This is a genomic window from Hungatella sp. SB206 (assembly GCF_051132295.1).
Taxonomy (GTDB): domain Bacteria; phylum Bacillota; class Clostridia; order Lachnospirales; family Lachnospiraceae; genus Hungatella; species Hungatella effluvii.
This window is the reverse complement of record NZ_CP096603.1, coordinates 2,733,948-2,964,633: the sequence shown is the minus strand read 5'-3', so window position 1 is coordinate 2,964,633 and position 230,686 is coordinate 2,733,948. Positions and strand designations below refer to the sequence as shown.

Annotated in this window: 192 protein-coding genes, 1 other RNA gene, 1 riboswitch and 1 other annotated feature (2 of these 195 only partly in view); of the genes, 28 read left to right on the top strand and 165 right to left on the bottom strand. The window is 49.3% G+C overall.

Translation table 11 applies throughout. The features are described 5' to 3' along the window. A protein-coding gene (aroA, locus tag M1L66_RS12890; RefSeq protein WP_187020833.1) for a 3-phosphoshikimate 1-carboxyvinyltransferase crosses the window boundary here: on the top strand, nt 1-257 show its 3' end. Its footprint begins 1,021 nt before the window's first position; only the last 257 of its 1,278 coding nucleotides appear in the window; its start codon lies beyond the left edge, outside the window; its stop codon occupies nt 255-257. Nucleotides 258-353: 96 nt separating this feature from the next. Here aroA and M1L66_RS12885 read toward each other — a convergent pair whose 3' ends face one another. The 4 genes from M1L66_RS12885 to M1L66_RS12870 all read right to left on the bottom strand — a co-directional run bounded on the left by M1L66_RS12885 (nt 354) and on the right by M1L66_RS12870 (nt 3,450). After that, nucleotides 354-1,397 carry a reverse transcriptase family protein gene (locus M1L66_RS12885; protein ID WP_187020834.1) on the bottom strand — a complete coding sequence of 348 codons (1,044 nt, stop codon included), beginning with the start codon at nt 1,395-1,397 and terminating at the stop codon, nt 354-356. Between the two features lie 343 nt (nt 1,398-1,740). Beyond that, complete coding sequence (locus tag M1L66_RS12880; RefSeq protein WP_117630361.1) at nt 1,741-2,184, bottom strand: DUF2871 domain-containing protein; 444 nt, start codon at nt 2,182-2,184, stop codon at nt 1,741-1,743. A 1-nt stretch (nt 2,185) separates the two neighbouring features. After that, the gene (locus tag M1L66_RS12875; RefSeq protein WP_434693409.1) at nt 2,186-2,863 is read right to left on the bottom strand and encodes a hypothetical protein; all 678 of its coding nucleotides are present in this window, start codon (nt 2,861-2,863) and stop codon (nt 2,186-2,188) included. Between the two features lie 2 nt (nt 2,864-2,865). Further along, nucleotides 2,866-3,450 (bottom strand): TetR/AcrR family transcriptional regulator, encoded by a 585-nt coding sequence (locus M1L66_RS12870; protein ID WP_434693406.1) that lies wholly within the window; start codon nt 3,448-3,450, stop codon nt 2,866-2,868. 144 nt (nt 3,451-3,594) lie between these two features. Between M1L66_RS12870 and M1L66_RS12865 the strand changes: the two genes are divergently transcribed. The 3 genes from M1L66_RS12865 (at nt 3,595) to ilvN (ending at nt 6,564) form a co-directional block, all read left to right on the top strand. Beyond that, nucleotides 3,595-4,188, top strand: a complete 594-nt coding sequence (locus tag M1L66_RS12865) for a TetR/AcrR family transcriptional regulator (RefSeq protein WP_187021360.1) — start codon at nt 3,595-3,597, stop codon at nt 4,186-4,188. Nucleotides 4,189-4,330: 142 nt separating this feature from the next. Beyond that, nucleotides 4,331-6,064 carry a biosynthetic-type acetolactate synthase large subunit gene (ilvB, locus tag M1L66_RS12860; protein ID WP_434693404.1) on the top strand — a complete coding sequence of 578 codons (1,734 nt, stop codon included), beginning with the start codon at nt 4,331-4,333 and terminating at the stop codon, nt 6,062-6,064. A gap of 2 nt (nt 6,065-6,066) precedes the next feature. Next, complete coding sequence (gene ilvN, locus M1L66_RS12855; protein ID WP_320930775.1) at nt 6,067-6,564, top strand: acetolactate synthase small subunit; 498 nt, start codon at nt 6,067-6,069, stop codon at nt 6,562-6,564. On the opposite strand, the gene M1L66_RS12850 is transcribed toward ilvN, so the two are convergent. The 6 genes from M1L66_RS12850 to M1L66_RS12825 form a co-directional block, all read right to left on the bottom strand. After that, nucleotides 6,561-7,652 (bottom strand): lysylphosphatidylglycerol synthase transmembrane domain-containing protein, encoded by a 1,092-nt coding sequence (locus M1L66_RS12850; protein ID WP_434693400.1) that lies wholly within the window; start codon nt 7,650-7,652, stop codon nt 6,561-6,563. The genes ilvN and M1L66_RS12850 overlap by 4 nt on opposite strands. Nucleotides 7,653-7,713: 61 nt before the next feature. Further along, nucleotides 7,714-8,448, bottom strand: a complete 735-nt coding sequence (locus tag M1L66_RS12845) for a polysaccharide deacetylase family protein (protein WP_434693398.1) — start codon at nt 8,446-8,448, stop codon at nt 7,714-7,716. Then, on the bottom strand, nt 8,445-9,548 hold the full coding sequence (locus M1L66_RS12840; protein ID WP_434693396.1) for an MGDG synthase family glycosyltransferase: 1,104 nt from the start codon (nt 9,546-9,548) through the stop codon (nt 8,445-8,447). Before M1L66_RS12840 ends, M1L66_RS12845 begins: the two co-directional genes overlap by 4 nt. 148 nt (nt 9,549-9,696) lie before the next feature. Beyond that, on the bottom strand, nt 9,697-11,049 hold the full coding sequence (locus M1L66_RS12835; RefSeq protein WP_434693391.1) for a HAMP domain-containing sensor histidine kinase: 1,353 nt from the start codon (nt 11,047-11,049) through the stop codon (nt 9,697-9,699). Further along, nucleotides 11,042-11,734, bottom strand: coding sequence for a response regulator transcription factor (locus M1L66_RS12830; protein ID WP_002600101.1), 693 nt, complete (start codon nt 11,732-11,734; stop codon nt 11,042-11,044). Before M1L66_RS12830 ends, M1L66_RS12835 begins: the two co-directional genes overlap by 8 nt. Nucleotides 11,735-11,763: 29 nt before the next feature. Further along, nucleotides 11,764-12,273: a cysteine hydrolase family protein gene (locus M1L66_RS12825; protein WP_187020861.1), complete on the bottom strand. Its 510-nt coding sequence runs from the start codon at nt 12,271-12,273 to the stop codon at nt 11,764-11,766. A 153-nt stretch (nt 12,274-12,426) separates the two neighbouring features. Between M1L66_RS12825 and M1L66_RS12820 the strand changes: the two genes are divergently transcribed. From M1L66_RS12820 to M1L66_RS12805, 4 genes are all read left to right on the top strand, one after another. Further along, nucleotides 12,427-12,864 (top strand): hypothetical protein, encoded by a 438-nt coding sequence (locus tag M1L66_RS12820; RefSeq protein ID WP_002600103.1) that lies wholly within the window; start codon nt 12,427-12,429, stop codon nt 12,862-12,864. A gap of 71 nt (nt 12,865-12,935) precedes the next feature. Then, nucleotides 12,936-13,179: a binding site (T-box leader), on the top strand. 73 nt (nt 13,180-13,252) lie between these two features. After that, nucleotides 13,253-14,329 carry an ABC transporter substrate binding protein gene (locus tag M1L66_RS12815; protein ID WP_434693388.1) on the top strand — a complete coding sequence of 359 codons (1,077 nt, stop codon included), beginning with the start codon at nt 13,253-13,255 and terminating at the stop codon, nt 14,327-14,329. 26 nt (nt 14,330-14,355) lie between these two features. Then, entirely contained in the window at nt 14,356-15,243 is an 888-nt protein-coding gene (locus M1L66_RS12810; protein WP_187021362.1) for an ABC transporter permease subunit, read from the top strand. Continuing rightward, entirely contained in the window at nt 15,236-16,009 is a 774-nt protein-coding gene (locus M1L66_RS12805) for an ABC transporter ATP-binding protein (protein WP_117623710.1), read from the top strand. The genes M1L66_RS12810 and M1L66_RS12805 overlap by 8 nt, the downstream gene beginning before the upstream one ends. Before the next feature lie 118 nt (nt 16,010-16,127). On the opposite strand, the gene M1L66_RS12800 is transcribed toward M1L66_RS12805, so the two are convergent. The 10 genes from M1L66_RS12800 to M1L66_RS12755 all read right to left on the bottom strand — a co-directional run bounded on the left by M1L66_RS12800 (nt 16,128) and on the right by M1L66_RS12755 (nt 30,019). Continuing rightward, nucleotides 16,128-18,437: a diguanylate cyclase domain-containing protein gene (locus tag M1L66_RS12800; RefSeq protein ID WP_434693385.1), complete on the bottom strand. Its 2,310-nt coding sequence runs from the start codon at nt 18,435-18,437 to the stop codon at nt 16,128-16,130. 182 nt (nt 18,438-18,619) lie between these two features. Then, nucleotides 18,620-18,692: riboswitch (cyclic di-GMP riboswitch) on the bottom strand. 45 nt (nt 18,693-18,737) lie between these two features. Continuing rightward, a complete protein-coding gene (locus M1L66_RS12795) occupies nt 18,738-19,763 on the bottom strand; it encodes a sugar kinase (RefSeq protein WP_434693383.1) in 1,026 nt (341 codons plus the stop codon). Nucleotides 19,764-19,859: 96 nt separating this feature from the next. Beyond that, entirely contained in the window at nt 19,860-20,891 is a 1,032-nt protein-coding gene (locus tag M1L66_RS12790) for a sugar kinase (protein WP_002600109.1), read from the bottom strand. A gap of 216 nt (nt 20,892-21,107) precedes the next feature. Beyond that, nucleotides 21,108-21,758: a bifunctional 2-keto-4-hydroxyglutarate aldolase/2-keto-3-deoxy-6-phosphogluconate aldolase gene (locus M1L66_RS12785; RefSeq protein ID WP_002600110.1), complete on the bottom strand. Its 651-nt coding sequence runs from the start codon at nt 21,756-21,758 to the stop codon at nt 21,108-21,110. Nucleotides 21,759-21,861: 103 nt separating this feature from the next. After that, nucleotides 21,862-22,623 carry an IclR family transcriptional regulator gene (locus M1L66_RS12780; protein WP_187020867.1) on the bottom strand — a complete coding sequence of 254 codons (762 nt, stop codon included), beginning with the start codon at nt 22,621-22,623 and terminating at the stop codon, nt 21,862-21,864. 800 nt (nt 22,624-23,423) lie between these two features. Continuing rightward, nucleotides 23,424-24,224: a carbohydrate ABC transporter permease gene (locus M1L66_RS12775; RefSeq protein WP_002600112.1), complete on the bottom strand. Its 801-nt coding sequence runs from the start codon at nt 24,222-24,224 to the stop codon at nt 23,424-23,426. Further along, entirely contained in the window at nt 24,217-25,098 is an 882-nt protein-coding gene (locus M1L66_RS12770) for a carbohydrate ABC transporter permease (protein ID WP_187020869.1), read from the bottom strand. Before M1L66_RS12770 ends, M1L66_RS12775 begins: the two co-directional genes overlap by 8 nt. Before the next feature lie 19 nt (nt 25,099-25,117). Then, nucleotides 25,118-26,458, bottom strand: coding sequence for an extracellular solute-binding protein (locus tag M1L66_RS12765; protein ID WP_434693378.1), 1,341 nt, complete (start codon nt 26,456-26,458; stop codon nt 25,118-25,120). A 301-nt stretch (nt 26,459-26,759) separates the two neighbouring features. Then, nucleotides 26,760-28,520, bottom strand: a complete 1,761-nt coding sequence (locus M1L66_RS12760) for a cache domain-containing sensor histidine kinase (protein WP_434693376.1) — start codon at nt 28,518-28,520, stop codon at nt 26,760-26,762. After that, on the bottom strand, nt 28,517-30,019 hold the full coding sequence (locus M1L66_RS12755) for a response regulator transcription factor (protein WP_434693373.1): 1,503 nt from the start codon (nt 30,017-30,019) through the stop codon (nt 28,517-28,519). The genes M1L66_RS12760 and M1L66_RS12755 overlap by 4 nt, the downstream gene beginning before the upstream one ends. Before the next feature lie 394 nt (nt 30,020-30,413). On the opposite strand from M1L66_RS12755, the gene M1L66_RS12750 reads away from it, so the two are divergent. Together M1L66_RS12750 and uxaC are read left to right on the top strand one after the other, a co-directional pair. Further along, on the top strand, nt 30,414-31,415 hold the full coding sequence (locus M1L66_RS12750) for a LacI family DNA-binding transcriptional regulator (RefSeq protein WP_187020875.1): 1,002 nt from the start codon (nt 30,414-30,416) through the stop codon (nt 31,413-31,415). Between the two features lie 76 nt (nt 31,416-31,491). Next, nucleotides 31,492-32,895: a glucuronate isomerase gene (uxaC, locus tag M1L66_RS12745; protein WP_434693371.1), complete on the top strand. Its 1,404-nt coding sequence runs from the start codon at nt 31,492-31,494 to the stop codon at nt 32,893-32,895. A gap of 101 nt (nt 32,896-32,996) precedes the next feature. Here the strand turns inward: uxaC and M1L66_RS12740 are convergent, their stop codons facing one another. The 32 genes from M1L66_RS12740 to M1L66_RS12585 all read right to left on the bottom strand — a co-directional run bounded on the left by M1L66_RS12740 (nt 32,997) and on the right by M1L66_RS12585 (nt 70,196). Next, nucleotides 32,997-33,395, bottom strand: coding sequence for a hypothetical protein (locus tag M1L66_RS12740; RefSeq protein ID WP_434693369.1), 399 nt, complete (start codon nt 33,393-33,395; stop codon nt 32,997-32,999). A gap of 85 nt (nt 33,396-33,480) precedes the next feature. Then, a complete protein-coding gene (locus M1L66_RS12735) occupies nt 33,481-33,924 on the bottom strand; it encodes a phosphotransferase family protein (RefSeq protein ID WP_434693367.1) in 444 nt (147 codons plus the stop codon). A 5-nt stretch (nt 33,925-33,929) separates the two neighbouring features. Further along, nucleotides 33,930-34,445, bottom strand: coding sequence for a phosphotransferase family protein (locus tag M1L66_RS12730; protein ID WP_434693366.1), 516 nt, complete (start codon nt 34,443-34,445; stop codon nt 33,930-33,932). After that, nucleotides 34,423-35,484 (bottom strand): M20/M25/M40 family metallo-hydrolase, encoded by a 1,062-nt coding sequence (locus tag M1L66_RS12725; RefSeq protein ID WP_434693364.1) that lies wholly within the window; start codon nt 35,482-35,484, stop codon nt 34,423-34,425. The genes M1L66_RS12730 and M1L66_RS12725 overlap by 23 nt, the downstream gene beginning before the upstream one ends. A gap of 2 nt (nt 35,485-35,486) precedes the next feature. Next, nucleotides 35,487-36,488, bottom strand: a complete 1,002-nt coding sequence (locus tag M1L66_RS12720) for a LacI family DNA-binding transcriptional regulator (RefSeq protein WP_187020888.1) — start codon at nt 36,486-36,488, stop codon at nt 35,487-35,489. A 147-nt stretch (nt 36,489-36,635) separates the two neighbouring features. Then, nucleotides 36,636-37,277 carry a beta-phosphoglucomutase gene (gene pgmB, locus M1L66_RS12715; RefSeq protein ID WP_434693360.1) on the bottom strand — a complete coding sequence of 214 codons (642 nt, stop codon included), beginning with the start codon at nt 37,275-37,277 and terminating at the stop codon, nt 36,636-36,638. A gap of 2 nt (nt 37,278-37,279) precedes the next feature. Next, nucleotides 37,280-38,179: a DMT family transporter gene (locus M1L66_RS12710; protein ID WP_434693358.1), complete on the bottom strand. Its 900-nt coding sequence runs from the start codon at nt 38,177-38,179 to the stop codon at nt 37,280-37,282. Beyond that, a complete protein-coding gene (locus tag M1L66_RS12705) occupies nt 38,176-40,521 on the bottom strand; it encodes a glycoside hydrolase family 65 protein (RefSeq protein ID WP_434693355.1) in 2,346 nt (781 codons plus the stop codon). The genes M1L66_RS12710 and M1L66_RS12705 overlap by 4 nt, the downstream gene beginning before the upstream one ends. Nucleotides 40,522-40,543: 22 nt before the next feature. Continuing rightward, complete coding sequence (locus M1L66_RS12700; protein ID WP_434693353.1) at nt 40,544-43,543, bottom strand: glycoside hydrolase family 2 TIM barrel-domain containing protein; 3,000 nt, start codon at nt 43,541-43,543, stop codon at nt 40,544-40,546. A 171-nt stretch (nt 43,544-43,714) separates the two neighbouring features. After that, nucleotides 43,715-44,536 carry a carbohydrate ABC transporter permease gene (locus M1L66_RS12695; protein ID WP_002600126.1) on the bottom strand — a complete coding sequence of 274 codons (822 nt, stop codon included), beginning with the start codon at nt 44,534-44,536 and terminating at the stop codon, nt 43,715-43,717. Between the two features lie 2 nt (nt 44,537-44,538). Then, nucleotides 44,539-45,459 carry a carbohydrate ABC transporter permease gene (locus M1L66_RS12690; protein WP_187020893.1) on the bottom strand — a complete coding sequence of 307 codons (921 nt, stop codon included), beginning with the start codon at nt 45,457-45,459 and terminating at the stop codon, nt 44,539-44,541. A gap of 60 nt (nt 45,460-45,519) precedes the next feature. Next, a complete protein-coding gene (locus M1L66_RS12685) occupies nt 45,520-46,761 on the bottom strand; it encodes an ABC transporter substrate-binding protein (RefSeq protein WP_187020894.1) in 1,242 nt (413 codons plus the stop codon). Between the two features lie 661 nt (nt 46,762-47,422). Further along, nucleotides 47,423-49,408 (bottom strand): beta-galactosidase, encoded by a 1,986-nt coding sequence (locus tag M1L66_RS12680; protein WP_434693350.1) that lies wholly within the window; start codon nt 49,406-49,408, stop codon nt 47,423-47,425. A gap of 54 nt (nt 49,409-49,462) precedes the next feature. Further along, complete coding sequence (locus M1L66_RS12675) at nt 49,463-50,284, bottom strand: carbohydrate ABC transporter permease (protein ID WP_187020896.1); 822 nt, start codon at nt 50,282-50,284, stop codon at nt 49,463-49,465. A 3-nt stretch (nt 50,285-50,287) separates the two neighbouring features. Beyond that, on the bottom strand, nt 50,288-51,223 hold the full coding sequence (locus M1L66_RS12670) for a carbohydrate ABC transporter permease (RefSeq protein ID WP_434693348.1): 936 nt from the start codon (nt 51,221-51,223) through the stop codon (nt 50,288-50,290). A gap of 14 nt (nt 51,224-51,237) precedes the next feature. Then, entirely contained in the window at nt 51,238-52,638 is a 1,401-nt protein-coding gene (locus tag M1L66_RS12665) for an ABC transporter substrate-binding protein (RefSeq protein ID WP_187020902.1), read from the bottom strand. Between the two features lie 43 nt (nt 52,639-52,681). Next, the gene (locus M1L66_RS12660) at nt 52,682-53,701 is read right to left on the bottom strand and encodes a LacI family DNA-binding transcriptional regulator (RefSeq protein WP_434693346.1); all 1,020 of its coding nucleotides are present in this window, start codon (nt 53,699-53,701) and stop codon (nt 52,682-52,684) included. A 384-nt stretch (nt 53,702-54,085) separates the two neighbouring features. Then, nucleotides 54,086-55,615 (bottom strand): serine hydrolase, encoded by a 1,530-nt coding sequence (locus M1L66_RS12655; protein ID WP_434693343.1) that lies wholly within the window; start codon nt 55,613-55,615, stop codon nt 54,086-54,088. Nucleotides 55,616-56,329: 714 nt separating this feature from the next. Continuing rightward, nucleotides 56,330-57,118, bottom strand: a complete 789-nt coding sequence (locus tag M1L66_RS12650) for an RnfABCDGE type electron transport complex subunit B (RefSeq protein ID WP_187020907.1) — start codon at nt 57,116-57,118, stop codon at nt 56,330-56,332. A 15-nt stretch (nt 57,119-57,133) separates the two neighbouring features. After that, nucleotides 57,134-57,709: an electron transport complex subunit RsxA gene (gene rsxA, locus M1L66_RS12645; protein WP_002600142.1), complete on the bottom strand. Its 576-nt coding sequence runs from the start codon at nt 57,707-57,709 to the stop codon at nt 57,134-57,136. Nucleotides 57,710-57,721: 12 nt separating this feature from the next. Then, on the bottom strand, nt 57,722-58,513 hold the full coding sequence (gene rsxE, locus M1L66_RS12640; RefSeq protein ID WP_002600143.1) for an electron transport complex subunit RsxE: 792 nt from the start codon (nt 58,511-58,513) through the stop codon (nt 57,722-57,724). A gap of 11 nt (nt 58,514-58,524) precedes the next feature. Further along, nucleotides 58,525-59,145, bottom strand: coding sequence for an RnfABCDGE type electron transport complex subunit G (locus M1L66_RS12635; RefSeq protein ID WP_187020909.1), 621 nt, complete (start codon nt 59,143-59,145; stop codon nt 58,525-58,527). 1 nt (nt 59,146) lies between these two features. Continuing rightward, nucleotides 59,147-60,070 carry an RnfABCDGE type electron transport complex subunit D gene (locus M1L66_RS12630; RefSeq protein WP_002600145.1) on the bottom strand — a complete coding sequence of 308 codons (924 nt, stop codon included), beginning with the start codon at nt 60,068-60,070 and terminating at the stop codon, nt 59,147-59,149. An 11-nt stretch (nt 60,071-60,081) separates the two neighbouring features. Then, on the bottom strand, nt 60,082-61,404 hold the full coding sequence (rsxC, locus tag M1L66_RS12625) for an electron transport complex subunit RsxC (protein WP_002600146.1): 1,323 nt from the start codon (nt 61,402-61,404) through the stop codon (nt 60,082-60,084). A 441-nt stretch (nt 61,405-61,845) separates the two neighbouring features. Beyond that, nucleotides 61,846-62,592 (bottom strand): copper homeostasis protein CutC, encoded by a 747-nt coding sequence (locus tag M1L66_RS12620; RefSeq protein WP_434693339.1) that lies wholly within the window; start codon nt 62,590-62,592, stop codon nt 61,846-61,848. A 727-nt stretch (nt 62,593-63,319) separates the two neighbouring features. Continuing rightward, nucleotides 63,320-64,399 carry a DUF4097 family beta strand repeat-containing protein gene (locus tag M1L66_RS12615; RefSeq protein ID WP_434693336.1) on the bottom strand — a complete coding sequence of 360 codons (1,080 nt, stop codon included), beginning with the start codon at nt 64,397-64,399 and terminating at the stop codon, nt 63,320-63,322. Beyond that, entirely contained in the window at nt 64,396-64,986 is a 591-nt protein-coding gene (locus M1L66_RS12610) for a DUF1700 domain-containing protein (protein ID WP_434693334.1), read from the bottom strand. Before M1L66_RS12610 ends, M1L66_RS12615 begins: the two co-directional genes overlap by 4 nt. Then, nucleotides 64,973-65,299: a PadR family transcriptional regulator gene (locus M1L66_RS12605; protein WP_434693332.1), complete on the bottom strand. Its 327-nt coding sequence runs from the start codon at nt 65,297-65,299 to the stop codon at nt 64,973-64,975. The genes M1L66_RS12610 and M1L66_RS12605 overlap by 14 nt, the downstream gene beginning before the upstream one ends. A 422-nt stretch (nt 65,300-65,721) precedes the next feature. Beyond that, on the bottom strand, nt 65,722-67,596 hold the full coding sequence (locus M1L66_RS12600) for an ABC transporter ATP-binding protein (RefSeq protein WP_187020916.1): 1,875 nt from the start codon (nt 67,594-67,596) through the stop codon (nt 65,722-65,724). Next, nucleotides 67,596-69,335 carry an ABC transporter ATP-binding protein gene (locus M1L66_RS12595; RefSeq protein WP_187020917.1) on the bottom strand — a complete coding sequence of 580 codons (1,740 nt, stop codon included), beginning with the start codon at nt 69,333-69,335 and terminating at the stop codon, nt 67,596-67,598. Before M1L66_RS12595 ends, M1L66_RS12600 begins: the two co-directional genes overlap by 1 nt. Nucleotide 69,336: 1 nt before the next feature. Beyond that, a complete protein-coding gene (locus M1L66_RS12590) occupies nt 69,337-69,840 on the bottom strand; it encodes a MarR family winged helix-turn-helix transcriptional regulator (RefSeq protein ID WP_002600153.1) in 504 nt (167 codons plus the stop codon). A 209-nt stretch (nt 69,841-70,049) separates the two neighbouring features. Continuing rightward, nucleotides 70,050-70,196 (bottom strand): hypothetical protein, encoded by a 147-nt coding sequence (locus M1L66_RS12585; protein WP_002600154.1) that lies wholly within the window; start codon nt 70,194-70,196, stop codon nt 70,050-70,052. A gap of 164 nt (nt 70,197-70,360) precedes the next feature. On the opposite strand from M1L66_RS12585, the gene M1L66_RS12580 reads away from it, so the two are divergent. After that, complete coding sequence (locus M1L66_RS12580) at nt 70,361-70,855, top strand: hypothetical protein (RefSeq protein WP_187020919.1); 495 nt, start codon at nt 70,361-70,363, stop codon at nt 70,853-70,855. Nucleotides 70,856-70,962: 107 nt separating this feature from the next. On the opposite strand, the gene codA is transcribed toward M1L66_RS12580, so the two are convergent. Both codA and codB read right to left on the bottom strand, forming a co-directional pair. Then, nucleotides 70,963-72,198, bottom strand: coding sequence for a cytosine deaminase (gene codA, locus M1L66_RS12575; protein WP_434693327.1), 1,236 nt, complete (start codon nt 72,196-72,198; stop codon nt 70,963-70,965). A 15-nt stretch (nt 72,199-72,213) separates the two neighbouring features. After that, nucleotides 72,214-73,461, bottom strand: a complete 1,248-nt coding sequence (gene codB / locus M1L66_RS12570) for a cytosine permease (RefSeq protein ID WP_434693325.1) — start codon at nt 73,459-73,461, stop codon at nt 72,214-72,216. A gap of 199 nt (nt 73,462-73,660) precedes the next feature. Between codB and M1L66_RS12565 the strand changes: the two genes are divergently transcribed. After that, nucleotides 73,661-74,242: a TetR/AcrR family transcriptional regulator gene (locus M1L66_RS12565; RefSeq protein WP_349768893.1), complete on the top strand. Its 582-nt coding sequence runs from the start codon at nt 73,661-73,663 to the stop codon at nt 74,240-74,242. Between the two features lie 71 nt (nt 74,243-74,313). After that, the gene (locus M1L66_RS12560) at nt 74,314-75,015 is read left to right on the top strand and encodes an SDR family NAD(P)-dependent oxidoreductase (RefSeq protein ID WP_434693324.1); all 702 of its coding nucleotides are present in this window, start codon (nt 74,314-74,316) and stop codon (nt 75,013-75,015) included. Here the strand turns inward: M1L66_RS12560 and M1L66_RS12555 are convergent. From M1L66_RS12555 to M1L66_RS12490, 14 genes are all read right to left on the bottom strand, one after another. Next, nucleotides 74,979-75,521: a GNAT family N-acetyltransferase gene (locus tag M1L66_RS12555; protein WP_434693321.1), complete on the bottom strand. Its 543-nt coding sequence runs from the start codon at nt 75,519-75,521 to the stop codon at nt 74,979-74,981. The genes M1L66_RS12560 and M1L66_RS12555 overlap by 37 nt on opposite strands. A gap of 18 nt (nt 75,522-75,539) precedes the next feature. Further along, the gene (locus M1L66_RS12550; protein ID WP_002600162.1) at nt 75,540-75,947 is read right to left on the bottom strand and encodes an ACT domain-containing protein; all 408 of its coding nucleotides are present in this window, start codon (nt 75,945-75,947) and stop codon (nt 75,540-75,542) included. Nucleotides 75,948-76,036: 89 nt separating this feature from the next. Further along, nucleotides 76,037-76,255, bottom strand: a complete 219-nt coding sequence (locus tag M1L66_RS12545) for a YdbC family protein (RefSeq protein ID WP_055655111.1) — start codon at nt 76,253-76,255, stop codon at nt 76,037-76,039. Then, the gene (locus M1L66_RS12540; protein WP_187020929.1) at nt 76,242-76,631 is read right to left on the bottom strand and encodes a hypothetical protein; all 390 of its coding nucleotides are present in this window, start codon (nt 76,629-76,631) and stop codon (nt 76,242-76,244) included. Before M1L66_RS12540 ends, M1L66_RS12545 begins: the two co-directional genes overlap by 14 nt. Nucleotides 76,632-76,821: 190 nt before the next feature. Beyond that, nucleotides 76,822-77,164, bottom strand: a transfer-messenger RNA (tmRNA) gene (ssrA, locus tag M1L66_RS12535). Nucleotides 77,165-77,260: 96 nt separating this feature from the next. Further along, nucleotides 77,261-78,652: an esterase/lipase family protein gene (locus M1L66_RS12530; protein ID WP_434693317.1), complete on the bottom strand. Its 1,392-nt coding sequence runs from the start codon at nt 78,650-78,652 to the stop codon at nt 77,261-77,263. 60 nt (nt 78,653-78,712) lie between these two features. Next, complete coding sequence (locus tag M1L66_RS12525) at nt 78,713-79,654, bottom strand: tRNA dihydrouridine synthase (protein WP_434694243.1); 942 nt, start codon at nt 79,652-79,654, stop codon at nt 78,713-78,715. Between the two features lie 43 nt (nt 79,655-79,697). Beyond that, nucleotides 79,698-81,056, bottom strand: coding sequence for an MATE family efflux transporter (locus M1L66_RS12520; RefSeq protein WP_434693313.1), 1,359 nt, complete (start codon nt 81,054-81,056; stop codon nt 79,698-79,700). 211 nt (nt 81,057-81,267) lie between these two features. Then, nucleotides 81,268-82,830, bottom strand: a complete 1,563-nt coding sequence (locus M1L66_RS12515) for an N-acetylmuramoyl-L-alanine amidase (RefSeq protein WP_434693311.1) — start codon at nt 82,828-82,830, stop codon at nt 81,268-81,270. A gap of 234 nt (nt 82,831-83,064) precedes the next feature. Beyond that, the gene (locus M1L66_RS12510) at nt 83,065-83,844 is read right to left on the bottom strand and encodes a hypothetical protein (protein ID WP_434694242.1); all 780 of its coding nucleotides are present in this window, start codon (nt 83,842-83,844) and stop codon (nt 83,065-83,067) included. A 46-nt stretch (nt 83,845-83,890) separates the two neighbouring features. After that, nucleotides 83,891-85,339, bottom strand: coding sequence for a sensor histidine kinase (locus tag M1L66_RS12505; RefSeq protein WP_434693309.1), 1,449 nt, complete (start codon nt 85,337-85,339; stop codon nt 83,891-83,893). Continuing rightward, on the bottom strand, nt 85,336-86,007 hold the full coding sequence (locus M1L66_RS12500) for a response regulator transcription factor (protein WP_055655118.1): 672 nt from the start codon (nt 86,005-86,007) through the stop codon (nt 85,336-85,338). Before M1L66_RS12500 ends, M1L66_RS12505 begins: the two co-directional genes overlap by 4 nt. Continuing rightward, nucleotides 86,004-87,113, bottom strand: a complete 1,110-nt coding sequence (locus M1L66_RS12495; protein WP_349768894.1) for an FG-GAP repeat domain-containing protein — start codon at nt 87,111-87,113, stop codon at nt 86,004-86,006. The genes M1L66_RS12500 and M1L66_RS12495 overlap by 4 nt, the downstream gene beginning before the upstream one ends. A gap of 49 nt (nt 87,114-87,162) precedes the next feature. Further along, on the bottom strand, nt 87,163-87,654 hold the full coding sequence (locus tag M1L66_RS12490; RefSeq protein WP_434693305.1) for a sialate O-acetylesterase: 492 nt from the start codon (nt 87,652-87,654) through the stop codon (nt 87,163-87,165). Nucleotides 87,655-87,862: 208 nt separating this feature from the next. Between M1L66_RS12490 and M1L66_RS12485 the strand changes: the two genes are divergently transcribed. Next, the gene (locus tag M1L66_RS12485) at nt 87,863-88,657 is read left to right on the top strand and encodes a YdcF family protein (RefSeq protein ID WP_187020940.1); all 795 of its coding nucleotides are present in this window, start codon (nt 87,863-87,865) and stop codon (nt 88,655-88,657) included. A 160-nt stretch (nt 88,658-88,817) separates the two neighbouring features. Here M1L66_RS12485 and M1L66_RS12480 read toward each other — a convergent pair whose 3' ends face one another. From M1L66_RS12480 to M1L66_RS12450, 7 genes are all read right to left on the bottom strand, one after another. After that, complete coding sequence (locus M1L66_RS12480) at nt 88,818-89,816, bottom strand: PD-(D/E)XK nuclease family transposase (RefSeq protein WP_434693303.1); 999 nt, start codon at nt 89,814-89,816, stop codon at nt 88,818-88,820. Between the two features lie 246 nt (nt 89,817-90,062). Continuing rightward, a complete protein-coding gene (locus M1L66_RS12475) occupies nt 90,063-91,172 on the bottom strand; it encodes an anaerobic sulfatase maturase (RefSeq protein WP_434693302.1) in 1,110 nt (369 codons plus the stop codon). A gap of 305 nt (nt 91,173-91,477) precedes the next feature. Further along, entirely contained in the window at nt 91,478-92,830 is a 1,353-nt protein-coding gene (locus M1L66_RS12470; protein WP_187020945.1) for an MFS transporter, read from the bottom strand. A gap of 14 nt (nt 92,831-92,844) precedes the next feature. After that, nucleotides 92,845-94,332, bottom strand: coding sequence for a sulfatase-like hydrolase/transferase (locus M1L66_RS12465; RefSeq protein ID WP_434693300.1), 1,488 nt, complete (start codon nt 94,330-94,332; stop codon nt 92,845-92,847). Next, entirely contained in the window at nt 94,329-95,843 is a 1,515-nt protein-coding gene (locus M1L66_RS12460; RefSeq protein ID WP_434693298.1) for a sulfatase, read from the bottom strand. The genes M1L66_RS12465 and M1L66_RS12460 overlap by 4 nt, the downstream gene beginning before the upstream one ends. Before the next feature lie 214 nt (nt 95,844-96,057). After that, a complete protein-coding gene (locus M1L66_RS12455) occupies nt 96,058-97,086 on the bottom strand; it encodes a LacI family DNA-binding transcriptional regulator (protein ID WP_187020950.1) in 1,029 nt (342 codons plus the stop codon). A gap of 273 nt (nt 97,087-97,359) precedes the next feature. Then, nucleotides 97,360-98,877 (bottom strand): alpha-N-arabinofuranosidase, encoded by a 1,518-nt coding sequence (locus M1L66_RS12450; protein ID WP_187020951.1) that lies wholly within the window; start codon nt 98,875-98,877, stop codon nt 97,360-97,362. Between the two features lie 350 nt (nt 98,878-99,227). Between M1L66_RS12450 and M1L66_RS12445 the strand changes: the two genes are divergently transcribed. Then, the gene (locus tag M1L66_RS12445; protein ID WP_187020953.1) at nt 99,228-100,025 is read left to right on the top strand and encodes an AraC family transcriptional regulator; all 798 of its coding nucleotides are present in this window, start codon (nt 99,228-99,230) and stop codon (nt 100,023-100,025) included. 35 nt (nt 100,026-100,060) lie between these two features. On the opposite strand, the gene M1L66_RS12440 is transcribed toward M1L66_RS12445, so the two are convergent. Beyond that, complete coding sequence (locus tag M1L66_RS12440; protein WP_187020955.1) at nt 100,061-101,545, bottom strand: zinc ribbon domain-containing protein; 1,485 nt, start codon at nt 101,543-101,545, stop codon at nt 100,061-100,063. A gap of 332 nt (nt 101,546-101,877) precedes the next feature. Here M1L66_RS12440 and M1L66_RS12435 point away from each other — a divergent pair, with 332 nt between their 5' ends. Continuing rightward, nucleotides 101,878-102,720, top strand: coding sequence for a DegV family protein (locus M1L66_RS12435; RefSeq protein ID WP_434693294.1), 843 nt, complete (start codon nt 101,878-101,880; stop codon nt 102,718-102,720). 93 nt (nt 102,721-102,813) lie between these two features. Here the strand turns inward: M1L66_RS12435 and M1L66_RS12430 are convergent, their stop codons facing one another. From M1L66_RS12430 to M1L66_RS12340, 19 genes are all read right to left on the bottom strand, one after another. Next, nucleotides 102,814-103,353 carry an FmdE family protein gene (locus tag M1L66_RS12430; protein WP_434693292.1) on the bottom strand — a complete coding sequence of 180 codons (540 nt, stop codon included), beginning with the start codon at nt 103,351-103,353 and terminating at the stop codon, nt 102,814-102,816. After that, on the bottom strand, nt 103,354-104,997 hold the full coding sequence (locus tag M1L66_RS12425; protein ID WP_434693289.1) for an ABC transporter ATP-binding protein: 1,644 nt from the start codon (nt 104,995-104,997) through the stop codon (nt 103,354-103,356). It abuts the gene before it with no gap. Nucleotides 104,998-105,015: 18 nt separating this feature from the next. After that, a complete protein-coding gene (locus M1L66_RS12420; RefSeq protein WP_187020959.1) occupies nt 105,016-105,819 on the bottom strand; it encodes an ABC transporter permease in 804 nt (267 codons plus the stop codon). Next, nucleotides 105,816-106,781 carry an ABC transporter permease gene (locus M1L66_RS12415; RefSeq protein ID WP_434693287.1) on the bottom strand — a complete coding sequence of 322 codons (966 nt, stop codon included), beginning with the start codon at nt 106,779-106,781 and terminating at the stop codon, nt 105,816-105,818. The genes M1L66_RS12420 and M1L66_RS12415 overlap by 4 nt, the downstream gene beginning before the upstream one ends. A gap of 6 nt (nt 106,782-106,787) precedes the next feature. After that, nucleotides 106,788-108,437, bottom strand: a complete 1,650-nt coding sequence (locus M1L66_RS12410; RefSeq protein ID WP_434693284.1) for an ABC transporter substrate-binding protein — start codon at nt 108,435-108,437, stop codon at nt 106,788-106,790. A gap of 273 nt (nt 108,438-108,710) precedes the next feature. Further along, nucleotides 108,711-109,928: a sensor histidine kinase gene (locus M1L66_RS12405; RefSeq protein ID WP_187020964.1), complete on the bottom strand. Its 1,218-nt coding sequence runs from the start codon at nt 109,926-109,928 to the stop codon at nt 108,711-108,713. Then, a complete protein-coding gene (locus M1L66_RS12400) occupies nt 109,925-110,614 on the bottom strand; it encodes a response regulator transcription factor (RefSeq protein ID WP_187020966.1) in 690 nt (229 codons plus the stop codon). Before M1L66_RS12400 ends, M1L66_RS12405 begins: the two co-directional genes overlap by 4 nt. Nucleotides 110,615-110,729: 115 nt before the next feature. Continuing rightward, a complete protein-coding gene (locus tag M1L66_RS12395) occupies nt 110,730-111,806 on the bottom strand; it encodes an ABC transporter permease (RefSeq protein ID WP_187020967.1) in 1,077 nt (358 codons plus the stop codon). Further along, on the bottom strand, nt 111,733-112,770 hold the full coding sequence (locus M1L66_RS12390; protein WP_187020969.1) for an ABC transporter ATP-binding protein: 1,038 nt from the start codon (nt 112,768-112,770) through the stop codon (nt 111,733-111,735). The genes M1L66_RS12395 and M1L66_RS12390 overlap by 74 nt, the downstream gene beginning before the upstream one ends. 36 nt (nt 112,771-112,806) lie before the next feature. Further along, on the bottom strand, nt 112,807-114,015 hold the full coding sequence (locus M1L66_RS12385; protein WP_187020971.1) for a COG1470 family protein: 1,209 nt from the start codon (nt 114,013-114,015) through the stop codon (nt 112,807-112,809). Nucleotides 114,016-114,213: 198 nt separating this feature from the next. Beyond that, a complete protein-coding gene (locus M1L66_RS12380) occupies nt 114,214-114,492 on the bottom strand; it encodes a type II toxin-antitoxin system HicB family antitoxin (protein ID WP_187020972.1) in 279 nt (92 codons plus the stop codon). 83 nt (nt 114,493-114,575) lie between these two features. Next, entirely contained in the window at nt 114,576-115,433 is an 858-nt protein-coding gene (locus tag M1L66_RS12375; RefSeq protein WP_434693277.1) for a carbohydrate ABC transporter permease, read from the bottom strand. Continuing rightward, entirely contained in the window at nt 115,433-116,347 is a 915-nt protein-coding gene (locus M1L66_RS12370; protein ID WP_434693274.1) for a carbohydrate ABC transporter permease, read from the bottom strand. The genes M1L66_RS12375 and M1L66_RS12370 overlap by 1 nt, the downstream gene beginning before the upstream one ends. A gap of 65 nt (nt 116,348-116,412) precedes the next feature. Beyond that, complete coding sequence (locus M1L66_RS12365; RefSeq protein WP_434693273.1) at nt 116,413-117,831, bottom strand: ABC transporter substrate-binding protein; 1,419 nt, start codon at nt 117,829-117,831, stop codon at nt 116,413-116,415. 54 nt (nt 117,832-117,885) lie between these two features. Further along, nucleotides 117,886-119,196: a Gfo/Idh/MocA family protein gene (locus M1L66_RS12360; protein ID WP_434693271.1), complete on the bottom strand. Its 1,311-nt coding sequence runs from the start codon at nt 119,194-119,196 to the stop codon at nt 117,886-117,888. Beyond that, nucleotides 119,197-120,501: a Gfo/Idh/MocA family protein gene (locus M1L66_RS12355; protein WP_434693269.1), complete on the bottom strand. Its 1,305-nt coding sequence runs from the start codon at nt 120,499-120,501 to the stop codon at nt 119,197-119,199. It abuts the gene before it with no gap. Nucleotides 120,502-120,522: 21 nt separating this feature from the next. Further along, the gene (locus M1L66_RS12350; RefSeq protein WP_434693266.1) at nt 120,523-120,996 is read right to left on the bottom strand and encodes a hypothetical protein; all 474 of its coding nucleotides are present in this window, start codon (nt 120,994-120,996) and stop codon (nt 120,523-120,525) included. Between the two features lie 15 nt (nt 120,997-121,011). Beyond that, the gene (locus M1L66_RS12345; protein ID WP_434693264.1) at nt 121,012-121,503 is read right to left on the bottom strand and encodes an L-2-amino-thiazoline-4-carboxylic acid hydrolase; all 492 of its coding nucleotides are present in this window, start codon (nt 121,501-121,503) and stop codon (nt 121,012-121,014) included. A 15-nt stretch (nt 121,504-121,518) separates the two neighbouring features. Continuing rightward, a complete protein-coding gene (locus M1L66_RS12340; protein WP_434693261.1) occupies nt 121,519-122,397 on the bottom strand; it encodes a hypothetical protein in 879 nt (292 codons plus the stop codon). 472 nt (nt 122,398-122,869) lie between these two features. On the opposite strand from M1L66_RS12340, the gene M1L66_RS12335 reads away from it, so the two are divergent. Next, nucleotides 122,870-123,799, top strand: coding sequence for an AraC family transcriptional regulator (locus M1L66_RS12335; protein WP_434693259.1), 930 nt, complete (start codon nt 122,870-122,872; stop codon nt 123,797-123,799). Between the two features lie 104 nt (nt 123,800-123,903). Here the strand turns inward: M1L66_RS12335 and M1L66_RS12330 are convergent, their stop codons facing one another. The 3 genes from M1L66_RS12330 to M1L66_RS12320 all read right to left on the bottom strand — a co-directional run bounded on the left by M1L66_RS12330 (nt 123,904) and on the right by M1L66_RS12320 (nt 129,144). After that, the gene (locus tag M1L66_RS12330) at nt 123,904-125,571 is read right to left on the bottom strand and encodes a two-component system response regulator (protein WP_434693256.1); all 1,668 of its coding nucleotides are present in this window, start codon (nt 125,569-125,571) and stop codon (nt 123,904-123,906) included. A gap of 156 nt (nt 125,572-125,727) precedes the next feature. Continuing rightward, nucleotides 125,728-128,154 carry a response regulator gene (locus M1L66_RS12325; protein ID WP_434693254.1) on the bottom strand — a complete coding sequence of 809 codons (2,427 nt, stop codon included), beginning with the start codon at nt 128,152-128,154 and terminating at the stop codon, nt 125,728-125,730. A gap of 327 nt (nt 128,155-128,481) precedes the next feature. Further along, nucleotides 128,482-129,144, bottom strand: coding sequence for a cyclic nucleotide-binding domain-containing protein (locus M1L66_RS12320; protein WP_243270214.1), 663 nt, complete (start codon nt 129,142-129,144; stop codon nt 128,482-128,484). Nucleotides 129,145-129,335: 191 nt separating this feature from the next. On the opposite strand from M1L66_RS12320, the gene M1L66_RS12315 reads away from it, so the two are divergent. Continuing rightward, the gene (locus tag M1L66_RS12315) at nt 129,336-130,241 is read left to right on the top strand and encodes a DMT family transporter (RefSeq protein WP_434693251.1); all 906 of its coding nucleotides are present in this window, start codon (nt 129,336-129,338) and stop codon (nt 130,239-130,241) included. Between the two features lie 61 nt (nt 130,242-130,302). Here M1L66_RS12315 and M1L66_RS12310 read toward each other — a convergent pair whose 3' ends face one another. Together M1L66_RS12310 and M1L66_RS12305 are read right to left on the bottom strand one after the other, a co-directional pair. Continuing rightward, nucleotides 130,303-130,755: a YaiI/YqxD family protein gene (locus M1L66_RS12310; protein ID WP_187020980.1), complete on the bottom strand. Its 453-nt coding sequence runs from the start codon at nt 130,753-130,755 to the stop codon at nt 130,303-130,305. Between the two features lie 55 nt (nt 130,756-130,810). After that, nucleotides 130,811-131,221 (bottom strand): peptide deformylase, encoded by a 411-nt coding sequence (locus M1L66_RS12305; RefSeq protein WP_434693248.1) that lies wholly within the window; start codon nt 131,219-131,221, stop codon nt 130,811-130,813. Between the two features lie 335 nt (nt 131,222-131,556). Between M1L66_RS12305 and M1L66_RS12300 the strand changes: the two genes are divergently transcribed. Next, nucleotides 131,557-132,285, top strand: a complete 729-nt coding sequence (locus M1L66_RS12300) for an ABC transporter ATP-binding protein (protein ID WP_434693246.1) — start codon at nt 131,557-131,559, stop codon at nt 132,283-132,285. Continuing rightward, nucleotides 132,278-133,021 carry an ABC transporter permease gene (locus M1L66_RS12295; RefSeq protein ID WP_434693244.1) on the top strand — a complete coding sequence of 248 codons (744 nt, stop codon included), beginning with the start codon at nt 132,278-132,280 and terminating at the stop codon, nt 133,019-133,021. Before M1L66_RS12300 ends, M1L66_RS12295 begins: the two co-directional genes overlap by 8 nt. Nucleotides 133,022-133,125: 104 nt before the next feature. Here M1L66_RS12295 and M1L66_RS12290 read toward each other — a convergent pair whose 3' ends face one another. The 15 genes from M1L66_RS12290 to M1L66_RS12220 form a co-directional block, all read right to left on the bottom strand. After that, on the bottom strand, nt 133,126-135,069 hold the full coding sequence (locus M1L66_RS12290) for a beta-N-acetylhexosaminidase (RefSeq protein WP_434693241.1): 1,944 nt from the start codon (nt 135,067-135,069) through the stop codon (nt 133,126-133,128). Between the two features lie 3 nt (nt 135,070-135,072). Beyond that, nucleotides 135,073-136,590 carry a response regulator transcription factor gene (locus tag M1L66_RS12285; RefSeq protein ID WP_434693239.1) on the bottom strand — a complete coding sequence of 506 codons (1,518 nt, stop codon included), beginning with the start codon at nt 136,588-136,590 and terminating at the stop codon, nt 135,073-135,075. Next, a complete protein-coding gene (locus tag M1L66_RS12280; protein ID WP_187020990.1) occupies nt 136,587-138,401 on the bottom strand; it encodes a sensor histidine kinase in 1,815 nt (604 codons plus the stop codon). The genes M1L66_RS12285 and M1L66_RS12280 overlap by 4 nt, the downstream gene beginning before the upstream one ends. Before the next feature lie 24 nt (nt 138,402-138,425). After that, nucleotides 138,426-139,256 carry a carbohydrate ABC transporter permease gene (locus M1L66_RS12275; protein ID WP_002600217.1) on the bottom strand — a complete coding sequence of 277 codons (831 nt, stop codon included), beginning with the start codon at nt 139,254-139,256 and terminating at the stop codon, nt 138,426-138,428. Further along, a complete protein-coding gene (locus M1L66_RS12270) occupies nt 139,256-140,137 on the bottom strand; it encodes a carbohydrate ABC transporter permease (protein WP_187020992.1) in 882 nt (293 codons plus the stop codon). The genes M1L66_RS12275 and M1L66_RS12270 overlap by 1 nt, the downstream gene beginning before the upstream one ends. Nucleotides 140,138-140,219: 82 nt before the next feature. Then, nucleotides 140,220-141,596 (bottom strand): ABC transporter substrate-binding protein, encoded by a 1,377-nt coding sequence (locus M1L66_RS12265; protein WP_434693236.1) that lies wholly within the window; start codon nt 141,594-141,596, stop codon nt 140,220-140,222. A gap of 208 nt (nt 141,597-141,804) precedes the next feature. Continuing rightward, the gene (locus tag M1L66_RS12260; RefSeq protein WP_434693234.1) at nt 141,805-143,520 is read right to left on the bottom strand and encodes a M56 family metallopeptidase; all 1,716 of its coding nucleotides are present in this window, start codon (nt 143,518-143,520) and stop codon (nt 141,805-141,807) included. A gap of 5 nt (nt 143,521-143,525) precedes the next feature. After that, nucleotides 143,526-143,903: a BlaI/MecI/CopY family transcriptional regulator gene (locus M1L66_RS12255; RefSeq protein WP_434693232.1), complete on the bottom strand. Its 378-nt coding sequence runs from the start codon at nt 143,901-143,903 to the stop codon at nt 143,526-143,528. A gap of 175 nt (nt 143,904-144,078) precedes the next feature. Then, entirely contained in the window at nt 144,079-144,924 is an 846-nt protein-coding gene (aroE, locus tag M1L66_RS12250; protein WP_187020998.1) for a shikimate dehydrogenase, read from the bottom strand. Continuing rightward, nucleotides 144,921-146,300 (bottom strand): glycoside hydrolase family 32 protein, encoded by a 1,380-nt coding sequence (locus tag M1L66_RS12245; protein WP_434693229.1) that lies wholly within the window; start codon nt 146,298-146,300, stop codon nt 144,921-144,923. Before M1L66_RS12245 ends, aroE begins: the two co-directional genes overlap by 4 nt. A gap of 36 nt (nt 146,301-146,336) precedes the next feature. Then, entirely contained in the window at nt 146,337-147,185 is an 849-nt protein-coding gene (locus M1L66_RS12240) for a carbohydrate ABC transporter permease (protein ID WP_187021002.1), read from the bottom strand. Nucleotides 147,186-147,191: 6 nt separating this feature from the next. Then, nucleotides 147,192-148,070: a carbohydrate ABC transporter permease gene (locus M1L66_RS12235; protein WP_434693225.1), complete on the bottom strand. Its 879-nt coding sequence runs from the start codon at nt 148,068-148,070 to the stop codon at nt 147,192-147,194. A 58-nt stretch (nt 148,071-148,128) separates the two neighbouring features. After that, a complete protein-coding gene (locus M1L66_RS12230; RefSeq protein ID WP_187021010.1) occupies nt 148,129-149,535 on the bottom strand; it encodes an ABC transporter substrate-binding protein in 1,407 nt (468 codons plus the stop codon). A gap of 31 nt (nt 149,536-149,566) precedes the next feature. Continuing rightward, nucleotides 149,567-150,562, bottom strand: coding sequence for a LacI family DNA-binding transcriptional regulator (locus M1L66_RS12225; protein ID WP_187021012.1), 996 nt, complete (start codon nt 150,560-150,562; stop codon nt 149,567-149,569). Between the two features lie 435 nt (nt 150,563-150,997). Next, nucleotides 150,998-151,309, bottom strand: coding sequence for a hypothetical protein (locus tag M1L66_RS12220; RefSeq protein WP_187021013.1), 312 nt, complete (start codon nt 151,307-151,309; stop codon nt 150,998-151,000). Nucleotides 151,310-151,521: 212 nt separating this feature from the next. Here M1L66_RS12220 and M1L66_RS12215 point away from each other — a divergent pair, with 212 nt between their 5' ends. Continuing rightward, a complete protein-coding gene (locus tag M1L66_RS12215) occupies nt 151,522-152,886 on the top strand; it encodes an FAD-dependent oxidoreductase (RefSeq protein ID WP_434693222.1) in 1,365 nt (454 codons plus the stop codon). A 42-nt stretch (nt 152,887-152,928) separates the two neighbouring features. Here M1L66_RS12215 and M1L66_RS12210 read toward each other — a convergent pair whose 3' ends face one another. After that, complete coding sequence (locus tag M1L66_RS12210) at nt 152,929-153,594, bottom strand: DUF3592 domain-containing protein (protein WP_434693220.1); 666 nt, start codon at nt 153,592-153,594, stop codon at nt 152,929-152,931. Nucleotides 153,595-154,088: 494 nt separating this feature from the next. Here M1L66_RS12210 and M1L66_RS12205 point away from each other — a divergent pair, with 494 nt between their 5' ends. Beyond that, nucleotides 154,089-154,340, top strand: coding sequence for a hypothetical protein (locus M1L66_RS12205; RefSeq protein ID WP_187021018.1), 252 nt, complete (start codon nt 154,089-154,091; stop codon nt 154,338-154,340). Here M1L66_RS12205 and M1L66_RS12200 read toward each other — a convergent pair. Next, nucleotides 154,331-154,537: a hypothetical protein gene (locus M1L66_RS12200; protein WP_187021020.1), complete on the bottom strand. Its 207-nt coding sequence runs from the start codon at nt 154,535-154,537 to the stop codon at nt 154,331-154,333. The two genes, M1L66_RS12205 and M1L66_RS12200, sit on opposite strands and share 10 nt — an antisense overlap. A gap of 22 nt (nt 154,538-154,559) precedes the next feature. Beyond that, nucleotides 154,560-154,838 (bottom strand): helix-turn-helix domain-containing protein, encoded by a 279-nt coding sequence (locus tag M1L66_RS12195; protein WP_243270233.1) that lies wholly within the window; start codon nt 154,836-154,838, stop codon nt 154,560-154,562. 302 nt (nt 154,839-155,140) lie between these two features. On the opposite strand from M1L66_RS12195, the gene M1L66_RS12190 reads away from it, so the two are divergent. Beyond that, the gene (locus M1L66_RS12190) at nt 155,141-155,725 is read left to right on the top strand and encodes a DUF305 domain-containing protein (protein WP_002600234.1); all 585 of its coding nucleotides are present in this window, start codon (nt 155,141-155,143) and stop codon (nt 155,723-155,725) included. Nucleotides 155,726-155,792: 67 nt separating this feature from the next. On the opposite strand, the gene M1L66_RS12185 is transcribed toward M1L66_RS12190, so the two are convergent. From M1L66_RS12185 to M1L66_RS12170, 4 genes are all read right to left on the bottom strand, one after another. Next, nucleotides 155,793-156,842, bottom strand: coding sequence for an ABC transporter permease subunit (locus M1L66_RS12185; protein ID WP_434693217.1), 1,050 nt, complete (start codon nt 156,840-156,842; stop codon nt 155,793-155,795). Nucleotide 156,843: 1 nt separating this feature from the next. Beyond that, nucleotides 156,844-157,926: an ABC transporter permease gene (locus M1L66_RS12180; protein WP_434693214.1), complete on the bottom strand. Its 1,083-nt coding sequence runs from the start codon at nt 157,924-157,926 to the stop codon at nt 156,844-156,846. After that, on the bottom strand, nt 157,923-159,443 hold the full coding sequence (locus tag M1L66_RS12175) for a sugar ABC transporter ATP-binding protein (RefSeq protein WP_434693211.1): 1,521 nt from the start codon (nt 159,441-159,443) through the stop codon (nt 157,923-157,925). Before M1L66_RS12175 ends, M1L66_RS12180 begins: the two co-directional genes overlap by 4 nt. Nucleotides 159,444-159,551: 108 nt before the next feature. After that, on the bottom strand, nt 159,552-160,634 hold the full coding sequence (locus M1L66_RS12170) for an ABC transporter substrate-binding protein (RefSeq protein WP_434693209.1): 1,083 nt from the start codon (nt 160,632-160,634) through the stop codon (nt 159,552-159,554). Between the two features lie 383 nt (nt 160,635-161,017). On the opposite strand from M1L66_RS12170, the gene M1L66_RS12165 reads away from it, so the two are divergent. After that, nucleotides 161,018-162,100, top strand: coding sequence for a GntR family transcriptional regulator (locus tag M1L66_RS12165; RefSeq protein ID WP_187021030.1), 1,083 nt, complete (start codon nt 161,018-161,020; stop codon nt 162,098-162,100). A gap of 8 nt (nt 162,101-162,108) precedes the next feature. On the opposite strand, the gene M1L66_RS12160 is transcribed toward M1L66_RS12165, so the two are convergent. The 20 genes from M1L66_RS12160 to M1L66_RS12065 all read right to left on the bottom strand — a co-directional run bounded on the left by M1L66_RS12160 (nt 162,109) and on the right by M1L66_RS12065 (nt 187,450). Continuing rightward, nucleotides 162,109-163,725, bottom strand: a complete 1,617-nt coding sequence (locus M1L66_RS12160) for a response regulator (RefSeq protein ID WP_187021031.1) — start codon at nt 163,723-163,725, stop codon at nt 162,109-162,111. A gap of 36 nt (nt 163,726-163,761) precedes the next feature. After that, a complete protein-coding gene (locus M1L66_RS12155; protein WP_187021033.1) occupies nt 163,762-164,778 on the bottom strand; it encodes an ABC transporter substrate-binding protein in 1,017 nt (338 codons plus the stop codon). A 15-nt stretch (nt 164,779-164,793) separates the two neighbouring features. After that, on the bottom strand, nt 164,794-166,302 hold the full coding sequence (locus M1L66_RS12150; RefSeq protein ID WP_187021034.1) for a sensor histidine kinase: 1,509 nt from the start codon (nt 166,300-166,302) through the stop codon (nt 164,794-164,796). Between the two features lie 43 nt (nt 166,303-166,345). Beyond that, complete coding sequence (locus M1L66_RS12145; RefSeq protein ID WP_434693207.1) at nt 166,346-167,710, bottom strand: ATP-binding protein; 1,365 nt, start codon at nt 167,708-167,710, stop codon at nt 166,346-166,348. 31 nt (nt 167,711-167,741) lie between these two features. Then, nucleotides 167,742-168,452 (bottom strand): LytR/AlgR family response regulator transcription factor, encoded by a 711-nt coding sequence (locus M1L66_RS12140; RefSeq protein WP_434693204.1) that lies wholly within the window; start codon nt 168,450-168,452, stop codon nt 167,742-167,744. A gap of 129 nt (nt 168,453-168,581) precedes the next feature. Further along, nucleotides 168,582-168,860, bottom strand: coding sequence for a hypothetical protein (locus M1L66_RS12135; protein ID WP_434693203.1), 279 nt, complete (start codon nt 168,858-168,860; stop codon nt 168,582-168,584). A gap of 181 nt (nt 168,861-169,041) precedes the next feature. Further along, nucleotides 169,042-169,854, bottom strand: coding sequence for a prepilin-type N-terminal cleavage/methylation domain-containing protein (locus M1L66_RS12130; RefSeq protein WP_434693200.1), 813 nt, complete (start codon nt 169,852-169,854; stop codon nt 169,042-169,044). 27 nt (nt 169,855-169,881) lie between these two features. Next, the gene (locus M1L66_RS12125; protein ID WP_320990688.1) at nt 169,882-170,415 is read right to left on the bottom strand and encodes a PulJ/GspJ family protein; all 534 of its coding nucleotides are present in this window, start codon (nt 170,413-170,415) and stop codon (nt 169,882-169,884) included. Further along, complete coding sequence (locus M1L66_RS12120; RefSeq protein ID WP_434693197.1) at nt 170,412-170,789, bottom strand: hypothetical protein; 378 nt, start codon at nt 170,787-170,789, stop codon at nt 170,412-170,414. The genes M1L66_RS12125 and M1L66_RS12120 overlap by 4 nt, the downstream gene beginning before the upstream one ends. Further along, on the bottom strand, nt 170,786-171,571 hold the full coding sequence (locus M1L66_RS12115) for a hypothetical protein (RefSeq protein ID WP_187021044.1): 786 nt from the start codon (nt 171,569-171,571) through the stop codon (nt 170,786-170,788). Before M1L66_RS12115 ends, M1L66_RS12120 begins: the two co-directional genes overlap by 4 nt. A gap of 21 nt (nt 171,572-171,592) precedes the next feature. After that, nucleotides 171,593-179,578, bottom strand: coding sequence for a type II secretion system protein (locus tag M1L66_RS12110; RefSeq protein ID WP_434693194.1), 7,986 nt, complete (start codon nt 179,576-179,578; stop codon nt 171,593-171,595). A gap of 25 nt (nt 179,579-179,603) precedes the next feature. Next, on the bottom strand, nt 179,604-180,233 hold the full coding sequence (locus M1L66_RS12105; RefSeq protein WP_187021047.1) for a hypothetical protein: 630 nt from the start codon (nt 180,231-180,233) through the stop codon (nt 179,604-179,606). Continuing rightward, the gene (locus tag M1L66_RS12100; protein WP_187021049.1) at nt 180,234-180,821 is read right to left on the bottom strand and encodes a hypothetical protein; all 588 of its coding nucleotides are present in this window, start codon (nt 180,819-180,821) and stop codon (nt 180,234-180,236) included. A 28-nt stretch (nt 180,822-180,849) separates the two neighbouring features. Beyond that, nucleotides 180,850-181,863: a pilus assembly protein PilM gene (pilM, locus tag M1L66_RS12095; protein WP_434693191.1), complete on the bottom strand. Its 1,014-nt coding sequence runs from the start codon at nt 181,861-181,863 to the stop codon at nt 180,850-180,852. A 23-nt stretch (nt 181,864-181,886) separates the two neighbouring features. After that, complete coding sequence (locus M1L66_RS12090; RefSeq protein WP_434693189.1) at nt 181,887-182,735, bottom strand: prepilin peptidase; 849 nt, start codon at nt 182,733-182,735, stop codon at nt 181,887-181,889. Between the two features lie 187 nt (nt 182,736-182,922). Continuing rightward, on the bottom strand, nt 182,923-183,381 hold the full coding sequence (locus tag M1L66_RS12085; protein ID WP_434693186.1) for a type II secretion system protein: 459 nt from the start codon (nt 183,379-183,381) through the stop codon (nt 182,923-182,925). A gap of 70 nt (nt 183,382-183,451) precedes the next feature. Further along, the gene (locus M1L66_RS12080; RefSeq protein WP_434693184.1) at nt 183,452-184,663 is read right to left on the bottom strand and encodes a type II secretion system F family protein; all 1,212 of its coding nucleotides are present in this window, start codon (nt 184,661-184,663) and stop codon (nt 183,452-183,454) included. 29 nt (nt 184,664-184,692) lie between these two features. Further along, the gene (locus M1L66_RS12075; protein WP_434693182.1) at nt 184,693-185,595 is read right to left on the bottom strand and encodes a type IV pilus twitching motility protein PilT; all 903 of its coding nucleotides are present in this window, start codon (nt 185,593-185,595) and stop codon (nt 184,693-184,695) included. Beyond that, nucleotides 185,564-185,746, bottom strand: coding sequence for a hypothetical protein (locus M1L66_RS12070; protein WP_434693180.1), 183 nt, complete (start codon nt 185,744-185,746; stop codon nt 185,564-185,566). Before M1L66_RS12070 ends, M1L66_RS12075 begins: the two co-directional genes overlap by 32 nt. Before the next feature lie 9 nt (nt 185,747-185,755). Beyond that, nucleotides 185,756-187,450: a GspE/PulE family protein gene (locus tag M1L66_RS12065; RefSeq protein WP_434693178.1), complete on the bottom strand. Its 1,695-nt coding sequence runs from the start codon at nt 187,448-187,450 to the stop codon at nt 185,756-185,758. Nucleotides 187,451-187,967: 517 nt separating this feature from the next. Between M1L66_RS12065 and M1L66_RS12060 the strand changes: the two genes are divergently transcribed. Further along, entirely contained in the window at nt 187,968-188,342 is a 375-nt protein-coding gene (locus M1L66_RS12060; protein ID WP_434693175.1) for a hypothetical protein, read from the top strand. On the opposite strand, the gene M1L66_RS12055 is transcribed toward M1L66_RS12060, so the two are convergent. From M1L66_RS12055 to M1L66_RS11975, 17 genes are all read right to left on the bottom strand, one after another. After that, nucleotides 188,339-188,671 carry a sporulation initiation factor Spo0A C-terminal domain-containing protein gene (locus tag M1L66_RS12055; RefSeq protein ID WP_187021062.1) on the bottom strand — a complete coding sequence of 111 codons (333 nt, stop codon included), beginning with the start codon at nt 188,669-188,671 and terminating at the stop codon, nt 188,339-188,341. The genes M1L66_RS12060 and M1L66_RS12055 overlap by 4 nt on opposite strands. Nucleotides 188,672-188,903: 232 nt before the next feature. Beyond that, on the bottom strand, nt 188,904-191,558 hold the full coding sequence (locus M1L66_RS12050) for an FtsX-like permease family protein (RefSeq protein WP_434693172.1): 2,655 nt from the start codon (nt 191,556-191,558) through the stop codon (nt 188,904-188,906). Next, complete coding sequence (locus M1L66_RS12045) at nt 191,555-192,238, bottom strand: ABC transporter ATP-binding protein (RefSeq protein ID WP_434693170.1); 684 nt, start codon at nt 192,236-192,238, stop codon at nt 191,555-191,557. The genes M1L66_RS12050 and M1L66_RS12045 overlap by 4 nt, the downstream gene beginning before the upstream one ends. Nucleotides 192,239-192,280: 42 nt before the next feature. Then, nucleotides 192,281-193,513, bottom strand: coding sequence for a sensor histidine kinase (locus tag M1L66_RS12040; RefSeq protein WP_434693167.1), 1,233 nt, complete (start codon nt 193,511-193,513; stop codon nt 192,281-192,283). Beyond that, entirely contained in the window at nt 193,503-194,201 is a 699-nt protein-coding gene (locus tag M1L66_RS12035) for a response regulator transcription factor (RefSeq protein WP_187021367.1), read from the bottom strand. The genes M1L66_RS12040 and M1L66_RS12035 overlap by 11 nt, the downstream gene beginning before the upstream one ends. Before the next feature lie 58 nt (nt 194,202-194,259). Further along, nucleotides 194,260-197,037, bottom strand: a complete 2,778-nt coding sequence (locus M1L66_RS12030) for a response regulator (RefSeq protein WP_434693165.1) — start codon at nt 197,035-197,037, stop codon at nt 194,260-194,262. Between the two features lie 197 nt (nt 197,038-197,234). After that, nucleotides 197,235-198,026, bottom strand: a complete 792-nt coding sequence (locus tag M1L66_RS12025; protein WP_434693163.1) for a helix-turn-helix domain-containing protein — start codon at nt 198,024-198,026, stop codon at nt 197,235-197,237. 205 nt (nt 198,027-198,231) lie between these two features. After that, nucleotides 198,232-198,399 carry a hypothetical protein gene (locus M1L66_RS12020; RefSeq protein ID WP_187021073.1) on the bottom strand — a complete coding sequence of 56 codons (168 nt, stop codon included), beginning with the start codon at nt 198,397-198,399 and terminating at the stop codon, nt 198,232-198,234. After that, nucleotides 198,396-199,040, bottom strand: a complete 645-nt coding sequence (locus M1L66_RS12015) for a tungsten formylmethanofuran dehydrogenase (protein ID WP_434693160.1) — start codon at nt 199,038-199,040, stop codon at nt 198,396-198,398. Before M1L66_RS12015 ends, M1L66_RS12020 begins: the two co-directional genes overlap by 4 nt. Nucleotides 199,041-199,092: 52 nt before the next feature. Further along, nucleotides 199,093-199,440 (bottom strand): hypothetical protein, encoded by a 348-nt coding sequence (locus tag M1L66_RS12010; protein ID WP_434693157.1) that lies wholly within the window; start codon nt 199,438-199,440, stop codon nt 199,093-199,095. 5 nt (nt 199,441-199,445) lie between these two features. Next, a complete protein-coding gene (locus tag M1L66_RS12005) occupies nt 199,446-200,300 on the bottom strand; it encodes a hypothetical protein (protein ID WP_434693154.1) in 855 nt (284 codons plus the stop codon). A gap of 49 nt (nt 200,301-200,349) precedes the next feature. Further along, nucleotides 200,350-204,738, bottom strand: coding sequence for an N-acetylmuramoyl-L-alanine amidase family protein (locus M1L66_RS12000; protein ID WP_434693152.1), 4,389 nt, complete (start codon nt 204,736-204,738; stop codon nt 200,350-200,352). A gap of 10 nt (nt 204,739-204,748) precedes the next feature. Continuing rightward, complete coding sequence (locus tag M1L66_RS11995; protein ID WP_434693150.1) at nt 204,749-211,051, bottom strand: InlB B-repeat-containing protein; 6,303 nt, start codon at nt 211,049-211,051, stop codon at nt 204,749-204,751. A gap of 16 nt (nt 211,052-211,067) precedes the next feature. Then, on the bottom strand, nt 211,068-212,708 hold the full coding sequence (locus M1L66_RS11990; RefSeq protein WP_187021081.1) for a cell surface protein: 1,641 nt from the start codon (nt 212,706-212,708) through the stop codon (nt 211,068-211,070). A gap of 48 nt (nt 212,709-212,756) precedes the next feature. Then, entirely contained in the window at nt 212,757-213,266 is a 510-nt protein-coding gene (locus M1L66_RS11985; RefSeq protein ID WP_243270218.1) for a 3D domain-containing protein, read from the bottom strand. Between the two features lie 137 nt (nt 213,267-213,403). Further along, nucleotides 213,404-214,195, bottom strand: coding sequence for a transglutaminase domain-containing protein (locus M1L66_RS11980; RefSeq protein WP_187021083.1), 792 nt, complete (start codon nt 214,193-214,195; stop codon nt 213,404-213,406). A 253-nt stretch (nt 214,196-214,448) separates the two neighbouring features. Further along, nucleotides 214,449-215,339 carry a tyrosine-type recombinase/integrase gene (locus M1L66_RS11975; protein ID WP_434693147.1) on the bottom strand — a complete coding sequence of 297 codons (891 nt, stop codon included), beginning with the start codon at nt 215,337-215,339 and terminating at the stop codon, nt 214,449-214,451. A gap of 311 nt (nt 215,340-215,650) precedes the next feature. Here M1L66_RS11975 and M1L66_RS11970 point away from each other — a divergent pair, with 311 nt between their 5' ends. Continuing rightward, nucleotides 215,651-217,135, top strand: a complete 1,485-nt coding sequence (locus tag M1L66_RS11970) for a GntR family transcriptional regulator (protein ID WP_434693145.1) — start codon at nt 215,651-215,653, stop codon at nt 217,133-217,135. A gap of 161 nt (nt 217,136-217,296) precedes the next feature. On the opposite strand, the gene M1L66_RS11965 is transcribed toward M1L66_RS11970, so the two are convergent. Both M1L66_RS11965 and M1L66_RS11960 read right to left on the bottom strand, forming a co-directional pair. Next, nucleotides 217,297-218,076 carry a Cof-type HAD-IIB family hydrolase gene (locus tag M1L66_RS11965; protein ID WP_434693143.1) on the bottom strand — a complete coding sequence of 260 codons (780 nt, stop codon included), beginning with the start codon at nt 218,074-218,076 and terminating at the stop codon, nt 217,297-217,299. Between the two features lie 52 nt (nt 218,077-218,128). Beyond that, nucleotides 218,129-219,019, bottom strand: coding sequence for a Cof-type HAD-IIB family hydrolase (locus tag M1L66_RS11960; RefSeq protein ID WP_434693140.1), 891 nt, complete (start codon nt 219,017-219,019; stop codon nt 218,129-218,131). A 110-nt stretch (nt 219,020-219,129) separates the two neighbouring features. On the opposite strand from M1L66_RS11960, the gene treR reads away from it, so the two are divergent. Beyond that, entirely contained in the window at nt 219,130-219,855 is a 726-nt protein-coding gene (gene treR, locus M1L66_RS11955; RefSeq protein ID WP_434693138.1) for a trehalose operon repressor, read from the top strand. Nucleotides 219,856-219,986: 131 nt separating this feature from the next. Here the strand turns inward: treR and M1L66_RS11950 are convergent, their stop codons facing one another. The 4 genes from M1L66_RS11950 to M1L66_RS11935 form a co-directional block, all read right to left on the bottom strand. Next, nucleotides 219,987-221,192 carry a diguanylate cyclase domain-containing protein gene (locus M1L66_RS11950; protein WP_434693135.1) on the bottom strand — a complete coding sequence of 402 codons (1,206 nt, stop codon included), beginning with the start codon at nt 221,190-221,192 and terminating at the stop codon, nt 219,987-219,989. 168 nt (nt 221,193-221,360) lie between these two features. Next, nucleotides 221,361-224,507, bottom strand: coding sequence for a PAS domain-containing hybrid sensor histidine kinase/response regulator (locus tag M1L66_RS11945; protein WP_434693133.1), 3,147 nt, complete (start codon nt 224,505-224,507; stop codon nt 221,361-221,363). Between the two features lie 3 nt (nt 224,508-224,510). Further along, nucleotides 224,511-228,104, bottom strand: a complete 3,594-nt coding sequence (locus tag M1L66_RS11940; protein ID WP_434693131.1) for a response regulator — start codon at nt 228,102-228,104, stop codon at nt 224,511-224,513. Next, the gene (locus M1L66_RS11935) at nt 228,046-229,836 is read right to left on the bottom strand and encodes a putative bifunctional diguanylate cyclase/phosphodiesterase (protein ID WP_434693129.1); all 1,791 of its coding nucleotides are present in this window, start codon (nt 229,834-229,836) and stop codon (nt 228,046-228,048) included. The genes M1L66_RS11940 and M1L66_RS11935 overlap by 59 nt, the downstream gene beginning before the upstream one ends. Nucleotides 229,837-230,086: 250 nt before the next feature. Between M1L66_RS11935 and M1L66_RS11930 the strand changes: the two genes are divergently transcribed. Beyond that, a protein-coding gene (locus M1L66_RS11930) for a hypothetical protein (protein ID WP_434693126.1) crosses the window boundary here: on the top strand, nt 230,087-230,686 show its start. It continues 897 nt past the right edge of the window; only the first 600 of its 1,497 coding nucleotides appear in the window; its start codon is at nt 230,087-230,089; its stop codon lies beyond the right edge, outside the window.

Below are 230,686 nucleotides of genomic sequence, written 5' to 3'. Positions count from 1 at the left end.
CCAACCGTCTTGAAGTCATGGTGAAGAACTTATCCGCCATGGGGGCCGATGTGACCGAAACTGAGGATGGAATGATCATCCGCGGCGGCAAACCGCTGCACGGCGCGGTGATCGACAGCCTGCTGGATCACCGCATCGCCATGACCTTTGCCGTCGCAGGGCTCTGTGCGGAAGGCGAGACGGAGATTCTTGGGGCAGAATGCGTGAACATCTCCTATCCTGGTTTTTATGAGGATCTCATGAAGTTAATGAGATAATACTAGTGCCGCAGTATTTTCAGTTAAAACAGTCAAACAAAAATGAGCAGAGAAGACGCCATGCTTTCCGTCTTCTCTGCTCAAGTTTCTATTCTCTTACAGGACTCTGTTCAGAAGTTGTACTCCGGTACAAGAAGCCTGTCCCTGATACTCTTTCAAAAGCGTTTTCACAGCCTCTTCCGCCTCCATAAACCAGACGTCTCCGGGTGTTACGGACAGGACGAATCCGATTTTCCCTAACAGGGACATCAGATATTTCACCTCTCCGGCCTCTCCCAGTTCCAGATATTTCTTCTCTGACCTGCTCCTTATATGCTCCCGCACGCCAAATTTCCGGCAGTAATAAATATCCTGCCTCAGCTCTCTCCGGTAGGCGGATGGAACCGAAACGCTGTCGTTGACCACAATTCCTGTCACCGTCTGTCTGGTATGGCGGGTAAGGACCTTTGTCTTTGACCGGTTGAGTTCAAAACCCATGGCGTCCAGAAATCCTTTCACCTTCCCGATCACCTCCGCCGCTGCAAAATCCCCGGAAAATGTCATGTCATCACAGTAACGGCTGTATACAATATCCCGCTCCCGGCACCACGCCTCCATGTATTCGTCAAACGGCTTCATCACCAGATTCGATATGGCAGCCGAGGCCGGCGATCCCTGGGGAAGCGTGTCCCTTAAGCAGCAAAGCGAGGTCAGAAGCGTCCCTACCGGGACAGGAAAATACCTGCTGTTAAATGCCCTCTGCTGCACCATGGAAAACGTAATAGTTCCGAAAAAATCTTTGATATCCAGCTTCAGCACCACGTTTTTACCCGTATGGCGCGCTGCATTATCCCGGATAGACGCGCCTCTGTGGTAAGCCGCCGCGCAGGGCGACAGCTCCAGCCCCTCCAGAATATGGTGAAGGATATTCCGCTGTATCGTCTTAAGCAGAGGGTCCGGCGCCTGAATCTGCCTCACGCCTCCACCCTTCTTCGGAATCCGCAGCCGGTTATAATGTTTTTCTGTATGATTGCTCACGGCATACAGGCAGGATATAACCTTATCATCGGTCCACTCCTCCCCCTCCAGAAGCCGGAAGGAAAGAAGCATCTCCCTGCAGTGCTCCGCCGTGCAGTATTTCCACAAATCCGGTTCGTGCATAGGTAGTCCCTCACTCAAAATGACATGGCAGCTTTCCTGTCTTTCAGCCGGCTGCCCGGATTCAAAAGATAAAACGACAGGAAATCATACGAAAAAGGATGCCGTAAGATGCGAAGATGTACAAGCCGCAGGCGTAAGCACATGAAATGTGCGGATGTACTTCGGAGCAGATTACGGTCTCTTGACCTTAAAATAATGACATTCCTGACAGCGGCTCGCTGCCCGGCCGGATCTCCTTTATGGTTCCGGAAAAGCTATGATTCCCTGCCGTCTTATATTTCTTTATTCTAACACACAATGAGACCGCTTGCAACCGTCCGCCTCCCGGCCCTGCTGTAACACGTTATGATTCTGCGACTGCCTTTTTCAGCATCACGAAATAGAGAATAATCCCGACACCTGTCATAATATGGCCGAGGCCGGCGATTCCCGATATGGATGCATCCATGGCACGGCTCAGCTCTAAGGCGCGCACCTGGGCAATGCCCCTGACAATCAGCATCACCACCGTTACGGCGATGCCCGCATTATAGATTCCAAAGAACAGACCAAACCGCTTCTGCTCCGTCACCGCCGCATGAAACTCAAACAGCGCGGCCACAAGGAAAACGATCATTCCCAGCAGGAATAAGTGAGTGTGCACGAAGGCCAGCGTCGTTCTTCCGGAAAAGCCGTTAAACTTCGTGAATTCACGGTAGAATACGCCTCCCGCCATAGCCAGCAGCGCATAGACCAACGCGGTGTTTACCAGCTTTAATACTGCTTTCTTTTTTCTGTCATTTGTCATATTACTTCTCCTTTCTCTGTCCCGGCTGTTTCATCTCCCGGTATCCCATGACCACGATCCACACGTAAGCGCAGGTCTTGGGGATCATAAGCGCGCCCACCGCCGGGATGGTATCCGCCCACAGCACAACCGGAATATAGAATCCAAAGCTGAGTGCAATCGCCAGCCACATAAAGCCAAAGCCCGAATCCGCCGTCTCCTTTGCCTTCCGGTAAAAGAGGACAATCATCAGAAGTCCCAGAACTGCAAATGGAATATTGCGGTAAATACCCCAGGAGAGCGGTGCGCTGGCGCTTAACCAGTCATTGCCCGGCATGAAGCACAGGAATACCCTCACAAGGGCCAGCCCCCATACGACGGCAGTCAGACCGTTCTTTCCCTCCACGCGGTACCGCATCTTCCATATGTAGTACAGAATCACATAAAATACGGTCATCGTCACAGAGGTTACCAGCTTTCCAAATCCAAGGGCCGCGGCGTGATTCGCCAGCCCATCCGTACAGAGGGCGTAAGCGCGGGGCACTAAGTGAAATGCGTCGCCGCATCCCAGAACCACTGCCATGATTCCAAACAGCTTAATCTGCTTTCTCTCTCCCGCTCCGGTGATCATACGCACTCCCAGCGCAATCACCGTACATAAATATACAATGTCAAAAATTGTTTCCATTACTGCCTGCATCGTCATACTTCCTTTCCTGTGTCTGCATCTGTCTTATAGATCAGACGCCTCATAATCTCTTCAAAATAAGCCGGATCTTCCTGATTCTTCAGAAGAAGAACCATGTTGGAGAAGGCAAAGGATATGAACCTTTCGGGTGTAAATGTCTCGTTCCAGACCTCCGGTGCCACCCTGTTGTCGCGCTCCAGAATACGGAGCATCCCTTCCTTCATATGTCCTAAGTAAAATGCCTCCAGCTCTCTCCCTCTCTTCTGATCGGTCTTGCTGAGCACCTCCATCTCCTTTAAAAACTCCTCACGGAAGCTTCCCAGGTTTTCGCGCAGGCGGAAATGGATATCGTGGACACTTCCGATAAAATCACCGCTCTCTGTGTCAAAATGACTGCCATGAAACACATTACGCCAGAAATCCTCCATAACCGCCCCGATTAAATCCCCTTTGGAAGGGTAATAATTGTAGACCGTACCGATCGCGATACCGCTCTCTGAGGCCAGACGGCGTATATTCAGATTTCCAATTCCTTCTCTGCCCGCGATCTCTTTCGCAATCGCAAGCAGCTCTTCTTTTGAAGTTGCTGATTTCTTCATATGGACCTCCTTCAATATGAACATTGTTCATTATACTACGTAACGGCCATTTTGTCAAACAGTTCTGTCGTACTTTTTCTTGACATCCCGTCTTCTTTCGGATAGAATGTAATGAAAGTAAGTACTTGCATGGAGGTGGAATACATGGATGATACCAGCCAGAGAATTGTGGACGCGGCCATGGAGCTGATCCGCGACAAAGGGTATGTCGCCACTACCACAAAAGACATTGCAAAGCAGGCAGGCGTCAACGAGTGCACGCTCTTCCGCAAATTTGCAGGAAAGAAGGACATCGTGCTGGCCGGCATTGACCAGGAAAAGTGGAGGGCGGACGTCACCCCCCTGGCCTTTGAAAACGTCACGTGGGACTTGCGAAGCGATTTAGAGATGTTCATGAACGCGTACATGGACCGGATAACCCCGGATTTCGTCAACCTCTCTATCGGCCTGCGCGCGCCCCAGATCTACGAGGAAACGGCCCCGTTCATCATGATGATTCCAAAGGCCTTCGTCTCCTCTCTCATCCGGTATTTTGAACAGATGGTGGAGAAGGGGAAGCTGAGTCACGGAAGCTATGAATCATGGGCCATGACAATTTTCTCCGCGACCTTCGGTTACACGTTTCTGAAAGCGTCTTTCGACGACAGTCTGTCCAAAATCTCACGTCACGATTACGTCAGAAACAGCGTCACGGTCTTTCTGGAAGGAATCGGCAGGTGGGAAAATCCCGAACAGTGAAGAGCGATCACTCGCACGCTCTGCGTACGAGTCACCGTGACAATCATACACGGTACCGCCATAAGACCGCGGTACCAATTTTATCCCGCATATGACAGCAAGTACTTGCATTCACATTATATTTTAGAAGGAGGCAGTGATCATGCAAATCACAGGCGCACAGCTTTTTGTAAAAGCACTGAAGGAAGAAGGTGTCGAAGTCCTGTTCGGCTATCCCGGCGGGCAGGCCATTGACTTATTTGACGCGCTTCACGGAGAGACCGGCATCCGTTTCATTCTCCCCCGCCACGAACAGGGACTGGTTCACGCCGCCGACGGCTACGCCCGCTCCACCGGCAGACCCGGAGTCTGTCTCGTAACCAGCGGCCCTGGCGCGGCCAACTTAGTGACAGGCATCGCAACGGCCAATTACGACAGTGTTCCTCTCGTCTGTTTTACCGGCCAGGTTCCCACCAGCCTGATCGGCAACGACGCCTTCCAGGAGGTCGACATCACGGGCATCACCAGAAGCATCTGTAAATACGCGGTAACCGTCCGGACGAGGGAGAGTCTGGGGGAAATCATCAAAAAGGCGTTCCATATCGCCACGACCGGAAGACCCGGCCCTGTACTGGTGGATTTGCCCAAGGACATACAGAGGGAATACGGCAGCAGCTGCTATCCCGACCAGGTAAAAATCCGGGGATACCGGCCAGGTTTCGCCGTACACGGAGGCCAGATAAAAAAAGCCTTAGAACGTTTAAATCAGGCGAAGCGGCCGGTCTTTCTGGTGGGAGGCGGCGTCAATATCGCCCGCGCGGAAGAAGCCATGACACGGCTTGCCGAGCGTACCGGCGTGCCCGTTGTGACCACCATCATGGGAAAGGGCGCCATCCCGTCCACGCATCCGCTGTATGCGGGCAATATCGGGATTCACGGAAGCTTTGCCGCCAATTCGGCGGTCAGCGGCTGCGACGTCCTCTTCTCCATCGGCACCCGCTTCAATGACCGCATCACCGGTAAGAACGGGGAGTTTGCCAGGCATGCATCCATCATCCACGTGGACATCGATCCCGCTTCCATTTCCAGAAATATCGCCGTCGATATTCCCATAGTCGCCGACGCCGGAGCCGCCATCCGGGCCCTCCTGGAAAAAGCTGTTTTGCTGGACACCGGCGCCTGGAGGAAGCAGATCGATGGCTGGAAAGAGGCCCGTCCCGTCACCATGAAGCGGGAGGGACTGACAGCGGAATCCGTCATCCGGTCCATCAACCGCCTGAAGGGCCCGCTCTTCGTCGCCACGGATGTCGGTCAGAACCAGCTGTGGGCAACCCAGTTTCTGGAGCTGAGCGAGGACCGGCGCCTTCTGACCTCCGGCGGGCTGGGAACCATGGGATACGGCCTCCCCGCCGCTCTCGGCGCAAAAATCGGGAACCCGGATAAGACGGTAGTGCTTATCACAGGGGATGGCGGGTTACAGATGAATATGCAGGAACTGGCCACAGCCGTGGTCTGCGGGCTTCCCATAATCATCTGCGTGCTTAACAACGGCTGGCTGGGCAATGTGCGCCAGTGGCAGGAGATGTTTTTCGATCACCGCTATTCCGCCACCTGTCTGCGCCGGAGAAGCAGCTGCCCTGCGGTCTGTCAGGAGCCCGGACCGGACTGTCCGCCGTACACGCCGGATTTCATCAAGCTGGCCGAAAGCTTTGGAATTATGGGGATCAGGGTGACGAAGGAGGAGGATATCCAACCGGCCCTTCAGACCGCAGAAGCCAGCAAGGACGCGCCGGTTCTGATCGAATTTCTGATCGCCTGGGATGACAACGTGCTTCCCATCGTACCGCCGGGCAGTCCGATCGACCACATGATTCTGGAAAATGAGAGGGGAAGATAACGATGAAAAAGCGTTGGATCAATCTTTACGTAGAAAATGAACCCGGCGTCCTGGCCTTAATTGCCGGCCTCTTCTCCGGAAAATCCTATAATCTGGAGAGTCTGACCGTGGGACCTGCCGAGGATGAGACGGTTTCCCGCATGACCATCGGGCTGACCAGCGACGACCAGACCTTTGAGCAGATAAAAAAACAGCTCGCCCGGCGTGTGGAGGTCATCAAGGTCGTGGACCTTACGGAGACCGCCACGCACTGCGAGGAGCTGATGTTCTTAAGAATTCATGACTGTTCGGAGGACGATATCCGGGAGCTGTTTCGCATGGCCTCAGTCTTTCATGCCAGTGTCATCGACTACTCCCCGTCTTCCGTTCTGTTGAAAAGTGTGCGGCCGGAGGAGGAAAACAGCCTTCTCATCAGCCGGATGCAGAAACGGTTTCCGAACCGGATCTTTTGTCTCCGCGGAGGCAGCGTCGCCATACCGGCTCTCAGCCCTTCGGATTAGTGCAAATCTTCACTAACGCTGAACTGCTTATACACAGGGCCATGCACCCGGCTGCGGACCTCTTTTTCCTTTTTCGGAGTCCCCTTCTTCCCGATATGGAGGGAGGCAACCGCCAGGCCGCTGACCGCAAGAAAGCCATAGAAGCTGATGCCCCGGCTTAACACCATGACGGGGAGCAGCTGGGATGAGCTTAAGAAACCGCTGAACATCACCAGGAAGCCGCTCTCTGACGCCCCCACCGCTCCGGGCAGGGGGACGGCCGACACTGCAAGGCTCACGATGGACTGAAGCATAATGAAGTTTACCAGACCCACGCTGCCCAGGCCGAGGGCCAGACAGGCACAGTAGGAGGCCATATACAGGAAGGTGAGCTGGCAGAAGGTAAACACCGCCGTCTTCACCGCAGCCATCGGATATTTCCTTAGATATGCGCCGCCCTGGCTGTACTCTTCGATCATGGAACCGGCTTTCTGTGCGGCCTTTTCCCCATCAAAGGAAGGAAAATGGGCAAGCAGACGGAGTACTCTGTATACCAGCCGCTCCACAAGCGGCCTGCAAAACAGAATCAGCAGGATAAATGCCACGGAAATCCCGTTTGCCAGAATCCCGAAACAGATCAGGAGCTTAAGAGCCAGCGGCAGTCCCATGAGATACGAAAACTTAAGCAGCCCCATACCCACGCCATAAGCCAGCGCCATCAGCTGATACATGGCCGTAATCGTCAGCAGCGCGAACGAGCTTCTCGCGGCGCTCAGCCCGTCACGGACCAAGTAGTACAGCTGCATGGGCTGGCCGCCTGTGGATGAGGGCGTGATCGAACTGAAATAAAAGCCTGCAAAGGAGTACTGCATGGCTCTCTTCCACGGCACACTTCCTCCCCACGTCCCCGCCAGGAGTCTGATCACGGCCGCCTCACAGCCGACAAACAGAACCATGAGAAAAAGCCCCAGCAGCACAAAACGTAGGTCCGCGTTCTTTAAAACCGTCCACAGGGTTCCCATGGAATGGTCCTTTAACAGTATGTAACACGTCACTCCCGCCAGCACCACCATGGCCGCCGTGCAGAGGAGTGAATTTTTCCATTTCATGGTTTTCTGCTCCAAATCGATTCTTCCTTTCTTTATCTGAAATCACTTATGTGGCAATCATCTATCTGAATACAGCTTCCGAAGGAAGTATAAACCGATAGCCCGCCTCTTTTAACGCGGGGATCACATAAGTAAGCGCTTCCAGCGTCTTCTCCGGAGCTCCGGGCGCGCCTCCCGTGCGTCTTCCTCCGTCGTGAAGGCAGAGGATGGATCCGTCCTTTACACGGCTCAGACACTTCTTTCGGATCGAGCCTGCCGTGGCTCCCCTCTCCCAGTCTTCGGCCATCACATCCCACAGAACCATCTTCAGCCCGTATTTCCTCACAAAATGCCAGGAAAACAGGTTCGTCAGCCCCCAGGGCGGACGATACCAGATGTCGGAGATGCCTTTTCGCTTCATAAATTCGCTTCCGGTGCGAAAATCTTTTCTCGTGTGCAGATATCCTCTCACCATGGCGTTCTGGTGGTCCATGGAATGAAAGCCCACCACATGGCCTTGGGACAGCATACGGTCGATCAGCGCTTCCTCTTTTACCGCCTCTCTTGTCACCACAAAGAAAGCTGCCTTCACCTCCTCCTTCTTTAAAAGGTCGAGAAGCCGCCCGGTATAATCCGGATCGGGACCGTCGTCAAAGGTGAGCATCACCGTCCCGGGAACTCCGGTTCTTCGCAGTACCGCCGGATTTCTGTGTTTATGATACAAGGACGGAATTACGGAATGCACTGTAAATCCGCCGGCCAGCAGTCCGAGGGCTGCGGCCAGTCTGCTCCATTTCCATTTTCTGTTCCATTTCATCCCGTACATAACGCTCCTTCCGGTCCTTCGATCAGGGCGAGCACCTGCCCAATTACGGTCTGGTCGTACTCTCTCTTCAAACGGTCTACATTTGCCTTCATGGCGTCCAGAAGCGTATCATCCTGTACGATCTTGCTGATCTCCCGGACACAGTCCATGGGATTTTTCTCCAGTATCATCCCGATACCGCGGCCCACGATAAAGCCTGTGTTGTTGATCTCCTGCTGGAGAAACGGTTCAAATACCAGAAGCGGCGTTCCCGCATGAATCGTCTCAAACAGGGTGATTCCGCCCGGCTTCGAGATCACCACATCGGCCTCCTGCATATAGCGGTACACCTCGTTGGTATATCCGATCACATCGATATTCTCGTATTTTCCATGAAGCTTCTTGTAGATTTCCTGATTCTTTCCCGTGATCACCGTAACCCGGATGTGACCGGAATCGTTCAGTTCCTCGTAGAATTCATTGCTCTCAGGCAGAATTCCGAGACCGCCGCCCATGATCAGGATGTGCTTCTTCCCATCCGTCTCTTCCGGCCGCTCTTCCCCGTAATCGAATTCCGGCCTGACCGGGATTCCATAGACGTAAATCTTCGTTTCCTCTACGCCCTTTTCCGTCAGCTTCGTCCTCACCATGCGGTCGGGAACGAGGTAGCAGTCTGTGGCGCCGTTGATCCACTCGGAATGGCTGCTGATGTCCGTAATGCACGTTATTAACGGCATCTGGCTGCCCGTCACCGCCTTATACCAGGACATGATCTGGGAACAGAGGGGCAGGGTTGAGATGACCGCATCCGGCTGTTCCTCCTCCAGCAGATTTTTTATTTTCTTTAAAAACCATGGAAGAAAAACCGGTTTCAAATCGGGTCCCTTACGTTCCATATGATTATAATACTTATTATACGTTCCGCTGCAGTGAGTGACCATGACGCCAAAGGCGTGATAAACCTTGTCGGAATAATAAGGCATTGCATACTCAAAAATATCGCGGATCACGATGTCAGCCTCGGGATTCACCCTCGAAACACGCTCTGCCAGCGAAAAAGCGGCAGAATAATGGCCCATACCAAATTTTCCAGTCAAAAAAAGAAGCTTCATATCCGCACCTCATTTCATTCTTCTTTATCCTGGTTTTAGTATGAGCCATAAATCTTTAGAAACGGCTGTAAAATTTCTGAAATTTTCTTCAGAAATTCTTATCATGTCTGCTGTTTTTTCTTTTTGAAACAGAAAACTGCTCCTCGCTCTATTCTTTCTCCGGAAGCTTCATCGATGTGTGATAGCGATAGTCATGGCTTTCGTAAGTAAAGCTTCCTCCCATCTTTTCAATCATCTGTTCCGACGCCTTGACGCCGATTCCGTAGCTTTCCACCTCGATCTCCTCGTTCCGTATGGGATTCTCGATGTTCAGGCAGACGAAGCCGTCTGAAAGCCTGACCTCCACGGACACGATGCCGTCTCTGCGCGCGTACTTTTCGATATTCGTTCCAATATTATTCAGAACACGTTTTAACTGGACCACATCGGTCTCCACCGTAAACGGCGTCTCAATCTCGTAGCGCACCTCGGTACGGAAGCCGTGTTCCTCCAGGGATTCCGTCAGATCACCGATCAGCTGCCCGAACAGCTCATTTCCGTCGTACTCCTCATTTTTCAGGGAAAAACGGTCTCCTGTGGCATAAGAATAGCTGAATAAATCGTCCATCAGGTTCTTCATATGGTATGCCTGGCGCTTCGCCTTCTCCATATAGAGGACGGACTCATCCGCCGTGCATTTGCCGGCCGTAATCAAATCCAGGTAGAACAGAACCGAGGTGAGCGGTGTCCTTATATCGTGGGACAGGGCTGTCACAATCTCGCTCCGCTCCTGTTCAATCCGGTCCTTTTCCTCGATCTCCTTGTGCAGGCTTTCACTCATCTGGTTGATGCTGTCTGCCAGGGAATAGAGTTCATCCCGGCCTTTTAAGGGAATTTCATACCCTACAGAGCCGGTCTCCAGGATGTGGATCCCCTTCTCGATCTGACGGATGTACGCCAGTTTTTTCTGAAGCAGTACAAGGAATACCACGACGAAGCAGACCGCGCTCATGCCCGCTCCCAGAACGAGAATCAGCGTCCGGAACCTGGCCTCAAAGTAAGCCCGGATCAGGATCTCCCCGTCCCCGTCGGCAAACCTCACCGGATAGGTAACTGCTGTCCCGTGGCGGTATAAATACCCGTACTGAAACCCCGGGTGCTCGTCCTTAAGCTCGGTCTTCAGCTTCTCATTATCCCGGTCCATGGTATTATAGTAGATGCGGTCCCGCTGATATACCGTCAGGAACACATACCAGTTCTCGGAATTCCAGTCACCGATGGTCTCCCCGTCTCCGATCTCCACATGATTTTCCGTGACGAAATCCTGAAATTCCTCTGCCAGAAGCTTCGTATGCCGCTCATAATAGTTCTTCTGGTCCGTCATCATGCCGGCCAGAAGCCCCATGGCGTTCGTCACCGCCACATAGCAGAGAAAGGCGGCCGCCGCCGCGATCACCACATCATACAGCGTGGCAAGGCTTAAACGCGTGGGATTCGCCATTTTCTTAAGGAAATTATTCAATATAATACCCCCGCCCCCACATGGTCTTTATGTATTCCGGATTCTGCGGGTCCTTCTCGATTTTCCTCCGCAGATTCCTGATGTGGACCATCACATTGTTGTTGGCGGAGTAAAAATACGGTTCATTCCAGACACTCTCGTAGATATTTTCCGAGGAAAAGATCTTTCTCCGGTTCTTTAACAGGAGGACGAGAATGCAGTATTCCCTGGAGGTCAGATTCACATCACGGCCTTCCACGGTCACGGTCCGTGTGTCCTGATCCACGGAAAGGTCCCCCAGCACCAGACGGTTGTCCGGCGCGGCGAAGCTCTTTCCCTGGTAGACGAGATACCGACGCAGAAGCGATTTGCACCTGGAAAGAAGCTCCGAATAGGAAAAGGGCTTCGCCAGATAATCGTCTCCTCCCGCCGAGAAGCCCATGGATTTATCGGAATCCTGGGTGCGGGCCGTTAAAAACAGGATGGGCGCCATGGACTTTTTCCGGATCTCGGAACATGCCACATAGCCGGACTTAACCGGCATCATCACGTCGAGAATAATTAAGTCGATGGTGTCGTCCGCCAGCATGACCGCTTCCTCCCCGTCTCCCGCCGTCACCACCTCGTACCCTTCTCCGGTCAGAAGTATCTGCAGAATCTCGATGATCTCCTCGCTGTCATCCGCAATCAATATTCGCTGTGCCATCGCGCAGACCTCCTTTCCCGATCCGCCGCTTACTGCACGGCAATGTGGCACATCTTCATCGCGTTTAAGGCATTTTTATGGCTCTCCGGCGAGACTCCCGCACAGCATGAGGAATCCACGAGAACCGGCACCTCCGGGATCGCGGCCTTCACCAGCAGCGCGTTGGAGATGACGCAGATATCCGTACAGACTCCGATCAGCATGACAGACTCATACGGCCGTTCCTGAACGTATTCCATAAGGGCGGTGCTTCCGAAGGTATTCTTCTCAAACCGCTTCCCCTGAAATTCCTTTAAGGAGGAATCCAGCTCCCAGCCATCGGTGCCCCTGATACAGTGGGGAACCGGCAGATTCTTTCCTTCCTGGGTCTCCATATACTTTTCATCGTGGGTATCCAGCGTGAAGATCACATCCTCTCCCGCTGCCTGATACTCCTCGATCATCTTTTTTACATTGGGCACAATCGCCTGCGCCTCGGGACTTCCCAGCGCGCCGTCTATAAAATCCTTCTGCATGTCCACAACAATTAAGAGCTTCATTTGTCAAACCTCCATTTTTACAGATATTTGCTTTAGTTTACCACAATTTGATATCCTTAGGAAGATATTTCCTCGATTTTTCCCGCAGGCCGTAGTATACTGAAATCAGAAACGGCTGCTGTGCCGTAACGAACCAGAAAGAAGGATATTTGTATGGAAGAGAAAAAAAATCCCTTTGCATCCCTGTCGGACAAAGAACTGGAGGCCATGTTAAAAAGGCTGGAGGACTCCAACGAACGCCAGGCCTCCTACGCGAAAAAGCAGTACCGGATGTCCCAGATTACCGCGCTGGCCAGCATTCTGATCCTTGCCATCGTCATCTATACCTCTGCAACCATCATCCCCCGTGTCAACCGGCTTTTCGACGATGTGGAGACGGTGATGGACAGCGTGAACGTGGTGGCAAAAGAGCTGGAGGAGGCGAATTTGGGCCAGATGGTAACGGATATCGACAACCTGGTAACCTCCAGTGATCAGAGCGTGAAGGAAGCCCTCCAGCAGATTAATTCCGTGGATATCAAGACACTCAACCAGGCGATTCAGGACTTATCCAACTTAATCAGCCCGCTGGCGCGCTTTTTCGGAAAATAGAGGAAATACGAAGGAATTTAAAAATAGTTGTTGACAAATCCACTTTGACGCATTAATATAATAAGCAATAAAATAAACCGTTGAAAAAGAGGAGTAAGCTATCCCACAATATTTCAGAGAGTCGCCGCCGGTGTGAGTGCGATATAGAGCAGACAGCTGAATGGACTTTTGAGGGCGGTCCTGAACCATCAGGTAAGTAGGGACCGACGGAGACCACAACCGTTATCTTCGTGGCATATATGTTGGTATATGAAAAGCGGACTTCTATGGAAGTCAATTTGAGTGGCACCGCGGATTTGTTAATTCGTCTCAAGTATGTTTTTAGAACATACTTGGGACTTTTTTTATGTTTAAATTAAAATATATGATTCATGAGGAGGAAACAATTATGAAAAAATCAATGAAAGCACTCTTACTCGCAGCGATGACGGTAACCGCACTCGCGGGCTGTTCTTCCAAACCGGCGGATCCGACGACCGCCGCCACCGAGGCTGTTACGACCACTGCCGCCGATACGACAGCCGCAGAAGGAGCCGCTGCCGAGGACGGCAAGTCCTACACCATCGGCATCGGCCAGTTCGCGGAGCACGGCTCCCTGGACAACTGCCGCGAAGGCTTCTTACAGGGACTGGCAGACGAGGGAATCGTCGAAGGCCAGAACTTAACCATTCTCTACGAAAACGCACAGGCGGACGGCGGAACAGCCAGCCAGATTATCAATAATTTTATCTCCAAAAAGGCCGATTTAATCTGCGCCATTGCGACTCCGATTGCACAGGCTGCCTACGGCGGAGCGAAGAAAGACAACGTTCCTGTCATCTACACGGCTGTAACCGATCCGGTTGCCGCGGCGCTTGCAAACGAAGACGGAACACCTGTCGGCGAAGTAACCGGCACCAGCGACAAGCTTCCGGTAGAGAAGCAGTTAGAGATGATCCGAAAGATTCTTCCGGACGCGAAGAAGATTGGCATTCTCTACAGCACCAGCGAAGTTAACTCCGAAACCGCCATCGCCGAATACAAAGCCGCAGCTCCGGATTACGGATTTGAGATCGTGGAAGGCGCCGTAACCTCCACCGCCGATATTCCGCTGGCTGCCGACAGCATCCTGGAAAAAGTGGACTGCTTAAACAACTTAACCGACAACACCGTCGTAAGCTCTCTCCCGATGATCTTAGACAAAGCCTCCAAGAAAAACATTCCGGTATTCGGAAGCGAGGTGGAGCAGGTCAAGATCGGCTGCCTGGCTTCCATGGGTCTCGATTACGTAGATTTAGGAATTCAGACAGGTAAAATGGCCGCCAAAGTGTTAAAGGGCGAAAAGAAGGCCAGCGAGATGAACTTCGAGGTGATCGAGGAAGCTGCATTCTACGGCAACAGCAAAGTGGCCGGGAACCTGGGCATCACACTTCCGCAGGAATTAACGGATTCCGCGGCTGCTGTCTTTGATGAAATTACACAGTAATATACTACTTCTCCTGGAGGAAAGCTATCATGTCAATCATACTTGGCGTTTTTGAAGAAGGCCTGGTCTATGCCATCATGGCACTGGGCGTCTATATCACATATAAGATTCTGGACTTTCCGGACTTATCCGTGGACGGAACATTTCCGCTTGGCGGAGCCGTAACGGTCACACTGATACTGGCCGGGGTTAATCCGGTGCTCACGCTGTTCGCCGCATTTGCGGCCGGCGTCCTGGCCGGATGCGTGACGGGATTCATTCACGTAAAATTAAAGGTCCGGGACCTGCTGTCAGGTATCATTGTCATGACCGCCCTCTACTCCGTCAACTTAAGAGTTGCGGGTAAATCTAACGTACCGATCTTCACCAGCGATTCGATCTTTGAAAATGATTTTGTAAGCCGTATTTTTCCGGCCGGCATCAGTAATTTCACCGTCGTTATCATTCTCGCCGTGATCGTAATCCTGGTAAAGCTTTTGCTGGACCTCTATTTAAAGACACGGTCCGGCTACCTGCTCCGGGCAGTCGGCGACAACGACACGCTGGTTACCTCTCTTGCCAAAGACAAGGGTATGGTAAAAATCGTGGGGCTGGCGATTGCCAACGGCCTGGCCGCACTGGCCGGCTCGGTCTACTGCCAGCAGAAGGGCTTCTTTGAGATCAGCATGGGTACCGGCACCATCGTCATCGGCCTGGCAAATGTTATCATTGGTACGAAGCTGTTCAAACGTGTGGGCTTTGTCAAATCCACAACGGCTGTCGTCATCGGCTCCATCATTTACAAGGGCTGCGTCTCTCTCGCTATCTATATGGGCATGGAGGCCTCCGATTTGAAGCTGATTACGGCCGCGCTGTTCCTCGTCATACTCGTACTCAGCAACGGCAGGGAAAAGAAGGTGAAGAGTCATGCTTGAATTAAAACAGATCAATAAATACTACAATCAGGGAACCGTCAACGAGATGTGCCTCTTCGAGGACTTCAGCCTGACCATCAAGGACCGCCAGTTCGTCTCCGTGGTCGGAAGCAACGGCTCCGGTAAGACTTCCATGTTAAACATCATCTGCGGAAGCATTCCGTTGGACAGCGGACGCATCATCATCGGCGGGAAAGACATCACCAGCATGCCGGAATACAAGCGTCAGCGCCGCATTGGCCGCGTATACCAGAATCCGGCCATGGGAACGTGTCCGCACATGACAATCCTGGAGAATATGGCTCTGGCCGACAACAAGGGCAAGCCCTTCAATCTCCTTCCGGGTACGAACCGCCAGCGAATCAATTACTATAAAGAACAGCTTCATTCTCTCGGACTGGGTCTGGAAGATAAGCTGCATGTAAAAGTCGGCGTACTCTCCGGCGGCCAGCGCCAGGCCATGGCGCTCTTAATGTCCACCATGACTCCCATCGAGTTTCTGATTCTCGATGAGCATACAGCCGCGCTGGACCCTAAGACAGCCGAGGTCATCATGGAGCTGACGGACCAGATCGTAAGGGAAAAGAACTTAACCACGATCATGGTTACCCACAATCTGCGCTACGCCGTGGAGTACGGCGACCGCCTGATCATGATGCATCAGGGCAGCGCCATCATTGACTCTGCCGATGAAGACAAGGCTTCTCTGAAGGTGGACGATATTCTGGACAGATTCAATGAGATCAGCATCGAATGCGGAAACTGATCTCTATTCCAGAAACGTTTTTCTTTTTATAAAGCTTTTCATTACAAAGAAATACCGCTGCCAGAGGAATCTTCCATTTGAAGAAATCCTCCGCCAGCGGTATTTTACTTTTTATCCTTTAATCCAGCCTTTCCAGGATCATCATCTCTTCCTCTTCCCCATAAAACGCAATCTGGTTCTTGCCCCGCCCTTTGGCCATATAGAGCGCCTCATCCGCGTGTTTATAGAGTAATTCAAACGTATCCCCGTCACGAGGGCCAAAAGCCATTCCAATGCTGATGGACACGATGCGGTCCTCTTCGTTCAGCGTCAGGGCGTGAACCTGGCGGCGTACTTCCTCAGCCCGTAAACTGGCGCACTCACAGTTCGGTATATGTTCCAGGAACACAACGAACTCATCGCCTCCGAACCGGGCAATTAAATCGTCCGACCGGAACGCACCAGAAAGAATCCGCGCCATCTTCTTTAAGACCGCATCTCCCTCCTGATGGCCGTATTTGTCATTGATCTCCTTGAAGCCGTCTAAATCCAGCATGATCAGACAGGACAGGCTGTCCTCATTTTTCAGGGCCTGTTCTACCTTCTCTTCAATATTCCTTCTGTTGTAGAGACCCGTCAGCGGATCCCGCTCTGAGGAATACATAAGTTCCATCTTCCGCTTCGTCTCCTCATCCACATCCCTCACATAGGCGAATGCCACCGGATTTCCTGAGACCGGCTCCGTCAGCAGGGAAATCGTACACGTCATCCATTTATAGTCCTCCGAGCCGGGGTACGTCGCGCGAAACAGCTCCTTTTGCTCCCGCTCTCCGGTATAATAAGCAGCCAGCATCCGGTTGGCCTGCATCTGCCCGGCGATCCTGTCATGATCCGCCGGATGGATGTAACAGCACATCTTCTCGATGAATCTTCGGCTGTACAGAAAGCCCTTGCCTCCTTCCAGCCAGTTTTTTCCATGGATGGTACAGGCCATCACCTGCTGCCTTACGAGATCCACGGACCACATGGCGACTGCTTCCGAGAGAAGTGCCGCACGGTACTGCTCCTCCTGGGCGAAACGCCTCCGGATCCGCCGCTCCTCCGTGATGTCCTCCAGCGTTCCAATGGCCTTAGCCACCTCGCCCTTACCGGCTCTCACCGGAGTCACAGACAGCCGGAAATACGTGTCCTCCGAAAAGGAGGTTCCGCCCGCAAATTCCAGTGGTCCCGGTTCCTTGCCCTCGGCGATTCTCTTTAAGATCATCTTCCATTTTTCCAGATCCTCTGCTGCTACCAGTCCTAGGGCGGCCCCTTTGGCTGATATCTGTTTCAAAACAGTCGGAAATTCCACTTCTTTTACAACTGGAGGTGATATAAAGCTGAGGCTGTCCTCTTTCGGCACATACTCGAATGTGGTTCCTGTGGAATGGAGCAGCGCCAGTTCCAGCTTTTTCTTCTCCAATTCCAGGGCCTCCTTCGAGTCCAGAATGATATTTCTCGTCTTTCTTGACCAGAGGATGATAACCGCCAGTTCCGCCAGGAAAAGTACAAACATCTTCACCGTAAGGAATAAGGCTGTCTCTCGAATGTGCTCGCGGTACCAGTTGGAAACCGTATAGGGAACAACGGTAAGCACATACCAGTCGTTGATCTCGGCAGGTGCATAGTATACGATCCGCTTCTCATTCCCGACTGTAAACAGGAAAACGCCCTGCTCTTTTCGTTCCATCTTCTTCTGTAAATCGCTGACAGCTTCTGCATCCATATCCGTATCGCTGCGCAGAAAGCTGAAATATTCACGACCGCTGTACAGGCTGTCTTCATGGCTGGTCTGCATGATCACTGTTCCGTCCGATTTTAACACATAACTGTAGCTTCCAGAATTAAACCCCTTGGTCGTTACCATATCCACCATCTGATCCACGATCATGATTCCGGCGATTCCGCCTTCCACAGTCTTTCCCTGCATAACAGGTGCGTAAAAAGCGAACACCTCCTGCCCCGTTACACTGGAGAGAAAAACGTCCGTCATTCCGCTCTCCCCTCTGCAGATTTCTTCCACATAGCCTCCTACAGACGGAGGAAGAATCTCATGTCCTACGGTATAAAGGCCTCCGTCAGCCGAGACCAGCCTGATATTGGCAAATCCACACTTCTCTTTCAGCTGTTCATAAACTCTTTGACGGGATTCTTCGGTCAGTTCAGGTGTTTCCGACAGAAAGTCTGCCGCATATCTCACTTCTTCAAACACTCTGGTCAGTTCAGTCTTAACCGCAGTCTGGGACTGGTCATTGACGTCCGCAAGGTGTTCTGTCGTCATGTCTGTCATCAGATGATCGACACGCCTGGAAAAGTCATACAGAAACAGATAGATAAACGCCAAAACCAGCACAACGAGCAGCATCACCGCTCTCACATGATTCCTGCTGAAGCTGTTTTCCTTTTTCACATTTTCCCTCCTTGTTTCCAACAGGTCGCCATTTACGAATCAAGCAGCAGAAATATGTCAGGGATGGCCCCTTTAAAAACACTCTGTGAAAGAACATCGTTTGGTCTGACAGCTTTTCTCCAATACACGAAAAAAGGCTTCAGTCAGATTAATCTGGCTGAAGCCCCAACATATCGTAAGGTTTTAGCAGCTGGCTGCCCATACGGCCCTTTAGCTTTGCGTCGCTGCCTTTCGACAGTTTTGCCATTACTTAATATAATAGATTCAGAACCCCGTCTTGTCAACCATAATTTTCCAGTTTTACCGGCTCATTTCGCTCTGCGGGCCTTTCTGGTTGTGCTCACGGATAATCATGTTCATTTCCTCTAAATCCGAGGTCGGCAGGTCGCCGGGGATGGTATTTTTCAGGGCGCTGGCCGCGTTGCCGTAACGCACCGCCTTCATGCAGTCGCCGCCGCTGCTCAACAGTCCGTATAAAGCGCCCGCGATATAGGCGTCCCCGCTTCCGATCCGGTCCACCACGTCTATATTGCGGTAGGGTTCTTCCTCGTAATACTCATCTCTGGCCGCGTCGTAAATCACGGAGCCGAAGGTATGGCTCTTCGGGCTGTGCACCACTCTCTGGGTGGATGCCACGATGGAGATCGGGTACTCCTCTGTAAAGCTCTTCATCATCTCCCTGGCCGTTCCCGTCTTCTGAAAAGTCAGCCGGGCGGTATCTTCCGAGCAGAAGAAAATATCCACATAGGGAAGAATCTGCTCGATGCACTCTCTCGCTTCCTCTCCCGTCCACAGATTCCCGCGGAAATTCACATCGAAGGAAATGATGGTGCCGGTGGATTTAAACCTGCGGATCATGTCAATGGCAGTCTTTCTCGTGTTTTCACACAGAGCCAGGGTGATTCCCGTCGTGTGGAAACAGGTCGCCGCACGGTACATATCCTCCGGGAACGAGTCCACACTGATGCCGTAGAAGGAGCTGTTCTTTCTGTCGTAAATAACCTTCGGTTTTCTGGGATGGGCGCCGTATTCATAGTAATAGAGGCCCAGTCTCGCATCGGAGCTGTGGTCATAGACAAAGAAATCATCGCTGATTCCGTAGGAACGCACTTTATTTTTCACGAAATTGCCCATGTCATGGGATGGAAGCTGGGTCACCACGCCGGTGTGAAGTCCTAAAAGGGCTGCGCCGACTGCGACGTTTAACTCTGCTCCGCCCACCTGCTTCTGAAATGAATCACCGCGCACCAGGCGCTCCACTCCGGCCGGAGATAAACGCAGCAGCAGTTCGCCTAAACTTAACAAATCAAATGGTCTGTTACTCATGATCGATCTTCCTCACTTCCAGATTGTTTTGACCTCTAAAAAGGGCCATTCTGCAAAAGCTTATAAAAGCTGATTAGAATGACCCCGCTGTCTTAATTATCTCTGTACACGTCCTGAACCGTCCCCGCCTGCAAGGCTTTCAACGTCTTCTCTTGTAACCAGGTTGAAGTCGCCAGGGATGGTGTGCTTTAATGCTGAAGCAGCTACCGCATACTCCAGTGCACTCTTATAATCCTTGCCGTCAACCATGCCGCAGATCACGCCGGCTGCAAAGGAGTCGCCGCCGCCTACACGGTCTACGATTGGTGTGATGTGGTACTTTCTGGAGTGATAGAACTCACGTGTTGCGCCGTCCATGATGCAGGCTGACCAGCCGTTATCGGAAGCGGAATGGCTCTCACGTAAGGAGCTGATAACATACTTGAAGCCAAACTTGTCGATCATCTGATTGAAGATGTCAACATAGCCCTGTAACTCCAGCTCGCCGGAGGTTACGTCGGTGTTGCCCGGCTTGAAGCCGAGAACCTTTTCTGCATCCTCTTCGTTGCCGATGCATACGTCAACGTACTGCATTAAATTTGTCATGACCTTCTGAGCCTTCTCGGAAGACCATAATTTCTTGCGGAAGTTCAAGTCTACGGAAACAGTAACTCCGTGAGCCTTGGCAGCCTTGCAGGCCGCTTCTGTCAGTTCAGCCGCAGAATCGCTGACTGCCGGTGTAATTCCTGTGAAATGGAACCAGTCAGCGCCCTCGAAGATCTCATCAAAATTGAAATCAGCCTCAGTTGCTGTGGAAATAGAAGAATGAGCTCTGTCATAAACAACCGTAGACGCTCTCATGGCGGAACCGGTCTCTAAGAAGTAGATCCCCAGTCTCTCGCCGCATCTTGCGATGTGCTTTGTGCATACGTTGTACTTTCTCAATGCCGCTACTGCGCATTCACCGATCGGGTTCTTCGGAACTGCTGTCACAAACTCTGCGTCATGGCCGTAATTAGCCAGGGAAACTGCTACGTTTGCCTCGCCGCCGCCGTAATTTACGTCAAATTCATCTGCCTGGATAAACTTCTCATTGTTCGGGGTAGATAATCTTAACATGATTTCGCCCATTGTTACTACTTTTGCCATTATTTAATCTCCTTTTTTAATCTATATTCGTAACAGTTCAGACGGCTCATCTTCTTAACCGAAAAATCCGGTCAAGAAGCATCGGATATTCATCCGATGTGAAAATTAGTGCAGGAAGCCGCTTACAAGCAAGCTTGGCGCTGCTTCCTGCACTAATTTTCCCGCCCTCTGAACTGTTACCCATTTTCTGTTTTGATGCCAGTGCCGGGTATTGTCTTATGCGCGTGCTGCCGCAACTGCCTTTACAAATTCCTGAGCCTTTGCTGTAACTGCCGCGAAGTCGCCTGTCTTGGCGCCCTTTGTCAGGCTGCTGCCGGTTCCTACTGCGTAAGCGCCTGCCTTGATCCACTTGTCCACGTTGTCCACGTCAACACCGCCGGACGGCATGAACTCACCCTGAGGAAGCGGGCCCTTGAAGGAGCTGATGGCTGCCGGTCCCATGATGTTGCCCGGGAAGATCTTGATAACGTCACAGCCGCACTCTAATGCGGTGATCGCCTCGGTTGGTGTCATAACGCCTGGAAGCATCGGAACTCTGTAGCGGTTGCACATTCTGATGGTATCTGCGTTTAAGCCAGGGCTTACAACGTAGTTGGCGCCTGCCAGAATAACGGCTCTTGCTGTCTCCGGATCGAGTACAGTACCTGCGCCGATAACAACGTCTTTGTTATCTCTATATTTTTCAGCCATCTTTGCGATGAATTCAACCGGGTTGCCTTCATCCATGGTCATGGTAATCTCAATAAAGTTAATGCCGCCTGCGATGATGGCGTCAACCACTTTCTCGCCCTGCTCCAGATCCTTTGCACGAACAACGGCTACCAGGCAGTCTTCTTTCATCTTTGCTAAAACCTGTTCTTTTTTCATGATTGCTCTCTCCTTCTTATTCGCATATACGAATGTCTTTCATAATTGCGATTCTTATACTTGAATATTAATCGTTTCTCTTCATTTTGTCAACAGGTAATCTTTATATTTTTCCAAGAAACCCTAACAGTCTTGAAACCTCCTGTCCTTTTTCCGCGACAAGGGCTCCCAGCGCCTCGTAATCCTCGGTCGGCTTATATAAGCTGGACACGCTGATCGCCCCCAGACAGGAACCATCCCGGTCGAACACGGGGGCACCCACACACTGCATATGTTCTTCCATCTCCCGCGCATCGAACGCGTACCCGCGCTCCCGGACCTTCTCCAGCTCCTTTAAAAGCGATTCTCTTCCCAGAATCGTCCGATCCGTATGCCTGACAAATTTGATCCTGTTTATCACCTGCTCTCTCGTCTCCTCGTCACTGTATGCAAGAATGACCTTTCCCAGCGAGGTACAGTACATGGGATTCTTCGAGCCGACCGTCGCCGTGGTAATGATCGGGTTTTCCGGCTCAAACTTGCATATGTAAACAACGTGGTGGTCGGAAGGGATTCCGAAAAACACGGTCTTGCCCACTTCCTTTGAAAATGCCTTGAGCACCGGTTCAATCGTGCTGATAAAATCCAGATTATTCGTATAGTTAATTCCAATGCGGTAGGCCATCAGCCCGATAGTATAGCTCTGCTTCTGCCCCCTGGCCACATTGACCATCCCCATCTCGGCCAGCGTCGTCACAATATCGTAGGCGCTCGTCTTCGGGAGCTTCAGCTTCTCGCAGAGATCATCGAGCGTCGCTCCCTCCGGTGTTCTGGAAATCATCTTTAAAATTTCCACGGTTCTCTGTGTCGTTCTGTTCAGTTTCATGTTATGCCTCCGTTCTTACTCCTCTAGTATACCTCCCCGGGCCTTTAAAAGGCAATATGAAATGCTCTCCTACGAAGTATTTGTAAGTATTTACAAAAATATAACACGTTTCTATGCAAAATGTCAAAATGATTTGGTTACGCCCAAATTCTTGCGGGGAGGGGGAGGCGGGGAAGAGGGCAGACTTCTTGTTTCCTCGGCGGCAGGAACTAAAGCCGGAAGACAGGAAAAAAGGGCGGATCGCGCAAATTACGGAGAACTCCTGAAGGACTTCTCCTCCATGTGCACTTGAAATCTGGCTTGGAGGCCAGATTTCACCACCCTTTTTTCCTGCCTTCCGGCTTAAGTTCCTGCGAGCCTCGGAAAAGGAAGCCTGCCCTCTTCCCCGCCTCCCCCTCCCCACAAGAATTTGGGCTGTGTACTGGCTGCTCCGGAAAAAAAGCAAAAACAAAAGCAAAAACAATACTATTTCATAAATATAAAACACTAAAACCTCCAACACACCAGCGGGTCTGCCATCCTGGCTCCCGAGGTACACAGCCCCGTGCCATTGCGTCAGGCCCAGGCTGCGGGCGGATAGGGGTGGGAGCGCTATGGTTATTCCAGTGTGCCGGCATCTGGATACGAATCATAAGAAAGTCCGAGCCTGGCGAACGCGCCCGCATTTGGCGTGTACGACAGGTTCGGACTTTCTTATGGTGAGTAGGAAGCAAGACGGACACGGAATAACCATAGCGGTCCCGCCCCTATCCGCCCGCAGCCTGGGCCTGACGCATTGGCACGGGGCGTCCCCCCCCCCATCACTTAACGGAGCCCAGCATTCCTTCTACGAAGCTTTTCTGCATGATGAAGAAAATCGCTGCGGTCGGGAAGGTCGCCGTTACGATGGCTACCATGATCATTCCAAAGTCCGGTGTGTAAGCGGAGTTCATGGCGGATATGATCAGGGGCAGGGTCATCTTGTCGTCGGTCTGAAGGGCAACCAGCGGCCATAAGTAGCTGTTCCAGATGTTCATAAAGGTGATAATGGTGGCCGCCGCGAAGGTCGAACGCATGACCGGGCAGTAAATGAGGAAAAAGGACTTCATTTCTCCCAGTCCGTCTACCCTGGCAGCCTGGAGGATTTCCTTCGAGAAGGACTTCGTGTTCTGACGGAAGAAAAAGATCAGGAACGCGGTCGCCATGGACGGCAGTATGACAGATAAAAATGTGTTAAGCAGTCCCCATTTTGCAAACATGCGGTAGCGGGGTATGAGGAGCGTTGCCATGGGTACCATCATGGACATCAGAAGGAGCGCCATGACCTTATCCTTGATCCGGCTCTTATAAATCTCAAATCCATATCCGGCCATGGCGGCTACCAGGACCGTTAGAACCGTGGCGATTACCGTAATGATCATGGAATTCTTGATGCCCGTCACAATATTCGTCGTGGTAAACAGCGTGTGAATGTTTGTAAACAACTGGTTCCCCAGCATCATCCTGCCGCTTGTGATATCGACGGAGGCATTGGTCGCACTGATGATCATCCACAGAAACGGGAAGATGGACAGAAAAGACGCAATGCATAAGAATACGTATTTTGCTGTTTTTTTAATCATGTTTCTTCCCTCCCGTCACTTTAAACTGGATTGCTGTGAGAACGACAATCATCAGGAGAATTGCATAGGAAACCGCGGAGGCATATCCGAAGTCGGGCGTGTATTTAAAGCAGAGGTTGTAGATGTACTGTGACATCGTAATCGTCGCGTTGCCCGGTCCTCCCTGGGTTAAGTTTACCACCTCGTCAAACAGCTGGAGTGTTCCGCTGATCGACGTGATACTGGTAAACAGAATAATCGGCTTTAACAGCGGCGCCGTAATGGAAAAGAACTTCTGGACCACATTGGCTCCGTCGATCTCCGCAGCCTCGTAAATCTCGGGATCGATATTCTGAAGCGCGGATAAAAAGAAGATCATGTTGTATCCGGTCCAGCGCCAGGTGATTGCGATAATGATCGTAATCTTCCCCCAGAAGGCGTCCGTCAGCCAGTGGATCGGCGACTGGATCACATGAAGTGTCATCAGCATCTGATTGATAAAACCGCTGTCGGAAAAAAGGCTCTTAAAGAGGACTGCATAGGCTACCAGAGAGGTAACACACGGCAGAAAGATCGCAATGCGGAAGAAGCTGCGGCATTTCAGTTTCTTATCGTTTAAGAGCACTGCGTACAGCATGGCCAGAAAAAGCATAACCGGCACCTGGACAATCAGGTAGAGAAATGTATTTTTAACTGAGGACAGAAATATGGGATCGACCAGAAGCCGTTTATAGTTAGCCAGCCCACAGAAATGGAGATTCATCCCCATTCCTGTCTGAAATGAATTGGCTAACGCTCCTATCATGGGATAAAAGCAGAATATCACTATAATCAGCGTGCCGAAACCAATGAATAACCATCCCTTTATAACGCTGGATATTTTCTTACTATTCATTGTTTTCCTCCCAAAGGTCTTACCGGGCCTGTGCTTCCGCCTGAACCTGCATGCTCTTCATGGCGGCGTCGATGTCCTCGCCCTGCAGGATTTTCTGGATTTCCGCCATCACGATATCCTGGAACGCATAGGTATAGGTACCATAGTTTACATTCGGAATTTCTTTTGTAATGGAGGCAATCTCCTGGTAAATCTTCTGGTTGCCGAAGAACGGAATTTCTTTATTATAGACATCGCTCTCCTGAGACGGTAAATACGTTCCTACGATTCCCTTCTCATCCAGCAGCTGGTTGTAAAGCTCTTTGTTCTCGCCGAAGGTGGTTTTTAAGAAATCCAGGGCGATATCGGAATTTTCAACGCCGTTTAGGATGTACCAGCTGCCGCCGCCTAAGTTGGAAGCATTGGTTGCATTGGGAACGCTGTCCAGTCTCGGGATCTTTGCAACTCTCCACAAGCCATCCTGACCTTCCCCTTTCATAATAGAAGGAGTAAACCAGCAGCCCTTCATCTGAAATGCCACTTCGCCTTTGTTCACGCCTTCCAGAAGGCCCGCCCAGCCGCTGTACGTTCTGACCAGATCGTCATCGGTGATGGTCTTGATGATTTGCAGGCATTCCTTAAGCGCTGGGTTATTCTCCATGTCTGGAGTCGTTCCATCCTCTTTCGTGAACCAGGTGCCGGCCGACTGCATGGTCAGCTTCATTAACTCGATGTCACTCGGGTCCATGGAGATCATCTTCTTCCCCGTGGCCTCTTTGATCTTTTTGCCCATTTCGATAAACTTGGACCAGGTTAAGTCCTGCATGTCTTCCTCGGTATACCCCGCCTGCTCGATCATGTCCTTGCGGTAGTAGAGGACGGCGGCTCCATTGTCCCACGGAATGCCGTAGGATTTTCCCTCCAGCGTCATCGGTCCCTTTTTATATGCGGCAAAATTGTCGTAATTAATCTCGGAAGTCAGATCCATAAATGCTCCCGGATAAGATTTTAAGAAAGACTGGATCCGGTAATCCTCGATGGGAACCGCATTCGGAAGGCCCTTTAAGGAGCCTGATCCCAGGCCGGTGTTCAGCTTCTGTACCACATCATTCTGGCCGACCTCCACGATGTTGATCTCCACATCCGGATGGTCCGTCTCGTAGATTTCCTTCGCCATCTCCAGCGCGGCAATATTGAATTCCTTATCCCATGCCCAGAAGGTCACCGTCTTTTTGTCCCCCGAGGAGGTGCCGGCAGCTTCCTGTTTCGTCGTCCCCTCCCCAGTCTGCGTTCCCGCATTGTCAACCGGTGCCTTGCTCCCACAAGCAGTCAGGCTGGCAGCCAGGGCTACTGCTGCCGCAAACAAATACATTTTTTTCATCTCTGTCTTCTCCTTTTCTATATGATGCCTTTATTTTATCGTTATAACTCACAAAAATATCGTATTTTATTTGGAATAATACAGCATCATGTGATTAAATTCATGCGAAGGCAAAAGGAAAAAAGTACTTTTTTATAATTTTGGTAATTTTTTCGTAACAGTTCAGTCGGCGGGAAAATTGGTGCAGGAAGCGGCGTCAACCTTGCTTGTAAGCGGCTTTATGCACCAATTTTCACATCGGATGAATATCCGATGCTTCCTGACCAGCCTTTTCGGTCAGAAAGATAAGCCGTCTGAACTGTTACATTTTTTTCAGGTGATAAGGAAGTCTCAGGCTGACCGAAGTGCCGGTTCCGATTACACTGTGTATGGTCACGCCGTACTCCTCCCCGTAGATCAGCCGGAGCCTTTCATGGACATTGGGAATGCCGATTCCGGTCAGATGGCGTCTCCTGTCGCTGCTCAGCAGGTCCGCCGTCTCCTCCTGTGACATGCCGTCTCCCTCGTCGATAATTTCACAGATCAAGTCATCCCGCTGCTTCTTTGCAAAGATCCGGATCTTCCCCTCCTTCTTATTCTGGAACGCATGGAAAAAGGCGTTCTCGATAAATGGCTGCAGAATCAGCTTGGGCACCATGCATTCCATGCCCTCCTCTGCCAGGAAATACTCCACCTCGATGCGGTCGCCGTACCGCACCTGGTTGATAAACACATACTGCCGGACCAGATCGATCTCCTCCCGCAGCGTGATCTCCTCCTCCATGTTTCCGATCGTCTTCTTTAAAATAGCGATCAGCGCATTGATGGTATCCGAGGCCTTCTCCGTGTTGTTCTCCCAGGTGAGATACTTGATGGAGGCCAGAGTATTATACATAAAATGCGGGTTGATCTGCATCTGCAGCGCCTCAATCTCCAGACGCCGCCCCCGTTCCTGCTCCTCCATCAGCTGTTTGACGTAACTGTCAATCTCATCCACCATCCGGTTGTAGACATCCGCCATCTGCCTCACCTCCGAGTTGCCTTTCACAGGGCTCACCTTTTCGAATCTGCGGTTTTTAAATGTTTCCAGCTGCTGGATGAAGAAATTAAGGGGCGATACGATGCGGCGCATGATGAGGAATACCACGGCAATGGCTGTCCCTGTGATTAGAAAGCCAGTCACAAGGATATTACGGCGGACTCCCGCGTAGGATTTTAAGAGGGCCGCTTCCTCCACCGTGTTGACCATGTACATATCCAGCTCCGGTATGTATCCCGATATCACAATCTCCGGCTTATGGTTCTCCTTAACGGTCCGGTATGTGTCTCCGTTCTCCCTCATCGAACGGACCAGCGAGAGCAGCTTCGTCTCCTCGCTTCCCAGACTGTCTTTCATATTGCCCGACACAATCTGGCCGTCGGAAGACAGGATTACCATGCGGCTGCCCTCCGGAACGGCCTCGCTGAACATCTGATAGAATTCCTCCTCGGGAATCGTAATGTAGGCTGTGGCAAAGCTTTCACTGGAGGACGGAAGAAACAGCCGCCGCGCTGCTATCACACATTTCCTGTCCTTAAAATCATCGGTAATGCCGTGGTCCTGATACGTATACTGGAGCCGTCTGCTGGTCTCGCTGATCTTCAGGGAGCAGGGCATGTTCTCTATCTCTTCCACAGGAACCGAGATCCTCTCCCCTGTAAAGGAAAACGCACTGCCCTGATTGCTGATCGCGACCAGGTTCTGAGCCGTGCCGGAAGGCACGGAATCGTGGTAGACCTTCAGGATGTCGTACGTCTTAATAAATTTCTCCGTGCCGCAGGCGTCGGCGGCGAGAAAGTAATTCTTCAAGGCCGGTTTCGTCTCCAGGAGCCTTAAGAGCATTAAATAGGAGTTGTTGTTTTCTTCCACCTTTTTCTTGATGTTGTCCATCAGCTTGGCATTTAAAAAGGTGGACGACTGGATGAAAAGATTCTTCGTGATCCAGTCCGAACTGGCGATGGTGCAGAAATTGGTCAGGACAATGCTGCTCACCACTACCAGAGAAAGCTTAAAAAAGGTACCCCACCGAATCTGACTCTTCATAGTTTTTCCCCCTGGCGCCTCGCCCGGTTCCGATATGTATGCGGAGAGTAGCCGGTCTGCTTCTTAAAGACCTTTCCAAAATAGCTCTGGTCCGTATATCCGATCTCCTGCGCAATCTCCGACAGGGAAAGCTCTGAGGCGGTAAGCAGCTCTTTCGCCCTTTCCACCCGGACCGAGTTTAAGAATTCATTGATTCCCTGCCCCATGTGAGAGGAAAAATACGAGGAGAGGTACGAATAATTCATGTTAAAATCCGCAGCCAGAGTTTTCAGCGTCACCGGTTCGCTGTAATGCCGGTACAGATACTCCGTGATCCTCAAATAAAGGCCGCTCCCCCTCGCCTCCTCCGTAATCTGCCCGATCTCCTGATAGATGGCGGCAATGGCTCCGATGAGTCCCTCCAGGCTGTCGGTGGTGCCAATGGCCGTCAGGAAGGACAGCTTGCGCTCTTCCAGCTGGGGCGGACAGAAATCATTTTCATTCAGTTCAAAAATCGTGTTATAGAGCGTACTCTCCATCAGCTTCTTCACGGCCATCTCGCTGACCGCCATGCCCCGCAGAGAGCTTAAGTACTCCACCAGCACGGCTCCCGCGGTTCCCGCCTTCTGCTGGCGCACCAGATCGCACACGGTCTTCTGGTCCAGGGCCGGAAGCTGCAAAATCCCGTTCTCTCTCAGATCGAGATAATCTTTCCGGCTGTCGAAAAACCGGTAGGAGAACAGTTCCGAGAGCTTCTGTGCCTCCGTCTCCAGCGAAACGCCCTTACCATAGGGCGGGCTGATAATCATCTCAATGTTGCGCAGATAGGCGGTGCCCTGCCCGGTCACCGTGCGCAGCTTTTCGTCAAACATTTCCGGGTAAAAGCAGCCGATCGTGTAGATGTACACCTGGCTTTTTTTCAGTATAAAACTGTCAAGATAGAATCGCCCGAACGCTTCCTTTATCATCTCCTCCATGTGGCCGATGGTAAGCTCCTGCTTGTTGGTTGCCCCCTGGAGGATCTTCCCGGGCTGTATGGCGATCAGATAATAGGTGGTGCAGGCGTCCCCCTGCTCCGGACACGCTTCCTCTCCGCCGCTTCCCCCGTGATCCTTGGCATGGATGACCCCCTTCTTTCTGCCTAAGAGGCGGAGAGCCCTAAGCAGATAGTCGGATTCCAGCTCCGGTTTCAGGATATAATCAAAAACACCGTATTTAAACGCACTTTTGACGTATTCAAAATCCTGATATCCGCTCAGAATGATGGTGGACACCTCCGGATACTTTAGATTTACGGCACGCAAAAGCTCCAGCCCGTTCATCCGAGGCATCATAATGTCACAGATCATCATGTGGGGCAAACTCTGTTCCAGAAACTCCAGCGCCTCCTCCCCGTTCGTCACTTCCCCGATGATCTCGAATTCATCGCTCTCCTGTTCGATGATGTAGCGCAGCGCCTTTCTGACCAGCAGCTCGTCCTCCACGATCAGAATTTTACATTTATCACACTCGTATCCCATTTCCCGTATTCCTCCCTGTATTTTCCCATAATGATCATCCGCTTATACTGCGCAGGAGTCACCGCGGCATTCAAACACCCGCTTTTTGCGGAAATATCCCTGCTTTCTAGTATAACTCCTGTAAGTATTTACAAACAACCACAGTTCCTGGTAACCGTTCAGACGGCTCATCTTCCTGACCGAAAAATACGTTCAGGAAGCATCGGATATTTATCCGATGTGAAAATTGGTGCACAAAGCCGCTTACAAGCAAGCTTGACGCCGCTTCCTGCGCCAATTTTCCCGCCGTCTGAACTGTTATTTAAAATTATATTCTGGGGATTGTATTATTTATCAGATGATTGTATAATAAAAGCAATATGTAAATACTTACATTTTCCAAGGAGGTGATGTTTTGAATATCTACGATGTTTCAGAACGGGCTAACGTTTCTATCGCTACCGTTTCCCGTGTCATCAATGGAAATCCCAATGTCAGTGAGAAGACGCGGAACCGGGTTCTGGCGGTGATGGATGAACTTGGCTACACGCCCAATGTCTTTGCCAGAAGCTTAGGACTTAACACCATGCGCACCATCGGCATCATGTGCGCGGATTCCTCCGATCCCTGGCTGGCCGGCGCCATCTACTATCTGGAGCAGGAGCTGCGCCGCAGCGGATACGATTCCCTCCTCTGCTGCAGCGGCTACTTGCCGGAGACGAAAAAGAAGTATTTGGAGCTGCTGCTCTCCAAGCGGGTGGATGCCGTCATTCTGGCCGGTTCCCACTACGTGGAGGCCAGGCAGAAGGATAATGCCTATCTAATAGAGGCCTCAAAAGAGCTTCCCATCATGCTGGTCAACGGCTGTCTTGACGGCAAACAGATCTACAGCACGGTATGCGACGACCGGACCGCGGTCTATGAATCGGTCACCAGGCTGATCCGGTCAGGCCGTACTTCCGTCCTCTATCTGTACGCCGGCAGTTCCTACAGCAATCTGCAGAAGCTGGCAGGCTATCACGATGCCTGCGCGGCAGCCGGCTTGAATATCCGCGACGATCTGGTACGCATCTGTCCCAAGGATTTAGACGGCACGGAAGAACTCCTGCGTTCTCTCGCCTCCGCCGGTTTGAAATTCGACGCAGTCTTCGCCGCCGAGGATGTCATGGCGGTAGGCGCTGTCAAATATGCAAATAAAACCGGAATCAAAATTCCGGATGAAATGAATATTATCGGGTATAATAACTCTATTCTGTCCCGCTGCACCGATCCGGAGCTGACGACCGTCGACAACAAGGTGGAATCGCTCTGCACCACTACGGTCACGACTCTGATGAAGGTCCTGGGCGGCGGAAACGTTCCGGTGAAAACCACCATCTCGGCAGAGCTGATCAAACGAGGCACTACTGATTTTTAATGAATGCAACAAGATTTCCCCGCCTCTGCAGGTGATGGGATTCATTGTATAAAGAAGCAAAAAGGAGGATTTTATCATGAAACAGTTTATGGACAAAGATTTTTTACTGTCTACGGATGCGGCCAGGGACCTCTTCCACAACTATGCAGAAAAAATGCCTGTCGTGGATTACCACTGCCACATCAATCCGCAGGAAATTTACGAAGACCGTAAGTTTGACAACATCACTCAGGTATGGCTGGGAGGTGACCACTATAAGTGGCGTCAGATGCGTTCTAACGGCGTAGAAGAACAATACATCACCGGAGATGCCTCGGACCGTGAGAAATTCCAGAAATGGGCGGAGACCCTGCCGAAGCTGATCGGCAACCCGCTGTACCACTGGAGCCATCTGGAGCTTCAGAGATATTTCGGCTTTACGGGATATTTAAACGGCGACACCGCAGAGGAAGTGTGGAACTTATGCAATGAAAAGCTCAGCCAGGATTCCATGAGCGTCCGCAATCTGATCCGTCAGTCAAACGTAACCCTGATCTGTACCACCGATGATCCGGCCGATACACTGGAATGGCATCAGAAGCTGGCCGCGGATGATTCCTTTGAAGTGAAGGTGCTTCCTGCCTGGAGACCGGACAAGGCCATGAACATTGAGAAAGTGGATTTTGCTGCTTACATGGCGAAGCTTTCAAAGGCCGCAGGCATCGAAATCACCGATTTTGCCTCCTTAAAGCTGGCCCTTAAGAACCGTATGGAATTCTTCGCCTCCAGAGGATGCAGCGTATCCGACCACGCGCTGGAATACGTGATGTACGTTCCGGCCGACCCGGTTGAACTGGATACCATTTTCGCAAAGGGACTGGCCGGCGGACCGGTTACCCGCGAGGATGAATTAAAGTATAAGACCGCATTCATGCTCTTCGCGGCCAAAGAATACAACCGCATGGGCTGGGTCATGCAGCTTCACTATGGCTGCAAGCGCGACAACAACGCGATGATGTATGCAAACCTCGGACCGGACACCGGCTTCGACTGCATCAACAACTACGCTCCATCCGCTCAGATGGCCGATTTCTTAAACGCGCTCAGTGCAACAGATGAGATCCCGAAGACGATCATCTACTCCTTAAACCCGAATGACAACGCCTCCATCGGCACCATCATCGGATGCTTCCAGAGCCAGTTCCCGGGCAAGATCCAGCAGGGTTCCGCCTGGTGGTTCAACGACCACAAGACAGGCATGACCGAGCAGATGACTTCTTTGGCAAACTTAGGCTGCCTCGGCAACTTCATCGGCATGCTGACAGACTCCAGGAGCTTCTTATCCTACACGAGACATGAGTATTTCAGAAGAATTCTCTGCGAACTTGTGGGCGGCTGGGTAGAAAACGGAGAGTATCCGGACGATCAGAAGGCTTTGAAGGAGATTATCGAAGGAATTTCTTATAATAATACGGTGAAGTATTTCGGATTTGATTTATAAATTCAGAGCATGAAGCTTTGTCTGAAAAGGAAGCTTACGCGCTGGCAGACAGTGTCTGCGGTGCGTAAGCTTCCTTTTTTCAGGTTATATGTATGGAGGCATCATGAAATTGCCTGGAGTTTCCCACTGTGTTCAGTAACAACTATTTTCAGCAGATCAATGTCAGCCTGCATTGCCTCTATTTTATCACTTGCATCTTCATACCGTTTTGAAGCAGGGACGTAATTTTCCAAAATTAAGTTTATATTGGGATTGATTTCATTTTCGATCCTCAGATTGATTTTCCGGATATCCTGTTTTATGTTCTGGATATCCTGCTTCATATCCCGGCTTTCCTGTTTTAATTCCTGGATATCCTGCTTCATATCCCGGCTTTCCTGTTTTAATTCCTGGATATCCTGCTTCATATCCCGGACATCCTGTTTCAAAGGTTGAAGCTGTTCTGTCATCTTCTTGTCAATTAAATCTGACATTGCCAGCAGTAACTCATTATCTGTCATGATATCCCCTCTTTCCTATCATACTAACAGTCCAATTGTGGTATAGAAAAGTTTATCACAGTTCCAGGAGGAACACAAGGATTTTTTATCCCTGCAGTTCCCGCACAATGCTCATCTGCCTCTGCAGCAATCCGGTTCCGTGTTCATACATCTCCATGGTCTCATAGCGTCTGTATTCACATTCCAGAGACTGGAGCACCGCCATATAGATATCATACCACAGCGCCCGGCGTTCCTCGGCTTGTGTAAGCGTCTCTTTTGCATATCCAGCCATAAATTCTCTGTTGCTGCCGAATGTCCGGAATCCTACTTCCAGCAGCGGATCGCCCCACAGGCTTCTCTCCCAGTCGATGATTCCAGTCACGTGTTCTCCGTCTGTGAAGATGTTTCCGGCCCAGATATCCCAGTGCACCAGGCGGGGTTCTGTTACCTCTTCGAAAAACCGGCGGTCTTTTTCCAGACGCTCCCGGATCTCGCTGACGGGCAGCTTCAAATCAACCGCTCTCGTCTCCGCGTCACAGAGGCCCATATCCATCATCCTTTTAAAAACGGGATACCACGCATCCCCCTGGCTTCCGTCTGTCCCGGAAGGCCGAAACGGGAGCAGGTAATCTCATTGATTCTGCGGTTTATCGCACCAGTCTCCCTCATGAGCGCATGTACGGTTTCCTCCGGCAGCTTCTGACTCTGTGAATAGAGACTGTTTCCCCTCCGTTTCTCCATAAAGAAGTAGAAGGACGAACAGATACTCCTGCTGTCATCATAACCATATATCTCGGGAACCGGAATGAGCGGGTCTGCCGCCGCCATCTTCATGGCTTCCACTTCGGCAAACATGATATTTTTTTCGTAGGACATCACAGGGACGCCTTCCGGGGGCGCCACTTTTAAGATTACACGTCTACCGCTCTCAAGCGCCACTTCGTATGCCACATTGAAGTAGCCTTCCGTCAACTCCTCATAATCCTTCAGAGGATCATATGGGAAATACTTATCTGCTATCTTCCGAATCGTCTCTCTGCTCTGTTTATTCTTTGTCAGACTCTCCAAATCCCGTTTTCCTCCCTGAACTCTCCCATGAAACAAGGAACTCTGCAATCAGATCGATGCATCCTTCCACATCCTTTTCATCAGCCATCTCGGCCGGATGGTGCATGTAGCGGAGCGGAATCGACACCAGCACAGTGGGAATTCCTTCTCCTGCAAAATGAATCTTGTCCGCGTCGGTATAGCTCAGTCTGCTGGCTGCCTCCGTCTGCACTTTCACTCCAATTCTGGAAGCGCATTCCCTCATCTTACGGTTCAGCCGTTTGGAGACGATGGGGCTGTTGCAGAGTACCGGACCCCCGCCTAAGGTTACCTCGCCGGAATCCGCGGCGTTCATGCCGATACAATCGCTGGTATACGTCACGTCCACCACCACAGCCAGATCCGGTTTAACGCGGCTGGCCGTCCAGTACGCGCCGTTCTTCGTGGTCTCTTCCCCCACGGTGGCCGCGCTGTACACGCCGCAGGCGCATCCGCGCTTCCTGGCCTTTTTGAAGGCCTCCATAATAATAAATACGCCGAGCCTGTCATCCAGCGCCCGGCTTAAGAAACGGCCTCCCGCCGCCTTGCAGAATCCGGTGTCCAGCACAACGGGCGCGCCAGGCTCCACCAGTTTGCACGCTTCTTCCTTCGAATCTACGCCGATATCGATCAGAAAATCCGATGTCTTTAAGCCGCCTTCCTTTTTAAAGAAATCACGGTACGATTCCACCACTCCGTATACCGGTCCCCGCTCTGTCATCACCTTGACGCGGTGGCCCGGATAGGTTGCCGTAACAATCCCGCCCCGGTCGATCACCTGGAGGCGTCCCCGCTCGTTTACCGTCGTCACCATGAGGCCGATCTCGTCCAAATGGGCCGTCATCAGGATCCTGAAATCCCGGTCCGGCCTCAACACGCATACGGTATCCCCAATATCGTCGGTTCTCACCTCGTCGGCCAGTGGTTCCATATATTTTCTGATGACGGCCTGTCCCTCTTCCTCATAGCCGGATACCGTCACCGCACCTAAAAGTTCTTCCAAAAATACCTCGTCTGTCATCTCTATTCTGTCCTTCCCAGTCTTTTTACACTTTCTCTGATCACCAGCTTCGCGGGGATGAGCGTCTGAATGGAGATCTCTCTTCCGGTCAGAATTCGCTCCGCCAGGACTAAAACCGCCTGTTCGCCCATAAAATCCATGTACAGGTGGACGGTAGTCAGCGGAGGCACCAGATACTTTGCGGCAGGGATATCGTTGTATCCCACCACGCTGATGTCCTCGGGAATTGCAAGTCCATTTTCGTGAACCGCTTTATAACAGCCGATGGCAAGGGAATCGTTGGCCACAAACACCGCCGTCGGCCGGTCCGGAAGCTCCAGCAGCTCCTTCATCATCTGATATCCATACTTGGGCGTGTAGCCGCCGATCTTTAGATACTCCTCGTGAAACACGCCCTCCTGCTTCATGAAGCGCTGATAGGCGTAAGTCCGGTTGTCCACCACCTCCGCGCCATCCGAGTCAGTCTCGTATCCGCCGATAAAGGCAATCTTTTCATGGCCCTGATCCATCAGGTATTTCATCACCTTCAGTACAGACCGCTCGATATCGTGGATAACGGAATCGAATTTCTCCGTATCGGGTACCGCGTCCGCGAAGACCGTAGGCTTCTGATACGACTCGATCCGTTCCATCATGGACTGGCTGAACGTTCCCAGGCAGATGATTCCGTCCAGGACCGATAAGTCCTCTTTCGTATCGCCGCTGTTAATCCGGTACTTCTTGTATCCCTCTTCCGCCAGCTTCTTCTCAATGGCCACACGGACAGAGAGATAATACGTATCCTCCAGCTCCTCTTCCAGGGAATAGGAATAAAGGACGCCGATTTTCAGCTTCCTCTTTCTCTTTTTCTTATCCTTTACCTGGTAATCCAGCTGTTCCGCAACCTCGAAAATCCGTTTTCTCGTCTCATCCTGCACATTCAGTGTCTCATCGTAATTCAGGACTCTGGAAACCGTGGCGATGGAAACTCCCGCTTTCTCCGCAATATCCTTGATCGTAGCCATAACGTTATTCCCCTCTTATCCCCCATAAAAGTCAAAGATCACGGCAGGCCAATGTCTTACAACGTGTTCCTGCCGTGATATTAGTGCCGCCGGACCTAGTGCCGTTTCTGAAGACCTCACTAAGTGTTTTTAGTATACCTCGAAGATTTACGAATTGCAAGCCTCCAAAAGCTCTTCAAAGGATTTCAAATGGTAAGCCGCAAGCTCACAGTCCGATGCGTCGCCTATCCCGGCGCCATCCATGCCTCCGGCTTTGGCCGCCATGAGACCGGCTCTGGCGTCCTCCACCACGAGGCAGTCTTCCGGCTTCTCATGGATCAGCTTCGCGGCCAGCAGAAAGACTTCCGGGTCCGGTTTGGAATGGGTGATCTGATTGCCGTCCGAAACGGCGTCGAAGTAACCGTCAAGCCCCAGCTGTCCCAGGATGAAACAGGCATTTCTGCTGGAAGAGCCGATAGCCAGCTTTAGGCCTCTCATTCTCAGTTCATCCATGGTCGCCTTCACCTCCGGCGCCAGATCCGCCGGTGACATATTCTTAAGCAGTTCTTTGTAGATTTCGTTCTTTTCCGCTGTATAGCGTTCCTTCTCTTCTTCGCTCATGGCGCCGTCATATCTCTCGAGAATAATCTCAAAGCTTTCCATACGGCTCACGCCGCGCAGACGGTTGTTGATGGTCTCGTCAAAGTAGATTCCCAGCTGATCGGCTACCTGTTTCCACGCCTGATAGTGGTATTTGTCTGTATGGCAGATCACGCCGTCCAGATCGAAGATAATTCCGCGGTATTTCATAATTACACCCCCACATTTTCTTTCTTTGGTTCTGTTTTTTCCAGCTCTTCCTTCTTCTCTCCGGAGTAGTTGGATAAGATCACGGCCGCCAGAATCAGTACACAGCCGCCGATCATCCGCATCGTCACATTTTCATGGAGCAGGATTACGGAAAACAGGGTGCCGAATACGGATTCCATGGAGAGAATGATGGCCGCCTTCGTCTCATCCACATACTTCTGACAGTTTGTCTGAAGAAGGTACGTAAGCGCGGTACTCACTGCCCCCAAGTATAACACACTGAGCCAGCCTGTGGAAGTAGCATGTACAGAAAATTGTCCCTGCGCCGCCAGAAATACGGCAGACAGAAGAAATGCCGTTGCCATCTGTACTGTATTTAAAACCTTAACCCGGTATTTCGGTGCAAACTCGCCCGTCAAAAAGATCTGGAACGCAAAGCCCACGGCGCCCACCAGAGTCAGCGCGTCGCCGGCGCCCAGGGAGAAATTCCCGTTCAAAGACAGAATTCCCACTCCCACAATGGCCATGACGGCTCCCACGATTCCATTCAGCCCTACCGTCTTCTTATAGACCAGGAAGGCGATAAAGGGCACCATCACCACATTTGTGGCCGTTAAAAACGCGTTTTTCGACGGTGTCGTGTACTGGAGACCCACGATCTGCAGGGCAAATCCGGCAAACAGCGCGCATCCCATGAAGAATCCGGCCCGAATCTCTTCTTTTTTAATGTCTTTCATGCCGGGCAGAGAGATTCCGCCCAGGATTACGGTTCCCAGGAAGAACCGGAAGGTCATAATCTGGAACGGGGTCAGGCTCTCCAGCGCCATATCGCTGGCTACGAAGCCGCCGCCCCAGATCACGGTCACGAGGATCAGTCCGAATATTGCCAGATATTTCTTCATGACCGTCCTCCTGCTGCCGGGCCGAAGCCTTCCAGAATCATCGCCTCACCATTTATGCTAACCGACACCGGACCGCCCTCCAGTACTGTCACCGTCACGCTGTTGTCCGGCAGGACAGTAATCTCCATCTTGGATCCTCTGTGGTGCAGCTTAAAGGACAGGCCTTCCCACTCCTTCGGCATATGCGGACAGATATCCACGACGCCGTCTTCCGAAAATGTCACGCCTGCGAAACCGAACACCACGGTCTGCCACACACCGCCTGCGTTGGCCGCGTGGATGCCTTCCCTCGTGTTCTTCTGTAAATCGGTCAGATCGATGAACGCCGCCCTCCTCAAATAGCGGTAGGCCTTCGTCTCATCGCCCACATGGAGTCCCATGACAGAATAGATGCTGGGGCTTAAAGAGGAGCCGTGAAGCGTCCGTTTTTCATAATACGTATAGTTCTTTCGCTTCGTCTCCTCGTCGAATTCTTCCCCGAGAAGATGGAGAAGCATCACCACATCCGCCTGTTTGATGATCTGGGTCTGCGTCTTTGGGACAGTCCTCAGAATCTCCGGGCGAATAGGCCAGTCGTTCTCATCGTAGGCCTCTATCGTCACTTCCTTCAGATCGAAGTATCCCTCGAACTGCTCCAGTAGGCCATTTTCCTTACCCTTTGGAAGGTACATTTTCTCCCTGACGTGAGACCAGCTCTCCAGTTCCTCGTCCCGGATATTCAGGCGGGCCTTCAGCTCCTCATAGAGCCCCGTCCCGTCTTCCTTCCATTCCGTTAAAAGCTCCAGGACATAGCCTAAATTCCACCTTGCCAGGTAGTTGGTGTATAGATTGTTATCCACCGGTTCATGCCATTCGTCCGGCCCCGTGACGCGGCGGATCTCGTAGCGGTCCATCTTCCGGTTGTATTCGCACCGACTGGCCCAGAATCGGGCTGTCTCGATCAGGATCTCCGCGCCTTTTTCACGCAGGAAACACCGGTCTCCGGTTATCTTCACGTAGTTGTAGATTCCATAGGCCACAGCGGCGGTCACATGGTGCTCGTAAACCGCCACGTAGCACCGGTAGCAGGTGCCGTCCGGTTCGATGGTCCAGTCCGGGCACTGCTCCGTGCCGTCGTCCGCCGATTCCCAGGGATACTGGGCCCCGCGGTAGCCATTCTTTGACGCATTGGCTCTTGCCGCATCCAGAAGGCGGTACCGGTAGTTTTCCAGATTCCTGGCCGTGTCCGGGAACACGCAGGCAAAGAACGGCAGCATAAACAGCTCCGTATCCCAGAACGCATGGCCTCCGTATTCCTCGCCGCTCAAAAGCTTGGCTCCCACGTTGACCCTGTCGTCGTGCTCGCTGCCCGTGCTCATCAGATGGAAGAGGGTAAAACGAACGGCGCGGTCCAGATCAAAATCGCCTCGGATCTCGATGTTGGCCTCACCCCACATGCGGGCGTACACCTCGATGTGGCGGCTCATCTCCGTCTCGAAGCCGTCGGCGGCAAAGCCTTTGATCTCGTCTCTCACACGGCAGTGAAGCTCATAATCCGGGACTTCGCGTTCCGTATAGACGGAGGCGTATTTTACTACCTCCACAGCCTTTCCCTCTTCTGCGTCAAAGTCCTGAAATTCCACGGCGGTTTCGCCAAACGCCCCGAAGCTCCGGTTCTTCATCACGGGTCTGCCCCCGGCGTAGGCCTCCATAAGGCTTCCGGTTCCCACGCAGAGCTTCCGGTCTCTCGTCGTCACCTCCACATAGGCGCCTTTGTCGCTAAGCGGGCAGTTTGTGAGCAGCCTGGTATGCTTCACCTTAAAGCGAGGCGCATCGCAGAAGTTTATGACAGAGCCATCGATGATATTTTCCACCTCGATGATCCCGCTGTAGTTTAACGGCGTCACGTAGAGGCGGATTCCCATGCGGTGGACGTTTGCCCGGCTTACCATCCGGATTCCCTCCACCTCGGTCCTCCTCCCCTTCTTATCTTCCAGGACAAACCGTTTGGCCAGCAGTGCGTGCTTCATATCCAGAGCCCTGGAAAATTCCAGGACTCTGCACGTCTCAATGCCGATCAGCTCCTTCTCCACATAGAGCTTTATCCCCAGCCAGTCCGGTAAATTGGCCAGTTCTCTCATGAAGGTCTCTGATTTATCAAAAACGCCGTTAATATAGGTACAGGGAATACTCTTCGCCGCCCGTTCCTCGTAGGCGCCTCTCGTTCCCAGATATCCATTGGAAAGGCAGAAAAGGCTTTCGTATTTTAAATTCTCCTCCGGATCGTAATGATCCTCGAGGATCATCCACGAGTCATCGCTTAAGTAATTCCTTATGTGTTCTGAAAATCGCTCTCTTATCACGTCTTTTCCACGCTTCCTTCCTTTAATCCAGATATTTTATTTTCGACTGTGCTACATCTTCCGCCGCATCAACTGCCCGCATGGTAAAGCTCAGGACAAAATCCTGGCGTTTTACCTTATACGCCTCTTCCTGTTCCTGGCCGCAGCTGTTGCTTCCCAGACCGGAATGGAGGTAGTCCATATGGATGATCACATCCTCCGCCTCTTTGATCTGCCACGGATACTTTGCTTCTTCCAGGCTCTCCTCCGTGTAATTGTGGATATTCAGCCCCAGAGGCTGATCCGCCGTCACCAGAAGACTGCGTTCCCCGTCGCCAAGCGAGTACCAGGAGACCTCTTCCCGATGACCGTTTTCCTGCGGATATACGTAATTGGTGGACATGCCATCCACATCGGAACGGTAGACTCCCATAAATGCCGCTTCCCTGCTGTCCGCATAATTCTCCTGGAAGCCAAGGCCGTACCAAGCGGCCTTCTGAAGGTCCTTTGACGCCTTCATCCGGATTCCGATGCGGGGCAGAAATCCCGGCTCCGCTTTCCCGCGCTGAATCTGCTTTCCTTCCAGGCGGCAGGTCACAGCGCCGTCTCCATACACTGTATAGTGATAGTCGCACAAAAATCCCCACGACTGGTTTAAGCAGCCAAAATACGTACCGATCATCACATCGACACGGTTCTCATGCTCTTCGGTCCTGAAATACTCCATCTGCTCATCCGGAAGCTGTATGAAGTATTTGTTCATCCAGTCATCCTTCTTATACATATCGTTGTCTATGGTTGCCCGGTAAACCGTCACCTCAGGCCCCGCCGTCACGCATGGCTTTCCAGCCACCGTCCAGCGATCCAGCCGGCCGTATATCTTATGGAACACCACCTCCGACGATTCGCCCTTTACTTTGAAGAAGATACCGTCCTCCTCCGTCACAAGGCGGCCGCCTGCCTCATGGAGCACGGCTGTCTCCAGATGCTCCTTAAGCAGAAACTGCCCGCGGGATACTTCGTGGCCCTTTCCGGCGTAGGGGGCGTCTTCCTTCAGACAGACCGACACATTTAAGTAGTAATCCGTATTGCTCTCCGGCATAAACGGCCGGTATGGAATTTCCAGACGGCAGACCTCTCCCGGCCCGGCATTCAGATCTTCGATCACGCCCTCTTCCTGTACGGTCTCGTCACAGGAAATCCACCATTTTGCGCTAAGATGGGACAGGCCGCTAAAATCATACCAGTTTTTTAAAAGAATCTCGCGCCCGCTGCCCGTCTTCTTCTGGATTTCCACCGGGGCAATCACCTGCCGGTACTCGAAAAGCGCCGGCGACGGCGTGCGGTCCGGCATCAGAAGGCCGTCGATACAGAAATTCCCGTTGTTGGGGAAATCTCCGTAGCTGCCGCCGTACCGGTAATATTCATGGCCTTCCTCATCCTTTGTGAGGAATCCGTGGTCGTACCATTCCCAGATAAAACCGCCCTGCAGCCGTTTGTATTTGCGGAACAGGTCCTGGTAGGCCTTTAGACAGCCGGCTCCGTTTCCCATGGAATGGCCGTATTCGCACATGACATGGGGTTTTTGATTTCCCTTTTCGCCGCGGCCGATCTCTTCCAGCTTATCCAGCCAGGTGTACATGGTGGAGTAGACGTCCGCCGCCTCCGCCTCGAAATCGCCCTCGTAGTGGACCAGTCTGGACGGATCCATCGTCCGCACCGCTTCCGCGCTCTTCACGAAATTACAGCCGAAGGCGGATTCATTGCCGAGGGACCACATGATGATGGAGGGATGGTTGAAATCCCGTCTTACCATGCGGACGGCACGGTCCACGTAGGCAGTCTCCCACGCAGGATCATCGGAAATCCAGGTATAATTTTCCACCCATTCGAAACCGTGGCACTCCAGATCCGCCTCGTCAATCACATAGAGGCCGTATTCGTCACACAGATCGTAAAGGCAGTCGGCAGCCGGATAATGGGAACACCGCAGCGCGTTGATGTTGTGCTGTTTCATCAGAATCACATCGGCCTTCATCTGCTCATACGTTACGGTGCGTCCCTCGGTCGGACTGTAGTCGTGGTGGTTGACACCATTTAACAGGATGGCGGTTCCATTGACGGTAAAATTACCGTCTTTGATCTCTATGGTACGGAAACCGGTCCGGACCGTAATCTCATGGTCCTCAAACCGGATTCTGATCCGGTATAGATAAGGGGTCTCCGCAGTCCATGGCCGCACCTCTCCGGCTTCGGCTGTGATTCTTATCTCCTTCTGGTCTCCGTAGGAGGTAAAGTCCCCCTCTGCCATCAGGCGTTCCCCGTCAAGCAGGCTCCAGGTTCCGCTTCCGGCTCCCTTTACTGTCAGGTCGATGGCGGCCCGGCCGCATTCGCTGGCCGTATCCAGAACCGTCGTCACGCGGCAGTCCAGAACCGCCTTCTTAGGCTCGTTAATCAGTTCCACGTCCCTGTAAATTCCGGAAAGCCACCACATATCCTGGTCCTCCAGATACGTTCCGTCCGACCACTTGTATACACGGACTGTGACGTCATTTTCTCCCGGCTTCACCAGAGAGGTGACATCAAACTCTGCGGGCAGACGGCTCACCTTGCTGTAACCGGCGTGGACGCCATTGACCCAGATGTCACAGGCGCTGTCCACCCCGTGGAATTTGAGAATCGTATCTCCCGCAAACCAGGCGTCGTCCAGAACAAAGCTTCTCTTATAGATGCCCGTAGGATTCTTCGACGGTACGTATGGGGGATTGACCGGGAATAAATACAGGACATCCGTATAGTGCATATGATCGTATCCGCGCATCTGCCATACGGAAGGGACATCGATAGTATCCCATCCCGTCCCGCTTCCCGGCTCTTCAAATCCAGCCGGAGAAAATTCCGGCGCTTCCAGATACAGAAACTTCCAGTCGCCGTTTAAGCTTACATGTCTGGCGGAATCCCTATAAAATGAGGTTCTGGCTCCGCGTCTTTCGATTCCTGTGATTGTCTCATCTTCCCATCGTTTCTTTTTACGTCTTTCCATAGTTGTCTCCTATTATTTAATGTAACAGTTCAGACGGCGGGGCATTTGGTGAAAAAAGCTGCGTCAAGCTTGCTTGTAAGCGGCTTTCTTCACCAATTGCCACATCGGATGAATATTCGATGCTTCTTGACCGGCTTTTTCGGTCAAGAAGATAAGCCGTCTGAATTGTTACTATTTAATCGCTCCGCTCGTTCCCTCCACGATGTGTTTCTGTGCAAAGAGGAATACAATGATCGGGGGCAGAATCATGATGACTGTGATACAGAGCATCGGTATGATCTTTGTGCTGTGAACACCCTTAAAGGATGCCAGCCCGAGAGCCAGGGTGAATTTACTCCTGTCCTGTAAGAAAATGAGTGGCCCCAGGTAGTCGTTCCACACGGTGATCATATTCAAAACGCCGACTAAGATTAACTGCGGCTTCATGATCGGCATAAAAATCCGCCAGTAAATCTGGAATGCATTGGCGCCGTCAATTCTGGCCGCCTCCTCAAAGTCCTTCGGCACGCCCATCAGGAACTGCCTCATCAGGAAAATATAGTAGGCAGAACCGAACCAGGCCGGTACGATCAGCGGTTTTAAGGTATTGATCCAGCCAAATATCTTGAATTCCATATACTGCGGGATCATCGTCACATCCCAGGGGATCATCATGGTGGACAGCAGAATCATGAACAGGACATTTTTGCCTTTGAAATTATATCTTGCAAAGCCATAGGCCACCAGCGAACAGGAGATAATCTGTCCCGCCGTGGTTCCGACCGTTACCACAATGGAATTCCAGAGGTAACGTCCGAAGGGCTGTGCGTTCCATGCGTTTAAGTAGTTTTCCACCAGCCATTTCTTCGGGAACATCTTAGGCGGATAGGCGATGGCTTCCGCCTCCGTCTTAAATGTGGTAAACAGCATATAGACGAACGGTGACAGGAAATAGAGGGCCATAATGGTCAAAAGCACGTAGATGATGATCTTTGATTTTTTCGACATACTCATAATTACTTCCTGCCTTTCTTGGTCTTCTTGGAATTCTTGGCCTCGGTCTCATAGAATACCCATGCAGAGGAGGACTTGAATACGAGGGCTGTCAGGAACAGGATAATGACAAACATCACCCATGCGTTGGCACTTGCGTATCCCAGCTTGTGGTGCTTGAACGCGTTGTTGTAGGTAAACATCCCGTAGAAATATGTAGATTTTAACGGTCCGCCGTTTGTGAGCAGCATGACGAGGGTCAGCTGCTGGAATGAGCTGATTAACGATGTAATCAAGTTAAACAGAATCGTTGGCGTGATAATCGGCAGTGTGATGGAAAAGAACTGTCTCGCCGGGCTGGCGCCGTCCAGGGAAGCAGCCTCATATAAATCGATGGGAATGCTCTTGATATCCGTATAGAATATCAGCATCATGGTCCCCACGCCGAACGCGCTGGCCAGAATAACAGCCAGAAGCGCCCAGGAAGGATCCACCAGCCAGTTGGGGCCTTCGATTCCCAGCAGGGAGAGCAGATAGTTTAACACGCCGTAGTTGCCGTTTAAAATCCATCCCCAGATGATGGAGATGGCAACGCCGGATACGACTGCGGGGATATAGAAAATGGTTCTGTAAATTTTGACACCCTTTACCGGCTGCGTGATCAGCATGGCCAGGAACAGGGCAATAATCATGTTAAGGGGTACGAAGATTGCGGCATATTTTAATGTGATGACCAGAGATTTGTAAAACTGTTTATCCTTTGTAAACATTTCCACATAATTCCCCAGTCCCCGGAACGTGGGCGTCGACGTGATCGGCCAGTCAAAAAAGCTCATCACCAGCGACAGAATTAAGGGGCCTGCTGTAAAGACGATGAACCCGATGATCCACGGCAGGATGAACAGATAGGGAGTTGCCTTTCTAAGGAAACTTTTCTTCTCCATGATTTACCTCCATTTAAGTTCCCCGCGCAGGGTTTGCCTGCCGCGGGGAATGTCTGCAGTTTACTGCATCTCGGATACCGCCTCATTCAGTACGGCTGCCGGATCTTCCATGGTACTCGGGTTATAGACACGCTCAAAGGTCAGATCCAGGGTGTCCTTAAGCTCGGACCAGTTGTCTACAATAAAGCTTGCAGGTGTGTAACCGCTGCTCTGCTCCAGCATGGAATAGAATGGAGCGTTGGCCGGATCGTCCAGGATCTTTTCGGACTCTACGACAGACTTTAAAGCAGGGAGCTCATAGCCGATTCTCGCCTTGTTCATCTCCTCGCCTGTCCAGTATTTCACAAACTCCCAGGCGGCGTCTTTGTTCTTGGAATCCTTGGAAATCGATACGCCTGAGGAGCTTAAGATGCTGACGGAATCATGGCCCGCTCCCGCAAATGCCGGAATATCGACGATACCGTAGTTTAAGCCATCCTCATTAAAGGAAGCGATTGACCATGCGCCGTAGATATACATGGCAGTCTGGCCGCTTCTGAACTCGTCTGTACCGTTCTTCTCCGTAGCCACTGCGTATCCGTCCTTTTCCATATTCTGGAACATGGAGACAGCGTCAACTGCCTTGTCGGAGTTTAAATTTCCATCGAGGTTTCCGTCCTTATCCACAAACGCGGTTCCGTTGCTCCATAAATACATCTCATAATCGTATGGATCCGGCTTCATCTGGAAGGAAAAGCCCTTCACGCCGTCCACCTTATCGGTGATCGTCTTCGCTGCCGCCATCAGATCGTCCCATGTCCAGTCATTGGTCGGTTCAGCGACTCCCGCCTGTGCGAAAATATCCTTATTATAAAACAGCGCGTGTGTGGTAAAGCCTACCGGAATGCCATAGACCGAATCTCCCTTGGAGTTATATGGCCATAACGCGTCGTAGTAGTTGTCCTTATAATCCGCGCCCTCTTTTTCTATGTAGGAATCCAGCGGTTCCAGGCCTTCATAGTAGGATGGGTAATCCCACATGTAGAGCACGTCCGGCGTATCTCCCGATCCCATGCCGGCGCTGATCTTTGTATCATACTCACTTCCGTAAGCTTCCAGCGAGACCTCGATGTCATCGTGGCTGGCGTTAAACTGGTCTACCAGCGCCTGCTGCTTATCCAGATCCTCTGCATTATCCCACGATGCAAAACGGATCTTTACCTTGCCGCCGTTTGCCTGGCTGTCAGCCTTCGCCCCACACCCGCTCAGTACTGTCACAGCCGCCACAGAAAGAGCCGCAATCACCGCAATTGTCTTTTTCATATAATTATTTCCTCCTTAACTTTTGGTAAATACATCGTAACACACATTAGTAAAATATTCAATATTTTACTAAGCAAAAATCACATTTTCAATATTATGCATGATTTCGCTGCCTCATTTTTGTGCATTTATCATAATAGAATTGACTATTTTTTAACCAAATGTGCTTGCAATTATATTTTACCGTTTTCCTTCAGTAAAATTTTACCGTTTTTATCGCAATAATATTATTTTTTTACCGCCGCACTCCTCTCCCCATAGAAGATTTTCAAATCATTGGATTCGGTAACGAGCGGTCGTTAATTATGCTGATTAACAAGCTGCAGCGTTTCTCCACCAGTTGAATGTATCATGGAATTATGACAGGAATTGGGCGTGGTCCTGGCGTGAATAGCGAGTGCAGAATTCACCGGAACTTATGCAATGCTGTACTAGCTCCCGTCTGCCATAAAAATGACCGTGAGCAGCGGACACTCACATTCTGTGTCCGGCACTCCCGGTCATTTTTATGTATATTCGGGTAACGAAAAGTTTCGGCGGCCGTAAGCGGTAATCCTAAGACGGCCTCACATATCATCAGAATCTCCGATTACCTTATTTCAATCCACGTTCTGAGTCCAGAATACAAAACCCAGAATAACACAGCAGCTATGCTGCCATTTTAAATCTTCCTCTCGAGTATCTGTACCTCATACCCATTAAGCTTTCCTGCCTCTTCGCCATAGACCAGCCGGTAGGAGGAATCCACGGAGTAAGTCCTCTCCCTGTCTGTATGATTCATAGCAAAGATCCATCTGCGATCAGCTTTTTCTCTGGCGGCAAGCTCTACACCTTTATCCGCATTTCCCAACGCTGCGATCCCTGCAGAATCTGTCATATACCGGACCAGGGCCGCCATGAACGCCTCGTCAGGCTCCGTTCCGATGTAGTAACAGCAGCCCTGTCCGTATTCATTCTTAGTAACGCAAGGCTCTCCCGCATAAAATTCACTGGCATAGACTGCAAGGACCTCCGCTCCCTCCTTCACGGTTATGATGTCACACCAGTTTCGGGCTGTGTGGCTTTCATTTTGAAAAACCGCCGATACTCTTGCATCTCTTAAGCAGTCATAATCCAATACCTCCGAGCCTGTAAGCTCAGACAGCCGTCCCGGAACTTCCCGGTCGGTCATACAGATATTGGTCTCATCCTTCACTCCGGTTCGCATGGTAAGGACTAAATGGCCGCCGTTTTTCACATAACGGAAGTAACGTTCCTCCAGTTCGGAATTCATCAGATACTGAAGCGGCGCGACAAGCAGCTTATATTTGCCGAAATCCCCGTCATCCGGCACGAAATCCACCGGAATCTGTCTGTCGTAAAATGCCCTGTAGTACTCCTGAATCTGCTCAGTATAAGACATATTGGGATTCTGCGGCTGAATCTGAAGGGCGTAATTCTGCCGGAACGAATATACGATGCCGACTTCCGGAGCGGGCATGGAGCCCTCCATCTTTTCCATCAATGGAGCTGCCTTCCGTATCATCTCCTTCAGCTCATAATATCTGCGGCCGGGATTACCGCTGTGAGGCAGAATTCCGTGCCAGTACTGCTCCGTCCCCATTGCGCAGACTCTCCAGCGGAAATACACCACCGCATCGGCTCCGTGAGCCACCGACTGGAGGGACCACAGGGAAAGCTGCCCCGGCGCCGGCGCACGCCCCATCACTTCCCAGCCGGTGATTCCTGACTGCTGCTCCATGATCCAGAAGTTTTTATTTTTGTAGCTTCTTACCACATCCAGGGTGGAGGCCAGGATATCGCCGCGTCCATGGGACTCATCGGCAAAAAATCCGCCGGGATACTGGTCATGACTGACAAAATCCAGTTCCTTTCCCAAATCATAGTAGTCCACCTTATCGGCAAAGCCCATGTAATTATGGGTAATAAAATGGTTCGGGCAGTGTTTGCGGATAATATCGGTCTGCTCCTTCATGAAATCCACAATCAAGTCAGAACAGAAGCATTTCCAGTCCAGCATAGCGGATGGGTTTTCACCTGTCACTGTAATCCTCGGTGTAAATACTTCCGAAAATTCATTGTACTCCTGGCTCCAGAAGGCATTGCCCCAGGCTTCATTCAAACGGTCCACAGTACCGTATTTCTTTTCGAGCCATCCCTGGAAGTTCTTCCGGCAGCTTTCGCACATACACAAATCATGATGGCTGTTTCCCAGCTCATTGTCCGGCTGCCATCCGATGACATTCGGATTATCTTTATAATGAACGGCCATAGCGGTCACAATTTTCCGCACAAACCCACGGTATACGGCATTGGACTGGCAGTCATGGTGACGCCCCCCAAAGCCTCTTATCCGTCCCTCCCGGTCCACCGGAAGAATCTCAGGATAGCGGTTTGCCATCCAGGCAGGCGGAGCGGCCGTAGGCGTTCCCACAATCGTCCTGATTCCGTAGCGGCCCAGCAGGTCAATGGCATCGTCCAGCCATGCAAAGTCATACTTTCCTTCCTGCGGTTCCAGCTTGTGCCAGGAAAATTCAGCCATTCGGACTACCGTAAGCCCCATCTCCTTCATCAGTTCAGCATCGGTCTCCCACCGATCTCTCTGCCAGTGTTCCGGGTAATAATCGACTCCAAAATGAATGCCCATAGTATTTCGTCTCCTTTATGTATAATTAAACTTATCTTATTTTTTATGCTGCACCTACTCTTTTACCGCTCCCGACGTCAGCCCTGACATGAAGAACTTTGACGCACACAGGAAAGCCGCCAGCAAAGGCAAAACCGCGCAGGTACTGGCAAGCATAATCGCGCCGTAGTCATTACCGCGGTCAGAGACCATAGATTTCAAAGCCAGCGGCAATGTCTGCATGCTTGGTTTACGGAGTATCAGCAAAGGCTGCATAAAGTCATTCCATGTATTTACAAACTGCATAATCCCGAGAGCCGAATACGCAGGAATCAGTATTGGGCTTATAACCCTGAAGAAAATCGTCCACTCGCTGCATCCATCAATCTTAGCCGCTTCTCTAAGGGAGATCGGGACATTGTTCTGACAATACTGGCGCATCCAGAAAATACCAAACGCATTGGCACAGTTCGGAATAATAAGTGCCTGATAGCTATTGATCCAGCCGAATTTCGACATCATCATAAACCATGGTATAATACCGGCGGTAAACGGAATCATCATCGTTCCCAGCAGAGTGGCAAACAGCTTGTTCTTTCCCGGAAAATCATACGTTGCAAACGCATAACCGCCCATAGAACAAAACAGCAGGCAGAGAAATGTATAGGAAATCGAAATGATACAGCTATTGATAAATGCCTTTACAATATCGATCTGCCCCATCATGGTATGAAAATTCTTCACCAGACTGCTGCCGAACCAGATATGAGGCGGAAAAGAATAAATCTCGTTGGTCGTGAGGCTGGACATAACAAACATCATATAAAATGGAAGCAGCATAATCAGCGCAATGAGCCCCAATACCAGATACAGAATTGCTTTTCTCACATACTTCATCGTTTATCTCCTCCTCTTCACCGGCTGTCTGTCCTTGGACATCTTGTTAAGGATTACGGAAAACAGTACAATGAACACTGTAATCACATAGGCAACAGCCGACGCATAGCCATAAGCTGTACCTCCCTGAGGCGCTTTATTAAGCAGATACATCATCAGTGTAAGGCCGCCATTGTTGATTCCCCCTGTCCAGCTGGAATTCGTCAGAATAAATGGTTCCGTAAAGAGGTTAAACATTCCTATGGTGGATTGGATCAATGTGAAAATTATAATCGGTTTAAGCAGTGGAATCGTAATTTTGGAGATTGTCTGTATATGGCTTGCCCCATCGATTCTGGATGCCTCATAGATGTCATGGCTGATCCCCTGCATCCCCGCGAGGTAGATAACCATGTTCCAGCCAATCCACTTCCATGCAAACATAACGATTACTGCCACTTTAATGAGCGATCCGTCACCTCCCAGCCAGTTCACCTTACCAAACCCGAAAAAGCTTCCAATAAAGTTAATCAGTCCGTAGTTATTACTAAAAAGCTGCATAAATATAATTGAAATTGCAACGGAACTGGTAACCATGGGCATAAAATAAATTGTCTTAAAAATGTTCTCTCCCCGAATCAGCTTTGCATTCAGGATATAGGCCAGCACCAGTCCTCCAAATAGGATAGGAATATGTGCAATAATTCCAATGACCAGCGTATTTCTAAGCGCCTTCCAAAACAGCACATCCTTAAATAAGTTCAAGTAATTTTCTAACCCGATAAAATGCATAGCTGACATTCCATCCCATCGGAAGAAACTGAGTCCGAAGCCCATGGCGATCGGAAATAAACTAAATATCGCAAACAGCAGAAAAAATGGTGCTATGTACACGTATGCGACTCTGTTTTCATAGAGGACTTTTAAGAATCCTTTTCTCCCTCTTCTCTTTTTCCCCATCGCTGCTCCTCCTTCTATTCATTCCATAAACCGGCATCCTTATATACCTGGATCTGCTGATTTTTAAGCTCTGCGGTAGCATCTTCGATATCCTTTGCGAGAAGATCCTTGATCCCCTGAGCGTCAAGACCCTGATTAAGACCGGCATTAACGGAATTGTAGATACACCCCTCGGCCGTTACATCCATAATAGTATTAAATACAGGTTCCAAATCCTCGGAGATGGAGGCCCAGAGTGCTTTTGTCTTCTGTCCGCCAAAATATGGATCTTCTGCATCATAGATCGCCGTGTTGTCATAGGCAGGCGTATATGCGGGAAAATAATCAACTGCTTCCAGCATCTCATTCTGCGGTTCCGCGCTGCAGAGCATGTACTCAATAAACGCCCACGCCGCTTCTTTATTCTTGCTCTGTTCCGGAATTACAAGGAAAGAACCACCCCAGTTACAGTGAGGAATTCCACCTGGCAGTTCGGCAACTCCCCAATGTCCGGTACCGTCCGGATCAATATCTGTTTTTAAAAATCCACCAAACCAGCCTCCGGTTGCCACTGAAACACAAGCGCCGCTTGCATAGGCCGCATAAGCCTCCGTGCTCCACATATCCACGTTCATATCCAGTTGATCCGCTCTTAAATCGATAATCGCATTTAAGCAGTCAAGATCGCCCTCACGATCCAGTTTCAAATTCATTTTCTCATCATAGTAATCCCTGTTACAGTACATCAGCTGATAGAAGTAGGCTGCATTGGGAACGAGCCATCTCTCGCCCGGCTTATTGACGGCTTTTGCAGCTTTCAAAACGCCATCCCAGGTACTCATAAGTTCTGCCACCTCAGCTGGGTCGGTAGGAAGTCCACATTCTTCAAACACATCAGTGCGGTAGAAATACGTGCAAGGTCCCACATCCCATGGTACTGCAACAAATTGGGACTTATCAACAGAATACGCCTGATCCCATTTTAAAGCAACAAAATCATTTTTATATTTTTCCGCGTTGAAAGGCTCGTCTAAAAGATTGGTAAGAGCTTTGGAATCGCGGTACTGGGCAATGTAAGCGCCTTCAACCATCGCCACATCAGGAGCCCCTGAGCCTGCTGCCAGGGAGGTAGCCAGGGATTGGTGGTGGCTGGTTGTATCGGTAAACTGGAATTCCACTTCAATATTTGGATATTTATCATGAAATCCATTCAGAGCTGCTTTAAAGCCATCATCTCCAGAAGGCCAGCCACCCACGATGATAGATCCCTTTAAGTCCGCCGGATCTGCGGGCATACTGGCAGTCTGCTGGCCATCACCCGACACCGTTGTCTTGTCACTACCGGTATTTGATGATGTGCCGCAGGCAGTCAAAGACAACGCCATAACCGCAGCCATGGTCAGCGCCAAATTTCTTTGTAGTCCGTTCTTTTTCATAGTTTAAATTCCTCCTTTAAATTTATAAATCATAATTATTGAGTTACAATTTTTTTACCGAATCCCCCTCACTCAGATGCGGTTTGAAGGAGTTAAAATAGTTTACTCTACGCCCCTCAATCATATCCAGCAAGGTACTGACGCAGCACTCAGCCTGCTCCCTGATATTTAAAGACACAGAAGAAAGAAACGGTGTCACATACTTTCTGTTTTCAATACCGTCAATGCCGAGAATTGATATATCATCAGGAACCTTGATATTCAGTTGTTCAAAGCGCCTCAGCATACCCATAGCAAATTCATCATTAAAGCAGAAAATGGCAGTCGCCTCACATTTCCGTTCAAGGAACCGGTCAGCACAGCTCATACCTTCCTCGAAAAAATTCTCTCTGGCAAAAGCTGGTCTCGTATTTCCAATATTGTCGATTATATAATCCCTGAATCGTTTTCCATAAACAGGCTTCATCAGATTACTGAATGCCACATGCCTCGGATGTAAACGGCTGTCATAAAAGAAATCATACAACGTAGCAAAGGCAATCTTTTTATGCCCCATCTCTCTTAGATAGGCAAGTCCAATCTCCACAGCATCGTACGTATCTACATCCACATATGGAATCCTTTTTAAATTTTTGACAGGTACTCCGTAGGAGGCGGTAACAATCGGCATATAAAACTGTTCTCCTAAAAATGCCTGTACCTCCTCTGCCACATTGTCGTTTTCTACTATCATTCCATCCATCAGCATGGTTTTTACCCGTTCCACACTGAAATTAGAAAAGTAGAACAACGTGTACCCGCGATCCATGGCATAATCGGACATTTTATTGAACAGCTCTGTATAAAAGGAATTGTAGATATCCGAACCAAAAAAGCACAGCTGATAAGTCTGTCTGTTTTTCAGGGAATTGCTCAGGGGATTCGGCCTGTAGCCCAGTTCCTCCACCGCTTTATAGATCGCTTCCTTCTTGTCCTTTGAAACATATCCTCTGCCGTTCATTGTTCTGGAAACCGCACTGACCGATACGCCGGCCCTTTTTGCTACATCTTCTCTTGTAATCACTGGATTATTTCCTCCCTAACCATTATTCTAAAGAATTCGTCATTTATTTCAATGATTTCTCATGTGCACAGATGAGTCATAGTGCATATTGTACTATTTTATATGACTCACGTGAAGCATATTTCTTGTCTTTTTGATGTTTATTTTTATATTTTGCACAAAGCTTATAGAACTATTTTTAAATATTTTTTAACTTGTACTGTAAACAGGCCATACAGGGTTTAACTTGTATGTCTATGATTTTATCAAAAAAGCATACGGAACGACGCCGGATGGTGGAAATCCAGAGCGAGATCACAAGAATTAAAGCGGAAGCCTGATACACACAAAAAAAGAACGCTGTGCTGTCCCTTTCCTCGGACAGCACAGCGTTTTTTTCTTCTATCAGCTTTCATACAGATTCGCAGCCTTCTTTACCAGCCTTTCCAGAAGCTTCTGCATATTTTTGATCACCGGGTGATCTCCCAGGATGTATTCCTCCGCCACTGGTTTCATCTTAGGAAATGCCAGCCAGGTGCTTCCCGCTTCATCTTCCCATACCGCGATCTTCAGAGGAAGCTCCAGCGCGATGCTCTGGTCCGCCTGCATGAGTCCGGTTCCAACCTTCGGTGCTCCGAACACGAGAACCGTTGTCGGTCTCAGTTCCAATCCGGCCTCCGCTGCGTTCCTTGCATGATCGAATTTGGCAAACACCGGGATATCCAGTGCATTTAACTGCTTCTCCAGCCTGTTTACCGTCTCATCTGCCGAGAACTGGCCTTCCATCAGGAACAGCCGCGTATCATCGTAATTGGTGGACAGGAGATCTCCGAAGGCGCCGGCAATCTTTCTTCCCAGATTCGTGAAATCCACGCCCTCCTTGTTTGCCATCAGGGTGACGCATACCAATTCCTCTGGATGGGTAAAGCGGCTTAAGAAAGAGGAAAATCCGGGTACGGAGCCTTTGATATCCATCAGGCCTCTGTGATGGTAGAACTGCCATCCGGCGCTGCCCGGAACGGTCCGTCCATCGGGAAGCGTCCATGACGCATAGACAACCGCTCTGTCTTCCGGTTTTTTGATCAGGACACCGCCTGCAAGACCGATATCCCAGAAGGAGATATCCTGCGCCGACGCCCACACGTCCCCAAAACCGCGGAGAGCGGAGGAATGCATCTGCGGAAACGCACTTCCGTCGCTCTGGTAGCTGACAGCCGTCTCCGCCGGATCAATATACCAGCCGTCGGTCTTGAAGATCTGGTGAACGTATTCACTCAAGGATAAATCCTCCTGATGAAATGCTGAGAGGCCCTCCGAAAACGATGTATGCTTAAGCCCAAGGAGTTCAAACTGATTCTTCCTGACGAATTCCTGGTACGCCATATTGCTCACTCTCTCGACCACTTCGGTCAGAAGAAGGAAATTCGTTGCACTCTGAGCCACCTCTGTTCCGGGTTCAAACTGAAGAGGCAGATCTGCAGTCAGACCGACCAGTTCTTCAAACGTCCACTCTCTCGTAAAGCTGAATCCCTCCTGCTTCCTGTAATCCGCAAGCCCCGAAGCGTGATGAAGCAATTGACGAACCGTAATGCTCTTCCACTGTTCCGGGAGTGAATCCACATACGCTGCGGCAGGCGCGTCCAATTCCACGCTTCCGTCCTCGTACAGCTGCATGACCGCCACCGCCGCATATCCCTGGGAAATAGGGCCTGCCGGCCAAAGTGTATTCACCGATGCAAGACGCTTCTGTCCGGCATCTGAAAATCCGTATCCCACAACCCGCGGAATATAGGGCGCCTGAACAATCGCCAGGGTCAGTCCCGGGATCTCCTGTTCCTCCATAAACTCCCATACCATCTCATCCACGGTTCTTCCAAGATACGATACATCCGCGCTGCCCCTCATCTTCATCTCTGTGTGTTCTCTTGTGTTCATACTGAATACTCCTTTCGTTTTGGACCGGTCGCCTCCCTTTTCACGCGCTGACAATCCCGCCAGCTTTCTATGGTGAGCTCTGTGGCCGTATACTTAGACTTGTTTTGCTGTTGCTGGTGTGTTGCTGCTGCGATTACTGCTGCGATTACTGCTATTGTTACTGCTGTTGCTACTGTTATCACTACCGGCGCCACTACTGTTATAATTTAAGTTACAGTTTATACTGTAATAATACATATTACAGTATAAACTGTCAACAGTTTTTTATATTTTATCGATTAAAAGAATAGAAAACGTATTGCGTCACAACTCCTTACCGCACATTTTGGGAAAGTCTGGCGCCATTTTGGATACCACAGGCATTACAAAACAACTTGTCCCGTTACTTCATTCCGTCCTTTCAAAAAGTATGACTTGATTTTGTGCGGGGAAAACTACGGACTTGATAGACTACTGCAAATTATTACTTCTGAGGAATATTTGGCCTGGATTATGGGTAATTCACGTGAGGCAGCAGACTTTGAAATTGCGGAGTTGATACGGCTGTCCGGCGACAAGAGAACAAGTGCGCGTGAACCGACAGCACCAGACGGCAGAGGCCCGCGGTTGGGCCGTGAATTGTAACGTGCTCCCCAGCGGATGCAGAAACGGAGCACCGTCTCCGGTACTCCGTTTCCCATCATGCACACAAAACTGCGCATTCTCTTTTATGCATTAAATAATAACCTTCACCGGACATTTCGCCGCGCACTTTCCACAGTTGGTACACTTCTCGTAGTCGATGACCGCCACATTATTATCCATATGGATCGCATCAAACTCACACTGCTTCGTGCATAAGGTACAGGCGATACAGCCTGATTCACATTTTGCCTTTACATCTTTGCCCTTGTCATGGGAGTTACACTGAACGAGGTGCTCCGCCGTATACGGCACGAGTTCGATCAAATGGTTCGGACATGAGGCCACACATTTTCCGCAGGCCACACATTTCTCCTTATCGACAACAGCCACACCGTCAACCACGTGAATCGCATCGAAGGCGCAGGCCTTGACACAGGAACCGTATCCCATACAGCCATAGACGCAGGCTTTCTCTCCGGCGCCCGGAACGACTGTGATCTTCTTGCAGTCATCCATGCCGTAGTAGTTGTACTGGACCTTCGTCTTATCGCAGGTACCCTTACATTTTACAAAAGCCACTTTCTTCACAGCGTTTCCGCCGTCCACGCCCATGATGGCGCCGATTCTTCCCGCAGCCGCCGCTCCGCCTACCGGACAGGCATCCACGGATGCTTCACCCGCGGCGATTGCCTTTGCCAGAGCGTCACAGCCTGCGTATCCGCAGCCGCCGCAGTTATTGCCTGGCAGCTCGTTGCGCACGAGGATCTCTTTTTCATCTGTTTCTACTTTAAATTTTTCGCTGGCTACACCTAAGAAGACACCAATCAAAATACCGAGGATACCTACTACGGCTGCCGCTATGATAATACCTGTTATCATTTTCGTCTCCTCCCCCTAAATTAATCCGGAAAATCCGAAAAACGCGATTGCCATCAGTCCCGCGGTGATGAGCACGATCGGCGATCCCTGGAAGGAATACGGAACATCGTTATGCTCGATCTTCTCGCGCACACCAGCCAGCATTACGATGGCGATGGTAAATCCAACGGAAGTACCCACGCCGTTGATAACGCTCTCTAAAATGCTGTAAGACTTCTGTACGTTGGTTAACGCCACACCGAGTACGGCACAGTTGGTCGTAATCAGAGGCAGGTACACGCCCAGCGCCTCATAAAGCGGCGGCATGGACTTCTTTAAGAACATCTCCACAAACTGAACGAGTGCGGCGATGACCAGGATAAACACGATGGTCTGTAAGAATTCCAGATTTAAATTCACCAGAATTCCCTTATAGATCACGCTGGTTACAAACGATGCAATGGTTATTACGAAAATAACGGCTGCGCCCATACCGGCAGAAGTTTTTACGTTCTTGGAAACGCCAAGGAATGGACATAAACCGAGGAACTGGCTTAAGACTACGTTATTCACGAGTGCAGAGCCGACCGCGATTAAAAACAATTCTTTCATCTATCCATCCTCCTATTCTTCTTTTTTCGAGGTAGCGGCCTTTAATTCCGCTTCCTTCTTAGCCAGGTCGGCCTTCTTCGATGCCAGGGCATCCTCCTCTGCCTGTCTCTTTCTTGTCTCCAGAATCTCATGGTTGGACATACAGGAAGAGCCGGAACAGTTCATACAGTCGCCGCCGCATGCCAGTCTGGACTGGGGAACGGAGCCGTTGGTCGCCGATGGAGCCTTGAACTTATTCTGGAGCGCTGTTAAGACAGCCAGCACGAAGAACGCGCCCGGAGCCAGAATAAAGATGGAAATATGGAAATCCTCCGGAATAAACACCTTTCCGAAGACCGCGCCTGCGCCCAGAATCTCACGCACAAGGCCGATTGCTGTAAGGGCAATGGTAAAACCAAGACCCATACCGATTCCGTCGAAGGTGGAAGCCATCACCGGGTTCTTGGATGCATAGGACTCTGCACGGCCAAGAATGATACAGTTTACCACGATTAACGGGATATAGATACCGAGAGCCGCGTTTAAGCTGGGCACATAGGCCTGTAAAAGCAGCTGCACGATGGTAACAAGGGTTGCCACGATGACGATGTACGCAGGAATCCTGACACGGTCGGGAATAATCTTGCGGAGCGCCGCGATGAGCATATTGGAAAACATCAAAACCACGGTTGTGGAAAGTCCCATACCTAATCCGTTGATGGCCGAAGTCGTAACAGCCAGCGTCGGACACATGCCCAGCATCAGGACGAAGGTAGGGTTCTCTTTTACGATGCCGTTATATAAACGTTCTGTACATTTATTCATGATCCCACCTCCTATTGCGGTATGCAGTTAGCTGCGAAGTAAAGAGCCGCATCTACTGCATGAGTCACTGCGTTTGAAGTAATGGTCGCACCGCTGATCGCGTTGATCTCGGAATCGGAAGTGCTGCCTGTCTTCGTCACAGTAAATTCTTCTACTGACTTATCTTTATACTGATCCTTGAACGCAGGCTCTGTCGCCTTCATTCCAAGTCCCGGTGTATCACTGATTTCCAGGAGCTCCACGCCGGTAATCTGTCCTTCATTGGTGATTCCGACGGAAACCTTGACGGTTCCGCCGTAGCTGTCGTCGGAGGAGGCCGTTATGATGTGTCCGATTACGTTGCCGGAAGCATCCACTGCCTTTAAGGCCACGCTCACCGCAACATTGCCGTACTCAGGCTTCTGCTCCTTTAAAGTTTCTTTGGATACAGCCACCTGATCCTGGATCGCCTGATCAAATACAAAATCCACCGCATCCGGATAGGCAATCTGATACTTATGGAGACTCTCTTTCGCCTCGGCCATCTGGATCGGGACCTTGGTGATCTGATAGACAGCGCCCAGAAGCAGACCGGAAATCAAGGTAATTGCAAATAAAATCCATGCGTCTTTCATGAATCCGCCTTTTTTCATCTTACTTGCCCTCCTTTCCAAACGCCTTTGGAAGGGTAATCTTCTCAATCAGCGGCACCAGAATGTTGCTGATGATGATCGCATAGGAAACACCCTCTGCGGATCCGCCGAACAACCGGAAAAGGCCGGTCAGCACACCTAAGAGAATACCGAACAGGATCTGGCCCTTCGGTGTAATCGGGCTGGTTACATAGTCGGTAGCCATGAAGAACGCACCGAAGATGAGACCGCCGCCGCATAAATGTGCAAGCACATACATAAGATCATGCTGGCCGAAAATAAACACAAACACTGCAAAGGTGATTAAGTAGGCCGCCGGAATCCGGATGGTGATGACCTTCTTAATCAGTAAGTAAGCTGCGCCGATCAGCAGGGCGATCACGGATACCTCGCCGATGGTTCCCGGAATCTTGCCGATGAACATAGCCGGAATATCCACTGCCTGGCCTGCCTTTAAGGCTGCAAGCGGTGTCGGGCTTACTACCGCGTCGTTATATGTGAAGGTAGTCATCTTGCCCGCAAATGCGATGAGTAAGAAACATCTGGCCGCCAGAGCCGGGTTCATAAAGTTCTGGCCAAGGCCGCCGTATAACTGCTTTACAACAATAACAGCAAAGATACCGCCCAGTACCGGAATCCATAACGGGATGCTTGGCGGCATGTTGAGCGCCAGGATCATACCCGTTACCAGGGCGCTTCCGTCGCTGATCGTGACTGGTTTTCCCATAAGTGTCTCGTACACATATTCGCTGAGCACACAGGAAAGGACTGTCACAAGAATGACAAGTGCTGCTTTTATTCCGAACTGATATACACCATACGCAGTCGCAGGAATCATGGCAATCGCAACATCCAGCATGATATTACTCGTTGTTACCTGGTCCCTGACATGAGGTGATGATGATACGTTTAATAATTTACTCATTCTTCACCCTCCTACGCTTTCTTTCTGCTTGCCGCAACTACTTTACGCATTTCCTTGAAGGCCTGGGTTAAAGGTCTCTTCGCAGGGCACACATACGTACAGCAGCCGCATTCGCAGCATTCCATACCATTTAATGCGGTAAAACGTTCGATATCGGAGCGTTCCGCCGCGTCCATCATCATCTGGGGAACCACATGGCTCGGACAGACGCTTACGCATCTTCCGCAGCGGATACAGGCGGAAGGAGCATGAATCGCCACCTCGTCCTTCGTCATAGCAGTAAGGGCAGAAGAGGTCTTCGTTACCGGAATCTCTAAATTGAACAGTGCCTGTCCCATCATCGGTCCGCCGGAAATGATTTTTTCCGGTTCTGTCTTAAAGCCGCCGGAAGCCTCTAAAAGTTCCTTATAGCTGGTACCTGTCCGCACACTGTAATTCTGCGGATTTGCAATCGCGTCTCCCGTTACCGTAATAATTCTGCGGATCAGCGGGGTTGTCTTACAGACTGCATTATAAATAGAAATAACCGTATCCACGTTGTCCACGATACAGCCGGCGTCTGCCGGAAGCATGGAGGAATTGATCTTTCTGCCCGTAACTGCATAAATTAAGGAACGCTCACCACCCTGCGGGTACTTCGTAAGAAGCGGACACACGGTAATTCTCGGTTCGTCCTTAACGAGCTCCGTCATCTTCTGAATGGCGTCAGGCTTGTTGTTCTCGATACCGATTACCCCTTTGGCGTTATCGAATAGCTGGAGGATGACATTCAGTCCCTTGATGATGCTTAAGGGTTCCTCCAGCATCATGCGGTAATCGGACGTCAGATACGGCTCACACTCCGCGCCGTTTACGATGATCGTATCGATGGCGGATTCGTCCTTCGGCGTCAGTTTTACATGAGTCGGGAAACCTGCGCCTCCCAAGCCTACGATGCCGGCCTCTTTTACGATATTACGGATCTCTTCTTTGGATAAGGTCTTTGGATCACGATCTTCGCCAAAGCCTTCCACCGTCTCATACATACCATCATTTTCCACAATGATGGACGGCACCATGGCGCCGTTTGCAACCATTCTCGGTTCCAGTGACTTCACTGTTCCGGAAACGGAGCTGATGATGCAGGCCGATATAAATCCGCCCGGCTCACCGATCTTCTGTCCAACCAATACATGGTCGCCCTTTGCCACAAGTGGCTTAGCCGGCGCGCCAATATGCTGGGACAGCGGGAAAACCATCTCGCCTTTTGGCTGCAGTACCGATACTGGTTTACTCATCGACAGTTCCTTACCCTCGTAAGGGTGGATGCCGCCTTTAAATGTAGCCAAACCCATCTAACTAACCCTCTTTCTATACATTCTTAATCTCTCCCGGCAAAATATGACAATCGCATTTTTGCCATCTTGTACAGTATAACATAATTCAGGAATCGAAACAATTGAAACTTACACATTGTATACTGTGTTCTTTATGGAAATTCTTCCATTTATCAGATAAATACAGGGATGGAACACAAGAATTCCTTGTTAAAATCGTGACGAAACTTATTAACCCAGGTTATGTCTTGTATTTATATAAATACAATTATCTTAAAATATTTCTGCTGCGGTGCCGCCGCCCCCCTTTTTATATGATAAATCGATTCTGCCTCCGAAATTTCCATTGTGAAAATTTTATTCAATTCCCCTGTCTAATTCCGGCTTCAGCGAAGATAATCTAATAATTTTTCAGGTCTTTCAGGTAATTATATATTAGAAAATTTAATAAATACACCACTATCTGACAGAGGAAAGCAGCTCTGCCACCTTGTCTCTCGCCACCGCCTCAAAGCAGGCTGCGTGCTGGGAATCCGCGTAGGAGTAGGACACTTCCTCTCCCACCGTGGTTGGGTCAACGATCCAGTCCTTGCAGGAACTGTGGACCTGCGCAATGCCGGTTTTCTCTGTCAGCTCTTTCGCGTTGCCCGCGTTGATGCCGCTGCCTGCGAGTATCTCAATCCTGTCTCCAAAACGATCCTGTAGTTCTTTTAACAGCCGCCAGCCATCGGGAGCCTTGCTTTTCAGCCCACTGGTCAGAATCCGGTCCACGCCCAGTGAAACCAGCTGCTCTGCGGCCTCAAACGGATTCTTCACACAGTCGAATGCACGGTGAAACACTGCCTCTCCGCCCTTTTCCCGGATGGCCTTCACCATCAGCTCCGTCTGAGATAAATCAATGGTTCCGTCCGCCTTCAGGCAGCCGAATGCGATTCCATCCGCTCCGTGTCCCATCATCATCTGGCAGTCAAAAAACATCTGTTTGAAGTCCGATACCCCATAACAGAAACCGGCGCCTCTCGGTCTAGCCATGGCGATGACTTTTAGAGGTGTTTCCCGTTTTACCAGCAGAAGTTCAGCCATGGAAGGGGTCAGCCCTCCCAGTGCCAGCGCGCTGTTTAATTCGATTCTCTCCGCGCCGCCAGCTGCCGCCTCCAACGCATCATAATAACTCCCGCAGCAGATTTCTACCGTAATTTGTCCCATTTTTTCCATCCTTTCTCCATTTCGTCCGCCGGAAATAAGCAAGCATTTCTCAGGAAAATGCCCCCTTCCTTCCGGCTCATGCACGGCACACAGGGACAGTATATCAGGTTGAAAATACCATGTCAATTTTTGATGGGGTGTGGATTAAAGGAACGTGGACTTTTGCATGTGGTATTGAGGAAAAGGGAGCACGGGAGGCAGGTAGAGAAAGGTTCAGGGATTCCGAGGGGGTGGGACTAAGGGAGAATAACCCCCTCCGCAGGGGTCCCGCACTCCCTTTTCCGGCCAGGTTGTGAAAAAGTCCACTGGCCCTTGGCTCCACAAAGAGGTGGAGGAACATAGATGGAGTTCCGTCGGGGAACTGAGAACGCTGGAAAAGACTATTGTTTTTTAACTTAAGGAGCCAATACACAGCCAAAGAGCCTGAGGAGAGCAGGAGGGGGACGGGGGCAGACGAACAAAAGGGTTCCTTTTCCGAGGTTCGCAGGAAGTTAAGCAGAAAGACAGGAAAAAAGGGTGGTGAAATCTGGCCTCCAAGCCAGATTTCAAGTGGACACGGAGGAGAAGTCCTTCAGGAGTTCTCCGTAGTTTGCACGATCCGCCCTTTTTTCCTGTCTTTCTGCTTTACTTCCTGCCACCGAGGAAACAAGAACCCTTTTGTTCGTCTGCCCCCGTCCCCCTCCTGCTCTCCTCAGGCTCTTTGGCGTAGCATTCGCCCACACACACACTATTTTGTCAGGATCCGCATCGATCCATCATTTGCCGTCATAGCGATGTTTTTGTCCGCTCCGTTATTCTCTCTCAAATCTTTTTCACTCGTATTTCTGCCGTTTAAGTTAATATCTCCGTACTTCATCATAAGATCATAATTATAATCCTTCTCGGCGCCTGTGAGCTCCAGAGTGATGTCGCCGTACTTATTTTCAAAGTCTCCGTTCTTTATATCAGCCATTCTGATATCGCAGGACCCGTCTGACTGCTTCATGGTCAGCGAATCCGCAACTACTGCGCGGCCCTTGACGCTTCCATATTTGTTAGTCACGGTAATATTCCTGGACACGATATCCTTTAATACAATCTGGCTGTCGGAGGCATCAATATCCAGGCGGTCAGCCTCAATACTATTTAAATCCGTTTCTCCATACTTGTTGAGGATATCGAGAGAAGTAAACGTACCGCTGTCACAGTGAATGGTCCCGTCGGAAGCGGTAAAGTAAGCCGTCTCGGCCTTTATGCCATTTAAATCGATGCTGCCGTATTTCGATGTGATATCCAGTGTTTTGGTATCCGGGCCGTCGTAGATTACGCTGCTGTCGCTGGTATAGAGTTTTACCGCCTCCATGGGAGTGTCCTTCGGCACGTAAATCGTTACGCTGCCCTCCTCCCGGTCGTGTACATAGCTGCCCTCTATCACCAGGAAACCGGCCGATCCCCATGTCTCGCTGCTAGTCGGTTCCGGGACACAGGTAAAACTCAGGATTCCATTCTTTATTGTGTATTCAGGCTCTTTATTTCTTATATAGAGATGGTATTCCAGGTAGTAGGAATCATCTTCTGACGGCTTTATCTTAATACCGTTATAGTTCACCCGGACATCCATGGAGGTGAACGGGTCGATCTTTGTTTTCTCAAGCTCAACCAGCTTTTCAGCATTTAAATTCCGCGCCTGCTGGTTGGTATACATCCCATTCCGGCCGATCCAGAAGCCCGGCTCTCCGCCCATGGCATATCCGGCCAGAGACAGTCCCAGACCAGCCACGATGCAGACACCCGCAACAGCCATGGTAACCTTCATGATTTTCTTCATTTTTTGTCCCCCCTCGTCAGCAGTCTTTTTGTAAAACCGGCCATGCCCTGGTAAATATACTTACAGCTTGCACATCCGGCGCAGATCAGTAGCAGTCCCACTCCCGATTCTCCCAGTGCCGTGCCGAGTATGAAGATTCCGCTGGCCAGCTGAGACGGAATGAAATAGAAACCTGCCACGATACTCACGATTCCAACAGCCACGAATACTACTCCGCTGAGGAAAAGCGCAACGAAAATGGAAAAGACCATAAGCACCATGGCCAGGCCGAAGACCACAACGAGCAGCAGGAGGGGCAGTCCGATGGGAGCCGCACACAGTGCCAGAAGCACGATCCAGAGCGTGGACAATCCTTTCCTGGCGGCCCGTTCCGGCTTGGGCTCCTCCAGACGCTTGAGGGCCAGTTCCTTTACGATCTGAGCCGCACTCTCCTTTGCGTCACCCAGCTCCTCTATGACTTCCGCTTCCCGTTCACGTCCCGCATCATCAAAATATTCGTTATAATAGGAAAGAGCTTCCTCCCGTTCCGCCTTCGGAAGACGCCTAAGCGCCAGCTCCAGCTCTTTCATATACTCATTCCTGCTCATCTTCTTCACCTCCAACGAGAATTTCGTCAGCCGCAGTCTTAAACTCATCCCACTCTTTCCGGTAGAATAAAAGCTGCTCTCTGCCCGCCTCTGTAATCTTATAATATCTTCTGTTTCTTCCCTGGTACTCCTGGTCATACGTCTCCAGAAACCCCGCCTCCAAAAGTCTCTTTAAAACCGGGTACAGGGAGGACTCCTTCTGACTCGCTATGTTTCTCAGCCGCTGGGCGATCATGTAGCCGTAGGCATCTTCTCCCTCTGCGATCGCCAGTACCATGGCGTCCAACAGCGTCGGCGTCAATTGATACACCATACCATCCTGCCTCCTCTCATTATTTCTGAACAATTAATTCTGAACAGCCGATTTTTAATCACATTTATGTGTTTTATATATGCTTCATATACGCATATTATATTTCATATAATATATATTGTCAACGGATATATCTAATGATAAACTATGCTTTTTCTTAAGTAATTCTTAATCATGTAAAGGAGGCGCGATTTCAGAATGGCGGTATCTTGAGAGTGGAGGTTAGTGCCTCCCGGCGTATTTACGAAGGGAGGTACCAGTCTTACGGCAAAGAAAAAGCAGACGGGACACGGCTGTCATTCAGCCGCGTATCCGCCTGCCTTCTATTACATACTTAATACATACTGTTCAAATTGATTTCGATCTGACAATATCTCATACGGCTCATATTCACCATAAGGGGTAACTGTGCAAAGTTATCATTAATCCAATTCCTTCACCCCAGTATAGAGTTCATAATACCGGCCCTTCTGAGCCAGCAGATCGTCGTGATCCCCGCGCTCAATGATCTCTCCGTTTTCCAGTACCATAATGGCATTGGCGTTGCGCACTGTGGAAAGACGGTGGGCAATGACAAATGTAGTTCTGTCTGCCATCAGACGATCCATGCCGTGCTCGATATGTTTCTCTGTACGGGTATCGACCGAGCTGGTGGCCTCATCGAGAATCAGGATCGGCGCCTTGGAGATGGCCGCTCTGGCAATATTTAAAAGCTGCCTCTGGCCCTGGCTTAAGTTCGCTCCGTCGCCTTCCAGCACAGTGTCGAAGCCGTGGGGCAGACGCATGATAAAGGAATACGCCGAGGCCGTCTTTGCCGCCTGGATTACCTCCTCATCGGTGGCATCCAGTCTGCCGTACCGGATATTTTCCATGACCGTCCCCGTAAATAAATGGGTATCCTGAAGAACCATGGCGATATTCTGGCGCAGATTGTCGCGGCCTATATGACGGATATTGACACCGTCGATGGTGATGGAGCCGCTCTGAATATCGTAGAACCGGTTCAGTAAGTTGGTAATCGTCGTCTTGCCTGCTCCCGTGGAACCTACAAAAGCGATCTTCTGACCCGGTTTCGCATAGAGGCTGATATCCTTCAGAATCGTCTTTTCCGGGTTATAGCCAAAGGTAACATCCTTCAGCTCCACATAGCCCTTCATTGGATTCATCACCACCGCGTCGCCGTCATCCACCGGCTCCGGCTCCTCATCCATAACTGCAAACACACGCTCCGCACCGGCCAGCGCCGAGAACACGTTGCTGATCTGCATGGATATCTCATTGATCGGCCTGGAGAACTGTCTGGAAAAATTTAAAAATACGGTGAGGCCGCCGACGTCAAATCCTCTCAGCACACAGAGCAGACCGCCGATCGCCGCCGTCAGCGTGTAGTTCAACTGGCTTAAGTTGCTCATAACAGGCCCCATCATGCCGCCGAAGAACTGCGCCTTGATCATGTTGTCACGTAAATCTTCATTTAAAATCTCAAACTCTTCTTCCGCGATGTCCTCATGACAGAAGACCTTCACGACCTTCTGGCCGCTGATCGTCTCCTCTATATAACCATTTACGGCGCCGAGGGAGGTCTGCTGTGCAGAGAAATACTTCTGGCTCTTTCCTGCCACATAACCGCCTGCCTTCATCATCAACGGAATCATAAAGACGGTTACCAGGGTCAGCCAGATGTTGGTGTAAATCATCAGGGCCAGCGTGCCGACTATGCTTAAAGCACCTGAGAACAGCTGCACAAGCGTACTGCTCAGCATCTGTCCCACGGTATCCACGTCGTTGGTAAAACGGCTCATTAAGTCACCGTTGTTGTTCGTATCATAAAAACGTACCGGAAGCTTCTGCATCTTTGTAAAGAGCTCATCCCTGATCTTCTGCAGCGCATTCTGTGCCACCGTCAGCATGACTCTCGACTGCGCATAGTTGGCGACTACGCCGATGAAGTAGATGGCCGCCATGAATACCAGGGAAGCGGCCAGACCGCCAACGCTTCCGCGGCTTCCATCCATGGGAGCGATATATTTATTGATAATTGGTCTCAGCATATAGGAACCGGTTAAGGTCGCCACCGTATTGACGATGACACAGAAAAATGCCAGCCCCATGTGGAGCTTATATCCATTTAAGTAGGACAGCAGTCGTTTGATGGTCTCCCTGCTGTTTTTCGGCATTCCGCCCTTACCGTGCTGTCTTCCGTGGCCCGGACCGCCCATGGGGCCGCGCCTTTTTGCCGGGGCTACATTTCTGCCGTAGCGCCTTTTTAAACTCTCTACCCGTTTCTGATTATCCATTACGCGCTCGCCTCCTTCTCCCGGTCTCTCTGTGAATAATAAATCTCCTGGTAAGCTTCGCAGGATTTAATCAGTTCTTCGTGGGTTCCCATTCCCACGATCTTTCCGTCATCCATAACAATAATCTTATCCGCACTCTCTACGGAACCGATTCTCTGGGCGATAATGAACTTTGTCGTATCTTTTAATGTGGTCTGGAAGCACTCGCGGATCTTTGCCTCCGTAGCTGTATCGACAGCCGATGTGCTGTCATCCAGAATCAGGATCTTCGGCTTCTTTAACAGGGCGCGCGCAATACAGAGCCTCTGCTTCTGGCCGCCGGAGACGTTGACGCCGCCCTGGCCCAAATCCATCTCGTATCCATCCTTGAAGGATGTGACGAATCCGTCTGCCTGAGCACTCTCGGCCACTGCACGGATTTCTTCCATGGTCGCGTCCTCACTGCCCCACTGCAGGTTTTCTGCAATCGTTCCGGAGAACAGGACATTTTTCTGAAGAACCATGCCGACGCCTTCTCTTAAATTCCGGATGGAATAATCCCGGACGTCGATACCGTCCACCAGCACCTGGCCGCGATCCGCGTCATAGAGTCTGGGGATCAGCTGGACGAGGGACGTCTTTCCGCTTCCCGTGGAACCGATGATACCGATGGTCTCTCCCGGATTGGCGGTAAAATTAATATGATCCAGCACCATCTCGTCGGTGTCCTTCGCATACTGGAAACAGACATCTCTAAATTCAATCCGGCCTTCCGTCACGACGGCGTCCTTTCTTGCCGCGTGCTCATCCGTTAAGTCAATCTCCGTATCCAGGACTTCCCGGACACGCTTTAACGAAGCCATGGCACGGGAGGCCTGTAAGAACACCATGGATACCATCATGAGGGACATCAGGATCTGAACGATATATGTGGTAAATGCGGTCAAATCACCGACCGGCATGGAGCCGCCGATAATTAAATTTCCGCCGTACCAGACGACGGCCAGCGTCGTCACGTTCATGGCCAGCATCATGACAGGCATGGTCGCGATTACGATCTTCATGGCCCGCAGGCTGCCTTCCTTCAAGTCCGCGTTGGTCCGGCGGAATTTTTCTTCCTCATAGTCTTCCCGGACAAAGGATTTGATGACGCGCACATTGGTAAGAGCTTCCTGAACACCTGAATTTAACCGGTCAATCTTCTTCTGCATCACTTCGAACCGCGGAAACGCCGTCTTCAAAATGATGGCAATCGCGATCAGAAGGAGAGGAATCACGACCAGAAGAATCGTCACAAGCCTGCGGTTCATTAAGTACGCCATGATCAGGCCGCCGATCAGCATGCCGGGCGCGCGGAACATCAAACGCAAACTCATCATCAGCACGTTCTGAATCTGCTGAATGTCGTTGGTCAGCCTGGTTACAAGGGAACCGCTGCTGAAATCGTCTATGTTTTTAAAGGAAAACTGCTGTACCTTGTCAAATACGTCTTTTCTCAAATCGGAGCTGAAACAGATGGAGGCCTTTGATGAGAAATAGGCCGCTCCGATTCCGCCCGCGGCCATAACAAAGGCCGTAACCACCATCACGCCGCCCACGGCTATGATATAGCTGGTGTCCCTGTTTGCCACACCATTGTTAATAATCAGTGACATCAGCTTTGGCAGCATGATCTCACCAAATACCTCTGTCAGCATCAAAAGCGGTGCCAGCAGAAATGAGCCCCAATAGGGCTTTATATATTTCCAGTATCGCTTCACGTTATGAATCCTCCTTTTTTGTCGTTGTCTTAGTCGTTATGTCGGACAAATTCGCATAAATGCGCTCCAGATACCCTTCCATGGCCTGAAACTCTTCCTCCGTGAATCCCAGAAACATCTGATTTTCCACGTTTTTAAAAAACTGCCGGCTGTGTTCCACGACATCGAGCCCTTCCTCCGTCAGACAGAGCTTGTTGTACCGGTTGTCTTCCTGGTCCACAATTCTCGTGATATAACCGCCCTTTTCCAGTTTTTTCACCGACACCGCTATGGTTGCCGCGGTGACGTTTAAATATTCCGCGATTTCCTTCTGGGACGCGTTGGAATGTTCCGCCAGGGTTGTTAAAATCTGATGCTGGCTCCTGTAGACTCCAGTCTTATTCAGCCGCTGCTCCAGAATGCTCCGGTGCAGCTTCATAATTCTGATGTACTGCGTCAGCACGTGATGAGCCGAAGAATCCAGCCACTTGCTGTCATGGCATGGCCCGCTGCCACAAGATTTCATGTTTTTCCGCCTCCCTTCCTCATCATATGGGGAATAATTAGTTATGTGATAGTTAGCTAATTAATAATTAGGTATTATACTCTTACTCAATAAGGATTACAATAGGGTAATTATGAAATTTCTGTGAAATATAGAAAAAAGAGGCCAAAAGGCCCCTTCCTGTCACGCTCCATGCATGATCGTAAATATGTAGGATTATAAAGCTGCTGTTACATTTCCAGCGTAACCACGGTCCACCTGCTGTTCTGCATTATGAGGAAGCAGGGCCGCTTCATTTTATAGCGATAGTAGCGTTCCATACAGTTTACAAACAAACGGTATCTCATCAGGCTTGTACAAACAGGATAAATTGTCATGGTTTTCCCTCCCATATCATTCTGTTATAGTTTATGCGAAAAATGCGCCTGTTATGACCATTTTTTCGGCGTATCCATTTTATTCTGCCGATTTACACTGTATTATTGACTTTTCAGACATATGCTTTATAATTACTTTATATGCTCATTTGGGAGGAAAAAAGTTGAATAAAATATGTCCTTATTGCGGAAGAGTCGGGAAATTAGGCACATCCTGCGAAGGCTGCGGCTATGTTCTTCAGGAAAGTGATAAATCGGTAAATGCCCCCTCCGTGCAGCCCCAGGCAAGTCCACCGCCGGTTTCGCCTATACGGCCTGATACTGACAAGCTGACGAACCGTAAATCTGAACCTGTATCTGCCGGACGTCCCGTAAATTCTATTATAAGAAAAATTGTTATAATTATCGGGTGGATCATATCAGCCCCTATCTTTTTATTTGGCCTGATTGGAGCAATGACTTTGCCGGATGCATTTAAAAACAGCGCTTCCTATGGATTCCTGACTATCTTAATGGTTTATTTCATCCTTAACACCGCGCTGCTGATTTTCCATATTACACACTTTAAAACACTGAAAGGTAATCACGGGAAATATTTTAAATATTCTTACATTGCAAACGTGCTCCTGTTTCTCATTGTGGGGTTTGTATTTTTATAAATCGTAATACAATACATATGATACCTGTTGTTTATATCAATAGTGCAGTTCTAAAGTGTTCTAAAAAGGACGATCCCATACCGGGTATCGTCCTTTTCCTTTTGCATCTAAAATAACACATTTTTCTCAGCCGGCTTCGTACTGGCGATCAGCCTGCCTTCCCGGTAGCTTAAGAGTACCTCGCTCTGTTTGTTCAGCGCCTGATAGAAATCCGTCTGGTTCAGCACAATAAAGTCAGCCGGATTTCCCACCTTGATTCCATAGGTATCTCCCAGATTCAGCGTCCGCGCCGCGTTATGGGTGATCAGCTTATAGCTGTTTAAAATCTCCTCGTATCCCATCATCTGGCACACGTGAAGACCCATGTGGACCACGCTCATCATATTGCCGTCGCCCAGTGGATACCAGGGATCGAAGATATCGTCGTGGCCCATGGAAACGTTATTGCCGTTGGCCAGCAGTTCCTTCACCCGGGTTACGCCGCGGCGGCGTGGGTAATTGTCAAATCTTCCCTGTAAATGGGTGTTTACCAGAGGATTGCTGACAAAGTTAATGTCGCTCATCTTAAGCAGGCGGAACAGCTTGCTGCAGTAGGCGTTGTTATAGCTGTGCATGGCCGTGGTGTGGCTGGCGGTTACCCGGTCTTTTAATCCGCTTTCCAGAGCACGGCAGGCCAGAACCTCCAGTCCCTTGGACTGCTCATCATCGATCTCATCGCAGTGTACATCCACCAGGCGGTCGTAGCGCTCCGCCAGTTCCATACAGTAATTGACACTCTCCACGGCGTATTCCCTGGTAAATTCAAAATGGGGGATCGCACCCACACAGTCTGCTCCCATCTTTACCGCATTTTCCAGCAGCTCTTTGCCATTCGGGTAGCTTAAGATTCCCTCCTGAGGAAATGCGACGATCTGAATGGTCACATAGTCTCTCAATTCCTCCTTCAGTTCCAGCATGGCTTCCATGGCTGTCAGCGATGGGTCTGTCACATCCACATGGGTTCTTACGTACTGAACGCCACCCGCCGCCTGCATCTGCACCGCCCTCCGGGCGCGCTCCTTGACGTCCTGCCTGCTCAGCTTTTCCTTCCGCTTCGACCAGCACTCAATCCCCTCGAACAGGGTGCCCGACATATTCCACACCGGGTCCCCGGCCGTTAAGCAGGTATCTAAGTGAACGTGGCTTTCGATAAACGGTGGAAATGCAGACTTCCCGGTACCGTCGATCACTTCCTCACCCGGAAGCGGTTCCAATGCAGGCGCTATCGCTTCAAATACTCCGTTAGACACGCGGATATCAGAAGCCTCTTTTCCATTTTCAATCAAGATCTGTTTTATAAGCATAACGGTTCTCCTCTCCTATCTGGATGTACGTTTTCCAAAAATACGGTCGATAATCACAAAAATCACAGCCGCGACCAGCAAAGAATTCAACGGCTTAATCCCCCACTGGACAAAGATTCCTACAAGCGCCCCGCCAGCCACCGCTAAAATCCCGCCCGGATTCACTGCTGTATGCGGATAGGACTCGTCCATATAATCCTTTTTGTGGAAGAAGTAATGGAGAATGATCACCGCGCCGACAGGAGGGATCATCCCGCTCAGCAGATTTAAAAAACCGACGAAATTATAGTAAAGCCAGACAGCCGTCGCCGTTCCAACCAGACCTCCCGCTAAAACCATGGGCTTCATGGGAACCTTGGTAATATTGGATACTCCGAGGCCGGCTGTGTAAAGCGCGTTATTGTTGGTCGTCCAGATGTTGAGTCCCAGCGTAATAATCGCCGGAACCGCCAGTCCCTGTAAAATCAGAATATTAAAGATATCCGCAACTCCCGTAACAGCGCCGCCAACGGCTCCAAATATCATCATGATGGAATTTCCTACGAAGAAAGCTACCACCGTCGCCGTGACCGCAGTCTTCGGCGTCCTGGAAAATCTGGTGAAGTTTGGCGTCGCCGTTCCTCCCGAGATAAAAGATCCAACCACGATGGCAATGCCAGCCGCCAGCGAAATCGGATTCTCCGGGTTCTGTGCGAAGACATTCGCAAAACCGTGAACCTCCCTGACACCCCAGCTGACAGAATAAATACCCAGAATGGCAATGAGCGGAACCGCAATGGATCCAAGAACCGCCAGCGCCTTGATACCGAAATAGGCGGTAAGCGTCATCACGATGCCCGTAATGATAATCAGAATCGCAACCGGCACGTGAGTCAGCTCCGATACCGGGATCGCAAACATGGCGACACCCACGCCAAACCATCCGATCTGTGTGAAGCTGATTAAGGCTGATGGGAGAAAGGAACCGACCTCACCGAAAGATCGGTGCGCCAGTAAATCCAGCGTCAGACCCGTCTTCTGCCCGATATACCCCAATATACCACAGTAAATCCCTAAAAAGATGTTGCCGATCAGCATTGCCGCCGCAAATCCGGCTGCATTCATGCCGATTCCTAAATTTCCTCCCGCAGTCATGCTGGGCGTGAAAAATGTGAACCCCACCAGCACAACCATTGCAGCCCACAGCCCCTGACGCTTCAGCTGGGGCGGTACGGCGGTTAGTGAAAATTCGGTATCCTTTGCCGTTGCCTTTTCCTTTGTCATTGCGCACCTCGTCTTCTTATTTATTATATTGTCTCCAGAGCGCATCTGATCATTCAATCGGAATGCGTTCTTTTCCGTAGACTACTATACAAATCTTTTTATGGAATGTCAATCGAATCTATTTTTATCCAGTGAATATTATTCATTGATCTTCGTTCACTCAAGTGCTACAATGATTTCAGAGAAGAGAGGTGATACCGTGAAGGAAGAAAAAATAAGGATTTCCAAGCCGCCGGAGGAGCGAAAACAGGAAATTATGGACGCCGCCATGCGGGCATTTACAGAAAAGGGGTATGAACAAACGACTATGCGAGATATTGCCGCAGTGATCGGCGTCGTTCCCGGCCTCTGTTACCGGTATTTTAATTCGAAGCAGGAATTATTTGACAGCGCCGTCTCCCAGTACGTTCTGGACTACTGCGCCCCCATCGTTCAGGCTTTAAAGAGATACCGCGGGGACATCGACGGATTACTGGACTACATTGCGGACTTATTCCTGGACCGCGACGGCAAAGAGAAATACCATGAATTTTTCCATCAGGCTGAAAACAAAACCTTCCACAGCCTGCTGTTTCTGTCCAACTGTGATTATTTATTTCCTTATGTAAAGTCTTTTTTCGACAGCCTGAATGAAAATGGAACCGCGGCGGTCGCCGATACCGCATCCTTTTCCAAATTTGTACTTTATGGCCTGTTTCCGATTCTGAATGATGACGAACTGACTCCGGTAAGGAAAACAGAATTGGCCAGAGGCTATATTACCGGACTGCTGAAGCTGTAATAGCAAAGATATTGACAGGGGAGGCATTTCGGGCAGCGAGTGAACATTGTTCAATGAGAGAAGTCTTATCAATGAGTAAAACAGCATTAATCACCGGCGCAACCAGCGGTCTTGGGCTCAGCTATGCCAGATACTTTGCTTCCAAAGGATGCAATTTAATCATAACCGGACGGCGGGAAAACATGATCAGGGAAAATGCGGAAAGCCTGCAAAATCAATTCCATGTGAACGTGGAGGTCATAATCGCAGAGCTGTCCAGCTTAGACGGGATCAATCGGTTCCTCTCCCAAATCGGAGATCGAACCATCGATATTTTGGTGAACAACGCGGGCTTCGGGCTTAGGAATTCCGGGGCCATCATTAACATTTCATCGGACGGCGCCTTTGCCGTTCTCCCGCACAATGTTCTTTATTCGTCCACGAAGCTCTATATTATAAATTTTACCGAAGGCTTACATATGGAGCTCTCCGGTAAGGACATAAGGGTACAGGCCGTCTGCCCCGGATTTATTGATTCACATTTTCATGAAAGCGCTGAAATGCATATGGATAAGAGCAGGAAGGGATTATTCGGTTTTCGCGATCCCGACGCCATCGTCGCTGACGCCATGAAAGATTTCGCTAAGAAAAAAGTCATCTCCGGCCACGGTCAGGTGCATGTTCTGAAACAGAATAGAGAGTCCGGCAAGCCAGACTCTCTATTCTGCTGCATTTTTAAACAGCTCGAACCTGTCTGTTATAATCGTTTCATCATCCAATATGCGTCTGCATAAGTCCCATCCTTATACTTCATATTGTTCGGAAATGTCCCGAAGATTTCGAAACCCATCTTCTTATAGAGAGCTATCGCTCTCTGATTATCAGCTACGACTTCCAGCTCGATCTGTTCAAATTGATGCTCTTTCGCAATTTCAATCAGCTTCCCGATCATCGCCTTTCCAATGCCGCGGCCGGTATACTTTTGATACAGCGCGATCCCCAGGCTGACGCGATGCTTAAATCTGCCCTGTTCCATCCCCATCAGGGAACAGTTTCCGACATACTCTCCATCGACAAATCCAAGAAGCATGATATTTTGTTTCGACTCATTCTGATTATGTATGAATTTTCGCTCGTCTTCCAGCGTTAAATCGATCTCTTCCGGTTCTTTCACAAGAAACCGGGTCTCGCCGCACGTTGTTTTTAAGCATTCCAGCAGCATTTGTGCGTCCTCTTCTCCGGCATTTCTAAGAAGCAGCTGATGATCGCCCAGATCGATGATTGCGTCCTCTATTCTCATAGTAATCCTCCCATATTCCTAAGAGACTACCGTAAACCCTTTTCCCGCCAGACACGCCTCGACCGCCCGGATATCATCTGCATGAAAAATCAGGATCGGCTTGTTGGAATCACGGTTAAATGACAGGTAAACGTAATCCACATTGATGTTGCTCTCCGAGAGAGCCATCAAAAGGTGATGAAGGTTTCCCACTTCATCCGCCATCTCAACGCCCACCACGTCAGTCAGTTTGCATAAATAGTCCGCCTTCTCAAGTGCCGTTACCGCCTTGTCCGGAGCAGATACAACCATACGGATAATTCCATACTCTGCACTGTCATTGGTTACGGAACCAAGAATATTGATGTTCTCCTCCTCAAGAATTCCGGTGACGTGCTTAAATGTGCCCTTTCTATTTTCTGCGTAAATCGATAATTGCTTCAGCATAACTTATCCTCCTGATTGTTTACTTTCGCCTCATGGCTCGCTGATTAACAGATTATACCATAAACCTGTCCATTCTGAAACCACCTCTGTTATAGAAGCTCTCCCAGAATCTCTTTCAGATTTTTCATCTCCTCTTCGGACAGCGTCGTTCCCTTTCCCATCTTTTCGTGATCCGGCGCCCAGTCACGGATGTCATACTTGGGGGCACCGCCGTTCCAGCTGATCAGATTCACTTCTTTTCTCCAGCCCTTGGCATTCTCGGACAGCACGCCAAACTCTTTTACAATATCATACTTAATATCCGCCATTCTCTGCTCCTCTTTCCCGTTTCTTTATTTCCTCCGCAGTCGGAAGTTCCAGATCCTCTTTTATATCGGCATCTGCCTCCATGACCGCTTTATAGTACTGATGGACCGTTTTATTGACAGAAATAATCCTGCTTTTGGGATTAATCCGTTTTACTGCCTCATCAAAATCCTGTGTCCCGCCCTTTTCCATGGCGTCTTTGATCTGCAGGTAATACATAATCAGGTGTTCCCGCTTCTCGCCCGGAATCAGTTCTTCCAGGAGCCTTCCCACCTTGTTTCTGTGCTTCGCACCGTAACGGAAATAATGGTGCAGGGCTTCCTCTTCCCGCTTTCTCTGTTCTTCCCTGCTTTCTATGGTAAATCCCATAAATTTCATATTAATCACCTCCGTATGCTGTCCGGTCATCCTGAGTATCAGCCGCGTGCTTTCAGAATATCAGCCTTTTTATGATCTGTCAATCACCGGATCAGCCGTTCATCGCTTATCCGGAGCTGTGAACCGCAGCATATTGTAACACGATATACCCATACAAAAAGGAAAAGGCCCAGTAAATACTGAGCCTTTTGAGTGGAGTAGACGGGATTTGAACCCGTGTCCAAAAACCAATTCCCTGTTCTTCTACTATCATAGTCAGTTATTTTACATTCCCTCTGTCACCCGAAAACTGACACCCTGGTGAGTTCAGTAGCTTCATCATACGCCCATATGCTCAAAGCTTTGCATAAGTCGTTTCTCACATCGTCGATGCCGGATTCTTAAGGTGTGAGTGCCCTAAGGCCGACAAGCAGCATTAAGCTGCCAGTGCTAATTCGTTATTGTTAGCGTTTATATTTAAGTTTGCCATTTAACGCATCGCATGCGGATAGCTTCACCAGCTGCATGACCCCTGTCGAAACCAGTACTACCCCGGACTGGTGCCTCTTTTGAGGTATCCTTATACTAGCACGAAACGGGAACGCTGTCAAGAGTGCTGCCCAAGATTCCGGATTTTGGATCTTCTAATTCTAAAATCCTTTTTTTACCAGTTCTGACACAATCTGGACGTAGCATTCCACCACATCGAAGCCCTTATAATCTTCCCGTTTCAAGTCGATCATATCCCCGTGGGATATCCCGCGGTGGCTGCTGCTGGCAAACACGGTACGGAACTCTCCCCAGCGGGCGGACTCTGTGCTCACCAGGCCGTCATTGTCCCCTTCCAGAGGCTTTATAAGGCAGTAGGGAATCCACAGCAGCGGATCGCTGAAACAGTCGCGCATCTTCGAAGCATAGCTCTGATAGTAAACACCGGACGCATCGGGAACCGTTTCATTAAATGCCCTGCTGGACGCTGTGGAAAACTGATGAGTCGCGGTATAGAAATCCGGGTTCTTATCCCCAAATCGGGAAAATGTCCGGTCAAAGCACTTGGCAACCAGACGGTATAAGCCTTCCGGTAAGCGGACTGCATAGTCGACAAACCGGCATCCGTGATGCGGGGTGCTGACCGTGGTAAGTGATGCCGTATATGGAGCCATCCCCAGCTTGCTGATGGCGTAGCGCGCATCCAGACCACCCTTAGAGTGTGCAATAATGTTGACCTTTTCACAGCCCGTCTCCTTCACCACCTCCAGGATCTTCTTTCGAATGTCCTCTGCGTTATAGGTGATGGTCCCCAGCGCCTCCTGATTGCCATAATAGACAGTAGCCCCTAAACGAGACAGTTCCCGGGGAATTCTTCCCCAGTAGTTAAAATAACGCAGGTCGCGGAAGCCGACTCCGTGCACCATGATGAGCGGATACTTCGTCCGGCAGAGATCAGACTCCACGCGGGTCGACCGGACGGACTCCTTGTAGCAGGCAAAATCATACTCCGCCCGCACCAGTCTCATAGCGTGGAGCAGCACAGCCAGATTGACAATCGGAATCCACATGGCCAGCAGCATCAGGAGCCGCATTCTCACGCGGAGACGCGCCGACGTAAGATACATCCTCAGAATTCCATTCCACAGAAGAACCAGAAGGGCCGCTGCCGCAAATACCATATTGCCGATCAGGACTCCCATCGGCCATTCCGCTGCCTCTGCGCTGCCGCGGAGCAGACGGGGATATAGGACAAATGCAATCAGGCACTGTACCAGGATTCCGTAAATCGCCGCAAATCCAAGAGTCCGCCCGCCGCGCATGATAACGAGATGCAGCTTTGCATGGTTCTTGTCATGGTATGGTCTTATATTAAAATAAAGCCAGCAAATGCTTAAGAGAATGCCCCCAACAACTGCCGCTGCGGGCTGCGGCTGAATCCTCCCATCCATGAGGCGTCCGGTAAATAAGCCGTACACAAGCAGCGGAAGATTCGATACCGCCGCAATCATAAGCGCCAGATACAGCTTCCTTAATAATCTTTTTGCCTTCATGAGTTACTCCCCTCTGTCTTCTTCTGTTATCCGCCGATGATGCCCCCTGACACCTGCTCTTTAACGTTCTGCTCCATATCCGCATCCCTCTTGAATATCCAGTTCCCGGAACAGCGTGGTGACGGCAGCTTCATACTCCGCGGCCCGCTCCGCCTTACGAATCTTCTTTCCGTATTTTTCCGATCCCGGAAACAGAAACAGCAGGTAAAACCAGAGTTCCTTCATCTTAAACAGGACGTTCCGGTCGCCGGATATGGTCTCCCTGTAGCCCTGGTAAATCATATCGTGAAATTCCTTAATCCGGCCTTTGTCCGGGAATCCGAATCCCTTGATCTCACCGGCCAGTCCGGGATTTGCGATCAGGCCCCGGCCCAGCATGATGCAGTCCACCTCCGGAAATCCGGCGTGGAACTCCTCCCAGTCCCCGGGAGTGAAGATGTCTCCATTGTACCATACCTCATTTCTGCTGGCTTTCAGAGCCTTTTGAAATGCGGCGCGGTCAGGCGTATTCTTATAGAAATCACTTCTCACCCGCGGATGGATTATCAATTCTTTTAAGGGATATTTATTGTAAATTTCAAGGAGTTCCTCAAATTCATCCGGCGATGCCATTCCCAGCCTTGTTTTTACGGAAAGACGGATATGGATACCCGCACATACCTCATCAAGAAACGCATCCAGCTCTTCCTTTTTCGCCAGAAAACCGGCTCCCTTATATTTCGTAACCACCGTTCCGGACGGACATCCCAGATTCAAATTCACCTCGTCATACCCCAGCGCCTCAAGCTCGCCCGCCATCCAGATAAAGTCCTCCGCACGGTTTGTAAGAATCTGAGGAATCAGGGTAATTCCTTTGTTATGTTCCGGAAGCACATCATTTCGCTCTCTCGAAGCGAAGCGGTGGTTCTGGTTCGGCTGTAAAAATGGAGTAAAATACCGGTCCACATGGGGAAACAGCGCATGGTGGGCGCTCCGGTATACATAGCCTGTAATCCCCTCCATCGGGGCAAAACAGCAGCATGGCTCCTTATGATCTTCTCTCTTTTCAATCACCAGACTCGTCTCCGCCTTTCAATCCTTTTATTCTCACAAAATAGCTGACGACCAGCACCACATCCGCGCCGATCCAGGCCAGGATCTCTGCATAAAAAATGCCCTCCTGCCCGAAGGCCCGCGGAAGAAGCAGCGCGGCTCCCGTTCTCATTAAAAATTCCACCACGCCGGACAGCATGGGCAGAACCGTATCTCCCATCCCCTGGATGGATGAGCGAACCACGTGAAGCAGGTAAAGGATAGGGAGACAGACGCTCATAATCGCCAGATAATGGTAGGCGATTTCCATAGTCCTGGCCGCCTCTTCCGGTGTTCCCGTAATGAAGCATCCGAGAATCGCCTGCCCGAAGACCAGCATCACGGCCGCGATCACAGCCGAGGTGAGCATGGCTAAAAGAAGCCCTGATTTCATCCCCTGCCTGATACGCCTGATCTTTCCGGCGCCCAGATTCTGGCCCACATAAGTAGTCATGGCATAGCCATAGGAGGTCGCGGCGATCTCCAGCAGTCCATACAGCTTGTTGGTCGCCGTAAATCCAGCAATGAAGAGAACTCCGAATCCATTGACTACCGACTGCACAATCATACCGCCCACAGCGATGATTCCATTCTGGAATGCCATGGGAATTCCCAGGGTCATCAGCTTTCTGCAAAGATACGGTTCCAGGTAAAAATCCTTCTTTTCAAATGAAAGAATCGATACCTTTAACAGGCTCTTTAAACAGTATAAACTGGAGCAGGCCTGCGCGATCAGCGTGGCCGCGGCCGCTCCGCCAATCCCCCAGTGAAAGACGAGTACAAACAGCAGGTCCAGGCCAATGTTGACCGCGGAGGCCACCACCATAGCGTGGAGCGGTGTTTTCCCGTCTCCCATGGCCCGAAGGATAGAGGCCAGAACATTATATGCCATCACAATGGGAATTCCCCAGAACATGATCCTTAAATACAAAAGACTCCGCCCGATGATTTCATCCGGCGTATTCAAAAGCAGCAGGACCGGCCGCGCAGCCGCCTGCATGAGAGCTAACATGACCACGGATCCAAGACAGGCCAGAATCGCCGAATTTGCGATTACCTGCCGAAGCTTTCTGTAATCTCCAGCCCCGAATTCGTAAGCCATCAGTATGGCAAATCCCTGGGATATGCCCTGAATCATCCCCAACACCATCCAGTTCAGCCAGTCCGCGGCCCCGAGCGCAGCTAACGCGCCGACGCCCAGCGCCTGACCAACCACCATGGTGTCCACCACGGTATAAAACTGCTGAAATACATTGCCAAACATCAGAGGCAGTGAAAATGCGAAAATAAGCTTCAGCGGATGCCCCTCCGTCATTGTCCTAATTTTGGCCATTTTAATTTTCTCCTGATTTCTTTTTCTTTTTATCAATACCGTATATTTCCAGAATGATTATAACCTGTCAAGGCAAAAAGTGCAATCCGATTCCGGAAAGTGTCCGGCCGGGCAGGGAGTGAATTGTAACAAGCGGACGCAAAAATACCGCCGCTCATGATGGCTGCATGGGCGGCGGTATTTAACAGAATGCAGTGGATTTCAAACACCATTATGGGTGAAACTGTACCGGAGTCACCTCCGGTGTCAGGGGTTCCATCCGGTATTCCGGAAACTGGTCGATCAGATCGTTCAAACAGAGTGCTGTGCTGTGAACAATGTCATGAGCCAGCATCACCACATGTTTTCTTCCCATCGTCGTCTCCCGGGCGTTCGCTATCAGTTCTTCCGGCTCGGATTTCTTTAATGCATCCTCCAGGCTGGCATTCCAGTCGAAATAAATGAAGCCTCTGGCTGTCATCTCTTTGATAATATCCTGATATACCGTTTTATTGTATGCATTAATGCTTCCGCCCGGAAAACGAAAGAGCGTTACTCTCACTCCGGTTACTTCAAGTACAGTTTTGTAGGCCTCGTTGAAATCTTCAAGATAGCTGGCTGTGCTTTGATAAATCTGCTCGTAATCATGGCGGTTGCAGTGGATTCCAATGGTGTGGCCTTCTGCAGCGATCCGCTTTGCCACCTCCGGATTTTTCCTCACGTTTTCGCCTACCAGGAAAAATGTCGCCTTTATGTTCCGGGCTTTCAGCACATCCAGAACGGCGGCGGTATTTTCCGCAGAAGGCCCGTCATCAAAGGTTAAATACATGGTTTTTGGGTGGAAGAAGGCGTCGATCCCTCCCGCGATTCCCTCCGCCAGCTTCTCCTGATATTCCGCCTGGGTAAGCTTTCCGCGTTCCTCCGGGCTGGACAGGAAGCCGGTCTCGATCAGGCACGCAGGCATCTTCGTCCAGCCTGTTACCACAAAATCCGCGTCACCGCGCAGTTCCCTCTCCTTGGCTCCAGTACGCTTCACCGCTTCTTCATGAATCAGGAGAGCCAGCCGTCTGCTGTCACGGGAGGGGTCCGTTCCGTCGTACCATGTCTCGATTCCGGTTGGCACTTCCTCTTCATATGTATTCTGATGAATGCTCACAAAGGCATCGGCGCTATAGCGGTTCGCCGCCTCCACCCGCTGCTCCTTCGTCATATAGGTATCGGTTTCCCGGGTCAGAATCACCCTGTAGCCCGATTCTACCAGCTCCTCCCGAAGCTTCTTTGCAATTTCCAGATTGATGTCCTTTTCCAGTACCCCGTCTGCATAACATCCCTCATCGGTCCCTCCGTGGCCCGGATCTACTATAATAAGCGGATGTTCCGGGTCACTTTCTGTGGTTTGGAAAACTGTTTGTTTCTCCGTCCGGCTCTGTAAGCCAGTTTCCTGCCATGTGCCGCTTCTATCATGCTTGCCTGCTGCCTCCAACTGGTACTCTGCCAATTTTCTGATTCCTGACGCCGGCAGAGTCTGTAATGCTGCCGGATTCGTGGCTGCCGCCTGGCTCTCAGTTACTGCCGGATTCACCGCTGCCGCCTGGCTCCCGGTCGCCGCCTGCGCCTCAGCCGCCGCCGGGCTTACCGCCGCATTGCCTCCCGGAAACATCCCCATCGTCTCCATTGCCGTAAACAGAAACACTGCTGCAATTCCGCCAGCCGCTGCCGCAGCACAATCCTCCAGCCATCTTCTTCTCGTATTTCTCCCGTTTTTCCTGTAACGGGTTTCTCGTTCGTATCTCATTGTACAGCTCCTCCCTTGCCAGGGCATGTTTGAAAAATCATTTCTGCCGTCTGCACGCCCTGCGAAACCGATCCGGAGGGCTTTATGCAGTCAAACACCTGCCGCAGGCAGCGGCACATTAAAATGTCCCTTTCTGCTGCACAAAAGCTCCTGTGTCATCCGTCTCAATATTCATTGATTCCAGATTACACAGGAGCTGCATCAAAAGACCATCATTTTTGCATCATAGTTGCATCATCTCGATATTTTTACAAATAATTCCTGGATACCGTCGTAATAACCGACCGTCGCAGTCGTATTTCCTTTTCCGGTTCCGGGAAACACGTACTTCTTAAAATACGGCGTCATTTCCATCAGCGGATTGTTTCCCTCATAGGGCTGCGGAGCTTCCAGTCCCAAATATCCGCTCCACTTCCCGGCGATCTCATCCGGATCCATGTCAGCCCAGGTGCGTTCCGTCCGGACATAAAACTCATATAGTTTTCCATCGTCCGCGTCGATATAGGCATCGATCAGGCGGTTTCCCCGGTCGTTGTTTTTCTGAATGTTGGAAAGGCTGACCTTCCACACTGCCACGTTATTCCGAGGCTCCAGCACGTCGATCGCAGAATAGAGGACAGCGTCGTAGGCGGAGCGATCGGCTTCTCTCACGGAATCAGGAAGAATTCCCAGTTCTTTCAGCGTTTCAAGGCCCTCGTTTACAACCCGAAACAGCTCCTCCTCTTTGATCTCACGGTCGGACGGTTCTCTGTGATTGACGATAAACGCATACGTTCCCGCCGCCTCTCCATAGGCTTCACCGGAAGCCTCCTGCCTCTCCCCGGCATACGGTTCGCTCTCGGGAAGCGTCTGGCTGTTTAAAGCCTCCGCCAGGATAAACAGCTTATCACTGCGGCTTAAGGAGTATCGGTATCCCTCGCCTTCTCCCTCCCCATCTTTTACGTGGATCTCATTCAAAACCGATTTGTCGCGGTATCCGGATATGGTTTCCGGCCCCCAGATGGCCAGAGCCATGACCAGGGCGGCAAACAGAAGCAGCAAGAAATTTACAGCTTTTTTTTCATACTTCACCACCTCCTTCACCGTCACCCCGCCAGGCGGCAGGACCGCTGTCTTCCCACGGGAGGACAAAGCTGAAGCAGGAGCCTTTTCCCGGCTCGCTCTCGATTTCCAGCCTGCTGTGATGAAGAAGCAGTATCTCCTCACAGAGAGCTAGTCCCAGGCCGGCTCCGTTTCTGCTCCTGGAACGGGATTTATCCACCATGTAAAATGCCTTCGTTATCTTGTAAACTTCCTCCTCCGGAATCCCGACACCGTGATCCTTAACGGAGAATCGGTACCCCTCCGAAACGGCATACCCATCCACATCGATGCGGCTGCCTGGCTCTGAGGCCTTGCAGGCGTTGTCCAGAAGATTGATGAGCACGGATTTTATCAGGCTTGCGTCACACCGGATCATCCCTTCATCGTATGTAAAATGAAAATCCATATTTTTCTTTGCCGCATACATATCATACAGGTAGAAAAACAGCGATTCCGCAAAGACCATCTGTAGCTCGATCTCCTGGCGTTTCGTCACAATGATGTCTAACAGCCGAAGCGACATCGTCTCCAGACGCCGTCCTTCTGTGTAAATGTAATTGGCGCACATAAAACTCTTCTCCTCATCCAGCCGGTGAGACCGCAGCATATCCGCATAACCGATGATCGCGGTGAGCGGCGTCTTAAGCTCATGGGCAAACGCCCCCACGAAGTCTTCCCTCGCCCGGATCTCTTCTTCCAGCTTGATGATATTATCTTCCAGCGCATTGGCCATACGGTTGAAGTCTGCCGTCAGCTGCCCCAGCTCGTCGTCGCTTACGAGCCTGGCGCGATAGTCGTAGTCGCCCGCCGCCATCCGTTTTGTGGCCCGTGTCAGCAGCCGGATCGGCCTTGTCAGCCAGGAAGAAATGAGATGCATGAGAACCGTTCCCAGAAGCAGAATAACGACTGTCACCCTCCGGTAAACCACAAAGCCCGTAGCCCGGTCATGAAACACCTCGGTAACGTCTCTCATCGTCTCTAAATAAAGCCTCTTATCCAGCGCCTCCACCCGGGCGGCCGTCTGAATATAATAGCTGTCGTCCAGCCGGATCACCCGGTAGGTCTTCGTATTTTCCTCAAGCGCGAGAAGCAGCCCGTCATCGGCCGTGAAGCCGTCGGCTGCGTAAAGCACCTGTTTCTGATCATCGGAAATCCGCAGCATACGTCCCGTATCCTGCCCGCCTGCCTCTAAGTTAGAGGCGATCTGACGCGTCGTGTCTTCCTGCAGCACATCATATTTGGCCGGGACATTGAGCGCGGCCGTCTCAAATGCAAACTTCAGGATGCTGCTCTCATCAAGCGCCTGCCCGGCTTCCCGGTCCAGTGCACGCTCAAACACGTAATTTACGAAATAAAACCCGCTGAATCCAAATGCAGCTGCCATGACAATCATGGTCCATAAAAGCAGTTTCAGTGAAAATTTCATCGCCCTACCTCAAGCCGGTACCCCACCTTATATACGGCCACCAGCCGTGGAAATTCGCCGTTTTCCCAGTTCAGCTTCTTCCGCAGACGCTGTACATGCAAATCCAGCGTACGGCTGTCGCCGGAGTATTCGCCCTCCCACACCTTCTCGTACAGCGTTTCCCGAAACAGCGCCACATTCCGGTTCCGCAAAAAGAGGACCAGGAGCAAAAATTCCTTATTGGTCAGCTCCACCGGCCTTCCGGCCTTCATGACGGTCCGCGCCTCCACATCTACCACCACGTCGCCCGCAGACAGACGCCTCTCCGTCTTATTGTATCTGCGCAGAACCGCTTCCACTCTGGCCACCAGCTCGACCACATCAAAGGGCTTCACCAGATAATCATCGGCCCCCAGCTTAAGCCCCTTCACCCGGTCTCTCACCTCATATTTTGCGGTAATGAAAATCACGGGTATCTCCATGGGGCGTATGTATTCCATGATGTCGAAGCCGTCAATCCCCGGCAGCATGATATCCAGTAAAATGAGGTCAAATTTCTCATTTTCTATGATTCTGAGCGCCTCCGCCCCATCCTGAACCGCCGTACAGTGGTATCCGGCCTCCGACAGGTTCAAATCGATCAGATCGCAAATCGGTTTCTCGTCGTCCACTATCAGTATTTTTATCATGATTCCTGTCTCCACCCCCAATAAGCCCTGGCCTTTTCCACCAATTCCTCCATCGTGCTGTCGTCTTTACTCTGGTACTGTTTCTTAAATTCTGTTTCCGGATAGAATCCGCCCGTCTTCTGGTAATAGATGGAATAATCATTTTCCAGGATCGTCTCACCGTCTTTTCCCTCATAGCTGTACCGCGCCAGAACCGCCAGATCCTTCATCCCGTCGCCGTCAATGTCTCGGCAGGCGACTCCCTTCAGCGCATACAGATTTTCATAGTCGCCCATAGGCTGGAAGCTCCATACGATGTAGCCCTGCTCATTGACGAGATAGACCATAAATACGGTATATTCCGCCATCCGGTACGTTCCCGGAACCACCAGTAAGTTCCCCAGCTTCTCGAACTTGCGCCAGTAACTCTGCTCGGATACCACCTTGAATCCATGTTCCTTTAATTCATCCAGCGTAGCGGCTGTATACAGGAATTCCGTTGAATATCCATCCTCTAAGAAAGAGGCGATAAACCGGATACTCTTGTTCATTCCAAACCGGTTAATCTTGTCGGAGAGGCGCCAGTCGCGGTAAAAACCAGTTTCATTCTGAAACAGCACATCTCCAACCTTATATGCCCTGCCTGCGGCGGAGTCTTCCTTTTCACAGGAAGTGATCAGCAGAATGTCTGTCTTTCCGTCTCCGTTTAAATCCTGAAAAGAGACGGCGGAAATCCCCTGATTGAGCTGATTAAGCTCCCCTCTGACCTGATTGTTTGTCTCCAGCTGATCCGTCTGATAGACCGTGTTTCCGTTTTCATCTGCAAAAAACAGGACGAGGCGGCGATACGTCCTGTCAATGGCAGGAATCATGGAGACATCCCCAAATGCTTTTACCGTCATGGTAAATACCTGGTTCTCAATAATATCGAAACCACTTGCGGCGATATCCGCCTCTCTCTTCACACCGTCAAGACGTTTCTGATAGGCATTGTAGGCGTAAAGCGCACTTTGCTCCTCCTCCGCCTGCACGGGAAAGCGGCCGGAACAAGCCGCAGAAAACAGGGACAAGCACAGAAGGCCTGCCGCGGTGCGGACAAATAATTTTCTGTATTTCAAAGGGATCACCTGCCTTTTTCTTCGGACTCAGACGCAATTCGTGTACATTGATATTTTATCAGACATAGCGGGAAAATGGAATGGCGAAAACCTTCTTAAACTCTTCGTATGATATTTTCCCCGAAATAAACCCTTCAAGTGCCAGATATCTCTTTTCCGCCGTTGTATTATCCCGGTTGTGACACCGGTCCACGAGCCTGTCTTCCTCAGCCAGCGGCTGTTCGATATGCTTCCGCTCACTATAAGCCTCAAAGTACCGCAAGCCAAACTTTCTCTGTGAAACGGCATTGATATGGATTCCCGCCAGTTCACTGTTCTCCACCGCAAATTTTGCTTCGCTGACCGCGTGGCGGAACAGTACTCCCTCCGTCTCCCATTCATCGATGGAGCTTCCGCCTGCAACCGGCCGGTCATAGTTTATCGGCTCAGTCATCATCTGCCATCTTCCGTTGCGCAGCATCTCGATTCTTTCATTATAGATTGAGGGCACATCATGAACGAAGCCGCGCCCTGCCATGTTTGACTGTCCGATTAACAGAAATGATTTCATGGATTCCTACCTCCGTTACAACAAATTATTTTTTCCTATAAGCATCCTTCGCATTGTGAGCGAAAAAAATCAGGGCGGTAACCGGTCCTGTTGTATCCAGTATACCATGACCAGAATAAAATTTCAGCAGTTTTTGGCTTTACCGTAGTTCACAACGCTGTCTTTCTGTTTTATAATGAACCTGTAAGTACACATACGGAGGATGTCTATGAACGAACGAATCGTGGAATACATTAACATTTTAGGAGGATTTTGCGGAAAAAGAGACGTTTCCCAACTGTCTCCGGAAGAATTAAAGAAGACTTACGGAATCGATCAGGCAGACGTTATGGTGCTGTTTGGCGGCAGCATTCTGTGCGGCGGCGATGTGCTGGCCCAGGCGATACAGAACCATGCCGCGAAAAAGTACGTCATTGCAGGCGGAGCCGGCCATACCACGGAAGCGCTGCGAATCCGGGTCCATCAGGAATTCCCTGATATTGAGACGGCAGGACTGCCGGAAGCCAGGGTCTTTGCTTCCTATCTGAAGGCACGTTATGGGCTGGAGGCCGATCTTCTGGAATGCTGCTCCACCAACTGCGGCAACAATATTACGTATCTTCTGGATCTGCTGCGGGAAAATCAGATTTCCTTCCGCTCCATCATCCTGGCACAGGATGCCACCATGCAGCACCGTATGGAAGCCGGACTGCGCAAGTACGTCTCGGATGACGTCATCATCATAAATTATGCCGTCTACCAGGCAAACGTCATCATGAAGGACGGGAAGCCTGCCTATGATACAGAAATCTTCGGCATGTGGGACATCGACCGTTATCTCACGCTCCTCATGGGGGAAATCCCGCGTCTCACCGATGGTCCGGAGGGATACGGACCCCTGGGCAAAAATTATATTGCGCACGTCGACATTCCCGACAGCGTCGCCGCCGCTTTTGATGAGCTTCAGTACACCTGCCGCGGCATGGTGCGGCAGGCCAATCCGCTGTATGCCTCCCGGGATTAGTACAGCGTTGCCCTGTTTCAGGCTTTGCCAGTCCCCGCACCCGGGTCTCCGTTACGGGCCTCATAATGAAAAGCAGGATAGGATTACCGGCTTGTGATGATTCTGCCGGTCATTCTACCCTGCTTTTTTCTATCTGGATTAATCCCAAAATGAATCGTACTTACGTATTCTCCGTCCGTTTAGCAAGTTCCCGCCGAAGAAGTTCCAACTCATCGTCTTTTGCTCTCAGTTCTTCTTCCCTCTTCTGCGCCTCCTCTTCCAGCCTCCTGATCTCTTCCTGCTGCTCTTCAATCATCAGTTCCACCGTGTTCTTATCATATAATGCCAGCGTCTCATTATACATCGCTATCAACTCCTCCGGTTTTCTCTGAAACTCTGCGATCTCCCTGTATAGTTCCCGAAAAGCCGGATACGCCTCTGTCACCCGGATCATATCTTCCGGTTTGTCTGAACTCAAAAAATACAGCCAGGCATCCAACTCTTTATCTATATTGTGAGTGATTTCCTGAAAAATGTCAAGTGCTATAAAGATATACTCCTGCAGTAATTCCAACTCCAGTCCGGTGTCAAATTTCTGGCTGGAACGGTGAATATACTGGTCAGGAATCTGATGGAACTCTCTGGAACTGTGCTCTACCAGCACGATGGTATAGACCTTCTGAAGATCACGGTAGGAAAACTTTTTCTTCTTCAGACTCTTCTGCCGGTCATATTGCCGGATGATCAGATCTGAGGAGTAACAGGCACTTCGTTGTCCCGGAAAATGGTAGCCAACCTTCTGGATTTCCACATTAGCCAACGCTCCCGATTCCAGCTCCACAACAATATCCATAATGATCAGCGACGCTTCCGCCGCCAGTCGTTTGGACTGTGACGGCAAAACCTGTTTTACCGTTACTTTCTGACCGATTATTACAGTTAAAAGCCGCGACAGCCTCTCCCCGTGAATCACCGGATCAAATATGTGCTTAAAAAACGGGTCGTACGTTATCTTAAGCCCTCTCGTTCCTTTGACAAAGTCGAGGAGTTCTCTCTGCATATCCTCTGTCAGTGATAAATACTGTCCATAAGCAGTCGACTGTTCTAAAATTCCTAATGCCTCTTTTTCGGACAGCACAAGCCCGCCCATGCAATTTGATGGTTGCTTTGTGTTCCTCATACGCTTTTTCTGCTTATTCAGATATGATTGGTTGAAATAAATGGCGAAATGCCAGACAACGGCGGACTGCACGTCTTGCATACAGCATACCGTGATGATCAGACTGTACGGTCCGAATGTCCCGTTCAGAAAATGATTAGGTCTATTATATCAGATCCATCTGAAAAAAGAAACCTCTGCACCAAAAAGCCCCATATTTTCATCATCTGAAAATACGGGGCTTCTGACTTAAATCCTCTGTATTCCTTATCCGCGTCCAATCCTCTCTGCGATCTCCACAAGACTTGGCAGACAGGCATCAAAGAACATCTTATACGACTGACAGAAGTACTGATGATTCCCGTGATCCTCCTGTCTGGTTCTCCGGCAGCCGCCGCGGCAGAGCATTGCGTATCGGCAGTCTGCACACGCCTCCTCCTTTTGAAGGGATTTCTCGATAAATTTTATCTCTTCCCGCTTCTTATCTATCATCTCCACCGTATCCGTCCGGAAATTGCCCAGACGGTACTCGTCCAGCACATAGAAATCGCATGGATACACGGTTCCATCCGCCTCTACCACGTACTGCATTCCGCAGGTCCCGCGCATGTCACAGGATTCCGGCATCTGGCCCAGCAGAATCGCGATATAATTCTCAAACTGCCGGATATACGGCTGTTTTCCCTCCTTCAGATCACGGAACCACAGCTCGAACAAATCGATCAGAAACATTCCGTACGCCTCCGGTGTCAGCGAATAATCCCGGCCACCCGGTTCTTCCATGAGCGGATCGAGACAGGCGATAAACTGCAGGTAATTTAACTGGTTTTTCCGGTAGAACTCATACGTTTTTTTAATATAAGGCGCGGTTCTCGCATGCACCACGGAAAGTATGTTGAAGTCCACTCCAGTCTTCTTAAGCATTTCAATATTTTCCATGATCCGGGTAAAACTGCCTTTTCCAGCGGGAGTTTTCCGGTAATAATCATGCTGCTTCGGTCCTCCATCCAGAGATACGCCCACAAGGAAATGATTTCTCACAAAGAATTCCGCCCACTGCTTATCCAAAAGCGAACCATTCGTCTGGATTGCATTGAAAATCTTCACGTTGTTGACATTGTATTTTTCCTGAAATTCGATGGATTTTTCAAAGAACGGAAGCCCGCTGAGCGTCGGCTCGCCTCCCTGATACGCGATCGTGCAGCTTCCCTCCGAATAAGCCAGAACCTGGCGGATCACCTCCTCTAATGTCTCAACCGACATAAACCCGTAGGCCCCCTGTTCCCGTTTGGACATCGTATCATAATAAAAACAGTATTCACACCGCAGGTTGCAATTTCCTGACGATGGTTTAATCAGTACACTGATTGGCGGCATAAGCACCCTCCCTCTTTCGTACCGGCAATCATGCCGGCGGCCATTTTCATAAACACACTGATAAATATTATAATGGTTTCTTACCGTAAGTACAAGAGTAAACTTAAGCCACGCCCGGTAATTGGGGGAAGTGTTCCAGTCTCCCCGGCGGGACGGAACGGGAAGCAGGACCGCCGGGGAGAAGCAGTTCAGTTACCCTCTCTCAATCCAGAAATTCTTTCCGGAGCACAGAAGCGCCTTTTCTTCCAGAGTCATGGATTTTACCAGAGCTTTTATATGATCTTTGATTCCATTTGTCATAGTTTTCACCCCTTCTTTCTCTCGTCCAGTTCCGTGCGGATCTGGGAGTATTTCTCATTGGTAATCTCATAGAATGCCATGGAAATCAGGGAGGCTATATAACCGAGTACCGGCATTCCGAAACGCAGGAACACGATCATATTTAATACCTGCGGAGACTGCTCCTGGTTTGCCACAAAGCCGACCAGTCCCAGGAAGAAGCTGGCGATAAATCCGCCGATCGCCATGCCGAACTTGTTGATAAATGTCAGGGAGGAGGACATCAGGCCATCTGCTCTCTGACCGAATTTCCACTCGCCGTAATCAGAGCACTCCGGAAGCATCGCCCATCCAAGGTTGCTTGGAATACGGGAAATGAATCCGAATACAGCCATCATGCTCATAAGAATCGTAACCGATGCCGTAGGCTTCAGCCACATGACCACCAGCGGTACAATCGAGAACAGGCTTCCGAACCAGTACAGGCGTTTTTTCCCAAACACTTTGGAGAGTGCAGGAAGCAGCGGAAGGAGAATGATCCCGGCAAACAGAATGGCGGAGGCAACCTTGGGAACCAGATCTACCCGGTTTAACACATACTTAAAGTAATACATATTTACGGCGCTGTAGGTCGCGTTGGCCAGTACGTCCGTACCGAAAGCGATCATGAGCATCAGCATGGGTTTATTTTTCACCAGCAGCTTTAAGTCTTTTGCCATGTTCATCGGAACGCGTTCTTTTTCCATATCACAGACATCGTACTTCTTTCCGCCCCATGCGCAGATCCAGAATGCGGCAGTCGTCAAAATACCAATGAGCGCTCCATAGATGGCCCAGCCCTGTTTTCCGCCGCCAAATGCTTCTACCAGCGGAAGTGCCATGATGGTGATAATAAACTGGGATACGGTTCCCATGCCCTGCTTCCATGAAACGATAACCGTTCTCTGATACGGATCCTGAGACATAACCGGCGTCAGGGAATGATACGGGATATTTACTACGGTTGAGGCCAGTGAATATGCGATGTAGACCACATAGACGTAGACCACTTTCATATTCGGTGATAAGTCCGGCGCGGTGAAAAGAAGGAAGATGAGGAATCCAAGGACCGGAGCTCCCCAGATAATCCATGGCCTGTATTTTCCCATTTTCGAGCGGGTGTGGTCGCCCATCATTCCCATAATCGGATCGGTAAACGCATCGATAAATCTGGATATCAGCATGAGGCCGGATACCACCATGGAGCTGATTCCAAAGATATCGGTATAAAAGAATGTAAGATAAGACATTACAAGAAAGAATGCGAGGTTTGACCCCAGTCCCCCAAATGAATATTTGAACACATCCAAAAACTTTGCTTTTGCATACTTTGTTTCCATACGTTTCTTCTCCTTTATAAACAAATGTTTAGTGTAAAGTCCTTTTCCATTCTGGTGTCTTTTTGAAATGGGACGACGTCACACGTATCCTGGTAAAATTCCAGAAGCTTTTCCTTCATCTCCGCGATTATAGACGCATATTCAGGGCATCCGATGCGGTTTTGGGTTTCCTTCGGGTCCAGCCTCAAATCGTAGAACTCATCTTCCTCATAGAGTCTTCTGATATATTTGTAATCCCCTGTACGGCACATCGTGGCTTTTCCGTTGTACATCTCATCGGAGGCTTGTAAAAACTGTCTCGGATAGTACTGGCCGCTTGGATCCGGTACAGCCTGGCCCCCGGTCTCCTTGCAATGCTCTTCTCCCTTTCGGAAACCGCCCTCACAGAACACCGCCTGGCGAACCGCCTCTTCCCGCTGTTCCATATAAGGAATCAGGGATTTTCCAAAATGTGTATGCTCGGGGGGCAGCTCTGCCACCGCCTCCGCAGTTGCGTAGAAATCAACCAGCTCCGTCATTTCCTGCCTGACGCCATGGCGTTTCTGCATCGCAGCGGGCAGCTTCACAAGAAACGGGACATTGGTCAGGCAGTCCTCAAAACAGTTCTGAACCTTCTCCACCAGACCGTAATCTCCGGTATAATCTCCGTGATCACTGAAAAAGAAGACGGCAGTATCATCGTAGATGCCTTTTTCCTTCAATGCACAGACGATCTGACCCGTCAAGTCATCCACCTTGCTGCACATGCCTAAGTAAACCGCCCGCAACTCATCGTACTCCTCTTCGCTCCAGTCCTTCATATTCTGCAGTACCGCCAGTTCTCTCTGCATTCTGGATTTTCCCCTATATCCCTCCGGAGGCAGAATCCGTTCCGGCAGCTTCTTCCGGTCAATACGGCTGAAATACGGCTCGCTGATCTGATAGGTCGGATGGGGAAGCATCAGGGGCAGAAAGATGCAGAATGGCCGTTCCTCCTCATAGTCCCGGATAAATTCCGCCGCGCCCTCCGTCCAGACCTGATCCAGGTCTTTATGCTCCGGCAGCCTGCCCCGGTAAAAGGAATAGAAATTCTTTCCTCCCGGTTCTCCCCGGAATGACTCCCTGGGCAGTGCATCCGGCTTCCGATCATTTCCGACAGTAAAATAAGTATCACAATAGCTTTTATAATACTCTGGATTCTGTGCCGGCAGCAAGTCATTTCGCTGGTTCATCCAGACATGGTACCCGTGCTCCTTCAGACGCTTTAATAGTACCGGCTCATGCTCATGCATCATGTGATTCATGGTACGGTGTCCTGCGACATGGGGATACCAGCCGCTCATAAAGCTGCACCGCGAGGGGGTGCACACCGGATTCTGGCAGAATGCATGTGCGAAGGATACCCCCTCTTTTGCCAATTCATCCAGATTTGGCGTAACCGCCGCCGGATTTCCCAGATGGAACATGGAATCCGCCCGCATCTGATCCGGATTGATAATCACTATGTTCGGGCGTTTTTTCATACCGGCCTCTCTTCCTCGAAACCCAGACGGCAAAAGAGCTCTTTCGGAGCGTCATTTTTCTCCATATATTCCCGGATATAAGCCTTCATCTGTGCGCGCACGGCCTCGTCCTCCAGGGAATGTTCCTGATCCGGATCCTCTTTTAAGTCGAACAGCAGAGAACCGAATAACGTCGTGTCTCCCATATGGTCCTTACTCTCGATCTTCATTACCCTGCAGCCCTTCGTGAAGGAAAATGGCTCCGCCAGTTCCATCCCCGTCAGTTCCTCCGGGCGGAACATATACCGCATATGGGTAGGCATCAGCGTGTACTCACAGGCAGGAATCTCGGGATGCTCCGCCGCATGCATGTACACATACCGGCCGTCTGTCACATCCACCTGACTTCCATGGTATCCAAATACCGCATATTTCCGGATAGGTTCATCCGAATCCATTACGCCGGCAAGCGGCTTTCCTTCCATGTCCTCCGGTATCTCCATTCCGAAAAATTCTAACAGCGTCGGCGCCAGATCGATGGTCTGAACAATCGCATTTCTGCGGATTCCGGCGCACTCCTTTCTGCGGGGATCGTAAATATACAGTGGTGTATGGGAAATCTCTTCGTAGATCGGCATGCTGGTCTTTCCCCACCAGCCGTGCTCTCCCAGCAGAAAGCCGTGATCCGTATTGACGATAAGCATGGTATCATCCCACAGGCGGTATTGGTCCATCATATCCAGAACCTTTCCCAGGTACCGGTCGCACTTGGAAAGCAGCGCCGCGTATTCGTAACGAACGTGCTGAACCGTATTCTCATCTTCCGCCACTGCCGCGTAAGGCGGCCAGTCGGCTTCCTCTGCCGCATCTCCCAGAAAGGTATGGGGATAGAGCGCTTTGTCCTCCTTCAGTGAATAGAACGGTTCATGGGGATCGAAGGTCTCGATCTGCAGGAACCAGTTGTCCTCCCCGTGGTTTTTCTCGATGAATTCCAGCCCCTGGTGAAATGTAACTGCCTGGGAGGTCTTCTCTTCGGTATCCATATAGCTGCGGTTGACCGCGTCCTGAGCCATCATTCGTCTGTAAGGCGGATAACTCAGCATGACCTCCTTGTTCTTAAATACGGTGCCGCGGTCATAGCGGTATGACAAATCCGCTTTCCACAGATCGCCCTCCTGCCCCCTGGAAATCTCCCAGGATGAATACCGGTTGTGGTAGGTACAGCCCCCATCCTCCCAGTAGTGCTGATGGTCGCTGACGAGATGGGTGTAGACACCTCCCTTTTTCAGAATCTCCGGCATCGAGTCGTCGAACGGCTCCATCGGCCCCCAGCTTCTGTGGAAAAAATTGATTCTGCCCGTGTGCAGTTCCCTTCTCGCCGGCATACATGGCATGCTTCCCACATAACAATTTTCAAATTGAACGCTTAAATCCGCCAGCCTTTTGAAATTCGGCGTCTTCGTCCAGTCACAACCGTATGATTCCAGTAAATCGCGTCTCAGGGAATCATACATCACCATAATTGCCTTCATGATACTCCTCCTGTCTTATCTTATTTTTCTGTAACTGCTGTACTCTTTTATCCGCTCTCTTTTTGATGAAGATTTTCAATTCGCCTTGCGAATTGGTGCGAGCACCCGTCATGCCGCATAACCAAATACCTTTGTGGCGCGCTGTACATCCATCATAGTTTTGAAAACGCTTTCAGAAAACGCTTTCAAAAAAGAGCGATCAAAAGGCTGCTCTTTAAAGCTGCCTTATTGATTCTCTGTCAAAAAACTTGGTCTCATATTCCCTGGAGGTCTCCTCCAGCGGGCAGTCTTCTATCATGTCCAGCAGCAGCTCTGCCGCTCCGCTGCCCATATCCTTCGCAGGTACAAAGAACGCTGAAATCTGGGGAAACAACCGCCGCCCTTCGCCACTCTTATGTTCAACGGACAGGATCGACACTGTCTCCGGCACAGAAAGCCGCAGTTCTCCGCATACACTCAATATAATCTGGGTCGTCTCAATGCCCGGCGAACAGATAGCGGTACAGCCGCCGCCTATTACATACTTTCTGAAATCTGCAATAAGGTCCGGCCGGATATCCGTTATATGTGAGAGTGCGATCGGAATCAGTTCCAGTTCTTCCAGTTCTTCTTCTGCCTTCTTTACAATACCAGCCAGATAATTCTCATGAGTCGTGTAAAAATAGAGGACGATCTTCCGGTGCCCGTCTGCATACAGAGTTTCAATCATCTGATGCATATAGCTTTCGTACTGGGCATAAACATTAATTCCCTTCTTGTGAAACTTTTTCCCTATGTATACCACAGGATACTCTTCATCCAGGATTTGTTTCAGTGCCTCTTCATCCATGGATTTGCCGTTTAGTCCGCTTAAGAGAAGACCGTCAATCCTTCTCTGCCTGACATACTCCATGAAACGCGGACTCCCCTTCACCCGGTTCGAATATTCCTCCGACTCACTGATCAATACCATACTGTAATTATGTCTTGTCAGAACCCTCTCGATTCCTTTTAACAATTCCAGAGTGTAGGAGGATTCAAACACCGATCCGGAGTGAAATGGAGTATAGACTCCTATCATATTGGACCTCTGCTTCACCAGTCCTCTCCCGAACTGATTCGGTTCATACTGGTAATATTCCATCGCCTCTTTTACGGCCTGTACCTTCTTATCACTTACATTGGCGCTGTTATTCAAAATCCTGGAAACGGTTGAGATCGAAACTCCCGCCCGCTTTGCTACGTCGTAAATCGATGCTGTCATGTTTTACCTCAATGCTGTCACGTTTTGCATTCATTTTTGAAAGCGTTTTCAAAGTTCCTGGACTTATAATAACAAAAAGAGAAATTGTACACAATATGATTTTTCTACAAAAAAGTATTTTTTATTTGTGCACATTCCATAATTTTTTCGACTCACTTCTCTCGACTTTCACCCTTGTTTTTCTCTTCCATGCATGCAGAAAGGAACCGGCAAATAGTTTCCGGCTCCTTCTGTTCGTGCTGTTATATCTTATTATTTCATAATTCTGTTACATTATTTCACTGTTTCATGCTTCTTTACCAGTCGTACTACGTTCCAGCTGTGCTTGCCGAAAACAGTAGAGAAAATACCGTTCTCCAGTTTAGAAGCCTCTGAATGGATCGGACTCACCGTATCCGGCGCTGCTTCTGTGTTGACTGCCTTCATGTCGTCATGGGTCAGAACGATATGCTCCTCCACCTGATACCCTTCAAACTGACGGAAATCACAGGAAACTTCTGCATCGTCCTCCAGATCTTTATTAACCGCGAAAATCGTTACGGCCTCCGCCTCTTCATCCCAGATGCATACACAGTCCAGGGTAGATACGGTACCATATGTCCGGCTCTCATATACCGGGGCCTTGATCTGAGTCATCAGTACGGTGCCTTTCCCATAGACGCTGGCGTGCATGTATGGATAGAATATAGTCTGACGCCAGGCTCCTGTATCCGATGTCATGATCGGTGCGATTACATTGACCAGCTGGGCCAGGCAGGCGACCTTCACTCTGTCCGCATGTCTCAGCATGGTGATCAGCATGCTTCCTACCAGAAGCGCGTCTTCAAAATTATAGACATCCTCCAGCTGGTGAGGCGCCTGATCCCACGCCTTGATTTCCTTATCCTGCTCGTTGCTGTGATACCACACGTTCCACTCGTCAAAGGATAAATTGATGTTCTTTCCGCCGTGTTTTTTAGCCTTTACCGCGTCACAGATTGATACGACTCCTGAGATAAAATCATCCATACCCTTGGAGCAGGCAAGAAAATCTGCCGTGTCGTCACTGCGGTTACCGTAATACTGATGCAGGGATAAATAGTCCACTTCGTCATAGCATTCGTCTAAAACCTGGTACTCCCAGTCTCCAAACGTAGGCATGGTCAGGCCGGAACTGCCGCAGGCCACTGTCTCAATCTCCGGATCGAGCCACTTCATCATACGGGCCGTCTCTGAAGCGATTCTTCCGTACTCTCCCGCTGTCTTATGACCCATCTGCCATTTTCCGTCCATCTCGTTGCCCAGGCACCACAGCTTGATATCATGAGGTTTTGCGTAGCCGTGAGATTTTCTCAAATCACTGTAATAGGTGCCGCCCTCAAAATTACAGTATTCCAGCAGATTTTTCGCGTCCTCCGGACCTCTCGTTCCGAGGTTGACTGCCATCATCATCTCACTCCCGGCCTTCTTGGACCAGTCTGCGAATTCATTCAGTCCGAACTGATTTGTCTCAATCACTCTCCATGCCAGATCGGTTCTCGCAGGTCTTAGCGCTTTCGGTCCCACGCTGTCTTCCCAGTGAAAGCCCGATACGAAATTGCCGCCCGGATAGCGCACAATCGGCACCTCCAGCTCTTTTACCAGTTCCAGTGTATCTTTCCTGAAGCCCTGTTCGTCGGAGGAGGCAAGCCCTTCCTGATAGATACCACCGTAAACGGCACGTCCCAGATGTTCGATGAAGGAACCATATATTCTCTTATCAACACTGCCTGTCAGGAAATACTTATCAATGATAATTTCTGCTTTTTTCATTCTGTCATTCTCCTTTTTTAACTGTATATTCGTAACAGTTCAGACGGCTCATCTTCTTGACCAAAAAGCCGGTCAAGAAGCAGCGGATATCCATCCGATGTAAAAATCAGTTCAAAAACGGTCTTATAAGCAAGCTTAACGCCCGCCTTTGCACTGATTTTTCCGCCGTCTGAACTGTTACGTATATTCTTTACTCATATCTTATCAGGTACAGGAGAAAAAACCAGTGACTTTTCTCCGAAGCATTTGATTTTTTCTCCGATTATGTTTATACTGTTATCATCCTATAAAGAATGAAACGAAACAACCTGACGGCAAAGGTAAGAGAATCAGAATCAGGAGGAAGGGCCATGCTCAATTTTGAAATACATTTCTGTGAATACAACCGGCAGAATCCGCCAAAAGACAGGATTTACCGACCGGGAGGCAGTGGTGACTACTTATTCCTGCTGCTGAAAACTCCGATGAAATTCTACTTGAATAAAGAACTCACACTGGCCCGGGAAAATGCCTGCATCCTGTATACGCCTCAGACTATGCAGCACTATGAGGCTGTTCAAAAATTCCGGAACAGTTATATCCATTTTTCGTGCTCCGATACGCTCATTGAGCGCTTTAAAATTCCGTTAAACTCCATTTTTTATCCTGGAAATCCGGATGAAATCGACGAGTACATCAGAGAGCTTCAGGAAGAACGGATCGCATCCCGCCCATTTGCGGACGAGAAAGAATATTTTCTGCTGAATGAGATGTTTATTGCCATAGCCCGGGCCATGGCTGGGGAGAATACTGACATTGTTGAGAACCGGGAGCTGTATGAAATCTTCTTAAGTCTCCGTCTCGATATGCTCCGTAACTATGAAAAGCCCTGGACGACAGAAGATCTGTGCCGCAGGGCAAACCTGGAGAAGAGTCAGTTTTTTGCCTGTTACCAGAAATTTTTCCAGAGTACCCCTCATGCAGACCTTCTCTCCGTCCGCCTGGAAAAAGCCAAGAATCTGCTCACAAATGAGGCGCTTCCGATTAATCTGGCGGCCCGGCAATGCGGATTTTCCGATATCACCCACTTTTCCCGGTATTTTAAAAAAGAATGCGGGTGTTCTCCTAAGGAGTACGCCCGCAGATGGAAAGAAAATTGTTTGCCATAGAATTCGTATATTTAAGAGTGCTGCGGCGAAACGGCTCAGACCCGGAGCAGCTTTCTCACCAGAGAAAGAACCGCTCCGGCAGTGCTGCCAAGAAATAGAATATCACGATGGGAATTCACGGCCTCCATGGCCGCGGCTGCGCCTTTTGCCATCCCTTTCCACGCCTCGGCTTCAGCCGGTATCTCCGGCTGGACTACTGCCGCTGCCACGACTGCCGCCATGCAGAGAAGAAACGGCACAAAGCCTCTTCCCGTATCGTATTTTTTCATGCGCACACCGCCTCCCGCTCCCGTTTTTGAGGGAATCCAGAGACACCAGATTAGCCCCATAAACAGTGTGATTCCTGCAAAGCCGGCGTAGAGAGCCATTCCGTAGTTGGACTCCGCCGCCATGAACCGGATATCGCCCAGTGCCTGGCCGTGTTCCCAGAATGACTGTGCCATAAGGAACACCATACCCGCCATCAGTAGAAAGGAGGCCAGCTGCATCACTCTGGAGATGATTACAGTGGCTGTCACCATGCTTTTTACCACCACATCGCCAAAACTGACGCCGTCCTTGTCTGTCTTTTCGATTATACGGGTTTCTGAATCCGGTATGTCGAAATCGCGGCTTACCCTGGAGTCTGTATTACCGCGCAAAGATCGGCTGCTCTGGTTCTTTCCCCGGGGCAGCCCGCTGTATGCCGAACCACTGGGTTCCCCGCCGTCCCAGTCCCAGCTCTCTTCTCTCTGTGCTTTTCGCCCCGCCATTCCGCGTGAAACCGGCCGTACCTTTTCCCGACTGTCATTCTCTTGCCTGCCGTTCTCCTGACTGCTGCGCAGGCGCTCTACCTCACCCTCCAGCTTTTTCATTCGGGTTTCCTTTTTCTGCTGCTCTTTTCGCTCACCTTTCGATTCTGCTTTTCGCCCTTCAGAGCCTTCTTTGGACTTTTTAGGCTTTGGTGTTTTCTCTTTGGGCTTCTGTTTTTCCGACTTTCTGCTCCTCGGCTGATAGCTTTCGCTATCGTCTGCCTCTGTATCGTCAAGAGAATTACGCCTGCCACGGTTGTTTAAGAGGTTGGTATCATCAGTCTGGTTCTCATAGGACTGCTGATCTTCTGCATTTAAAGAGGCTTCTGTAAAATGACGACTCTTTAGGAGGGCCAGTGCTCCGATGATTGATTTCGCCGGATTAAAAGACTGGTTGTCCGCATTCGTTCCATCGTCCACATACGCCTCGCCATCACTCTCCATTCGTTCTTTTATACATGGCGGTTCCTCTGTGTTTAACCATTCTTCCGCTAAAAGCTTTTCCTCTGATCGCTCGCTCTTAACCGTCCAATCCCCCCGGCTCTTTTGTCCTTCCATAACCGGCGGTGTGCTTGCGGCCTGTTCTTCCAGGCCCGCCAACTCCTCTGACAGCCGTTTTCTTATCTCATATTCCTCAGCCGATTCCATTAAATAACCGGTACTCAGTGGTTCTCCGCAGTTATTGCAGTAGTTTCCTGATGTTTCATGTCCACATTTCGGGCAGATCATACAATCAATCCTTTCGTATTATTCCATGTGTAATCTGAATGCTTCTATCATAATAAAGTCCTGTCTTACCGTAAGTAATAAAATCATATTTCATCATAAGCGGCGGAATATTCGCCGCCGCGGCAGCCGCCAAAAGAATGAACAGGCATGTCTGCCCGGCATTGATATTAAGTATACTATATTCGCTGGCGGGGAAGTATTAAGTTTCTCTTGCAAATTAGAGAATTATATGGACAGAAATGCAGAAAAACAGGAAGATTTTATTGACACAGCGGCATTTTTATGAGATACTGGATTATATAGTTTTGATTACTACATATGGAGGTTCCAATATGAAAACTGCTATTTTGATTGATTCCGGCTGTGACGTTTCTGACGAGCTGGTTCAAAAATATCATATGAAGGTTATGCCCCTTCACATTATTTACCCGGAGAAGGATTACGTTGACGGAGTTGATATTTTTCCGGAAACGATTTATCAGAGATTTCCAAAGGAGATCCCCTCTACCTCCACGCCAAGTCCACAGGACGTTAAAAATATGGTGGAGGAAATGAAAGCGGAGGGATATACTCATGTGCTGGCATTTTCCATTTCCAGCGGCCTTAGCGGCACGTATAATACGGTCAGCCACGTGCTCGGTGAAGAACAGGAACTGACTTCCTTTGTTCTGGATACCAGAAGTGTCTCCTTCGGCGCGGGAATTCTGGCGCTCTGGGCGGCTATGAAGCTGGAGGAAGGCATGAGTTATGATGAGCTGACCGAGGCACTGCCAAAGAAAGTGAAGGAATGCAAGATATTTTATTACATGGATACGCTGACCTATCTGCGCAAGGGCGGCCGGATCGGGCTTGTCACCTCAGTCGTAGGCAGCATGCTGAATTTAAAGCCGATTATCTCCTGTAATGAAGAAGGTGTCTACTATACAGTCGCCAAAATCCGGGGTTCCAGACAGGGACTTTCCAGACTTCTGGCGGAAGTAAAGGCCTTCGCAGGCGATGGTCCCTGCCTCACAGCCCTCTTAAACGGTGACGGAAAAGAAGCCGCCGAAGAGTTGCGGCCGAAACTGCTCACCGGTATTCCCCAGGGAACGCTGATCATGGAAAAGGCCATAACAGCCTCTCTGGCCGTGCATACCGGTCCCGGATTGGTTGGGATTGGAGCGCTTAAATTATAAAACACGCATAAGAGTAACGTCATAAAAAATGCCATGACAGCAGGCGCCGGATTATCGGTATGGCCTGTTTTCATGGCATTGTATTTTTCTGTTCTAGACCCGGAACCTGTCATACTCTTTCCAGCAGTCCAGACAAAGCTTCTTTCCGTCCTGAAGCCGCATCATATGTTCCGCGGTGGTCTCTTTGCAGCAGTCGCAGGGACATGACCGGAACAGCCTGGCTCTTTCCGGAATATGGCATACAGCCTCTTTCACGTCAAATAATTCTTCCGGTTCCCTCTTCTGAAGATACGCAAAAGACTCTTCCTTCGACGCAAAATCCGGACGTTCTCTTAACACCAGACGGACAGACTTCCCCGTTTTCCGGTTAGAAAAGGAAAACGCCTGCTTACCCCTCATATGAAACAGCAGATTCCCCTTTCCAATGCTGCATCCCAGCACAACCTGAATAGCGTCCACGCCGCAGGCGTCGTTCTCGGAAATACATACCACTTCCTCGTCCTCGGAAAAGCCCAGTTCCAAAAGCTCCATTGCGTATAAGGCCGCTTTATATCCGATTGTCAGTCCACCGCACACGTGACCATGAAATTTTGCACACTGTTCCCATAATTCTTGCTTCTCTTCTGCTCTCATTTAAAATTCCTCCATTTGATAAATACTGCACTCAATCCGGTCCGCAACAGGGGCAAACGGCTGCAGTCTTCCATTCTTTAACAGATAAATGCGGTCTGATACCTTCGCCGCGCAGGTTAAATCGTGAGTCACCATCAGTATACTGAATCCTCTGCTGTTCTGAAGCCCCTTCAAAAAACGCAGCACATTAGCCTTGCTCGACGGATCCAGCATGGAAGTGGGCTCGTCCGCTATCATCAGCGCCGGTTCCATGGTCAGCGCCCTTGCGATACAGATTCTCTGTTTCTGCCCTCCGGACAGTTTCTTCACTCTGGTATTCAGGAAACGCGCATCAGCCGGCAGTCCCACATCACGAAGCGCCTGTCCGATCCGGTCCTTCACCGTATCTGCGTCAGCCTGGCCGGACAGAGTTAAAGGCTCGCTTACCGCTTCCCGGACAGTCATGGAGGGATTCACGGATTCATTGCTGTCCTGAAATACCATCTGGACACCATGACTGCTCTTATGAAGCTGTTTATAGTCGGCGGTTTTACCGTCATACAACACATTACCTTCAAATTCGTCCATATATCCGCCGAGTATTCTGGAAAGCGTCGTCTTCCCAACGCCTGATTTTCCTACCAGGGAGATAAACTCTCCGTGTTCTATCTCCAGACTGGCGTCCCGCAGTACGTCCTGCTTCCCATACCGCTTACCGATGTGCTGCGCTTCCAGCAGAGTTACAATCCCGCCCCGGTTGCAGGCTACCTGCCTGCCATCGCCGTTTTCCGTGAGAGAAGGCCTTTTCGTCCGGCAGATATCCAGTCTCTGACAGCATCTTCCGAAAAACGGACAGCCTCCCAGCCCCTCTTCCTCTGCCGGCCTGATCCCCCAGATATCCTTCAGGAGATTTAAATCCATGGAGGCCCTTAAAAGCCCCTGGGTGTAGGGATGCTTCGGCCGCTCCAGAACCTTTTCCGTCAGTCCCGCCTCTTCCACCACGCCTCCGTACAGGATCATAATCCTGCTGCTCAGCTCCCTGGCCAGGCGCAGATCATGGGTGATGATCAGAAATGCGGTCCCGTGTTCCCGGTTAATCCTGCGGATCAGATCGATAAACGCTTTTCTGGAATTGGCATCCATGGAACTGGTCGGCTCATCTAAAATCACCATTTCAGGTGACAGTGCCATAGCATTGGCCAGTAAGAACTTCTGCGCCATCCCTCCGGATAGCTGGTCCGGGTAGCGCTCTAAGTCCGTTTCCTCCAGCCCCACCATTACCATCAGTATTTTCATGCGCTCCCGGTGCTCTCGGGCCGGATATTTTTTAATCAGTGTTTCCCGGAGCTGCTCTCTCAGCCTCATGGAGGGATTCAGCCATTCTCCCGAATTCTGAAAGACGATGGAAAACAGTTCCATCCGAATCCGGCGCACTTCCTCCTCTTTCATCTTATACAGGGAACTGCCGGCTATCACCACCTCACCCGCCACAGCCGCTTCCTCCTCCAGCAGACGGGACAGCGCCCGGGCCAGTGTAGTCTTGCCGCTTCCCGACTCTCCGGCTGCCGCCAGGATCTCCCCTCTCTTCATGGAAAAAGAGCATGGGCCCAGCGTAAATCCGGGATATTCCACCGTCAGACCATGTACATTCAGAATTTCACTCATAATTTCTCATTCCTCCTCTCATTCCTCCCGCAGCAGCCACTCCTCCAGAGCCTGTGACAACAGCCTTAAGCAGAGAATTGTGAGCACCAGCATTGTCACCGGCGGGATCAGCCACCACGTCCAGTAATCGGTGAAATAGATTCCCGTAAAGGAGGATGCATTCTGTATCATCAGTCCCCAGGACTTCGCAAGGGGATCGGACAGTCCCAGATACGCCAGGGAAGACTCCTGGATGATGGTCCTGCCAGTAACTGCAGCCGCATTGACTAAGAGCAGCGGAAGTATTTCACCCAGCATATGCTTTCTCACAATATACCACGGACTGGCGCCGTAGCTCTTTGCCAGCACCACGTATTTCCTGTTCTTTACGGACATCACCTTGGCGCGCACCTGTTTTGCAATGGATGCCCAGGAGAAGGCCGAGACGATCAGGATGATATTCCAGATACTCTGTCCCCAGAACGCTCCGATCACAATCATAACCGGAAGCTGCGGAACAGACAGAAACACATTGGTAATAAAGGAGAGGACCGCATCAGTCCTTTTTCCGCAGTATCCCGCGCATACGCCGAACAGTCCGCCTGCGGCAAAGGAGCAGGCGGCCGCTGTCACTCCCGTCATCATGCTCAGATAAAATCCCTTCGACAGCTGGGCAAAAATATCGATTCCCAGGTTGTCCGTACCCAGAAAGTGGATGGCCGACGGCGCTTCGAGGGAGGCGCCGGAAGACTTAACCGGGCTGTGGGGGTACAGTGTCAGGCCATACAGGCAGACAGCCGCCAGAAGAAGCAGGAGGATGAAATACCTTCTGATTCGTTTCATCTCAATTCCTCCCGGTCAATCCCTGCGTTCAGCACGTCCGCCAGAAACAGGCTGGTGAGCACCAGAACCGTTGACAGCAGAAAAAATCCCTGTATCATCGTATAGTCCCTGTACCGCACGGCTTCCCGCATCACCAGCCCCAGCCCCGGATAAGCAAATACATTTTCGATCAGCAGCGTACCGCCAACCGCGGTTCCGACATTCAGGAAAAAACGAACCACGATCGGCGTCATACCGTTTCTGAATATGTAGCTCCAGCGGATTCTTCCCGCTTTCAGCCCCTTGGCCCTGGCATTCATGAGATACGGTTTCGACATCACCTCCAGGAAGCTGGCTCTCGCCGTGAAGTAAAATCCGGGAAACATCACAATAACGAGGGACAGCACCGGCAGAAAGCCATGGGAGATAAAATCCCACGCCTTCTCCCCGCCCGTCTCGTATCTGGCGAATGCCGTCGCCCCGCCTGACAGAGGCAGCCATGAAACCTTTGCCGCCACCAGAAATAAGAGCAGCAGCCCGACTAAATAGGCGGGCACCTCCGTAAGGGCAGATAATATCCGAAAGACCGCCCGGTCGAACCATTTTTTCTGCATTCCAAACAGCGCCAGCGCCGTACCGGTCACCAGGCTCAGGCTTAACGACACGCCCATGACAGAAAGGCTCCAGGGCAGGCGTTCCTTAAGCACAGTAGTCACCGGCTTTTTGTAATGGATGCTCAATCCAAGATCTCCGGTCAGATTTTTCCTGACTGTCTGTACCAGCTGCTCAGCCAACGGCTGATCCAGGCCGTAATACGCCCTCATCTGATCCAGCTGCTCTTTCGTATACTCGGTATCCATGTCCTCGCCGGAAACCGATGAGGTATACAGAAGCGGATCTCCCGGCATCAGGCGGGGAATGAAAAAGTCAAACAGGTAAATCACCAGAAAGGTACAGATAAACAGTGTGATTCGTTTTCTCATAAGCGTTTATCTTTCCATATAGGACAGACGGGTCTGTTCCGTCTGCTGATACGCGTACGTCTTCATCCAGCCGTCGTAATAATCCTTGCGGTACATGGAGTAGGAGGACTGATTTGCGATGACGATCAGCGGGACTTCCTCGCTGACCAGATACTCCAGATCCTGAAACATCTGTCTGCGGGCCTCGAAATCCACTTCCCTCATCTGGTCCTCGGCCAGCTTCGTGATCTCATCGCTGCTGTAGCCGATCGGTCCCATGCTGTGCGGATTACCTCCCTTATTCTTCGAACGGTCGGAGAAAATGGTTCTCATATATTTCGGCGGATTATTGCCCCAGCCGCCATTGCCTACCAGCGCAAATTCATATTTTCCCACATGGACCATCTCATCACGGGAAGCCGAATCGTAGGCTGCAACCGTCACTTTTACACCGGCCGCCTCCAAATCCTGTTTGATAAGCTCTGCTATATCCACATCGGAGCCGCTGTCGGCCGCCAGAAGGGTCACTTCATAGTTTTTACTCTCCAGTGCGGACTTCGCTTTTTCCGGATCATATGGGTAGGCCACAACGTGATCGTTGTAATAAAGGCTTCCCTGCGGAACGTATCCCGCGCTACCCACGCTTCCGGCTCCGCGGAATACCTTGTCCACGACCGCCTGACGGTCCAGGGCCGCATACACAGCCTTTCTCTGGTCCAGATCGAGAAAACCGGGACATTTTTCAAAATTAATCAGGAGCTTGTATCCCATGTCATTGGCTTTTTCCACCACGCCGATCCCCGGATCGCTTAAGTATTTATCCTTTAAATCAGCCGGCATGCCGGTGATGTCGATCTCGTGATTTTCAAATGCCAGAAGGGGATCGCTGACAGGAACAAACAGCACGCGGTCGGCTGCCGGTTTTCCGCCCTTGAAGTCATCGAACGCGGTGAATTCATAGCTTCCGGTGGCCCCGTCATAGGCGGTACAACGGTATGCTCCGCTGCCCGTCAAATATCCGTCGCCCGTGTAGGTGTTCGGATCTTCCACCTTCTCCCACACGTGTCTTGGAATAATCACAAACGAACCGATGCTGCTCAGCGTATCCGCAGCGGCCTCTTTTACCGTGATGGTAATCGTGCGGTCGTCCACAACGGTGTAATGGTCGATCAGGAAGCTGTCCCCCGCTCCCAGCGAGTTGGATACCGGCGGATGTTCCCTGAAATAGTCTATGGTAAAGGCGACATCTTCTGTCGTCAGAGGCGTACCGTCGTGGAATTTTGTATCGGGAAACAGGGTAAACGTATAGTCACTGCCGTTCATTTCCCAGGACTGGGCAAGCCATGGAATATCTCCCGTCTCATCTTCGTCGATCAGGCTTGCAAACACCAGATTCATCTTGGCGCTTCCCGGGCCGCGGGATGCGTTTAAATAAGGGCTGGGAGCTCCCCAGTCCGTCCCTCCCGCCAGCTTAAGCGTCTCCACCAGATGGCCCTGTTTCGTCCGGCCTTCCGTATCCCCGTTCTCCGCCTCAGCGGTCTGTTCTGTATGATTCACTGATTCTGACGCCTGTACCGACGTCCCTGCCGCCGGCGTCCCCTGCTTTCCGCAGCCGGTTACTGCGGCCATCGCCATCATGGCTCCAAATAGAAAGCTCACTAATTTTCTTGATCTCATTGCTTCCTCCATCTCATCTCTCCTGTATTTGTACCCTTCCCAGCTGTCTTTACTGCGGCGATTATGATGAAAGGCCCGTCTCACCGGACCGTTCCGCCTGACATAAAAAAAGCCACGAAAGCAGGCACCTGCAAAGCGGTGCGATATCCTTCATGGTATTAAGCTTCATCTTCATGATGACGTTAGGAATAGTTTATCATAGATTAGTCAAACTTTCCAGAATTTTTACACAATCGTTTGCGTATAAGGAGAGAGGCGGATTTCCCTCCTCTCTCATCTTCTTCTCACGGTCAAATAGAAACAGTTCATTCCATCCCGGTATTCCATTCCAATCTTTGCTCTGTGTTTTCCAGCCGTCTCCGCGGCGATAGCCAGTCCCAGGCCGTAGCCGCTGCAGCTGCTTCTGGCGCTGTCTTCTCTGTAGAAACGCCGGAAGATCAGGGAACGTTTCTCTTCCGGTATGGGTTCTCCCTGGCTGTTCACCCAGAGCTTTGCCCGTTTTCTGCCTGCCGCCTCCAGCTTCACCACGGTTTTCCCTTTGGGAAGGGAGTATTTCACCGCGTTGTCTAAAAGCGCCTTGACCAGCTGTCCCACCTGATCCGGATCGCCCAGCATCTGCACCTCCTCGTCCAGCTGATACTCCAGCTGCTTTTCCTCCTGATAGAAAACCGGTTCGAAGGTCAGCACCTTTTCCATCACCAGATCGCTCAGGCTGAAGAGATGGAAGGTCCCCTTCTTTGGCGTGAGGGCGTCATTTTTGGCAAGCAGGAGCAGACTCTCCACCAGGAAACGCATCTCCCTGCATTCCTGAAGGATGTGCTCCAGCCATTTATCCGCCTCGGTGGATATACCCGTATACTGTTCCTGAAGCAGCTCGGTGTTAGCCGTAATCACCGTCAGAGGCGTCTTCAGTTCATGGGAGGCGTCGGCCACAAACTGCTTCTGCATCCGTATGGACTCTTCCACCGGCTTAACAGCCCATCGGGAAAAGAAGTAGGACAGTACCAGGAAACCGATCCAGATACCGGCGCAGGCCAGGCCTCCATACTGCATGACACCGTTTCGCAGGGTGTCCTCATAGGAGGTGTCGGCAAACGCAATCATATATCCGGTGGGGCGGCTGACCCGCAGATACCGAAGATGGTAGCCCTCCAGAAGCCCCATGTCCTCCTCGCCGGCCATTCCCAAAAATGCCATCTCCTCTAAGAATTCCTGTCCCGGAAATGCTTCATAGCCGCCTTCCCACGGCGTCACCATGCCATCCTCCCCTACCATAACGGAGAAATACGGCGTCTGCGCAGGCGAACGGGTGGTGAAGATCAAGGGATGCTCCTCCTGCGACACCACCTTCGCCAGCGCCAGCCTTCCCTGCGCGCTGACCCGTTTCTCCATGATAAATGCCACCGCACAGAAGGTAATCCCGATAACCGCCGTCACGATCAGCATGTTATAGCAGATAAATTTCATCCGAAGCCTGCTTATCTCCTTCATTCCCGTCCGCCTCCTCCATTCTTCTCCATGATCCGGTATCCCAGCCTGCGGATGGTCACAATCACCACATCCGCTTTCAAGAACTCCAGCTTCTTTCTCAAAAATGAAATGTATATCTCCACATTGTTATCGACCGCCTCGCCGTCGCTGCCCCAGATCTTCGACAGGAGCGTCTCCTTGGAAACTACCATGTCGCGGTTCACGAAAAGGATCCGGAGGAGGTCATACTCCTTCTTACCCAGCCGGATGCTTTTTTCCGGCCCACTTAACGTATAGTCCGCCTGGTTCAGCGATATGTTGCCCAGGCTTAAGCATTCCGGAATGACCTCTCCCCGGCGCCGTAATATCGTCTTCATCACGGCCAGCAGCTCCTGCATGTCAAAGGGCTTTGTCAGGTAATAATCGGCTCCGCTCTCCAGCCCCAGCACCCGGTCGTCGATCTCGCTCCGGGCAGTAAGAATCAGCACGGGAACGGAACAACCGCTCTTTCGGGCCTTCTTAAGCAGCGTGATCCCGTCCATTCCCGGCAGCATCAAATCCAGCACGGCCGCGTCATAACCGCCGTCCGTGAGCAAAAAGTATCCCGTATTCCCGTCACCGCAGATATCACAGTCATACCAGTGTTTCAGGATGTCACGGATGGATTCCGCCAGCCGCCTGTTGTCTTCCACGATCAGTACACGCATTTTTTCATCTCCTTATAACAGAAAAATCCATCTGTATTCTCTCTCAATTCTACGGAGAATGCAAGAGAACACCGATGGATTTTACAGATAATTCACAAAACAGCGGTTTATCGCCCTACCGTCCCCGGATTTCCTTTCTCATAAAACTGATATAGGAGACGGCAAAGACTACGGCAGTCAATGCCAGCAAGCCCGTCAGGTGCGGCCATACCAGCAGCAGACTCTGTCCCAGGGACAGATATCCGTTTATAGCGCCTGACAGCTGCTGCGGAAGTATGATGTTGGTGGAGCGCACCTGCGGATTCATGATGGTCGATACCGCCTCACTGTACAGATAGTACGGGGAGAGACGGTTTAAATTCATCTGGCAGTTATAATTGGCCAGAATCTGCGATGCGGTTGCTGTCTGCCCCATGGGGTAAAGCACGTTGGCTGCGATACTGACAACCAGCGTCATAAACAGAGCGAAAAAAATCCACAGCGCGATTACCACCATGGCCGATGTGGCCGCATGGCGGCACAGCACGGAGAACAGGATAGAGAGCGCCAGCCAGAAACAGATATAGACGGAAGTAAAGAACAGCAGGATGAGCACCCGTCCCAGTTCCTCCCCGGATGGCGGGATTCCCGTGGCCAGCAGCCCCACCGCTCCTGCGATCAGTCCCATGGAGAAGACCATCAGGAATATGATGGTGGCTCCGGCCAGAAACTTGCCGTTAATGACCGCATCCCGGTAAATCGGCTGGGCCACAAGGCGGTTTAAGGTTCCTTCCGAGCGCTCGCTGTTGATGGCGTCAAAGCCAAGCGCCAGACCGACAAAGGGGCCTAAAAGCGCAATAAACGAGGTGAACGAAGGAATGGAATTCCCGCTCAATGTAAACAGTTTTAAAAAGATGTAGCCGGAGTCAGACGTAGTCTCCGAGGAGAGGCTGGAAAGCGCTCCGTAAATGCTGGCACAGCTGGTTAAAAGGATTAAGAGCAGCACGATCAGGAACCGTTTGCTGTGAATATGGTCCGACATCTCCTTATGATATAAGGCTCCCATGCCGCTCATTCCCGAGCGGATGCCTCCACCCGAAAAGACACTTCCGCCACGGGAGACGCCTCCGCCCGCACCGTCACTCCTCTCCCTGGCGCTGTTCCCTGCCGAAAGAAAGGAAGCCTTTACTTTTCCTTTGATTGAGACTGCCATTTCCCTTCTCTCCTTTCTCAAAATACGTGCGGTAGATCTCATCCAGATCATTTCCCCTCTGCCTCAAATGGCACAGGCTGTAGCCGCCCTCCAGCGCCCTTCGGTTCAGTTCACGGCTTAAGTCCGAGCTGGAATAGATCACATAGAAATCCCCGCTTCGCTCTATCTTCTCTACATTTCCCAAGTGCTCCAGAAGCTCTTTAAAGCCCCGGTCGTCCGGGACAGCCGCGGCCTCCAGCACGTAATGTCCCTCCCGGCGCATCTGCCCGGCCAGATCGTCGATCCTTCCGCAGGCGATCAACTGCCCCTCTACAAACAGGCCCACGCGGTCGCACACCTGCTGAATCTGGTAGAGCTGATGCGACGAGATCAGAATGGTCCGGCCATCCTCCTCAGCCAGGCTCCGGATTAAAAACATGAGTTCTCTCATACCCTCAGGATCGATTCCCAGCGTCGGTTCATCCATAATGACCACCTTAGGGTCCTTCATCAGTACGTCCGCGATTCCCAGACGCTGCTTCATGCCCCGGGAATACGTTCCCGTCTTCTGGTCCGCAGCCCCGGTCATGCCGACTTTCTCCAGCAGATCTCCGATCCGTTCTTCAATCACCGCCTTAGGCAGCCCGTTTAACTGCCCCGTAAACCGGAGATTTTCCCTCCCGGTCATATCGGAATAAAAGCCCACGCTGTCCGGTAAATATCCTACCATCCTTTTCACCTCGATGGCCTGTCTGGTGCAGTCCTTTCCGTCAATCGAGGCGCTCCCGGCTGTCGGCTCCGTCAGACCTAAGAGCATCAGGGTCGTGGTCGTCTTTCCGGCCCCATTGGGCCCGAGGAGCCCGAATACCTCTCCCCTGCGAATAGACAGCGTCAGGTCGCTGACCGCCTTCTTTTCCCCGTAAGCCTTGGTTAAATGGTCCGTTTTTATCATCATATCATCTTCATAATTTGCAGCAATGTCCATAACAATGACCCCTTTCCGGCGTGACAGCCCTTTCGGCTATCTTCTGCCGTATTTACGGAATACGTAGCCCAGCCCGCCTGCTGTACACAGGATGATTACGACCGCCACGATGCCCCAGATGGTGCTGGTCTTCACGGACACACGGAAATCCGCGCTGGATTCTGCCTGATCACATTTTGCCGTAAAGGTATTCACATAGTCTCCGGTAATGGCCTCGGAGCCCGGTTTTACGTGGGCGATAACTTCCGTCGTGGAACCGGCGGGAATGGACGGGATCACGTTGTTTTCCAGGTTATAGGTTACGGTCCATCCGGATGGCAGGGAGGAATTTAAGGATACGTCCTGTAAATCCACATTGCCTGTATTCGTCACATTCAAGGTTACGTCCGCTTCTTTTCCCGCATAGGCGTCAAAGCTCAGCCGTCCATCCGGCGTTCCCACCTTCAGGCCGTAGCTGCCGGTGATCACCACCTTTAAATCCGTGCTGAGAGTCTCCTCCGCGGAAACCGCGCTGCATGAAATATCGTATTCCCCGGCGGCGATTCCCTCCGGCGGTGTGACAGACACGGTCATGCCCTTGCTGGTGCTGGATTCCACCTCGATCGCCGCTACCTTTGTGGTCTCTCCCGTTGGGGTAAAGCTCACGTTCCAGCCTGCCGGCGCGTTGGAAGAGAGGCTGTAGGACTGGCTCTTCAGTCCGTTGTTAATCAGCGTGGTGCTGAAGCTGAAGTTAGTTCCAGTGGTTCCTTCCTGCTGCGGATACTCCGAGGTAAAGCTTCCCTTTCCCGCCTTCATCTCATTGACAAGGAAGGAGATGGACAGTGTGTCGGAGAGGCCGCTCGCCGAGGAGGCGCCTACCTCGACTACGTAGGTTCCCTCTGTCAGTTCCTTTGGTACGGTTACATGAAGCGTCATTTCTGCTCCGGCCTCGCCGTTCTTTACATGGATGCGGCTTACCTGGTAATTACCGCCCTGGAGGTATCCCTCCCAGCCGTCGGGCATGGCGGACACTTTAACCTCTGCATCCAGACCGGAGCCGGTATAATTATCCAGTGTGACCGGGATATTTAAGTTATCCCCGGGCTTAACGGATATTCCGGGATAATCGGTGCTCAGCTTCAGGCCCTCGGCCGCATACGCCGTATGTACATTCAGGAACAGAAACAGCACCGCCGCCATGAATGCTGCCAAAAACGCCCATCTTCTCCTTTTTCCGCTTGGTTTGGTTACAATTGCTTCCTCCATAATATCCTCCTTTTGATGCATCGTTGGCATCCGTATTTTTCTTAAGAAGATCATACCGGAGAAACCTTTAATGAACCTTTAATAAATTTGAACATCCTGTGAAACAAACAGATGGCAGCGGAACGTTTTTATGTAGAACGTTCCGCTGCCATCTGTTTTATAGGCGGCCTGGAATACTTCCAGGCTGACCGTGTCATTTTAATCGTTATCAGGCAGAAGCCTTATGGTGACCATAATATATTTAAGGAGAGCGCCCTCCTCCAGCTTTATATCCTCCGGGTGAGTCTGGTTGGGAAACTCATAGGTTCCCTCCTCCACCTCCAGATAGAGCCAGTTATATGCTGCTTCTCTCGCATGTTCCACCGCGTCCTCCAGATCCGGTCCATCTGCCTCGCAGCACTGCAAATCCGGAAATTCCACATGATAACCTTTATCATCTTTATGGGGCGTAAAAACAGCAGGGTAAGTAAATGTCATAATTATTTCCTCCAGCATTTGTCATAAGCATTATCATTATATACTTATTCTGCCCCTTTGTACAGGTTTTTATCAGAGCCTTTCTATTCTTTGACTGCTCCTGAGGTGAGACCTTCCACCACAAATCTTTGTACCAGAATAAACATGATTCCAGTCGGGATCAGCGCCAAAACACCTCCAGCCATCAATTCTCCCCATTGAACCTCATTTTTGCCGATAAGAGATTTCAGTCCTACCGGTATGGTCCACATATTACTGGTATTGGTAAAGATGGTGCTGGCAATCAGCTCATTCCAGGCGCCTATAAATGCAAATACAAATACCGCCACGATTCCAGGAAACATGACCGGAAGCACAATTCTGATAAGTCCCTGCAATCTTCCGCAGCCGTCCACACGCCCGGCCTCTTCCAGAGAATACGGAATCCTCTCGAAAAAGCTGCGCATGGTAATGACGCAAAACGGAAGATTCACAATCATGTAGTAAATAAAAAGACCTACTCGGGTATCCACCAGCCTCATTTTGGAGTATATCGTATAAAGCGGTATCATAACAAGTATTGCGGGTATCATCTGCGTTACCAGGAAAAACACCAGAATCATGCCTTTCCCCTGAAACTGATACCGCGCAAAGCCATAGCCACCTAAAACGGAAAGAATCGTTACCACCACTCCCGTTGATACGGAAAGTATCAGGCTGTTCTTCAAAAACTGACCGTAGTTCAGCTGAACAAATAAATTCCTGTAATTATCCAGCGTAAACGAATGAGGCACATACGTAACCGTCTGCGCATTGATGATTTCCGCGTTCTCTTTCACAGAAGTAATCACCATCCAGTACACAGGCAGGATTACCAACAGCAGAAAAAATGTTAATATCATGACCCGGGTGATGCGTTTTAGTACTCTCTGTATTTTTCTCCAGTTCCTTCCATTTTTCATCACATGTCACCTGCCTTGCTGTAATTGGTAGTTTTTAAGAATATTGCCACATATACCAGCATTACGACCATCAGCATATTTCCAATCGCCGCAGCCATCCCGAGATCATAGGTGCTGAAGGCGCGGTTATACATATAAGACGGGATCGTCTGAGAACTGCCTCCCGGCCCTCCGTCCGTGATAACAACGATCAGATCGAACGCATTTAAAATCCAGATCGAACGGAGCAGAATCGTCATAATAACCGTCGGTTTGATATAAGGAAGGGTAATACAAAAGAACTTCTTTACAGCACCGCAGCCATCCATGGAAGCAGCTTCATACACGTCGCCGGGAATTGACTGCAAAGCAGCGAGAATCATCATTGCAAAGAACGGAATTCCCGTCCATATCATGGCGATAATCACGACCAGAAGCGATATACCCGGAGTTCCCAGCCATGCAATTTTCTCAGAAATAATCCCCAGCTTATGATACAGCAGATCATTGATCACCCCGTATTCTCCATTAAAAGACCATCGGAATATAATACCTACAACGAAAGCGGAAAACGCCCACGGCAGAAACACAATCGACTGGTAGACTCCCCGTCCACGAAAATTATCTTTTAAAGCAAGTGCCAGGACCAGGCCCAGCAGAAATTGTCCGGCTACGGACAGCACGACATACTCCAGCGTATTGATGGTGATTTTCAGTAAATCCTTATTCCAGACTTTTTTATAGTTATCCAATCCGCAAAACCCTGTATTATTGGGATTCGTCAGCTTATACTGCCGAAAAGAAATGATAACACTGTTCATTAACGGCAGGCCAAACATCAGTAACAGCAGAATGCAGACCGGAGCCAGAAACAGATACGGTTCCCACTTTCTTTTATTTTTTCTGAAAGCAGGTTTTTCGTGTACAACGAACATAAACAATCGCTCCTCTCATTACACGATGAACGGACCGTCCGCATTGCGCAGGCGGTCCGTTTCTTCTATTGCATCGTTCGCGGTTCTTCAACGGTTGACCCGGGATTATCTTTTAAATACGCTTTCATACGCTCTTCCATCACATTGCAGAAGGAATCCAGCGCAGTCTGGGCATCCTGCTGTCCCATCAAATATTTCTGAATCTCTTCTATCATGGGCCCCTGCTGTAAATCCGTTGTTTCAAATGGTCCGAAGGTTGCCGGAACCACAAGATTTGGGCTGTTAAGCTGATAAATAAACGCGGCATACGGTCCGTCTTCCCCAAAATAAGGATCGGACTCGCAGGCCTTTATAACTGGAAGCTGTCCTGCTGTTTTGCAGTAATTCGTATGATTCTCGGGCTGATTCATAAACTGGATCAGTTCATACGCCTGATCCGGCGTTTTGGAACTGGAAGTGATTGCATAGCTGTACCCGCAGGAAACCTGATTATAAATTTTGCCGTCCTTATTACTGCGCGGCATCGGCATAACCGCCCAGGTTCCCTCCTTCATATTCGACTGACAAATAGCCACTACCTCCGGATCGTTATTAAAGGTCCCTGTCAGATCTCCGCAAAAACTGTTTACCATTTCCGTAAATCCCCAGTTAATGGATTCCTTCGGCGCATATCCGTCTTTATACATGTCTGTAAACCTGATAAATGCGTCAACCGCCTCATCCTTATTCAGAAGGCAATTTCCTTCCCCGTTATAAGTATAACCGCCCGTATAGGTATGCAGATAGCTCATAATTACATCGAATGCCCCGCGCGCTCCGCGGTATGTAAGGCCATAACGGTTCTTTGACGCATCCGTCAGCTTCTTATTGACTTCAAAGTAATCATCATAGGTCCAGTCATAATCCAGCGTGATCCCCGCCTCGTCACACCAGTCCTTGCGGACGTAAATGCCTTTTACCATCAATCCGTCCGGTATTGTATATACATCACCATACAGCTTCTGTTGGTTTCCCCAGATTATTTTGTTCACTACATCGGTGTAAAGCTCCTTATCCGGCTCAATAAAATCCGTAACAGGAATGATCCAGCCGGCGGAACGATAATCCGGTATCCAGTTGTCAGGCATCGTAATAATATCCGGCAGGGTATTGGACCCACCCATAACGGTTATCTTATTAGCGGCAGTCTCAAGAGGCGTGCTTTCATACTCCACCTCAATCCCTGTCTCTTTTTCAAAAGTCGCAAATATCTCTTTGAAATAATTATCACGCGTGTCCGATGGTGATATATTCAGAAAACGCAGTTTTACTTTTTCTCCGGAATCCGTGGTACCTGCCGCCTCTGTCCCGGTGCTTTTTTCTGCCTCTCTATCCGCCGCCGTTACGGTTACAGCTTCAGAAGTTTCCTGTTTCTGAGCACCGCAGCCGTTCAGCGCCATGACCAGCATTGCAGCAGACAACATACAACTAACTTTTCTTTTCAATATCTTTTCTCCTCCTATACTTTATCTGTGTTTACAGTTTCGAAAGCTATGATGTCACAGAGAGTGAAACCTGGACATATATTTTTCCAGTTCCACTGGTCTGCCGCTTAAGACACGCGATTCTTCCGCCGCGAGTGCCGCGTAATGGCTCTCCAGAGAACGTTCCAGGGTAGTCAGGGATGAGCTTGTCTCTCCGTTTTCCTTTATGAGATTAATAAGATCACGGATCAGGCGTTTGTCCCCTCCGCCATGGCCATATGGATCATATTCCATTGAAATTCCATCCAGCAGATCTTCGGCATGATACTTTATGGGTTTTTCGCCAAAGGGAAGCACTTTAATGTAATTCTCATCTAAATTTCCTTTTATTTCCCCCAGGGTTCCCATGACATCAATGCTGCGGGACCCTGCCGTAAATCCGCACATGGTAAGATCTGCTGTGGAGGAATCTTCCATCTCCATAATGACTACCTGGTGATCCACCACATTGTTGTCACAGTGGTAGACACAGCGTCCATAAGGCCCTTTTTCAATTGCCCTGCGCACCGTTTCCACCGTCGGTTCCAGTGTCAATACATCACATGGCCACTGATTGTTTCCCCTGGCTACTCCGGTGCGCTCGTTGTAAAGATATATCTTCTCCGCATCGTACGGACAGCCTTCTCTCACGCTGCAGTTTACGCAGTATTCGGCAGAGCCCTCTGGTGCATTTTCACTTTTAAAGACTTTCAGGGACCCAAAGGAAGAGACCTGTTTACAGCGTTTTCCGCTCAGCCACAGAAGCAGATCCAGGTCATGACAGCATTTTGCAAGAATCATAGGACTGGTCTCTTCGGAGCTTCTCCAGTTTCCGCGGACATAGCTGTGTGCCTGATGCCACCAGAGGACTGATTCCATGGCCTGTATGGACACTACGTCACCAATCGTCCCGGATTCAATTATCTCTTTTATTTTCTGGTAGAACGGAGTATAGCGAAGTACGTGGCACACGATTACCTGACGATTCGTCTCCCGCGATATTCTCAATAAATCTCCATACTCTTTTGCAAATGGGGAGACCGGTTTCTCGAGGAGCAGATGATACCCCTTTTTCATGGCCTCTACTGCCGGTTTAAAATGGTCTCTGTCCTGGGTACAGATAAACATCACATCAGCCAGGCGTTCTTTTTTCAGCATCTCCTCACCGGATGAGAAGCACTGTTTCTTTGGAATATGAAGTTCTTCTGCAAGCTCCGTGACACGTTCTGCTATTATATCCGCAATGGCAACGACTTCAATTTCATCCGAAAATTCCTGACAGCAGCGCGCATAATGACTGCCTCGCGCGCCTGCACCATAGATGGCGGCCTTTATTTTTCTATTCATTCAGCCCCCCCCATTTACAAACTTATCGAGCTCAACAACCGTTCCTCCATTTACCCTGGATTCTTCCGCTGCCAGTGCGACGAAATGGCTTTCCAGAGACTTTTCCAGCGTAGTCAGGGTTTTCCCCTGCACCGAATTTCCTTTTAGCAAATCGATCAAATCACGGATCAGATATTTATCCCCGCCGCCATGGCCGTACGGATCATATTCTATTTTTATACCGCCCGGCTGCTGTTTTGTGCTGCAGACCATTGGACTCTTCCCAAACGGTATGATTTCAAATGCCTCATCGGAAAAGATGCCTTTGATTTCTCCCTTTGTTCCCATAATATCAACCGTACGGGATCCCGTTGTAAACGCACACATATTTAAGTCTACAACCGCGCCGTCTTCCATTTCCATGGTTACCACCTGATGGTCCACCACATTGTTGCCGCAGTGATAGACACACCTGCCATACGGTCCGCTGCTGATTGCTTCTCTGATCGATTCCGGAGTTGGCTCCGGTACCAGTACGTCGCACGGCCACTGGTTATTGCCGTTTAATATTCCGGTTTTATCATTTTCCAGATAAATTTTCTCTGCATTGTAAGGGCAGTCTTCCCCTGCATTACAGCTGGTACAGCGTTCTCCGGCGCCTTCCGGTGCATTCTCTGATTTAAACCAGAATAAATTACCCATAGAAGTGACGCGGCTGCATTTTTTACCCATGAGCCACAGCAAAATATCAATATCATGACAGCATTTTTGAAGAATCATCGGACTGGTTTCATTGGAATTTCTCCAGTTTCCCCGGACAAAGCTGTGTGCCTGATGCCACCAGAGTACCGATTCCATAGCCTGTATGGACACGATCTCACCGATGATTCCGGTATCGACCGCTTTTTTAATCTCCTGATAAAAAGGCGTATAACGGAGTACGTGACAGACCAGAACCTTTGTTTTATGTTCTTCTGCTGCCGCAAGAAGCGCTCTCCATTCATCGGGGAATGGGGAAACCGGTTTTTCCAGAAGGATGTGGTACCCTTTTTTCATAGCCTTCATGGCCGGTTCAAAATGTTCTCTGTCCTGTGTGCAGATAAACACGGCATCGGCAAGACGCTCTTCTTTTAGAAGCGCCTCCCCGGATGCAAAGCAGCGTTCTGCCGGCAGATTGAATTCTGCTCGCATCTGCTCCACCCGTTCCGGTATCGGATCTGCCGCGGCAACAATCTCTATCTCTGCACTGAATTCCTTACAGCAGCGGGCATAGTGCCGCCCGCGGGCCCCCAGCCCTATGATTGCAATACTAATTTTTTTATCCATGTCATTCTCCCCAGCTGCATTCTATCCTCTGCTGACAGTCAGCACGGCGCAGCCGTACCCGGAATCCGAAGTCTCTAAAGTCTCACAGCGCAGTCCGTATGTCTCAAAAATTCCGCGAAAGACACAGAGATAAGCATCCGCTAATTCCCGTAAAAATAAGTCATCGTCTGTACAGCTCTGCGCCATCTGCATCATTGGATTGCTGCACAGCTCCAGTTTCATGGAATGGTCGTCCACAGACAGGATTCTCCCATCGTATGCTTTCACCATATCCGACTCACTGACCGCCGCTGCCAATTCCTTTAAATCATTGGTACGCGGATACAGTGCGTAAGCATCATAAGCGCCTGTTTTGGTAATTCCCTCCCGCAGTACGCTCCAGGGTATGTTGGCCGTGCGGGCTGCTTTCAGAAGATAAAACACCCACTTTCCAACATCCTGAAAGCCGTTCTTCATTTGCTCTGCCTGTTCTTCATCTATACAATATCTTTTCATACCATTGCCTCCCCATCAGCACTTTTTTACGCAGAAGTCGCAGTGATCATGGCCCGCACTTATGCGTCCGCCATCCAGTACAAGCTCCATATGTTCATATGTGGACAGGAGACCACGGTCTACCTCCATGGCAATATCGCATAAATTGGCAATCAAATCCTGATCGTCGGTTAGTTTTTGCCAAATACTACACATAGGACAGTAACCGAAGGATACGACTGCTTTCTCCTCGTCTATGGAGACCGGCTCAATCTGCATTGGTTCAGCGCTTCCCGGCGCTAAAAGTGCGCCTGCAAAATCCTTAACATTGTTATTGTCCGGAAAACCAGCTTTATTCGAGCGTCCCAATGCAAAGACTGCTTTTCTCCCCACTGTCTCATAATCAAAACCATGATCTTTCATAGCCTTAAGAATAAAGTAGAGCCACTGTCCCCTGTATTCTGCCGCCCGTCTGCTGGTTTCAACTGACGGATCATCATACATTTTCGCAGGTATATTGGTAATCATATGGCGTTCCTTTCTTTACAAAGTTCCGATTTCAATGGTCTGGCTGTACTCTTTTGTCTCGCCCGGTTCTGCCTTCTGTACTGCGCGCTTGCTCCACAGGGAATAATCGGAATCCGCGGAATCAGGGGCGCCGTACCATGGCTGTATACAGACGTAATCCGCATTACCAGGCTGTGCCCAGAATGCAGCTACCGGGGCTCCCTTTAGATAAACCCTGCTGTAATGGCCTGTAGGCAGTTCTTCAATCTGAATATAATCGGAAACGACATTTCCAAGCATGAAACTGTTCGGAAACTGCTCATGATCCAGCGTCAATACATCTTCCCCGTTCAGGAACGGAATTTCTTCCCCAGTGAGATTACCATTTTCATTGTGGCGTAAATGGACTGCATTTTCCTTTTTCTCAAACCGCAGCACGTAATCGGAGGCGGCATACTTCGTGTCAAACGGGCACATATAGCCGGTGTGGATACCGATACTGAACGGCATTTCTCTTTCCCCGGTGTTGGTAATACGCGCGGTCCAGGTTAATCTGTTATCCTGAATCCGGTATTCTGTTTCCATTTCAAAAGGCCATGGATACTGCTTTATCGTACTCTCGTCTGAATGGATCACGAATACCAGATGATCTTCACTCTGTTCTTTTAACTGATGCACGACTGTTTTTGCAAACCCATGAGGCGCTCCCTCATATGTGATCCCTTCCTCTATGAATTTCCCATCTTTCAAACAACCGATGTATGGAAATAACAGCGGAGACCTCTCATTCCAAACTTTTTCTCCCTGCCACAGTCTCGGCGCATTGCCGTCTTTCTTATCATAAATGTTCCATAACTGGGCGCCTTCGTCATTTACTTCCACTTTTAAAAAATCGTTTTCCATACTGTAAATCATAAGTTGTGTCCTCCTTCATAATAAAGCTTCCTTGCGTCGCTTACTTTTAGTTGTTATTATTTGTTCATGATGATTACCAGGCCCGTTTTCTCATCATTATTACCATTATTTCAGTGATATTTCCTTTATTATTGTACACATATTATACATCCAGTTGACTTTATAAGTATTTGTGTATTCAGTTTCACTATTTGTCAAAAAAGCTACTTCCGCCTGTCTTCTTGAAATACCCATTCACATTTTATAATTAACATTTATTAATTGTAATTTCGTCAAAAATGTGGTAAACTAACATCATAATCGGCATTTATTTAATGTCATGTTACCTGGCTAGTACAGCATTGTGTAAGTTTCGATGAATTATATGCTTGATATTTGCGTCAGGGGCGCGTCCGCGAAGCGACAGCGTAGTGGACCCTACGTCTAACAACGCTGTACTAGATTCGAATTTAAGAAAGAGGTGTTTCTGCTTATGAATAATATATATTCCGGCACAACACTGCCGATGGTTTTTCAAGTAGATAAAATATTTACCTTACACTATTTTGAATATAATAAATATTTCTTTTTTGATGGTGAGACACATGATTTCTGGGAATTGGTCTACATAGACAGCGGTACACTCGGAATCACCGCAGAAGATAATAAACTTTACTTAAAACAAGGGGAATGTTTTTTCCACAAACCAAATGAGTTTCATAATATTTGGACAGAAGATAAATTTGCCAGTTCCATTATAATCAGTTTTTCTTCTTCCTCTCCGTGCATGGAGTTCTTCCACTCGCTCACTCATACAGTAACCGCCAAGCAGCGTTATCTCATTCACGAAATACTTCAAATCGGGAAAGAAACCTACATGGGTCCGCTCGATGTCATGGAGATGGAAAAACTGATTCATTCCCCCGAAATTTCCTTTGGTTCTGAACAAATGATCAAAAATTTATTAGAGCAGCTTCTAATTGATATCATACGCGGAAAGAACAAACGGAATTGTTCTCCTGTCTTCCTGTTATCTGCGCCTACCGGACTTTTTAAGGACTCCCCTGCCCCCGTCATCATCTCCCCTCACCAGGAGTTAATTCAGTCGATCATTGGGATTCTGGAAGACAACTTATATCGGAGGTTATCGTTAGAAGACATTGCCGGAGAATTAAATTTTTCTCAGTCCTATATCAAAAATATCTTTAAAAAAGAGACCGGCTATACCATTATGCAGTTTTATTTTAAACTGAAAATTGATAAAGCAAGGCAGTTGATCAGCGAAGACCAGTATACCTTTACACAAATTTCCGATCTCCTGGGTTATGATTCCATTCATTCCTTTTCAAAAGCATTTAGAAAAGCCACAACGATGTCTCCGACTGAATATAAAGCGTCTGTCAAAAGCAGATCTTTGCTTTAGCAGGGCGTCAGTAACCGTTCAGCCTCTAAACCTTAAAAAGGCCCGCAAAAGCATATGCTCCTGCGGGTCTTTCCTCTGTATTTTTCTTCCTTTTAAACCGTTGTCTATACCGTCCCCTGCCCCCTCATCAGCCTTTCAAAATCTCCCACAGGCATCGGCTTTGCAAAATAGTACCCCTGCACATAATCGCATCCGGTTTCGCTCAGCCGGTCCAGCTGTTTCTTTGTCTCCACGCCCTCTGCCACCACACGCAGATGCATGCGGCGGGCAAGTTCCATAATAAACTGCAGCACGCCCTGATCCGTAGGTTTCGCAGTCTCGCTCTGGACAAACTTCATATCCAGCTTCAGGATATCGATCGGCATCTGATTCAGCATGTTCAGGGAGGAATATCCGCTTCCGAAATCATCCATTTCGATGATGAAGCCCAGTTCACGCAGATGCCCTACTGTCTCAATGATCTGACCCGGATCTTCCGTGTAGGCGCTTTCCGTGATCTCCAGATGGAGTCTGGAAGGCGTCAGGCCGTATTTGCTGACTGTGCGCATCATAATATCCGCAATATCCGCATGATAGATATCCGCACGGGATACATTGACAGAGACCGGAATGGGAGGATAACCTTCCTCGTCCCACTTGCGCAGATAAAAACAGGTCTTATCCCAGACAAACTGATCTAATTTTGTGATAAATCCATTTTTTTCAAACAACGGAATAAATTCCGCAGGCGACTGGAAGCCCCATTCCGGATGATTCCAGCGTACCAAAGCCTCGGCTCCCGCCATGGTTTCATCACATATCCTGTATTTCGGCTGGAGCCATACTAAGAACTGACCTTCCTCCAGAGCCGTTTCCATACTGTCTATAATAGCCTGCTGCCGCAGCAGCTCATCACGGAGTTTATCATCATAGGCAGCAAAATAGACGCCATACTGCCCCTTAATGCTGCGCGCAGCTAAAAGAGCACGGTCACACATCTGCTCCACTGTCACGTTCTGGTTCCCGACGGAATAAATGCCCCATTTCACCGCGACGTTTTTTGCATTCTGCAGCTGGTTAATCTCCTCATTGGCCTGGATAAACATCTGCTCCGTAAACTCGCTGTCAAATTCCAGCAGGCATGCAAAATGATCGGCAGCCAGGTGACCGCAGATCCCCCGTTCCCCAGCCTTTTTCCGGTACATGTCTGCGATTCCGCATAGAAGCCGGTCTCCGGCTGCCACACCGAATACGTCGTTAATCAGCTTGAAATTCTCGATATCCGAACAGATGATCGAATAGCGCTGTCCGGGATTCTGACGCAGAGCCTCCCTCGCGCGCTGATAAAAGAATTCCTTGCTGTATAAGCCGGTCAGCCGGTCATACTGAAACTGGTTAATCATGGCGGCTGTTTCCCGTAAATGGATGATACTTGCCACCCTGTGAAGTATAATCTGAGGCTTATATGGTTTCGCTACGTAATCCGTGGCTCCATGAGATAAGGCCGCCACCTCATCCGCTTCGCTGTCACTCTGTGTCGTGACAATCACGGGAATGGACGCCAGTGAGGGATCCTCCTTGGCAATAGAAAGGAACGTATATCCGTCCATGACAGGCATGGTAATATCCAGCAGTATCACGGAAATCTCATCCTTTTCTTTATCCAGAACATCGAGAGCCTGCTGTCCGTTTTCTGCTTCCAGAACTCTGTATTCTGACGAAAGCAGTTCGCTCAGCATCATACGATTGATTTCATTATCTTCCACAATCAGAATTGTTCGTTTTGCGGGCATATATTATTTCCTCTTTTCTTCCTGGCGGCTATAGGCAATTCATTTTATTATATCAAAAGAGCTTCCCCAGTACAAGTAATCTTCTCCAACATACAAAACTTTTGTAACCGTTCAGTTACAGTTCAGCCTCTGCACCATCCGGTCAACCGGCATTTCTTATGTGTGATCAGCCCTTATATATTCTGCTGCCTTCTCATAAAGCAGCTCCGGATCAATCGGCTTTGACAGATGGCCGTTCATCCCCGCAGCCTCTGCCTTTACGATATCTTCGTGAAACGCATCCGCCGTCATGGCAATTATCGGTATTGTTTTGGCTTTTTTATGCGTGGATTTGCGGATGGCTGCCGTTGCCTGGTATCCATCCATTACCGGCATCTGAACATCCATCAGGATCAGATCATAGGAGTCCCCTTCAGCCAGGAATTTGTCTACAGCGATCCTGCCGTTTGCCGCCCAGTCAACCGTAACCCCCATCATCTGCAGCAGTTCCACCGCGATCTCGCGGTTTAACTCATTATCCTCCGCCAGCAGCACATGATGGCCTGCCAGCTCCGGCCGATGGTTCTTCTCTGCCGGCGCACGCACCACTCTGTCAATTCCGGTTACGGAGAGGAGGGCGTTGTAAAGTGTGGAGGCAAAAACCGGCTTAGTCAGGAACATATCCACTCCTGCTTTCCTCGCATTCGTTTCTATATTCGTCCAGTCATAAGCAGTAATAATAATAATGGTCGTATCCTGGCCCACCTCTTCCCTCACTCTGCGGACCACCTCCACTCCATCCATATCCGGCATGTTTAAATCCACGAGACATACATCATAGTCCGTACCGTTCTTATGTGATTGACGGATCCGGTCTATACACTCCTGGCCGGTCAGCACCCAGTCTGATAGAATTCCCATTTTCTTCAGCAGAAGTGATGCATGGATACAGCTGTCCCGGTCGTCGTCCGTAATCAGTACCTTAAGCGACTCCAGCTCATGCTGTTTCTGCGGTAACATCCTGCTTTTATCCCGTGGTATGTCAAAATCCAGTTCTACGGTAAACACGGTTCCCTTCCCCACTTCACTTTTCACTGTAATGGTGCCGCCCATCAGCGTAACCAGATTTTTGGTAATCGGCATCCCCAGTCCGGTCCCCCCGAAAGTCTGCACTGCGCGGTTATCCTCCTGCTCAAAAGGCTCAAACAGGCGTTCCATAAATGGATCGCTCATACCAATGCCGGTATCGCTGACAGTAAAACGAAGACGCGTTTTGTCTTCCGTTCTCAGTAGCTGGCGGATTTCAAGCCTTACCGTACCGCCGGCAGGTGTAAATTTAAGCGCATTGGATAAAAGATTCAAAAGGATCTGGTTCAGCCTTAAAGAATCTCCAGTCATAACCGTAGTCGATAAGTCAATCAGTGGTACATTAAATATCAGTCCCTTTGCAGCCGCCTGGGGATAAATGATGGAAGAGATTGACTCCACCACCTGTTCAAGATCAAAATTCTCATGGGCAATCCTGATCTTGCCCTCGGAGATTTTCGACATATCCAGCACATCGTTGATCAGGGCCATCAAATGCTTGGAGGAATAGCCAATCTTTTCCAGGCAGTCCTCTACCCGTCTCTGATCGTCAATGTAGGCCGCCGCGATGGTTGTCATCCCCAGTATCGCATTCATGGGGGTGCGGATCTCATGACTCATACGGGACAGAAAATCCGTCTTTGCCTGATTCGCATGTTCCGCAACTGCCAGCGCATCCTTTAATGCTTCCGTCTGTTCAGTCAGCTTCATCTGCATTTCCCGCAGTTCCGTCACATCGGTGATATCAATAAAGATAGCGAGATAAACCGGGCAGCCGTCCTGCCATTCTATACAGGTGGCATTCACCTGAAGCCGCATATTCTGGCCATTCCGGGATTCTGCGGATAACACAAAGTAGACAGGCGCTCCTTTCAGAATCTCTTCCCGTTTTCCGGAGATAATACCCATGTTATTCTCTATGTTGCGCTGATACAGTGGATTATCCTCGCCTCCTTCGCCAAAATACTCGACAAAGCGGGAATTGGCAAAAAGGAGCGTCAGGTTCATCTCCGCGTCGATGCGGTATTTTGCAACAAAACCGGGCAGACTCTCGTACGTCACGGACTGCTCCTTCTGCATCTTTACTACATTATCAATATTGGTCATGACTGAATATGCCACCTGATATCCGTTTATGTATTCATCGGCAAACTGGGTGGTCAAATGCACCCAGACATAATCGCCGTTTTTCTTTCGCATCCGCGTAACCAGCTGATACCCGCTTTCGTGTGCGTTCAGCGCCGCCATAACGGTATCCGCGAGCTCCGCCCACAGCATCTGGTCATTCTTATAATACAGGTCGGGGCGGTTATGAAAGACTGCTTCATATTCCTCTTTGGGCCAGCCAATCAGATCGTAATAAAACTCGTTGGCCCAGACCAGCGTAAAACTTTCATCCAGCAGATGTTTGCTCACACTGACCTTCAGCAGACGCATCAGTGTGTTATACTCATAATCGGCAGTCATAGTCTCCTGACTTCCGCTCTCAGCAGCACTCACTCTTTCCTGTTCTGTCATCACCAGATTCCTCCCTAATTCTCCTCATGATTGCTCCTCAGTCAGTATGCGGAATAATCCTGATTTTTGCCGCCTGGATGCATTCCCGGCAATTCGCAGGCCGGCATCCTTGTCCATAATAGCTTCTTTCATCTTAACATAAAATATATAAAAACTCAACGGACATATGAGAATACGCTGGCATTGAATGGAAGAGCTTCGGATTTCACCTCCGATACGGCTGCTGTTGACCAATCTGGAGACATCATAACATTACAAATATACAGCTATTCTTTACACAAAAAGACGAGGCCCGCTTTGCATCCATCAAAACAGGTCCCGTTTTTCTTATACTCTCTGATAAAGCTCAGCAGCCGTATGGGAACGCCGTGCCAGCTCCTCTTGATTCATAATGTAATATCCGCTCTCCCTCTTTTCCAGTATCCCCTCATCGCAGAGCTGCCCCAGCAGCCGGAACATATGACGATAGCTCATTCCTATGGAGCAGGAGACATCCATCAGCGTATCGCGGAAGAGGCCCCTGTGCGAATTCTGAAGAATGTAGGCGCAAAGCCGCTGCTCGCCGGTGCATAACGCGGTCGATGTGAAATTGTCCGAACTGGTAGTCAGCTTTTCTGCCAGCTCCGTTCCCAGTTTATTCAAGAGCACAAGATTCGTTTTCAGTTCTGCCAGGCAGTTCTGATAGGAGACCGCAATGCACTCAAAATCCGTGACCGCCTTCACGGAACAGGTGGCACTTAGCTGTCTTGTCATCAGTTCGACCTCGCCGATCAAACCACGGGAAATGTTGTAGCACAGGATCAGGCTCTTGCCGTTCGGTGCTGTGCGGCAGACCTTCGCATTTCCGTCGACGACAATCGACAGCCAGCTGATAGGCTGCCCCTCATGCAGCACCTCTTCTCCTGCCGAAAACCGCAGACAGCAGCAAGCGTTCAACGGAATATTCTGCAGGCCGTATTCTGCCAGACAGGCAGCATGTTCTTTTCTCAATGGAAGCCTTTTCAAATCGATTACCTCGCTTAACCTAGTACAGCATTGCATAATTCACCGGAACTTATGCAACGCTGTACTAGCTATGGTCTTATTATTTATTATAACAGAAACCGGAAAAAATACCATGACAAATGTCCTACATGGTACGACGGATATTCTGTTATCCTCATATCAGGAGGTGAACTGTCATGTATCAGCTTTTAGCCCTTATCAATGGTATTATTCTGTCCGTGATGATTTCCGTAAATGGAAATCTGTCCGTTCAGTACAGTGCGTTCACGGCTGCCGCGATTATCCATGCGGTCGGTTCTTTGTTTGCGCTGCTGCTCTGCGCTTCACAGAAAAACAGAAAGCCGGTCTGGACTCACAGGCCCAAATGGATTTATCTCGGCGGTGCAATCGGTGTTTTTACAACGGTATTTCAAAATCTGGCCTTCACCTATATCAGCATCACGAGCGTGATCGCCCTGGGACTTCTGGGACAGACAGTTACGTCCCTGGTGATCGACAGTTCCGGATTGTTCGGTATGGAAAAAAGGCCGCTTCCCCGGTATGCGTTTATCGGCCTGGGGTTATCGGTGTTCGGTATCATTGTGATGCTGGATACCTCTGTCACGACGGCGGCGCTGGGGGCTGCCATCTCCTTCGCATCCGGTATTTCCATGGTGCTGTCCCGGACCGCTAACGCGCGGCTGGCCGAGAAAACCGGGGCGCTGCAGGGATCGCTGGTGAATCATCTGGTGGGACTTCCGATTACGGTAATTCTCGCCTTTTCCGTGGCCGCAGCAAGCGGAACCTCCGCAGCCGCTTCCGCGGGAGGCAGCTTCCGCCCCTGGATTTACTTCGGCGGTGCTCTCGGCGTCGTGGTGGTAATGCTCTTAAATATCACGGTTCCGAAGATACCGGGATTTCAGCTGACGCTTCTCGTCTTCGTCGGCCAGGTCTTCACCGGAATCCTGTTGGATACCGTGGCCGGCAGCTATCAGACCGGCGCCACGCTCTGGGGCGGCATGATCATCGCGGCCGGAATCGCAGTCAATATGATCCTGGAGCGGGTTTTTGCGGCTTCTAAAAAGACACCGTACAGCAGCTAATATCCGGCTGCTGCGCGGTGTCTTTTCAATTCCGGCTGCGTTTTGGCCTTTCAATCCAGTCTCAACAGTTGTGCAGCACCACTTCAATCAACTTGCAGAGCGACTCCTGAAACCGCTCGTCGTCTTCTACCGTCCTCTTTGCCGGACCCTTCAGATGGTGCTTCCCCTTTCCCATACGGGCCTTCTTGGCCAGATGGCGTTCCATCAGCATCTGGTCGATGTTTTCGTTGGTATACCACTTTCCGCTTTGATGGATTCCATGTGCTCCCTTCCCCAGAATCATGGCCGCCACTCCATAGTCCTGAGTTACCACGATATCCCCTTTGCCACACTGATTCACCAGCGCGAAATCCACGGCATCCGCACCCGCTCCGATGACCTTTATCTCGCTGTAGGAAGACTGAAGCACATGGTTGGTATCGCATAAGAGCACCACCGGAATCTCATAGCGCTCCGCCGTCTGTTCCACAATTCTCACTACCGGACATGCGTCCGCATCTACTAATATTTTCATTCTTTTATCTCGCTGACTGTTTCCTAAAACATGGTTGACCGGATGCACTGTAATGCTAGATGATTATTCCATTTAAATGGTCGCACTCATGCTGAATGATCTGCGCGATCCATCCGGAATATTTCTGGCGGTGCTTACAAAAATGAATGTCCTGATACTCCACTTCGATCTCCTGGTACCGGATAGTCCTGCGGACTCCCTCCAGCGACAGACAGCCCTCTTCCGTCTCATAGGGACCTGTCTTTTTGACAATCACCGGGTTAAGCATGGCTGCGTTCACCATTCCCATCTGAACGGCAATCACATTCTTTCTGACACCGATCATGTTGGCCGCCATGCCCACGCAGTGGTCGGTATTCGCCTGCAGTGTGTCCAGTAAATCCTGTACTGTCCCCAAGTCATCCTTTGTCGCCGGCTCCGATTTCTGTATCAGAAAAAAAACATCTCTCACAACGGTTCTTACCATATTGATTCGCTCTCCTAAGTTTTGATTACTGACATCTCTAAAAGTGTACCGCAGAATGGCATATCCGTAAAGAGGATAATACTCTTTGTAAAGATATTTCCTCTGTAAAGGTCAGAAACCACAACGGTATCGGCCTGACCGGCCGCCTGCCTGTCAACTTCCTTATGCTGTGCTGCTTCCTCGAAGCGGAGTTGTCTTAGATGGAATAACTTAGCTGGAATAAAGATGATATTTCATAAAATCAAAAAAATGAAGTAAAAAGAAACCCTCCATTTACCCACCAACCTGTATCTGTGTGCTATTCTCTTCTCACAACAACGAGAGGAGAAAATGGTATGAAAACAACAATTCAGGTATCCGGTCTTTCAAAGTCATACGGTGCGCTGCATGTTATCAAGAATCTTGATTTAACGGTATCCAAAGGTGAAGTTTACGGCCTTCTCGGCACTAACGGCGCGGGAAAAAGCACGGCGATCGAGTGCATGCTGGGCACAAAAAAAGCCGATGCCGGCAGTATTTCCATTCTGGGAATGAGTCCGCAAAAGGACCGCAGGAACTTATTTCAGCAGGTTGGCGTGCAGTTTCAGGAGGCCAATTATCCTGACAAGATCAGGGTGAGCGAGCTGTGCGAGGAAACAGCCTGCCTCTACAACTGTCCGGCCGACTACACAAAACTGTTAAAGCAGTTCGGACTCCAGGAAAAAGAAAAGAATTTCGTCAGCGAGCTGTCCGGCGGCCAGAAACAGAGGCTGTTTATCGTTCTGGCATTAATCCCCGATCCCCAGGTGGTATTCTTAGATGAACTGACCACCGGCCTTGACACCAAGGCAAGAAGGAGTGTGTGGAAGAGCCTTCAGGAGCTGAAAGACAGAGGGCTCACAATCTTCTTAACCTCGCACTTCATGGATGAGGTGGAAGAGCTCTGCGACAGAATCGGTATCTTAAAAGACGGAGCATTCGCATTCTGCGGAACAACAGCAGAAGCGGTTGCGTTAAGCCCGGGCAATACGCTGGAAGAGGCGTATCTGTGGTTTACGGGAGAGGAGGCTGACGGAGATGAATAAATTTCTTACAATGCTGAAAACCGAGTTAAAACTCTCCTTCCGTGGAATGGACATGATCATATTCGCCGTCTGCATGCCCGTGGTCGTGGTTATACTGCTCGGGATTATTTACGGCGGAAAACCGGCTTTTGACGGCGCGGACTATACTTTTCTGGAACAATCCTTCGGCGCAGTCTCCACAATCGCAGTCTGCGCGGGCGGCGTCATGGGGCTGCCTCTGGTAATCTCCGACTACCGGCAGAAGAAAATCCTCAAACGCTTTAAAATCACACCGTCCAGCCCCGTACTTTTACTGTCGGTTCAGGTGGCCATTTACATGATCTATTCCCTGATCGCACTGGTGCTGATCTATCTGGTGTCTGTGCTGTTATTCGGCATGAAGCTGCAGGGAGCCTTCCTACCGTTTATGGGCGCCTTTTTCCTTGTCATGATATCCATGTTCAGTATTGGAATGCTGGTAGGCGGCGTATCTCCTAATACAAAAATCGCAAGCGTTCTTGCAAGCTTACTCTATTTCCCAATGCTGATCTTTTCCGGCGCCACACTTCCGTATGAGGTGATGCCCGCCATGCTGCAAAAACTCGCGGACCTGCTGCCGCTGACTCAGGGAATTAAGCTGCTGAAGGCTGCATCCCTGGGCCTGCCGGCGGAAAATGTGATGGCTTCCCTTGCCGTCATGGCGGTGATCACGGTCGTCTGCGGCGGAATTTCTATTCGATTTTTCAAATGGGAATGACAGATGGAGTAAAAAAAATGGTTGAGCGCATAGGCTCAACCATTTTTTTACTCACGAATCATTCGTACTCATTTCTTTAACCCGTGTTTCTTCTGCATCTTCCATTATATCCCTGCAATATTCCCCGCGCTGACAATATTCTGCCAGAAATTACAGCTGCACAGCGCATGGCTGCCGTCGCTCTGATCCGGCGCATAGACAAGTCTCTTCTCATCCAGCTCCGGCAGGCAGTCGGTCTCACCGGAAAGATACCGGGCCAGCCTTTTTCCGGCGTATTCCAGGCGCGCCCTCACTCCAGCCAGTCTGATATCCAGCACCTCGTATCCGAACACCTTACACTCCTCCATCCAGATTCCCTGTCTTAAGTCTGCAAGTCTCTCCGTCAGCCTGATACAGGCCGGAATGCCGTTCTGTTCCGCTTCCGCCAGATAATCCCTGTCTCCGCTGTGGTAACTGTCATGGATCCGGATCCCCAGTTCTGCTTTCTGTTCCAGAAGCCGTGCTAAAACCTCGTAGTACTCAAACAGCACATTGGCGCCCGAATGGCGGCTCCTGTACTCAGCCAGTTCCTCCGCCAGCTTCTGATAATGTTCCGTCAGTCCCAGATCACGAATCTGTTCATCGAACAGGCCCAGCATAACGTCCTGGTAGAGCAGGAACTTGGATGGATTGTCCGCGTAACGGTTATTCTTACCGGCACCGGGAACATTGTCGAACCGATCCAGAAGCCACCATGCCTCCCTGCCGTCGCCCCAGAGAAATTCCATGTAATCGCCGTCCGTCCTTTGTTCTTCGCCCTGCAAACCACTTTCTCCGGAAAAACAGGCTTCTGCAAAGGTTGTGAGAGAAAGATTTCCGGCCGTCATCGGCGTCTCCGCCCCATTGTCCTGCCAGAATGTACAGATCACCTCTGATACACCGTTCTCCCGGCATGCTTCCAGCGCGGGCATAAGCGTCGCCGCCATCCAGGAATAATTCGGTGCAACACCGTTCCATATCCACGCACCGCCTGCAAACAGCGTCTGGTCTGACAATTTTTTATGAAGCTTGATATAATTCTCATAGTGTTTTTTCTCATCGTGATAGTAATCCCAGTAGACCATCGCTACGCCTTCCGGAATTTCCGGCAGATCGGAAAAATCGGTCTCCGGCAGCAGATCGTAGTAATCGCCGCTGGGGGACTTCAACCGAAAATACATATCGCTCCAGATCATCGGCTCCATCCCGTATTTCCGGCAGATGGACAGCACCCGCTGTAAGTGGCTGTTCATGATCTCGAAACGGTTCTGATAGCCATTTTTATTTAAATAATTCCCGAGGCCCAGTTCATGCGCCTCATCCATACCGAGGTGGACACGCCTGCTGCGGAAAGCGGAGGACACACTGCTTATCATGGCATCGATCAGCCTGTAAACCTCATCGTCGCCGGCAAGTAGAATGTCCGGCGTATCGGTCAGCCCCTGCATGGTCTTCCATCGGAGCGCCGTATGCAGATGCGCCAGCGTCTGAATGCACGGTACAATCTCGATTCCAAACAGTTCCGCATAGTCATCACAGGACTTCAGTTCCTCTCTCGTGTAACGTCCGCGGAAAGCGCCAAAATACGGATACTCCGGGACCTCATACGTCTCTTCCGTATACAGCATCATAAGATTCATGCCCAGGGAGGCCATGCGTCTGATGTACTCTTTTATTTTCCCGACCTTTAATACGCCGTTTCTGGAACAGTCAAGCATTGCCCCCGACGACTGGAAGCAGGCACTTTCCCGCAGCTCAAATTCCGAATCTGCCCCATGCGTCTCCAGATATTCCAGCGCCTTCATAAAACCTCTGAAAAAATGGACCTTTTCCCTGCATCTGATTGTTAAGACGCCATGTTTCAAAGAGACTGAAATCTCATGTTCTCCTTCCTGTTCCCAGCAGATGACCGGCTGTTCCCTTACAGCGGTGCTCTCCCCATCTGTCCCGAGCTCATGGCCCCGCTCCTCAAGCAGCAGCTCCAGCCCTTCCCTTACATTTGCCGCACTTTGATCCAATCGAAATTTCATTTTTTAGTCCTTCCCTTTCTCTTTTTCTTCCTGATATACCGCCCGGTATTCCGACGGGTAGATTCCCGTATTTTTCTTAAATATTTTGGAAAAATACAGGGGGTCCTGATATCCTACCATCCCCGCAATATCCTTTGAAGTAATATTCGGATATGCAGTCAGCAGCTCCTTTGCATTGTTCAGACGAATATTCTGGATGTACTGCGACGGAGTCAGGCCCTTATACGCTTTAAAAAGTCTGCTGAGATACGGTGAAACCAGACCGAATCTGGCAGCCAGCATCTTCGTCGTAATCTGTGCATCCAAATGGGCCAGAATGTATTCATCTACCTCCCGCATCAGATTCTTTCCTTCCTCCGCCGATTTTCCCATGCTCATGTCTTTCACATATAAAAGAAATTCATCAAACACCTGGTCCATATCCGCAGCAGAGGAAAGAAGTTCCCCAATATCCGGAAATGTATTATTTTCCTCCGGCTCATTTCGCTCTACGGAATGGACTGCCGCCATCAGAAACAGCTTCTGCAAAATCCGTTCCAACTCTGTCTGCGTGACTCTGAACAGTTTCATCTGGTCTCTGACATTCATCAGAATCCCCTTCAGTTCGGCAAAATCGTCTTTCTTTACGGCAAAGGAGATGGCGGATTCCGTTGACGCAGCAAGTGTGAAAGGTCTTCGTTCCGGCAGGGCGTTGGTCACAGACGATACGCCAAACATGCATTTTTCCCTTATCTCCGCCCGGAGTGCGCCAAGCCTCTCCTGCACCTGACTGATATCTGTAATGGCATTTCCATAGCAGATGGTTATCGAAATACGGGGAGGAAGCAGCGATAAAATTGATTCCGCGATTCCGGCCATATCAGGCTCGTTTAACCCCTCCAGAAGAAGAATCTGTTCATTCATCGCCTTTCCGAAAAAACAGAATATCCCTTGCTCCTGTCTGGTCACAAGGGAAACGATCTGTTTTAAGTCATGATTCTTCCAGTAGACATTCCCCGGAGTCATCTCCTCCAGACTGTTGGAATTAAACGCGCCGGCCATCAGATAGACGGGATATACCGTCTCAAATAACGCGTTCCCCGCCTCACAGGGGGTCCCTTCATACAGTATCCCTGTCAGAATCCTGCTTTTTTCCGCCCCCGCCCTCTGCCTCAGTTCTTCCTTCATCTGAGCCAGCAGCGAAGCCAGTTCTTCTCTGTCCACGGGCTTCAGCAGATAATTTTTCGCATTGTATAAGAGGGCCTTCCGTGCATAGGAAAAATCGCGGTAACCGCTAATCACTACCGCCAGCGTAGAGGGGCACGTTTCATATATGTATTTTAAAATCTCTGTCCCATCCGCCATTGGCATATTAATATCGGTAAAAACCACCTCCACCTGCTGCTCTTCCAGATATTCCATGGCCTCTCTGCCGTTTTTCGCGCATTTCACTACCGAAAATTCAGGATCAAGTCCTTCGATCATCTTTTTTATGCCGCGAAGAAGAGGTAATTCATCTTCCGCAATCAGGACACTAATCATTCCAATTCACCTCCAAGCAGCACAACTGCCCCCTCCTCATCGTTATATAACCGGCATTCGAAATTCCTGTCATAGCATATCATCAGCCTCATATAGATATTGGGGATGCAAAGCCCGCCGATCGATATCTGTTCCAGGCTCTCCCTCACATTTTTGAAGGTTAAATTCTCTTTCATCCTTCCAAATTCTTCTAAGTACTCTTCCGCAAATCCCGTTCCGTTGTCATGAACTTTTATAAACCATTTCCCATCCTCTGCATAAACCAGAAGCCTGATTTTCCATACCGGTTCCGTGTTTTTAAAGGAATGCTTAAAACAGTTTTCACAGACAGGCTGGATCATAAGCTTTGGTATCCGGACAGCGGACAGCGCCTGGTCCATATGAACCTCATATTCGAAAAGGTCTTCGTACCGTTCCTTCATCAGTTCCATATAATTGACCGCATTTTCAACTTCCCGTTCCATCGTACAGAAGCCATCTTCCATTGATGAGGTAAAACGCAGCATTTTGCAGAGCCGTGAACAGATATTTTCCACCTTCCTATTGCCGTCTGCCTGTGATTCCATGGAGATAATCGCCAATATATTATAGAGAAAATGGGGATTCATCTGAGACTGCAATGCAAATAAATGGGATTTCAGTTCATTCGTCTCCGCGGCGTACTGCTGTTCCACAGACTCCTTCATCCGGCTCAATACCGCGTTAAAAGCATTCTTGATCTGTACCAGTTCATCGCTGCTTTCATAACCTGCAATGTCCATCCGGAAATGTTCCAGTGAGATCGTTTTGATCGAACGGTTCAACTCCGTCAACGGCTTTGACAGCTTCCTCACGATCAGAATTTCCGTTACAATTGCAGTAATAAGAATCAGCAGCATTCCCAGAATCATCAGTCGGTTAAACTGAGCCAGCGGCTCCATCAGCACATTCTCCGGTTTTTCGAAGAGAATGGTAAACGGCGCGTTCCGCAGTTTTCTGCTGCACACATACCGGCCTGGTACACTTTTATCCCCGTCGGTGAGCCGTCCCTCTGACGCCATCTGTATCATTGCTTCCAGTCTGCTCTCGGCCCTGCCGCTTTCGGAGCCGAAGCTCCGGTAAACAGCCTCCCCCTCGTCCGTTAGGATTACGGAATTAATATCTTTCCCTATCCCATAAAACATTTCATCCAGCCGTTCTGCAAATTCCTGCACTTCCACATATCCACACTTTAAGCTGTTGGAAGAGTAATCCTTAATCTGTCTGACAACGGAGAAATACATTTTTTCAGATAACCCGGTATCGTTCAGCACATCGTTTTGCGGCGGAACGAAGCATACGAAGCTGTCCTCCTGCCTGAAGAAATCGCGTATCTTTGCATACTCCACTCCCGAAAAGTAAGCCTCTGTTCCGGTCGCTGTCGTAACGGTTGTCGCCGTACAGACAAAATCCTGATCATCATTATAGAGACAGATTCTGGCATACCCGTCCTTCTTAAAATTATAAGAGTTCAGCAGCTTGATAACCTCCGAAGCAATGAGAGGCTCCCGGATAAAAAAATTGCTGTCCGGCTCCTGGTCCACCTTCTGGAATACACTCACGATATTGGGATTTGCGGCTATCTGAAGCGCCGTTTTATCCATATTATAAAGGTGGTTATCCAGTCTGTCGGCAACGCTGGTGGCGATCACCTCAAAATCATCATTTGTCCGTTCCGTTATGGCATCCACCACATACCGGTAAAAGATTCCCATGAGGGCGGCCGATACAAAGAGAACAATTACTATGTGAAAAAAAATCATTTTCGATTGGAACTTTACTTTTTTCAGCATAAAAACCTTTCTTTTCGGTTCTTTCTACCCCTTCACTGCTCCGGCTGTCATCCCCTCTATTATATATTTCTGCAGGGCCAGATACAGGATAACGATGGGCAGCACTGTAATAACAAGCGCGGCAAAGACGTAATTCCAGTTTCTGGAATACAGGCCATAAAAATTGAAGATCATCATCGGAATCGTCGTTCGTTTCGAACTGCTCATCAGATACAGGGGCACCTGGAAATTGTTCCAGATTCCGATGGCTGCAATAATCAGGTTCGTGATCATGACCGGCTTTAAGATCGGCAGCAGCACCTTAAATATCAATTGAAATGTATTGCAGCCATCTATGATCGCCGCTTCGTCGATCTCCTTAGGCACACCCGTCACAAAGCTGGAAAAGGTCATGACTGCAAATGGCAGATTCACCGCAGCGAAGACGAGAATCACACCGATATAACTTCCATACAGATTCATTTTAATCATCATAAAATAGGTTGTCACCATCTGCATGGTGGCTGTCAGCCCAAATACAAAATAGTAATACAGGGCGCCGGCTTTTTTATCGTTCCGTCTGGAAATTATAATTCCCGTCATGCAGCCAAGTATAATTACAATGGCGACAGAACACACCGTAACAATCAGGCTGTTTTTATAGCCCCTTAAAATCTCCCCCGTCTGAATCACATGCAGATAATTTTCAAACTGAAAATGTGACGGCAGGCTCAAATCCATATGCAGTGCCTCTCCCTGAGTCTTAAACGATCCCAGAATCATCATAATCAGAGGGATCAGAAACACCGGACATAGAACAAGACAGATCAGGAAAGGTATTATTTTTTTTCTGTGGCGTATCCAGAATATCTTCATTATACATCAATCTCCCTTGATTTTAATAGTCTGTTTAATAAAAATGTGATTATTACAATTCCGACAGACAACAGCAACGCGCTGGCGCTGGATTTTCCGAGAAGTCCCATTCCGAACGCGCGGTACGTATAAGTGCTTAAAACCTGAGTGTCGAACCCTGGTCCTCCGCCGGTAAGGGAGTATACGAGATCAAATACCTTTAAACCACCGGTGATATTCAGCGTTGTTACAACGGTAAAGGATGGGGCCAGGAGGGGAAGCGTAATGTGACAAAACTGCTGCCACGGACTGGCTCCGTCCAACTGGGCGCTTTCATAATACTCACCGGAGATTGCATTTAAGCCTGAGATAAAAAGAAACATGCTGAATCCCGCCCACATCCAGACTTCAATGAAGATAATCCAGAACATCGCTGTTCCATAGCTGCCCAGCCAGTCTCTGGCCAACTGCCCCATCCCCGCGGCAGCCAGCAGGTTATTGACCAGACCATCCTGCTTTAAAATCCCGGTAAATAAAAGGCCCACAATCATGCAGCTCAGCACACAGGGCAGATAGAACAAGGTTCTGAATATGCTGTTGCCGCGAAAACGCTTTACCACCACAAGCGCAATCAGCAGCCCCGTTACGGTTTTAAACAGCGTGGTCGTAAACGCAAACAGCAGTGTGTTAAATATGGAACGGGCAAATACTTCATCCTGGAACAGATTGATAAAGTTGCGAAGACCTATAAACTGCGGTGAATCCATACGATCCAAATTCCAGTTCGTAAAGGAATAGAAGAATGCAATAATAATCGGCACTACAAAAAAAACGGTAAATACAAGCGCCCCCGGAAGAGCGATCCACATCGGATATATTTTTGAACGCAGCTTTCTGTTCATACATTAAAACCTCCTGGTTAATGAAAGAAAGGGCGCTGCTCTGCCTTCACAGCCCGCAGCACCCGATCCTTAAACTACTTATTTAAAATCCTTCCGCTCCCTGATCCTTCATATACTGCTCATAATCCTTCTGGAATTTCTCCATAACGGCCTTTCCATCCATAGTTCCTTTGGCAGGAGCATCCACATAGTAAACGTATAAGCTGCTCTCAAACAACGGATTTAATGTCATTACGTAATAATTGAATTCTGGGATCGCTTTTCCCTCTTTAATATAGTTTTCATTAATCTCAGCCAGGTAATCCGGAACCTTGCCGCCGTCAACACCCTGGAATGCCGGGAATGCCGGGCGGTCTGCAAAGTAGAGATTTGCATATTCCGGTGTGGACCACAGATCAAAGATCTTTTTCACGACATCGAGATTCTCGGAATTTTTATATGCCACGAATCCTGCGGAAGACATATTCTCGGTGATAACGTCCGCGCCCTCCTTCATAGAGATAGGGAACATACCGATTTGGGCTTCTGGATTTGCCTCCAGGACAGACGTCGCAAAGAAGTCTCCGTTAAAGTGCATGGCTGCTGTTCCGTCCGCCACAGCCGCGATGGCATCATCGTAGGTTGCAGATGCAAAGTTGCTGTTTACGTAGCCTTTCTGATATAATTCCAGATATTTGTCCAGTACCTCGGCGAATTCCGGAACATCGCTCCACTTTGTTTCGTTTTTCAGGATCTTGTCAGCAAAATCCTTACAGCCGTCCGCTCCCAGGATTTTTGCAAAATTATCTGTCATGAGTATCTGCGGAACCCAGGTATCTTTCGGCATAAAGATCGGTGTTGTCCCGCTCTCCTTTATTTTCTCACAGGCAGCGAGAAGCTCATCCCAGGTTGCCGGCACCTCAACACCAGCTTTGTCAAACACATCTTTATTGTAGATAAATCCATGCAGTCCCGGTACGGAAAGGAACGGAAATCCATAAATCTTTCCATCCTTGGCCGTTACGTTCCCCGGTATAATCAGACGGTCTGTCCAGGCTTCGCCCGTCATATCTGCAAAATTAGATGCCGGATCAATGATATCGTACACGGCCGGGACATTATAATCAATGATATCCGGGCACTCTCCTGAATTGAGCTTCATCTTAATCATGTTCAGAGATTCATCATCCGGCACGATCTGTGCATCGATCTTAATATTCTCTTCCTCTTCCAGCTTCTGAATCATTTTCTGGAGGCCCTCGAAGTTTCGGGACTGCTGAATCAGGGCTGTCACGACCACCTTTTCTTTGCTGCCGGCTTCCTTTGCCGGTGTCTCCTGCTGTTCCTTCGAAGCCTCAGCCTTTACTGATTCTGTCTGCGTAACCTCTGCTGCTGTGTCCTTCCCCTGACCGCCGCAGCCTGCTAAAGCTCCCACCGTCACCATACACGCTGCTGCAATTGCAAATACACTTTTTTTCATGTAACTTCCTCCTGTCTCTTTGATAGATTTATGATACCATTCCTAATCCTCTGCCGTAAATGTACAAAAGTTAAATGCGGTATGGAAAAAAATTACATGTTTATCTTCGGACAAACGTGCTGCCGGGACTAAGAACAAGAAACAGCGGCCTTGAAATTAGTCACTTTCAAGACCGCCGCCGATTGGGCAGGACAACACGAAATTCCATCTATTCTATTTTGCCGGTAATCGTAATATCTCCGCTCTCAAAAAATCCGGTACAATTATAAGCCCATCTGCCGGCTGAAAGCGCGATCGTTTTTGTCACATCACTGTCAGTGATCGTAATACGATGTTCTTCATGATTGGGTGAAAAAAGAGTGATATCTGCGGAGCCGCCCTTAATATCAGACTGAATGGTAAGAGTTAAAACCTGATCGTCTTTCGCATCAAAGCTGCCCGAGCGGGTAATACTGTCTCGCTTACCATTACTCAGATTTATGACAGTACCTTTATTGTTCTCCACTTCTGCTGCCGTTTTGTCGGGACTATCACCATTGCCATGACTGCGGGGAACTGTGCCGCGAATGGTAATGCTGCCACTCTTAAAGAATCCGGTACAATTATAAGCCCATCTGCCGGCTGAAAGCGTAATTGTTTTCGTCTCATCAGAATCGTTCATGGTAATGCGCTGTTCTTTGTTATCAGGTGAGAAAAGAAACAAATCTACGGAACCGCCTTTGATGTCAGATTGAATCGTTATGGTTAAAATCTGATCGTCTTCTGCCTCGAAGCTGTCCGATTTGGTAATGCCGTTATGTCCATTACTCGACAGATGAAAGACGACCTCCTCTTCTGTCTCTGCGGTATCCTGTCCGGAGGCATTTCCCGGCAGCGGATTCGGGGCAGCGGCGTAAGCGCCGGTAAATGCTCCGCCAAGGCAGATCGTAAGTGTCATGATAAAGGATAATACTTTAATCATCTTTGTTTGTTTTTTATAATTCATAATAGCATCCAGCCTTTCTTTCAATAGCTCCCTGCTTTCATTCAATGTAACAGAGGCAAGTGAATTTTTGTAGTTTCCTTTGGGTCTGACCGCACCCAGCAAGGTATTCCCATAGTCCCGCATAGCGGTCTCATTCAAATGCCGGATAATAGCTTCATCGCAGGATAGTTCACACAGACGGTTGACATCGCGCGCCATCAGGTAAACGAGGGGGTTAAACCAATGCAGACATACCGCCGTCTGCATAAGCCATTTATAAAACATATCTTTCCGCTTAAAATGCGTCAGCTCGTGCCTTATGGTATATTGAAAATCTAAATCCGAACAATCCGTTCCCGGCAGCACGATACAGGGATGGAAAAAACCAAGCAGCAGAGGAGATGATATGAGGCTGTTTGTATACAGTTCCACCGGGACATTGATTTTTGCGTCTTCTGCCTCTTTTCCAAACTGCTCCAAAAGATTAATATCGTCTACCGGAGCACAACCGGCTTTTACGTATTTTATAAAGCTCTGATAGATTGTAATTTTCCGTATTAACAGGATCAGAGCGGCTACCAGCCAAACCAGGCCCAAATTACGTATCAGCATCAGAAGACCATATTTTATCACCTTCACCGGGGTATAGCTTTCATCCTCGTCTTTACTGTCCTCTGTGAAAGTATTTGGAAAGAGATCCGCTCCCCGCAGCGACGCAAAACCAGATTCAGGAAGCATTTTCCGTTCTAATTGTGAGGCTGCGTAATCATAGTTTCTAAAGAGGCTACCTACAAGATTATGTTCCGGCGCAAAGGGGAGCAGCAGTCTGGCAATTACGGCGAGCCAAATATAATACTGCCAGGCCTTGCTCATTTTTGATTGAAATAAAGGTTTGCAAAGGAACAGAATGAGAATAAGGATAGACCCGGAAAGGGATAGTGACAAAATTAGTTTTATCATTTCGTTTATTTGTGACTGCCTCCTTTTTCCCAATGGCGTTTTAAGTCCTCATAATCCTCGCAGGAAAGCAAGTCTTTTTGTAACAGCGTGGCTACAAGCCCCTTCGCATCGCATTCATAGACTTTTTCGAGGAAATCCTGTGTCTGCACCTCCTGATACTCTGCCTCGGAAACAACAGCTGTGTATTCATTCCTGCGTCCTATCTTATTCGTCTTCAAAAAGCTCTTGTCAACCAACCTCGAGCATAAAGTGATAATCGTATTTTTTGTCCAGGGGGTGCCTCTGTCCTCTAATGCCCTGACAATCTCTGCATACAACGCCGTTCCGCCGTTGTTCCAAATGATTTTCATAAGTATCAATTCATATTCTGATATTTGCTGCATCTTTTCTCATCTCCATTTTTGATTACATGCTGTACTCTAAATTTATGATAACATTTTGTACTCCATGTGTCAAGGGATATAATAAAATCCCTGATGCGTAAAAGGTGCTGAGAAATCCCGATGATATAGAGATTTTTCAGCACCTTTTGAGTTGTATTTTTATGGTAGTTCCACTCTAAGTAAAACTTTCGATCAGCGCCTTCCTCATTGCTTCCGGATCGGGCTTCCTCCCCGTCCACAATTCAACCGCCAGGGCACCCTGATAGATGAGCATGCTCTGGCCGTCGAGTATATGGGCTCCCCGTTCGCCGGCCTTCTGCAGAAATGGCGTATATGCCGGATTTGTAATGATGTCCTGTACTACCATGTTTTGATTAATGGTATCGTAGTCAATATCCGGTAGTGATTTATCTGGGTACAAGCCGATATTTGTGGCATTTACCAGAATATCACACGCCGGAATGCTGACTTTCTCCACCCACTTTATAAATTCTGCGGTGCAGCTGGTATTCTCTGTAATCAGGGCAGCCAGTTCTCTGCCTTTCTTCTCTGTCCGGTTAATAATTGTTAAGTGAACGGCCCCTGCCAGCGCACATTCCACGCTGATCGCTCTTGCGGCGCCTCCTGCCCCCAGAATGACAAGTCGTTTGCCAGCCAAAGAAATGCCATTCTCACGAAGTCCGATAACGAAACCTTTTCCATCCGTATTTTCCCCGTACAGTTTCCCTTCTTTTACCAAAATCGTATTGATTGCCCCTATGAGAGCAGCGCTTTCCGAAAGTCCCTCCATATAGGAGACCGCAGTAATCTTATGAGGTATGGTCAGGTTCAGCCCGGAAAACCCCAAAGCCCTGATGCCGTCCAGCCCATCTTGCAGGTCACAGGCCGGCACACGAAACAGCTGGTAGCGCCAGTTCAAGCCCGTGCTTCGAAAGCCGGCTTCCATCATAGCCCCTGAAGGATTCTCATCAATCGGATCGCCAAACGCACCTGTAGTAGGTATTCTGAAACATTCTTTCATCTTTGTTCCTCCCCTTGCAACCCGATTTCATAGACATGGATCTCTGCATCTGCTATAAGCCCCTTCGTTTCAACAGACATCCTGCCGCCCTCCATCTGAGGATAGATTCTAAGCGTCATGGCAGAATTTCCATTGATAAAAATCTCTGCTACAGAATTGTCAATCAGGATATCTACATGAACACTTCCATCTTTTTTCCGTCTGAAACAGCCCAAAATCGGCCTTTTATCTACGGATTTAATCAGGCTGCTATCCTCCATCGGCGCATAATAAGTACCTTCCCGTGGGTTAATGATGACATCGGTATATTCCTGTCCATCGCTGTCCGCCAGAAAACGGAATGAAAAAACATCGTCAGACTGAATGGTTCCTTCCATCTCCGCCGTGCCGGATACTGTTTTAAATTCATATCGACCGGTAAAATTCTGAAGTTGGACCTCTTCATCCGTGCGGCGCAGAATCTCGAATTCCGGCAGACGCTCCTGAACCAGTTCATTTTCCTCATTAATGGATATCACTCTTGGAATTGCCTGGACACCGGACCATTCTCCATCCGTATAAAGTCCTCTCCTGGGATCTTCCCGAAGCCATCCCCACATCAGAGTCCGTCCTTTCTCATCGAATGATATCTGGGATGCGAAGAAATCGCCATAGTCCACACTTCCCTGATTGTAAGCTTCCAGCTTCCCGTCTTCCGTAATGGTACCCACAAACCAGTGCAGGACACGAATGTCCCATATAGAATGGATAAACAACACCTTATCTCCATAAACAATCAGGTTGGGACACTCCATGACCTCCTTCGCACACGTATTGCGAAAAAACTCATTAACATAAGTCCATGACCGAAAATCATTCGTTGTGTACAGATGTACGGCACCATATTTTTCATCTACAATCCCCGCAACAAGGCAGTATATTTTTCCTTTCCACCGAAATACGAAAGGATCACGCCACTCTGTCAGCCGTTTTCCCGGAGCCCCCGGGGTTTTCATAACCGGGTTTTCGGGAATCTGCTTCCAGGTTACGCCGTCCTCTGTCGTGGCTGCCCACTGCTGGGAGCCACTGTTTTGACATCGTACTCCCTGACCAACGCTGGTATAAAGCAGTTCTATCTGACCGTTATTGATATAACTGCATCCGGAATAACAGTGTGTCTCCCCCCTGTCCAGAGCCGGATACAGAGCAATCGGTCTATGTTCCCAATGAAGCAGATCCTTACTTACGGCATGTCCATAATGAAGATTCCCCCAATGCCAGTCCGTGGGATTATATTGGTAAAACAGATGATGCTCCCCTTTAAAATAAATTGTTGCATTCGGATCATTCATCCAGTTCTTTTCGGGCAGAAAATGATAACTTGGTCTGTGTTTCATCGTAAACTCCTTTATTGTTATAAGATTTTTTTGCATTCAGCCCTTAACCGCTCCAGCAGTCAGACCTCCCACCACGTACTTTTGGAAAAATCCGTAGAATATCAGCTGAGGTACAAGGATAAGCAGAGCTCCTGCCACAAGTCCGCCATAATCAATGCTGTATTTTCCACGGAACATGGAAACACCCATGGAAATTGTACGCATGGCAGGATTCTGGATCAGGGTAACTTCCAACGGGAATTCGTTCCATACGTAAAGCACATTGAATACGGTAACTGTAGCCAGGACTGGCTTGATTAAGGGAATGGTAATATACGTACAAAGCTTCATCAGGCTGCAGCCGTCAATAATGGCCGCCTCCTCTATATCCCTGGAAAATCCTTTTAAAAAACCGACAAACAACAGCGTATTAAAAGAAACGGATGAGGCCGCCAGAGGCAGTATGACAGACAGATACGTATTAACAATTTTCAGGGCAATATTTATTCTGTAAATCGGGAACAGCAAAATATAGGTGGGAATCATAAGACCCGACAACAAGAATAAATAAATTCCGTTTTGAAGCTTCCTGCTGCGAAATTTCAGTCTGGTCAATGCGAAAGAACACATAAAAGTCACCACCAGACAGAGTATCTGGGTAAAGACCACGATAATAATCGTATTCTTATACATACTTCCAAGAGGCAGAATAGCAAGTGCGTTCTTGAAATTGCCCCAGTTCATCGACTCAGGCAGCGCAAACGGCTCATTCATAATCTGAGTATTCGTCTTAAAGGCCAGCACCACCAGCCAGAGGAATGGAATCATGAGCACCGCAGTGATTAATACAGTAACCGCAGACAATGCTGCCGCTCCAATCCTTTTTTTCTTTTTTTCGTCCAACATGGCAGTTTACTCCTCCTCTCCTACCTGTTCTCTCGTGACATAGAGATAGATAACCGCAAACAGAGCAGAAATCAGAAATGTCACCGATGCTATGCTCATACCATATCCATACCGGGAGGATGTGAATGTGGAATAATACATATAAGTCACCAGCAGATCCGACATGTGGTTCGGACCGCCGCCAGTCAACTGATAGACGATCTCGAATATTTTGAAACAGCCTGTAATCACCAGAAGCATAACTATAATAATGGTCTGCCTGATCATAGGAAATGTGATATAGATCAGCTGCTGCATCTTCCCTGCACCGTCAATTTCCGACGCCTCATATAGTTCCTGCGGCACCATTTTAATACCTGCCAGAAATATGGTGGCGTTATAGCCCAGAGTCTGCCAGAGGAAAATAGTGCCTACACAGTATGGTGTCAGAGTTTTCCCTCCAATCCATTCCGGCTGGGCAGACACGCCAATATACCGTAGAAATGCGTTGATAAGTCCAATCTTGGGATCCAGAATGAACACCCAGATCAGGCCAATTAATATGGGACTGATAATATTCGGGGAAAAACAAAAGGCTTTTACCAGCTTTCCGCCCCGCATCTTCCTGGCAAACAGCAATGATAATCCAAAGGAGCAGGGAACTATGAGAAGCAGAGACATCGCCAGGACAAGTCCCGTATTTTTCAAAGCAATATAAAATATCTTATCTGAAAACAGCGTTATGTAGTTCCGTAAACCTAAAAACTCAGGCTTTCCAATTCCCGTAAAATTAGTAAATCCATAATAAAACGCCATGAAGACCGGAATAATGATATACAGCAGAAATAGAATTACTGCCGGTGCAATCATCAGTATTTTTGTCTTTTTGGTACTGAACCAATGCATACCGTCTCTCCTTTTGAGTCAGAAATGGCGCTGCCATGACTGGCAGCGCCAGAAATTGTTACTGGATTGTGCTCTGCTGTTCGTCCATATAGCTGAGGGCCTCTTCCGGTGTATAGATTCCGTTAATTACACCGATCATGCTCTCCCTGTATTGATTGATAAGCTGACCAGGGATATACATATCAGGGCACGCCGCCGGGCTTTCCCAGTCATCATTCATCTTTTCCATAACCCTTGCAAATACTGGGTATTTCTCCTTGTCGATCTCACCGTCATATTTTGTAACCGGAATACTCTGATTATCTCTCGCAATAATCCCGGTTCCCTGCTCCCCATAATAAAACTTCAGGAAATCTACGATGACCGCGTACAATTCCGGATCCTCTTTCTGTACTTTAGCGGAAACACAGTAAGGATGAGCAGGTGCCTTCATGGATACATTCTGATTGCCAATCCCGTCACTGAACGTTGGTCCCCACCAGTAGTAGATGGATCCGGCCAGATCACTCTGATCGAATTTCTTGGTATCCCATACACCGGAGTTGAGCATAGCCGCCTTCCCCCCCATAAAGGCTTCCACAGACTGATCATAACTCATGGTAGTCACATTATCAGGGAATACGCCCTTATCGCGCATGTCTGCAAGCCTGTTGTAAAACTTTAAGTAATCATCATTCTGCCATTTATCCGTTCCTGCGATAATGTCGTCTATATGGTCGAAAAAACCGTATCTGCAATGCATATTTTCAAACGCCCATGCAGTGAAGGTATCTTTGGCGCCCTGTGCCATTGGGATAATATCGTTTGAGCGGAACACTTCAGTACAGTGGATAAAGTCCTCATAAGTCACAGGCAGTTCCAGACCGTACTGATCAAATAAAGCTTTGTTCAGCCATATGCCATTGGACTGAAGCTCACAGGGAATGCCGTAAATCTTGCCATCAATCTTCAGAGAATCCAGCATCCCCGGAAGAAAGCCATCCATGAACGCCTGATCAGAATTAATTTCTTTCGATAAATCGGCCAGATATCCCGCATTTGCCATCTCTACCGCTCCGCCCTGCTCCATCCAGAACAGTTCAGGAAGTGAACCATTCTGTGCCGCCATCTTAATATTACGTATCTGATCGTCAGAGGCGGTCCCCTGCAGTTCGATCGTTACGTTCGGATGTTCCTTCATATATGCCTGTACCACGGCATATACCTGAGGTGCCTGTTCCTCTACATTCGCTACGTGCTCAGCAAACACAAATTTATAAGCTTTCTCTGCTGCTCCATCGTTTCCGGCACTGCCTTCCTCTGTCTTGCTTTCAGGTGACGCCTCTGCAGTCGCCTGATTTGCTGCGGAAGACTGCTCCGCTGTTGTACCTGCTGCCTCATTTCCCTTTCCGCAGCCTGCAAACAACAATGCTGATGATACAGTCAACCCCAATACCATAACTTTCTTCCAATACCTCTTTTTCATAAAATACCTCCAAATAATTTGGCAGGCATAATCACAGCAGTATTTTTACCGATTTTCTCGCTACCAGCCGCGGGTCCAGCACCAGCCTTGCAGGCTGCTCTCCAGATCCGTTTTCCCTTTTGTTGAACTGGCTGTCAATCATCTCTGCTATGAGCCTGCCGATGGACTCGTAAGAATGTGCCACTGTAGTGATGCCGTAAACCGCTGTCCAGGGCAGATCATCATAAATGATGAAGCTGATATCGTCCGGTATGGACAAATTCATCTCGGAAAGCGCCTGGATGACGTTGATGCTGGTGGATTCTCCAACCGACAGAATTGCAGTGGGCTGCACCGCATGAATCTTTTCCTTGATCATCTCTTTGGCGCAGTCCGCATAGCTCATAAGGTACAGGCATTCATTATCCATTTCCAGTCTTTCCTCTGCAAATGCCCTTGCGTATCCAACCTCCCGCTTGACAAGAGCCGGATTAGTCTTACTGATCAGCATGATCTTCTTATGGCCACTTTGAAGAAGGTGCTTCACAGCCAGGTACGTTCCCAGCTCATCATCAATCAGCAGTGTGTCCAGATCGGGGTAAACTGTCCGGAACAGCTGAAGCAATGGAAACCGCTTTGCGTTCAGCTGTTTTATCAGCTCCCCGTCCCCCTCAGGAGACGGCACGAAAATAATGCCGTCATACTTATGAGCAATGGCTGCTTCAAAGTTCTCCCGTTCCACAGATGCACTGTTGCTGTTGTACATAACAGCAAGCTGGTATCCCTTATGTTCCAGTTCCTTGGAGGTCTCCCTCACCATGGCACTGTAAAACGGGTTCACAATCTCATCTAAAAACAACGCCACTGTCCTTTTACTTTCCTTTCCCCCTGTTCTGTTTACCGTCTTAGGTACGTATCCCAGTTCTTTCGCAGCTGCATATACTTTTTCCCTGATCTCAGGGCTGGTAAAATACGTATTGCTGTAGGCTTTGTAAACAGTAGGAACAGATACTCCGGCTAATGCTGCCACATCTTTAATATTACTCATAAACGCATCCTTTCCAGCAGCAGAAGTTACTCAAGAAATAATTATTATATATTATTAAATAATTATTTCTTTTATGTATATAATTATATTCTCATCTGCTGTATTTGTCAATATTTATATGTTTTTTATTATATTATTTGTATATATTGTACATTTTAAAGTATGTTTTTTGTAAGTAGCGTACCATTGTTTAAAATAATTATTCTTAAAACATGCGTTAAAACCAATACCTGGGGTGTTCTATGGAAATTATTGGAATAATTATATCATATATGAGAGAATTATTCAGATGTTTTTCTTAGATAAGAAAATAGAAAAGGCTGCCCTTAATCGGACAGCTTTATCTATTTTGATCCTGAGCAGTTCCATTTTTTCTGACAGCTTCCGATGTAATAACCTGGAACTGGCAGATGGTATATATAATAAGTTAACACCTCAACTGATATTGGCTAAAAACTGCCGCACCGCCTGCTCAACATTTTTACATGGCCTTCCCTGTGTCTTTATGCCGTTTTCTCCGATACAAACCACATGAAACGAATAGTTATTAATCGGAACATAGTCCATTTCTATCATGATATTGGCATCCAGATCCTGCAGCAATACCATGGTTGTCTGTGTGCTGTTAATACAGTTCTGTACTTCTGACAGGTATTCCAGACAGTCCGCCTCCTCATGAAAAGCATCTGTCAGCCTGTTCAACTTTTCGATTCTGTCCTTTGCCGTACATTTGGTATAATTCCACATAGCCCCTCCTTTTTGTGATTTTTGCTCTGCCTCAGTGTGTCAACTGGCCTTTCAGGAAATAGATATGCTGATTCCTGTATATTACTATTTTACACAATTATGGAGGTGTTTACAATAAGTTTTGCCATCAGAACCTCCACCCCTCCCCCCACATACTGTATTATAAAACAACGTTGTCCCGAACTGCGAACAGCAGCCGGCAAAAGGATGCTATGATGAATACAGATCTATGCAGCAGAATTATTCTGCCGTTCTGTCCGTCCTACGAATCGGTGAGGCAGATCTTTAACCGTTCCATACAAAAATATCCCTCCTCCATCATCTATTGCAGGAATGATGATGAGGCGGCACGGGCAGTTTGTTATGGCGCCAGGCAGAAGCAGGAAATCCGAGTGAGATCCGGCGGACATAATTATGAAGGATACTGCATCGGTAATGGTAAGATGACAGTTGATACCAGTCCTTTAAAAGGGATTCAGCTTGACAGCACCGGAACGCTCAAAATCGGCGGCGGTGTCTCCAACAGAGAACTTTACCATTTCTTGAAACAATACGGCTATCCATTTCCCAGCGGTACTTGCCCTGCCGTAAATGCAGTCGGCCTGACTCAGGGAGGCGGCTGGGGACATTCCTCCAGAATGTATGGACTGGCCTGTGACAGCCTTGTGGAAGCAGAACTCATCGATGCCTCCGGCAGGCTGATAACTGCCAGTGAAGCGTCTCATTCCGACCTTTTCTGGGCTCTGCGGGGCGGGGGAGGCGGGAACTTCGGCGTCGTGACATCACTGAGTTACCGTCTTACACCTGTAGTCTCTCATGTCACCTATGTGGACATAGAATATTCACGGGTTGACGATATAACCGCGCTCCGATTCTTTCAGACATGGCAGGCATGGACCACAGGCGACGAGATTCGTTTCACTCCCAACAGCCGCATTTTTAATTCTGCACGGGACGGGATGGGCATATTCCTGCGTGGCTTCTTCTATGGAACACCGGACGAAGCGGAGGCCGCGGTTCAGCCATTTCTTGATATCCAGGGTGCAGAGGTTTCGTTTCGCTATGTTACTTTTTGGGAAGCCACCGAAATTGACGCTTCAATTTACCCGGCTTCTGAAACGTTTCGGTTTGCAGGACGATTCGCGTATGCGGACTTTTCAGACAGCCAGATTATATCGCTCCTCAGTCTCATCAAGACCAGAGCGCAGGGTTCCTCCTATGCTTCCGTGGCACTCTACGCCATGGGCGGCAAAGTCAGAGCTGTAAATCCCTGCGAAACCGCATTCTACTACAGAAATTCCGACTTTATAATCGGAATCGAAACGGTATGGGAAGGCTGCTTCTTCGAACCGGAGAATCAGGCATGGATGGCGGCACGCTTTCCATATTTACGTTCCTTAACCACAGGTTCGTATATTAATTTCCCGTATCTGTGTACAGATCACTACATGGACGCTTACTATGGAGAGAATAAAAAGCGGTTAATTGAAATCAAGAAACGGTATGATCCGTGCAATCTCTTCCGCTTCCCTCAAAGCATCCGGGCTGACCCTCCGCCGGGGCAGCTGCCGGAATGACCGGCCATCAATGGAGTTTTAAAACAGTTGCGGCCGGTATTGTCACTTCATCCAGTTCCTCAGGAATGGACCTGCCAATGCAATGACAGGGAAGCCAACTCCGATAAACCTGAATATCCATACGAAAAACCAGGTTCCTCTCTGTTCTTTTGGAACATAAATCTTATCCGGACGCCCGGGAATATAGTGAAGCTCTACCTCCTCCCCAACAGAGACGGAGAGAAAGCCCCTCCCAAAGCTGCTGTTAGTGCTGGATTCCGAAGTAATTCTGTGTTTAGCGCCCTCTGCATAAAACTCATATATGGGGGCGTACGTTCTGTTCTGGCTGCTGCCCCGCGGTTCTTTGTCCACCACGACGGCAGTGGTCACGGCGGTGGCGAATCTGCGTCTCTTAGCGGCCTTACGACCCATGGCTGATCCGATCACCATAAATACAACAGGTACCAGGACAAAAAGAATATCTCCCATTTCCCGGTCTGCCATACCGCGCTCATACTGAACCATCATAATCACCCCAATGGCGCAGTAAAATAAACTCCACAGAAGAAAATATCCCCATTTCTTCCCGGTATTCTTTTCTTCCCTCGGCATCCCGGTATGATCTTCCCGACTCTTGACAAGTCTATAGTAATGGATCACAACAAATGCTGAGCCTATCAGTGAAATGGCTGATACTACGATAACAAAGATCCAAAGTGATTGATTCATGGCGGTATCCTCCTGTCGGCAGCGTTCTGTCGGCAAACATTTATGCCGCAATCGGGTGTATGCTGCTTCCTGTTTTTTCTCATCGGAGTCCTCTGTGCTGCTGTCAATCTGTAATTCTGGATCCATACACGTCATGTGATGGCCTTTCTCTGCTAGCAGCCTGGAAACTCTGGCGGTTCTGCCCGATCCGACTTCTAATATCCTACACACCTTATCCGATGGCAGTAACTGAATCACATATTCTGCCAACAGCTCCTGACGCGACGGCAGATTTTTATTGATTCTATAAAACTTATATATAGATAGTTGGAGGGGAAGGATTAAAATTATATATCATTGGTGCCTGTCTAAAATTACAACTTGATAAAATCTTGAAACGGAATATCAGCATTTGACAGAATTGTTTTGAGAACGTAGAATGAAATAAAATACAAAATAATTTAATAAAAAGGAAAAACACGATACTATTGGCAAATATACAGGGAGGTGCCTCTATGAACGATAAGATTAAAACTGCTTTGAGCTCTGAGAAATCAATGACTGTTATAAATCTGCTTTTTCTTTTGTCGCTGTTCATTCGTAACCGCGGAATCATTTTTATTGCATATATCGCATGGATCGTTTTTCTGATCTGTTTTATTAAGAAAACCTCTTCCAAGGCCGTTAGGGCTGCCAACGGAATATTTCTTATCTTTGCGGTTGCGATGATTGTGATAAATCTGTATTTCATGATTAGTTATAGATAGGAAAAAAGGGACTTAAGATGTTGGTTTTTAAACGTCGTTTGGGAATGGTTTGCCTGATCGTACCAGTCTGTAAATGCCCGGCGAAGTTTCACTCTCAGTTCCGCATTCTTCGGATTCAGCACCCAGCCAAGAACATTATCTTTTCCATTGCTGCAGCTCTCTTCTATTAATTTTATTCCCTCTTCATATCTGCTCATTGTTTAACTCCTCCTGCTAAATTTATCGTTCGTGAAACTCACAAAACCGGCAACTCATCATCTCTTCGCCGATCAAGGGCACACCTTCGTCTACCATCCTGTAATTCAGGGATAGATCAGGCTTGTCATTATTCATTAGGCCTACGGGCTTGTCCCGGTATTGCGCCGGTGTAATGCCACAGGTCTCCCTGAATGCCCGTGTTAAAGTCTCGTGTCCGCCGAAGCCGTATTCCACCGCAACGTTTAGGATGCTGTTTTCTTTGTTTCTCAGAGACTCGCATGCTGGGGCCAAACGCCGCATCTGGATTTCCTCGCCAATATGTTCCTCAATATAGTTTAAAGTCCTTTGTATGGATTCCCACGCATGCATAGCAGCACCTCGCTTCTCACTATACCATAATTTTCAGACAGATGCGTGACCGTGTCTGCCCTTTTTCTATTCGGTGTTCCTTCCGGCATACTCCATTCTTGAGGACATCTGGATATCACGCTGTTTTTACCATCATACCATATCGAACGTATGTTTGCAATCAGAATATGCTCTGATTCTATATCAACCGCCTCCCCCTCTGCATACCCTATATAGAACTGGAGGCGTAAATAATGATGAGACAAGAACAGCTAAGCATCGTAACAGACAAATACTTAACCTGCTTTAACAACATACTGGACCAAATGATACAGCAGATGAACAGTGCCCAACTGAGCAACAGTATTTCCTATAATTTTATTGTTCAGATGATTCCCCACCACAAGGCAGCAATCGAGATGTCCTGTAATCTCCTGCAGTACACTACCCTGGTACCACTGCAGGAAATTGCGTTAAATATCATTGAAGAACAGACTAAAAGCATTGAGAATATGGAGGCAATCCGGAACCGCTGTCAGATGTTCTGCAACCCGCCGCAGAAAATCGAACTTTTCCTTTGTCACTATAAGCAGATTACACAGACTATGTTCGATGATATGAGAAATGCATGTTACACAAATGATATCAATGCAAATTTTATTCGCGAAATGATCCCCCATCACAGAGGCGCCATCCAAATGTCACGGAATGCCCTGCAGTTTCCAATCTGTCAGGAACTGAAGCCGATTATCCAGTCGATTATCGTGTCGCAGCAGAATGGGATTCGGGAAATGGAGTGTCTGCTTAAATGTATTGAGAAATGTGACAGACCGTGCTGACAAAAAACTAACACACCAATCCCCGGGTCCGAACACCCGGACCGGGGGATTGGCATCCACTTCTTCCTTATACCCTTTTCTTCTTCCGCGCCATAATCATACTCTGCACCACCAAAAACAGGCACAGCATGGCGGCCACGGTAATTCCCGTCCACCACGCCTGATCGAGGCCGATGGAGGAAACGATATTTTGAATCGTGCTGAGTGACAGCACGCCGACAAACGTACCGGCGATATTGCCGACGCCGCCCGTCAGCAGCGTTCCGCCGATGATGGAAGACGCGATTGCATTCATCTCCATGCCCATGGCGTGAGAGGCCGATCCGGAGCCTACATGCAGGAAATAGACGTAACCGCCGATCCCCGCCAGAAGGCCGCAGAGCAAATGCGCCAGAAATCTGGTCTTCTTTACATCGATTCCAAGCATCAGAGCGCTCTGCCTGCTGCCGCCCACCGCGTAAAAATTCCGCCCGGCCTTCGTCCATTTCAGGATGCAGAACAGGATAATCACCACCAGAACGGCGACGATCACGCCAATCTCCACATAGGCGTTAATGTATTTTCCCAGCTTGTTTACCGTTCCGAGTCCGGGTACATTGATCCGCGTATCTTTCAAAGCTGCAAAGCCTTCATTGGCCACATTAAACGGAGCCGTATGAACAATCGTCGTCATGCCTCTGGCAAAGAACATCCCCGCCAGTGAGACGATAAACGGCTGGATATCCAGATAGGCCACGAGAAAGCCCTGTACCGCGCCGAATGCCAGACCGATTCCCAGTGCAATCAGCAGGGAGGCAAAGACACTGCCTCCGTGATAATCCAGGTATACGGCGCAGCTCATGCTGACCAATGCGACGACGCCTCCCACGGAGATATCGATTCCGCCGGTGATCATAACGAGGCTCATGCCGCAGGAGGTAATGATGAGCGCTGCATTCGCATTCAGAATATTAAAAAACGTCTGGGGCTTTAAAAACCCCTTTTTCAGAAATATCATGGCTCCGATATACATGACAAGGAAAACCACGATCGTAATGAGAAGCAGCAAATTCGTGTCAGTCAGCCTTTTCGGCTTATTTGGCAGCGCCTGGCTGCCTGCTTTTTTTATATTTGACATATCAGGCGACCTCCCTCTGTTTTCTTAAACTCTTTCCGAGGCTGAAAATCTTCTCTTTTACAGCCGGGGCGCTGATGACGACCAGCACAATGACGACCATGGCCTTATAGGCCGGAAGGGCATCCGAGGAGACATTAAACTTATAAAGGGTTGTCGTGAGGAACTGAATGACATAGGCTCCCAGAATCGACGCCATAATATTAAACTTACCGCCGCTTAACACATTTCCGCCGAGGGCGACCGCCAGGATGGCATCCATCTCGATATCCTTGGCAATGACCGAATAGTTGATGGTGGAGAGACGGCTCGTTTTAATCAGGGCCACAACCGCTACACACAGTCCCAGAATAACGAAGCTCAGCCATTTGATAAACGCAGGGTTTAAACCGTTCAGCCTGGAGGAACTGGCATTAATTCCGACAGCCTGGGTATATAAGCCCAGATTCGTGAACTTTAACACCAGCATGGCGATGATGACGCATACCACTGCCAGGAAAAATGGAGTGGGGATCGGAATTCCCGGAATAAATCCGCCGAAATACGTAAAAGTCTTATCCGTTACGATAGGAAGCTCATTGTTATTGATCCACGCGGCAATGGAACGGCCGGCGGTATAGAGGATCAAAGTCGCAACCATGGGCTGGATTTTAAAGATGGCTACCAGCACGCCGTTGAACGCGCCAAATATCATGGCGACCAGGCACGCGGCCAGAAATGCCACGATGATCGGAGCCCTAAGCGTCCCGTCTCCGCCCAGTCCCACGAGGACTCGCAGAATTACGGAGCCTGCGATAGCCACAGCCGCGCCGACGCTGATATCCTGTCCACCGGAAGCCGCCGTAACCAGCGTCATGCCGATAGCCAGAATGGCCACCTCGGAGCCATAGTCGAGAATCGTCATCACATATCCGGTTAAAACAGGGTCTCCGCCGCTGTTGGTTCCCAGTGTGATTTTGAAAAACGCCGGGTCAATTACCAGGTTAAATACCGTCAGCAGCAGAAGCGCCGCAATGGGGATGAAAATCTGCTTTCTGAATAAACCGGCAAACGCATTTGATATCGTTGTACTCTTCTTCCCTGTCATTCCATCTCACCTCCGGCAATGGTTTCCATAATTTTAGCCTGATTCAGTTCCTCACCCGACAGCTCTCCGACCACTCTGCGGTCACGCATGACGATCAAACGGGAGCACGTGTGAAGCATCTCATCCGTTTCAGAAGAAATAAAGGTGACGCTCATTCCCTCCGCGGCCAGCTTTAATACCAGCTTCTGTATTTCGATTTTCGTGCCAATGTCGATGCCGCGGGTCGGTTCGTCCAGGATCAGATATTCCGGATGGGTCAGCAGCCAGCGGGCAAGAATGACCTTCTGCTGGTTTCCTCCGGAAAGCGACTTAATCGGCGTATCCGCGGACGCGGTCTTAATTTCCAGCAGTTTGATGTATTCGTCTGCAAACTTATTTGCCTCCGCTCTGGAGAACGGCCGGAAAAATCCTCTCAGCACCTGTGCCGCAAGGATAATATTGTCTCTCACGGATAGGTCTCCCACGATGCCGTCGTTCTTGCGGTCCTCCGGAAGGTAGGCAATCCCATTTTTCATGGCGTCCAGAGGCTTAGTCATCTTCACCGTTTTTCCGTTCTTTTTCATCGTTCCGGCGATCACCCTGTCTGCGCTGAACATGGCGCGTACACATTCACTCCGCCCGGAGCCCAGAAGGCCGGTAAAGCCGTTGACCTCACCTTTTTTGATGTAGAAATCAAACGGCTTGATTCCCGCATCGCTCTGAAGACCCTCGGCCTCAATGACACGCTCGTCAGCGCCTTTATAGCCTTCTGTCTTCTCCCGGATATTTTCCATATCGTTCAGTTCCTTGCCGAGCATCTTCGCAACCAGCTTCACCCTCGGAAGCTCTTCTATGACGTATTCTCCCACCAGCTGACCGTCGCGCAGAACCGTGATTTTATCGCATACCTCATAGACCTGATCCAGGAAATGGGTAACAAAGATGATGCCGACGCCCCTCTCTCTTAAATCCCTCATAAGACCGAAGAGCTTTTCCACCTCCGATTCGTCCAGGGAAGATGTCGGCTCATCTAAAATCAATACCTTGCAGTCCATGTCAACTGCGCGGGCAATTGCTACCATCTGCTGAATTGCTATGGAGCAGTCGGACAACTGCTGGGTGGCCCCTGCCGGAATCCCCAGTTTGTCAAGAATTGCGTCCGCATCCGCATTCATCTTCTTCCAGTCCATCATCTGCGATTTTCCGCGTCCGATGTACATGTTTTCAGCCACCGTAAGATTGGGGCACAAGGTAATCTCCTGATATACCGTGCTGATTCCCAGATTCTGTGCGTCACGGGGAGACTTGATAACCGCGGCCTTCTTCATGCCCTTTAAATAAATTTCGCCTTCATCCTTTTCATATACACCCGTCAGCACCTTAATCAGTGTGGACTTTCCCGCTCCGTTTTCACCCATCAGCGCGTGTATCTCCCCTTCGCACAGGGTAAAATCCACAGCCTGCAGCGCGCGTACTCCCGGAAAGCTCTTATGTATATTTCTCATTTCCAATACAGACTTCTCTTTCACCAGCGCCATTCACTCCTTTTTGTAGGGAAAGAGCGCAAAGCGTTCATACGAATATCAGTTATGCCGCGCTGCACTCTTTCCATTTTCTATCCTGTAAACATTTTATTGTCTTGTCGCCTAAATTCCGTATTTTTCAACGTCTTCTGCCGTAATGGTTGTGGCGTCGAAGCCCTTCTCATCCATGATGATAGTCTTCTCGGTAAGCGTTTCCCCATTCTGAACCTTTTTGATGATTTCATCGATGTAGGCAGCCTGGAACGGGTTACACTGTCCGTCGTAGTTCCAGTTCTGATCCAACAGTTCCTGAAGCGCCCATTTATTACAGTCAAATCCCATGATGATTACGTCCTTGCCGACGCCGTGGGAAATATTTGCCTTGTCCAATGCGGCTACGGCGCCTTTAGCCATATCGTCGTTCTCTGCGTAGATGACATTGAATTTAGAGCCGGAATCGATGACTGACTGAACGATCTGCTGTGCTTTCTCGGAGTTCCACTCTGCGGTCTGCTGTGTAATCAGATTCCAGGAGTCGTCGGCCGCTACCTTAGCGTCGAGAGCGCCGGTACGTCCCTGCTGTGCCGCAGAACCCATAACACCCTGAATGTGAATTACGTTGTACTCGTCTAATCCCTGGTCAGCCAGCCAGTTTACTGCTGTCTCGCCTTCCTTGTTCATATCGGAAACAATAGATGCCAGATATAAGTCCTCGCTGGCGTCGATGGTACGGTCAAACAGGATTACGCCGATTCCCGCGTCCTGTGCATCTTTTAAAACGCTGTCCCAGCCTGAAGTGTCTGCCGCGGAGAGAAGTAAGTAATCCACTTCGTCCTGGATAAACTTCTGAGCCGCCGTAATCTGCTCGTCATTCTTTAAGCTGTAGGCAAAGGAGGCGTCATATCCGTTTTCCTTCGTAAACATGGCCTTCATATCTGCGTCGTTCGCGGTTCTGTATCCGGACTCGTTGGGGTCGTTGTTGATGATGCCGACCTTGATCAGTTCCCCATCCGCTGCCGCAGGAGCCGGCGCCTCTGTCTCCGCCTTTGCAGCTTCGGCTGCCGCAGGAGCCGCTGCTTCAGTTGCCGCAGGCGCCTCGGTCGCTGCTGTCGTTCCTGCTGATGATGTCTTGGAGCTGCTGCATCCGGCCAGGCTCGCCGCCACCATGGATACTGCCAACATTGTTACGAGAGTTCTCTTTTTCATTTTCTTACCTCCGCTTTTTTATAATTGATTTCCTCCTGGGATTCGTTTCTCCCTGTACCTGTATCTTACCAGCGGCGGCACTGTGATTCAATTTGTAATCCCTTGTATTTATGCGGTTTGGAAGTTATTTACAATACAAATTTATGGTGATATAATCAAAATACAATACAAGTTGTATTCTTTGGTATGATTTCTTACAAAACAGGTGGAAATTTTAAGATTCTGCCATTTTTCAGGGATCAGATGTGGGGAATTTTTGTTGTGCATATTGACTTTCAAGAAGATAAAACGTGGATTTTTTATGATATTTATACATTTTCTTACGTTTATCCGGGGAACAAATCAGGCAAATTTTTCATAAAATCGGGAAAGGTAAGGATTCTATGACTGTAAAATACAAATGGGTCGCGGAGCGTCTGGAACTCATGATAGAGAAAAACATTCAAAATGGAATTCATAAGCTGCCGTCGGAGCAGGAGCTCTGCACGAAATATCACGTAAGCCGTCAGACCATCCGCATGGCTCTGGGGCTTCTGGAGGAAAAGGGCTTCATCGTCAGAAAGCAGGGAAGCGGTTCGTTCCTTACAGGACACTCCTCCAGACCTCAGGGGAATGTCATCGGAATTCTCATTTCCAGCGATCAGGAATACATCTATCCCGGCGTAATCCATGATATCCAAAACACGCTTTCTGAACATGGTTTCAAGGGCCAGGTCTTTACAACGGGTAATTCCATCTCCAGAGAACGGGAGATCCTGCTTCAGCTTCTGAAAAACCCTCTGCGCGGAATCATCGCGGAGGGCTGTAAAAGCGCGCTTCCCAATCCCAATCTGGACCTGTACCGCAGGCTGATCAAAAAGGGCTGTCAAATCGTGTTTCTCTATAATTATTATCCGTCCCTCACCGGCTGCATCTTTATCAAAGACGATAACTATTCGGGGAGCGCCCTCTTAGTACGCCATCTGGCCGCTCAGGGCCATACGGCCATCGGCGGTATCTTTAAATCTGATGATATGCAGGGAATCGAACGATATCAGGGTTTCACGGAGACGCTGCGCGACTTGGAGCTGCCTGTCTCCGACCACAGCATCTGCTGGTACGGCTCCCATGATTTAGACCGGCTGCTTCACTTAAAAGATACACAGTTTTTAAAGGAAATGGCGGCGGAGTCCCTTTCCTCCTGCACCGCAGTCGTCTGCTATAACGACATCATCGCCTACTATCTGGTGAATGAACTCCAGTCCGCAGGCTGCCGGCTGCCCGAGGACATGGCCGTGGCCGCATTTGATCATACGTATTTCAGCAATTCCAACATTCTGGCAGTAACCACTCTCTCCCACGAGCCCCATGAGATGGGGACAAAGGCGGCGGAGGCTGTAATAAAAAAACTGAGCGGGCTTCCCGTGTCTTCACAGGAAACCCGCTGGAAACTGAACTTAAAGGAAAGTACTCAGACTGACCGGTGATGCTCCGGTCAGTGCTTCTTTTCTGCACGGTATTCTCTCGGACTGCATCCCTGCAGCTTTTTAAAGACGAAGCTGAAGTAATGGGAGTCCTTATACCCCACCTCCTTCGCTATCTCACCGGAGTTTTTGTCCGTCTGCTTTAACAGCTTTTTCGCCTTTTCAATCCGTTTTTCCGTCACGTATTCAACAAATGTTTTCTGCATGTTCTGGCTGAAGATAGCGCTTAAATAGCTGGCGCTCATGCCGATATTCTCGGCCACTAGGTTAAGGGACAGCGTGTCGCAGTCGTAATGATCGTCTATATAATCCAGTGCCTTCTTCAACATTTTCCCGCCCTGGCAGCTGTTGATCCGGTCACGAATCCCCATCGCGGTCTCCAGCATGCCTGCAAAGTATTCGAAAATCTCGCTGTCCTCGCTGCGGATCATCTGCACCGCATGCTCGATCTCTTCTAAATACTCCGCCTGATCCGCGCCGATAGACTCCAGGAAAGCAACGACGGCAAATCGGATATTCAGGATCACATAGCTGCGGAACATCCTGGATTTTAAGGCATTCTGAATGTTGTAAAGATAGGATTCCACGAAATCATGAATCTCCTTATCTTCTCCCCGTGACAGAAAGTCGCGGATAATCTCCGGATCCATCTGCATAAAATCCACCGTGCCGATATTCTTTTCGCCCTGTCCGGCCAGACAGTCCGAAAGCGTCATTTCCGACAGCACATGGAGACCCGGCTTGATAAACCGGTAGGCAAAATAGTGGTTCGCATCTTTATAGCACTGAGGCAGCATGCTCAAACGCTCCACCTCCGTTCCCACCGCAACGTACCATTCCAGGTGATCCTCCTCCGGCGCACAGACCTTTTTTAAATGGGCCAGGCTGTTCTCTGTCAGCTCCTCCATCTGAGACTGCTCCGATTTGATCAGAACGCCATAGCAGCTGACATTGAAACGGAACAGAATATACTGGGGATGCCGCAGAAAATAGTGAAATACCTCCTCCTGTTTTCTGATCAGCCGCTCCCGGGACTCCCGGGATGATACCTCGGCTTTCTCATAGATTGAGAAAAGCAGTAGATTGTAACAGGAGGCCGTAAGCTGCAGCGACTGGGCTGCCGCCTCCTCGTAGATCTCCTTCACCGAAAGCTTCCCCTCCAGAATCTTCTCAAAGAATCTCCGAAGCGAAAACTGTTCAAATTCCTGCACCTCATCCTGGTATTGGGCCTGATAATCCTTCTGCTCCATCCCCTGCTCGATTTTTTCCTTCATCTCCAGCAGGACGCCGCGGAGAGTCGTTCTCGTAATCGGTTTCAGCAGATACTGGTCCACTCCCGCTTTGATCGCCTGGCGCGCATATTCAAAATCATCATAGCCGCTGATGATAATGATCTTTATCTTGGGAAATTCCTCTTTCACGATTTCACTCAAAGAAAGGCCGTCCATAAACGGCATCTTAATATCGGTGATCAGCAGATCCGGCTTCAGTTTCCGGATCATCGGAAGCGCCATCTCCCCATCTCCGGCCTCTCCCACCAGTTGAAACCCATACTGCTCCCACGGAATTTTATCCCGAAACCCTTCCCTTATGACGCTTTCATCTTCCACCAGAAATACTTTTAACATTTGCTTCCTCTTTTCCATTCACAAATCCGTTTCCCATCAATAAGTCCTCTTCTCCAGGGCGTCCTTCACATTTTCCTTTGTAAATACTGTCTCCGGAACAAAATACAGCTTTGCCACGGCCTCATTGTTCTCCAGTTTTCTGATGACCGTTTCAACGTATTCGCCCTGATTGGGATTGCACTCGATGTCCGCGGTAACCAGCCCTTCATCCACCAGCTGCAGTCCGCTTTTCACCGCGTCAAAGGAGATGACCATGATGTCTCCGTCCTCTCCAGCCGTAAGCCCTGCATTCTGTATGGCCGTCAGAGCACCGAAGGTCATGTCGTCGTTTTGTGAGATCACCACATCGATATCTTTGTACCGGTGCAGCAGCGTTTCCATCTCTTCCTGTCCTTTTGCCGTTGTAAACTCCCCATCTGCCTGCTCCAGGATCAGCCAGTTATCGTGGGCTTCTGCGACTTCATTGAATCCGTTCGTGCGGCCGATCGTGGCCGTCGCTCCCTCGGTTCCCTGTAAAACCACGATGCGGATGCTCTCCTCCTGCCTGTGCTGCTTCGTCAGGTACTCGTCCAGTATATTTCCGGCCATTCTCCCCTCCTTGTAAAAATCGGAGCCGATCCAGGTCGTATATAATGACTGATCGCTGAGATTCACTTTACGGTCGATTAAAATGACTGGAATCCCTGCCTCCTTCGCCTCCTGCAGCACAGTCTCCCAACCGTCTTCCGTAATAGGAGAAAACACAATGTAATCCACCCGCTGGGAGATAAAGCTCCGAAGTGCCTTAATCTGATTCTCCTGCTTCTGCCTCGCGTTATTGAAGATCATAAAGTATCCATTTTCTTTGGTAAGGACATTTTGAATGGAAGCCGTATTGGCAGTTCTCCACACGGATTCACTGCCTACCTGAGACACTCCCACCACGATCAGATTTTCATCGACTGTATTTTCTGTATCTTCCGTCCCGTATTCTTTTACACAGCCGGACAGAATCAGAATCAGGAACAGCAGAGGAATGAAAAAAATATGTATTTTCTTTGCCGGTATTTCCATATGTACTTACCCTTTCTATGCTTTCCGCAGCAGACTCTCATAAATTTTAATCGCCGGTATTGTAAGTTCCACAATGGTCCCCCTTCCCTTTTCAGACTGAATCGTCATTCCGTAGCCGGCACCGAAATACATGCGGATCCGCTCATTTACATTTGCCAGGCCAAATCCTTTTTCCGTCTCACGGCAGGGGCGTTCGATTTCCCTTCGCAGCTGCTCCAAGTCTTCCGCATCCATACCGATCCCATTATCACTGACCGCCAGGTGGAGGACCTCTCCGGTTTTCTCACAGCTGATATGGATGCAGCCTCTGGAGCGCTTATATTTTATGCCGTGATATAGGGCATTTTCAACCAGTGGCTGCAGCGACAGCTTCAGAATCTGATAATCGTACAGCTCCTCGTCAATCTGGATATCATACTCCAGGATGTCCCGGTACCGTCTTTCCTGAATCTTTAAGTAACTGCTGATATGCTGCTCCTCTTCCCTGAGCGTAATAATCTCTTTCCCCTTGCTGAGCACCAGCCGGAAAAAGCTGGACAGGGACACTACCATGTTCACCGCCTCATCCGCCTTCTCATCCTCGATCAGCCAGACAATCGTATCCAGGGTATTATACAGGAAATGGGGATTGATCTGTTCCTGTAAAAGGCGCAGGTCCAGCCGCCGCATCTTCTGCTCATCCTCTTTGATCTGCCCGATCAGTGTCTGCATATTGGCCGCCATATCATTAAATCCGCTGGCCAGAATCTCGATCTCATCTTTCGAACAGACGTCGGCCCTTGCTGATAAATCGCCCTCCGAGACCTGTCTGGTCGCATCATACAGCACTTTAACCGGCCTCAGAATACCGGTTGTAATCCGCCATGTCGCTATAATCGTCAAAACCACCAGAAACAGCACCAGGAGCCCGCACACGATGATAAAGCTCTGCATCTGCTGCTTCAAATTCCCTGTGACCACCTCCATGGCCTTCGTCTGGTAATAGATATAATACTGGATATCATCCTGAATCAGTTCTGTCAGGATGTAGATGTTATTATCCAGCTCCTGGATATTTTCATCATACCGCCCGCCGATTCTGATGTTCTCGAAAATATCATCCACCCTCTTTTCCAGGGTGTCGATATTCCGTAAAAGGGTCTCCAGCCACACGCGGCTCTCCGTCTCCGTGGTGATATCCTTCAGCTTCGTAAACTCCGCCCGCAGCTCTCCGATTAAGGCATAGGGATCCTTTAACGTCTCGTCCTCAGAAATATTTCCAAAGTCTACATATCCCACCACAAGCTTATAGAGGCTCTCGTCCATCTCATCTTTAAAATTCAGATTGTAATTATTGGCAATGGTCATATCGCTGACGATCTTATCGTACACCCTGCTGTACTGAATCATGGAAACCAGCAGAACGACCACCACAATGAAAAATGGCAGGACAATCGCCGCCGCAAGCATCAATATTTTTTTGTTGATTGAAAACCGGATCGGGCTCTTATTCGAACCATTTTGCCACAAAGCGTCACGTTTCATCTGCTTATCCCCTAATCTGATTTTAATACATTTTTTCTGCGTTTCAGCCGCCCGAAGCCGTAAATGAAACCGGCAGCGCCATGGTAACAACAAATTCTTCCTCTGTATACTCCACATGACTGTATCCGCCATACCGCTTCACCACCCGCTCCATGTTCTTAAGCCCGAATCCATGCTTCGATTCATCCGGCTTTGTGGTCTGAATCCTGCCATGCTTCACCCTGACCGGATTATTTTTGGTGTTCTTTATTTCCACCCAGATCAGATTCTTCTTTCTGGATATGGTCAAAGCGATCCGGCGTGCCATACTGCTGTCTGTTATCTCGCCGCAGGCCCTGACCGCATTTTCCAGCGGATTTTCAAAGATGGTGTAGATATCAGGAAATGCCATGAAAGAAAAGTCAGAGAACAGGATATTCGTATCAAATTGGATTTGCGCGGAATCACAGCAAAGCTTTGTCTGGCACAGGATCGACCGCAGAGCCGGTGAGGGGATAAAGGCAAACCGGTAACTGTCTTCGATATGATGAAGCATTTCATCCGCATAGGACCGGATATCACGCTCCACAAACTTTCCCTTCCCGCCGCCCGCGCCCTCCTGCAGCAGGTGTTTTATGCCGTCGATCTGTTTCGTATAATCGTGAGCCAGACCCTTTAACTCTTCAATAAACGCATCCTGCTGTCCGATCACCACCCGGTCCAGCCGTTCGATGCGGGACAGTCTGTCTAATTCGTGCTGAAGTTGGCAGCGTTTCCGCCAATGGTTGTCCCCTAAAATCACCGTCAGGTTCATGAATAGAAGGGCAAGAAAAAAGATCATGCTAAGGGAATCAGCTCGGCTCCCCAGCTCTGTATTCAAACTTAGAATATAGAATACATAGTATATGATAAAAATACTGACTATGGGAGCTGTGATAACCGACAGATTTTCCGTAATCGTAAGTTCCACGTCCTCCTTCCTCCGTTTTGCCCAGTGGAAATAGCGGACAATCAGAAGAAGGACACAGAACATGCCGGTACCGCTGAGATTAAAGCCTGCATTTTTTATGGTATCATCTATGACGCTCACCATATTACTCCTGATCATGGAGGCATATATCAAAACAGGGATACTTTCACAGATTACGATCAACAGAGTTTCAAGGAAAGAACAGAGCAGCCTGGCGGCGATACTGCCCTTAAACAAAATCAGATTGATGATCAGACCGCTTAATAGGGCTGTCATAGTATTCAACTCCGGTATGTACAGCAAATTTACGAAAAACTGAATTGTAGACAGGCCTAACAGCAGTCCCCAGGAGATTCGCCGTTGTTTCTCCCATCTTAACGCGAAAAACTGCATGGTGAACCAGAAAAACAAAGCAAAATCCAGTATACATTTGCCATAGGCTAAAATCGTGTCAAGCATACTCATACCACCTTTGTATCTGCGTTGTGCTTCAGATAGCTGAATTTTTAAGCAGCGTTTTCATAAACGAATCCCGGAAATGGAGGCCCAACGGCACAGCGCTGTGGTCTGTAAGCAATATTTTGCTGTCCTTGACCGTATCCACCATATCCAGATTGACGATGTAGCTTTTGTGTGAATATGCAAATTTGTCGGACGGCAGACTGTCCATAAGTTCACGGAGACTCTGCCATGTACCAATCTGTGCTACATCCTGGCACACGATATGGCGCTTGCGGAGTTTCGAATAAATATACATGATTTTATCTGTTCGGAGCAGATTAGTATGAGAGTCATTCGTAATCTTAATATAGGATACGGAGCGGTTCAGCTTATGGGCGCAGGCGTTGAGGACGGCTATGATCTCCTCCTCCGTAAACGGTTTCACAATAAACCGAAACGGTTCCGCCCGGTATCCGTCTATGGACATGGACTTCAGGGCCGTTGTCAGAACGATGATCGACGTATTTCCCCGTTTTCGCAGTTCCTCGGCAATATCGATGCCGATGCTTCTGTTCCCAAACCGGATATCCAGAAACAGGATGTCATAAGGGTTCGTCAGGTCATACAGTTTTTCGGCGGCCTCCAGTTCAATGAGATCGATCTCCACGTCATATGCGAAGGAATACCGTAATATATATTTTTTCAGTTTGTCGCGTATCGGCTGTTCGTCGTCACAGATACACACCGTATATTTCTTCATGTATCAATTCTCCCCCATTTTTGTGGTATCTTTTATTATACCTTACAAACTCCGTTATGGGTAGACGCTAATTGCTTTCTGACATAAAATTGCAGATTACAAAAATGCGGAACGGATGAACTGGTATTGCTATATAAATTCTTTTGTTATAACAGCAGGATCAAACAAGCCTACCATTACACTTCCAATTTCCAACTCTCTCGCTGCCAGCATCATGTGGTCACAGACAATACCTATATCCAGATTTCCGGAACACTGGGTCACTGTATATCTCGAATTGTATGCAGCCTCCGGCCCTCTGTCATTTCGATGTGCAATACAGAATTCATACAGCGCGATATTCAGATTCGGCGCAGCTACTGTCAACCCGGAACGGATGCGTTCGAAATATAACAGTGCAGAGAACATCTGAGACGCCATTTCCAGGATATCATTTCCAGGATATCATTTCCAGGATATCATTTCCAGGATATGCTTTCCGGTCTGTTCCCCTTTGTCACCCATGTAATACTTCCTCTCATCAAAAAAGCGACTATATAGCCGCTTTTTATTATATACCTGTATTTTCCAATAGTCACCAAGCGTTTTCTCACTTAGATTCTTTATAGCCAGTCACTTCAACCCACTGGTTTTTTCCGCTTGAGTGCTTACTATTCCTGATCGCCTCATCCAGAGAAGCCGTATCCTCGTAAGATATATTGGCGGATCCTCCCGGCGAGCCATCCCATTTGGTGGCTCCATACCATTTACCATCTACAATATTATAGACATAAGGCACACTCCAGCCCGCGTCCGCATTCCCATTCGCTCTGGCGAACAGCCATACGCACTCCTCCACCGGCTTTGTCTTGTCTTTTCCCTGATAGAACGGCTGAATGGAGTAGGACTTCTTATCCACAATCAGCGTCGGCCATTTCCCGTTGTATTTCTCAAGGAATGCCTTTCTGATCTCGTCGTTGTTTTTCGTCGGATGATCCTTCAGATATTCAATCGTGAAATCTCTGTAATCATCGATAAAATTGGAAGACACCTTGATATCCTCGTCCATTCCGCTGCTGGTCGATCCGTGTTTATCACAGGTCACCTTTATATACAGCTCATCCCATTCCAGGGAATACTTACCACCGTCCGGGCAGTATGCATCCGTGTTCTCCATAACTGCAACTGCATCCGCTTCGGAGTAATCACTATCTTCCAGCCGGTCCAGAACCATCTGCCTTACCAGTATTTTTCGATTCGCCTCACACACGGTATTCTTTGTCTGATTCATCTTACCTATAAAAACCGGTACTGACACCGCTACCAGCACAGCAATGATGGCCACTACGATCAGCAGCTCCGCCAATGTAAAGCCCTGTATACGTTTATTCTCTCTCTGCTCTGTCATTTTATCTGTCCTCATTCCTTATTTCCTGCCCTACAGACCCGCCTAATGGTTCAGCAGCCTGATTTTGATATCTTCCAGAGAAACCTTTACATTTCCCCGGGAATCGCAAATATCATAGGACAACACTATACAGGAGCCATCATCTGTCAGCTGAAACAGTGGTTTGTCCTCGTTGGTCTGAATCTGGTATCCCATATACGTCTTATCCTCGAAGGGATAAGCAGCACGCTCTGCATCGTAGAGAAAAACCAGTTTCCCCACATTTTCGCCCTGCTGCTGGATTTTCATAACGGTATCGTATCCGTACATGGCGCTGTCGTAGCATATTTCACTGCCGTCCCCGTTGATATTGAGCTCCGACGCATACCGCAGTTCATCTGTCATAGCCAGCAGAATGCTGTTAGCCAGGACCCTCGATTCCGAGTATTCTTTTTCCGTCCGGTACACCTTGACGGCAGTTCCCACTCCTGCGCTCACGGCCAGAGTGAGAAAAGACATGATCAGCACAGCAACCATCATTTCTCCCAGAGTGACACCGGCGGTGCCCTTTAACCGGCGTTTTGCCTTTTCTGTCATTTTTCTTCCTCCGGCTCCCCACCTGACCGATAAGCCATCATATCATCTCCATAGTAAACAGTGACCCCGTAATCCTGAGAGATACTTCCGTCCTCGCCGATCGTCACTCTTACCGTTCCGTTCTTCTTCTGTACAACGGCCCCGTCCGCTTCCATGCACTCCAATTGTGACATGGCCTTGTAAAACGTATCGTCCGCCTTCTGGGTGTTGACATTAATATTCTGTGACACCGTCACCATGCTGAGAAAGAGGGAGCTGGCCAACGCTATAAACAGGATTCCCACCAGAACCTCCGCGAGCGTCTCCCCGCGTGTATCCCGGCATTTCTGTTTCACTTTTTTATATGCGGAGCCGGTTCTTATTCCACTTTTCATTCGCTCCCGCCTCCTGTCTGCCTTTTCCCCGATAAATAAGGTTTTTCCGGGGAAAAAATCACCTGTGACGTATAGCGGTGCACCTTTCTGGACTCTCCGGTCACCGGGTCGTTCTCTGTGATCTCCTCCTCGTTCAGTGTATAATGGATAAGCCCGCCCATGGTCAGACGGATCTGATACTGCCCAAAGGCTTCATCCGCAACAGACAGATCTGCCTCCGCCGTCACATACAGCTGCTGGGTATTATGGCCGTTTAATACCATATGATCCGGCTTCACCGTCAGCGCAACTGTTACCGGCGCCATGCCGTCCCCCTCCAGTTCAAAGGTCAGACGGCTGTGTTCACTCCTATCCCGCTCTCCGGAGACCACCAGCTTATTTTGATCCAGACAGTTCAGATACGACTGGTAAAAATCATGAAGCAGTTCCTGTTTCAGCGCCATTCCATTTTCAGAGGACATAATCAGGTTCAGCATCTCCTGTTTCAATTCCATCTTCCTGTCAAGATCCGCGGCTTCGCTCTGCTCATACGTATCCGATTCCCATTCTCCGGTGCATTCCTTTAACTGGGCTTTTAACAGCTCAGCCGCAGACATAACCGCCAGATAATTGCCCTCGTTCTGTTTCTCCATCTTTACATGGCTGACATTCGCAGAGGCCGCCGCCAATACTACAGAGCCCACCATGGCGCACACGAGAAAATACAGCAGCGCGATGGCCATGGAAGCTCCTTTTTGGCTTTTTAATTTTTCTGTTGGACTCTGTCGGTTATCGCTGCACATCGGTCGGCTCCCTCCCTTGTTTTAATCTGTCAGTTTATAATAGGGCTGATATCCCGCCGGCCAGAGGCCTGTATGGGTTCTCCCATCGCCCCCTGCCCCGACCCCTTCAAGCATCGGGAACGGATATCCTGTAAATCCCGGTTCCATATTTTCCAGATCCGGCTGCATACCGGTAAGCACAGCTTTCTGGCTGTCCCGGATCTCCCGCGTCATCTCCAGGCTGAACTCCTCAACGCTCCACGGTTCTATGTAATTCTCCACAGGCCCGTATTCTGCATTGATGGCGCCTGCATCCGAACCGGTGCCGCGCAGGAAGTAACAGTCTGCCACCGCAGCCTCTTCCAGGGACTGCCATACGCCCTCCAGTTCCGCCAGATAGAGATACCTCTTTCCATCGTAAGAACCATCGGTTTTCCGGCTGACCCGCACCTGCTTCGTTTCGAAGAGGCTCTGCCGCCTGGCTGTCTCGCCGTAATCCTCTGTCAGCGCAGAATCGTATGCATCCAGATTCACCCGGTAGCCGGTATAAGTCACGCCTTCATCAGGCTTCTGTTCATTGATCCAATAGAGGTATCTTGTATTCCCACTCCTGTTGACTGCCCACATGGTCATGACCGCATTGTCCTGTGTCTTCTCAAAAAAGGTATGGTAATAGCTTTCCTCAGACCCCGGCACGGAATCTGGAACAAGCTGGTCCGCACTGTCAAATACCATTTCATAAGCCTTTCTAATCTCCTCATCGGGCGCTTTACCGTTCGTGTTCTCCCGTCCTGTTTTCAGCAGGTCAGGATACGCCGGATACCCAAGCACGTTGTAGACCAGCGCGGAAATATTGCTGTTGTCAAAGATTCCTCTTGTCTCGGAATCCATTCCCACATTCAGCTCCCATACCGTCTTCCCGTTCTGACTTGTGATCCGGTTGTGAACCTCTGCGCCCTTCATCATGCGGATCAGATTCCGGATCAGATCATCTGACACGCCAAAGACATCCCGGCCCTTTACCAGATGGCCTATAAACCCTCCGGCTTTCACGCTGGAGGAACCGCCCGTTTCTCCGCTGTTTTCCTGCTCTACCGCAACGGCTCCCACCGAATAACACTTAGTCACAATTACCTGACTGCCCCTGTTCGAGGAAATGCTTCCGCCGAACCCGCCGAGCGCCGATCCGGAGGCGGCATTGCCGGCCTTCAGTGAGGCATTGCCGGAGGCGTAACAGCTTTCCAGTCTGCCCGAAGAACTGATATCGCCAAAGAAGCCGCCCGCCTTTAACACAGCGGTGCTCCCCTCTCCGCCGGAGGCACTCACACTTCCTGACGCATAACACCGGAGCATGCTCCCGTTCTCAATCTTTCCTGCAAAACCTCCAGCCATGGAATCTGCCGGCCAGACCACCGCCACATCCGCATAGGCACTGCACTGTTCGATGACTCCGCCTGTGACCACGCCGGCAAAGCCGCCCACATTTCCGGAACCGCGGACCTGCAAACCGTTGACAGACAGCTGTTTTACGACGTTGGAAGGGCCGCATGCAACCGTTCCTGCTATTCCTCCCACATTTCCCGATGCCTCAATCACTCCCGGCCCCGGGGCACTGCCATCCGTCAAAACACTTTCCACCGACAGCTTGTGAAATACCGTATCGTCAGAGAGTACCGCAGTCAGTCCGCCCGTATTCCGGCAGTTTTCCGTTACAATCGAATGGATTCTTACCCGGCTCACCGTCTGCCCTGCGGCCTCAATGGCCACACACCGGCCAGCTGTAACGTTCGCAACGCCGCTCACGGGAATACTTCCTCCCGCCTGCACCCGCACGCGGATGTCCGGCAGTATCGTCTCCTCCGGCAGCGTCATGGAGGCGGCTTCCAGGAATTTTCCGGTCAGGCCGGACACACCGGAATCGCTGTGATAGCCGTTAGCACCGGCCTCCGCCGTAACAGAGATACTGCTGCCTCCCAAATCCCAGGGAGAATCGGCTGCCAGAACCACCGCCTTGCTGTTCTGTCCGATTACTCCGCCGTATCCGCAATACGTATTGCTCCGTCCCGGATTCGCACTCGTAAGATTCGCTCCGTGAATTCCGATGTCCCCCAATGTGAGAGCACAGGCCACCGCGTCCCCCGATGACCGGTACAGGGATCCCACCACAAAGCTGCCGATGTGATACTGGCTGGCAGCGCTGTTTTCCACCAGGAGGGAACCGTCCGTCCCCTGCGCCCGAATCCCGTCAATCGTCACGGGATTGCCGCTGATCTCACACAACCCGGCCAGAAGTCCCACTCCATTATACAGTTTCGTATTATTGCTGGCAGTCGTCTGCCTTACGGTGATGCGCCCTGTCATACTGATGTTTCCGACAGTGACCGCGCCTTTTCCTGAATTAATCTGACCGATCAGTCCGCCGACAGCCCGGTCGCCTTCTATGACAACGGCCTCCGTGCCGTTTCCCCCCATACTCACGGACCGGATCTGGCCGCTGTCCACAAATCCTGCCGCGCCGCCCAGATGCGTCGCTTTACTGCCGCCGACCGACACTTCATCCAGAGTCAGGCCGTCAATCGTCCCGCTGTCTGTCAGATGGCCCACTGCACCTCCTATATACTTCACTGCGGCACTGCCGCATACCACGGCGGAGGCGTTGACCGTACAGTTTTTTATCGTCGAGCCTGACAGCTTACCTGCCAGAAGCCCGAAGCCCTCCGTCCCCGGCGCGAAATTCTGAAGCTCGAGGCGGGCTTTGCTGATAGTCACATGTTCGATCACCGTGCTCTTCTGAGCTTCCTGGCAGAGGATTCCTCTTAAGCTGTCACTCCGCTCAGACATAGTGGCCCCCTCGACAACCAGTTCCTTTACAGCCGCTCCGTTCAGATAACCGAACAGCGGCACATCCCGATTGGCCGTCACCCGGTCAAAGACGCTCTGGCCGGAGATACTGCTCCGGGAGTCCCAGGCCCCCAGACCTTTTATGGTATAACCGCCGCCGTCATACGTACCCTCAAACGGAGTCTGGCTGGTTCCAATGGAGCTGTTAAACCAGCGGTATCCGCTTCTGCCCCGCTCTTCACTGAAAGGGGCTGTATCCGAATAGTAGACCGCATATGGATTTTGAGGTCCTAAATTAATATCCTGTTCCTGCCTGAAGGATTTTCCATAGTAATTCTCCAGACCCTCTCCCCTGCCTCCCAGGACCTGATTCCCACTGCTCAGCGTACAGAGCTGCCTGGAAGTCCGGATGCAGAGGTACTCCGGATTTTCCGATTCTTCTGGCTTGCCGTCCGTGCTGATCCTGGATTTGGCAAAATGAGGACAGTAATAGAATTCCCGGTTCTTCTCGATGATGCCTGTGCCGATTCCGCCCATCTCATCGTAATAATTGGATTCCACATGGATCATGATCTGCTGGTAAATGCTGTCGGACGGAACGTAGGCATTAGTCACTACCGCCGCCGGCGGCAGGATCCGGAAATAATACGTGCCGGGCCGGTTGTTCAGCTTTAATTCTATGGGCTGATCGGGGTATCCGTCCCCAGCCCCCGACCGGATGGCAGACGCACCCGACTCTGTATTTTTGTAATAAGAAACGCCCTTTTCAATCTTTTTCCCGTTATTATCCTTTAAATGATAGACGCTCTTTAAATAGTTTGTGGCGTTGGCAGTGGTATTGTCATTTCCGTTCCTGTCCTCCCACGACAGATACGCCTTGTCGTTGGATGTGGAGCTGCCCTGAATCAGATTTTTCACATTGACTCCATCCATCTCCAGGTATTCCGTATTGAACAGCAGGCCATACCCATCCAGAAATATCTCTTTGCCGTCCCGCAGGGAATCAAGCCCCAGCTCTTCGTTGTAAAAGCCTACGGTATAGCCCGAGTCTTCCTTATAAATCTCGAAGTAAGCGAGCTCGGCTCCCACATATTCGTAATTCGGCCAGTCTCCGTACTGGATCATATTCTCCACCTTTGGAAATGGATAGACGCCCGGCAGCATGAGGCTGAAGGTCACGGTATCTTTGCCCGTCTGACTCGCAGGTTCCAGTCCCGGTATGGACAGCTTCTTTAAATCCCCATACGTAACCGCCATTGCATTTCCGATTTTCCCGTCTCCCCGGTTCTCCGTCCAGTCCATATAGAAACAATTGTTCTGAATGCCGGCAGAAAATGGATAAAAATTGGCGCCGTATCCCTCTGAATCCGCATACTGACAGTTCGGATAGAGAATCAGACCGCCCGTTACCGCCTGATACGCATTACTGAAGCCGTTACTGACGGCCGCGTAACAATTCGTTATGGTCTTCGCCTTATCCTTGACGGAAAATCCCGCCGCAATCCCGGACACGCTGGTCGCAGTCACCCGGCGCAGTGCGTAGCAGCTGTTAATGGAGGAGGAGCCGCTGGTTTCATATACAAATCCGGCCGCTTCCTGCCCCGCCGTATAGCAGTTGGCATAGGACTTCTCGATCAGGCCGGATCCTCTGTTCATCGATACAAACCCGGCCGCGTTCCCTGCCCTGCTGTCTGTCGCCGTTACCGTCGCAATGGCCGCACACCGTTTTATGGATCCATAATTTTGACCAACCAGCCCGGCCGCACTTCCCGAAGCCGCCACCATGGCATTGGTGTAATTGTTTCCTGTCACCTTCCCGTCGTTTCCATAGAGATGCTTATACCGAAGGGGATCCTCCGAAAGGTCATCTTCCCATCCGCCGGATTGTTCCGGAATCACATAGCAGTCCTCAATCAGGGCGCCATTGATGTTTTCATAGACCAGGCCTGCCGCACCGCATCCTTCGGAGTCGATTCCGCTGATCACCGGGCTTATCAGGGTAACCTCTGTGACACTGCCGCCATTGGTATACACCAGGCCAGCCACGGACAGCAGACTGTGGGTCACAACCTGAAGGCGGTACAGAACCATGCCGTTTAAATGGCTCTTTTCTGCCGTGTAGCCGAACAGCGCCATACCGCTGGCCGTTCCGGTTCCCATCGAGTCATCCGTAAGGATCAGGTTGCTGATTCGGTGGCCATTCCCACTGTACGATTTCTGAAACGTGCCCGTCTTACTGCTTCCAATCACGCCCTGGCTCAGAGTTTCCGGTGCGTTCTCCGTATCGGGATACGTTTCTCCTGCCTTATATTTTTCATAGTCAAGATCGCGTTCCTGGTTATAATCCCATTCCGCCTGCCAATAATAGGAGTTGCTCTTTTTTCCGCCGTTTCCCTTATCTCCCAGCTCATAGAGATGGCGCACCGTACGGATTACCGCATACTCCGGATTCGTCGCCGTCTCTTCCTCTGTGAACACGATCGTCTTGGCAAAATGAGGATTATAAAAAGCGGTGAGCGCCGCCCCATCCACGGTCAGCGCCAATGTGTCATAAAACGAATTTTTCCTGTTACCCGGAGACTTAAATGCATCGTAACGCTTTTCCGTCACATGGATCCATGGAAACGGATAGAGAACCTGGTTTTTGCCTTCCACCTGCACCGGTGAAAGCGTGATTTCGTTTTTATTCCAGTTCTCTTTCCCATGCTCCTCACTCTTGTTGGAGGCATGAGGGATGCCGTTCTGAAAGAGTTTAATGCTGCGCACCGTATCGCTCAAGTATCCGTATCCGTCGCTGATTACCGGAAGATCATCTCTTAAAGTGCCGTTTTCCTCTGCTCCCGGGTACCAGAAACCGAACGCATCCTGTCCGGAATCCGTCGTCTCGTATTTTTCATAGTATACCAGACCTGTAAAGGAGCTTTTTGCCCAGTCTCCCCGGTAAACCTCCAGCCAGATCGGGTATAAATAGGCCGCATTCGTATCTTTCCGGTAGACATCGTCGTAAGGGGAGGTGTTCTTTCGCTCCGCCTTGCGCGCGCCCTTCGCCAGCGCCTCTCCCGTACTGCCGCATCCGATGGGATTCGTCTCTCCTCCGCTGCCCTTTATCAATGTGCTTCCTACACCGTAAGTCGCCTCAAACGTCACCGCCCCCGTTCCCACATCCGGTATCCCGGCAAAGGGCCCGCACTGCAGAGCGCTCACGGAGCATGCGGAAAAAGACTTCTCGATCAGGCCGCTGCCGTTTAATTCTCCGGCAAACCCTCCTGCGGCTTCTGCGGCTTCCACATTAGGCCGGTCCGCCCTGTAAGCGCCGGACTCCGTGTGCCCGCCGGAATAGCAGGTCGAAATGTTCAGACTGCCGTTCACGGTACCAATAAAACCACCGGCAATCCGCTCCGCCGACACCCTGACAGAAGCAAAGGAATCCCTTGCAGTCAGATCCCGGGCACCGCCGATCAGCCCTCCGCCGTAATCACATTCGGAAGTAATGCCGCTCTCTTTATAAAGCGCGGAAAAATCGGGTTCCGCGTCATCGCTGTCTATGTACGCCCCGCAATTGTTGATCTCCATCTGATCGGCATATCCAACCAAACTGCCGGCGTAGGAACCGCCTCCATAAGAAACGGCTGACCCGGTGAGCTTCAGACTGGGATTCACCAGCATAACGTCCTGAATAACAGGGGCAGCACCTGCCGTCTCCTGATTCCCGGAACCCCTGCTGCTGTCATTACCGCCCGGCCGTCCCTCCATATAGCCAAACAGACCGGCACATCCATAGACCATACCGCCCTCGTCCGCAACCGAGGCTTCCTGTGTCACATGAATGCCCTTGATCTCATAGCTGTTCCCCTGAAAAGACTGCAGATCTGTCTTGTTGTTGCTGATTGGATAAAAATGAACCGGCCCGGACAGGGTTGAATCCCGTCGTGCTGTGCATACGTCATCATAGGACAGGCCGTCATAAACCGGTTCCATCCAGTCAATCTCCTCCAGCACTCTGGCACACGTCACCGGATAGCCTGTCTTCCGTTCGCTGGCTCCGTCCGTGCTGTATCCCAGGCCGGAAACCTCGTAAGACAGGTTCTGGAGATGGCGTCCGTTCTCCAGCCAGATGTCGCTTCCAGTTCCGTCTCCGCCCCGGAGTCCGGCAAAGAGGCTGTTGATCTCGGCCGTCTTCGTCCTGGGTATATAGACCGCGTCGCTGCCGACGCAGTAGCCCATCACGGATATCCGCAGGTCGTCCCCCGCCGCTATTTCGCTGAAATGATCTGCAAAATGAAGTCCCTCCTCCAGACTGTCCAGTGTCAGGACGTAGGAGGCGCTCATTTCTCCGCCAGTGGCCGGGATAACCTTCCAGATCTCGGTCATCTGGTGGAAGGGATCTTCCGGCTCCAGAACCGTGACTGCTCCGTTGTACAGCCGGTATCGATACCGAACCGGATTGGCGCTGTCCGTCTTTGACGATATGGTCACCTCAAACACTGCCTCCTCATAGAGGTAGGATGGTATGGATACCGTGGCCTTCAGACGTTCCTCATTGTAAATGGATACCTGGAAATCCACATCCTTCCGGTCCTGTGCGGCTGCCGCCGCTTCACCGCCGTAATATCCCACGGAGGGAAGCATCCGGTTATTCCGGTTTTCTTCCCCTCTGAGCGGCTTTCCGTCGTACTCATTGAAATTCTCGTGATAATAAAAGAGGCTGGCCTTCTGAAAGGCGCCTCCATTTCTCTCCCAGTAATAGACCCCATACACGACATTGGTTTGACGGTTGAACTCAATGACATAGCTGCCGCCATCCTCTTTTACGAGAGCCGGGGCAAATACGGTGTCGTTCATCCAGCTGAAGCTGCCCGCTTCCCCGTCACAGAGAGCATAAGTATCCGGCATTTCTCCATCGCCTTCCTGATAATCCGATGGAACCATATCGTCCGCCAGTTCCAAACCATCGGTTCCCCTGGGAGGCACCTCCAGCACAGCACCACTCAAGCGGCAGCCGGACAGGCAGTTCTGGGCCGTAATAAAGATCTGTCTTGCCTTTTCGTCTAGCTCTGTCTGCCGTAGGGAATTTCTCATATGAATCAGGGCAGGAAAAGAAACCGCTGATAAAATTGCCATAATTCCGACAACCATCAGCAGTTCCGCCAGCGTAAAGCCGTTTCGTCCTCTCAACCTATGCTTCATTCCATCCTTCATCCTCGTCCACATGTTACTCCATCGTCTCTTCCGAATCGCCTGAGGCTGTATCCTTATCATATACCAGACCGTTAGTGTCAGAGGCGCCTACCGTTGTCTCATAGTAGGTAATCATAACGCTGACACTGACGGCGCCGGCCGAGGCCATGCCCCTCGATTCTCCCCGCCCCGAGCTTGCGGAAATGTCCATATCCTTTACGATACACCGGAACTGGCTGTTAGCCATATTCCTAAGGATCGTCCTTACCTGTTCGTAGGAACCCGCCTGAAAGGCAATGGAAATATCCCGTCTGACAATCGTTCCCGAAGCCCTGGCCTCGGAAAAACTGATATTGTACGATTCTGCCTCTTCCAGCGCCTGATACAGTTCCCGCATCTCATCATTCAGATTGTTGTATGGCTTTAACTCCCCCTGGGGCTCTCCAGCCGACTGTTCCATCTCATCCAGCATTTTTTTCTTTCTGGAGGCCTTGATTAACTCCGTGCTGATATCATCCTCCACCGGGACCTGCTGGCTGCTGCATTTGGAAATCTCCTCATTAACCGGAGACGCCACCAGAAGGTAGTAGAAAATCCCGAGAAACAGAATACTCATAAACAGGAGCAGGACCGTCTCACGCACGGTGAATTTACGCTTCAGCATCTAACTGGTTCCTCCTGTCAGTGTAATGGTTAAATCGGCAGATACGCTCTGCTGGGATTGGGCCGCCTCATTGTCCGCCCGTTTTTCCGTGCTGGCCGTAGAGACGGATATGTACTGCACCAGCGGACTCTCCTCCAGGTCCTCCACAATCGCAGAAACCTGGTAAAGCGGAAGCTCGGTGATCACCATCCGGCACACGTTGCCGCGAATGCTGATGCTCTCGATATCCGCCCGGTTCATCACCCGCTCCTCCAGCAGATTCAGCACTTCCAGCCGGTCCTGGAGCACCGCCTCATCCTCATTTAAATAATCACTGAAATACTGGCTGTAGCGCTCCCTCACTTCATCATAATCCCTGTTATACTGTATGTACCCATCGAGCTCTGACTGTACCTGACCCAGCGCCGCCTGGGCTGCATACATGCGGTCTAAGGGCACCATAACGCCAAACTTCACAAACAGGGCCAGCACCGCCAGAAATCCGAGAAAAACCGGTATGGCCCTGGTTGGGCTGCTAATGGTTTTTTCATGGATAATCAGGTTTACTGTCTTTTTGGATGGATACTCATTTTTCCTGATTCCTATCATATCCTAATGCTCCTCCATATCCTGCCGTCTATTGATACGTAATGCCTGCCGATGCAGGACTGATGCAAGCGTCCACAGGAATGTCACCCACTATGGTCATAAGCTCCGTGATCGGACGCACCTCCAGTGAGATATGGGAGGATACCGCCTCTGTCAGGGGTGTAATCAGGGAACCTCCTCCGCAGTAATACACCGTATCCAAATGGCTCTCCGGATTATTGAAGCTGTAAAAGTTAATGGCCCGCATGATCTCAACGCCGATGGACTCATAGATCCCCCGGCACTCCTCCAGGTTCCAAATATCCAGATAGTTTTTCATCACATACGACTGGGCGACGTGCTGGTCTACATTTTTGACGGCAGCGACCGTCTGAATCAGATGAGCACAGCCATAATCAATCTCACGGGTCACCTCAAACCGGGAGCCGGAAAAGATATGCAGCTTGGTGGAATGGTACCCAAAATCTACAAAACAGTATTCCCGGAGTTCCTCCAGCTCCTCGACCCGTTCATACTCGCGGACCAGATTTGAGTAGGCAAATACCTCCGGAGCCGCGATCTGCAGCTTAAAGCCCGCCTGCTTTACCATGGCCTCGTACTCTGAAATAACATCTTTGGGAGCTGCCGCGGCCATCAAATCCATGGCAACCGGCTTCTGGTATTCATCATACTGCATATCCAGAATACAGTAATCAAACACATATTTTTCTTTTCTGTCATTGATAAAGTCATGGAATTCATAGGGCAGGTTGATCTTCAAATGATCCACGGTCATGGCCGGCATGGTCAGACGCCTTGAAAATGCTACCGAGTCCGGCAGAACAATGGCACAATTTTTATCCGGAAACCGGTATTTTTTCGCCATCTCCTTAAGGAAGATGCTCATGGCCTCCATGGACACAATCGTCCCATTATTAACATAGTTGTCAGGCAGCGGTTCAATCACCACTTTATAAAGACAATTGTCGCAGCATTGGGTCATTTTCACCTGTTTGGAACCGATTTCAATTCCTGTGTACTTTGCGGAAATACGTTTCATCATAATTCTGTCTTCCTTCACTTTTCTTAAAAAAGGCTCATATACCACCCCGTCAACTGTCTCCCGATCAGCACGCACAGTACGCTGGACAGCGCGATGGCCGGACCGAAGGGAATCTGCATGCTATCCCGTTTTTCCGTTCCGGGCTGCGCCTTGTTCTCTCCGTTTTCTTCGTTCTCGCTGTGATTCGCCATTCGGCTCAGCACCAGGCCCAGAAGCAGGCCCAGAAAACAGCTGACAATCAGGTTCAGAAGATTGACCGCAGCTCCGAGATACAGACCAGTAACAAAGAACAGCTTAATATCTCCGCCTCCCAGAGTATCCTTCCCCAGAATCCGGTCAAATACCATCGAAATTCCCAGCAGGCCGCCACTGATAAAAACAGCGCCTGCAAGGCTGTCTGCCAGATACGTCACCAGCTCCCCTCTGTGAGCGGGAAGGAACAGGCACCACCACAGAATCAGAGCTGCCTGAAATCGGTCCGGTATCCGAAAGCTCTCCAAATCCACCAATCCCACGGCCAGAAGCAGAAAAGAAAATCCCAGATAATACAGGTACGAAAGCGACACGTCAAACCGGAACAGAAGACACAGCGACACGCCCGCCATGAGCAGCTCCGCCGCCAGATAGCGCGGGGAAATCTTTCCTTTACAGTATCGGCACCTTCCTCTTAGAAATACCCAGCTGAACACCGGCACCAGATCCAGGACTCCCAGCAAATGGCCGCACCGCGTACAATGACTCCGCCCACTGGTAATTTTCTCCCTGTGGACCGTCCTCCAGGCCAGGCAGTTAATAAAACTCCCCCCGGCAGCGCCGATAATGGCCGCAACGACTGCCAGATAGGCAGTGATCCATTGATCTATAAAAAGCATTGGGTCTTCCTTTCATCTGCGGCTGATAGTAATTCCGCAGCTTTTTGCCTGATGTTGCAGTGTGGTGTTTTGATTTCATGCACGGACCCACTTGGACAGTGGGGCTCTGCATGGAACCAAATTGGAAATTTATGCGAAGCCGCAACCCATCGGCTTCGCATAAAAATAACTTTGTTAAAAAGATGGTTTATTTGGCCGTCTTGGGATCAACCCAGCTCAATGCTACTTTTACGTCACCTTTACTGGTATCACTAGTACTTTCGGGGGTTATATCTATTTTAATAATGAAGCCCTTGGCTTTAGTGGTTCCTGTATAATCTAAATACGTTGTCTTACCATCAAGTTTATCGCTTCCCTGTCCATAACCTTCTGTAGGCTTCTTATCTTCTGTTACAACAACACCATTTTCCGCATCATAATAAACAGTAGTAGTACCTTCAGGAATCTCATCATCCAAATATGCAGCTATCGCCGCAACCTTCGCCGCTCTCATATTAGCAATATCCACAGCCTCTCTTGATCTCTCCAACTTACTATTAAACACCGGCACCGACACCGCCACCAGCACTGCGATAATCGCTACAACGATCAAAAGTTCTGCCAGCGTAAAGCCTTTTTTATTTAATTTTTCTTTAAATCTTCTCATTTTAGTTACTCCTCCTCGGAACATTTATTCAAAGACTATGGGTTGTTATAGCCTGTAGAACCATAATTAATTACATAAGATCGTACATCGTAAAGACCGGCAGGTAAACAGATATTACAATAAATCCGGCCACCAGCGCCATCAACACCAAAATCGTAGGCTCCAGCTTCGATATGGCTTTCTGCGTGGCATGTTCCGCCTCATTATCAAAATATGTACCGATGGTCTTTAATGTCTCTTCCAGCTCACCGGTCCCCTCTCCGATTGCACACATTTCATTCAGGGTACGGGGATAACAGTTTCGTTCCCGCATACAATTGCCTAAACGCCGGCCTTCCTCCAGCCCGGTAACCATTTTTGCCGTCTCCATAGCCAGCATATAGTTATCCAGCGTCTTTGCCGTCACCTCCAGGGCGCGCGGAACCGAGAGCCCGGCAGCCAGCAGAGTGGACATGGTATTGGCAAACTGCCCGGAGGCATTCAGAAGGCCAATCTCGCCGAAGACGGGAATCTTCAGCTTAAAACGGTTCCAGCGAAGCCTTCCGTCCTCAGTCCGCATTGCGGCAAGAAACAGGATGACAGCCACCGCCGTTACCATTAAAATGACCAATATATTATTTTTAAAGAAATCTGACATGCTGATCAGCAGCTGGGTCGGCAAAGGCATAGCTCCGCCCAGATCTTTAAAGATGCCGGTCATGGTGGGAATTACCTTCACCATAATCACCATCACGACCACAATCGCCACGCCTATGACAAACAGGGGATAACTCAGAGCCGCCGAGACCTTTTGTCTCGTCTTGTACTGTTTTTCATAATAAATGCTCAGATTCTTAAAGACATTTTCCACCGTACCCGACTGCTCACCAGAACGGACCGTCTCGAGAAAGGTGGTCGGAAATGCCTCCCTATCCACATTCTCAAAGCTGTCCGCCATGCTGTGGCCTGCGGTTACATCCCTGGCGGCCTCGATCAGTATTTTTCGCAGCTTCTTGTCTGACGTCTGGTCCGCAATCAGCTCCACACATTTGGCCGCCGGCATTCCGGCCGTCAGAATAATGGCAAACTGGGAACACATCACAGAGAGGGCCTTTAGATTCACCCGCTTAGAACCGAGTTCCTTTGTGAGGATGCTGCTTTTCTCCTGTACCGGCGTAATCTTCGTAACGAGCCGGCACGTTTCCTTTATCTGGGCGACGGCCGCATATTCATCGTACGCTTCGACGATTCCGCTGACCTGCGCTCCATCTTTGGAGATTGCCTTATACTTATACGTTATCAATGGGTATCACCAGCCTTTTCTGTGGGTTATTACCCGACAATAAACTTCTTTATATAGTCCTGGTCCCAGGCCGCCTCCCTGGCAGTCATTCCCGAGATTGCCTGGCTCTTCCACAGGCGGATCAGGGAATTGTCCATGGTGATACTGCCCTCCGCTGCCGATGTCGCCATGGAATTGGCGATCTGAGGCGTCTTGCCTTCCCGGATCAGATTCCGTATGGCTGGGGTGACCATCATCAATTCACAGGCCGCCACCCGGCCCTTTCCGGTCTTTCTCACCAGAAGCTGCTGGGAAAGCACGGCCCGCAGGCAGGTAGACAGCTGCATCCGGATCTGGTTTTGAAAGTTAGTCGGAAATACGTTTACAATCCGGTCGATCGAGTCAGCCGCCGAGTTGGTGTGCAGCGTGGAAAACACGAGATGGCCGGTCTCCGCCGCGGTCAATGCCGTCTCTATGGTATCTCGGTCCCTCATCTCTCCGATCAGAATCACGTCCGGATCTTCCCGCAGCACAGCGCGCAGGGCATCGGAATAGCTTCTCGTATCCCTTCCGATCTCCCTCTGATTGATAATGCACTGGTTCGGTTCGTACACATACTCCACAGGATCTTCCAGCGTTACGATATGAGCCTCCCTCGTGCAGTTAATCGCTTCCAGAATCGCAGCCAGGGTGGTCGACTTCCCGGAACCGGTCTCACCAGTCACCAGCACGATCCCGCGATTAAACTCAGGGAACGCCATGACAGGGGGCGGAAGTCCCAGACTGTCAAGGCTGGGAATACGGCTGCTTAATATCCGCAGGGCGGCCGAAATATGCCCCTGCTGGCGGAACAGATTGACCCGGATGCGGATTCCGTCATAGGCGGAAGCCAAATCCAGTTCTCCCATGGTCCGGATCGCTTCATAACTGGTCTCCTGCCAGCTCCTTCGCATAGGCCTCACAGTCATCATCTGTAAGAACCGTATCGTCCAGACTGAACAGATGGCCATCCCGGCGGCATTTGGGCGGAAGCCCTTCTACCAGATGAATATCTGAGCAGCCATCTGTCACTGCTTTCTGTATCATTTCTCCGATTTGCAGCATTTTGCCTCCTTATTCCACCGAATTGATGGTACGCTTTGCCTCTTCCACCGTAGTGACGCCTTCCATCACAAGGCGGCGGCAGTTGTCACGAATCGATACAAAATCCGGGCCTTCTGCTGCTTTTAACAGATTTGCCTTGCTGTCATTTTCGGAAATGCACCGTCTGGTCTCCCGGTTCATGATCAGAATCTCAAAGACGCCGGTTCTTCCCCGGTATCCCGTGTCAAAACAGTGAGGGCAGCCCTTTCCTCTGTAAAATGTGGTCCCATTTCCCGGCCTCAGCCCCAGAATCTCCAGTTCCTCATCGGTTGGCGTGTAGGCTGTCTTGCAGTTTGGACAGATACAGCGCACCAGACGCTGGGATATGATGCCGTTCAATGCGCTGGCAACCAGATACGGTTCTACGCCAATATCCTTCAGACGGTCAATGGTCGATATGGCATCATTGGTATGAATCGTTGACAGAACCAGATGGCCCGTAATTGCCGCTCTCATGGCAATCTCCGCAGTCTCCCCATCACGGATCTCTCCTACCGCTATGATGTCCGGATCCTGACGGAGTATGGAACGCAGGCCATTGGCAAATGTCATTCCCACCTTTTCGTTTATCTGAACCTGATTAATACCAGATATATTGTACTCCACCGGGTCCTCCAGCGTAACCAGATTGACTGCTTCCTGATTCAGCTCACCAATCATGGTATACATGGTGGAAGACTTGCCGCTTCCCGTAGGGCCGACGATCAGAACCACTCCGTTATGATTGGAAATCAGCCTCACATACTTCTCCAGATCCGATCCGGTCAGTCCGATTCCCGTCTTGCTTAAAAGAGAGATCGACTTGTTCAGCAGACGGATTACCACCTTTTCCCCGTAAATAGTAGGCAGCGTAGAGATACGCAGATCGATATCCTCGCTCTTAATGCGTACATTGGCGCGTCCATCCTGGGGAATCCGGTGTTCAGCTATGTTCATCTTTCCCATAACCTTGATACGGGAGATGACGGAGGCCTGCAGGTCCTTCGGTACATTTAAAATACGGTGAAGCATACCGTCTATGCGCATCCGGACTGTTAAATCTTCCTCTCTGGGTTCAATATGAATGTCGCTGACCCGCTCGGTGACGGCCCGCTCAATGATCGAATTCACCAGCCGCACTGTGGGGGCGCTGATACTGTCTTCCTCCCCGATCACCACCGGGCCGGCGCTGTCTTCCTGCTGATCCGGCAGAGTGCTGGCCTGCTGTTTCATCTCCTCGATGGCCTTGGCCACCCCCTCATTCCCATACAGGTTAAGGATTGCCCGGTCTACACTGTTGGAGGTGGAGATCATGGGGATGACCCGTTTTCTGGAAGCCGTCTTCACCTCTTCCTGAGCCACGAAGTTCATCGGGTCCTTCATCGCCAGATACAACCGGTCCTTTTCCACACGGACCGGCACGACTCCATGCTTGCGGGCGATGTTCTTAGGTACGTATGTGGACATCTGGGGATCGATCTCTGCCTTGGACAGATCTATAAACTCTATGCCCAGCTGCATCTGAAGCGCTTCAATCAGCTGATTCTCCGTGATGAAGCCGTGGCTGATCAGCAGAGTACCCAGCCGCTCCTTTGTTTCCTTCTGTAACGCCAGCGCCTCATCCAGCTGACTGCTGCTAATAAGTCCTACTGACTGAAGCAGATCTCCCAATTTTTTATATGCCATGACAGTCTTCCCATTTCTGCTATTTTTTACAATATTCGACATACCTCAGTATAACAAATATTCATTACATTTTCAACAAATAAAGACATTTATAACTCTTTTCTGAAAATAAAAAAATTAACTTATGTAATAAACGTACTTCAGGAAATATATGGTCTATTTTATCCTGCTTCATCTGGCCAGGCAAGTCATGCTCATGGTCCCCGTATTCTGCTTTCATAACTGGGGAGGAAACTTTGAATAGAAAATGTTCATGCTGTTTTCTATAAAAGACTGCCACCGGTCAGTAAACGCGGTCAGGTTTTCGGTCTGCAATTCCTTTTCCCTGACGGGCATGCAATGCAGCATCTCGTGTTTTTTTGAACCAATGCCATTTTCCATTAAAAAACTCTGCAAACCGGTCTGGATCACCGGTCTGCAGAGTATACGTCGTTTTTTGTCGAATTACTGTATGCTCCTTAAAAACTTTTTTAGAGTTATAATCTAACTATAAAAAAGTTTTAAAAGGAGATTTCTGATGCGCGACTTATCAGTATATTTTTGCAAAAAATGCGGGTTTTATTCTTATTATCCTTTAGCCAAATATGCGGTCTGTCCGAGATGTGATCTTGATATGGTGCTGCTGCCAATAGAATATAAAGAATTCGTCAATTTAAACTGTTATGAACGTGATGAATTAATTGCTGATCAAATGATTGCTTCATCCTCTCCCATTGTTCAAAGAATCATTGCTCCGCATAAGATAAATAACACTCGTGAAATCATTGCAATTCTCACTTATAAAATCGACGAATTAAATACTGAAAATGTAAAATTACAGGGAACCGTAGACTGGATGCATCAATTCATCTGGCAGTTAGTAAAAAACAGTAAAAATATAACTCCGTCCTAGCTCTCATCACAAAGATAGGAAACCAATATAGAAATAAATGCGGCATTATTCGGTTTCTTTCTCAAAGGGGTATAGGCAATATGTTCGAGCAGTGACCGGTCACCTTTATTCCATATTAATGCAACCAGCGTTCTGATATTTCTCTCTACGCATTGTACTGATGTATGATATTTCTTTGCTACCTCTGGATATAACCATTTCGATATTAATTGTAACTTATCTCCATCTTCTATGGATAATTGTACTGCAGATATTACATAGTAAAATCCTGTATATGATCGATTCGCTCCAAGCCGTAGCAAAAGATTTTCTATCTCTCTTTCTCTCATGGCTTTTCTCCTCTCCCTATCACCTTCAATCATACTATGGAAATTTATGGCAAATCAATCGGTATATCTCGACTTTTTTCGACGTATATATAAACGTTGAGAGTTTTTATTTATAACGCCTGATGGAAGAATATAAAGAATATCACCCTTTATCAATGGAAAAGGGACACTGTCATAAACAGTATCCCTGTAGCAGCTCATACATAAGTCCAAAATTCTTACCTTACAGCCCCTATATGGTCTCATCCCGAACTGCATCAATAATCGTATCTTTTTGAATCCACCGTGAAGAAATCCAATAGGCCAGCCACATCACCGCCGTAACTGCCAACATATAGCTGCTCATCTTTCCAACAGGAAGCTGCAGCAAAAAAGGTTTCCAGGATATTTCTGTGGTTTTCAGGAGAAATGCCCACATCGCGGCAATGATTGGAATCGCCAGAAGCACTGGCGCAATGGCCATTCGCAGACCTTCTATAAGCAGCAGCTTCCTGACTGCCGCTGAATCCATTCCCGCCGACCGCAGCATGGCGAATTCCTTACGACGCTGGTGCATAGAACCGGTAACCGATGAAAAGGCATGAGATATTCCGATAAAGCCCAGCAATGCGCCGATACAGTTAATCACCGCCCCCATAGCCCGGCCTCCGGTCTCATTACTTAATCGGTCTTCCTCAAGGCTGTAAAGCGACACATCCTCAGTGGACAGATCCGTCTCACATATTTCCCGCACCCGCTGCGTAACCGCCAGGTCATCGGCTCCCGAAGTCTTCAGAAGCAGATACGTACGATAAGACGCGGCTGCGTATTCCGGCTGAAAATGTTCAGCCACAGCGTAATACGTCTCCATGGGAACACAGAATATGACCCGGTAATCCCTGGGATTATAATCGATCTGCGGCGGTCCGTCTATTACCGCGCCGACATCAAAAGAAAATGTATAATCCGAATCCATGGAATCATCCGTCTTTTCTTCCAGTTCAAGCCGCTGACCCTGCGATAACTTTAAAAAAGGAAAAAACTCTTTGGCCTTCTCATTATTATTGCTGAACGGGTGCGCCGGTGCCCAGCTCATGGCAAGCGCCCTGTGCTGACCGGTATTATAATATGGGACTGGGTCTATTCCCTGCCGGCGGCACCACGCGTCGAAATATTCCGGTTCTAACCCAATAATCTCTGCCTGGATACGATATTTGCCGTTTCTCTCCACCACGCTAAACTGTCCGCCATCGATCGATGCAAGCCCGCCTTTCTCCGAAAAAGCGTCGAGTTCCTGCGAGGGCGAAACCCAGAGAGATACCCTTTTTGCGCTGTAATATGCCATTTCCACTATACCTGGTATTGTTTTAACCTCCTCCCACAGCGCAGGATCCAGTTCCTCTGTCATCTGCAGTCTTGCCCTGATATTGTAGTGATTGGCCTGCCGATTCCGTTCTGATACCAGATCGCTGATTAAAAGCTGGCTGAAAAAAGAAAGTACCAGAACCAGACAGAGGGTCATTGCAATGATGCCGGACCGAAAAGCCCTGCGATTGGCCCTGTAGGAGGCGAAAGCCAGCTGCCCGCAGATTCCGGATATTTGGGAGAAGAAACAGCAGTGTCTGCCTGCTTTTATCCGCTGTTTTCCCTCAGGATCCCGTATAGCCTCTAATGGAGACAATCCGGCAATCCACCTCGCGGGAAGGAATGCAGACAGCAGCACAGTAGCCAGAGAAACCAGCACTGCCAACACTGCAATGCCCCAGGAAAAACGAACCGTAATCGGAAAATACAGCAAATCTCCCGCTATATCGGTATAAAGTCCATACATAAAAGATATAAACAGGTGACCCAGCCCCAGACTCAACGGAATGGGAATGGACGCCAGCAGGACTCCCTGCATCAGAATCGTCAGACGTATCTGGCCCGGAGTCGCTCCGACTGTGCGGAACATCCCCAGCTGTCTGGCCTGAGAAACGGCAGACAACGCAAAGGCGCTCTGAATAATCAGGACAAACGCCATAGCCGATAAAAAGATCAGCAGCCCATAGATTATTACATTAATATAATTTAGGGGGTTAAACGGTTCCTGCGGATCAAATATTCCAAAATACCTCAATAACACTGTATTATAGCGGAAATTATTTTTGTACTGTCCATATTCATCCTTCTCAATCCCAAGCGTTTCTGCAATTTCAGGCATTACCTTATAGATGTCCCTCATTTGATTCATTTTCAGATAAACAACGAGATCATCTTCCGGTAATATGGCAGAGCGTTCCAGATAACCCATAGAATAATAGCCAGGTACCGTGGTAGGGGTTGTCACATCAATTTTTCCTACCAGCGTCAGGGTCTCCTCATCATTTTGAACGAACGCCTCTCCATCTCTGTAGATTCCGGTGCCCAGGTTCTCATCTCCCAGCTGCCTTTTTCCTTTTGGAAGCGTCAGGGTCTCCCCCAGGCGGTACTGTGGATTTTTCTCAAAGAATGTCTTGGATACCACCACCTCTCCCGGCTTTTGCGGCACCCGTCCTTCCAGAATTCCGTTCTTCTCCCCCATCTCCTCCCAGTAATTTTTATCCGCATCCAAAAGGAACAGATAAGGAATGGAAGCGTCAGCCGGCAGCTTTATGGATCGAAATGGCCCTTTCACCATAGTCTCTTTCACGTGGATATTATGATCCACCAGTTCCAGGTCCTTCTGTTTTAAATTGCCGCCCAATTCCCCATGCCAGGATCCACCATTATATTCTGCAATTTCTATTCCCCACCGCCACTGGTTATATCCATAGGAACATAAGGTGTACAGCAGTGTGGACGCAAGAAGTATGGCAGCCATAATGGAAAGTGAAGTATACTTGTTTCGGCGGAGAGTTTCCAGCGTATAACGAAACAGCACCATCATTTTCTCACCTCCCGGTCTGAAATGATGCGGCCATCCTCTATGGTGATAATCCGGTCGGCCTCCAAAGCCAGTCGTTCATCATGCGTAATTAAAAGTATCGTCTGCTTATACCGTCGGTTTGACACCTTTAAAAGGCTTAATATTTCCTGAGAATTCTTCCGGTCCAGATTTCCAGTCGGCTCATCAGCCATTAATATGGCCGGCCGGTAGATCAGGGCCCGGCCAATTGCCGCTCTCTGCTGCTGTCCTCCTGATAGCTGGTGCGGCAGGTGGGACAGCCGATCCGCCAGGCCCAGCGTTTGAACCAGCTCCGAAAAACGGTTTTCATCCGGTTTCTGCCCATCCAGCAGCATAGGTAAAAGAATGTTCTGACGAATATCCAGTGTAGGAATCAGGTTATAAAACTGGTAGATCAGCCCTACCTTCCTGCGGCGGAAGATGGACAGCTGCTTCTCGCTCAAAGATGCAATGTCTGTATCCTCAATAAAGATATGGCCGGATGTTGGACGGTCTACCCCTCCCAGCAAGTGGAGCAGTGTAGACTTTCCAGAGCCTGAAGTGCCGACAATAGCTACAAAACTGCCCTTTTCGACAGCAAGCTCCACCCCGTTTAAGGCATTTACCATGGTAGAACCCGAGCCATAAGTTTTCGTAAGATGTTCGCAGCGAAGAATATTCATAATTTTAATTACCTCCTTTGCAGACCATTTTACTAAACCAAACTAACAATTCGGTGTCAGAGACCGCATATACTCATTATTTTCTTCTGGCGCGTGTTCATAAAAACGAATTACGTATCGTGCGCTGCAGTCCTTGCTGTTCTCTGCATAGAGCTCACCTCCCTGTCGTTCGACAATGGATTTTGCCAGAGCCAGCCCGATACCGATACTTCCCCGGACTGCCTGCTTTCCCCGATAAAAACGTTCAAACAGATGGGGGATATCCTCTGGGGAAAAGCCAGAGCCTTCATCTTCTATTGTAATCTGGGTATAGATTGGATTTTGCTCAGCTGCTGCGGTGATTTGGGAACCTTCCGGACTGTGTTCACTGCAGTTCTTTATAAGATTACCAAATGCCTCCGCAGTCCAGCCGAAATCACAGAAAAGAACGGAATCGTTGTCTCCCTGAATCACCAGGTTCTGCCTTTTTTGTTTTAACAGCGGATCAACCGCCTGCACCGCACTGGAAATCACATCTTTAGCCGAAACTGGTTTCCGGTTAAGCGGCAATACTCCCGCATCCAATTTGGACAGAGTTAAAAGCGAAGACACCAGATCCGTCATTCGGCTATTCTGGCTGATGATCGTCTCTGCCGCCTGTCTCTGTTTTTTATCGGTAAGGCTGTTAAGAAGCAGCTCCCCCATCAGGGATACACCGGTCAGCGGAGTCTTTAACTGGTGGGAGATATCGGCCAGATTCACTGCTAAATTTTCTTTTCCCAGCGCAGCCATCTCCCGGCTTTCCCGCAAGGCGGATACTGTCTTATACAATTCGTCTTCCAAATGGGAGAATTTATCTTCCCCTGAACGCGGCAGCACCGGATATACACCGCTTTCCACCTGCCGAAGATACTGAACCAGATCCGCAATCCGACGGGCTTCCCTTCGTCTTCCTGCCGCCAAAGCCAGTGCCGCAATTATAAAAAAACACAGCAAATAAAGCAGAGAGACACTGATGATCTCTGCGGCTATAAACCTTGCGTCCAGCAGTTGTCCATTATAACCGTAGGCGGAAAGTATGTTACGGCCGGCCAAAAGATCGGCGGCAGATGGAATTTTTAATGCCGCCATCACATCAGAGGCTTTATCCGGAAATACAGATGCCACCGCTGCCGCCCGATCATAGAAAGCCGCTTCGCATCGCCTGACGACAGAGACAGAAATCGCCAGACAGAACAACAGACACAATCCCATCAGACCTGTGGTAACAGCAGCTCTCTGCCCTTTACTTTTCATATCCATCCTCCGCTTTATATCCGATTCCCCGCACAGTCCTGATTATCTGCTGTCCATTGGGACCGAGTTTCTCACGAAGACGTCTCATCAGAACGGTCAGGGCGTTGTCCTCCACGTAATTCCCCTGCTGATCCCACAACGCCCCCAAGATCATAGCTCTGGTTACTGTCCGGTTTTTATTTTCCATTAAGTATTCCAGGAGCCGGTATTCTCCGGCAGTCAGCTGAAGCTGCTCTCCATCAGCCGTAGCCGTAGTTCCGGACTTATATAATGTCACAGGTCCGCAGACAATCGCATCGCCGACAGCCATGCTCTCTGTTTCCTCCCGCTTTCTGCGCCTAAGAACTGCGCCAATACGCGACAGCAGTACCCCCAGTTTAAATGGCTTCGTCACGTAATCGTCCGCACCTGTATTCAGTCCACAGATAATCTCCTGCTCGTCATCCCGGGCCGTCACGATAATCACTGCAGGACCGGCAGCCCGGCATACTTCATCACAAAATTGGAGGCCATGTCCGTCCGGCAGCCCCAGATCCAACAAAATCAGATCTACCTCCTTCCACGAAACCCGCCGGACTGCCTCCATGGATTCCGCTTCCAAAGTCTGGTATCCAGCATCCTCCAAAGCATATTTTAAAGCAGTACGAATGGTGTCATCATCTTCTATCAATAAAATTTCCTGTGCCATAATCTCCCTCGATGTCCTTTCCATTTTATAAAATTCTTCCCCTCAATACCTTTTCTCTTCAGACGATCCACCTTTTCAAAATCCCCACAAGATGTTCTAAATCAATGGGCTTTGCAATATGATCATTCATTCCCGCATTATGAGCCTTGCCCAGGTCCGATGCAAAAGCATTGGCTGTCAGCGCAAGTATGGGAATATTTTTTGCATCCGCGCGCGGAAGGGCGCGTATTGCTTCCGTGGCCTGATAGCCGTCCATGACCGGCATCTGAATATCCATTAAAATGCAGTTGTATTCCTGAAGGCCGGATAAACGGAATTTTTCAACCGCCTGCTGCCCATCCTCCGCAGTCTCTACCACAAGCCCCTGCATCTGAAGCAGTTCGACCGCAATCTCACGGTTCAGTTCATTGTCTTCCGCCAGCAGGATTCGCCTGCCGGTCAGGAACGATTGTGTCTGTTCGGTCAGGACAGTAAGTTCCCCCGTGCTGCTTCTGCAAAATTTATGGAGGGTACACGCCATCCTGGATTTAAACAGAGGCTTTGCTATAAAGGCATCCGCGCCTGCAAGCAGGAACTCCTCTTCGATCTCCGAGTAATCGTAGGCGGAGATTATAATAATGGGGACATCACTGCCCAGCTTCCTGCGGATTGCCCTGACAGTATCCAGCCCATCCATATCCGGCATCTGCCAGTCCAGAATGACAAAATAGTAATCCTCTCCCTTGTCCCGGGCCTCTGCAATACGGGTGACAGCCTCACTGCCAGACTGTACCCAGTCTCCGCGCATCCCCAGCTCCTTCAGCAATTCAGAGGCACTTTCACACACTATCTGGTCATCGTCTACCACCAGTACCGGAAGACCGGCCAGTTCCCCCCTGCACAGTTCCTCATCCTCACACACTTCAAATGTAACCGCAAAAATAAACTGACTTCCCTCTCCCAGCCTGGTCTTGATCTCGATAGTTCCGTTCATCATGCGTACGATATTCTCCGTAATGGTCATTCCAAGACCTGTCCCCTGTATCTTGCTGATACGGGAATCCTCAGCCCGAATAAACGGTTCAAAGATATGTTGTACGAAATCCTCCGACATCCCAATCCCGTTATCGGTGACAATGAATTCATACTGCCCCCGCCCCTGAATGATAGAAGGCATTTCTCTGAGCCGCAGACTGATGGTTCCTCCATCCGGGGTATATTTCACCGCATTGGACAACAGATTTACCAGAACCTGCTGCAGGCGGCCCAAATCTGTTACCACCTTCTCATGATGCACATGATCCGCACTGATAAACAGTTTGTGATGCTTTTGGCTGGACATGGGTCGGCATATATCGATGACGTCCTCCATCAAATCAGGCAGGGAAACTACTTCAGAGGACAGATTAATTTTTCCGCTTTCGATTCTGGACATATCCAGCACTTCGTTAATCAGTCCCAGAAGATGCCTGCTGGAGGTACTGATCTTACTTAAACAATCCTTCAGTTTATCAGGATTCGCCAGATTGGACTGGGCAATGACGGCCATACCCATAATAGCATTCATAGGTGTGCGGATATCGTGAGACATGGCAGAGAGGAAGTTGGTCTTGGCATCGTTGGCTATACGGGATGCCTGATAGGCATCCTCTAACGCCTTCCTCTGTCGTTCCTGCTCCATCCGCTCCCTTGTCACATCAATTCCGGCGCTATAGAAGGAGGCAATGCCGTCCCAGCTGTCCTCTGCACTGACATAGGTATATGTCATGGTCAGTATTTTCACGGTTCCGTCCCGCGTGATAATACGCCCCTCCGCCACAGTCTTTTTACCGTTTTTCCTGGAGCTGTCCATGATTGCTGCCGCCCGCTCAATATCTTCTGGATGAACATAGGTGCACTGGCTGTGCAGTTCATTTTCAAACTCTTCCCTGGTATATCCGATCAGATTCAAAAATTCACCGCCATACCAGAGTACAGTCCTCATATCATGTGCATCAACCCTAGCAAATCCTCCTGGGATCGCCTGGATGATCGCATTTTTCTCCTGATCCTTTTTAGCCAGCTTGTATTCCGTACTCTGCATGTCATGTGACAATTCAATGCGCGCCCGATGGCCTTCCCAGTTAATAGTCCGGTTCTTTATTATAAATGTTTTCTTTAGAACCGGATTGTCAAACTCCCAGTCATAATCCTCTTCCTCCCGCAGTTTATCGTTGGTACAGAAGGGACAGGGCGCATTTCGCCCCTGGATAACCTCATAGCATTTGTGTCCTAATACCTGCGCCGGAATTTTTTTCAGAGTTTCACATGCATTATGGTTCAGGTACAGCAGTTCATATGTATCCATGTGGCTGATGTATATATTGCTAGGATATGTATCCATAATCCAGCGAAAATACTGCCGCTTCTGCTGATACAGCCGGGTAATTTCCTCTTTTTCGGCCATCAATACATCCACATCCGATAATTCCGACTGAAACACAAGGCTACCTGCCTGCTCCAACACCGAACCGGAAAGCTGTATCCACAGGAAACTCCCCTCCATCAAAGGCAGCCGCACGGTCAGCTTCACATGACCACTTCCTTCTGTTTCCGCCTGTAACGCGGCCTGGCTGATCTTCTGAAAATCCTCAGGATAATCTGCATAGTATTGCTTCAGGTTATGATAAAGGCGGCGATATTCCTGTTCGGAACATCCGATTCTGTTAAAAAAGCTGGTATTTCCCCATAAAAAGGTCAGCCCCTCATCCAACGCACAGCTTATTACGCCGGTGTTAAGCGTATGGAATGCCGCCGGACATGAGATGGAGGAATTATTCGTCTGGCTTTGTCCTGTATATTCTGTTTCCATAATCATGATGTTTCTCCTGTATTCTCTTCACTCTTAGCTGTAAAAACTTTTTATTCGTTCACAACCAGCATTAATAAGAGTATAGCAAAGCTTGTTATAAATAGCAATAAATCAGTGGATTTTGTGGAAACAGAAACTAGAAAAGATCCGGAACAATGCTGTACCGGATCTCCATCTCTCATCACTTTTAAAAGACTATAATTTTAACTTTCTTCCAAATTAAGATAATATTTCATTAATTCTAAGGCGCACTGCTGTTTTCGCATATTGTAATGTCTTAAAATCCGGGACACACGAACGATTATAGAACCTTCGATCCCCTCATCTCTTCCAAATAAAACATAATCGACCGATATATCCAGTACCTCGGAAAGCTGCACCAGGGTATCTATCGACATACCGCAGCTGCCTCTTTCAATATCACCATAATAATGTTCTGCTTTTCCAATTCTGGCTGCAACCTCAGCGCCTGTCAGTCCAAGTTCCTTTCTTCTGGCTCTGATTCGTTTGGACGCCTTTATACGGTTATATCCCATAAAATCAACTAGCCTCCTCATGAAAAATCCTACGGGCATCAAGTATCTTTTTTTCAGTTTACTACTGGTTCTGCGGATATTTTTTAAACAATTTTCACATGTCGTCTGGTCGGTTAAGTACAGTTCTGCTACGTCCGCCATCCCAGTAATTATATTGACCAATGAACGAACGTCACGACTTAATTCCTCCAAAAACTCACCTGTCAATTGCTTCATTTTATCCACTTTTTGGAGTTCAGAATTCACTTTTTCCGTCTTCTGCACCAACTCTTTTTGCGCTTCAAGGGTATCTGTAATATCATAAAACACACTCCATATTATTGGAATGCCTCTGTATTTTTCATTTGAAAACATTCCATTTATCTGAACCCAGGCCACTGCCCCGCGCTTTGACTTCACAGGGCATTCAAAACGGCAGACTGTCTCTTTCCTATTATAGGAGTCCTCAATCACCTTCATAACCCTGTCAAAAGTTTCCCTGTCTTTTTATAATATTCATCAATTTTGTTATGGTATCTATTACTAAATTCATCTTTTGTATAGCCGGTCATCTCATAGGCATATCTGTTGGCCCAAAGAATGGTAAAATGTTTATCCATTAAATGCTTACTGATACCGAAATGCATGCCTTCTATAATTGTATCGAACTCACTCATTTTCTTTATTACACGATTCCCCTTGCCGCATTTCTTTGATTATCTTCCAGTTTAATCTGTGACCTCCACTCTTCCTGAAACGCTTCCAGTTCCCACATTCTTTTTAATGCCCGGCAGATTTCACAAATATTATCCGCCTGTTTATTCCTGCACTTACAACCGGTACAGATCATCATATAGCCCTTCCTCTTTTCTCTTTTTTTCTCTTTACATCTGTGAAACCGGAGTCTGCTTCCGTAATCCTGTTGTCTTCACAGAAGCTGCTTTCCACTTCTTTCAGCATACGGAATAATTCCAGAGCGCTTCGAAAACTGACATACTTTTTACAGGATAGCTGGCAGCGCAGCCTTCCCTGCATAGTCGCATTTCCCCGAAACAGAATCTGTATTTCCAGAGCCTCTCTGGTTACTGCCATCTGTTTCTTTAAAATATCCGACATCTCCTGCCAGCCTCCCTGACCTTTTCTCCCACGCCTTTTTTGTCCGCCTTTTTCTCTTCCTTTTGAAAGTCCGGCATACTGCTCTCTCTTGTCGTCCTGCAAAAAACGGGGTTTCATAGACAGCATGGGAGTTCCCACAGATTCACATATCTCATCTATCTTTAATATCAACTGATCCAGTCCGCAAAACGGGACTGGCTGGTTAAGGCAGCGATTCACAATTACTCCGAATATCCGGTTTTCCGTCTGACCATGGATACAGATCATCATAATACCTGACCAGTCTGTTTTTTCCATTACATGAAGCTGTTCTTCCATATCCCGCCTCTTTGCCATACTTTCACCAAACTGGTCACTGGCTTTATTCTTGTTAGTCATAAACGCTCCTTTCTGGCCGACGGCACTGTTGTTCTCCCCTTCCATTTTACAGTTAGTTTAAAAATGTGCTGTATTGGGGAGTATACTCCATTTCGATTTTGCATACCTTGCTGTTGGCTTTACGGACTGCAATGGTATAGCGGTCCAGTGTATTCTCAACCGGAGTTACGATGTAAATAACATAAAGAGTTGATGAATCGTCTTTCTCATAGCCATCTTCTGATAATATCGTTTCTAAATCGGCCTGGGACATTCCGATCGTGATCCCTTTGGCAATTGTAATCGGCACCTTTGCATCAAACTCATCTGATTTTACTTTTATGACAAAACAATTACGGATTGATGTGGCCTGCTCACTGTAATTGTTGGCAATCACCTTCAGGGTCTGATTGTCTTTCATCAAAGTCACCCAACCATAACTGCAGCCTGCATATCAGAAGAGCCCTCCACAATTTTCCAGCCGTTTGCCTCAAATACGCTGACCGGGGCCGGCAGCCGATACAATGCACCGCTGTAATTGACCGTAAAATCTGCAAATTCATTGCTGACGGCGTCAGGCGCTTCATATCTGCCTACTGCTTCCGGAACTTCCGCACTGACTTCTCCCGGTATAAAATCTTCCGGTTCTGCATAATTTTGTATTTGAATCTTTGACAGCTTTTTTGACTCGCTGTCAATGGAAAATTTTATGGACTGATACATTCCTATATGGTACTCAATACTCGTAAAACCGGAATCGTCCGTATTCTCATAGCCCGGTGTTCCATACGCTGCCCTGATCTCAGCCGCCGTCGATTTTCCGATCTTAATTCCCTTTGCCGTGCCGGCACTTGCCCCGGCTTTATCCAGTTGATAGTTATCTACACTAATGCCGGCTATATAACATTCACTGCGTGGCTTTGCATTGATATCAAAATTTATTATATCAGCATAAACCTCCAGTTCTTCTTTAGCAAACACCCGGGTTCCGGCAATATAACCGGAATCCAGATGCTCTGATTCATCTCCATCGTACACCCATCCGTTTGCTGCAAATTCTGTGTACTTCATTGGAAATTGATATACTTTGCCATTAAGCTTAAGCTGGAAGCTGTAAATATCATCAGACAGAACCGGGGCCGGGGCCATTTTTGTATTTTCTTCTGCTGTATATTCCTCTGTCTCTTTGTCTGCCTCAGCCGTTTTCACCTTATTACTGCACCCATTGATAGAAAACACTGCCAGGATAGCCATAACCACAATAAAGTATGTTTTACTCAACCTTTTATTCTCCTGTTCCTTACTTTCCAGGAATACAGCCCCGGCCCCCTTATGGTGTCTCCCTGATCCACCTTCCGTCTTCATCTACAGGATATCCATCCGGTGTGATTCCTCCTGTATACAATGAGCCATACGGCTGCCCCGCCAGACTTACCGGGCTTAAGAAATACCAGTCATTGCCCAGATTCTGCCAGCCTGTAAGCATTCCGCCGGTAAACTGATTCAGATAATACCACTTTGCATCTTTTGTATCAAAATACCAGCCAATTTTCAGACGGCCATGTTCTGTTCCCTGTTCAGCATTCAGATAAAACCACTGTCCGTCTGTATCCTGATACCAGCCGATATCCATAAAACCTTCTGCATCAAAATGGTAGGTATAAAGCTGAGATGAGTTTCCATACTTTACATTCGCCCATCTGTTTTTAAGCCTCTGTCCGCTGCTTAGGATAAATCCCCAGCGGCCTGCATCTGTACCAGTCTGTTCCCAGTATCCGTCTGTCCCTTCATAATATGTTCTGTAGCTGTTAAAGGTATGGCCGGGACCCACACTTCGTCCGCTGCGTCCTGACCCTGATCCGCCCCCGCTTCCTCCGCCGGAATGATCCGGTGTTTCCGGATTATCGGGTTTCCCCGGCTTGTCCGGATTATCGGGCTCCTCCGGTTCATTGGGATCTCCTCCTGAACTGATGGAGTCCACAACTGCTTTTAATGTCTGATATGCCTGCAGAAGTTCCTCCAAAGTTGGACGGTATACCCGGTTTGCTGTCTCCAGCGCCGCATCCACCGCGTCACTTAATATCTGTCTGTTTTCCTCACTTACCGAGGTATTGTTTTTCAGCGCCTGTGCGGCGGCAATCTGTTCCATCAGCTTCTGCCTTGCCGCCTGCCATTCCGTATCATCAGAGGCCTGATAAAGCACATACAGTGCCTCGGACCTCGTTACCGGAGCAGTAATATCGTATGCAGATGCTGCTGTCTCTGTCTTTCCCAGTCCCTTGTATTCATAAATCAGCCCTGTGACCGGATCTGTGTAATCTTCAAAGATATTCAGGCTTTCGAAAGCTTCCGATTCTTCCAGTGAAGTTCCTGACTTCACTTTAAGTCTGTGGACCGCAGCTCTCCTGCCATCCATGATCTTTATCTCATGGGCCTTTAAATAGGTGAGCAGATAGGTTGCACCCACGCTTGCATCAAAAGCTACAGTTCCGGTAAAAGATTCGGTGCTGTCATTCGGGTCGGGGTCCATCGGGATTTCGGTGCATACCGGCATCCCTTCAGAGTTTTCCACCTTCCAGAGCCTGTAATCCAGATATCCCAGCATGCTACTGTCTATCTCGCTGTATACTCTGATATCCGGTTTTAAATTCCCCGTCCCCGGAAGCGCCTTATTGGTTCCCCCCACTTTTCTTGCCAGTGAAGAGCTTAGTGCCCATGGTATCTTTACATACTCTTCGTCTCCCAGTTCTGCCTTCACGGCATTGGATTCCGAAGCCTTCGGTGCACGCCTGTTAAATTTAACAGTATATTCTACATCAATTCCGTCTGCCATCGCCGTCTGGTCCTCATGATTACCAGTCAGCGTCTGAATCAGAATATCCAGAGCGTTTCCGGATAAATCAAGGGCATTTTTCCCATCCTTAGGGGAATAATCTATCGTGGCATTTCCCGGAGTTGCCGTCGGAGGCGTCTGGTAGACAGCCTGCAGGATGACATTCTGTCCCGGCATAGTCAACGGCTGATTTCGTCTGACCGCGAAAATCTGCGGGCTGCCAATCAGTGTGTTCCACTGCTTAAATGCCTGTCCGTTATGATCCGTGGTCTCTGCATTGATTTTTACCGTATCCCCCTTCTTTACTATCGCGGACACCGCATGTTCTTCCGTCTCAACTACATTGCCATCTCTGATAATTTCATCGATATAGCCGCCGTTAGTCAGAGTTACTGTATAAGTTTCTTCCTCTTCTCCATCATGGATCAGCGATACCTGGGTCCCCATAATCCTGCGTTCTTCCGGCTGCACGGTCTCTCCGACATGCTTTGCTACAACAATATATAACTGATTGGGTTCCAGATTACCAAACACAACTCCGCTTTGCCGGCTTCCGGCAGCAACCCAGCCTTCAGCATCGGCTCCGGGCACGTGAATGACCGTTCCGCCAATATCCAGAATCGCATACAGGGTATCGGGAGCCGCGGGATTCACAGTTAGCCGCATCCGGCCCTCCACAGTGTCCTCTCCCGTCTGGTAATTGCTGCCGAGCGTCGGCACGTTCACCTGGGTTGGTGGTCCGAAATCGGATGGATCTGTATGATCTGGAAGAATGGTTCCGACAGCAGGATTTGCGCCCAAAGCAAGTTCATAAAGATAGTATGATGTGCATGGATACAGTCCATTGAAATCACTGTCCTGCAGCTGCACCCCATTCTTTACTTCCAGCACGCGGTATTCTTCATCTGTCAAAGCGTATCGGCGGCCCACATTTGCACCGGCTGCCGTAATCCTGCCGCTTCCGTCTCCGGCAACGGAGCCTCTCGCGTCCGGCATGGCCAGAATTCCGTCATCTGTCATGTTGGCCGGAACAAATCTTGCCGTATAGTGCTGATTGGCCAGAATTGACTGGCTGTCCTGCACCCGGTTTCCGCCTTCATCAAACCAGCCCGCAAATGTATAATTCTGATCAGGAACCGTTGTTGGCAGCGTCAGATTCGACCAGAGCGTTCCCTTCACAGTATGGATAGAGGTCTGGCCCGAAACAATCCCGTGCGTCCCTGCCCCAAAGGTCAGATCATACCATTCATTCGGATCTTCTGTAAAGTTTGCAAACAGCTTTGTATTGCCTGAAAGCGACAGACTTCCCTCCAGCCGCTCTCCCGTCTTATCGCTTCCATTTGCATTGGCCATATACCAGCCGTCAAACAGATAATGCGGAGACGGTGAAAGTGTAATGCCTGCTGTCAATTCGTCAAGCGTATAGGTTCCATGTTTTTTAAATTTCGGTGATATCTCTCCGGATATAGTGCCGTTAGTTCCGTTATAGTATTCAATTTTGGACCAGTACGTCGTATCGGATAGATTTTCATTGTATGTAATGGTCACTGTGCCTCCCTGCATATCGCTGCTCAGCGTCAGTTTCCCAGTATTGGTATCAAAGCTTCCCTGATTCCCTGTAAAGTGCTCATCCCAGTGAATGTTTGGCGGGTAATCGTAACCGGTCTTTTCCGGCACATCTATCATAACAGGATCCGCCGGGGTAATTTCCCGTATCTCGTCATCTTCCAGAGGATTGCCGTGATTATCCACTCGTTTTACCTGAAGCATGGTACGAAAATCCGGATCAATGTTGTACGTATAGGTAATGGTGACCGGCTGATTCGCCATTTTTCCGGTAAAATGTTTCGCTTCATTGAAGTGCCCCCCTGCATCAGCTGCAGAGTAGATGCCCTGTCCTTCCAAATCCGTCGTCCCTTCAAACCCCGGCTTTAACTGCCCGCCCTGCACGGTGTATGCGTTAATCGCGGCCGGTGCTATATCGATCTCCGCCTCTGCCGGAAATGTATAGGTATCCGGAGTCTTAATCGCAACACCAAAGGCATCTACATACTCGACATTCACCGCAAATTTTTTGGTTGGATCCGGTTCATAGCGGTAAGCCACGGTCAGGTCATCATTCGGCATGCTGCCGCGGACTGCATTCGTTGTGGAGTTGATACCGGCTCCACCGTCAAGAGTTCCGTTACCGCTTGTTTCATCATACTTTCGTACTTTATTATTTTTTATCAGAACTGATTTTAAACGATAACCCGGAATATCTCTCCGGTAAGTTGCGGAGATTGGCGTATTCGCCATTACCTCTCTCATCCAGCCTTCAGATTCATAAAATTTCCAGAGATCAGATGCTGCATCTGATGGCCATGCGCTGGAATCGCTGCCGTCATTGTTATTATCCCTGGCCGTATTTAAATCTCTGTAGTGCATCACCGTAAATTTAAACGGTGTTGTCGCGTTTCCTTTCCACACGGCATTGTACGAACTTACCTCTGTATAGGGAAATGCATACGGCAGAGACAGGATCTTATTCCCCGCCTCATTATACCAGCCGTCAAACGTATATCCAGCCCACTCCACATTAAATTCCGGAAGTTCCGGGCGCTGACCTGAGCCGAAATCGTCTGTTGGAATTCCATCAAAATCACCGGAAGCAGTCAAAGGGTAACCTGCCTGGCCCGTGGCAAAGGATACTCCATTATCCCGTCTCGGCATACCGCTGTAATTGGAGTGAGATAAATTGGGTCCCGCCTGCGGATCAAATTCGATGACAGACTGTTCTCCGTAACTTACCGCATACACCGGGATACCCGGGGCAGCCATGGAAAATACCATGACTGCCGCAAGCGCCCCTGCCAGCTTAGACTTTATGTTAAACTTTCTTCTCATCAAGTTCCTCCTACTGTATCCATGCACCATCGTCACCGACTAAGCAGCCGTCCGGTGTCATTTCATTTTTATACATAGAGCCCAGCGGCTTTCCGTTTCCTCCGCCGTAGTTCCATCTTTCCTTCACCGGGTCATAGGCATATACACCCGCGCCCGCAGTCTCGAAGTAATACCATTTCTCTCCGATCTTTCTCCATCCTGTGGCCATCACTCCGTTTGTCGGTATCAGGTAGTACCAGTTTCCGTCGGCACCGTCATGGCGCCATCCAGTCTGCAGCTTTCCGAAATTACCTTCTTTTTCCGTATTGCAGTAATACCAGTTTCCGCTTTCATCACGAATCCAGCCGGTCTCCATGATTCCTTTATCGTTAAAATGATACCAGCCGGTCCGGTCTGAGATATTACCGCTTCCATCCGCCGGATACTTGATCCATGCCCACATTCCGCTTAGTCTCATACCGCCGTTCAGCATAAAGGCCATCTGGCGCTCGCCGCCTTCCGGGGCGCTCACCTCCACCCAGTTTCCATTGGTTCCTAATGTAAAGCTTTCCTGCCGCTTTGTATTAATCGGATTCTGCTTCGATCCGCTTCCGCTTCCGCCTCCGCCTTTATTCCCGCCTTTATTTCCATTATCCTGGATATCATCGTAATGGTTATAACGGTCGTCAAGGATCTCTTCATACGGCGCCGTCTTCTCTTTCAGTTTATCAAGCGCTTCTTCCAATTGACCGGCTGTCGCCTTCGGATTCTCACGGTCCAGTACCTCCAGGGCTTCCTCTACGGCTTCCTTCAGCCCCTTGCTCTCGCCCTGTTTCAGGAAGTAATCATCTCTGACACGAATTGCTTCTGTAATGGCGTCCTCCAGTTTCTTTCTGGTATCGTCCACCTCTTTTACATTATCTTTGTAATATGCATATACGTATGTTTTCCGTCTGATACTTGCTGATGGGTCAAATTCCTTATAGCGGTCCTGGCTGTAACTCCAGCCCTCATAACGGAACTCCGCCCCGTCCGGATTCACAAAGTATTCCAGCTGCTCCGCAATCTGGCTGTACTCACGGTTATAGGATTCATCCTCCGGCGCCTCATCCCGGCGTACCTTGAATGAATACCGGTACCGGTTCTCAAGCGGCAGCGCCACGTTGTTGATAAAGTACATCCGGTATGCCCGGTTATACACCATCACATAACGGCTTCCCGCATGCGCTGTAAATGCATATAGCCCTCCTGTTTCCTCCGGATTCTGTTCCATCGGCACCAGCACCGCTTCCATCTCTCCGGTTCCCGGATTCTCCGTAATCTCATATAGCTGGTAGTCCAGCATGTCAACGTCGCCTTTTCCCATCTGGATATAAGTGCGGAAAGAAGCTTCCGGTTCAATCTCTCCAGCCACCTTTCTTCCGTTTACATACCGTTCAATCAGTACATCCAGTCCCCAGGCTCCCTTATAGGCTGCTTCATGATCCATTTCATAGTTTCCGGACGCTTTCACCGCATTCGATTCCGACGCTTTCACTGCATTCTTCCTGTATACCACTTTATAGGTAACATCGGCCCGGTTTATCTCCATCAGTTCTTCATCCACCTCTGTTGTCAATTCTTCCTCCAGTCTAGGAATTTCATTTGGATCCAGGGCTGTTTCCTTCCTGTTTCCTCCCCTTACCTCATCAACTACTGCGGCGTTGCTTGGAGAGGCTTTGGGCTGCTTATAGACCGCCGTCAGCACCACATTAGTATCCGGCATGGTAAAGCTGACTTCTCTTCGCGTGGTCTTATCTCCCAGATCTCCGGCCATGCCAATCGTTGTCTCCCAGTGGGAGAATTGTTCTCCGGCATCGTTCACCTCTTCTGCTGTGATCTTTACCCTGTCTCCTTCGTGGGCTTCTTCATATCTTACTACGCCGACAGACTCTGCTCCTACCTGGATGATTTCGCCGTTTTGTGCCTCTACAATGTAGTTTGGAAGCTCCAGTTCTCCGCCCGGATCTGTCGTTATTACACTTCCCCTGTCCTTCAGACCCTCTGCCGTGATGTCTGTCTTTCCCATTGGGCGGGCTACTACCGTGTATTCACGGTTATAGTCCAGGCCGGCAAACGTTAAGGATGCAGGACTTCCAGCGGGTTTCTTAAAATCTCCGTCTCCTGCCCCCGGCGTCTCCACCACATGGCCGTTACGGTCCAGCACCGCGTATTCCGAATCCTGATCTGCCGGCTTTATGATCAGAACAGTCTTTCCTTCTTCATCCTCATCATAAATAATCTGGTAGTTCGTCTCCAGTACCGGAGTCAGTACTTCCGCCGGCGGGCTGAGCGCATCCGCCACATCTCCAATCTGGCCTTCCGGCTGAATCTGCGCCGCGCCGTCTGTTTCGTATACCTTATATTCAGCACCCGGATACAGGTTGTCAAACACCACACGGCCCGTCAATTCATTTCCGCGAATCGTTTCCAGAATTTTTCCTGATGAATCTGTCAGAATATACTGATATCCCGGGGTCGTATTAAATACAGTGATCCGTCCTTTTCCCCGGGTATTTAACCCGGCCGCTGTCTCTGGCTGCGCCACATCCGTCCCGAATATATCCGGATCCGGACGGAACCTGATTGTATATACCTGGCCGTTTACAAGGCCTGTTTCACTGGTCACAGGCGTCTCCCCTGCATACCACCGGTCAGCCAGATAATTCACCTCCGGTACATACTGTGGCAGGCTTCCCGTGATATCACTCCACTTTCTATCATAGGTCGTGTGGAGACTCCGTGTTTCTCCTGCAAGAATACTTCCATGAGCGCCTGCCTCAAAATGGATATCCACCCATTTCGACGGATCTTCTTCAAAGTATGCAGTCAGAACAGTCTCTCCTGTGAAACGGGTTTCTTCATCCAGAAGAGTCTCCCCGTTATCCAGAATTCCATTGTGATTCCCATCCACAAACCAGCCTCCCAAACGATAGTAGTTATCCGCACTGGTTCCCGGCATCAGATGTTTTTCCTTCATTACCCCCAGCGTATAGCCGAATTCTTCTCCCTGCTCCGAACCATTATTGATCAGGGCACTGGCCTTAAAGCTGCCATCTCCCTGCGCCCGAACGTCTGAGGACATACCCTCTCCCGCATTCAGGCTTCCATGGGTTCCTGCAAGATACGTTATATCTGCCCACAACGCCGGTATACGGCTGTGGCGGTAAACCACTGTCTCGCTGTCATTTGGCATGGTTCCTGTAAAGTCATTTCCATTCCAGCTGATCAGGGTTGTTGCCGGACTGATCGATTTCGCTGCCATCTGATAGCCGTATGGCTGCTGGTATGTGACCGGACCCTGGGCACAGGCCAGTCCCACCGCTTCCTCCGCCTGATGCAGATGCACCAGAGGCTCCCGGATATTTTTGAGTCTGTCATCCGAAGTTCCGTTGTCCTGATATTCCATAGTCAGAGGATATCCCTCCTCTGTTGGCTCATAAAGATATGTTATTGTCACCGGCTGATTCGGCATCACTCCACGGAAGACCCGGCTGTCGTCAAAATCTCCCTGAAGTCCGCTGACCAGATGACCGTCTGTATCATCTGCCGCAGATCCGGCATCAATGCGCGCATCCACACATTCATATCCATACTTTGTCACAGGCCGGGCTGTAACCGTTTCTTCCGGATAGTGTCCTGATGTCTGGTCAGCCGAAACCGTAGTGCCTCCCGCCGTCTCATGGCGTACGGTAAGCAGGGACTGAGCGGCCGCATTGCCGTAATCCACCGTATAGCGATACCGCACTGTAGCATCCTGGCCCGGCATAGTTCCCGTAAAAGTACCGTTTGAACCATTAAACTGGCCAATCGGCTGGCTGGTTCCGCTGTAATTAAACTCAGTCGGCGTGGTTCCCGAATCCGCCAGACTCCAGATGTATCCATGTATGTCTTTTTTCCGGGCCTGGATCGCCGCTTCTACGCTGTACGCATTTTCCTCCGTACCAGTCTGAAATACGATATCACCGTTCTGGTTGGAGTATTCCACCGTATAGTTAAACTTTACGCCTGGGTCCGGTTCAAAGACTGCATAGTATGTAACCGGCGTTTCCGGGTACACTGCCGGAAGTCCGGTAATAAAGTCTGGATGCTCCCAGTCATTGACAGTGCTCCAGCCGCGGAAAACGTATCCATAGCGGCTGACGCTTGGCATCAGCGCGTTGATGCTGTTGCCGGCCATTCCCGTCAGGGAAGGAGGCTGCGGAGTTCCCCCGTTTGCTTCAAAATTGATGCTGGAATCTACCTTTCGGTATTCATAGTCTATCGTCACATCCTGGTTAGGCATGGTTCCTGTCACTTTGCCATAATCACTGCCCGGCGTAAGCTGTGCCTGCAGCAGAGCCGACAATCCCTGTTCAATGGAAATGCCTGCCAGCTCATAGCCGGTCACTTCAGGCGGCACAGACAGATTCACACTTTCTCCCGACCCATACGTTACCGCCGGGATTGCAGGTGCACCGGAGATTCCGCCTCCTGTATTTGCATCTTTGATAAAAAATGTAATCTGATAGCCATTTTTCTTCAGCACCGTATTTCTGTCATGATTTGCGCCGGCTCCTGTCAGACCGGCCGTGCCGGAGGTAACATACAGTCCGGTTCCTTCACTTCCCGCCCTGTCAGCAGAAAAATTATCCACGAATGGACTTGGCGATATATCAACCGCACTGCCTGCCAAAGGTACTGCCACTTTTATCTCCTGGGAGTCCTGTGTCGATGTTCCATTCGCCGAGGCGTCCGGCAGCTGCGCGGTCGTAATGCCAATCGCCGAAGCGTCCAGATCCCCTGCAACCGTCATATACTTTCCGGCAGGCAGATATACGTTTGCCTTCTCACCGCTGCTCAGCGTATTTCCTTCAATTGTAACCAGGTTTTGTACCGTAAACTTTCCCGTACTGTCGAAATTAACCGCACCTCTGTCGCCTGATATATTACCGGTAACTGTTCCGTAGTTCATTTCCAGATTCGCGCTTCCTGATATCTGGATCGCGCTTCCTGTCCCATTTGCTTTTACCTGGTTATTCTGGAGAGCGGCTCCGCTCATGATACCGATCGTTCCGCTGTCCGCAGAAAGGATAGGGGCAGTATTGCCTGCGGCTCCTTCCCGGTTTCCATCCAGCACCAGATTGCTGAAACGCATGGTCCCCCCATTTGTACGAAACATGGGCCCCGATACCAGTCCCGCATTTCTGCGAACCGTTATAATATCATCAATGGGAGTACCCGTACGGCTGTAATCGGAACTCATAAAAGTAATATTGGCACCGGAAGGAACCGTGACGGCAGAGGTCAGTTCACCATAATCCTGTATATAGACATAACCGACATTGCTGCCAATCTTATTAATGGCCGCTTCCAGCGTCTTAAGGGGCGTATCGTAAGCGCCAATGCTGTTATCGTTTCCATAGGCTGCCGATACGTAGTAAGACGGACCTCTGGCTCCAAATGCTACCCTTCTGACTGCTGTCTCGTACGGTCTTAAGGGAATTGTCCAGGAATAGGCCAGTTCGGAATCCACCCTCGAAACACTGTGAGGCCCATCCGTATAATAATTATTGCTCCTGGTGTTGTATTTTCCTACCCACTTTGTAGTCGGTTCTGTCAGTCCCAGACTGTCGTCATTATAAATACAGTCAAATGTCTGCTGCGTCTGTTCATTAACCATATGAAACCCGCGGCTGTTTGCAGTCAGAGTGGAGGCATCAGCCGGATCACCGGCGCCGGCGCCGCTTCTTCCACCTACCTGTACATCGGTAGCGCTGGCAATCTGAACCGGGTTATCTTTATTTGTCTTGTTATAGACGATATAATCGACCATGATCCATTTCTGATCCAGGCTGGGATATACCTTCATCTGCATTTCGACTCCCAGATCGTCGAAGGTCTGCACTCCGCCATTGGTCGGGATTCTTACCTCTTTCCTTCCTGCCGATTCGCCCAGTTTCTGTATAACCGTTTCATAGCCCCCATGACTGTACGTCGTTATAACGGAGGCCAGCCTGTCTCCCGTATAAGGGTTTTCTGCTCCAATCAGCGAGGCGTCTTCTATACCTTCAATATCAAAGCGGCCCGTACTTTTCTGATTCCATTTATAAGCAGTTGTCAGTCCGCCGCCATTGCTTTTCATCCCCTGTGCCGGTTGAAGTTCCGTTCCCGCCGCCAAGGCAGTTATGGTCAGCCCAGGTACCGGCGGCAGAAAAGCAAGGGCAACGGCAAGCAGGGATGCAGTTCCTTTTTTTATAATTCTCCGCAGCTTCAATCCCTTCACCGCAGAATTACCTTTTTGAATTTTATCCATTGTCCTAAACCTCTTTCTATTCAAAATTCAGCCGTTCCTCATCAGGCAGATTATCCAGAACCGCATCCGAATCATAATTTACGATCAGGCCGCCAGAGTACTTGTCCTCTTTGCTGCTTTGATCATAATGATAGAAACCCGGTCCTTCGTCTCCATTGTACCACCTCGGCTTATCATCATCTTCTACTCTGGCTGCGAATCTGCCGTTTAAAAGAATCAGCCACCCGCCTTCTTTGTCCTTTATGACCTTTTTATCTCCCGACATAATTTTGCCATTAGTTCCAACGACACGGTAAGTCTCTCCGTCCTCCTGAACCACACCGTAACCGTATTCCGGATCTGCTTCCAGTCTCAGACCATTAATATAAAAGGAGTTCTTCGTTTTACGAAGTTTATTCCGGCTGCCGTACGCAATGCCGTTGCTTCCAAAACCAAAGGTATAAATCCCATCATCCAGTTCCACCTTTACTTCTGCGCCGGTCTGCATGGAACCGTCATTGAGTTCATCCGGAGAAAACAGGTATAAATCTGCCTTCTCCAGACCGTAAAGATCACCATTGATAAAACTCTCCGCAGTCCAGTCATTCGTATCATAAGAGGCTACAAAAGCGTCCCTCCCGTCAAACAGCACAAATCCGGTGCGCATTCTTCCTAATCCGTCAAATGCATAATACCTGTCATAGACCTTCCTGATCTGGTTCCGGTACACCTCTCCCTTCTGGTCCGTATGCCACCAGCTGTACTCTCCATCGCTGTAATCCTGTTCATCCAGATTTTCCGAAGGACACATCCAGAACCACGCATTCTTTAAGAGCCGTCCGCCGTCATAGCTGGCAAAGTATTTAGCGGACTCCGAGCTCGTGGGATTACTTCTGTCTGCGTTGCTTACACTGGCCACCTGACTCCACCATGGAAGCATGATTCCGTATTCATCAAACCCGTAAGTATTGCCATCGATGGTCTTCTGCTTAATTCTGTCACCATTGCTTTTCAGCTTTTTGAAATTACTGTCAAAATACAGCCACACCTCTTTATACTCGCTGTAATTCCGTCCGGTAATGCTGCTCTCCAGCCCGTCGGCAGCTCCCAGCGTCACAGAACCGTAATCCATCCAGACATTACTATACAGTGCTCCATCTTCTCCCGCATAGTATAGGCCGTCAACCAGTGGATTGTCATCTTCCGTCAGAGATTCTCCTGACTCATTAATCCAGCCGGTAAGCATCTTTCCTTTCTCGTCGAATACGTATGTCTTTCCGCCAATTACACGCTTAAAACCACTGGTTCTCCGATACGCTTTTCCATTATCTCCAAAATAATACCAGCCATCTGCATATCCCTCCGGTTCCCTTCCTTCCGACCAGACCCAGTTGTTTTGAACCCTTCTTCCATCCAAATCTGCATAGTACAGTCCATTTCCCAGTTCAATGAAGCTGTCTCTCACCATTCTTCCTTCTGAATCCAGATAAAACCATGAATCCTTTGACTGTTTCCATACCTCGGTCACCGGCTGGTCACTCTTATCCAGATACATCCATTCCCCGCTGTCATTGGTCCAGCCCTCCACCGCATACACAGTTTTCATCTGAGTCTCTGACAGGAGTATTGCCGACAATACAAACACGGCAGCCGTAACTGTAAATTTCCTTTTTTTCATCCTGTTATCCTTCCAATCCAATTCAATAAATTATCTATCAAAACCCCTTTATAGGGACTGTTTTAAATATACAGTCATTTTCTGACGTCCAAACTCAATTGCCTCTTCATGAGTTGCAAAAAAAATATCAATACTTTTTCCCTTAATCGCCTGCCCCACATCTTCCACATGGTAAGTCACACCATTGATCACTATACTGCTTCCCAGGGGAATCACTTCAGGATCCGCCGCAACCGTATATTCAGGCTTTGGTACGGTTTCCATCTTTGTCAGTTTAACAGCTTTTGTTCCGCAGCAGATATCGCATCCGCAATAGCCGGTCATCTCAAATTCACCTAAATTGACCATTTCTTCCATATCAGCACGGCTCTCCGGGAGAGGTGCCTTCGCCACCTCCGTTTCAGGCAGTTCCACAAGCGCGGCGCTCTCCGCCGTTTCATCTATGCTGCCGGGAGCTTCAGCACTCTCCAGAACCTCTGTAAGCGGCGGTACCTGAATATAATCCTGTCTGGAAGCGCCTTCCGAAACGAAAGAATAAGCCTTTGCTGCTGCAAGCATCGTAAAACCGGCTACTGTCAAAATTTTAATGACTTTTCTTTGGAGCTGCCGCCGTCTTTCTGCTCTGCGGAATTCGGTCATCCGATGATACTTCCGCAATGCACCCCCGGAGCCAGTTCGGCTGCTTTTGCCGGTTCTCACAATAGCCCCCTGTGCATGGGATCTGCCTCCATTTCTTCTTCTGGCACCAGCTTCCAACGGCGTTCGCCCAGGCCCCTGTCCCACGTAATATCGCAATAGTTCCACCTCCCATCAATTTGAACCCGGTTCCATGCGTGGTTCCCTCCATAGACCGGTTCACAGATAAGCCCCGACATTCTGCACAGTGTCAGGTAAGCAGAGACATAGCCCCAGCATACGGAACGCCCTTCAATAACAGCTTCATAGACGGTTTTCTTCTTAAGCTCCGAGTCATATTCCACATTGCTGTAGACCCATTCATAAAAAAAAGACGCTTTTTCTCTTTCGCCCATTCCAGCCCCTGCTTCCGCGATTTCCCTCAGTCTTGCTTCCACCTGCCTGTGCTGTGCGGCGGCCCGGCCGGGATCATCACACTGTACATAGACAGTACTCTCATTCCCACTCTCACCTGCCGCTATATTTATCTTCTGTTTTCCCAGATAAATATAACGGTAAAAATAGCGGCCAAAGGATACGGCCTCCTCCACCGTATTGAATATAATCCCGGTGTCTTTCCAGACGGAAAAATCAGCTTCCTCTTTCATTTGGTCCAGCAGCTTCTCTCCACAGACCTCATACTCAGGTATTCTGCCGGTCATATCCTCGGCGGATTGGCCTATTTGCCCCAAGACACGCTCCGATGCCTGGGTATCTTCCATTGTGCTCATTCCACAAGCCGGCGGACTCCAGGCAGCAGTCAGACAGAACGAAAACAACAGCAGCAAACATGGTTCACGGATTCCTGTCATGTATGGTTTCCTCCTTTTACAACCGAATATCTATTTTGTTGTAAAAAAACGGGGGGAAAACGTTAGATTGGGATACTGGTGAAAATTACCGGATATGCTCTCTTAATATGCGCGTTTTTAAAGCAGGTCGAATTTTATTTTTAAAATTTGATCTGCTTTTTGTGTCGAAAAATAGAAAAAAAAGAAGAAATATATAGATTTTAAAAAAAATATGTAGTATAATCGATTTAAATTTAATTTTGATATTATATTTTTACAACAAAATAGATATTCTGTTGTATGCGGTTACCAACAGTCCCAGATTCTCCAGCTGCATCCGGTGACGGTTCCCGCTTTCTCTCGTATAAATCCGTGTCGTATTCACGTCGCTGTGTCCCAAAATATCTGCCAGCTTTGATATATCTTTTTCAGCCGCATAGTATGTTTTGGCAAAAAGGTGTCTTAAGTTATGGGGAAATATCTTGTCTTTTTCCACTCCTGCCTCTGCTCCAAGAGCTTTCATTTCCCTCCAGATATTGCTGCGGTCCAGCGCATTTCCGTTTCTTGTAATAAAGATCGTCCCCTCCGTGATCCCCCGGCGTTTTGCATACTCAAGCAGCATGACACAGAGCTGCTTTGTCAAAAGTACTGTGCGCACTCTTCCTTTACAGTCAACTTCTGCTTTTCCTTTCTGTACGGCTTCAACCGTCACATATACAAGTTCGGATATACGGATTCCGCTGGAACAGATCGTCTGAATTAAAAGTGAAAGCCTTTCATTTCCTCTGTTTATCGCGGCTTCTACCAGTCTCTGATACTCTTCCTTCGACAGTTCCCGGCTCTCCTGACAGAATGGACTTACACCGATTTTTATAAATCTGACGCCGCAGTCCTCCCAACGGTAAAATTTAAAGTAACCGTTAATCGCTGATAAAGCTCCATTCACCGTGACAGGTGCAAAACGGCTTCTCAAATAATGCTTCCACATAAGAACAATTCCCTGGTCAACATTTCTTTCCCTCGTATAATTACGGAACTGCAGCAGATAATACCGGTATTTTTCTATAGTTCCTTCACTTTTTTCGCAATTGGACAGCCATTCACAGTATTTGCGGATGCTCTCTTCTGTGACGATTCTCCACTTCTTTTCTTCTAATCTTCTCATGATAACCTCCTATAAGCGGACATAATTTCTTTTAGTTTATCCAAATACAAACAAGGCATTCAAATATCCGCTGTACCCGGATACTTAAATGCCTTGTTCCTTTTCTGTTGCATATATTTCATAATAATCAACTCATTTATGTATATATTTAGAGTTTTTATGTTTTTAGCCACATTTATGTTATTCGCTCAGCATCACTTTTAATATGAGTATAGCAAAGCTTGATACAAATAGCAACAAATCATCGGATTTTGTAGAAAACAGGAACAGAAAATGTTATATTATAATAATACATGACAGGAGGGAACGAAATGATTGCAGACAAGGGTATGGAACTGCATCAGGCAATATACAAATTTTACCTCACACAGATTCAATTTGGTTACTACAGGTATGGAGAAAAGCTGCCTGCACTGGAGGAAGCATGCAGGCAATTTCATACATCTCTGGATACGGTGAATCCCGCATATCACCGGCTGCGGCAGGAAGGATACATCTCTCTATCCAAAAAAGCCGGGGCAAAAGTAACCGTAAAATTTGCACCGGAAGAAATCGAACAGCATATACAGACTTTCTATGCAGAACGCAGAGAGTCCTTATTTGATTTGAGCAGCAGCATATGGCCACTGTTGGGACAGGCCCAATGCTATGCGTTGAAATATGGAGCACTGACTTGGAAAGACCAGGTTTACTCAGCTGACAGCGGGCATTTGCAGAGCCTGTATGGAATTTGGAAACTTCTGGACCGCAAATATGATGTTCTGGGAAATGAACTTTTCATGCGGCTTACCAGATATCTTTATCTGTACTTTTACGGTTCTTTCTGTAATGTGATTGATAACAGGCAGCTAAAAGAAAAAACCTTCAGACAGATACAGACGGCGGCGGCCCTGTGCCTTGAAGGTAACTGGAGTGAACTTCCCGAGACCCTGCGCGTGATTCAGGCTGAATTCTCAAGAACATTACATAGTTTTTATAAAGAACGAATTTCCACGTACAGTGTCACTTTCCCTGATAAACAGCCGCAAGGCTTAGAAAACGCCTTTCGCTGGGATGCCTATGAAAGATCGGCACAGCTGCGCTACTCCCTTGCAATGGAACTTTTAACAGAGATCGGCCGGGGGACTTATCCGGTTGGAAGCTATCTGCCGTCAGCTGAACGCCTCTCTGCAGAAAAGAGTGTTTCCGTGAGTACGGTCCGTCGGGCAATCTGCCTGTTAAACAGCATCGGAGCAGTCAAATCCTCCAGGCCTCTTGGAGCTCGTGTGCTGCCGTTTTCCCAGGGTGCAGAAAACTGTGATTTTACACATCCGGACCTTCGTCGACGGCTTTTGGACCTTGCTGAAAGCCTTCAGATCTTTGCCTTATCCGGAAAAGCTGTATCTGATTTCACACTCGCCGCTATGGATGACACCGCACTTTGCCAGTGGCTGCAATACCTTCATGAGTTAAAACGCCGGGAACACTGTGAAAGAGTGATCTATGTTTCCCTGTTCCAGATATCCGTCCATGCCCCTTGTCAGACTCTTCGCACCATTTATTCAGAACTGCTCCGTCTCCTCTTTTGGGGATATCCCCTTGAAAGAATAATCAGAACGAAAGAGGAGGCTGATATATTTTTCACTCCGTTTATTGAACATATGATCACCTCACTGGAGCAGAAGGAGTTCCACAGTTTTTCCTCCGACCTGGAATTTCTGCTACTCCATGAGCTGCGGAAAATCGTGGACGTCCTGCCAGAGCTCGGTATTCATGAGGCTGAAAAACTCCTGATTCCTGATTTAAATGAATTTTAAAGGCAGCTTAAAGCTGATCCGTACTCTGTGAAGTAATGACTTGATATAATCAGTTTTATGACTTCACCATATCTCTAACGAGATAGCAAATCCCCGGTTCAAATTCCTTGAACCGGGGTATGTCAGCCACACATTGCCAACTTCTGCCTTACAGATTATCTCTATATCAGACCATGCTCCATACAATAGTAATAAATTCCATCGTTTTCCACATTAGCGCAAACGCCATCCGCCACTGCTTTTAAATCCTTTGATGCATTACCCATTGCGATCCCCGTGCCTGCGGCCTGAAGCATCTCAATATCATTATTTCCATCTCCAAACGCAAGTGCTTCTGATTTATCCAAATGATAATATTTAAGGATTTTATCTATCCCAATCCCTTTACTGCTGCTTGTCGGAATAATATCAACAGCTCTATCCCACCAGGCAGTAATTTTAGCGTGGCTAATATTTTTCATTAATTCTGGATAATCTTTTTTATGACAGCCCGCCAACACTTGATATATATCATTATTATTTAGCACATCGTCAAAATTATCATCAATTATCACTTCAAGATTTGCAAAGGAGTGGTATTCCACTAAGTCTTCGTCTTTCCCGTTCGAAACCAGTTTTTCTTTTGTTGCAATTGATACCGGTCTGTTAATTGAAGCCGCATTTGAAATAATTTTTTTTACATCATCGGTTGGAATTGGATTGCTGAATATGGATTGCTGTCTGTTAAAACAATAGGAACCATTAAATGTGAGAAACACATCAAATTCCATACCTTTGAACTGTGGCAGCCCCAAAGGACTTCTCCCTGTCGCAACACCAAGAATAATATTCTTTTCTTTTAGCCGTATCAATGTATCAAGCGTCTTTTCTGATATACGCTTCTTCTTCATGTCAATCAGTGTTCCATCTATATCAAAGAAAATAATCTTTGTAATATCCATATATTTCCGCTGCGCCTCCATATTATTGAATATATTACAGCACAAATGCCTTCTAAGTAAATATTTTTTCCAGCGTAACAAGTACACCATCTTCTTCATTTGAAGGGCACACATATTTTGCCGCATTTTTTACATTTTCAGAAGCGTTCTCCATCGCATAGCTGTGACCGCAATAGTTCAGCATTTCAATATCGTTCCCTCCATCCCCAAAGGCAGCACACTGCTCCGGAGTGATACCCCAGCGCTCCACAAGCCGTTTAAGGCCGGATGCCTTATGACAGCCGGGCATGATTAAATCGATCGATCCATGGCCGCTGGTTGTAGGTTCCACTTTCCCTTTCAGTCTTTTGCATAACAGGTCGTAGTAAAAATATGTTTTTTCTTCCAGGACGGTAGGCGCAAATTTCAGTATTTGGTCCTTTACCGTTTTTAAATCGTCTGTCCACTTCAAGCGATGATAATAGATATTTGTAAGTTCAAAAAACTCCTGGCTTACCGTTCCATGCTGGCAGTATGCGCTGTCCACTCCGCATAAAACATTTAATATTTCGGGATATTCTCTGCATATATCAATAACAAAATCTACTGTTTCTTTTGGCATATTCGCAGTAAAAACAAGTTCCTTCCGGTCTTTTACAAAAGCTCCATTTTCCGCTACAAAGGATAATTCATCATAATATCCCGGAAACAGATCTCTTAGCTGATAATATTGATTTCCACTCGCTACGACAAAATTACAGCCGGCATCTTTCATACGGGATAAAATGGTTTGAAACCGCGTAATATCATAAGTATAATCCGACCGGACAAACGTACCGTCTATATCAACAGCAACCAGTTTAATATTATTTTTCATATTCCCACCCACCTGACTTTCTAATATCTCAACTTGTTTAAACATGTTTCTTGATTTTGTTATAACATACTTGCTAAAACATGTCAATCATTTTTCGCAAAAGTTGTTTAAACAAGTTATTGACATTTATACGCTCACTTTCTATAATATATTGTAACAGTTTAGACGGTTGGAAAATAGAATCGAGGTGAATCGCAATGCCAAAAGCAATATACGAAACGATTTATAAAGACTTAAAACAGAAAATTGAAAACGATATTTTCACTTATCAAGAACTTTTACCCTCAGAAAACACACTGATCCAAACCTATCACTGCTCCCGCAATACTCTGCGCCGGGCAGTCAGTTGTCTGGTAAATGATGGTTACGTACAAACCATACAGGGAAAAGGCGTCCGTAATATCTACCGGCCTATAGCGCAAACCGCATTTACCATCGGAGAGATAGAAAGCTTCCGGGAATCTGCTGTGCGAAACGGTCACCAGCCCATTACGAAGGCCCTTTTGTTTACTGAGTTCGCGATCAGTGAGAAGCAGGCTCAATATACGGGATTTCCCGTTGGAGCAGATATCTACTATATCCAGCGCCTGCACTATTTAGATGGTATGCCGGTGATCCTAAATCATAATTATTTTTTAAAAGAGGCTATCCCCGGCCTCACAAAAGAAATCGCGGAAAATTCCATTTATCAATATCTGGAGCAGACGCTGCATATGACGATCGTAAACAGCAAGCGGATTATGACTGTAGAAAAGATGACGCAGATTGATGAAAAATACTTAAAGATGAATTGTGATAATTATAACTGTCTGGCGGTAGTCAGCAGTCAGACCTATAACAGTGACGGCGTGATGTTTGAATATACCCAGTCCCGGCACCGGCCGGATTATTTCCGTTTTTATGACAATGCAGTAAGAAAATAAATCTGATTTCAGTTAGAATACACGGAGAATTTTATCATGCAGAAAAAGCTTACGGCCGGCAGCCCTTCCTTTCATCAGACCATGGAATGGATAAAAAACATTACCCGGGATATCTAATCCCGGGATTTTGCTCACATATTTTTCATTGTATACATATTTCTGTCCGCTTCCTGAATCAATTTTTCTATATCGGACTGATCTTCCGGAAATCTTGAATAGCCGCAGCTGATACCAGGATACAGTACAATATCTGCTACTGCGTAGGGCCTGGAAATCCGCTCCACAATCCGCCTGATCAGAGCGTCATAAAAATCGCCGGAATTTGTATCCATAACTACGATACAAAATTCATCTCCGCCTATGCGGAACAGAATATCTTCTTTTTTAAGGCAGTCTCCGATTCGTGCCGCTACCTCCACGAGAAGCTTATCTCCCGTATCATGTCCATACTGGTCATTGACTTCCTTAAATTTATTCAGATCCAGATAAAGAACTCCAAATGACTGTCTGCATTCGTATAACTGCTTGATTGTTGTCATAAAATACCGGACATTATATAAACCTGTGAGCGGATCTGTATTGGCCAGTTCCGTCATCTTCTTTTTCTGCTGCACGATCGTAAGCCCTCCATAGGTCAGCAATAGAAGCAGCGTATTGAGGATCAGGGCTACCATACTTTCCAAAACAATGTTTTTCCATGAAACCCATCCGATTTTAGGACGAAGACTTAAATACCAGGTTCCGTTTGGAACAGTAATCTCACCCTCTACAGCATCCTGCATATCGCTTTCTGTGTTACTGGAAATGATTTGGACTTCCTCATTTTCAGGCCTTACTCTGTATATTCGATAGGAATATCCCTGATCTGATAAACTTTCCAGTTCTGCTTTATTAAATATTTCCGGTACGTTCAGTACAACCACACTGAACCCCCAAAAGGTACCCTCCTGATGCCTGTTCTCCAAATAAATAGGATTTCTGGCCACCAGACCAAGGCCCCCCTGGGAAAGTTCATACGGTCCTGCCAAAGTCATCTTTCCGGTATCTCTGGCATACATGGCTTCCGATCTTCTGTCCGGATGATCAAAAAGGCTGCCGAATGCACTTTCGTTGCCTTCCAATGGATAAACATAGGTCACGTTTCCATCCGGCGCCAGCTGTAAACAACGGATTGCGGGATCATTTTCATATAAACGCTCAGCTATCATTTCAAAATCTGTAACCGTACCATGGTTATTAACTATAATCATTTCAAGTATTTCTGTATTTAACAAACGGGAATCAATCGCATATTGAACCTTGCTGATTTCACTGGCCATTATATATTCTGCCTGCACAATATTTCTCTTTTTCTCAGCTTTTGACAGCATAAAAATGATAAGAACCGATAGCAGAAGAAGTATTAAAAATATGGCGATGATTGTTTGCTTTATCTTTTTGTCATTCAACACGCGGTATCTCTCCTCAAATAAATTCACCCGAAGATTTTGCATCTTTAACCACGATTATTCCAGTTCCCTGGCCAGCTTTTCATACAGAACGTTCACATCCAGAGGCTTCGCAATGTGAGCGTTCATCCCGGCTTCCATAGCCGCTTTCACATCCTGTTCAAAAGCGTTGGCAGTCATGGCGATAATGGGAATGGTTCCGGCATCTGGTCTTCGGTTCGCTCTGATGGTCCGGGCAGCCTCATAGCCGTCCATCTCAGGCATCTGAATATCCATCAGGATGGCATCGTAGGTTCCCGGTGCCGCAGCACAGAATGCTTCCACGGCCAGCGCCCCGTCACCTTTGACTTCGATTTGTGCTCCCCACATACGCAGGAGTTCGGAAATGATTTCTGCGTTGATCGCGTTGTCTTCCGCGATCAGAAAGCGGCGTCCTGAAAAAAGATCGTCCTTTACAGCTTCTGAAGGCGGTTCCGGGGCAAGCTGACTGTGGCCGGGTGACACGATCTCGCCTTTGAGCTCAATGATAAATACTGTACCCTTTTCCAATTCGCTCTGAACGGTTATACTGCCTCCCATCAGGTCGACCAGCCCCTTGACAATACTCAGGCCCAGTCCTGTCCCTTCCACCCGGGATACGACACGGCTGCGGACAAAGGGTTCAAAGAGATGTGCCAGCGTCTCTTCCTCCATACCGATTCCCGTGTCGCTGATCGTGAAACGGTAAGATACCCACTGGGTATCCGACAGCGCAGAAAGTTCCTCCACTTTAAAACGCACAGTCCCTCCCCGCGGTGTGAACTTGACCGCATTGCCTAAAACATTAATGAGGATCTGGGAGAGACGCAGGGTATCGCCGTAAAAACAGGAGTTTTCTATCTCGCCAAGCTGAATCTCATAGTTCAGCCCCGCCTGTTCTGCCTGGGGAACAATAATCTCCCCAACCTGCTGTACCAATTCCGATAAGTATATCCGCTCCCGGTTCAATGTAATCTGTGACCTCTCAATTCGGTTCATGTCCAGCACATCATTAATTAAGTTCAGCAGATGAATGGAGGCGGAAGATATTTTTTGCAGGCAGTCCCGAACCTTAAGGGGATCACCGCTGTTGGCCTTTGCCAATGTGGTCATTCCCATGATCGCATTCATAGGTGTGCGGATGTCATGACTCATTGCAGACAGAAAATCACTTTTGGCGAGACTGGCTTCACGGGACAGCAGAAGGGCCCGTTCCAGCTCTGCCTTCACTTCCCGTTCTGCCGCCAGCATATCCGTCACATCTGCCCGCAGCAGGCAGACTGTCTTATGATTCTGATCCCCCCACAAAACATTGATCTGCTTATACCGCAGACTGTCTCCGCTCTGATAAGGAAGGACAAATTCGTAGCCGTCCGGCTTCTCTTTCAACTGCCGCAGCAGAGTTTCCAGACGAAAATTACTTTTCACCTCCTCATGGCCGCACGCCGTCCCATAGCTGCCTGCCAGTTTATCCAAAACCGTATTATAGTTCTGCGCGGCATGGGGCGGCAGATTTTCCAGAATCATCTCCCTGGTATACATGAGAAAGGTCCCTGCAGCAACGTCAATGAAGGCGGCCAGTTCACAGATACAGGCAACCGCCCGGAGCAGCAGCCGCTGTTCCCGGATAGAATCCGTAATATCCGTCCTGGTAAGACATACCCTGCCCAGCCGCAGGTCAATGGGGGAAACCGTGATATTCTTGGTTCGGATATCTTCGTTGTCAACCATAGAATAGGCAAATGTATAGGTCCTTCCCTGTTTCAGCCTGTTAAGCATACGTTCAGGATCAAGACCCTTCCGAAATTGTTCCCGGTCCCTTGGTACAATCCCGCACTTTAGCAGCTGGGTCACCCGGTATGAGTGAATCCCCTTTTTAAGCGGCATGCATCTGGCATTTTCATCCTGGGACAGTATCTTGTAGGTGTCACGCTTTAAGTCCACATCCGCTACAAAATCATAACCACTGACCGACAGCCGGCGAGCGATCCGGTCGGAAATAATCTGTTCTGTAATATCTGTAACCGTCAAGATACCCGTGACATCGCCGCTGTCCGGTGTAGCCACCATCTTCATTTCAAATTTTACATAACGCCCTGATTCCTCTCCTGGCAGCTGAACGTAGACCTCCTGTATTTTTACAGTTTCTCCACGCTCAAAAGCGGCCAGCGAGGGGGCGCGCAGAAAGGTGTTCCGGAAATTTTTCCGGTCTTCTTCCTCCACAATCAACCCGGACAGACCGGTAAAAAAATCCTCCCGGACAACTCCAAATCTATCTAAAAGCCCGGCTCCGGTCTGATCGCTGATCTGTATGATCCTGTCCTCAGTGATATTGCAGTGCCCCATCACCAGGGCGTTGGGGTCCGACTTCTGATGATGCTGCAGCAGCAGATCATTGTAATTCTGCCGGACACGGGCACGTTCTTCACGCTCTTTTGTCATATCGTTGAAGATGGAATATATCTTCTTTTCGCCGCCCTCATGCTCGATGAGCGAAAGGGTGTTCTTTACCCATACATAGCCTCCTGACCCTTTTAAGAGCCGGTACTCGATCTCCCATTGGCTCTTTCCACTGACAAAATATGCATCCAGCTGCTGACGCACACGTTCCAGATCGTCTGGATGTACGCCTGTCAGGGCATCCTGGCGATATAACTCCCAGGTATCCTCAAGCGGCATATCAGTGGTTACTGCAAGACCTTCCGAAATATATTCCGGGATAATGCTGCCATCCTCTTCATAGCGGACTACCACTACCCCGCCGGGAAGATTTTGCAGAGTATTTTGAAAGTACTGCTCAAGCCGCTTCTGTTCTGTCACATCGCTGTAAACCACATACAAAAACACACTGCCATCAGACGCCGCTCTTCGGGCACCTTCCATACATATCCACCGGTATTCCTCCAGTTCTTCATGAAAAAGCCTGCAGGTATGCCGCAGCATATCTCCACCTGCCAGCAGACCGGCCAGTTCTTTTTGCAAAGCGGCGCGGTCATCCTCATGAACGCCGGCGAACGATACCTGCTCCCTGACCTGGGCGTGCCTTTTTGACGGTCCTAAAACTTTAAAGAAGGCCGGGTTATGATACAGTGGATAAAGCCGTTCCTGTTCCACACGGTAGATGCACATACCGCTGGGGATACTGTCGAGGATTGCTTTCAGTTCATGATTCATCACATCTGTCATTGTTTATTCCTCCTCTCGGCCCAGAATAAAATCATACAGGACCCGAAACAGCCGTTCCGGCTCAATCGGCTTTGCCAGATGCGCATTCATCCCGGCAGCTTTACTCTTTTCAATATCCTCGTCAAAAGCATTGGCCGTCATGGCAATGATCGGGATAGTTCCGGCATCGGCGTTGGTCATATGCCGTATGTTGTTGGCAGCCGTCAGCCCATCCATTTGAGGCATCCGGATATCCATGAGGATAGCGTCATAACTGCCTGCTTCGGACTTACTGAACATCTCAATGGCCCGCAGTCCATTTTCCGCAGTATCCACAACAAATCCCCTGCTCTCAAGAATAATCACAGCTACTTCGGTATTGATCGCGTTATCCTCTACCAGAAGAACCCGGCGCCCGGTAAAGTCGTATATTACCGGATCATTCCCTGCCCCGGTCTCCTCCTTCTCGCCTAATACTCTGGTGAAAGCGGAAATCAGGGATGATTTGAACATGGGCTTGCTCATCAGAAGATTTACCCCTGCCGACTTTGCCTCATGCTCAATGGCTGCCCAGTCATACGCAGTCATGATAATAATCGTAACCTCCGGACCAACTATCGCACGGATACGCCGGGCAGTCTCGATTCCGTCCATTTCAGGCATCTTCCAGTCAACCAGAATCATATCGTAATGCCTGCCGGCCTCGTACAATTCCTGTATCTGTTTAATGGCCTTATGGCCGCTGTCTGCCCATTCAGCAGTAATCCCCATCTCCTTAAGCGTAGCTACCGCGCTTTCACACACCATTACATCGTCATCCACCACCAGCGTTTTCAAAGCAGAAAAATGGGGATTTGTCCTTTTCCTGTTACGGCGGTGCAATTCTTCATCTGTAACGCCCAACTGCACATCCACAATGAATTCTGAGCCGATACCTTTGATGGAACGCACCGTGATTTTCCCGCTCATCATGTCAACAATACTTTTCGATATGGCCAGTCCCAGTCCCGTACCTCCGTATATAGCAGTGGTTCCCATGGACTCCTGGGCGAAAGGCTCAAATATGTGGTGAAGGAAATCCTCACTGATACCGATACCGTTGTCATTGACAATAAAACGCAGTTCAGCGCCGTTTTTAATTTTTTTGCGAAGTTCAGCGGAAAAGGTTACCTTGCCGCCCTCACCTGTAAACTTGATGGCATTGGATAAGATGTTGAGCAGGACCTGCTGCAGCTTCATGGCATCCCCGATATAACAATCGTCCAGGGTTGGGGCTGCAATACACTCGTAATCCACGCCTTTTGCCTCTGCCTGACTGTAACAGATGACATTGAGGCCGTTCAGAAAATCCTCCATGGGTATTTTCTCATTCTTCAACAGCATCTTTCCGCTTTCAATCCGGCTCATATCCAGAATATCATTGATGAGCGAGAGCAGGAAACGGGAGGAGATTCCTATTTTAGAGATGCACTCTGCAATCTGCTCATCATTGCCAACAGCCTGGGCAGCAATAGCGCTCATGCCGATGATGGCATTCATAGGGGTGCGGATCTCATGGCTCATCCGGGAGAGAAAGTCCGTTTTGGCTGCATTTGCCTGCTCCGCAGCAGTCAGGGCAGCTGAAAGGATCTCTTTCTGCTGCTGTTCCTGGCGAATGATATCCGTTACATCAGTACGTGCAATGCACACGCGTCCCAGTTCCTGGCTGATGTAAAAAACCTGATACCGCTTTACATGGGAATGATTGTGTTTGTCACGGATTTCGGCCATGAAGTTATAGCTGCCGTGTTCAGCCAATGTTTTCCGCATATAACCGAAATTCAATTTTGCGAGATACTCACGCCCAATGCCTTCCTCCATAAAAGCTGCTGCGATTTTTCTGGCCTCTTCCTGAAAACGGCCTTTCACTGGCATCATACCGGCTGCTTCCGGGTGAAAAGAGACTACTTGATAGGTATCATTGCGAATATCAACGTCGGAAATAATCTCGTAATCCAGCTCAGTCACTTTATCAAGGAGCTGCGCCTGTATCTTCTGCTCTGTAACATCAATTGTATAGAAGAAAGCGATTACGTCACCGCTTTCAGGGTTCTTATGGAATTTGAAATTAGTTTTGCTCCAGAAAACGCCGCCATCCGTCTGTTTCCGTAAAAACTCGAAATGAATATCTGTTTTTCCGGCGGAAAACTCTTCCAGCACGCGTGCCCTTCCGAGAGCCATGCTGATATATTCACCATAATCGGTATCTGTTGAGGAATCCGCCAGTTTTCTGATTGCCTGCTCATAGGAATCCCCAGCCTTTGCGATGGCTGCGATATCCGTGGCCTGATAGTTCTCGACCTTATTCTGTGTGACATTGACACGCCCCTGAATGCTTCCATCCATCAAAGCTGTCTGTGTAAAATAGGCCAGTTCCTTTTCGTATAACTCCCTGATCTGGATCTGGGCCAGTTTCTGGTCCGTAACATCTACAAAGACACCGTAAAAATATAGCTCACCGTCATCTCCGGGCATCAGCTGGGCCTTCATCGATATCCACTTAACACTTCCGTCTCTGCAGACTAACCGATGTTCATCCTGTACGGTATCCCCATAGCTCCCATCTGTGAACAGTCTTTCCCGCACACCTTCCAAGTCGTCCGGATAAACCATTACGGCCATCCCATTCCCGATTACAATAAACTCATCACGGGTATAACCCAGAAACTCATACAGTCCGTCGTTGGCATCCACAACAGTAAAATTCTCATCATACCGTACACGGAATACCGCGCCGGGAACGTTGTTATAAAGATGTATAATTTCAGCCTGAGCCTTTTTCTGCGCCGTGATATCAATACATACCGATATTATGGCCGGCCTGCCATCCTCAGCGGTAACCTCATGCCCCAGATCCTGTACCCATATGTAGGAATCGTCCCGCTTCTTCATACGGTATTCTACCATATATTCGCCCCGGACTGCCATTTGGGCAGCAACCTCCGCTTCCACCAAATCCCGGTCAGCAGGGTGCATGCAGTTGGAAACCATTCCTTTAATATCAGCGACAAATTCCGCCTCATCGGCATAGCCGAGATACTCCAGCATACGGCCGTTGACAAAATAGAAGGGAAAGCCCTTTTCGATGTATCCGCCCATCATACCGCCGGGCAGCGATGCATTGAGCAGCTCCTGACGCTGTCTGACAATGTTTTCCACCACCAGAGTGTGGGGGTAATGCTCTTCCCCCATCTGGCTGCTCCCCGGCTCTGAAAACCACAGGGTGCGAAAACGCCAATGATTTCCCTGATCTCTGACCAGAGTAAAAAAGCCTCTTAACCGCCAGCGGTACTGCGAATTTATCAGATTCATCCCTACTGACAGATTGCAGGTCCGGGAGTCAATCTCCTGTTCCTGATAGGGTATTAATTCTACAGAAAACGGCTCGGGAATCTCCAGAATATCCCTTTCCAGATACTCTTCCATTTCCCGTGGACTGTGTGCGAATTCATTCTCGCCAGTTCCCACAAAACAAAACTCCTCAGCTAAAAAGAGGTAAGTTTCCGCTGCGCAGCGTCTCTCAAACCAGGCGCTGCAAAACGCCTGCAAAGTCTCCCAGGCAGTCATTGCTGTTTTCATTGGTTTCTTCCTTTCTATAACCGGCGCTGGCCTCTGGTGCGGCGGTCTGGCCGGCCTCTATGGCTCCGATTGACGACGGTGCTGTCAGTATCTTCTCAAATGCCTCGGCAGGCATAGGTTTGGCAAAGTAATAGCCCTGGGCATAATCACAGCCGCCGTTTTGAAGTCTCTCCAGCTGCTCCCGGGTTTCCACGCCCTCTGCGACCACACTCAGCTTCATCCAACGGGCCAGACTTACAATAAAGGGCAGGATTCCCTGACTTGCCGGCCTTTTAATCTCAGTCTGGATAAACTTCATATCCAGTTTCAGCACATCAATCGGCATTTCTGTGAGCATATTCAAGGAGGAATAACCGCTGCCAAAATCATCCATTTCAATAATAAAACCCATTTTTCGCAGATTGCCCAGAGTCTCAATCAGCTGCCTGGAGGTTTCCGTGTAGGCACTTTCCGTAATCTCCAGATGCAGACGGGAAGGCGAGAGCCCGTAACGCTCAACCAGACCGGTCAGAACCGCAGCCAGATCCACATTATGGATATCCATCCGCGAAACATTAACTGAGATGCTGATGCAGGGATAGCCTTTCCGATCCCAGTCCCGCAGCAAAATGCATACACGTTCCCAGACGTACTGATCCAGCTTTGTTATAAAACCATTACGTTCAAAGACAGGGATGAACTCCGCTGGCGGCTGTAACCCCCATTCCGGGTGATTCCAGCGCACCAGCGCCTCAGCTCCTGCCAGTCGGCCATCCCGGATCTGGTACTTTGGCTGTAAATAGACCTCAAACTGTCCCGTGACAAGGGCGTTTTCCATGCCGTCTGTAATCGCCTGACGACGCAGCAGCGTCCCTCTAAGCTCGTCATCGTATAAGGCAAAATGCTTTCCGTACCGCCCCTTGATGCTCTGTGCCGCCAGAAGCGCCCGGTCACACATCTGCTCGACGGGCACCTCACGATCCTCTACCATATAGATACCATACTTCATCACTACATTCTGGTCATGAAAACCATTGTTGATCCGGTCATCGGTTTGGGTGAACATCTCATCCACATAATCTTCCCTGTGCTCCAGAAGGCAGGCGAACTGGTCCGCGCCCAGCCGTCCGCAGATCCCGCGGTCCCCCAGGCTCCGGGTACACAGCTTTGCAACCTGCTTCAGCAGCCGGTCCCCTGCAGAGACGCCAAAGGAATCATTGATTAACTTAAAATTCTCAATGTCTGAGCAGAGGATATCATACTTCATATCGGGATTCCTGAAAAGGATATCTCTGACCTGCTGGTAAAAAAATTCCTTACTGTATACACCCGTTACCCGGTCATATTGAATCTGATTGAGCAATGCGGAGGTTTCACGCAGATGAATGATACTGGCTGCGCGATGCAGGATAACCTGGGCACGGTAAGGCTTGGTAATGAAATCCGTAGCTCCGTAAGAAAGGGCAGTCACTTCGTCTTCTTCACGATCATTGGATGTGGTAACAATGACTGGAATAGAGGCAAATCGGGAATCTGCCTTAAAATGGCGAAGAAATGTGTATCCATCCATGACAGGCATCTGAATATCCAGCAGAATCAAAGAGATCCCCTCCCTGTATTTCTCCAATACAGCAAGGGCCTGGGCTCCGTTTTCCACTTCCAGGACCGTGTATTGGGAGGACAGAATCGCGCATAGCGTCATCCGGTTGATCTCATTATCCTCTACCACTAAAATTTTCTTATCTAACAGCATAGTTCTGTACCTACCTCATTTCATCGTGTGCCCTTCTCATGATAACAGCCGCTATTGAATAAATGGCATTTTTTGTCATTTTTAATGACACATTTTCTAATGGCTTTAATTATTTTATTTTAAATGATGTTAAGCAATATTTCAAGCATAAGTACTCGAAATGAAAATGCCACTTTTTTGTCATTTCAGATGCCATTTTCTTGTTAAATGAGAGATTATGTGCTATACTTGAAAAAAAGGAGGCTGATCGATGCAGTTCTATGAAAAATTGCTTTTTATTATGAATCTTACCCAGACACAAAATAAGGAACTCGCACAGGCGATTCAGGTTGACCCTTCCATAATAAGCCGTTTACGCAATGGAAAGAGGGGTGTCCCCCGCAATCCCGAACTCCTGCGCAGTATGGCGTTATATTTCTCAGAGCGCTGCAATACGGAATATCAGCGGCGTGCATTGGCTGAGACGGCAGGAGTCAAACGGATTATAACAGCGAAACGAAGCCAGTTGTCGGATTTTCTCTTTCACTGGTTCAGCGGAAATGCAGATGGGGTGGAACGGTTTATGCGGACCTTTGAATCTCTGAAAATAGAGGAAGCCGCATCGAATGTTAGTTCGTACTCACCACCAATCAGTTCCAAGGGAAATTTTATTTACTATGGAAATGAGGGGAAACGGGCCGCCGTTCGGGCCTTGTATCAGCAGCTGCAGACCCGGCCGGAACCATGTACGATCTGCATCCTGGCCGATGAAACAGATGACTGGCTGATGGAGGATTATGATTTTACAGCCAGTATGCAGGCCGGACTGCTGGGCTGCTTACAGAGGGGTTTTGAGATTTGCCATATTATT

Coding starts and splice junctions, on each gene's coding strand:
- M1L66_RS12885 (WP_187020834.1), bottom strand. CDS start 1,397: ATGCACGAACCGGATTTGTGGAAATACTGCACGGCGGAGCACTGCAGG.
- M1L66_RS12880 (WP_117630361.1), bottom strand. CDS start 2,184: ATGACAAATGACAGAAAAAAGAAAGCAGTATTAAAGCTGGTAAACACC.
- M1L66_RS12875 (WP_434693409.1), bottom strand. CDS start 2,863: ATGCAGGCAGTAATGGAAACAATTTTTGACATTGTATATTTATGTACG.
- M1L66_RS12870 (WP_434693406.1), bottom strand. CDS start 3,450: ATGAAGAAATCAGCAACTTCAAAAGAAGAGCTGCTTGCGATTGCGAAA.
- M1L66_RS12865 (WP_187021360.1), top strand. CDS start 3,595: ATGGATGATACCAGCCAGAGAATTGTGGACGCGGCCATGGAGCTGATC.
- ilvB (WP_434693404.1), top strand. CDS start 4,331: ATGCAAATCACAGGCGCACAGCTTTTTGTAAAAGCACTGAAGGAAGAA.
- ilvN (WP_320930775.1), top strand. CDS start 6,067: ATGAAAAAGCGTTGGATCAATCTTTACGTAGAAAATGAACCCGGCGTC.
- M1L66_RS12850 (WP_434693400.1), bottom strand. CDS start 7,652: ATGAAATGGAAAAATTCACTCCTCTGCACGGCGGCCATGGTGGTGCTG.
- M1L66_RS12845 (WP_434693398.1), bottom strand. CDS start 8,448: ATGAAATGGAACAGAAAATGGAAATGGAGCAGACTGGCCGCAGCCCTC.
- M1L66_RS12840 (WP_434693396.1), bottom strand. CDS start 9,548: ATGAAGCTTCTTTTTTTGACTGGAAAATTTGGTATGGGCCATTATTCT.
- M1L66_RS12830 (WP_002600101.1), bottom strand. CDS start 11,734: ATGGCACAGCGAATATTGATTGCGGATGACAGCGAGGAGATCATCGAG.
- M1L66_RS12825 (WP_187020861.1), bottom strand. CDS start 12,273: ATGAAGCTCTTAATTGTTGTGGACATGCAGAAGGATTTTATAGACGGC.
- M1L66_RS12820 (WP_002600103.1), top strand. CDS start 12,427: ATGGAAGAGAAAAAAAATCCCTTTGCATCCCTGTCGGACAAAGAACTG.
- M1L66_RS12815 (WP_434693388.1), top strand. CDS start 13,253: ATGAAAAAATCAATGAAAGCACTCTTACTCGCAGCGATGACGGTAACC.
- M1L66_RS12805 (WP_117623710.1), top strand. CDS start 15,236: ATGCTTGAATTAAAACAGATCAATAAATACTACAATCAGGGAACCGTC.
- M1L66_RS12795 (WP_434693383.1), bottom strand. CDS start 19,763: ATGAGTAACAGACCATTTGATTTGTTAAGTTTAGGCGAACTGCTGCTG.
- M1L66_RS12790 (WP_002600109.1), bottom strand. CDS start 20,891: ATGGCAAAAGTAGTAACAATGGGCGAAATCATGTTAAGATTATCTACC.
- M1L66_RS12785 (WP_002600110.1), bottom strand. CDS start 21,758: ATGAAAAAAGAACAGGTTTTAGCAAAGATGAAAGAAGACTGCCTGGTA.
- M1L66_RS12780 (WP_187020867.1), bottom strand. CDS start 22,623: ATGAAACTGAACAGAACGACACAGAGAACCGTGGAAATTTTAAAGATG.
- M1L66_RS12775 (WP_002600112.1), bottom strand. CDS start 24,224: ATGATTAAAAAAACAGCAAAATACGTATTCTTATGCATTGCGTCTTTT.
- M1L66_RS12770 (WP_187020869.1), bottom strand. CDS start 25,098: ATGAATAGTAAGAAAATATCCAGCGTTATAAAGGGATGGTTATTCATT.
- M1L66_RS12765 (WP_434693378.1), bottom strand. CDS start 26,458: ATGAAAAAAATGTATTTGTTTGCGGCAGCAGTAGCCCTGGCTGCCAGC.
- M1L66_RS12760 (WP_434693376.1), bottom strand. CDS start 28,520: ATGAAGAGTCAGATTCGGTGGGGTACCTTTTTTAAGCTTTCTCTGGTA.
- M1L66_RS12755 (WP_434693373.1), bottom strand. CDS start 30,019: ATGGGATACGAGTGTGATAAATGTAAAATTCTGATCGTGGAGGACGAG.
- uxaC (WP_434693371.1), top strand. CDS start 31,492: ATGAAACAGTTTATGGACAAAGATTTTTTACTGTCTACGGATGCGGCC.
- M1L66_RS12740 (WP_434693369.1), bottom strand. CDS start 33,395: ATGACAGATAATGAGTTACTGCTGGCAATGTCAGATTTAATTGACAAG.
- M1L66_RS12735 (WP_434693367.1), bottom strand. CDS start 33,924: ATGGGCCTCTGTGACGCGGAGACGAGAGCGGTTGATTTGAAGCTGCCC.
- M1L66_RS12725 (WP_434693364.1), bottom strand. CDS start 35,484: ATGACAGACGAGGTATTTTTGGAAGAACTTTTAGGTGCGGTGACGGTA.
- M1L66_RS12720 (WP_187020888.1), bottom strand. CDS start 36,488: ATGGCTACGATCAAGGATATTGCGGAGAAAGCGGGAGTTTCCATCGCC.
- pgmB (WP_434693360.1), bottom strand. CDS start 37,277: ATGAAATACCGCGGAATTATCTTCGATCTGGACGGCGTGATCTGCCAT.
- M1L66_RS12710 (WP_434693358.1), bottom strand. CDS start 38,179: ATGAAGAAATATCTGGCAATATTCGGACTGATCCTCGTGACCGTGATC.
- M1L66_RS12700 (WP_434693353.1), bottom strand. CDS start 43,543: ATGGAAAGACGTAAAAAGAAACGATGGGAAGATGAGACAATCACAGGA.
- M1L66_RS12695 (WP_002600126.1), bottom strand. CDS start 44,536: ATGAGTATGTCGAAAAAATCAAAGATCATCATCTACGTGCTTTTGACC.
- M1L66_RS12690 (WP_187020893.1), bottom strand. CDS start 45,459: ATGGAGAAGAAAAGTTTCCTTAGAAAGGCAACTCCCTATCTGTTCATC.
- M1L66_RS12685 (WP_187020894.1), bottom strand. CDS start 46,761: ATGAAAAAGACAATTGCGGTGATTGCGGCTCTTTCTGTGGCGGCTGTG.
- M1L66_RS12680 (WP_434693350.1), bottom strand. CDS start 49,408: ATGGGCATTCATTTTGGAGTCGATTATTACCCGGAACACTGGCAGAGA.
- M1L66_RS12675 (WP_187020896.1), bottom strand. CDS start 50,284: ATGAAGTATGTGAGAAAAGCAATTCTGTATCTGGTATTGGGGCTCATT.
- M1L66_RS12670 (WP_434693348.1), bottom strand. CDS start 51,223: ATGGGGAAAAAGAGAAGAGGGAGAAAAGGATTCTTAAAAGTCCTCTAT.
- M1L66_RS12665 (WP_187020902.1), bottom strand. CDS start 52,638: ATGAAAAAGAACGGACTACAAAGAAATTTGGCGCTGACCATGGCTGCG.
- M1L66_RS12655 (WP_434693343.1), bottom strand. CDS start 55,615: ATGAACACAAGAGAACACACAGAGATGAAGATGAGGGGCAGCGCGGAT.
- M1L66_RS12650 (WP_187020907.1), bottom strand. CDS start 57,118: ATGATAACAGGTATTATCATAGCGGCAGCCGTAGTAGGTATCCTCGGT.
- rsxA (WP_002600142.1), bottom strand. CDS start 57,709: ATGAAAGAATTGTTTTTAATCGCGGTCGGCTCTGCACTCGTGAATAAC.
- rsxE (WP_002600143.1), bottom strand. CDS start 58,513: ATGAATAAATGTACAGAACGTTTATATAACGGCATCGTAAAAGAGAAC.
- M1L66_RS12635 (WP_187020909.1), bottom strand. CDS start 59,145: ATGAAAAAAGGCGGATTCATGAAAGACGCATGGATTTTATTTGCAATT.
- M1L66_RS12630 (WP_002600145.1), bottom strand. CDS start 60,070: ATGAGTAAATTATTAAACGTATCATCATCACCTCATGTCAGGGACCAG.
- rsxC (WP_002600146.1), bottom strand. CDS start 61,404: ATGGGTTTGGCTACATTTAAAGGCGGCATCCACCCTTACGAGGGTAAG.
- M1L66_RS12620 (WP_434693339.1), bottom strand. CDS start 62,592: ATGGGACAAATTACGGTAGAAATCTGCTGCGGGAGTTATTATGATGCG.
- M1L66_RS12615 (WP_434693336.1), bottom strand. CDS start 64,399: ATGAAGAAAATCATGAAGGTTACCATGGCTGTTGCGGGTGTCTGCATC.
- M1L66_RS12610 (WP_434693334.1), bottom strand. CDS start 64,986: ATGAGCAGGAATGAGTATATGAAAGAGCTGGAGCTGGCGCTTAGGCGT.
- M1L66_RS12605 (WP_434693332.1), bottom strand. CDS start 65,299: ATGGTGTATCAATTGACGCCGACGCTGTTGGACGCCATGGTACTGGCG.
- M1L66_RS12600 (WP_187020916.1), bottom strand. CDS start 67,596: ATGGATAATCAGAAACGGGTAGAGAGTTTAAAAAGGCGCTACGGCAGA.
- M1L66_RS12590 (WP_002600153.1), bottom strand. CDS start 69,840: ATGAAATCTTGTGGCAGCGGGCCATGCCATGACAGCAAGTGGCTGGAT.
- M1L66_RS12585 (WP_002600154.1), bottom strand. CDS start 70,196: ATGACAATTTATCCTGTTTGTACAAGCCTGATGAGATACCGTTTGTTT.
- codA (WP_434693327.1), bottom strand. CDS start 72,198: ATGCTTATAAAACAGATCTTGATTGAAAATGGAAAAGAGGCTTCTGAT.
- codB (WP_434693325.1), bottom strand. CDS start 73,461: ATGACAAAGGAAAAGGCAACGGCAAAGGATACCGAATTTTCACTAACC.
- M1L66_RS12560 (WP_434693324.1), top strand. CDS start 74,314: ATGAGTAAAACAGCATTAATCACCGGCGCAACCAGCGGTCTTGGGCTC.
- M1L66_RS12555 (WP_434693321.1), bottom strand. CDS start 75,521: ATGAGAATAGAGGACGCAATCATCGATCTGGGCGATCATCAGCTGCTT.
- M1L66_RS12550 (WP_002600162.1), bottom strand. CDS start 75,947: ATGCTGAAGCAATTATCGATTTACGCAGAAAATAGAAAGGGCACATTT.
- M1L66_RS12545 (WP_055655111.1), bottom strand. CDS start 76,255: ATGGCGGATATTAAGTATGATATTGTAAAAGAGTTTGGCGTGCTGTCC.
- M1L66_RS12540 (WP_187020929.1), bottom strand. CDS start 76,631: ATGAAATTTATGGGATTTACCATAGAAAGCAGGGAAGAACAGAGAAAG.
- M1L66_RS12530 (WP_434693317.1), bottom strand. CDS start 78,652: ATGAAGGCAAAAAGATTATTAAGGAAGCTGTATCTGGCGCTTATGATT.
- M1L66_RS12525 (WP_434694243.1), bottom strand. CDS start 79,654: ATGGAGGGGATTACAGGCTATGTATACCGGAGCGCCCACCATGCGCTG.
- M1L66_RS12520 (WP_434693313.1), bottom strand. CDS start 81,056: ATGGCCAAAATTAGGACAATGACGGAGGGGCATCCGCTGAAGCTTATT.
- M1L66_RS12515 (WP_434693311.1), bottom strand. CDS start 82,830: ATGAGATACGAACGAGAAACCCGTTACAGGAAAAACGGGAGAAATACG.
- M1L66_RS12510 (WP_434694242.1), bottom strand. CDS start 83,844: ATGGCTCTGGCCATCTGGGGGCCGGAAACCATATCCGGATACCGCGAC.
- M1L66_RS12505 (WP_434693309.1), bottom strand. CDS start 85,339: ATGAAATTTTCACTGAAACTGCTTTTATGGACCATGATTGTCATGGCA.
- M1L66_RS12500 (WP_055655118.1), bottom strand. CDS start 86,007: ATGATAAAAATACTGATAGTGGACGACGAGAAACCGATTTGCGATCTG.
- M1L66_RS12490 (WP_434693305.1), bottom strand. CDS start 87,654: ATGAAATCATTTCTGTTAATCGGACAGTCAAACATGGCAGGGCGCGGC.
- M1L66_RS12485 (WP_187020940.1), top strand. CDS start 87,863: ATGAACGAACGAATCGTGGAATACATTAACATTTTAGGAGGATTTTGC.
- M1L66_RS12480 (WP_434693303.1), bottom strand. CDS start 89,816: ATGAGGAACACAAAGCAACCATCAAATTGCATGGGCGGGCTTGTGCTG.
- M1L66_RS12475 (WP_434693302.1), bottom strand. CDS start 91,172: ATGCCGCCAATCAGTGTACTGATTAAACCATCGTCAGGAAATTGCAAC.
- M1L66_RS12470 (WP_187020945.1), bottom strand. CDS start 92,830: ATGGAAACAAAGTATGCAAAAGCAAAGTTTTTGGATGTGTTCAAATAT.
- M1L66_RS12465 (WP_434693300.1), bottom strand. CDS start 94,332: ATGAAAAAACGCCCGAACATAGTGATTATCAATCCGGATCAGATGCGG.
- M1L66_RS12460 (WP_434693298.1), bottom strand. CDS start 95,843: ATGAAGGCAATTATGGTGATGTATGATTCCCTGAGACGCGATTTACTG.
- M1L66_RS12455 (WP_187020950.1), bottom strand. CDS start 97,086: ATGACAGCATCGATTTACGACGTAGCAAAGCGGGCGGGAGTTTCGATC.
- M1L66_RS12450 (WP_187020951.1), bottom strand. CDS start 98,877: ATGAAAAAAGCAGAAATTATCATTGATAAGTATTTCCTGACAGGCAGT.
- M1L66_RS12445 (WP_187020953.1), top strand. CDS start 99,228: ATGCTCAATTTTGAAATACATTTCTGTGAATACAACCGGCAGAATCCG.
- M1L66_RS12440 (WP_187020955.1), bottom strand. CDS start 101,545: ATGATCTGCCCGAAATGTGGACATGAAACATCAGGAAACTACTGCAAT.
- M1L66_RS12435 (WP_434693294.1), top strand. CDS start 101,878: ATGAAAACTGCTATTTTGATTGATTCCGGCTGTGACGTTTCTGACGAG.
- M1L66_RS12430 (WP_434693292.1), bottom strand. CDS start 103,353: ATGAGAGCAGAAGAGAAGCAAGAATTATGGGAACAGTGTGCAAAATTT.
- M1L66_RS12425 (WP_434693289.1), bottom strand. CDS start 104,997: ATGAGTGAAATTCTGAATGTACATGGTCTGACGGTGGAATATCCCGGA.
- M1L66_RS12420 (WP_187020959.1), bottom strand. CDS start 105,819: ATGAAACGAATCAGAAGGTATTTCATCCTCCTGCTTCTTCTGGCGGCT.
- M1L66_RS12415 (WP_434693287.1), bottom strand. CDS start 106,781: ATGAGAAAACGAATCACACTGTTTATCTGTACCTTTCTGGTGATTTAC.
- M1L66_RS12410 (WP_434693284.1), bottom strand. CDS start 108,437: ATGAGATCAAGAAAATTAGTGAGCTTTCTATTTGGAGCCATGATGGCG.
- M1L66_RS12405 (WP_187020964.1), bottom strand. CDS start 109,928: ATGAAGGAGATAAGCAGGCTTCGGATGAAATTTATCTGCTATAACATG.
- M1L66_RS12400 (WP_187020966.1), bottom strand. CDS start 110,614: ATGCGTGTACTGATCGTGGAAGACAACAGGCGGCTGGCGGAATCCATC.
- M1L66_RS12395 (WP_187020967.1), bottom strand. CDS start 111,806: ATGGCAGTCTCAATCAAAGGAAAAGTAAAGGCTTCCTTTCTTTCGGCA.
- M1L66_RS12390 (WP_187020969.1), bottom strand. CDS start 112,770: ATGGACATTGCTGCAAATTATGAAGATGATATGATGATAAAAACGGAC.
- M1L66_RS12385 (WP_187020971.1), bottom strand. CDS start 114,015: ATGGAGGAAGCAATTGTAACCAAACCAAGCGGAAAAAGGAGAAGATGG.
- M1L66_RS12380 (WP_187020972.1), bottom strand. CDS start 114,492: ATGACATTTACTTACCCTGCTGTTTTTACGCCCCATAAAGATGATAAA.
- M1L66_RS12375 (WP_434693277.1), bottom strand. CDS start 115,433: ATGAAAAATGGAAGGAACTGGAGAAAAATACAGAGAGTACTAAAACGC.
- M1L66_RS12370 (WP_434693274.1), bottom strand. CDS start 116,347: ATGTTCGTTGTACACGAAAAACCTGCTTTCAGAAAAAATAAAAGAAAG.
- M1L66_RS12360 (WP_434693271.1), bottom strand. CDS start 119,196: ATGAATAGAAAAATAAAGGCCGCCATCTATGGTGCAGGCGCGCGAGGC.
- M1L66_RS12355 (WP_434693269.1), bottom strand. CDS start 120,501: ATGGATAAAAAAATTAGTATTGCAATCATAGGGCTGGGGGCCCGCGGG.
- M1L66_RS12350 (WP_434693266.1), bottom strand. CDS start 120,996: ATGAAAAGATATTGTATAGATGAAGAACAGGCAGAGCAAATGAAGAAC.
- M1L66_RS12345 (WP_434693264.1), bottom strand. CDS start 121,503: ATGATTACCAATATACCTGCGAAAATGTATGATGATCCGTCAGTTGAA.
- M1L66_RS12340 (WP_434693261.1), bottom strand. CDS start 122,397: ATGATTTACAGTATGGAAAACGATTTTTTAAAAGTGGAAGTAAATGAC.
- M1L66_RS12335 (WP_434693259.1), top strand. CDS start 122,870: ATGAATAATATATATTCCGGCACAACACTGCCGATGGTTTTTCAAGTA.
- M1L66_RS12330 (WP_434693256.1), bottom strand. CDS start 125,571: ATGCCCGCAAAACGAACAATTCTGATTGTGGAAGATAATGAAATCAAT.
- M1L66_RS12325 (WP_434693254.1), bottom strand. CDS start 128,154: ATGACAGAACAGGAAAGAGTGAGTGCTGCTGAGAGCGGAAGTCAGGAG.
- M1L66_RS12315 (WP_434693251.1), top strand. CDS start 129,336: ATGTATCAGCTTTTAGCCCTTATCAATGGTATTATTCTGTCCGTGATG.
- M1L66_RS12310 (WP_187020980.1), bottom strand. CDS start 130,755: ATGAAAATATTAGTAGATGCGGACGCATGTCCGGTAGTGAGAATTGTG.
- M1L66_RS12305 (WP_434693248.1), bottom strand. CDS start 131,221: ATGGTAAGAACCGTTGTGAGAGATGTTTTTTTTCTGATACAGAAATCG.
- M1L66_RS12300 (WP_434693246.1), top strand. CDS start 131,557: ATGAAAACAACAATTCAGGTATCCGGTCTTTCAAAGTCATACGGTGCG.
- M1L66_RS12295 (WP_434693244.1), top strand. CDS start 132,278: ATGAATAAATTTCTTACAATGCTGAAAACCGAGTTAAAACTCTCCTTC.
- M1L66_RS12290 (WP_434693241.1), bottom strand. CDS start 135,069: ATGAAATTTCGATTGGATCAAAGTGCGGCAAATGTAAGGGAAGGGCTG.
- M1L66_RS12285 (WP_434693239.1), bottom strand. CDS start 136,590: ATGATTAGTGTCCTGATTGCGGAAGATGAATTACCTCTTCTTCGCGGC.
- M1L66_RS12280 (WP_187020990.1), bottom strand. CDS start 138,401: ATGCTGAAAAAAGTAAAGTTCCAATCGAAAATGATTTTTTTTCACATA.
- M1L66_RS12275 (WP_002600217.1), bottom strand. CDS start 139,256: ATGAAGATATTCTGGATACGCCACAGAAAAAAAATAATACCTTTCCTG.
- M1L66_RS12270 (WP_187020992.1), bottom strand. CDS start 140,137: ATGAACAGAAAGCTGCGTTCAAAAATATATCCGATGTGGATCGCTCTT.
- M1L66_RS12265 (WP_434693236.1), bottom strand. CDS start 141,596: ATGAAAAAAAGTGTATTTGCAATTGCAGCAGCGTGTATGGTGACGGTG.
- M1L66_RS12260 (WP_434693234.1), bottom strand. CDS start 143,520: ATGATAAAACTAATTTTGTCACTATCCCTTTCCGGGTCTATCCTTATT.
- M1L66_RS12255 (WP_434693232.1), bottom strand. CDS start 143,903: ATGCAGCAAATATCAGAATATGAATTGATACTTATGAAAATCATTTGG.
- aroE (WP_187020998.1), bottom strand. CDS start 144,924: ATGAAAGAATGTTTCAGAATACCTACTACAGGTGCGTTTGGCGATCCG.
- M1L66_RS12245 (WP_434693229.1), bottom strand. CDS start 146,300: ATGAAACACAGACCAAGTTATCATTTTCTGCCCGAAAAGAACTGGATG.
- M1L66_RS12240 (WP_187021002.1), bottom strand. CDS start 147,185: ATGTTGGACGAAAAAAAGAAAAAAAGGATTGGAGCGGCAGCATTGTCT.
- M1L66_RS12235 (WP_434693225.1), bottom strand. CDS start 148,070: ATGCATTGGTTCAGTACCAAAAAGACAAAAATACTGATGATTGCACCG.
- M1L66_RS12230 (WP_187021010.1), bottom strand. CDS start 149,535: ATGAAAAAGAGGTATTGGAAGAAAGTTATGGTATTGGGGTTGACTGTA.
- M1L66_RS12225 (WP_187021012.1), bottom strand. CDS start 150,562: ATGAGTAATATTAAAGATGTGGCAGCATTAGCCGGAGTATCTGTTCCT.
- M1L66_RS12220 (WP_187021013.1), bottom strand. CDS start 151,309: ATGTGGAATTATACCAAATGTACGGCAAAGGACAGAATCGAAAAGTTG.
- M1L66_RS12215 (WP_434693222.1), top strand. CDS start 151,522: ATGATGAATACAGATCTATGCAGCAGAATTATTCTGCCGTTCTGTCCG.
- M1L66_RS12210 (WP_434693220.1), bottom strand. CDS start 153,594: ATGAATCAATCACTTTGGATCTTTGTTATCGTAGTATCAGCCATTTCA.
- M1L66_RS12205 (WP_187021018.1), top strand. CDS start 154,089: ATGAACGATAAGATTAAAACTGCTTTGAGCTCTGAGAAATCAATGACT.
- M1L66_RS12200 (WP_187021020.1), bottom strand. CDS start 154,537: ATGAGCAGATATGAAGAGGGAATAAAATTAATAGAAGAGAGCTGCAGC.
- M1L66_RS12195 (WP_243270233.1), bottom strand. CDS start 154,838: ATGCGGCGTTTGGCCCCAGCATGCGAGTCTCTGAGAAACAAAGAAAAC.
- M1L66_RS12190 (WP_002600234.1), top strand. CDS start 155,141: ATGATGAGACAAGAACAGCTAAGCATCGTAACAGACAAATACTTAACC.
- M1L66_RS12185 (WP_434693217.1), bottom strand. CDS start 156,842: ATGTCAAATATAAAAAAAGCAGGCAGCCAGGCGCTGCCAAATAAGCCG.
- M1L66_RS12180 (WP_434693214.1), bottom strand. CDS start 157,926: ATGACAGGGAAGAAGAGTACAACGATATCAAATGCGTTTGCCGGTTTA.
- M1L66_RS12175 (WP_434693211.1), bottom strand. CDS start 159,443: ATGGCGCTGGTGAAAGAGAAGTCTGTATTGGAAATGAGAAATATACAT.
- M1L66_RS12170 (WP_434693209.1), bottom strand. CDS start 160,634: ATGAAAAAGAGAACTCTCGTAACAATGTTGGCAGTATCCATGGTGGCG.
- M1L66_RS12165 (WP_187021030.1), top strand. CDS start 161,018: ATGACTGTAAAATACAAATGGGTCGCGGAGCGTCTGGAACTCATGATA.
- M1L66_RS12160 (WP_187021031.1), bottom strand. CDS start 163,725: ATGTTAAAAGTATTTCTGGTGGAAGATGAAAGCGTCATAAGGGAAGGG.
- M1L66_RS12155 (WP_187021033.1), bottom strand. CDS start 164,778: ATGGAAATACCGGCAAAGAAAATACATATTTTTTTCATTCCTCTGCTG.
- M1L66_RS12150 (WP_187021034.1), bottom strand. CDS start 166,302: ATGAAACGTGACGCTTTGTGGCAAAATGGTTCGAATAAGAGCCCGATC.
- M1L66_RS12145 (WP_434693207.1), bottom strand. CDS start 167,710: ATGCTTGACACGATTTTAGCCTATGGCAAATGTATACTGGATTTTGCT.
- M1L66_RS12140 (WP_434693204.1), bottom strand. CDS start 168,452: ATGAAGAAATATACGGTGTGTATCTGTGACGACGAACAGCCGATACGC.
- M1L66_RS12135 (WP_434693203.1), bottom strand. CDS start 168,860: ATGTTCTCTGCACTGTTATATTTCGAACGCATCCGTTCCGGGTTGACA.
- M1L66_RS12130 (WP_434693200.1), bottom strand. CDS start 169,854: ATGAGGACAGATAAAATGACAGAGCAGAGAGAGAATAAACGTATACAG.
- M1L66_RS12125 (WP_320990688.1), bottom strand. CDS start 170,415: ATGACAGAAAAGGCAAAACGCCGGTTAAAGGGCACCGCCGGTGTCACT.
- M1L66_RS12120 (WP_434693197.1), bottom strand. CDS start 170,789: ATGAAAAGTGGAATAAGAACCGGCTCCGCATATAAAAAAGTGAAACAG.
- M1L66_RS12115 (WP_187021044.1), bottom strand. CDS start 171,571: ATGTGCAGCGATAACCGACAGAGTCCAACAGAAAAATTAAAAAGCCAA.
- M1L66_RS12110 (WP_434693194.1), bottom strand. CDS start 179,578: ATGAAGCATAGGTTGAGAGGACGAAACGGCTTTACGCTGGCGGAACTG.
- M1L66_RS12105 (WP_187021047.1), bottom strand. CDS start 180,233: ATGCTGAAGCGTAAATTCACCGTGCGTGAGACGGTCCTGCTCCTGTTT.
- M1L66_RS12100 (WP_187021049.1), bottom strand. CDS start 180,821: ATGATAGGAATCAGGAAAAATGAGTATCCATCCAAAAAGACAGTAAAC.
- pilM (WP_434693191.1), bottom strand. CDS start 181,863: ATGATGAAACGTATTTCCGCAAAGTACACAGGAATTGAAATCGGTTCC.
- M1L66_RS12090 (WP_434693189.1), bottom strand. CDS start 182,735: ATGCTTTTTATAGATCAATGGATCACTGCCTATCTGGCAGTCGTTGCG.
- M1L66_RS12085 (WP_434693186.1), bottom strand. CDS start 183,381: ATGAGAAGATTTAAAGAAAAATTAAATAAAAAAGGCTTTACGCTGGCA.
- M1L66_RS12075 (WP_434693182.1), bottom strand. CDS start 185,595: ATGCGAAGGAGCTGGCAGGAGACCAGTTATGAAGCGATCCGGACCATG.
- M1L66_RS12070 (WP_434693180.1), bottom strand. CDS start 185,746: ATGCTGCAAATCGGAGAAATGATACAGAAAGCAGTGACAGATGGCTGC.
- M1L66_RS12065 (WP_434693178.1), bottom strand. CDS start 187,450: ATGGCATATAAAAAATTGGGAGATCTGCTTCAGTCAGTAGGACTTATT.
- M1L66_RS12060 (WP_434693175.1), top strand. CDS start 187,968: ATGCGCGACTTATCAGTATATTTTTGCAAAAAATGCGGGTTTTATTCT.
- M1L66_RS12055 (WP_187021062.1), bottom strand. CDS start 188,671: ATGAGAGAAAGAGAGATAGAAAATCTTTTGCTACGGCTTGGAGCGAAT.
- M1L66_RS12050 (WP_434693172.1), bottom strand. CDS start 191,558: ATGATGGTGCTGTTTCGTTATACGCTGGAAACTCTCCGCCGAAACAAG.
- M1L66_RS12045 (WP_434693170.1), bottom strand. CDS start 192,238: ATGAATATTCTTCGCTGCGAACATCTTACGAAAACTTATGGCTCGGGT.
- M1L66_RS12040 (WP_434693167.1), bottom strand. CDS start 193,513: ATGAAAAGTAAAGGGCAGAGAGCTGCTGTTACCACAGGTCTGATGGGA.
- M1L66_RS12035 (WP_187021367.1), bottom strand. CDS start 194,201: ATGGCACAGGAAATTTTATTGATAGAAGATGATGACACCATTCGTACT.
- M1L66_RS12030 (WP_434693165.1), bottom strand. CDS start 197,037: ATGATTATGGAAACAGAATATACAGGACAAAGCCAGACGAATAATTCC.
- M1L66_RS12025 (WP_434693163.1), bottom strand. CDS start 198,026: ATGAAGGTGATTGAGGACTCCTATAATAGGAAAGAGACAGTCTGCCGT.
- M1L66_RS12020 (WP_187021073.1), bottom strand. CDS start 198,399: ATGATGATCTGTACCGGTTGTAAGTGCAGGAATAAACAGGCGGATAAT.
- M1L66_RS12015 (WP_434693160.1), bottom strand. CDS start 199,040: ATGACTAACAAGAATAAAGCCAGTGACCAGTTTGGTGAAAGTATGGCA.
- M1L66_RS12010 (WP_434693157.1), bottom strand. CDS start 199,440: ATGAAAGACAATCAGACCCTGAAGGTGATTGCCAACAATTACAGTGAG.
- M1L66_RS12000 (WP_434693152.1), bottom strand. CDS start 204,738: ATGAGAAGAAAGTTTAACATAAAGTCTAAGCTGGCAGGGGCGCTTGCG.
- M1L66_RS11995 (WP_434693150.1), bottom strand. CDS start 211,051: ATGGATAAAATTCAAAAAGGTAATTCTGCGGTGAAGGGATTGAAGCTG.
- M1L66_RS11990 (WP_187021081.1), bottom strand. CDS start 212,708: ATGAAAAAAAGGAAATTTACAGTTACGGCTGCCGTGTTTGTATTGTCG.
- M1L66_RS11985 (WP_243270218.1), bottom strand. CDS start 213,266: ATGCTTGCAGCAGCAAAGGCTTATTCTTTCGTTTCGGAAGGCGCTTCC.
- M1L66_RS11980 (WP_187021083.1), bottom strand. CDS start 214,195: ATGACAGGAATCCGTGAACCATGTTTGCTGCTGTTGTTTTCGTTCTGT.
- M1L66_RS11975 (WP_434693147.1), bottom strand. CDS start 215,339: ATGAGAAGATTAGAAGAAAAGAAGTGGAGAATCGTCACAGAAGAGAGC.
- M1L66_RS11970 (WP_434693145.1), top strand. CDS start 215,651: ATGATTGCAGACAAGGGTATGGAACTGCATCAGGCAATATACAAATTT.
- M1L66_RS11965 (WP_434693143.1), bottom strand. CDS start 218,076: ATGGATATTACAAAGATTATTTTCTTTGATATAGATGGAACACTGATT.
- treR (WP_434693138.1), top strand. CDS start 219,130: ATGCCAAAAGCAATATACGAAACGATTTATAAAGACTTAAAACAGAAA.
- M1L66_RS11945 (WP_434693133.1), bottom strand. CDS start 224,507: ATGACAGATGTGATGAATCATGAACTGAAAGCAATCCTCGACAGTATC.
- M1L66_RS11940 (WP_434693131.1), bottom strand. CDS start 228,104: ATGAAAACAGCAATGACTGCCTGGGAGACTTTGCAGGCGTTTTGCAGC.
- M1L66_RS11935 (WP_434693129.1), bottom strand. CDS start 229,836: ATGCTGTTAGATAAGAAAATTTTAGTGGTAGAGGATAATGAGATCAAC.